The following is a 185,803-nucleotide window of genomic DNA, read 5'->3' as shown; positions in this document are numbered from 1 at the left end:
TTAAAGCCTGGCGATGACCTACTCTCACATGGGGAGACCCCACACTACCATCGGCGATACGTCGTTTCACTTCTGAGTTCGGAAAGGATTCAGGTGGTTCCAACGCTCTATTGTCGCCAGGCAAACTGGCTTGGATATTTCGGTCTTAGGCACTGTAGGTGCGGCCTACTTTGATCCAAATAAGGCGGTAAATTAAGCTGTCTGTTCTTTCTGAGTTGCCTAGCAACTCTGGACTTAATCACAACATCCGCTGTCTACTCATACTCGCCTTGCGGCAAGCAAATAACTTGGATTATATGGTCAAGCCTCACGGGCAATTAGTACTGGTTAGCTCAACGCCTTACAGCGCTTCCACACCCAGCCTATCAACGTTGTAGTCTTCAACGGCCCTTTAGGGGAATTAAATTCCCAGGGAGAACTCATCTTGGGAGGGGCTTCCCGCTTAGATGCTTTCAGCGGTTATCCTGTCCGAACGTAGCTACCGGGCAATGCGTCTGGCGACACAACCCGAACACCAGTGGTTCGTCCACTCCGGTCCTCTCGTACTAGGAGCAGCTTCCCTCAATTCTCCAACGCCCACGGCAGATAGGGACCGAACTGTCTCACGACGTTCTAAACCCAGCTCGCGTACCACTTTAAATGGCGAACAGCCATACCCTTGGGACCGGCTTCAGCCCCAGGATGTGATGAGCCGACATCGAGGTGCCAAACACCGCCGTCGATGTGAACTCTTGGGCGGTATCAGCCTGTTATCCCCGGAGTACCTTTTATCCGTTGAGCGATGGCCCTTCCATACAGAACCACCGGATCACTAAGACCTACTTTCGTACCTGCTCGACTTGTCAGTCTCGCAGTCAAGCGCGCTTGTGCCTTTACACTAACCTCATGATTTCCGACCATGATTAGCGCACCTTCGTGCTCCTCCGTTACTCTTTGGGAGGAGACCGCCCCAGTCAAACTACCCACCACACAATGTCCTCGATCCAGATAATGGACCTAAGTTAGAACCTCAACTTTACCAGGCTGGTATTTCAAGGTTGGCTCCACAACAGCTAGCGCCATTGCTTCAAAGCCTCCCAGCTATCCTACACAAATAAAGTCAAAGTCCACTGTGAAGCTATAGTAAAGGTTCACGGGGTCTTTCCGTCTAGCCGCGGGTATACGGCATCTTAACCGCAAATTCAATTTCACTGAGTCTCGGGTGGAGACAGTGTGGCCATCGTTACGCCATTCGTGCAGGTCGGAACTTACCCGACAAGGAATTTCGCTACCTTAGGACCGTTATAGTTACGGCCGCCGTTTACCGGGGCTTCGATCAAGAGCTTCGCCGAAGCTAACCCCATCAATTAACCTTCCGGCACCGGGCAGGCGTCACACCGTATACGTCCACTTTCGTGTTTGCACAGTGCTATGTTTTTAATAAACAGTCGCAGCCACCTGGTCACTTCGGCCAGCCTCAGCTTAGGGAGCAAGTCCCATCACCAAAACCGGCGTACCTTCTCCCGAAGTTACGGTACCATTTTGCCTAGTTCCTTCACCCGAGTTCTCTCAAGCGCCTTGGTATTCTCTACCTGATCACCTGTGTCGGTTTACAGTACGGTTCCTTCATATCTGAAGCTTAGAAGCTTTTCCTGGAAGCATGGCATCAATCACTTCGCTCGATCTTTCGAAAGAGCTCGTCATCAACTCTCAGCCTTAACCGCCCGGATTTACCTAAGCAGTCAGCCTACAGCCTTAAACAGGGACAACCATCGCCCTGATGACCTAGCCTACTCCGTCCCTCCATCGCAATATGAAGAAGTACGGGAATATTAACCCGTTTCCCATCGACTACGGCTTTCGCCCTCGCCTTAGGGGCCGACTCACCCTGCGCCGATTAGCGTTGCGCAGGAAACCTTGATCTTCCGGCGGGGAGGTTTTTCACCCCCCTTATCGTTACTCATGTCAGCATTCGCACTTCTGATACCTCCAGCAAACCTCCCGGTTCACCTTCAACGGCTTACAGAACGCTCCTCTACCATGCATATAAATATGCATCCGCAGCTTCGGTTACCAGTTTAGCCCCGTTAAATCTTCCGCGCAGGCCGACTCGACTAGTGAGCTATTACGCTTTCTTTAAAGGATGGCTGCTTCTAAGCCAACCTCCTAGCTGTCTAAGCCTTCCCACATCGTTTCCCACTTAACTGGTATTGGGGACCTTAGCTGGCGGTCTGGGTTGTTGCCCTCTCGACAACGGACGTTAGCACCCGCTGTCTTTCTGCCATGATTGTACTCCTAGGTATTCGGAGTTTGCATCGGGTTGGTAAGTCGGGATGACCCCCTAGCCGAAACAGTGCTCTACCCCCTAGGGTAAGACATGACGCTCTACCTAAATAGATTTCGAGGAGAACCAGCTATCTCCGGGCTTGATTAGCCTTTCACTCCGATCCACAGCTCATCCCCTCATTTTTCAACATAAGTGGGTTCGAGCCTCCAGTCAGTGTTACCTAACCTTCACTCTGGCCATGGATAGATCGCCCGGTTTCGGGTCTACTGCCTGCAACTATGCGCCCTATTAAGACTCGGTTTCCCTACGCCTCCCCTATGCGGTTAAGCTTGCTACAGACAATAAGTCGCTGACCCATTATACAAAAGGTACGCAGTCACACCACGAAGGTGCTCCCACTGCTTGTACGCATACGGTTTCAGGTTCTATTTCACTCCCCTCTCCGGGGTTCTTTTCGCCTTTCCCTCACGGTACTGGTTCACTATCGGTCAGTCAGGAGTATTTAGCCTTGGAGGATGGTCCCCCCATCTTCAGACAAGATAACACGTGTCCCGTCCTACTTATCGCAAGCTTAGTACCACAAAAGCGTTTTCGTGTACGGGGCTATCACCCTCTATCGCCGGACTTTCCAGACCGTTCCACTAACCCTTCTGCTATCACTTGCAGGCTGTTCCCCGTTCGCTCGCCGCTACTGAGGGAATCTCAATTGATTTCTCTTCCTAAGGGTACTTAGATGTTTCAGTTCCCCTCGTTCGCCTCCTACACCTATGTATTCAGTGCAGGATACCCAACTTACATTGGGCGGGTTTCCCCATTCGGACATCTCCGGATCAAAGTCTGTTTGCCGACTCCCCGAAGCTTTTCGCAGGCTACAACGTCCTTCATCGCCTCTGACTGCCAAGGCATCCACCGTATGCGCTTAGTCACTTGACCATATAACCGAAGTTATCTGTTCTCTTGTTAGCACAAGAGATCCACCGCTTTTTAACAACAAAAGCAGTGTTCAAGTAGACAGTTCCCTGACCCCCTTAACACAGGCCAGGTACTTAGTAGACAAGAACCGATCAAAGTTCTTGCCCGCCGGATGTTGTGACGCTTAAGTCACAGTGTTGTTTAAAACAACTCGTTTCGATAGCGGGGAATTGATACCCGCTATCAAGAACAATTATCTAAGGATTCTTCAATTCACCGAACCCGAGGGTTGGTGCCTTGCTTGAATCCAAAGACTCAGCTTAATTTACCTTGTTAAAGAACTGTCCGGTTGTGAAAACCAGAAACAAACACACTCATCAGTATTGTTGACAATGTGCTTCTTTCTGAATTCCAATCGATGCGTGGGGATCCCATCCTAACAAACTCATAACTTACAAGCTTGCGAGAAGTGGTGGAGCTATGCGGGATCGAACCGCAGACCTCCTGCGTGCAAGGCAGGCGCTCTCCCAGCTGAGCTATAGCCCCAAGTAAAAGTGTACCAGCAGCAATCACAATACCTGCCAAGTTCACCAAACTGTGCTGATCGCGCTGCGAAGGGCATCGCATACTGCTATGCAAGTGACTTCACGACGAAGATCAGGAGTGATTTGGTAGGCCTGGGCAGATTTGAACTGCCGACCTCACCCTTATCAGGGGTGCGCTCTAACCAACTGAGCTACAGGCCTAAAAAAAGGCACAGCGAAGCTCATGATTACTGTCGCATCAACCGTTCAAGACGAAGACAAATGTGTGAACACTTATCAAGACGTGTCACTATCGTTTAAGGAGGTGATCCAGCCCCAGGTTCCCCTAGGGCTACCTTGTTACGACTTCACCCCAGTCATGAATCACAAAGTGGTGAGCGACCTCCCGAAGGTTAGTCTACCCACTTCTTTTGCAACCCACTCCCATGGTGTGACGGGCGGTGTGTACAAGGCCCGGGAACGTATTCACCGTGGCATTCTGATCCACGATTACTAGCGATTCCGACTTCATGGAGTCGAGTTGCAGACTCCAATCCGGACTACGAAACGTTTTGTGGGATTCGCTCCCCCTCGCGGGTTAGCAGCCCTCTGTACGCTCCATTGTAGCACGTGTGTAGCCCAGGTCGTAAGGGCCATGATGACTTGACGTCGTCCCCACCTTCCTCCGGTTTGTCACCGGCAGTCTCCTTAGAGTTCCCACCATTACGTGCTGGCAACTAAGGACAAGGGTTGCGCTCGTTACGGGACTTAACCCAACATCTCACGACACGAGCTGACGACAGCCATGCAGCACCTGTCACTGCGTTCCCGAAGGCACTAATCTATCTCTAGAAAATTCGCAGGATGTCAAGACCTGGTAAGGTTCTTCGCGTTGCATCGAATTAAACCACATGCTCCACCGCTTGTGCGGGCCCCCGTCAATTCATTTGAGTTTTAACCTTGCGGCCGTACTCCCCAGGCGGTCTACTTAGTGCGTTAGCTGCGCCACCAAGGAATCAAGTTCCCCAACGGCTAGTAGACATCGTTTACGGCGTGGACTACCAGGGTATCTAATCCTGTTTGCTCCCCACGCTTTCGCACCTCAGCGTCAGTATCGAGCCAGGAGGCCGCCTTCGCCACCGGTATTCCCCCACATATCTACGCATTTCACCGCTACACGTGGAATTCTACCTCCCTCTCTCGTACTCTAGTCGGCCAGTATCGGATGCAGGTCCCAGGTTGAGCCCAGGGCTTTCACATCCGACTTAACAAACCGCCTACGCGCGCTTTACGCCCAGTAATTCCGATTAACGCTTGCACCCTCCGTATTACCGCGGCTGCTGGCACGGAGTTAGCCGGTGCTTCTTCTAAAGGTAATGTCACAGTTGAGTGCTATTAACACACAACCTTTCTTCCCAATTGAAAGTGCTTTACAACCCTAGGGCCTTCTTCACACACGCGGCATGGCTGCGTCAGGCTTTCGCCCATTGCGCAATATTCCCCACTGCTGCCTCCCGTAGGAGTCCGGGCCGTGTCTCAGTCCCGGTGTGGCTGATCATCCTCTCAGACCAGCTATGGATCGTCGCCTTGGTGAGCCTTTACCTCACCAACAAGCTAATCCAACGCAGGCTCGTCTAATAGCGCGAGGCCCTAAGGTCCCCCGCTTTCCCCCGTAGGGCGTATGCGGTATTAGCAGCTGTTTCCAGCTGTTATCCCCCACTACTAGGTAGATTCCTGCGCATTACTCACCCGTCCGCCGCTCTACTCACACCGAAGTGCTTTCGCGCTCGACTTGCATGTGTTAGGCCTGCCGCCAGCGTTCAATCTGAGCCATGATCAAACTCTTCAGTTTAATCTTTTACCTCTGTCGCAATACCTGCCAACAAGAGGGGTCATTTACGTGGTTACCCCACGGCAACGACCAAATCTCGGCTCAGACACAATTATCGAAAAATCAAGAATTCATAATGAATCAATGAGTCACTTGTTGTGTCTGATAATAGTCGTGACTACCATCTCAACAAGTGCCCACACATCTGTCTTCGTCTTCTTGTTAAATAACACCAGGTCGCCGGGACTCTGGTTAGTCAGTTGAGGTTGCCCCCTAACTGAGGATGCGCATTATACTGAGTGATTTTGTTTTGGCAACTGTTTTTTGCAAATTTTTGCATTTTTCAGTGCCGATCAATCAGCCCACCTTTGCGACTTAAGTCTTTGAAACTTTTAAAGTTTCTAGGTGGCCTTGGACTGTGCTTTTGTTGCCGCCCTCATCCAAGGGAGGCGAACTATACGTAGAGAAAATGATTGGCGCAAGCCCTTTTTCAAATATTTTTAAAAAAGGGCATAAAAAGCCTTCTTTTAGCTCTTAGAGCAATTCAAAGAGGTGGTGCTTCTTCTTACCCAGCTGGGTCAGGTAGTAACGGCCATAACGTCCACGATCTTCAGCAAACACCTCCACGGGCGAACCGTTATCCTCCCAGCTCAGCGCATCACCATTGACCAACACCGCATTTCGCCCTAAAGCATCTTTCACTTGCTTGCCTGAATTAGCCATTCCAGCCTCAGTGAGCATCTGTGTCAGGGTAGCTGGCAAAGCTTTACGCTCGACAGTGCTCGAGGGCAAGCCGTCCTGCTTTAACTGGGCAAAGTCCGTTTCTGATAAAGCTGCCAAATCGCCACTAAACAGCGAGGCACTAATCCGCTGCGCCGCGGCCAAGCCTTCTTCACCGTGAACTAAGCGCGTCACTTCTGTCGCCAACACCAACTGCGCCTCCGGCCGACCGGAACGCTCAGCATCAGCGCGTTCTAGCTCATCTATATCCGCCACTTCCAAGAAGGTGAAGTACTTAAGGAAACGGTAGACATCCGCGTCGGCAGTGTTGAGCCAAAACTGGTAAAAAGCATAGGGCGAGGTGCGAGCAGGGTCTAACCACACGGCACCGGATTCAGTTTTGCCGAATTTTGTCCCGTCAGACTTAGTAATCAAGGGCACCGTCAGACCAAACGACTTAGCGCCATGCATGCGCCGCGTGAGATCTATACCGCCGGTGATATTACCCCACTGGTCGGAACCACCGATCTGTAAGCTACAGTCATAACGCGCGTTCAGCTCAGCGTAGTCGTATGATTGCAGAATCATATAAGAGAACTCAGTAAAGCTGAGACCACTGCCCTCTCGATCCAATCGCTGCTTAACCGACTCTTTCTGGATCATGGCATTGACAGAAAAGTGCTTGCCGACGTCTCTCAAAAAAGCCAAGACATCCAGACCCGCAACCCAATCTAGGTTGTTCACCACCTCGGCCGAGTTAGCACCCGCATCAAAATCAATAAAACGGGATACCTGCCCACGGATCTTATCTACCCAAGAAGCCACCACCTCAGGTGTATTCAACTTGCGCTCTTGATCCTTAAAGCTCGGATCGCCAATCAAACCCGTGGCGCCACCAACCAGAGCAAGTGGCCGATGCCCAGCCTGCTGAAAACGACGCAGCATCAGTAGCGGTACCAGGTGGCCAATGTGCAGACTATCTGCGGTCGGGTCGAAGCCGCAATAAAGGGTTCGTGATCCGCCATCAAGCCATGCTGGGAGCTCATCTTCTCCCGCAACCTGAAAAACCAGTTCGCGTGCCCGAAGGTCGGCTAAAAGTGCGCTACTCATGTTTGCTTCTCAACTATAAATAATGACAATAGGTTTGAAATAGGGCGGCAACATTACCTCACCCTACAAAAGCTGTGAACCCGAATAATACCGAACTGTTGCTTCACTCCATTTTTCAATATACTCCCGCAACTGGTAGCAACACGAACGATCTGGACTATGAAAATAAATACTAAGCCGCGAGGCGCGACTATCGTTAACTCTGATAGCGCAGCAAAACCCAAAACAAGTCGGCATTTGTTAGCTGTAGCTACAATCACTGCCTGTGTCGCAATTGCGGCGAGTCTCGCTCCTGGCGGAGACGTCGAAGCGAATCGCAGTATCAGCGAGCTAAGCGAGCTCGAATCCGAGCAAGCTGTTGAGCGCATTCTATCAGCTACCAACAGCCCTGCCACGGAGCAAATCGCTCCAGCAATCGAAGATGCCGAGCCCAGCGCCCTGGTGGAACTTGAGCAGTGGCAGGAACAGACCGTGCGCAGCGGCGACAACCTCTCGCTTATTTTCAAACGTGCGGGCTTTGACAACAACGCGGTTCATGAGCTGGTTTACGGCGCCCCCGACGGCAAAGACCTGGCCAAAATCTATCCCGGCCAAACCATCGCTTTTTTGAGCTCCGACGAAAATCAGTTGCTGGGCGTAAAGCACGTCATCTCGGCGCTGGAGTCAGTCACCTACCGTCGCGATGAAAGTGGCAGCTTCGTTACCGAGCGCGACATACGCCAGCCCGAAGTGAGAGAAACCTGGGCCACAGGTGAAATCACTTCCTCGCTGTTTATGGCCGGTAAAAACATGGGGCTATCGCAGCTTAAGATTATGGAGCTGGCGGATATTTTTGGCGGCGTCATAGATTTCGTACTGGATCCACGCAAAGGCGACACTATCCACGTTGTCTACGAAGAGCTTTATTTAGACGGTGAGAAATACCGCGACGGCGAAATCCTCGCAGCCTCTTTCACCAACCGCGGAGAAACTTTTAGCGCTTACCGCTTCGCCGATAGTCAAGGTGATGTCAGCTACTATAATGAGCAGGGTGTTAGCATGCGCAAAGCCTTCCTCATGGCTCCGGTCGACTTCACTCGCATCAGCTCTAACTTCAACTTGCGACGCCTGCACCCTATCTATAAAACAACTCGCCCCCACCGCGGCACCGACTACGCAGCCCCTACCGGCACTCCTGTTTATGCTGCTGGCGATGGCAAGGTCATTAAAGCGGGCTACACTCGCGCCAATGGCAACTATGTCTTTATTCAACATGGTGACCGATACGTTACTCGATACCTCCACCTGCACCAGCGCAAGGTCAAACAGGGTCAACGCGTAGCTCAAAACGCTGTCATTGGCACCGTAGGTAGCACAGGTGCCGCTACTGGGCCGCACCTGCATTACGAGTTCCTTGTTGATGGCGTGCACCGCAATCCCCGCACCATCCACAAAGAGCTGCCCAAGGCCAAGTCACTAGCAGCTTCTGAGCTACCGCGCTTCCAAGAGATGATTGCACCTGCTGCACAGCAATTGGCCAGCCTGCAATCAGCTACCCGCCTGGCCTTGAACAATGCCACGGCGGGAGACAGCAGCCAGCGCTAAGATCCCAATGAGTGCCCGGCTCTACGTAGGCCTGATGTCGGGCACCAGCATGGATGGCATAGACTGTGCCCTCGCCCGCTGTGACGAGCGGGGCACGACGCTACTTGCCACTTACGAACACCCCATCCCCCCGGCCACCAAACAACGCATCGTGGAGATTAGCCGCCCCGGCGATAATGAAATCGAGCGTATGGGTGCGCTAGACCGAGAGCTAGGACATTTATTTGCCAAGGCCACACTAAGCCTGCTTAGCAAAGAGCAAGTGCCAAGCACCGAAATCTGCGCGATTGGCAGCCACGGCCAAACCATTCGCCACCACCCCCCTTCAAGCCATCAGCCCAGCGAACAGGGCTTCACGCTGCAAATAGGTGACCCCAACACGATCGCACAAAGCACCGGCATCACCACCGTGGCGGATTTTCGACGGCGCGATATCGCTGTAGGTGGTGAAGGCGCACCATTAGCCCCCGCTTTTCATGCAGCAGCTTTTGCCAAGGCTGGACACACCCGAGCTATCGTTAACATAGGTGGCATCGCCAACGTCAGCCTGCTTCACAGCGAGGGACAAGTACTGGGCTTTGACACCGGCCCGGGCAACACACTGCTGGACCACTGGATAAATCGGCAGCTCGGGCAGGCCTACGACAAAGACGGCCAATGGTCTGCTGCCGGCAGCATTCGCCCAGACTTATTAGCCCGCCTGCTAGAGCACGACTACCTAAGCCAAAGCGGGCCGCGCAGCACCGGTAAAGAAGTGTTCAACTTGGCTTGGCTAGATGAGTGCCTAGCCGATCTGAGCAGCCCAGCTACTCCACAGGAGGTGCAAAGCACACTGGCTGAATTCAGCGCTGAGAGTATTGCCCGGGGCATAGCTCAGTGTGAAGTGCCGGTATCCGAGGTCTATGTCTGCGGTGGCGGTGCTCGCAATAGCGATTTAATGCGCCGCCTAGCAGCTAAGCTAGGCACTGCCACTTTGGAGACTACCGCCTCCTTAGGTATTGAGCCCGAGTGGGTCGAAGCTGCAGCTTTTGCCTGGCTGGCTTGGCGCAGCATGGCGCAACTCGCTGGAAACATCCCCGCTGTTACGGGAGCCCAGGAGGAAGTTATTCTCGGCGGAATCTATCCCGGCGCCAGACCAAGGACTCAATAAGACTCAAAGTTTACTAGTGACGGGCGCTAATGCGCGCGCATTAGCGCTTAAGCTACATTGAAAATGAAGAACCACAGCCGCAGGTGGTGGCGGCGTTAGGATTATTAATCACAAAACGAGAACCTTCCAAGCCCTCGGTATAGTCCACCTCCGAACCGGCAAGATACTGAAAACTCATCGGATCAACCAGCACGGTAACACCATCTCTTTCGATGGCGGTGTCATCATCCGCAGCCTCTTCCTCGAAAGCAAAACCATACTGAAAGCCCGAGCAACCACCGCCGGTGATATATACACGCAGCTTCAGTGCATCGTTTTCTTCTTCAACAATCAGTTCACGGACTTTAGTCACCGCGCGTGCAGAGAGGTTGATACCACTTGGATTGAAGGATTCGGCTACTGACATGCTTGATTACCGGAGGCGCAGAGCCTCACCTGGACAAATTTAGAAAATCTTTGATTAAGCAATTATGGTAAAACCCAGTAAATTAGTCAACTTTAGCTTGATTGACGCAAGCGAGCTACTAAGACCCTCAACAGCGCCTCGGCAGTGCTACTTCCCCACATGGGTAAACTTATCCAGCACCTGCCAAGGATAGCGCTGTTCTATCACTAGCTTGCGCGGACTGCTCAGCTTAGCTTCCACATCAATAGTTTGTGGCTGAAAACCTTCTGGCAAGTCGAGCTCCCCCTCAATAGCCTGAAAATAGCGAAAGCGCAGGGGGATCTGATTGCTTTCCAAGTCTGCAGTGATCTCAGCTAGCTCGTAGCGCAGCGATTCGCCACCCTCGATGCCCTGTACATAAACCTGCAAATCACCGCGCACCGTGTCATGTTTGCGCGCCTCTTGCTGCACCACAATTCGGTAGGCATAGCGGCCCGGCGTGTCACGGGGAACCAGTTCAATACCACGCAAGCTGAAACCTTGAGCAATATCTCCCGGTGCCATCAAACTGCGATAAAAGCGCAGGCCCTCGGCCAACTCGGCTAACTGCTCCTGCTGGTGAGCAAGGTCCTGCCGCACTAACTCCAAGGAAGCGCGATCGACCTCATGTCGAATGTCGGCTGCGGCCAACTGTCGCTTGAGCTCCTCGATATAAGCCTGAGCTTCAGGCAAGGCCTCCGCCATTGCTCGATAGCGCTGTGGATCAATTCCCATACGGCTATAAGCTTGCTGCTGCCCTAAATAAACCCCCGCTGCCAATATCCCAGCGGCAAGCAACAAGAGCAGCAACAACAAGACCATGCGCCGCTGCCAGCTGCGCACCGCTTTGGGCGCTACGCTTTGCTCACTCTGCTGTGTCAGGGCAACAGTCCTACCTGACGAAGACCGCGGTCCTCAGGCAGACCTAACATAATATTCATGTTCTGTACTGCCTGTCCCGAGGCCCCTTTCACTAAATTATCAATGGTCGACATCACCACTACCGTGTCACGCTGCTGCGGTATCATCAACGACAGCTGGCAGTGGTTAGCGCCTTTGACAGCCCGGGTCTGGGGAAAGGTTCCGTTGGGCAACACATCCACAAAAGGCTCATCGCGATAGCGGTTTTCAAATAATCTCTGCAGGTCCTCGATACTCTGCTCACCGGGCTTGTTTAAGCGAGCAAATAAGGTTGCGTGGATGCCGCGCACCATCGGCAATAGATGGGGCACAAAGGTCAGCGATACATCGCTTCCCGACAGCAATGAAAGGCACTGCTCGATTTCAGGCAAATGGCGATGACCACCCACACCATAAGCCTTGAAGCTACCACTCACCTCACTAGCTAGATTATCGATCTTAGCCTGACGCCCAGCGCCACTGGTGCCACTGGCCGCACTGGCAATAATATTGCTGGGCTCTACCAAGCCAGACTCCAGCAAGGGGATCAGCCCAAGCTCTATCGCAGTAGGATAGCAGCCTGGACAAGCGACCAACTGGGCCTTGGCAATCTGCTCTCGGTTAATTTCTGGCAGGCCATAAACCGCATCGGCTAAGAGCTCTGGGCTGGCGTGCGGCTCACCGTACCACTGCGACCAAAGCTCGGCATCGCGAATACGGTAGTCTGCCGACAAATCAATAACACGAGTACCGGCAGCAAGTAACTCTGGCACCAAGTGCATTGCCACGTTGTGTGGGGTGGCAAAAAACACCACATCACAACTGGCGAGCAAGTCCACATCGGGCTCAGAAAAGGCTAAATCGTAATAGCCGCGCAAGTTGGGAAATAACTCATCCAGCCGGCGCCCGGCTTCTGCTCGAGAGGTAATCGCCACCACCTCGCTGTCCTCATGCTGCGCCAACAGTCGCAGCAACTCGACACCGGTGTATCCAGTTCCGCCGACAATCCCTACTTTCACCATGGCTCTAACCTCTATGCCTCCCGACTCCTACAACTTGTGTGGCACAGTGCTCCTGAGTCGATTCGATGCACTGTGCTAATCCCACTAGTATAGAAGTAATATCACCCAAATTAACTGTTAATATTAGGTTTTTGCTTGGGGAGTTGAATCTATTGCGGCGATGGTTAAGTAGTTACCGGCGTCACCTTACCAACTATCACTCGGCGCTGGCCTACGCAGTACTGGGCGTAGTGGGCGGCCTAGCATCAGGCCTGATCGTGATCGCCTTCGAAGTATCCGTAGCTGAGTTAGCTAAGCTGTGGGGGGTTGGCGGCCGCGGTGAGGGCTTTGAGCTACTGCCAGACTGGCAACTATTCGCACTGCCGGCACTCGGGGGGCTCGCCCTAGGGCTGGGCTTCTCTCTGCTAAAACCAGAAAACCGAGAAACCGGTATTGTCCACGTCTTAAGTCAAATGCACAGCGCTTATGGCGTGCTGCCCCTGCGCAACGCAGTAGTACAGTTCGTCGGGGGCGCATTTGCACTCGCCACTGGCCAGTCCGGCGGGCGCGAAGGTCCCGGCGTCCACCTAGGGGGCGCGATCAACAGCCTACTCGGGCAACGCCTTGCACTGCCCAACAACAGCTTGCGGATATTAATTGCTTGCGGTGCAGCTGGCGGCATCTCCGCCGCTTTCGACACGCCACTGGCCGGCGTTATTTTCGCCATGGAAGTGATAGTGGCGGAATACACTGTCGCCGGCTTCGTTCCCGTAATGCTGGCGGCAGTATCGGCCTCAGCAGTGAGCCGCCACATCGGTATTGGCACCGTACTGTTCTCAATTCCAGCCGTTGAGCTGAACTCTCTCTGGGAACTGCCTTATATCGTTATGCTGGGTGTCTGCTGTGGCGCCACAGTGACTGTCTTCATCTACATCAACCGCCTGAGCTCGCGCCTCAGCCATTGGCCTGTCGCTGTACGCTTCACTATCGCTGGTTGCGTCACCGGCGGGCTGGCGCTGCTGGTGCCGGAAACACTGGGCATTGGTTACGACACCCTCAACCTCGCCCTACAGGGTGAGCTTGTGCTGTACATGCTGGTGGCCATTGGCGCCTGCAAACTAGTTGCCACCGGCGTGAGTTGTGGCATGGGAATGCCTATCGGACTGATCGGACCCAATTTGCTGATGGGCGCTTGCCTCGGTGGCGCGCTGGGGATAGTGGGCCAGATTTATGCCCCGCACCTCGCCTCTGAACCGACACTCTATATTGCTTTAGGTATGGCCGCCTGCATGGGCGCGGTGTTAAATGCTCCGCTGGCGGCGACACTGGCGGTCATTGAGCTGACCCAGTCAGCCGGCGTGGCCATGCCCGCTCTACTTGCAATTATCGCGGCAAACCTGACTAATGAAGGGGTGTTTCGCCAGCGTGCCGCACATCAGGTCGCCCTCAGACTACTGCGGCGCTCTGCCCCTAACGACCCCATTAACCAGCTTCTGCACCGCACTGATGTCACCTCAAATATGGAGGTGAGTGTGGTTAAAATAGATATTGATTTCGACCTTTCCACCGCTGCAACGCTACTTAATGCCACCCCTGCATGGTGCCTTGTGACGCGAGAAGGAGAGGAGTTATTTCTACTTAAGGGCAGCGAGCTGGCAGAATGGTTGCGCCAGCACAGCACTGAGGAAGGCAGCATCAACTTATCTGATATTGACTTGCGGCGCTGGTCTATCGCCCGGGTACCGGTGCAAGCGACCCTGAGACAAGCGATGGACCGCATTAAGGAGCGCACAGTAGAGGCTGTCTGCGTCTACGCTCGCGGCCCCAATGGCAACCGAGTCCTACAGGGCATAGTGACGCGCGATAGTATCGAGCGCTTTACACTGTCCAATCTCTGAGCGGAGTTATTTATGCTGTGGCTAAAGGCCTTACATATTATATTTGTGGTGTGCTGGTTTGCGGGGCTATTTTATCTGCCGCGCATTTTGGTGTATTTCGCGGCCAGTAAGGATACCCAAACCCGCAGCCAACTAGCGCTGATGGCGCGTAAGTTATATCGTTTTGTCACGCCGATGATGTACTTGGCACTGGGCTTTGGGCTGGCCATGATTTTCACCAACCCCGATTACTATCTGCAGGCTAAGTGGCTGTGGCTAAAACTTGCCGGAGTAGCAGCCCTCATTGTCTACCATGTACAGTGCGGCCATTATGTGCGGGCAGTGAATGACGATACGGACTCGCACTCCCATGTGTTTTACCGCTTTTTCAATGAGGTGCCAGTGCTGTTTTTATTTGGGATTGTTCTGCTGGTGGTGCTCAAGCCCTTCTAGCGCGCACACTGTAAACAAATCACTGGGTAGATATTCCTGCAGCCAACACGGATAATCTCCAGCCTATAGCTAACAGCGGCGCGAACTGTCTTTAATGAGGGTTCATTTAGGCGCCGCGGCAACAGGCCCTAAGTACAGCGCTGTAGGCTGGCGCTTATCATCCGCGCCTGAGCGGGCCGCTAGCGGCTCAAACAAGCCAGCACCTTAATTAGCGAACTCAACTTACTGCGTACACATTTGCGCACTCCATTTACAGGAAAGCCATGTCCACATCAGAGCAACTCTTCGAACAAGCTAAAAAGCATATTCCAGGCGGAGTGAACTCTCCGGTCCGAGCCTTTAAAGCAGTAGGTGGCACCCCCGTATTTATCGATCGTAGTGAAGGTGCCTATGTATTTGACTACGAGGGCAAACGCTACATCGATTATGTGCTGTCCTGGGGCCCGATGCTGATGGGACACAACCACCCCCAAGTTCGAGAAGCGGTTATCAAGCAGTGCGAGAAAGGCTTGAGCTTCGGTGCTCCGACGCAGCTAGAAACACAGTTAGCGGACCGCCTGTGCGATATCATGCCCACCATGGACTTAGTTCGCATGGTGAACTCGGGCACGGAAGCTACGATGAGCGCCATCCGCCTAGCGCGTGGCTATACGGGGCGAGATAAGATCGTCAAGTTTGAGGGCTGTTATCACGGCCACTCAGACTCACTCTTAGTCAAGGCCGGCTCCGGCGCGCTGACTTTGGGGGTACCTAGCTCTCCCGGTGTGCCAGCAGCGCTGGCGGATCACACCTTAACTCTCACTTACAATGACATTGATGGCTTGCGCAAAGCTTTCGCCGAGCACGGTGCCGAAATTGCCTGCGCCATTGTCGAGCCAGTGGCCGGCAACATGAACTGCATTCCACCACTGCCAGGTTTCTTAGAAGCGCTGCGCGAGGTCTGCACGGAAAGCGGCGCGGTATTCATCATCGATGAGGTCATGACTGGCTTTCGCTTTGGCTTACAAGGCGCCCAGGGCTTTTACGGTATAGAGGCCGACCTGACCACCTTGGGTAAAGTCATTGGTGGCGGCATGCCGGTCGGCGCTTTCGGTGGTAAGCGGGAAATTATGGAGTGCATTGCGCCTCTAGGACCGGTGTATCAAGCTGGCACTTTATCCGGCAACCCCCTGTGCATGGCCGCGGGGCTAGCGACCTTGGATATTATTTCAGCGCCGGGCTTTTATGAGCCGCTATTCAAGCGCACCGCCAAGCTCTGTGAAGGCTTGGAACAAGCGGCCCGTGCAGCTGGCGTGCCTTTCACGACTAACTCAGCCGGCACCATGTTCGGCAGCTTTTTCACTAGCGAAAAACAAGTGAGCAACTATAGCCAAGTGATGGCCTGTGACATCACTGCCTTTAATCAGTTTTTCCATTACATGCTTGAGCAAGGGGTGTACTTTGCCCCAGCTTCCTATGAAGCTGGCTTTATGTCGGCCGCACACAGCGATGCCGACATCGAGGCCACTATCGCTGCAGCGCAGAGCGCTTTCGCTCGCTTATAGCCAGGGAGATTTTCATGACATTTACTAGCCAACGTGGCGCCTTTCCCCATACCCGCATGCGGCGCCTGCGCGCAGCGGAGTTTTCTCGACGCCTGGTGCGCGAGAGCACGCTGAGGCCCGCCGACCTTATTTTCCCAGTGTTTGTACTGGAGGGCAGCGGCCAGCGCGAAGCCGTTCCCTCGATGCCCGGCATTGAACGGCTCAGTGTCGATCTGCTGATTAAACAAGCGCGTGAAGCCTTCGACTTAGGCATCCCTGCTCTGGCACTATTTCCTGTAGTGCCGGCTGAGCGAAAAAGCTTGCTTGCAGAAGAAGCCTACAATCCCAATGGCTTGGTCGCCACTGCCGTCAAGGCACTCAAAGACGCCGTGCCAGAACTTGGCGTTATTACCGATGTCGCGCTCGACCCTTACACCACCCACGGTCAGGACGGCATCATCGACGAGCAAGGTTATGTGCTCAACGATAGGACCTCTGAAGTGCTGGTAAAACAGGCACTTTCGCACGCAGCTGCTGGTGCCGATGTGGTGGCCCCCTCAGACATGATGGACGGCCGAATTGGCGCTATCCGCAGCCAGCTCGAGAATGACGGTTTTTACAATACCTTGATCATGGCTTATTCCGCCAAATACGCTTCGGCTTACTACGGTCCCTTCCGCGATGCGGTGGGCTCTTCGGGCAATATTAAAGGCGGCAATAAATTCAGTTATCAAATGGATCCTGCCAACAGCGATGAGGCACTCCACGAGTGTGCCCTAGACCTGCAGGAAGGTGCCGATATGATCATGGTAAAACCGGGCATGCCCTACCTTGATATCGTGCAGCGAGTAAAGCAGGAGCTACAAGCGCCTACCTTTGCCTACCAAGTGAGCGGCGAGTACGCGATGCACATGGCGGCCTTTGAGCAGGGCTGGCTGGAACAGACGCCGGTCATGCTGGAGTCACTGATGGCCTTTAAGCGCGCCGGCTGTGACGGCATTCTCAGCTACTTTGCTATGGCAGCCGCTCGCACACTACAGCAGTAAAAGTATGCGCCTTTTGTTAACAGCCCTTGCTCTAAGTGCCGCTGCTGCTTTCTCAGCAAGCGCCGCGGCCGACTGCGAGTGCCTATGGCGGGGCAGTTTTGACCAAGTTCATGCCGAGGCCGACTTGATTGTGGCTGGCGCCGTTATCGACCGCAACGGTAACTCCATTGACCTAAACGTGGACCGAGAACTGCGCGGCGGCCAAGACTTTGACGAGGTCCGTATCTGGCTGAAGGCTGGTGATTACTGCCGCCCAGAGGTTGAAACATTTCCCATTGGCAGCCAGTGGCTAATGGCCTTACACCGGATTGATGAGCTGGTACCCGGCGGCTTTAACCCCAACACCCCCAATATCAGTTACGGTCGCGTTGGCGACTACGAACTCTCGGTATGCGGGGGCTACTGGTTGAGCCGTGCCGGCGACTGGGTCAGTGGTAATCTAGTGGATGCCCCGCGCTGGGTGCGCGAGCCGGAGATGACTCCGGTATTACTCGATGTCATTGAGCGCTATGTCCAAGGAGACATTGATAAAGCTGCACTGCTCAAAGCCAGCCAAGCCGACCCCGCGGTCAAGCAGCTGATGCTAGACACCAAGGCTTTCCTGCGAGGTCAGGACCCCAGCATCTTATTGGAAGACTAAGTTTGCTTAGCTCTTTTTATAGCACACAGACCCAAAGGCCTAGCTACTAGCGCCGCCACAGCTTGCGCTGCGGATTGCGACCTTCCACTAGGTCCATCAATTCGTCCAACATCATCAGCGACAAGCCCCAAATGCGGCGCCCTTTATAGATATAGCAGGGTAGCTCCATACTGAGGCCCCTGCGCTTCCAGACCATGGTCTCGCGCTTTGAGCTATCCATTAAAAACTCTAAGGGCACCCAAACTACCTCAGCAACTTCGTAGTTAGGGCTAAATTCCACGGGTTTTTCTAAACAAAATACAAAGGGGCTGATAAACATGCCTAAAACACCACGGGGACCCGCGGTGATATCCGATAGACGCCCAATGCAGCGAGCGCAATCATCCAAATGAACACCAATCTCTTCTTCGGTCTCTCGGTGGGCCACCGCATAGCCGTGAGCATCATCCGGCTCCATACGTCCACCAGGAAAGGCCATATGCCCGGACCAAGGGTCCCCCTCCCGCTCAGCGCGTTTGATCATTAGAATATGCAACTCTCCTTCGCGCACACTGAGAATAATGGCCACAGCGGAGCGCTGCCGCAGACGACGCAAACGTTTGCGGCCCGCGCGATGATCGCTCAGGCGATGTTCAATAAGATGCAACAGAGATACAGGCACAGAAACACCATCATCAGTGACTTGCTAAGCAAGTCAGGAATTAAGCCAGCACGGTAGCGGGGATACAAGTCCGCCATCCGTCTTCATCACTGCTAAACAGAGAAACCATGCCGACATCACCTTTATTACAACTGAGCCAAGTCAATCTTGTTTACCGTGCGCTGCCGGCCCTGGCAGATATCAACTGGACACTAGAACAGGGACAACAATGGGCCTGCGTCGGCCCCAACGGGGCGGGTAAAACGAGTTTGGCACGCATCATTAGCGGTCAGGCCAAGCATTATTCGGGCGATATGCAGCGCGGCCCAGCGCTACAAGCATCGGGAGTAGCTTATGTCTGCTTCGAGCAAGCCAAGGCACTCTGTGAGCGAGACCAGCGGCTCGATGACTCTGAGTTTCGCCCCGACGCCCAGGACCCCGGTACTCGGGTCAAGGATCTTATTCTGGCCGGCCGCAGCCCCGACGCACTGTTCACAAGCTGGGTGGAGCGGCTCAACATCGCCCATATTTTAGAGCGCGGTCTGCGTTATATCTCTACCGGTGAGATGCGTAAAACCCTGCTACTTAGCGCCATACTCAGCAAGCCGGCACTACTGATTCTCGACAGCCCACTCGATGGCCTGGACAAGAACAGTCAGGCAGAAATGCAAAATATTATCGCAGAGCTTCTGGCATCGCCGACCTCAATCCTACTGCTCTGTCGCAGCCTTGAAGATATACCAGCAGATGTCAGCCACCTGCTGGTTCTAGAAGCGGGCAAAATTTTCACTCAGGGTAGGCGCGAGAGCGTATTAGCCATGCCCAGTGTACAGGCCCTGATGAACCCGCCCCTGCCAGAGCTCGCCGAGCTGCCGCCCCCCGCTGAGCGCCCTTACACACTGCCAGAAGATGGGCCGCTACTGGATTTGCGCAATGTCACTGTCCGCTACGGTGAACTGACAGTCCTCAATGAGATCAACTGGAGCTTTAAGCGCGGCCAACACTGCCTGATTTCTGGCCCGAATGGCTGTGGCAAGACCACCCTGCTGAGTTTAATTACCGGGGACAACCACAAGGCTTACGGTCAAGATGTGACGCTATTTGGCATCCGCCGTGGCTCAGGTGAAAGTGTCTGGGACATCAAGCAAAAGTTTGGCCTGCTCGATACCCAGCTACACCTTAACTTCAAGCAGCGCATGGGCGTTGTAGAGGTTGTGCTGTCTGGCTTTTTCGACAGTATCGGCTTATACGACAACTGGGGCGATGCCCAGCGCCATACTGCGCTGGACTGGCTAAATGCACTGGGTCTGGGAGAGTACCGCGGAGAGCGCTTTGACGCCCTATCCTTCGGTTTGCAGCGCATGGTTCTATTGGCCCGGGCGATGGTCAAAGCGCCGGCGATTCTGATTCTAGACGAGCCCACGCTGGGCCTAGATGCCCACCACCGGCAACTGATGCTGCGTGCCATAGACCATATCGCCTCAGCCACTGACACCCAGATTATTTTTGTCAGTCATAGCGCCGCGGATATACCGCGCTGTATCAACCAGTTCCTCAGCTTTGAACCAAAGGCTGATGGCTTTGAGCTGCTCTGCCGAGAAAGCTAACAAGCAGGCCGAGTTGCAACTCGGCCTGATCAATCACTTCAAAAAGGCGCGCAGCTTTGCGCACTCGCTATTGCTGTGGCAGTACAACATGCCGCGTTCAGCTGTCGCTCGGGCTTGCCGCAAATCACCTTTAGCAGCATAGGCTTCGGCTAGAGCCAGATAGACTTCGCCACTGTTAGGGTCGATCCGCTGAGCGCGCTCGAGTAAGGCCAATGCACTTTCATAGTCGCCACCGGCCAGGGCTTGATCAGCTTTGGCTAGCAGCGGACCATAGGCATCGCTAGCCCGTGGCTCGGCAGCTTGCGGCACTGTCTCGACCGTCGAAGGCGGCCGCGGCGCTTGCGGCACAGATTCACCCGGAACGGAGGGCTCGCGTGTTTCCACCGGGGCGGGCTGACCACCGGGTGCACTATAGATCGAACAGCCCGCTAAACTAAGAATCAGCGCGGCCGTTGCAATACGACGCAGACATGCGAAGTTGAGCATCAACTATCTCCACTAAAAAGGGATTGAAACCAGTCTTTTATACCATTGCTACGCGGCGAACAATTAGTCCGACGCTTAGGCTCAGAACCCTTAATAAAGGGCATCAGGCGAGCATCAGGGCAACCTTCAGCGCTCAGATAGCCATTGCTGTCATCAATCCACTGCGGCGCGACTTGGTCGGGCATGCGATAGCCTAAAGGGCGCTGACTCGCTCGGGCCATAAAGTGCGCCCATACCTTCAAAGCTCCCGAGCTGCCGGTAAGCCCAGTACCACCATTATCATCGCGGCCAATCCAAGTGACAGCCAATAAATCGCCAGAAAAGCCAGCAAACCACGAGTCGCGGCCATCATTGGTGGTGCCCGTTTTTCCCGCCACGGCAAAATCATCATTCAAATAACGATAGACACCACGGCCGGTGCCTTCGCGCACCACTTCGCGCAAGGCGTAGTGCAGTAGATGAACTGCCTGCAGACTCACCGTGCGATCATATTCCAAGGGGTAACGCCGCAATGGCTCGCCATTGGCATCCACGATATCGCGGATACTGCGCAGTGGCATACGAAAACCTCCAGCGGCAATACTCTGATACATCACCGCCATATCTAAGGGCGAATAAGCACCTGCCCCCAGTGTCAGCGCAGGCACTGCGGGGATATCACCCTCTAGACCCAGGCGCTGCAACATATCCACGACATTGTCGATTCCCAGGTCCATGCCCAAACGCGCGGTGGCCAAGTTGTAGGATTGAGCCAAGGCGCGGTGCAGTAAGACCTTGCCGTGCTCTTGACGGTCAAAGTTGCGAGGCGACCAAGTCCCGCCATCAGGCTCGGCAATTTCTAGTGCAGTATCCTCCAGTGGCGTAGCTAAACTATAGCGACGAGGCTGCTCGAGAGCGGCCAAGTAAACTGCTGGCTTAAGCAGGGAGCCCGCTGGCCGCTTGGCATCTATGGCTCGGTTAAAGCCCGCGTAACGCACTTTTCGCCCGCCAACTAAAGCCACCACATCGCCGGTATCGAAACGCGTGACGACCGTGGCCGACTCTAAGTCCCCGCCTTTATCTAGCTGCTCCAGTACCGTACTGGCGCTGCGCTCCACTTTGCGCTGCAAAATAGGGTCGAAGCTGGTGAAAATATTCAAGCCCAGGGTGGTCAGATCTTCTTCGCGGTACTCTTGACGCAATTGACGGCGCACTAAATCCAAATAGGCCGGAAAGGTATCGCGAATCCGAGTTTGCTTATTGAGGCCAAGGGGCATGGCCTTGGCTACCGTGGCATGTTCGCTGGAAATAACCTCCTGCTCAACCATGACATCTAGCACTAGGTTACGGCGCTCGCGAGCACGCTCTGGGTTGCGCAAAGGGTTGTAGAGCGATGGCCCCTTAATCATGCCGACCAGTAAAGCCTGCTGATGCAGGCCCAGCTGCTCTAGTGAAGTGCCAAAGTAGTGTCGAGAAGCCAGGCCCAAGCCATGTATTGCCCGCGGCCCTTCCTGCCCGAGATACACTTCATTCATGTAGCTTTCGAGGATTTGCTCTTTGCTGTAATGAAAATCCAGCAGGATCGCCATCAACAGCTCGGTAAGCTTGCGGATATAGGTCCGCTCAGGTGTCAGGTAGTAGTTTTTTACCAATTGCTGGGTAATGGTACTGCCACCAGCTACCACCGAGCCCGACTTAAAATTACTCAGTGCGGCACGCACAATCCCAGTGATGGAAAAGCCCCAGTGCTGGTAAAAGTTTTGGTCTTCAACTGCGAGTAAGGCTTGGCGCAAGGTATCTGGGACCTGCTCTAAACGCACTAGAATACGATCCTCCCCATGGGAGGGGTAGATGCCACCGATTTGCACCGGGTCAAGCCGCAGCAAATCGACCCTGCTGCCCCCTGAGTTCATGCTGCGGACCTTGTCGCCGCCTAGCACAATTTGTACTCGCCGCGCCGGCTCCCGCTCACCAGGAAAGGCAAAGCCCCGCGTATAGAGCTCAAAAGTATTGCCTTGACGCCGCAACTGCCCCGGAGCGCGCACTGTAGTGACCTTGCGGTAGCCCAGCACATCTAGCTCGTAGGCGAAGTCCTCCGTCGATAGATTAGCGCCGACAAATAACTCCAGGGGGCGAGCATAGACCTTGGCCGGCAACTCCCACATTTTGTCGGTAAAAGTCGCGGTGATCTTCACGTCCAGATAGACCATTACTAGGGCGAAGCCCAGCATGGCGGCGATCACAAACTTCAGTAGGGGACGACGGGTTTTTGCCCACATGCGCGACTGTGAGGCTGAAGCTTTTTTGGCGGGACGGCGTTTTTTCGACATATTGGGCGAGTGTACAGCAGTGCTGCTTTCAATTGGCAAAGGGATGAGGATAATAGCGGCCTGACAGAAAAGGGACTACCGACTTATGAAGAAATACTGGGTATATGGCATCGGCGCAGCACTGGTGGACAAGGAAATCCAGGTCGATGACAAAGATCTACAGGCCATGGGCGTTGAAAAAGGCTTAATGACGCTAGTCGATGAGGCTCGGCAAGCCGAGCTGCAGAGCATGCTCGAAGACCACCTCATCCACGCCAATCACGCCAGTGGAGGCAGTGCCGGCAACTCCATGATTGCTACCGCCCAGTTTGGTGGTCCAACCTTCATGTCATGCAAAGTGGCCAATGATAGCGATGGCGATACCTATATAGCCGACTTGGAAGCCGCCGGCGTCGATCACTGCCTCAAGGGCAAGCGCAGCGCGGGCACCACGGGTAAGTGTCTAGTCCTTATCACCCCTGATGCAGAGCGCAGTATGAATACCTTTTTGGGTATTTCAGAGAGCCTATCAAGCGAGCAGCTCGATGCCGATGCCATCGCCAACTCAGAATATATCTACCTTGAAGGCTATTTAGTGACCTCAGCGACGGGTCGCGCTGCAGCTATCCGTGCCAGAGAGCTCGCCGAGGCAGCCGGTGTTAAAACAGCATTGAGCTTTTCCGACCCGGGCATAGTCGAGTTTTTCCACGACGGCATGCAGGAGATAATTGGCAGCAAAATTGACTTGCTGTTCTGCAATGAAGATGAAGCTACCAGCTGGGCCCAGAGCGAGTCACTGGACGAGGCCATTACTGCGCTCAAAGCCATAGCGCGCACTTTTGTAGTGACCCGCGGTGCCCAAGGCGCCATTACGTTTGATGGCCAGAAGCAGGAAGTCATTGCCGCCCACGCCACCAAAGCACTCGATACCAATGGTGCGGGTGACATGTTTGCTGGTGCATTTTTATACGCACTCGGCCGCGGCGAGAGCTACGCTCGCGCCGGCGCTTTTGCCAGTCTAGCTGCCAGCCGCGTGGTGTCACAATACGGCCCACGCCTTCCGGCTCAAGACTACCCAGCTCTGCGCGAAGAATTTTTCGGCAGCTAAATCAGGCTGGAAACAAGGCTATTTGCGGCCCCACCAGGGCCGCAAATGAAGTCCCGACAAAACTTAGAATGCCGTCGGCTACCGGCTGCAATTGCCGATCTACGTAGTATTGGTAGTCAATAGGCGATAGCGCTCGCTGAGCTGGCTCCGCGCCAGCTCGGGTTATCACATAAGATACCCAGTCGCCCCGCCCTGGCACTGGCAAGCCGCGCTCTGCACACAAACGCGCTGCCTGCACATGGGGCGGCACATTGCGCTGATAGTCTGCCAACTTGCGCCGCAAGCGTTTGCGATACACTAGCTCCTGGTCACGCTCCCCCGCCAGCACCGAGCGCGTCACTTCTTGCACGTAATCACGGTAGCTCTCATCGGCAAAAATCCGCCGATACAACTCTTGCTGAAAACTTCGCGCCAAGGAGGTCCAATCGGTACGCACATTCTCCAAACCCTTAAATACCAGTTGTTCGCCTTCTGAAGTGACCTTTAGTCCGGCATAGCGCTTTTTACTGCCTTTGTCGGAGCCGCGTATAGTGGGCATTAAAAAGCGTCGGTAATGGGTTTCAAATTCCAGCTCTAATAAGCTCGCCACGCCATACTCCCGCTGAATTTCTGCCTGCCACCACTGGTTCAGCTCCCGCTGTAGCATCCGGCCGGCCTGTTGAGCAGCGGCAGTAGATGAAGCTCGCTGCACCCAGACAAAGACCGAATCGGTATCGCCATAAATCACTTTGTGGCCCAAGACCTCAATGCGGTCTCGGGTGCGCTGCAAGATATCGTGGCCACGCAGGGTTATAGAGCTGGCCAAACGCGCATCAAAAAAACGGCAGCCCGCGGAGCCCAGCACCCCATAGAAAGAATTCATGATGATTTTAATGGCCTGCGATAGAGGGCCGTCATCAGCAGCTTTAGCACTGTCCCGAAGAGCCCATAATTCACCGATCAGTGCAGGCAAAATATGTTCGTGGCGGGCAAAAGTGGCCCCGAGGTAACCCGAGAGGGTGTCACTCTCGCTCAGCTCCCCTGAAAGGCCGCGAGCCAACCCTAGTGGGTCGATTGCAAAAGTGCGAATAATACTCGGGTAGAGGCTTTTGAAATCCAGCACCAAGACCTGCTCATAAATCCCCGGCTGAGAGTCAAGGACATAACCCCCAGGGCTTGATACCTGATCGACACTCGCATTGGGGGCGACATAACCCGCGCGGTGCAGGCGGGGTAAATAGAGGTTATCAAAAGACGCCACTGAGCCACCGAGACGATCGATATTCAGTCCGGTCATGGCGCTGCGAGCAAGGGCAAAATCAAGCAAACGCGTTTGCTCAAAAATTTCTGATACCAGCTCACAATCACGTAAGTTATATGCCGCCAGTGCGGTTTTATCCTCATGAAAAAGCCGGGCAATCTCCTCTCCTCGCTCGCCACCTTGCAGCAACTTACCGGCCCCTAGCAGCTCCCCTGCTACGTGATCGAGTGAATAGCTCTCGAAACTGTAGAAAGCAGCGCGCAGCAACTCGATACCATCGAGGAGAATGCGTCCGGGCATTTGAGCGCTGCGCCGTTCGCCATCCTCATCCAGCTTGCGCCAGTGCAGCGCTCGCCGGTCCCGCCCTAAAGTCAGCACCATGCCGTACTTATCTGCCACCTGCTGCAGATACCAGGTGTCGAAATTCACTACATTCCAGCCGATCAGCACATCGGGATCGAGCTCTGCGACACAGTCTAAAAATGCCAGCAAGAGCTCGCGCTCTGTTGCCACAGTACTCACGTAATCTTGCTGGGCACCTTCCCCTAACATCAGCACCCGGCGTAAGTGCTGATCACCGACCTGCATGTGGATACCAATGGAAAACAACTGCAGGCCAGTCATGGCAGTTTCTATATCAAAAGACATGACCGCTAAAGCGGGGCGGTAGGCCGAGGGTCGCAAGCTCGCATCGCGGCTGCGCCACACAGCTTTGTCTTGCTTAAAGTGCCCGTTTAACTGGGCTGCCCCGCGGATAAAGCGCTCCATCAAAAAGCGCTCGGCAGGGTTGATATCTGCCTCCAAGGGCTCCAGACCAGCGGCCTGCAGGCAATCTACGCAGCGCCTAGCTTGACGGTAGCTAGTGCAATAAAGCCCCAGCACAGCCGACATATTAAAATCACGCAGTTTAAGGGGCCGCAATTCCCAACCCGGCTCGCCTGCTAGGGCCTGTGCCGCGCGCTGACCCTGCTCAGCAGCCAGAAAAAACACCGCTCGCTCACCGGTGACGGTCAGGCACAGCGGCCCAGAGTCCGTCGCAAACCAGTATTCCAGCTCCAGGCCCACAGCCGTGTCACGCCAAGTTCTGGTCAGCAGAAAACCTTCGCGGGTTTGTGGGGTCAAACTTTACCTCGGGATTTACTAGCACTGTGCTGTGCTATGCTTCAGCGTCGCACTCAACGCTCAAACCTAACAACCGACAGTATGGACGATTAATCGATGAGTAAGCCTTTCATCAAGCAAGACCCCCTCTACCAATTCCTGCGCAATGAAGACATCAAGGGCTTCAACGAGCAGCGGGACAAGCTCGACACCAATGAATTGAAAAGCGGCGACTACCGCGGACGCGACCTGCGCAATATGAATGCCGCTGGTCTGGATTTCAGCAACTCCTATTTCCGCAATGCCGATTTGTCTGGCATCGATTTCCGCGACACCAATCTAGAAGGTGCCAGCTTACTCGATGCCAAACTCTCAGGGACCTACTTCCCAGCAGAGCTCAGCGCTGAGGAAATTCGGCTGTCGCTCGATACCGGCACCCGCTTACGCTACAAGCGCTAAGGCGAACAGCGCTTAACCTTTGGCCAGCAGCTCACGCAAATCAATGATGGCGGCGTTAGCCCGACTTAAATAGTTCGCCATCACCAGTGAGTGGTTGGCCAAAGTGCCAAAGCCTGTGCCATTGAGGATCATCGGGCTCCACACGGTGTCCTGGGTAGCCTCCAGCTCTCGAATGATTTGCTGCAGGCCCACGGTGGCGTTCTTTTTCTGCAAAACCTCAGCAAAATCGAGTTCAGCCGCTTTCAGAAAGTGAATGAGCGCCCAAGCTGCGCCCCTGGCCTCATAGAACACATTGTCTATTTCCAGCCAAGGTGTTTTCACTTCAATCTCACCCGGCCCGCCAGTGGCCTGCACAGCGCTTTCGTCACCGGCCAAATCGGTATTGAAACGACGCTGCCCCACACTGGCACTGAGTCGCTGTGACAAGCTGCCCAAGCGCGAGTCAACCGTATCCAGCCAATAGCGCAGGTTGTCAGCGCGAGCATAAAACTGTGCATCGCTGGCATTGTCGTCCGATAGGCGCACTAGGTATGAGCGAGTATATTTGAGTGCCTCGCGGTACTGCTTTTCAGAGGCAGGCAGCATCCAGCTGTTAGAACTGAAGTTTAAACGCGGCTCTGCTTCGGCGAGATCTTTATCTTCAGTGGACTGGGATTGCGAACGACTGTGCACTTCGCGCATGGCGCGGGCCAAATCTCGCGATTGCACCAGTGCGCCAAACTCCCAGCTCGGGATATTATCCAACCACAGACCCGGCGGAAAAATGTCGTTGTGTAGATAGCCGCCAGGTTTTTCCAGCAACGTTTCCATGACCCCAATTAATGCCGCAGTGGTAACCGAGCCAGTCACTACCTTACCGCCGTGCTCAGCCGCTAACTGAGAAGCTTGTTCGGCCACATCAAAGCGAGCAGGCGTCAAACTCCAGTACATTCCCAGCAAGATCGTGATTAGCAAGTACAGTCCCAGTAGGCTCAGTGGCCACTTCCACCACTGCTTGCTGGAATCTCCCTCCCGCCAGTCCATCCAGCGGTCGCGGAGAGTGGTTTTTGTTTCTAGGTCGCTTTGATTCATAAGTGTTTACAACTCCTTAAACCACAGATTTATCTACTCAGTGGTGCTGCGAATGATCCATATGCTGCTCGGGGCCACGCTGAACTCGTGCCTTGGTGCAGCTTTCACTGCCATCATCGAGGCTCAAACACAGCTCTAGCAACTCGCCTTCGGTCGGCATGCGCTCCAACTCCAGCAACATTAAGTGTATCCCACCTGGTGCCAGCTCCACGCTTTCTTGGGGAGCTATAACTAAAGAAGGCACTGGCCGCATACGCATAAAGCCCTCTTCTTCCAAACTCTGGTGAACCTCCACCTTGGCAGTGAGCTCGGCCCGACCACCGATCACGGCCACGCTAGTGCTGCCCTGATTATGCACGCTCACATAGGCCGCTGTAGTATTTTGTGTGGGCGGCAATGCTCTAAGCCAAGCCCCAGAAAGCAGAACCTCTGCGCTGACAGAGGACACAGTACACAACAGCGCAAGAGCGCAGGCTGCTGCAGAGCCACTGCGCCGCAGCCCGCCATTACTTAGCCAAGTCATTCACTCTCTCCCGATGGCATGAAACCAAATGCAATTATAAGCGTCATAGTGACTATATCACCGCAGTGGCCTGCGGTCGCCGTTGGGTCATCGCCCTGGCACTGTTAAACTGTGGCCACCTGCCCCCCATCGGCTTGTTAATTTTTTTAGGAGACTTCATGCGCCTGGTATTTGCCAGCTTACTGTTGGTCATCAGCTCACTCAGCCACGCGCAGTTTGGAGCCTCTAGCAATACTGGCAACCCTTTTGCCAGCTCTACATCGCCCAGCTTTCTGCCCGTAGAAGAAGCCTACCAACTGGAAATTAATAGCCAAGCTGATGGCTTGCGCCTCTACTGGCAGATTGCCGACAGCTATTATCTCTACCAGCATCAATTCAAATTTAGTCTTCACGATAGCCAAGGCAGCAGGGAGCTGCAGGCCGATTTCCCGCCCGCCATAGAGCGCCACGATGAATTTTTTGGGGACACTCGCGTTTATTACAACAGTCTAGACCTCGATCTAGCTAGCGAGCAACGCAGCGGCACCGCTACGCTGCGAGTTGCCAGCCAAGGCTGTGCCGATGCTGGTCTGTGCTACCCGCCACGCCACCAAAGCTTCAGCATCAACTTTGACACTGGCGTCATCAAAGAAGTCAGCGGCGCCGAAGCCGCCCCCCTCAGCTCAGCGAAAAGCATTGACTCGAATGCCTCAGTGCTGACTATTTTAGCCATGATGGCGCTGGCCTTTTTAGGTGGCAGCCTACTCAACTTAATGCCCTGCGTGTTTCCAGTACTATCTCTAAAAGTGCTGAGCTTTGCTGGCGCAAGCTCAGCTAGCCGCCACCGCCAAAGCTGGATTTACAGCGCCGGCGTTGTCACTAGTTTTATTTTAGTCGCCACAATACTAATCACCTTACAGCAGGGCGGCCGAGCCATTGGCTGGGGCTTCCAATTGCAAAGCCCCGGCTTTGTCATCGCACTAGCCTATCTATTCTTAGCCATGGGCTTGGCACTTTCTGGGGTGATTGAGCTGGGCAGCAGCCTGATGAATAGCGGAGCTTCACTAGCCAATCGCAAAGGCGACAGCGGCAGCTTTTTCACCGGAGTGTTAGCCGTGGTAGTGGCCAGCCCTTGCACCGCACCACTCATGGGCACAGCGCTGGGCTTTGCCATCACTCAGCCAGCCTACGTCAGCCTTAGCATCTTTGCTGCGCTGGGCGCCGGCATGGCAGCGCCTTTGTTAGTGCTGAGCTACAGCGGCCTCGCCCGCCGCCTAATGCCCAAACCTGGTGCCTGGATGGAAAGCATGAAACAAGTGCTGGCCTTTCCTCTATATGCCAGCGCTATTTGGTTGCTTTGGGTGGCCGGCCGACAGACCGGCGTGGACACGATGGCATCGGCACTACTGGGAGGCTTATTCTTAGCGCTAGCCCTGTGGCTGTGGCACCACAGCTGGTGGCGCCGCACGGGTGCTGTGCTTTGCCTGATCGCGGCGCTCGCTTTAGGTGTCTGGCGCACAGCGCCAGCTGACAACCCTAGCAGCGCCCAACTTAGTCACGGACTGGCTTGGTCACCGCAGTTACTACAAGAATTGCGCAGTTCAGGACAGCCGGTCTTTGTCGATGTCACCGCTGACTGGTGTATCACCTGTATCGCCAACGAGAAGGCGGTGCTGCACACCGATGAAATCCGCTCAGCTTTCAACGATCAAGGCGTGGCCTACATGGTAGCCGACTGGACCAACTACGACCCAGCAATCGCCGACTTCCTACGTCAACACGGCCGCAACGGGATTCCCTTTTATGTGCTGTACTCGACAGACCTAGCTAGCGAGCCATTGATTCTCCCGCAAATACTGCGCAAACAGACCGTCTTGGATGCACTGGCCACTTTGCCCGCCCCCCTATCGGGGGGCGAGCTTAGCTCTGCTCGATAGCTCAGTTTGCTCCGCAAAGCAGCCAGTGTTCAGCACTCCCAAGCCCGCTGAGCGGACTAACTCCCTGAAATCAGCGTCTAACTGCAGCCAAAATCCGACAAAGCTAGCGCAATCATAGACAATTGAAATTTATTGCGCCAAAATTCCCCACTTGCGCCGCTGCAATTTGGCGCAAAACTAGGGGGAGATCGCGACATGGCAAGCATTTTAGTACTGCACGGGCCCAACCTGAACCTCTTAGGGGAACGGGAGCCTGCGGTCTATGGCGCCACAACCTTAAGCGACATCAATACCCGACTAGAACAGCTGGCCCGCAGTAGCGGCCACCACCTGCTCGCAATGCAAAGTAATGCCGAATACGAGTTGATTGAACGGGTACAACAAGCCCGCCCAGAAGGGGTGGACTTTATTATTATTAACCCGGCCGCCTTCACGCATACCAGCGTGGCGCTACGCGACGCCTTGGCTGCGGTGGATATTCCTTTTATTGAGGTCCATTTGTCTAACGTACATGCCCGTGAAGCCTTTCGTCACCACTCTTATTTTTCCGACCTGGCCCGGGGTGTTATCTGCGGGCTGGGGGCACAGGGTTACGAGTTTGCCCTGCAAGCCGCACTGAGCAGCCTCGAGCCGGCCTGAAGCAAAACAAAAACCGCTAAAACAGTCACAAACAGAAGCCAAGAGAACTGACTATGGACATTCGCAAAGTAAAAAAACTGATCGAATTGCTGGAAGAGTCCAACATCGATGAGATTGAAATTAAAGAAGGCGAGGAATCGGTACGCATTAGTCGCAATAGCGGCCAAACCGTATTTGCCGCACACCCCGGCTATGCGCCGATGGCTAGTGCACCTGCCGCCACAGCTAGTGCAAACCCAGCGAGCAAGCCAGAGCCTGCTGCCGACACTGTAGCCGTCCCGAGTGGCCACGTGATGAGCTCGCCCATGGTCGGTACTTTCTACCGCTCGCCCTCGCCTAGCTCACCACCCTTTGTTGAAGTAGGCCAGACCGTTCGCGCCGGCGAAGTTGTGTGCATCGTAGAAGCAATGAAAATGATGAACCAGATTGAAGCTGACAAGTCCGGTGTCATCGGAGAGATCCTGGTTGAAAACGGTGAGGCAGTCGAGTTTGAACAGCCTCTGTTCACCATCGTTTAAAACCCTGCGCGAGTTTGCGCTCGCCACCTAAATAGCAACAGAGGATCGATAGATGCCCATTTTGGACAAGGTGCTTATTGCCAACCGCGGGGAGATTGCCCTACGCGTGCTGCGTGCCTGCAAGGAACTGGATATCAAAACCGTCGCGGTGCACTCCAAGGCCGACAGCGAGTTGATGCACGTCCGCCTGGCCGATGAGTCAGTCTGCATTGGCCCCGCCGCAAGTAGCGAGAGCTACTTGAACGTACCGGCTATTATCAGTGCTGCCGAAGTCACCAACGCCAGCGCCATCCACCCAGGTTATGGCTTTTTGGCGGAAAACGCCGCCTTTGCCGACCAGGTCGAGAAAAGCGGTTTCATCTTTGTCGGCCCCAAGGCAGATACCATCCGCCTGATGGGCGATAAAGTATCAGCTATTCAGGCCATGAAACGCGCTGGCGTGCCGACGGTGCCAGGCTCCGATGGCCCACTCACTGACGACCACGAACAGACCCTGCAAATTGCCCGCAAGATCGGCTACCCAGTAATTGTCAAAGCTGCCGCTGGCGGCGGTGGCCGCGGCATGCGCGTAGTGCACAACGAAGCGGCACTCATCAACTCGGTGCAAGTCACCCAGTCTGAAGCGGCCTCAGCCTTTGGCTCTGATGTGGTGTATCTGGAGAAATTCCTGCAAAAGCCCCGCCACGTGGAGATTCAAATCCTGGCCGACGGCCAAGGCAATGCAGTCCACCTTGGTGATCGCGACTGCTCTCTACAGCGCCGCCACCAAAAAGTGATTGAAGAGGCACCAGCCCCCGGCATTGACGAGGAAGCCAGGAAAAAAGTGGCAGATGCCTGTGTCAAAGCCTGTATCGATATCGGCTACCGCGGTGCCGGTACTTTTGAGTTCCTCTATGAAGACGGCGGTTTCTACTTCATTGAAATGAACACTCGCGTCCAGGTAGAGCACCCGGTAACGGAGATGGTCACAGGTATCGACATTGTCCGAGAGCAGCTGCGCATTGCCGCTGGCCTACCCCTGTCGATCAAGCAAGAAGACGTCAAAATCTCTGGCCACTCATTTGAGTGTCGGATCAACGCTGAAGATCCACAGAGCTTTATCCCATCGCCGGGCAAAGTGACTACTTTTCACGCTCCTGGTGGGCTGGGCGTACGCGTTGACTCCCATCTTTACGATGGCTACACCGTTCCGCCTTTTTACGACTCCTTGATTGCGAAAGTGATCACCTTTGGTCCAGATCGTGCAACGGCTCTAGCCCGCATGCGCCAAGCACTGGATGAATTGGTCGTCGAGGGCATCCGCACCAACACCGCGCTGCACCGCGACCTGGTGCGTGACCGCTCATTCCAAGCTGGCGGCGTCAGTATTCACTACTTAGAAAGTAAGTTAGAAGACTGATGCAGCCGCTCGGAGCAGCGCTGTGAGCTGGCTACAACTGCGACTGGACACCCACCCTGAGCAAGTCGAGTCACTGGAAGAGCTGATGCTCGCCACTGGCTCGGTGGCCGTGACCATGGAAGACAACGCCGACCAACCGGTGCTAGAACCCGGCGTCGGCGAGACCCCTCTGTGGCAGCAAATCCGTCTCACCGGACTGTACCTTGCTGACACGGACATGAAAGCTGTGTTGGCGCAGTTTCCGCCAGCGCTATTGGATAAGTGCAATCAGCGGGTAGAGATCCTAGAGGACAAAGACTGGGAGCGAGAGTGGATCAAACACTACCAGCCCATGCGCTTTGGTTCTCGGCTGTGGGTCTGCCCCAGCTGGCTGGAGCCCCCCGAGCCCGACGCCGTTAACCTGCTGCTCGATCCGGGCCTCGCCTTCGGCACTGGCACCCATCCCACTACAGCCCTCTGCCTGAGCGCACTAGCGGACATGGACCTGCAAGACAAAGCTGTCGTCGATTATGGCTGCGGCTCTGGCATCTTGGCAGTAGCTGCTCTAAAACTCGGCGCAACACGGGCCCTAGGCGTAGACAACGACCCTCAGGCCTTGGTCGCCAGTCGCGATAATGCGGCTCGCAATAGCTTGGCAGAAGAGAGCTTAAGCCTCAGCTTACCCGGCAGCGAAGTGCTGGCGCAATGGCAGCAACAGGCCGATGTTGTGGTGGCTAATATACTGGCGGGCCCCTTGATGGAGCTCTCCGACACCTTGCTTGGCTTGGCGCGCCCAGGCGCGACCGTTTTAATCTCTGGCCTCTTAGCCAGCCAAGCGGAATCCCTCTGCGCCCACTACGCAGCACAGCTACAGCTCTCGGTTGCTGGACAGCAAGATGACTGGGTCTGCCTGCAGGGAGTTTTAGACTAGCACTGACAAGCAGCGCCAAAACTGTGCGCAAGTAGCCATCTTGCGCAAATTTTGGCCAGATTCGTTTGGACCCCCGCTCGGCGCTCAAGTATCATAGCCGCCTCTCTGTTGATGCTTTTTTGACCACACTGTGACTCTGCATATAGGCCCCTACAAACTCCCGAACCGGGTGGCACTTGCGCCAATGGCCGGGGTAACCGACCTGCCCTTTCGGCGGCTATGTGCCGCCCAGGGCGCAGGGCTTGTGGTGTCTGAAATGCTCAGCAGCAATCCCCGCATGCAAGGCACTCGCAAAACCCAGTGGCGCAGCCAACACGACGCTGAGTGCGAGCCGCGCTCGGTGCAAATTGCCGGCAACGACCCACAGGAGATGGCCGCGGCAGCGCAACTTAATGTTGCCCAGGGCGCCCAGATCATCGATATCAACATGGGCTGTCCAGCGAAAAAAGTCTGTCGCAAAGCCGCCGGCTCAGCCCTGCTGGCGCAGGAAGCTCTGGTCGCAGACATACTGCAAGCGGTGGTGCAGGCTGTTGCAGTACCGGTCACCCTAAAGATTCGCACTGGCAGCAGCCCCAGCGAACGCAACGGGGTGACGATTGCCCGCATTGCCCAAGACAGCGGCATAGCCGCATTAGCGGTGCATGGGCGCACCCGGGCCTGCGCCTTCAAGGGCGCAGTGGAGTACGATACTATCGCGGCCATTGTCGATGCGGTCGAGATTCCGGTATTTGCCAACGGCGATATCGACTCAGCGCAAAAAGCGGCGGCAGTCATCGCACACACCGGAGCCGCTGGGGTGATGATCGGCCGCGCCGCACAAGGGCGCCCATGGTTATGCGGTCAAATCGCCGCTTGGCTAGATCGTGGCGAAGTGCTGCCCGACCCATCACTCGCAGAGCAACACGCTATTATCCGCGGGCACTTGGCTGCCCTGCATGAATTTTACGGTGACTTCATGGGCCTGCGTATAGCCCGAAAGCACATCGGCTGGTACCTCCAGCAACACCCCCTACTGGCCTCCCAGCGAAAGGCCTTTAACGCCCTGAACCAGGCGCAAGCGCAACAGCATTTTTTGGACCAGCTATTTAACCTGGCTCCAACTCAAGCTTCAGATAAGAAGGAACTCGCAGCATGAACCGGGTGGAACCCATCAGCCCTACAACGGCTCCCGCAAACGATAGTAGACATGTCGATGACGACCCTTCCAGCAAACTGCAAAGCGCTGTGACCTATGCGGTGCGCAATTATCTAGAAGCACTCGATGGACAGATGACTACCGATTTCTATCAACTGGTGTTGGCAGAAGTTGAAGCGCCGCTATTGCGCGAGATCATGAGTTACACCCGCAACAATCAGACTAAAGCATCAATCATGCTCGGCCTGAACCGCGGCACCCTACGCAAAAAACTTAAGCAGTACGACCTCCTCACGAACAAGGACTGATAGGCTACCCATCCCCATGAGCAACAGCAATCTTGTAAGCATCAAACGCGCGCTAATCAGCGTATCCGACAAAACTGGCATCGCTGAGTTTGCCAGCGCCCTTCAGGAAATGGGCGTCGCTCTACTCTCTACCGGCGGCACTTATCGGCTGCTCAAAGAGCAGGGCCTGGATGTGACTGAGGTCGCCGATTACACCGGCTTCCCCGAAATGATGGACGGTCGAGTCAAGACCCTGCACCCCAAAGTGCACGGCGGTATTTTGGCCCGTCGCGGCCAAGACGACGCAGTCATGGCCGAGCACGGGATCGATGCCATCGATATGGTCGTGGTCAACCTCTACCCCTTCGAGGCCACTGTGGCCAAGCCCGACTGCAGCCTAGAAGATGCAGTAGAAAATATTGATATCGGCGGCCCTACCATGGTGCGCGCTGCGGCTAAAAACCACCGTTTCGTCAACATTGTGGTTAACGCTAGCGATTACCAAGACATCCTTGAGGAAATGCGTGCCAATAAGGGTGCCACATCACTGGACACGCGATTTAACCTCGCCATTAAAGCCTACGAGCACACTGCAGCTTACGATGCGGCCATTGCCAACCACTTTGGCAAATTAGTACCCGGCGGCTCAGAGCAGTTCCCGCGCACTTTCAACACCCAGTTCCACAAAGTGCAGGAAATGCGCTACGGCGAAAACCCGCATCAGCAAGCTGCTTTTTATGTTGAAGCCAAGCCCGCTGAAGCAGGTATCGCCACGGCACAACAACTGCAGGGTAAAGAGCTGTCCTACAACAACGTAGCCGACACCGATGCCGCCCTGGAGTGTGTGAAAAATTTCGAACAGCCGGCTTGCGTGATCGTTAAACACGCCAACCCCTGCGGTGTGGCAGTGGCGGGCAACCTGCTGCAAGCCTATGAGCTGGCCTTTGCTACCGACCCTGAATCAGCCTTTGGTGGCATTATCGCCTTTAACCGAGAGCTCGACGCTGCCACAGCCAAGGCTATTGTTGAGCGTCAGTTCGTCGAAGTGATTATTGCCCCCAGCGTGAGCGAAGAAGCCCGCGCTGCCGTGGCTGGCAAAAAGAATGTACGCCTCCTAGCCTGTGGCCAGTGGTCTGCTGCCCAGTCTGCTTTTGACTACAAGCGCGTCAACGGTGGTTTACTGGTACAAGATCGCGACCTTGGCATGGTGAGCGCAGCAGATCTCAAAGTGGTCAGCAAAGTGCAGCCCAGTGAACAACAGATGCAAGACCTGCTGTTTGCCTGGAAAGTCGCCAAGTTTGTCAAATCAAACGCCATTGTATATGCCAACCAGGGCCAGACTATTGGCGTGGGCGCCGGTCAGATGAGCCGCATCAACTCCGCGCGTATCGCGGCCATCAAAGCAGAGCACGCTGGCCTGACAGTGGCGGGCTCCGTGATGGCATCTGATGCCTTCTTCCCCTTCCGGGATGGCATCGACAGTGCCGGTGAAGCGGGCATTGCCGCGGTGATTCAGCCAGGTGGCTCGATCCGCGACGATGAAGTGATTGCCGCCGCCGACGAGCACGGCATGGCTATGGTATTTACTGGCATGCGCCACTTCCGCCACTAAGGCTGACGCTCAAACAACACAAGTAAAAGGTGTGTAACAAGATGAATGTATTGATTCTCGGTGGTGGTGGGCGCGAACACGCGCTGGCTTGGAAAGTTGCCCAATCTGACAAAGTAAAGACCGTCTTCGTGGCACCGGGCAACGCCGGCACCGCGGGCGAAACAGGAGTCGAAAACGTCGCTCTCGATATTTTGGACTTCCCCGCACTGGTCAACTTTGCCAATAGTAACGATGTTGGCTTAACCATCGTGGGCCCAGAGGCGCCATTAGTCGATGGTGTCGTCGACTACTTTAGCGAGCAGGGCCTGCGCTGCTACGGCCCCACTAAAGCCGCAGCACAACTGGAAGGCTCCAAGACCTTTACCAAGGACTTTCTGGCGCGCCACAACATTCCCACTGCAGAATACGCTAGCTTCACTGAGCTAGAGCCAGCACTGGCCTATCTGCGCGAAAAGGGCGCCCCGATTGTGGTCAAGGCCGATGGCCTAGCCGCCGGCAAAGGTGTGGTCGTCGCCGACTCATTGGCCGATGCCGAGGCCGCAGTTACCGACATGCTGTCCGGCAACGCCTTCGGCGAAGCGGGCTCTCGGGTCGTCATTGAAGAATTTTTGCGGGGCGAAGAAGCCAGCTTTATCGTGATGGTAGACGGACACAACGTGCTGCCCATGGTGACCTCGCAGGACCATAAACGGATCGGCGAAGGCGACACCGGCCCCAACACCGGCGGTATGGGTGCTTACTCGCCTGCTCCAGTGGTCACTCAGGAAGTTTTCGATCGCATTCAAAAGGAAGTCATTCGACCCACAGTGGACGGCATGGCAGCTGAAGGGAATGCCTACCGCGGTTTCCTCTACGCCGGCCTGATGATCACCGACCAAGGTGAGCCCAAGGTGATCGAGTACAACTGTCGCTTTGGCGACCCTGAAACTCAGCCCATTTTGATGCGCCTCAAGTCCGACCTAGTGGAGTTGTGCGAACTGGCACTGGACGGACAACTCGATCAAGCTCGCGCCGAATGGGATGAGCGCGTCTCAATTGGAGTCGTCCTTGCCGCAGGTGGTTATCCGGGCAACTATTCCAAGGGCAAAGAAATTTCAGGCTTAGACAGCGACTTCCCGGACAGTGTGAAGGTATTCCACGCCGGCACCGCAGTGGAAGGTGATAAGGTTGTCACCAGTGGCGGACGCGTACTTTGCGTAACGGCACTCGGTGCGGATATCGAAGAAGCCCAGCGCATTTGCTACCAAGCGACACAGAAAATAAGCTGGGAGGGTATGACCCTGCGCAATGATATTGGCTGGCGCGCAGTCGCCCGACAAATGAGTAAGTGATAGCTGTGAGCAATGGAGGCGGCACTATGATGGCAAAACGACAGCAGCGGCAACTGAGCTTTTTAGATCGTGTAATTAGCGAAGCTGATACTGTTCTGCGCTCTTTGTCAGCGCGCAATCAAGTGCCTGCCCGCCCCTCACCTGCACAAGGGCATCGCGACACCCCCATGAGCGAAACAGAGCGCAAGCACGTGGCAGGCCTCATGCGCGTCAACCACACCGGTGAAGTGTGCGCCCAAGCGCTGTATCAAGGCCAAGCCTTAACCGCGAAACTCTCTGAAGTGCGCGGCGAAATGCGCGAAGCAGCCCGTGAAGAAGCTGACCATTTGGCTTGGTGCGAACAGCGTCTGCAAGAGCTGGGCAGTCGCGGCAGCTACCTAAACCCTGCTTGGTACGGCCTGTCCTTCATGCTAGGAGCGACCGCTGGTGCCATTGGCGATAAGTGGAGCTTAGGCTTTGTAGCTGCCACCGAGGAGCGGGTCTGCCAGCACTTGCGCAGCCATCTGAAGCAACTGCCAGAAGATGATCGCAAATCACGCCTCATCCTGCAGCAAATGCTCGAAGACGAAGAGCGTCATGGTGAAAACGCCTTATTAGCTGGCGGTGCTGAACTACCACCCGCGCTAAAAGACGCCATGACCCTGGTGTCTCAGCTCATGACAAAGAGCAGCTACTGGGTCTAAAGCCGCCTCTAGCGAACTCAGCTGGGCTCAAATTCCAGCACTTCATAGCTGTGGCTGATAGCGACGCCTCCAGCTCCGAGCATGATTGATGCCGAGCAGTATTTCTCGGCGGACAGCTCCACCGCTCGCTTAACTTGCGTCTCTTTCAGCTTCACACCCGACACCACAAAGTGCATGTGGATGCGAGTAAACACGGCCGGAATAGCATCCGCGCGCTCAGCTTCGAGCTCTACGCGACAGTCCACGACTTTCTGACGGGACTTTTTCAGCATGCTCATCACATCGTAGCTGGAACAACCACCAACACCCATCAGCAGCATCTCCATCGGCCGCGCGCCGAGATTGCGGCCCCCAAGATCCTCTGGGCCATCCATTACCACTGTGTGGCCACTGCCCGACTCACCCACAAACATAGCGCCGTCGGTCCACTTAACTGTTGCCTTCATGCCAATTGCTTATCCTAAGTTACCAGTAATATCAGGCGCGGCAGCTTAGCACAGCATTGCGACTTTACTTAAGTCTTGGCTAAGGTAGTATTGATCTGTGCTGTTGAATGTCGACAAAAGGGTATTGGTCAAGTGTTAAAGCCTCAAGTTGTGAACGCCATCCCGAATATTGAAGATTTTTTGACACATTGCCATCAGCGAAGCTACAAAGCCAAAAGCATCATCCTGCAAGAGGGTGGCAATTGTGACACGCTATACCTGATTCTAGACGGCTCTGTCTCAATTCAGGTGCACGACGAAGAGCACAGCGAGCAACTTCTTGTCGTCAGCTACCTCAATATTGGTGATTTTTTCGGTGAAATGGGCTTATTCGAAGATGGCCCTGAGGTTCGTAGCGCCGTAGTAACGGCCAAAAGCGACTGCATGGTAGCGGAAATTTCCTACCAGCGATTCCACCAAATTCGCAGCCAATTTCCCGATATTCTTTATTGCATAGCTCGGCAAATGGCCAATCGCTTGCGCCAAACCACCCACAAACTCAAAAACCTGGCCTTTGTGGATGTTTCGGGACGCATTGCCCATACCCTGCTCGACCTCAGCAAACAGCCCGACGCCATGACCCACCCTGATGGCATGCAAATCAAAATTACCCGCCAAGAACTTGGCAAAATTGTCGGCTGCTCACGGGAAATGGCCGGCCGCGTGCTCAAACTGCTGGAGCAAGATGGCCTCGTATCGGTCACTGGTAAAACGATGGTGGTCTACGGAACGCGCTAACAATCACGGGGCCGCCCTAGAACATAGGCAGGCCCCGACAAGCGTTTTACAGGCCGAACAACTCGCGCAGCTTTTCACCCGGTTCAGGAGCCCGCATAAAGGCCTCCCCAACCAAGAAGGCGTGAACTCCCTGCTCACGCATTAAGTCCACATCTGCAATCGTATGAATACCGCTTTCGGTGATAACGACACGATCATCTGGGATGTGCTGCAGCAAGTCTAAAGTCGTTTGCAGGCTAGTATCAAAACTGTGCAAGTCACGGTTGTTGATGCCGACCAGCGGCGTTGGCAACTCCAGAGCCCGCTCTAACTCGGCGCGATCATGCACCTCGACTAGCACATCTAGGCCATATTCCTGAGCCGTCTGGGATAGCTCATGCATCTGCGCATCTTCTAGCGCCGCGACAATCAACAATATCGCATCGGCACCAATAGCCCGTGCCTCAACGACCTGGTAGGGGTCAACCGTAAAATCTTTGCGAATAACCGGCAAATTCGTGGCTGCTCGAGCCTGCTGCAAATAGCTGTCCGCACCTTGAAAGAAATCGACATCCGTCAATACTGAAAGACAGGCGGCCCCGCCTTTCTCATAACTAGTGGCAATCTCAGGGGGCTGAAAGTTCTCGCGAATGACTCCCTTGCTCGGTGAGGCCTTTTTAATTTCGGCAATCACTGCCGCTTCGGCAGCCGCAACACGCTGGGAGAGCGCTGTCGCAAAACCCCGGGGTGCCGACTGTTCGCTAATGCGTGACTCAAGCTGTGCTAGTGATTCACGGCTGCGTCGCTGCCGCACTTCCTCAGCCTTGCGAGCCAGAATCTTACGCAAAATTGTGGGGGCCGAAGTGCTCATGTTGTCGCTCTCATCATCTGAGTGAAATCCACAAAGGACTTCAGTTTTTCTATCGCCTGTCCGCTAGCTAATAAGTCTTCAGCCAGAGCCACGCCCTCAGCCAGTGATACCGCCAACCCGGCAACGTAGATCGTAGCCCCAGCATTCAAGGCGATTAAATCAGCGGCCTTGCGCGCCTGCTCTGTATCTTTGCCCGACAAGGCGGCACGAATCAAATTGGCCGATTCCTCAGCGCTGCTCACGGCAAGGCCGTCTAAGCTCTGGCGCTTCATACCAAAGTCTTCTGGACTGATGTGGTACATCCTAACGCTTCCATCGCGCAGCTCAGCCACCTGGGTCGAGCTGGCGATCGAAATTTCATCCAAGCCATCATCGGCGTGCACTACCAGCGCATGGACATGTCCTAGCGCTTTGAGTACTTCAGCCAAAGGCTCACACAAGCCGGGGTTAAAGACCCCTAGGACTTGCCGCTTGACACCAGCGGGGTTGGTTAGAGGACCGAGAATGTTAAACAAAGTCCGCATGCCCAGTTCTTTACGTGGGCCAACTGCGTGGCGCATAGCGCTGTGATGGTTGGGCGCGAACATAAAGCCCATACCGATCTCCTTGATACAGCGAGCCAGCTGTACGGGGTCTAAGTCTAAGGGCACGCCTAGGGCTTCCAGCACATCGGAGCTGCCACTGGTACTTGAGACCGAGCGATTACCATGTTTAGCCACTTGTGCCCCGGCCGCTGCGACGACAAAAGTAGAGGCGGTAGACACGTTGAATAAATTCGCTCCATCACCGCCGGTACCCACCAAGTCGACTAGGTGCTCCCCCGAGACCTCTACCGGTATAGCGAGCTCTCGCATCACCCGAGCAGCTGCGGCTATCTCATCAATACTTTCGCTCTTCATCCGCAGCGCGACCAACATGCCGCCGATCTGGGCATCCGTAGCGCCGCCGGACATCACTTGCCGCATCACAGAGTCCATTTGCTCGGCAGTAATATCCAGTCCCTGCACCCAAAGCGGCAGCGCCTGTTCGATTTTCATCGTGTTGCCCCCTGTTCCAAAAAGTTTCTCAATAGATCGTGGCCATGGGCAGTGAGGATCGATTCTGGGTGAAACTGCACGCCCTCGACCACCAAGTCTTTATGGCGCAAGCCCATAATTTCATCGATCTCCCCGTCCTCGGTTTCGGTCCAGGCAGTAATCTCTAAGCAATCTGGCAAACTATCCCGCGCCACGACTAAGCTGTGGTAACGAGTTGCCTCAAAGGGCTGACTCAAACCGGCAAAGACCCCCTCACCGCGATGGTGAATTGGGGAGGTTTTACCGTGCATCACTCGGCGTGCACGGACCACTTTACCGCCAAATACTTGGCCAATGCTTTGGTGGCCCAGACAAATACCCAGCAGCGGCAACTTACCGGCATAAGCCTCAATGACCGCCATGGAAATACCCGCCTCATTGGGCGTACAGGGCCCTGGCGAGATCACAATGCGCTCAGGGTTTAGCGCAGCGATATCTGCCACAGTAATTTCATCGTTGCGGACGACCTTAACTTCCGCCCCGAGTTCGCCGAAATACTGCACCACGTTGTAGGTAAAAGAATCGTAGTTATCAATCATCAACAACATGTTCAGGCCTCCTGTTCCGGGTTCGCAGCTAGCACCATGGATGCCGCACGGAACATTGCCCGAGCTTTGTTGTGCGTTTCTTTCCATTCCAACTCAGGTAGCGAGTCGGCAACGACACCGCCACCGGCCTGCACGTAAAGCTGGCCATCTTTAATAACTGCTGTGCGAATCGCGATGGCGGTATCCATATCACCGGCCCACGAAATATATCCAATCGCTCCGCCGTAAACGCCGCGTTTAACCGGCTCCAGCTCGTCAATAATTTCCATCGCGCGAATTTTTGGCGCGCCACTTAAAGTACCCGCCGGCAAGGTGGCACGTAACACATCGATGGCGGAGCGCCCCGGCTGCAACTGTCCGGTCACATTGGAGACGATGTGCATCACATGCGAGTAGCGCTCCACCACCATTTTATCGGTGAGCTCGACACTGCCGGTTTTAGCAATGCGGCCGACATCATTGCGACCCAAGTCGATCAACATCAAGTGTTCGGCAATTTCTTTCGGGTCAGCGAGTAGCTCCGCCTCCATTGCCGCATCTTCCTCTTCACTGCGGCCGCGACGGCGGGTTCCAGCAATGGGTCGTACGGTGACTTCGCCGTGCTCTAAACGCGCCAAAATCTCCGGTGAGGAGCCGACGATATGAAAATCACCGAGATCGAGGAAGTACATATAAGGAGAAGGGTTGAGATTACGCAGGGCACGATAGAGGTTCAGCGGCGGCGCATTAAAAGGAATACTCATGCGCTGAGAGGGAACGACCTGCATCACATCGCCAGCCAGCACGTACTCTTTCACCTTTTCGACTGCTGCGGCGTAGCTCTCGTAGGTAAAATCAGAGCTCGCTTGTTGCTCTAATTGCTCATTGAGCGCGGCACCTAACTCAACCTGCGGCAAGGGCGGCATCGGCTGAGGGAGCTTCTCTACCAGCTCATGTAAGCGCGCCTTAGCCTTGCCCAAGGCATCTTCCACGCTGGGATCAGTATTCACAATCAGGCGAATGGTGCCGGCCAAATTGTCAAACACCAGCACCTCTTCCGACACCATCAGCAGAATATCCGGTGTGCCTAGCCGGTCTGGCGGGGTGCTAGCCTGTAGCTTTGGCTCCACGTAACGCACCGTATCGTAGCCAAAGTAACCCACTAAGCCACCGTGAAAGACTGGCAGCTCTGCCATCGGCGCACTGCGGTAACGCTGTTGGAAAGCTTCGGCAAATGCGAGTGGGTCAGCCACTTCCTGAGATTCCCTTAGCTCACCATCGACCCAGACCTCAGCGCGATAGCCAAAGACCTTGAGCAAGGTGCGACAAGGCAAACCAATGATTGAGTAGCGCCCCCATTTCTCACCGCCCTGAACGGACTCAAAGAAATAGGAATAGGGTCCCTCCGCCATCTTGCGGTAAGTGCTAACGGGGGTTTCAAGATCGGCCAGCACCTCAGTGCTAACGGGAATACGGTTATAGTCCTGCGCTGCCAGGGCGGCAAAAAACTCGGGTGTCATGGGTGTTCCTCGGAGAAAAAATGGGCGTAATCAGGTTGCGCGGAATTCCTGGCTACCATCGCCAGCAGGTAATTTCACGCATCGACCACAGGCCGACTCTGTTACGCAGTGCTGTGAACACAGCTATCTCCAAGGTTGGGAAGGCCCCTATTGTACATAGAGGCAATAGCTTGGCAACCGCCGAAGACACTGCGCTTAAACGCCAGCCAGCTGAGCGCGCATTTCAGCGATGACAGCGGCGTAGTCAGGCTGGTTAAAAATTGCCGAGCCAGCCACAAAAGTGTCCGCGCCCGCTGCAGCTATTTCGGCAATATTAGCTGGCGTTACCCCGCCGTCCACTTCCAGGCGAATATCCTGGCCTGAGGCATCGATCAAGGCACGCGCTTCACTGAGCTTATCCAAGGTTGCCGGAATAAAAGACTGTCCGCCAAAGCCTGGGTTTACCGACATCAGCAATATCATGTCGACTTTATCCATCACATAGCGCAATGCATCCAAGCCCATATGGGGATTAAACACTAGGCCACTCTTACAGCCGGCATCGCGAATCATCTGTAAGGAGCGGTCCACATGAGTTGAAGCATCGGGATGGAAGGTAATGTAAGTCGCACCAGCTTCGGCAAAATCACCGATCATACGATCCACTGGGCTGACCATCAGGTGCACATCAATCGGTGCCGTGACGCCATGATCGCGCAGCGCCTTACACACCATGGGGCCGATCGTTAAGTTGGGCACATAGTGATTATCCATCACATCAAAGTGCACAATATCGGCGCCGGCGGCTAGTACCCGGTCCACCTCTTCACCGAGACGGGCAAAGTTAGCGGACAAAATAGATGGGGCGATCAGGTATTCGGCCATGCTGTAGGCGCTCCGAGCGAATTAATGATGGCGTATTCTACCTGCTTCAGGGACGCAGTTCATCTGCACTGCACTCTACTTCGAGGCTGCTAAGGCTTCATTTAACTCAGCCAAGCGCTCGGGTGTGCCAATGTCCTGCCATGCGCCTTCATAAAACTCCCCAGCCAACCTGCCCCGCTGTATTGCTGCCATAAACAATGGCCGCAGCGCTGTTTTGGCTTCGCTCAGCTCAGCAAAAAACTCCGCAGAATACAGTCCGATACCAGAGAAGGTCAGGCCTATCCGCCCCTGGGGCCTCTCCTGTAACAAGCCTTGGTCGTCCAGCAGAAAGTCGCCCTGGGGATGTTGCGCAGGGTTTGCCACCATGACCAAATGCGCCCCGGCCCTTGCCAGACGTCTCTCGCACAGGCGCTCAAAGGGGTAGTCTGTCCAGATATCACCGTTGACCACCAAGAAGGGCTCATCGCCCAGTAAAGGCAGCGCCTGCACAATCCCGCCAGCGGTTTCCAGAGGCTCTGGCTCAGCAGAAAATTGGATCGATGCGCCCCACTGACTACCGTCGCCACAGTAGTCGATGATTTGCTGCCCCAGATGGGAGACATTAATCACCAGCTCTGAGATACCAGCTGCCACCAGACGCTCGATGTGGTATTCAAGCAAAGGCTTACCCGCCACCGGAAGTAAAGGCTTTGGGGTATGCTCAGTCAGCGGCCGCATCCGAGTGCCCAGCCCGGCGGCCAGAATCATCGCCTTCATAGCGCCACCGACCAGGGCTGGCGCGCCACGGCTGGGATAACACGCTCGCGCCACCAGTCATTGAACTCAGCCAGTACAGGCTCTTCAGCTGCATAAGCTGACAGCTGCTCCTCCACGTAGTGCAGCACCAAGGGCAGATCCTGCAAATAAGCCGCTTTACCATCGCGCAGGTAGAGCCGCGCAAAGGTGCCCAATACCTTTAAGTGACGCTGCAAGCCCATCAAATCAAAGTAGCGCAAAAACTCCTCATCCCCCATAGCATCAAGTAGTCCACTTGCCACCAGACGGTCGCGCTGGCCCAGCGCCCAGCCTCGCACCTGAGCTTTGGGCCAACGGATATAACAATCGCGCAACAATGACACCAGGTCATAGGTAATTGGGCCGATCACTGCATCCTGAAAATCAATCACCCCCAGCTGGCCATCCGGCTGTGGCATCAAGTTGCGGCTATGGAAATCCCGGTGCACCAAAACTTGCGGCTGAGCTTGAGCGCTACTCACCAATAATGTATTGACCTGCGCCAATAAGCCCCTGTCGGCAGGGCTCAACTCCAGCCCCAATAGCTGCACTAAAAACCACTCAGGCAAGCGACTGAGCTCTTCATTCAACAGCGCCCGGTCATAGTTCGGCACCACCGTGGCTGCTGCGATCTGGGCAATTTGCAGCAAGACCTCCCCAGCTTTGCTGTACCAAGCATCCACTGTCGCATCATTTAACAGCGGCAACAGCATCTGCCGACCAAGATCACCTAAGAGCAAATAACCACGCTCTATATCGTGGGCCAGTATCTGTGGTACGCAAATACCGCCTTTGGCGAGCAGCGCTTGAACAGCGATAAATTCAGCATTCTTCTCCGTGGCAGGCGGCGCCTGCATCACAATCAGGGAGCGATCTGCGCTGCGCAAACGAAAATAGCGCCGATTACTGGCATCGCCAGCCACTGGTTCCAAGCTACCCTCGGCCGAGCTAAGTTTCAGTTGACTCTTAGCCCAGGGCAGCAAGTCATCGGGGATGGGTTGTGGGTGCAAAAGGGGCTCCTTACAAGAAAACTCCAGACATCGCTGGGGGGATGCTTTATCATCGGTGTTTATACCAGAAATTGCACCCGAGCTTGATGACACCGGCACCTCAAACAACATCGCTGCCCGTCTTTCGTTTGCTTCCTCGCCGCCTTGCACTAGCCATCTGCATGGCCGCACCCTTGCTGACAGCAGCACAGGAGCAGGGAAACGAAGACTGTACAGCCAACCCCCGCTCCGCGGCTTGCGCCCCTCATGCCAGCGAAAGCGATGGCGGAGCAGGCAGTCCTCCCGTGGCTGAAGGCAAAGCTATCGCGCCAGCGAACTATCCACTGGACTGGGTACCCGCCAGCGAACTACCCAAAGCGCTTAGGGACGAAGAATGTGAAGCTTGTGGCGGACGTTATATCGACCCATTGGCCGATTCCGACACCGCTACCAAGCCAGAGCATTCTGACCTTAATGCCACAGCTCGCAGCAGCTCCCTACAGGGCGACGAAGTGTTCCTCCATGGCGGGGTTGCGGTCCAGCAGGGCTATCGGCGACTCCAGGGCCAAGAGGCCTACTTCAACCGCGGCGACAATACAGGCACCTTAAGTGGCGACATTACCCTGCGCGAGCCAGGTCTACTGCTCAAAGGGCAAGAGGGCAGCTTCTCCTCAGACACTGGTGAAGCCAGCATCAGTAATAGCCAGTTTGTGCTCCACCAACAGCATATCCACGGCGCCGCCCAAACACTGCGCCGCGATGATCAGGGCCTGCTTCACATTGAGCAGGGCAGCCTCAGCTACTGCGCACCCGGTGAAAACGACTGGAGCATTCACGCTAGCAGCATCGAGCTGGACCTAGAGGAAGGCCTTGGCACCGTACGCAACGCAAAAGTGAAAGTGGGCGAGGTGCCAGTACTTTACCTACCCTGGCTGCGCTTCCCTCTAGACGACCGCCGCCGTACCGGCTTCCTATGGCCCGACATCGGCAGCGACACCCGCGGCGGGGCCAATGTTGCCGTCCCCTTATACCTGAACCTAGCCCCCAACTACGACGCCCTGCTCACCCCGCGCTACATCCAAGAGCGCGGCTTCAACCAAGAGGCAAAACTGCGCTACTTCAGCCCAGAGGTCGGCTTTTGGTCCGCTGGTGGCGCCTTTATGGCCAGTGACAAACGCTTTAAAGATGAGCGCCCAGACCTTAACAGTCACGATCGCTGGCTAGGAAAAATCGAGCACAACGGTCTATTCCAGAAACGCTGGCGCTCTCATGTCGACTACAGTAAAGCCTCCGATGTCGACTACTTGAAAGACCTTGAGACATCCAATCTAGAGGTCAAACGTAAAACCAACCTGCTGCAACTTGGCTCCTTGGACTACCTCGGTGATAAGTGGCTGGTCGGCATGGATTTTCAGCAGTACCAATCGCTGGCAGACGACATTAACAACGACTACAAAAAGTTGCCGCAAATCACTGCGCAATACCGCGGCGACTACAACCCCTTTGAGTTTGAACCGATATTACTCGGCCAATACTCCTACTTTGACAGCAATGACGAGCGGCGGGTGACCGGACAGCGGATCTACACCGAAGCCGGCCTTACCTACCCCATGTTATGGGAATACGGCTTTTTCAAACCCACTGCCAAGTACCGTTTCTTGGAATATGAACTGACCAACGGCAGCCAGCAGATCTTTGATAACGACAGCCCCTCTGCCAGCTCGGCGCTCCTTAGCCTAGACGGCGGCCTGTATTTTGAGCGCCCCACCAAACTGGGTAATCTCGGCCTCCTCCAGACACTGGAGCCGCGCCTGTACTATCTCTACAGTGAGTATGAAAATCAGCAGGACCAGCCAGACTTTGACAGCGCCGAGCTGACCTTCAGCTACAACCAGCTGTTTCGAGAAACTCGCTTTTCAGGCCGGGACCGACTGGACGATGCAAACCAAGTCTCCATTGGTCTCACCACTCGCTACATCAGCGAGGACGATGGCCGCGAGCACCTCAATGCCAGCCTCGGTCAGATATTTTACCTAGAAGATCGCCGAATCCGCCTTGATCCACTGGATCAGACACTGGATCGCTCAGGCTCAGAGCTGGCCGCCGAAGTTAACTTCTACCCTAATGAGCGCCTGACCCTGCGCTCCAGCCTAGTGTGGGACCCCTACAGCGGCAACATGAACGCCGGCAACGTGCAGGCGGGCTACACTGCCAATGACGGCAGCGTATTCAACCTAGGCTACTCTTACCGCCGCCCGCTTACCTTCGCTACCCTGCAGCCGGTGACCGAGCAAGCCAGCGCGTCGGCTTACATACCACTGGGCAACCGCTGGGCCCTGTTTGGCGCGCTCAACTACAGCGTGGAAGCCAACACCAGCATAGAAGATATGGTCGGAGTGGAATATGATACTTGCTGCTGGCAGGTTCGACTGGTCCACTTGCGCTATTTTGATAACGTTTCAGGGGAAAACCCTAATTTCAACAGCCCCAACCTGGAACGGGAATACTCCACACAGGTCCAAATTGTTCTCAAGGGCATGGGCGGCTTCGGCAGCCGTGTGACCGGCCTGATGGAAGACATGATTCGAGGTTTTAAAGAACGTGAATACTAAGGCACAGAACATCCCCTTCTCTCGCATTGGCCAAGCACTGCGCAGTGGCCTACTGGTCTCTGCACTAGCTGCTGGCAGCCTGCTTGCCACTCCGCTCCATGCTGCCACCGAAATACTCGACCAAGTCGTCGCTATTGTGGATGACGATGTCATCATGGCCAGCGAGCTGCGCCAGCGCCTTGCCGGAGTCACCGAGAGCATTCAAGCCCGGGGCTTAGAGATGCCGCCTGAGGACACCCTCATCCGCGAAACTCTCGACCGCCTAATCCTCGAAAGCATCCAGCTACAGATGGGCCAGCGAGTGGGCGTGCGTATTTCAGATGACCAATTGGACGCCGCGGTACAGCGCATCGCTGCGCAAAACCGCATGACCGTCGACCAGTTTATCGACCGCCTCGAAGAGGAGGGTCAGTCTTATGCTTCGATGCGCGAGAACCTGCGCCACGAAATGATTCTGCAGCGGGTACAGGCCGGCAACGTCAGCCAGCGCATTCAGATTACCGAACAAGAAATTGAAAACTTCCTCGCTACCGAAGAAGGCCAAGCCCTGACCCAGCCTGAATACCGTATCGTTCACGCCCTGCTAGCAATATCCCCCAACGCTTCAAGCAAAGAAATTGCCGCGGCCGAAGCCCAGGTAAAACAAGTGCTACAGCAGATCCGCAATGGGCGCTCCTTCGACCAAGCCATCTCCAGCAGCACCGGGCCCTATCCCTTTACCGGTGGCGACCTCGGCTGGCGCAAGCTCAGCGACCTACCTTCTCTCTTTAGCGAAGTGGCCCCCTCTCTGTCAGAAGGCGAAACCTCAGCGCCGATTCGCAGCGCCAGCGGCATTCACTTGGTTAACATGAATGCCAAACGCGGCGGCGAACAGATTGTTGCTCAAACAAAAGTACGCCACATCCTGATCAAGCCCAGCGAAATCCTCAGCGATGAGAAAGCCCGCGCTTTAGCCGCCAAGCTGAAACAGCGCATTGAAAATGGTGAAGATTTTGCGGCCTTGGCTAGGGAGTACTCCAAAGATATCGGCTCTGCTCAGGAGGGCGGCGAACTCGGCTGGACCCAGCGCGGCCAAATGGTGCCCGAGTTTGAAGCGGCCATGGCCAAGACGGCGGTCAATCAAATCTCCGAGCCCGTGCGCAGTCAGTTTGGCTGGCACATATTGGAAGTGACCGACCGACGCGAGCAAGACATGACCCAAGAAGTCATCAAAAACAAAGTGGGCGAGCACCTGCATAACCGGAAGTACCAAGAAGAGCTAGACGCTTGGCTGCGTAAAATCCGGGATGAAGCCTTTGTTGATATCAAGTAATGCTCAACACCATAGCCATTACAACCGGCGAACCGGCCGGCATCGGCCCCGACATCACCCTGATGGCGGCCCAGCAGCCATGGGATGCCCAACTAGTCGCCATTGGTGACGCAGAGCTCCTGCGACAACGCGCCCAGCTGCTGCAACTGGATGTCAGCATTGAGGACTACCAGCCGGGACAGGCAGCCACCCGGCACCGCCCCAATCACCTAGCGGTATTACATACCCCGCTAGCTGAGCCGGTCACACCCGGCAAACTGAACAGCAACAACGCCCGCTACGTACTCAACACCCTAGATATTGCCATCGCCGGCTGCCTCGACGGCAGCTTCAGCGCCATGTGTACCGCGCCGGTACAAAAGTCCGTAATCAACGACGCCGGCATCCCCTTCAGCGGCCACACCGAATACTTAGCAGAAAAGACTGACACTGAGCATGTGGTCATGATGCTGGCGACTGAGAGCTTGCGTGTCGCACTAGCTACCACCCATCTGCCGCTATCAGCCGTACCGGCGGCTATTACCCAAGAGAGTCTAAGCCGCACTCTGCACATACTGCACAGCGATTTAACAAGCAAATTTGGCACCGCCAACCCCTGCATTGCAGTGCTTGGTCTCAACCCCCATGCCGGCGAAGGCGGCCACCTGGGCCGGGAAGAAATTGAAGTCATTGAGCCACTACTGCAGAAACTACGGGAACAAGGCCTTAATCTGATCGGCCCACTGCCCGCAGACACGGCTTTCAACCCAAGCATGCTGGAGCAAGCAGACGCATTTTTAGCCATGTACCACGATCAAGGGCTACCCGTACTGAAATATGCGGGCTTTGGCGAGGCCATTAACATCACCTTAGGCCTACCCATTGTGCGGACCTCGGTGGATCATGGGACGGCGCTGGATTTGGCGGGCGCATCCACCGCCTCTGATGATAGTTTACGCCAAGCTATTAACGGGGCCATTAAAATAATGTCGCACAATAATAGGATAAAAGGGAATGCAACTATTAATTAAAACGGTCCTGTCCAAGCATGTTAGAAATACCACCATCCGTTCTAAAATTTTTGCGGGAGATGCAGTTGAATTATCACATACTACTTCTTAAGCAAGTAAATAGCCCAATTATTAACCAATGACATAAAGGCTACGACCAAATCTATTAATCAGGTGTCGCCACATTATGAGCCACCTACAAAAAGTAACTAGCTACTTAAGCTACAACGCAAAATATATGCATAAATATGGAACTGGCAGTTAACTATGAAAGTTGCCGTCATCACGGGTCGCTACCCATCACACAACGCCCCTTACAATCATATGTTTGTGCACACACGCAACCAGCAATATGTCAAAACGGGTGTTTCTGTTAAAGTTTTTGTTCCCTCAGGGTCGGAGCATCGCTACCAAATAGACAACATTAAGGTACAACAACAGCCAGCAAACGAAATTGTTAAGGAAATAAGTGACGGCCAGTACGATGCAATATTCATTCACCTTCTCCATCACTCAATCAATCCCACAATAGATGGTGGGCCTATCTACGAATACGTAATAACCCACGACATACCCTGTTTATTTTTTATCCACGGCGTTGAAGTCCAAAAGCTATCACGTAGTCGACCTGGAGACATTAGGTTTTCTAAACCAAAATCTGTAGCTAGAGCAATCTACCGCGATCTCTGGGTACTTAATAGAACACGCAGAACAATCACTAAAATTATAAACGAAACCCGTAACACTAGATTTGTCTTTGTTTCAGAGTGGATACGTGAGGACGCCGAGAGAACCTTTGAACTAAATCTTAGGCAGCGCTCTGAAGTTATTCACAATGGCATAGACACCGAACTGTTCTATTTTCAAGATCGCTGGAAAGACAGACATAAACTATTGGCAATTCGCCCCCTTGTCCTTAGAGGAACTTATGCAGTGGATTTAGCTATTGACGCTATGTCTAAGGTAAAGGACAAAAATATAAGCTTGACTATTATAGGTAAAGGGCCAGAGAAAAAAGATATTCTCAACTACATCGCAAAACGCCGAGCAAGCAGTGTGATACATGTCACTGACAAATTTCTTGCCCACTCCGATATTCCCACAGCTCATAGCCATTATGGCATTTACTTTGCTGCTACAAGAATGGACTCACAAGGGGTATCAATGTGTGAAGCAATGGCATCGGGACTACCTGTAATATCTTTTAATACTTGCGCAATACCTGAGTTCGTTAATCATAACTCCAACGGACTGCTTCTCGAAAGAGAGAATAGCAATGCGATGCCAGTACTTATCGATGAACTACTTTCAAACAAAAATACATATTATCGCCTAGCCGAAGGAGGCCGCCACACAGCTGAAAGTATCGACATAAGACATACAACGGCACAAGAAATCGAACTTGCTAAATCAACTATTATCTCAGCAAAATATCACTAAAAATAATTAAGGATAGAAACGACCCCATCCGAAGTAACAAACTAATCTGCGGTTCTTACTTAGTATGGAAACTCTCTTACGGAAAGTGACTATGTAGGTACCCGCCACTGCCGAATCTTCTCTTTCAATAAAATCCAAAAAAACAAAGAATTAGTATAAAAATAACGCTTCCACATCCTGCTCGGCTCTTGAATTATTCGATATAACCATTCTAAGCCATTATTTTGCATCCAAAGAGGGGCTCGTTTAGTACGCCCAGCAACAATATCAAAAGTCCCACCAACCCCCATTACAAAATCCACACCGAGCGCCAGTTTCCACTTATTGATGAAATTTTCTTTTTTGGGAGAGGTGATCGCAACAAATAAAAGATTGGCGCCCGACTCTCGGATATTACTCACAACTGCTTCCTCATCATGCCAGAAGTATCCATGATGATAGCCAGCAACCCTCAATCGAGGATACTGGGATCGAACTTTATCATTTACAGCACTGACAACATCTTCTTCAGCACCAAGGAAGTAAACTGAAAACCCCTCTACCTCAGCCATGGTAAGCAAATGACCAAATAGATCTGCACCAGCAACCCGCTCAGGAACTTGATAACCCAAAAAGCGTGCTCCGAGTACAACCCCCATTCCATCAATATTGATTATATCGCAATCAATAACTGAGGATTTTAATACCGAGTCTTTACGCATATTAACCAGCTTCGCAACGTTTACTACCACATGCTGTGTAAATCGTTTCGCAGATAGCCTGTCACGAATAACTTTGACGGTTTCGTCCATCGTGGCAATATCCATAGGACAGTCAAATAATTCAATTCTTTTCATATTTACCACTAACCGCTAAAAGTTTGTTTGGGCAACAATTAATACTAATTAGAGAGGTGAGGCAGTACCTGAACTGCGTCCTAATAAAGAGAACCGGACCAAAAACACCCAAGGGAAAAAGTTGAAGTAATATTTAAGTTTCGATTTTTTCCATACTGGAACGGAAAAAAAGTAAAAAACCGATGATGGCAGCTATTAATGTGGAAACCATTGGACTATTCATTGCATGACCGGCTATCAAAGAGTGCGCAATATACAAGCCGAACATTAAGGCAAACACCCCAAATTCTACTTTTTTACTAGTAAAAAAATAGAAAACAGCAAGTAGTAGAAAGTAAAAGTAAAACAAAGTGAGAAGAATAGAAAACAGTACCCCATATTCGCCATACAGGTCGAACCAGTCCATCTCCACATACTTTTGCTTTCCCCACGCGAAGTTAGGCCACTGTTTAGCGACATTACTACGAAAAGAATAGGCCCCTTCTCCAAAAAAGTCATAGGCAATGGGCCTTTGGCTTGTATACTTGACTGCGCCATCAAGAAGATCTTTCCGATAGACGACCCCTTTAGCTGTTCGCTCCATTTTCATTTTTTGATATTCAGTTGCGCGGGGCTTGGCGGTACCGCGAGCCTTGGTAGTAGTAATAGGATCGGTGTTTATGTTCGAAACATTAGTATTTTTAGCTCCCGAAGGGAATAACGCCTCTGCTTCATTATGAAAAACATCATCAAGAAAACTAGGCACTATCGAAACGCCCGTCGCAAGACTATAAGAGTAAAATGTAGCAAACAGTGGGAAAATAATAATAAGAAAAAAAGTCTTGGGATAAATTCTTAAAGGCCTACCGCTCCTCTCAAAACTAGCGATTCGAGCGATCAAAACAACTAGTATAATTGCCATCATCACCACGACGGGAGCCGCCATCGCAGTCCGCGTACCCATACCGACCACACCAAGCATTGCTAAACAAAGCATTATTAGGCGAACAAAACTTGGCTTAACAAGATTGCCATACAGGGCTGCTGCCAAAGTTATCGCTGAAGATAAGCCGATGTCGTTTTGGGGTTTAAATAAACCTTTGAAGCCATAGGCATAGCTACCATAGGTGTCTTTGCCAATATCAAAGAAAGACTGAATTAGAAGAGAAATTCCGATGAGGTAGAAAGATATTTCAACATAAAACAAAAGTCGTTCAGCACTAACATCGTAGTGCTTAATTAAGGCCAGAAAAACTAAAACAACAAAAGGGCCATAAAGGACCCGCGCTGCAGCCTTAATATCAAATAGTAAACTATCAGGAAAATTTGGCGCTATTAACACACTCACCAAAAGCAAAATACAGAGTACGGCAAGAAAAATATTATATGAACTTAACCACAGTTTACTTTTTAATATCATAAAAATCGTTGCCACAACCAGCAAGCCACCTCTTGTAATCTCTCCTGGAGAGAAAAAAGTCTGCACGCCATATAGCTGCAACAGCCCATACGCTATATCTGATAGAAATAGGCCAGGTAACAATAAAAAAAGAATTACGGATGACTGCTTATGATGACTGTTTATGAACGCCAAATCTCCCCCCACAACTGCACTATCTGCGTTTTATTCATATTATTCTATACTTGTTATTATGTTTAGTTTTATCTATTTCATCAAAGCCGACTGCCACTCTTTGGAAACAATACTGTCGTTATAGTACGCAGTATTATTTTCATATCACTTAGAAGCCCCCAGTTTCGTATGTACTCGACATCTAGAGCCACGACATCATCAAAGTCGGTAATATCATTGCGCCCGCTAACTTGCCAAAGTCCTGTAATTCCAGGTTTTATACTAATGCGACGAAAATGATGGTCTTCGTAGCCAGCCACCTCATCCTTAGTTGGAGGACGCGTGCCCACTAAAGACATATCCCCTATCAACACATTCCAAAATTGTGGCACTTCATCAATACTATATTTTCTAAGAAAGCGCCCCACAGGTGTTATTCGAGGGTCGTCATCCATTTTGAATATATGCCCCTCATGAACATTGAATTGCGTAAGCTCAGCTTTACGTTCTTCGGCGTCAATATACATACTCCGAAACTTATATATCTTAAAATGACGGCCTGACTTCCCCACCCGTACTTGGCTAAAAAACACTGGACCCGGTGAGCTCAGCTTAATAGACAAAGCCACTATAGGCAGAATAAGAAACAAAATAGCAAGACCTACTAAAGCCCCCACAATGTCAACTAGCCTTTTTATTATCACCTGATCCGGATCTAGATTATAAGGTGCAAGTAATACAGCGGGAACTTTAGCTATATTGCTAAAATACTGCCCATAGTAACCCTGTAGTTCATCATAGTTTGATGCCACCCTGATAGGAATTCCTAATTTCTCAATACCTGCTATCAGCTTATCAACCTGACCATCATAATTAGCTGCTCGCGGATATATAATATAGACTTCGTCAATAATCGACTTACGGATTTTATTTACTAAAGATTTAACACTTTCATCTCGTATATCTAAGCTTAAAACAGCTCGAACTCCCCACTCCTTATTACCTGCAATACTAGCAGCTACACTTTCAAACTTGCTTCCAAAACCAAGCATAGCAACACGTATATTCATTCCCCCATTGCGCAAGTAGCGTTCAAATAGTTTCTTCACGAGGATTTTTTCTAGCAATACAAAAAGTGTCGCCAGCGAAAAGTAATAACCGAAAACAAGCCGGCTATATTCCGCCGTTTTTGTAAGGTAGAGTATAGTCGAGCAAATGAGCCCAGACATAATAAAAGCCAAGAGCGTAGAAACAGATATCCTAGATAAACTCTGATATCGAAATCCCGTCAAGACCCGGTAGCGCAGTAGCAAAATTAAAGTTATCGGTGCAGAAAAATAGCAAAGCCAAATGAACTCAGTAACGCCCTGAAAGCTGCCAAAACGAGCCCAATAAGCTATATAAAATGCACTTGTTATCAAGCCCACATCTAGCAGTGCTATAAAAAACTTTACCAAGTCAGATGACTGCTTACGCCACATTCTGTCTAGTAACCTCTTTCACTGCGTGCCTCATGTTCTATAATGCCGCCTGTCTTGTGCATTCGCTAAAGCAGCATAAGTCAACAATATCTATTTCTCAGATGATGTATTTATTTGATTTGCCGATCTGATAACCTAATAAGGAGGCCATGCACTGTAATCGAGAGCAAGTAAATTATTGATGGCAGAACATACAAAACGGTTCTATTAAACGTCGTGTAGTCTTTTAGCTGTAATGAATAGTGAGTAAAGCTGTAAATAAATGCCAAAAAGAGAACTACGAAGCCCACAACAAGCTGCGCATTGTTAGGTCTCAAATCTCTCATTAAGATTGCCGCAAAAACCATGACTACCACTACTAGATAAAAGGTTATATTCCAATTCAACATGCCAAACAATGTCGCTATTGCTGCCTCTCCCACATCGTCAAAACCAAGCCTTATAGCTCCGATCTTAGAGACTGATATTGTAGACAGGTCCAATTGAAACGTCCCGAGACTAGGCACAACGAACTTTACACCTAAAATAAGCGCTACTAAAAAGGCACTAAAAGAAAAAGCAACTACCGTAAGCTCCTTCAACAGCCGAGGCTTAAAAACTGCCCTAGCCAACCCTGCTATCACTATCAAGCCTAAAACTATTCCCGGCTTTTTCACCGTCCCACAAACAATACACCACATGATACACAAGACGAGCCATCGAACCTCACCGGTATCCTCAAAGGCCCCCAGAGAAAATAACGCCAAGCTAAAGACGGCAGCCATCCAGATGTCTGCATAACCTGCCAGTGCACTATGCACATTCACAAATGGTGTATTGACCAGCATGTAAACAGCTACAACAGCTAGAAATGGGCCCACCCCTTTGACACGTAAATACCCATAAAGGGAAAAGCCTAAAGCAATTGGTGCCAAAACCCAAGGCACAAGTATCGCAGGGCTAGAATCTGACTGCCCTGCCATCATCATCCACCAATAAAGAAGTGGCACTGACTCCGGATATGTTGAGGAGGAATAGTTACCTAGCGTGTAAACTATTTCATTGCTTATATTTAGCCAAGAACTGGGGCTTACAAAAGTTGATATCTCACCATTGTGAAACCAAACAACAGCTTTTGGCGCCCAATTCATCCATGCATCCCAAGGATAAAGAGGCCGCTCTAGCACTTCTATTAAAATTGTTCCATAACGCAGGGCTATCAACCCAATTAATATCACGATTATGGCCTTCTCTCCACCACTAACCTTTACCGTCGTGTTTACCTCAGACTTGTCATTGAAGGACTTTTGTAATGGTATTAAAGCAGCTCCACCTAAAGCTACTAGAAAAGCCACAACAGTATAAAAATCAACTGACCAATTTAAGCCATCAAGCAATCTAAGGATTGCAGTAACCAAAAAGACACCCAAAAAATATCCATGCCCTAGGGTTAGGTAGCAATTATTTGCTTTACTCGATGCCAACAACCTCGCCATCAACAAAGAACCAATAAGCCAAGGCAATAAAAGCGCAACTAGAGGATACACACTAGGCATAGAATCACTTCTAATAGATCATGCGTTAATAATAAGAAATCGGGCGTCAGCACTTTGCCACCTACCACACTCAAGGATAAAGGCACAAAAATATAGCTCGTTGCTTAAGCAGGAAGCATACCAAAAGGACCATCGAAGCGTTATAATTTGCTCACATATATTATTAATACCGCTTATAATTGAATGCACATGCGCCTCATTTTACTCCTTGCAGCTGGCCTATTATTTTCGACCAAAACATGGGCCACATCACCCCATTTACTTGCAGATCCCTACCCGCTCGTTTCTGGAAATGTTAAAAAGTTTCAGAGCCAGACGCTCGATAAGAATGAAGTGCCACAACTGAATTATAATGGCCAGTTGATTTACTACCCAATCCAAATCACTCAAACAGCGCTAGAGTACTACAAGAACTATTTCAAAACGGGCAATGAAATTAGTAAAAAAAGATTTAATGAGTTGCTCGAATGGCTAGTTGATAATTTCGAGGTGCGCAATGGCATCGGAGGCTGGTGGACCAAGGACCCATTAACAGGCTCAGACTATGTATTACCACAGCAATGGCTCTCAGCCATGAGTCAGGGCTTTGGACTGTCTGTTATGATCGAAGCGCACTCACTCACTGGTGACACTAAGTATTTAGAGATGGCCAAACAAATCCTTACTTCGCTCAACAGAAATATATCTGCTGGGGGAGTTTTAACAGACTGGGCTGGGGAAATCTGGTTTGATGAGTATCCATCTACTCCAGAAAGACACGTACTTAACGGTCATATTTTTGCGATTGCTGGTCTATGGGACTACGCTAAATATACGAAAGACGAAGAGGCATTACAGCTTTTTAATAAATCAACAGTATCGCTTTCAAAGCTAATTACTAGCTTTGATGCCGGCTTCAATAGCTTTTACAGCCAATCCAACCATCCCGAAATAAGGCATGGGATTGCCTCTGCTACCGGAGGTAAATATCATCACCTACATATAGCTCAATTACTTTGGCTATATGAATCAACACAGGAACCTATATTTCTATCAACCGCTAACCGTTATCTTGCCCAGGATTTTGGTGACTCCAAGGTCTACGGCATACCCAATAAGTTTGAATCGATAAGTGCAAATCACTCCATTGAACCAGTTAAACACGGCCCAGACAATCTAAATGACGGCAACTGGACTTATGGAACTTACTGGAGCACGAATAAATTTCCAGCTGTTCTAGACATACAGTTACGACGCAAGGCTGAAAATCTAACTGAGCTTGTCCTTGTGACAACAGGGCAAAAACTGCTCGAAAAGAGCTTATTAATTGAGATCAAAAACAATAACAACTGGATACCTGCACCCCACCGAATTAAAAGCCGCACAAATTTTGCAACTCGTCACTTCAAATCATTAGTACATATAATAGAACTTGCCGAGCCGCACAATAGTATAGATGGAGCTAGAATAACTTTTCAAAAACCGGAAGACGCAGATATCATTGCATTACGTGAAATAAATTTACACTACGACATGTCACTAGAGCTCAAATTGCTTACCAATACCTTGTGCTATTCGACATGCAACTCATCTAAATAGCGCGTACCGCAATCAATGCCCATAATTTCAAATCACACGCTAGCCTTTCACTACCATGCTTAAACCGCATTGGCTCTCTTCGATTGCAGGCGTACTTTTTGCTGCTGTTATTAGTTTTTTAACCAGCCTGCTTCTTATACCGCATCTTTACAAGCTACACTCAAATATTGACTTTACCAACCTATCTACCTCTACCAATAATCCTGCAAATATATTCGTTGATCGATTTAGGGTAGTTATCGGCAAACCAACACCGACAGCAAAGGGCAACAGTCTGGATAAGCTTGATGATGGTCGAGGACTAATTATTAGTTATTCAAACTTTAACGCAGATAATTACCCAGTTGTAGCACTTAATATACACGGTGCACACTCGGGAGTTACCACTTACTTAGTTTGGAAGCTAAGAGGAGGCAATCAAAAATTAAATTACACAAAGATAAACCCGAGCCTCATTGGCACAACATACGTAGACCTGTCTGATAATCAAGAGTGGAACGGCATAATTACTGAAGTTGGCCTAGATGTGTATGGAGACCTTAGAGATCAAACACTGTCAATAAAAGATATCAGAGCTGAAGCACCCACAACCCTCAATGTTTTACGTGTTTTAAGAAGCGAGTGGCTCAGCTTTAAACCCTGGAACCACTCTTCAATAAATAGCTTGAAGTGGTTGACCAAATCTCAACTTAATTCACCTACTGTATTCACTGCCTTGTGGGCCCTTACAGCGTTTGTCTACCTACTAATTCTGCCTATTCGTGTTGTGCCTACACATTATATTTTTCTATTAATAATTCCTTGGGCGGCTCTAGACTTAGTTTGGCAACTGCAACTTACTTATCAAGCGCGTCAAACCTATAGCCAATACTCTGGCCTCAGCTATAAGGAAAAGCGTTATAGCGAGAGTGATTCAGCTCTTTACAAATACTCCGAGCGTATTAAAAATAAAATATCTTTTCAAAAAGAAGATAGGCTTTTTATTGTTCACAACTCTAAAGGGCATAATTATCAACGCCTTAAACTTCAGTACTATCTTCTACCAACAAATATATTTAATCTCGGCAATCAAATACCCGTTGGTCGTCACGCTAAAATTGGTGACTACATTCTTGTGCTTGGAGAACATAGTTCGATTGAATATTCCAAATCTAATAAATTTCTTAAACAAGAAAATCGAGAACTTAAGGCCACTATAGTGGACAGCGATGAGCTAGGTACACTTTATCGCATACATTAATCTATTTTTACTGCGAAGCTATTTTCTATTAATAGGTAGAAAAGCATAATGAAGCATTTCACACTACACAACTAAATTTTTTTTATATTTTTTATTAACTTAAATATATAAAGTAGAAGACATAAATATTTTTTTTCAAACTTTAACTGTATACGTAGGCTTTCTGTTAGTGTACCAAGATAATCAGAACTACTCACACCACCCAAATTAAATCTACCTACTACATCGTCAATTACTTTAATATTTGCACCTGGAGTATTTGCAATCTTAAGCATAAAGAGCTGATCAGCCGCAATCGGAAAAGAGCTTGAGTAATAACCTAGTGAATTGTGCAGTTCCTTTTTGAAGATAGTAGAAACTGAGTGAGCTGAAAAGTATTTAAACTGCTTATTTATTAAAGAGCTCCCTCCTCTAACACCCATTATTTTTTTACCAAAATAAAGCTTTGCAGTTACGGCATCAGGGTGATCTGAAATAGAGGCAGAAAATTTTTCTACCGCATTAATAAATAGCTCATCATCCGAACCTACAACTAAATAATAGTTGTATCTTGATGCTTTGATACCTTTATTAATAGCATCATAAATACCAAAATCACTTTCCGAGATAATCTTATATTGCACATTAGTTAGCCCCTTAACAATATCTAGAGTCGAATCACTGGATTTATTATCAACAATAATCCACTCAAATGACTTATTCGTTTGCGAGTTTATCGAATTAACAAGTCTTTTTATGCTTCGCTCAGAATTATATGTCGCAGTGATAATACTTATCATAAGAACAACTTAATTAGCACTTTTTACTTTTTATGACATCGATCATAACATCTTATAAAATTACGGTAATCTTTTATTTAATATTATAATCGGAGCAGCTCTTCGTTTTTACAAAACCAGTCATAGGTTTTCTGTAAACCTTCTTTTAATTCAATACTCGGAATCCAACCTAAACCTGTAAGACGACTCACATCCATTAGTTTACGAGGAGCTCCATCAGGCTTTGTGGAGTCATAGACAATATCACCATGGAATCCTGTTATCTCTGATAAAATTTCAGCTAACTCTTTTATAGAATAATCAATACCCGTTCCGACATTAATATGAGATAACATAGGTTTAGTATTTTTTTTATAAATCGACTCTTTTACATTCATGATATAGACACCAGCAGAAGCCATATCATTGACGTGAAGAAATTCACGTCTAGGCATCCCCGTCCCCCAGACAATAACCTCTTTAATATTACTTTTTGCCGCTTCATGAAAACGTCGAATAAGGGCAGGTATCACATGACTATTCACAGGGTGAAAGTTATCATTTTCACCATATAAATTCGTAGGCATTACACTTCGATAATCCCTGCCATATTGCCTGTTATAACTTTCGCAGAGCTTTATCCCTGCAATTTTAGCAATGGCATAAGGCTCGTTAGTTGGCTCTAAACCTCCTGTCAGCAAAGCCTCTTCGACAATTGGCTGATCCGCAAGTACTGGATAAATACATGAAGAACCTAAAAACAGCAGTTTTTGTACATCATTCATGTGAGCAGCATGGATGACATTTGCCTCAATCATTAGATTTTCATAAATGAACTCCGCGGGATAGGTATTATTTGCGTGTATTCCACCTACTTTTGCTGCCGCTAAATACACCTGATCAAAGTGATGTTGGTTAAAAAAATCTACAACAGCTTCCTGACAAGTTAAATCAAGCTCCTCACGATCAGCAGTAACCAAGACATTAGCTGAATTCTTATACAATTCTTTTGTCAAAGCAGAGCCAACCATACCATGATGACCTGCGACGAAGATTTTCACACTCATCGTACATTTATCCAATCAAACACATAGCCGAACATTAGGCAGTAATCTCAACTTCTCACCTGCCATTATGATCGCAGGGAGTTGCTCCCATCAATTACAGTTCAGGCCTCTCAGGCATAATTACCTGTACTTGAGCTCATCAGCACCACTCCAATATTATTTACTGCTTTCTCTTGCCACAGGGAGCTCATATCCGTGCTTTTTCAATAACGAATGACGCTTAGCAATTTGTAGGTCTTCACGAACCATTTCTGTGCAAATATCTTGAACCGTAATCTCAGGCATCCATCCTAAGCTATTTTTTGCTTTACTCGAGTCACCTAATAATGACTCCACTTCAGCTGGCCTGAAGTATCGCGGATCAATTTTTATAATTACATCACCCACATTAAGTGCCGGCGCATTATCGCCTTCAATTTTTTCCACAATGCCAACTTCATCAATTCCTTCGCCTTCAAACCGCAATGTAATACCCAGCTCCTGTGCCGACCAAACAATAAACTGCCTAACTGTGTTTTGCACTCCAGTAGCAATAACATAGTCTTCAGGCTTCTCTTGTTGCAGCATCAGCCACTGCATCCGCACATAGTCTTTTGCATGGCCCCAATCACGCAAAGCATCAATATTACCCATGTACAAATGACTCTCTAAACCTTGAGCAATATTGCATAAGCCTCGTGTAATTTTACGTGTTACGAAAGTTTCACCTCTTTTCGGTGACTCATGATTAAATAACAACCCATTGCAAGCAAATAGTCCATAGGATTCACGATAGTTAATCGTAATCCAATAAGCATAAAGCTTTGCAACCGCGTAAGGAGACCGCGGATAAAAAGGGGTATTTTCTTTTTGTGGCTTTTCTTGTACCAAGCCATAAAGTTCAGATGTTGATGCTTGATAAAATTTAGTTTTGTTTTCGAACCCTAATAAACGTATAGCCTCTAATAAACGAAGCGTGCCCATAGCGTTTACGTCAGCTGTATATTCTGGTAACTCAAAAGAAACTGCCACATGTGATTGAGCACCTAAATTATAAACTTCGTCTGGCTCCACCTTTTTGACAATGCGCGTAATACTTGATGCATCTGTCAAGTCACCATAATGCAACACAAAATTTGCATTATTTACATGGGGATCCTGATAAATATGATCTATTCGCTGGGTATTAAGTGCTGAGGCGCGTCGTTTAATACCATGAACCTCATAACCTTTATCTAAGAGAAGCTCTGCAAGGTATGCCCCATCCTGACCAGTTACACCAGTTATTAATGCTTTTTTCATTATAATAATTTCTCACTATCAACTAATAATTCGTCAGTTATTGGCATTTCAGTTGGCATAATTGCCTGTGCCCTATCGATAGGATTCATGAGTGATATAATTTCACATATACGGATATCTGATCAACCTCAGACACCATGTAATGACTCAGTCAAGATTTCACAGACCACCGCTAGTCGAAATACTCTTCTGATATTTTGTTAGATTTTTAATTAAAACCTTCCTTTTCATCGTATCCCCAGAACCACTACTGCCCCTACTACTCGAATTTAACATTACTCTCTAAAAATTTAAGCACTAACCTTTTACTGAATTGCCCTATACCTCAAGCACTATACTTCATCTTTTTGATGGGACCTAATCAAGCACATTATTATTCACTAGCTTTAAATGATAATGCCTACAACTCACTACTACCCTGATGTAAGTACGCGCAATCTATCTAACCTTTGAAAATACTTATGGTTCCACGTATGCTTTAAATGATTCTATGGTAGACAGAATGTTCTTGTTAGCTAAAAGCTTTTACTTCATAGTATTAGATAATTATTAATCGCAATATTAACTAGCAGAGATTTTTTCCCACAACCTAACACCATAAGTTGTGGGCGGATACCTTAAGTATGGTCAATCTTGTCCCTTGGACTAAAAGTAATTTAAAAGTTGATGACGTCCCGGTGGCTATCGTATCTCTTGACGACGCCAGTAATCGCAGGTCTACATTAATTAAAAGAGGTTTTGATTCAGAGCTAGTCGAGTATTATTGGCCTGCTTGCGATATGAGAAATATCTCTGCATGTGATCTACGGACTCGCAAAGAGTACTTTGATTTCAAAAATACCTATAAACGCCCACCTATCCCAGCCGAACTAGGTTGCTTCTTTTCACATTCACAAATTATTAAGTGGTTTACTAAGCAAAACTCACCCTCTCAACTAATCATCTTTGAAGATGACGTTATCCCCAGCAACCCCAGAGCCTTTAAACAACTGGCAGATCTCGCTAGTTGTTTATCAGAAGCCGCCTACTCAGGCCACACTTACATCCTGCATCTAGGTGTCAGGCCCGAACAGCTGAAGTTACCCTTGTTAAGGCGAATATCTAAAAAGACTATTAATGTACCTGGCTTGCAGCTCTTTGACTTGGCAGACAAGACATCTGAAATATGGCGTTCACACGCTTATATCATTAGCAAAAGCGCTGCGATTAAATACCAAGATGTTACCCATGATACTGTCATCCTAGCTGACGATTGGCGCTTTATTATGAATACGACCAAGTGTAAGCTGCTCATTGCACAACCAGCCTTATTTACTCAGATAGACCCTTCGCTCGCACGACAATCAGAAAGCAATTTTACTTTCTATAGTGATAAATACAGTATAGAAAAATCCGCCATTTTTAACTCAATTGCCAATACAGCTGCCCTTATAACTAGACAACTCTGCCGAAGAGTTTTAGCACTCGTCTATAGCGTACTGCCTTACAAAAGACTATTTTAGCAGACAGCTTTCTATAATATTTACAGTTAAGCACTTCTGCCTTCTCGATCATCGAGCTAATTCACTTTTCTTAACTTTTATTGGCGCATAGTTATTAATATAGTTTTTTAATCTAATAAATTTATTTAAAATGAGGCCACCTCATAACAACTGTCAATACCCTTACCCTAAAAGCATTTATTTTTTGAAAAACAAAGTCGTGCATGCCTCATGTTAATCTATGAAAATGACAAGCAACAATCTTCCTATCTTAGGTGCTTGCGACCTATTAGCAACGAAATTGTCAACAACATTTCAGATAAAACCAGTGCGTATGAAGCACCAATTACACCGACGCTAGGTATTATCAACACAGATAAAATTATTGACAGTACGCCTAAGCAAAGCCTCAACTTTACGAAACGCTCATATTCATCATCAATGACACAGTATATTTCTAAAATAACATTCGGCATTCTAAAAAGAAAATACAAAGAAGAAATAGAAAGTATATAACCTGCATAGTCATAACTTTCTGGATAAAGGCATTTAAAAACAATCGATGAAAACACCTGAAAAAAACATGCCACTAACAATCCAGCGGCCACCAACCCCAATACAAACCTCTTGTAACCCCATAACTGCTCACCCCTAGACAACCTCGGCATATACAAAGACCACAATACTCCAACTACTATTTGCCCTATTGCCATGAAGCTCATTGCTGCTGCATATATTGCTAAACCATCGACCCCTACAATGTATTTAATAACTAGCTTATCTGCACCAAAGTATAAGAAATACGAAAAGAATGACAATGTAAATAGGCTCCATTCTTTCCAGTCTCGTATTAAAATCTTAAAGTCATATTTTATATTCCTGGCTTTATTTTTTATCTCTTTATAGTTAACTATTTTTAAAAACCACAGGCTATATATAAGTAGCGCCACCATTGATCCCACTAACAGTGCTTCTACTAAATGACCTGCTACAACAAAAAATACCATCTTCGTTGTAATGGGCAAAACTCTTAAAATAGCATCTATTTTTGAAAAGTTAGAGAGCTTATTAGCCGACTGATATACATAATAAATTGACTTATGTATGACAGCCATTGCAAAGGCTTCTGCTAGCAATGAGATGAATATTAATTTGTAACTAGAGTTCTCTTCTTCACTCAGATAAGAACATAAGACTATGGCTAATATAATAAAGTTTACACTTGTAAAAGAGGCTAGCGTGCTTGCACTTGAGTAATCTTTATCTTTTCCTTTTTTACTTAAAAAATAATCTCGCAAACCCAGATCTGAAAAACCAATAACCAAATAAATCAATGTCATCACATATGAGAAAACCCCATAAACAGATAAAGAGACCTCTCTTGCCACCATGATCGTAAAGACCATATTAAATGCCGGTGTAAGAATCATTGGCAGCATAACCAATGACATTTTACTGAGCTCTTTATATAACAATTTTTGCGACATCAATTTTGGCTTATTATTTTTAACTTCACTTATTTATGTCTTAGCTTAGTGGCACTTAAATAAACTCGAAGACTCACATTTTTAGCTTAATCTTTATCAATCACAGTCACTAAACATTTTTTTATCTACATACGTCTCGTCCGAGCTTTTACACCCATCGTGAAAACCTAACTAATCTTCTTTTCTGTTTAAAATATTTAAGTAACTCAAATTACGAAATCGCAATTCAGATATAACCCAAACACATTGGAAATTTTGTAAATTTCATTTTACTAGTCACGCCAGACTCGCTCGATTAATTGATTCTCTATATTCCTGTAGCACAGATCCCACTTCTCCCTGAGCACATACCTTCCCACTCTCAAGCCAGATTACCCGATCACATAAGCTCTGAATTTGCGCATCTGAGTGAGATACAAACACCACGGTTTGCTCCCCCTGAATTCGCTCTTTCATTGCTGCTTGAGCTTTCTGTTTAAATTGGGCATCCCCAACACTTAGTACTTCATCGATTAGCAATATATCCACATGCGTCATCAGAGCTGTAGTAAAACCAAGGCGCGAGCGCATTCCTGATGAATAGGTCTTAACTGGCTCTTCAAATGAGTCTCCCAGCTCGGAAAACTCTTTAATGCTTTCAAGATATGTTTTGGCTAACTTTTTACTCGCTCCCTGTAGCATAGCCGCCAGCATCGCATTATCACGGCCGGAAAGATCGTTTTTAAAGCCAAGTCCTAGAGAGAGCAGAGACGCAGTTTTACCTGGACGAATACTGACCGAGCCGCTTGTTGGAGCTAATATACCAGCCATAATTCGGAGCGTTGTGGTCTTTCCAACTCCGTTACGCCCTATAATGCCCAGAGTTTCATTTTCATACAGTTGAAGCGAAACACGGTCCAGCACATGGTGAACACCGTCGTCGAAAGTACCTTTACTAGATTGATAGTTCAGTGTTACTTGATCTAACTCAAGCATCACAGAACGCCCACTTTCGTTCTGCCCACTCATGTCAACACCTTTAGCGCTAGTAGTTGGCTATAACGTCGCATCAACCCGATCATGACAATTACTAAAAAAATCGACCCCAAAGCTATTTGTAACAGGTGATTCAAGTCTGGAGCGTTGCCATACATCAATACCTGCCGATGAGCATCCAACATATAAGCCATCGGATTTACAGTGAGTACAATGTCAATTTTCTCAGGATCCCCAATCTCCCGAACATCCCAAAATATCCCAGATGAGAACAGCAAAAAGGTCATGCCCAATGGAATAACCTTAGCAAAGTCGCGCAGCATACAAACCAAAAACGCACCAATTAAAGAACAGGCCACAATCATAAGGTAAAACACTAATACCACTGGCACCATCCACAGCCATTTAGATGTTGGGGTATAGCCAAAAAACCACAGGATGACCGCAAGAAGAGCATAAATAGTGATTTGTTTGTAACAACTCTCTTGTACTGCGGACATTGGAAACAGTGATTTCGGCACGTTAATTCGTGCAACTAAACCGTGACTTGCCACAATGCTATTAGATGCTTGATTGACGGTCTTTGAGAACCAAATAAAAGCCAGTTTACCGGTGGCTAGAAACACTAGAAAGTCCGGACCACTTCTAGGTGAGTCCAATATCACATTAAACACCACGTAGAACATGGCCACCCACAGCATAGGTTCAATAAACCACCATAAGTAGCCCAAGGTGAACTTGGACGCATCGGCTTTAAGTAACATGCGTGCTTGGATATCAACCAAGCGAAAGTATTGCGCTAGTGGCATCAAAGTAGGGACCAGTATTGGAGTTCACTATGAAAAGTGTGCAAATTCTAACAGAAAGCTATTTCGTCGTGGGAGGATATACAATTTTAGAGTAATACCCGAGTACAATAGCGCCATGACAAAACCCAAACTCCACACCCCACGCAAACGCTTCGGCCAGAACTTTCTGCAAGACGAAGCCATCATCGGCCGCATCGCAGATGCCATCCACCCTCAGGAGGATCAGCACTTGGTGGAGATTGGCCCTGGTCAGGGGGCGCTGACTGAGGCTTTAATCACCAGTCAGTGCCGCATGGATGTGGTGGAGCTTGATCGCGATCTGACCGCTGGCCTGCTAGCGGCTTTTAGCATCTATCCTAAGTTCAAACTGCATAGCGCCGATGCCCTTAAATTCGACTTTGCCAGCCTGAGTTCGGGGGATATCCCACTGCGCATTGTCGGCAACCTGCCCTATAACATCTCCACCCCACTGATTTTTAGGTTGCTGGAGTTCGCGCCACTGATTCAGGACATGCACTTTATGCTGCAGTACGAGGTGGTACAGCGTTTGGCCGCCAGCCCGGGTAGCAAGCTCTGGGGACGCCTGGGTATCATGGCGCAGTATCTCTGTGAGGTGGAACACCTGTTTGATGTACCTCCCAGCGCATTCTTTCCGCCACCTAAGGTGCAGTCTGCGATTGTGCGCCTAGTGCCTCGGCAAGAATCCCCCTGGCCGCACTGTGACCCCGCTCAACTCAAGCGTGTGGTTCAGGCCGCCTTTGCCCAGCGCCGTAAAACTTTGCGCAATAATTTGAAGGGTATTTTGGATAGTGATGGCATTGAATCATTGGGGCTTGACCCGGGCTGCCGTTCAGAGACACTAGAACTGATAGACTTCATCCACATTAGCAATGCCATCGACGGATAAACAACTGTGAAGCCATTAAACTCAGAGCTGGTGCGGGTTCAGGTATTCACCACCTATCTACCTAGCCACTCACGACCTGAGGATAATCAGTATACTTTTGCCTATACCATCACTATTCACAACGATAGTGAACTAACAGTGCAGCTGCTTTCTCGACACTGGTTGATTACTGATGCCAATGACAAGGTGCAGGAAGTGCGCGGCGACGGTGTAGTGGGTGAGCAACCGCTAATCGAGCCCGGCACACATTTTCGCTACACCAGTGGTGCCACCTTATCGACCCCTGTTGGCCATATGAAAGGCTCTTACACCATGATTGTGGCGGATGAAGCTCAGACCGAGCCAAGTACGCAACCTGCCTTTGACGTGGCTATCCCCGCCTTCACCCTGCACACCCCCACCGCACTGCACTAAAGCTCAAAAGGAGGCAAGGTGGCTACTTACGCTGTCGGCGATATTCAGGGATGCTTGCAGCCCCTCAAGTGCCTACTCAAACAGGTGCAGTTCAACCCAGACAAAGACAAGCTCTGGTCCGTGGGGGACATCGTTAACCGAGGGCCTAAGTGCTTAAAAACGCTGCGTTTTCTCTATGATATGCGCGACAACCTGGAACTGGTTTTAGGTAATCACGACCTGCACTTATTAGCTGTTTCGGCGGGTACACGAGCGCCCCACCACAGCGACACACTGGATAAAATTCTAGCGGCGCCTGACCGAGACATCATGCTCAACTGGCTGCTCCACCGACCACTGGTGCACCACGAAAATGGCTTTACTATGGTGCACGCTGGTATCCCTCCCCAGTGGAGTGTGGAAGATGCCTTGGCTCGATCACGGGAGGTGGAGTCTGTACTGCAAAGCCCTGCCTGTACTGACTTTTTCCGCAAAATGTACGGCAATGAGCCAGCCATGTGGTCCGATGAGCTCAGTGGCATGCCGCGGCTGCGACTGATCACCAACTACTTCACGCGCATGCGCTTTTGCAGCAAAAATGGCGAACTAGACCTTAGCAGCAAAGGCGCCTCCCCCAACAGCGGCAAGAAGGTCGATGCCTGGTTCAGCCATGCGAAACGCAAAACAGCCAACGACCGCATCCTGTTTGGCCACTGGGCAGCACTGGAAGGCAAAACCGATGGCCCCAATGCTATCGGCCTGGATACTGGCTGCGTGTGGGACGGCGCTCTCTCACTTTACTGCCTAGAAACCGGTGTATGGACACGCTGCCAGTGTAAAAACGGAAGAGCTGCGAACTAAGATTTAGTATTAGTTACTCGCGGTAGCCCTGAGGGTTTGCAGACTGCCAGCGCCAGGCATCTCTGCACATGTCATCTAAGTCACGGTGTGCCTGCCACTGCAGCGCCTCGGCAGCTAAACTGGCATCGGCGTAGCACTGGGCGACATCACCCGGCCGTCGCTCCACGATTTTATAGGCCACCGGCTGAGCACTGGCGCGCTCAAAAGCTGCCACCATTTCCAGCACACTGACGCCCTGGCCGGTACCCAAGTTCACATTGATTAAACCCTGATTTTTTTCTAAGTAGCGCAGCGCTGCCACGTGCCCTTCCGCGAGATCCATCACGTGAATGTAATCCCGCACGCCGGTGCCATCTGCGGTGGGGTAATCGCCACCAAAGACGCTTAAGGTCTCGCGTCGCCCCACCGCCACTTGCGCGATATAAGGCACTAAATTGTTGGGAATACCCTGCGGATCTTCACCAATCAAACCAGAGGGGTGGGCGCCCACCGGATTAAAGTAACGCAAGCTGGCAATACGCATAGCTGGCTTAGCAATGTGCAAATCAGCCAGTATGTGCTCGATGGTCAGTTTGCTTTGGCCATAGGGGTTAGTGGCCGAGCGGGGAAAGTCTTCGCGAATAGGATTACTAGCAGGATCGCCGTAGACTGTCGCCGATGATGAAAAGACTAAGCTCTCTACTCCAGCATCTGCCATCGCCTCAAGCAGAGTGATAGTACCGCTGACATTATTACGATAATACTTTAAAGGCTGCTCAACCGACTCACCCACCGCCTTCAGGCCAGCAAAGTGGATCACTGCTGCTATTGCGTGCTCAGCAAACAGCGCATCGAGGGTCTGGCGCTCACAAATGTCGCCTTCTAGGTAATTGATGCGCTGCCCTGTGATCGACTCTAGGCGATTAAAAACCTCTTTATTGCTATTGCTGAAGTTATCCAGCACCAATGGCTGGTAACCCGCTTCGATCAGGGCCACACAGGTATGAGAGCCAATAAAACCGGCACCGCCGGTCACTAAAATAGTCTTAGACATAGGAGTTTTACTGGGCCGTATTGAAGGGTGGCTAGTTTGCCTAGGGAGCGCCTAGGGTGCAAATTATGTCCAAAATCATGGCATGAACGACACCTGCTTGAGCTGAGCGCCAAAGGGCTCTACAGTGCCAAGCGGTATTTATCGAGGCTTTAAGTCATGCAAATCTATCTGGTCGGTGGCGCGGTACGCGACACACTGCTTAACTACCCCTTTGTCGAGCGCGACTGGGTAGTCGTGGGCGCTCGACCGCAGGAACTGCTGGAGCAGGGCTACCAGCAGGTGGGCAAAGATTTTCCGGTCTTCCTCCACCCCCGAACTAAAGAGGAGTACGCCCTCGCTCGCACCGAGCGCAAACAAGGCCATGGTTATACGGGTTTTGAACTGCACTACGACCCAGATGTGACCCTCGAGGAAGATCTGCAGCGCCGCGACCTCACGATTAATGCCATGGCCCAGACGCTCGATGGTGAGTTAATCGACCCCTACGGTGGGGCGCGCGATATTGAAGCGAAACTATTGCGCCATGTCTCAGATGCCTTTGTAGAAGATCCCTTACGCGTCTTGCGAGTGGCCCGCTTTGCCGCGCGTTACGCTCACTTAGGCTTTAGCGTAGCCGAAGAAACGCTAGCGCTAATGAAACGTATTGTGGCAGAGAGCGAGCTGGCTCACTTAGCGCCAGAGCGTATTTGGGTAGAAATGAATAAAGCGCTGGGAGAACAGAGCCCGGAAGTATTCATCGAGGTGCTGCGTGATTGTGACGCTTTAGCTGCACTACTACCTGAGGTGGAAGCCTTATTTGGGGTACCTCAGAATGCCAAGCATCACCCAGAGGTCGACACCGGCATTCACACCTTGATGGTATTACAACAAGCTGCGCTCTTATCGAAGCAGAGCGAAGTTCGCTTTGCCGCCCTATTACACGACCTGGGCAAAGGCATCACCCCTAAAGCAGAATGGCCTCGCCACATTGCTCACGAGAGCCGTGGCTTAGCCTTAGTAAAAGCCGTCTGTAAGCGCCTCAAAGTACCTAATCGCCACCGGGACCTTGCCCTCAAGGTCTGTGAATTTCATTTACTCTGTCATCGCGCTCGGGAGCTGCGTGGTAAAACCCTACTAAAATTGTTTCGCGCCACTGGTGCCCTGCGTCAGCCACAAGAATTTGAGTGGTTTTTACTCGCCTGCGAAGCAGATGCTAGGGGCAGGCTGGGACTGGAACACGAGCCCTACCCGCAAGCAGATTATTTGCGCCACGCACTCACCGTGGCGCAATCGGTGAGCGCCGAATCATTCAAGGACCAAGGCATCAGTGGCAAAGCCCTAGGCGAAGCCATCACCGCCGAACAAACCCGCCTGCTGGACGCTCTACGCAATGTCTAAATTAGCCCTAGTCACCGGCGGCGCACAGCGTATCGGCGCCGCTATCTGCCGCCACCTGCATCAGCGGGGTTTTGATATCGCCCTGCATTACCGTCACTCCGCACAAGCCGCCGAAGGCTTAGCTGCAGAGCTCAATGCCCAGCGTCCTGAGTCTTGCCAGCTCTGGCAGGCAGACCTCGCCAATATGCAATCCATCACTGAGCTGGGGCAGAAATTTTTAGCGCGACACCCAGAGCTCGAGCTACTGGTGAATAATGCCTCCGGCTTTGAAGCCAGCCCAATTGAGGACTGCAGCGAAGCTCTATTTGATGCCATGCTCAGCTCTAATCTTAAGGGGCCCTATTTTCTAATTCAGGCACTACTGCCAGCCTTGCGCGCCGGCTCTGGCAGTATTGTGAACTTGATTGATATTCACAGTGAACGCCCACTACAGCACTACAATGCTTACTGCGCAGCTAAAGCGGGTCTCTCCTCACTGACCCGCAGCCTCGCTCTAGAGCTAGGCCCCAAAATACGGGTTAATGGCATTTCACCTGGCGCGATTTTGTGGCCTGAAGACGCTGACAGCTACGATGCCAGTATGCGAGAAAAGATCCTTAGCAGTACGCCACTCTTGCGCAGAGGCGAGCCTGAGGATATTGCTCGCACTGTGGCATTTTTTGCCGAAGAGGCACCCTTTATCACCGGTCAAATTCTAGCTGTGGATGGTGGCTTGGGGCTGGCACAGCCGGGTTCGCAGTAATAGCGCAAACAGGCTTGAGTAGGTGTCCTAGACTGGACTCACTCTGCTTTTGAGATCTGCTGGCCATGCCAGCTAAAGTCTACCCGCGTGACAGCTTGGGATGATTGATCATAGGCCTGCCAGTGAGCGGCATAGGTATTACCCGTCTGGGGATGGCGGGCCTCTGGTGCCAACTCTGCCAGTGGCCGCAACACAAAGGCGTTATGCAAAATTTCTGGGCGCGGCAAAACAACTGAATTGACCTGGGCCACTAGGTCGCCATAGGTCAGGATATCAATATCCAATTGGCGAGCACTAAAGCGCGCCGCGTTGGGCGGACGCCCGTGCGCCACTTCAATACGGCGCAAACCTCGAGCCAACTCTGCCACTTCTAAGGCTGCTTCGAAGCCCACTACCATATTGAGAAAGGGCTGCCCGTCAAAGCCGATTGCGGCACTGTTATAAACCGACGACAAAGCTAGCTCACCATATTCTGCAGTGAGCGCGTCTAAACCCGCCGCCAAGTAATGCTCCCGCTCGATATTGCTGCCAAGACCAAGGTAAACCCTTGCCATTAGGGGCGCTCCCCCCGCTCGATCAATACTCCGACATCGCGGGCTTGCTGCACTGCACCCGGCTTACACAGACGCAGTTGCAACCAAGGCACGGAAAACTCTGTCATCACTATCTCGGCTACTTGCTCGGCCATGGTTTCAATCAACTGAAACGCACTGCCCTCTATAAAGGCTAATATCCGGGCCGACAGCGCGGCATAATCCAGCGCGTACTGGAGGTCGTCGGCAGCTGCAGCAGGCCGGTTATCCCATGCCAGCTCCAAATCTAGCACCACGGTCTGACGCACGCTGCGTTCCCAGTCGTATACACCGATAATTGTGTCGGCACGCAGCTCGCGAATAAAGACAATATCGCTCATGCACCGGCCCCTTGCTGCTCATTTAAGGGTGGCAACTCTGTCATCGGCCAGCGCGCTCTTACCGCGGTGTTCTCGCCATCTACCTGACCGGCCAATAAACGTTGCGCTCCGGCGTAGGCGATCATTGCGCCATTATCAGTGCAGAACTCCGGCGCGGGATAAAACACTCGCGCACCTTCTTTCGCCAAGGCCTTGCCAAGGCTAGCCCGCAAGTTACGGTTGGCGCTGACCCCGCCTGCCATGACTAAGGTGCTTAACTGCTCCTGCTGCAGCGCACGGCGACACTTAATCACTAAAGTGCCGACCACTGCCTCCTCAAAGGCACGAGCAATGTCACATTTATCCTGCTCAGTCAGGCCACTAGCTTCACGGCAGTCATTGACCGTATTTAGGGTGTAGGTCTTAAGACCACTAAAACTAAAGTCTAGGCCTGGGCGATTGACCATGGGCCGCGGGAAATTAAAGCGATCTGGATTGCCCTGCTCGGCCAGGCGGGCAATATGCGGGCCACCAGGATAGGGCAAATCGAGCATTTTGGCCGCTTTATCAAAGGCCTCACCGGCGGCATCGTCTAAAGACTCCCCCAGTAGGCGGTATTGACCGATACCATCAACCCGAACCAGCTGAGTGTGACCACCAGATACCAACAAGGCCACAAAGGGAAACTCAGGGCGCTCGGGCTCTAGCATTGGAGCCAAAAGGTGTCCTTCCATATGATGCACGCCCAAGGAGGGCACGCCCCAGCCCCAAGCCAAGGCTCGCGCTAGGGTTGCCCCTACCATTAATGCCCCGATCAGACCGGGGCCGGCGGTATAGGCCACGCCGTCAATGTCCTCTGGACTGCACTCGGCTGCAGCAAGCACCTCCTCTATTAAAGGAAGCGCTTTGCGCACATGGTCACGTGAGGCCAGTTCTGGCACCACTCCGCCATATTCCACGTGAATATCCACCTGACTGAACAGGCTGTGCGCTAGCAGGCCCCGGGTGGTGTCATACAACGCCACACCAGTTTCATCGCAGGAGGTTTCCAATCCCAGAATCAGCATAGGTGTTTCCGTTTGGTTTGAGGGGGCGCATGATACTGCCTGCCCCCGCCCCAGGCTAGTTCACTTAGCACTTTACACTCTTACTAGGCTTTGCAAAATGGTGGCAGAGGGTGTAGAATCCGCGCCCTTTCAGGCAACATCTGTTCAATTTGACAGATAAGCCCCCAACAAACGAATACAGGTACCGATTTAATGCCTCAGATTAAGGTCAAAGAAAACGAACCTTTTGACGTCGCTCTGCGTCGTTTCAAGCGCTCTTGTGAAAAAGCTGGCATCCTGGCCGAAGTACGCAAGCGCGAGCACTACGAAAAGCCCACCACTGTGCGCAAGCGCGCTGCTGCTGCAGCTGTCAAGCGCCACCTGAAGAAGCTGTCACGGGAAAACCGTAAGCGCGTACGTCTCTACTAGTCAGTAGCAGACTACACACGCAACTGCTTTAGTTATCTGCACACCTAGTAATGAGTGACGCGCCCCTTACCGAGACCATCAAGGCTGCCATGAAGGCAGCCATGAAGGCTCGCGACAAAGAGCGATTAAGCACTATTCGGCTGATTCAGGCCGAGTTCAAACGTATCGAAGTCGATGAGCGCATTGCTGTTGATGATGCGCGAGCTCTGGCTGTGCTAGATAAGATGACCAAGCAGCGCCGCGATTCTGCCACCCAGTATCGCGATGCCGGCCGAATTGAGTTAGCCGAGCAAGAAGAACAAGAAATCGCCGTTTTGCAGGAATTCTTGCCGCAACAGCTGAGCGAGACGGAGATTACTGCCCTGGTAGATGCCACCATTGCCGACTGCGGCGAATCCGGCATGCAGGCCATGGGCACGGTGATGGGGCAACTCAAGCCAAAACTACAAGGCCGAGCCGATATCGGCGCGGTAAGTAAAATCGTCAAAGCACGCCTCTTAGCTTAAGCCCTACCGCTAGTTAGTGCTAAGCTCCCTCGGCGTGGTTCAATAGCTCGCCAACCTCTACAACAAAGACTCCCAACTGCAAATGGCTGGACGGATACCTCAATCTTTTATCGATGACCTGCTAGAACGGCTGGACATTGTTGAGGTTATTGATCGCCGCGTGAAACTCAAACGCAGCGGCAAGAACTACAGTGCACGCTGCCCCTTTCACGAAGAAAAAACCCCTTCTTTTAGCGTCAACCCCGACAAGCAATTCTATTATTGCTTTGGCTGCGGCGCTGGCGGCAATGCCCTAGGTTTCGTAATGGATTACGAAAACCTTGATTTCCCCCAGGCCGTAGAGTCTTTGGCACAAACTCAAGGACTTGAGGTGCCACGCGAGCAAAGCCGTGGTGGCCCAGCCGCAGTGGAGCAAAACCACAAAGCGCTCTACGACTTAATGGAGCAGGTAGCACGCTATTACCAGACGCAGCTGCGCCAGCATCCCAGCGCAGCGCGCGCAGTGGACTACCTCAAGCAACGCGGCCTCACCGGTCAGATTGCCAAGCAATTTGACTTGGGCTTTGCCGCACCAGGTTGGGACAACTTGCTACAGCAGTTTGGAAGCAACGAGACCCAGCGCAAGCTGCTGCTAGACGCCGGCATGCTAGTGCAAAACGAGTCCGGCAAAATATACGACCGCTTTCGCGACCGCATTGTCTTCCCTATCCGAGATCAGCGCGGGCGCGTCATTGCATTTGGCGGCCGCGTATTAGGTGACGATAAACCTAAGTACCTGAACTCGCCAGAGACAGCTATTTTCCACAAGGGTCGCGAACTCTACGGTTTGTATCAAGCGCGCAAGGCCAACCGCAAACTAGAGCGAATACTCGTAGTGGAAGGCTATATGGATGTCATTGCCCTGGCACAGCACGACATCAGCTACGCCACAGCAACCCTTGGCACCGCTACCAGCAAGACTCACTTAGAGCGCATCTTCCGGCTGTGTCCTGAAGTGGTGTTTTGTTTTGACGGCGACCAAGCTGGTCGCAAAGCAGCCTTTCGCGCCCTTGAGGCCGCTCTACCAGCACTAGAAGACGGGCGACAAGCGCGCTTTCTATTTTTGCCTGAAGGCGAAGATCCCGATGACGCGGTGCGCGCAGGTGGTCGCGATGGCTTTGAGCTGATGCTACAGCAGGCCAAGGCCCTGGAAAACTTTCTGTTCGAAACGCTGTCAGAGGGATTGGATAGCAATAGCCTCGACGGTCGGGCACGACTCAGCAAGCTAGCTCTGCCCTACATTCGGCAGATGCCGGAAGGCGTGTATCAGCAGCTCATGTTTCAAGAATTGGCCAGGCGCACGGGGCTTGAACTCAGCAGCTTGATGCAACTAGAAGCACCTGCTGCGCCCAAGACCATCGAAACCCCTGTGGCCCCAACAGCGGAGCAGTCTGGCAGCAGCCAAGTTGCACCGCGCCAGCGCGAAGTACCACTACGCGTACCACGCGGGCACAGTAATTTGGCCCAGGCCGCCCTGGCTCTACTGCTACACAAACCCGAGGCGGCGCGCTTAGTGGATAGCACTTCACTAGAGGGCTTGGCAGGCGATGATATCTCGCTGCTAGCTGAACTATTGGCTCTGTTGAAGCGCAGGCCTGAGTCCTCTACCGCCATGCTGCTGGGCCATTGGTACGGCACCCCTGAGGGCGAGCTGCTGAATCGGCTGGCAGGCCAAGAGCGCTTAATCCCCTCAGCAGGTATCGAGCAGCAACTCCTTGACACCATGCAGGCACTGGCCGTGTTACCACAGAAAACTGCACTGGAAGCTCAAGTCGACAAATTAAAAAGCACCAACTACGCTGACATGAGCGCCAGTGATAAGCAGTTACTCATTGAGCTGCTACAGAAACAACAAAAAATGAATGCCAAGCGCGGTAAACGCGGTGATTAGGCAAATGTTCGATTCATAACTGGCGTTCAAGCAAGCTCGCGCAGTGGCTTTTAACAGCACAAAAAGTGAGAGCTTGAAAATTCACAAATCGCCCCCACATCTTTACTGTTCCGAAAAGACAGGAAAAGGGGCTTAAATCACTCTAAATGTGAGTGATATTCCCGGTCTTGTTGGTAGTTAGGCCATGGTCGTTCGGCTACAATAGCCGGCTGAATTTTTTGCATGTTATAGGTATTTAATAGATGACTGACGTCGCGCAGCAACAGTCCCGCCTAAAAGATCTCATCGCCCGAGGTAAGGAGCAAGGCTACCTCACCTACGCCGAGGTGAATGATCACCTACCAGAGGATATCTCTGATCCGGATCAGGTTGAAGACATCATTCAGATGATCAACGACATGGGCATACAGGTATTCGAGGTTGCCCCGGATGCCGATGAGCTGCTGATGGCTGAAGGCGACAGCTCCGCCGATGACATAGCTGCAGCAGAAGCCGCCGCCGCACTGGCTGCTGTGGAGACTGAAGCTGGTCGCACCACCGACCCTGTCCGCATGTATATGCGCGAAATGGGTACCGTTGAACTGCTTACTCGTGAAGGTGAGATTGTCATCGCCAAGCGGATCGAAGAAGGTATCCGCGAACTCATGGCCGCACTGGCCCACTACCCCGGTTCTGTCGAAAAAGTCCTTGAAGAATACGCCCTTGTAAGCACGGAAGAGCGTCGCCTCAGCGACCTCATGGTGGGCTACCTGGACCCCGCTGAGCACGTGCCGACTGCGGCCGAAGTTGCTGAAGCAAGAGCCAATGCCAGCGAAGATGACGAAGAGCCCGATACCGGTCCCGACCCTGTCGAAGCCGAAAAGCGCTTCGCCGCTCTAAAGCGTCAGTTCAACAAAACTGAAAAAGCTATTGCCGCCAATGGTCGCAACCACCCCGACACGATTAAAGAAATGGACAAGCTGGGCGAACTGTTCAAGTTCTTCAAGCTTACGCCACGCGTATTCGATCCACTGATTGATACTGCACGTAACATTCTGGCCGGTGTTCGCGACCAAGAGCGTGAAATCATGCGTATTGCGGTGCGCCAGTGTGGCATGCCACGCAAAGATTTTATTAACTCTTTCCAGGGCTCTGAGTCCGACCCTAAGTGGCTCAGCCGTCAAACTAAAGGCAAGAAAGACTACGCCGCTAAGTTGAACGCTCACAAGGATGAAATCCTGCGCTTACAGCGCCGTATCAGCCAGCTAGAAGAGCAGACCGGCCTCTCTGTTGCAGAAATTAAAGAGATTAACCGTCGCATGTCGATGGGCGAAGCCCGTGCTCGTCGCGCCAAAAAAGAAATGGTCGAAGCCAACCTTCGTCTAGTGATTTCTATTGCCAAAAAATACACCAACCGCGGTCTGCAATTCCTCGACCTGATCCAGGAAGGCAACATCGGCTTGATGAAAGCGGTCGACAAGTTTGAATATCGCCGTGGTTATAAATTCTCTACCTACGCCACTTGGTGGATTCGTCAGGCCATCACCCGCTCCATCGCGGACCAGGCCCGCACCATCCGTATTCCGGTGCACATGATCGAGACCATCAATAAGCTGAACCGCATTTCGCGCCAGATGCTACAGGAGATGGGTCGCGAGCCGACGCCAGAAGAACTGGGCGAGCGCATGGATATGCCAGAAGACAAAGTGCGCAAGGTACTGAAGATCGCCAAAGAGCCGATCTCCATGGAGACCCCAATCGGCGACGACGAAGATTCCCATTTGGGTGACTTTATCGAAGACCACACCATCCACTCACCGGTGGATGCAGCGACCGGCCAAGGCCTTCAGGAAGCTACTAAAGACGTCCTCGCCGGCCTTACCGCCCGCGAAGCTAAAGTACTTCGCATGCGCTTCGGCATCGATATGAATACCGACCACACCTTGGAAGAAGTGGGCAAGCAATTCGACGTAACCCGCGAGCGTATTCGTCAGATTGAGGCCAAGGCACTGCGAAAGCTGCGCCACCCAACCCGCTCAGACTATCTGCGCAGCTTCCTCGACGATTAATAGGTTTAGCAGCCGCCCCAGTAAGACACTGCGGCGGCTTTTTTATTGTAGACATATCCGAACTTAAGCAATCGCAGCGAATGATCTGGAGACCTTATGGACCTGCTGGAAATTACTGAAAAGCACCAGATGCAACGGGAAAAAGCCGCCGATTTACTCAGAGAAATCGCCGACTCACTGACTAAGCACAACGGCCTAGACCTGATGCAAAATGGCAAGAAACTGCACATCCGCGTCCCCGACCAGGTGAGCGTGGAGTTCGAAGTCGAAATAGAGAGCGACGAGTCCAGCATCGAGATCGAAATCAACTGGTAAGATTTTGCACGACCTTTAATCTGGGTCGTGCCATGTGCCTTTTTCTCCGATATAATTCCCCGCCTCGTCACAAGCCGTGACAGCTAAGGGCCCATAGCTCAGTTGGTTAGAGCATCCGACTCATAATCGGCAGGTCGACAGTTCGAGTCTGTCTGGGCCCACCATTTTCCCCTTTGTTAGCGATCCGGTACAGTTTCGGTACAGTGGCAATGCACGAGCCCTGTTCAGGAGTGACCGATGGCTACAATCGTTAAGACCCCTTCCGGCACCTGGAAGGCCGTTATCCGCAAGACGGGATGGCCAACCACCGCCAAGACTTTCCGCACCAAACGCGATGCCGAGGATTGGTCGCGCCGCACCGAAGATGAGATGGTTCGAGGCGTGTATATCCAGCGCAGCACTTCCGAGCGCATGACTCTGGAAGCCACATTGAAGCGCTACCTTGCCGAAGTCTCACCGACAAAGCGCCCCACGTCTGCCGCCAGTGAGGCACGCCACGCCAAGCCACTCTTCCAGCATCTCGGCAAGTACTCCCTCGCCGCCCTCAGCCCCGAGATCATCGCCAAGTATCGCGATGACCGTTTGGCCGGGCTGGATCGCAAAGACGCCAAAGGTCGGCCCGACCCTCGGCCACGCTCCCCCAATACGGTTCGCCTTGACCTTGCCTTGCTGGGGCACCTCTTCAATATCGCCATCAAGGAATGGGGTGTTGGTCTAACCCACAATCCTGTTCAGAGCATTCGCCGTCCGACTCCTGGCCCTGGACGAGACCGGCGACTTAACCAAGAGGAACAGAAGGGCCTTCTCGATGCCGTAGATGCCCACTCCAACCCCATGCTGGGATGGATAGTGCGTATCGCCCTGGAAACCGGTATGCGCTCATCAGAAATCACCACCCTACGCAGAGACCAGGTTGATCTTGATCGCCGTGTGGTGAGGCTCAGAGAGACCAAGAACACAATGTCGCGGACAGTGCCTTTGACGAATGAGGCAACACGGCTGTTCCGGCAAGCGTTGAGTAACCCTGTTCGCCCTATCGACACCGACCTGATCTTTTTCGGAGAGCCCGGAAAAGATGGCAAGCGCCGCGCCTATCAGTTCAATCCTGTTTGGACTCGCATCAAGAAGAGCACAGGCATACTGGATTTTCGTTTTCACGACTTACGACACGAAGCCGTCAGTAGATTGGTTGAGGCTGGGCTATCCGACCAAGAGGTGTCAGCCATAAGCGGCCATAAATCCATGCAAATGCTCAAGCGTTACACCCATCTTCGAGCGGAAGACTTGGTGGAAAAGCTCGATAAGCTGGAAAAATCACGCACCTAATGATGATTTATTTCTATCAATAAGAAAAAAACGATAGCCACCACAACCTATTGTTATTAAAGCCTATTTTTTGCAGAAATATTTTATGGAAACCAAGACACTATATATTGGTACTCGCTGAGCATAGTTCTTGGCATGTGCGAAGAGTGTATTTTGGTCTTTTAAATCAAAGACTTAAATTTGACCACCGTCCTCTTCCGTCCAAAAATACGTTCAACTACTTGAAACACGGTGGATGTATTAATGACGACGGAAGAATACTTACTCAAACAGTATGGCCCGCTAATGAGTATGACGGACATAGCGGCCTTACTGGATCGCTCACCAGAAGGCATTCGTGTCGCCCTGTACTCAGATACGGATGTTTCCAGAAAACTAAAACCAACCATGCTGCGGATAGGCCGCCGCGTTTATTTCCGCACTCTCCAAGTCAAGGAGGCTTTGGCTTTGGATGGCGGAGCTATCGCATGAGCCAGACCATCAAGATTAAACGCCGCGCCTACTCAATGGTGTACGACGATATTCTGCTAGATGAACGGTTAAGCTGGCGAACGCGAGTCGTCCTGTCCTGGATGCTCGGCAGAAGCCCTGATTTTGAGATTCGGATTTGGTACATCCGCAAGCTCTTCAGCTTGAGCAATCAACAGTGGAATTCAGCACGGAAGGAAATGAAGGAAGCCGGTTATTTCCATCAAGAACGCACCCAGACAGACGCAGGAAAAATCGCATGGGCACACTTCGTTACCGATACCCCTGAGCCACCATCGCCCGGCAACCATACACCCGAAAACCATACAATGGTTTAACCATCAATGGTTCCACCACTGCATGGCAAACGGGTGCATATACCAGTAAGAGTAAGACCAGTAGGAGTAATACCAATAAATAATAAAACCAGCACGACCCAAACAGCACACACCGCCCCGGCCCTGCGGCCCTGGGGAAAAGGCGTCTTCGACGCGATTGGCTGAAAAAGATTACAAGGCGCTCCACTGTGCAGCATACGATTCGTTACCGTGACCTTGATGGCTACTGCGACAGCCTGGAGAGAACGGGCAACGTACAGGTCACCCTGAAAGCCAATCGCATCAGAGGCTACGCGCTGTGGGTAGAGAATGCCGAGGATGTACGACAAGTTGTTGATGATCAGGGTGATCCCGTCTGGTTCCGAACGGTAGATCAGGCACTGGACGAGCTTGTTAATGTTCCGTATTTGAGCGAAATATTTATAATCGAACGCAGCAACTGGTAACGCTGAAATTGTCTTGCCAGTGCTTTTTTGAATGGGTATCGCCCATCTGCTTGACCGGCTCCGCGCTGCGCCCGGTATGACTTGCTGGAACAGACAGCATGACCACACGGAAAGACGCGTTGTTTAATCGCCTTCAAGGTACGGTTCCGGATGGGAACCAAGACAGCTCACAACTGAATGGTCTTGGCTTTACGCCAGCCCGATGCCCTCCTAATTCAACGAGGAGTGGCAATCATGTCTACTATCAAAATTCTGGCCGTGGCCGGTGTATCCGCTTGGATGCTCTTCGGCAACCATGAGGCCAATGCGCAAATCCCCGTCACTGACGGAGCATCCATTGCTCAACAAGTCGCCAACCAGATTGAGACGGTTGCAAAGTGGAAAATGCAATACGACCAGATGGTTGAGCAGATCGATGGCATGGAACGCGAATACAAGGCGCTTACAGGGAGTCGCGGCCTTGGCACCGTTCTGAATGACCCGCGTTATCGAGAATACCTGCCAACTGAATGGCAAGGCGTTTATGACTCTGTTCGCAACGGCGGGTATTCTGGCCTGTCTGGTCGGGCGTCCAGCATCTACAACGAGAATCAGGTTTTTGACGGCTGCGCCCATATTCAGATCAATGCCCAGCGGTTGGCTTGCGAAGCTCGGGCGGTGGAAGGTGCCCAGGACAAAGCCTTTGCCCTGGACGCCTACGATGCCGCCCGCGACCGTCAGAACCAGATTGACCAGCTGATGGCCCGCATCAACAGCACACAAGACCCGAAGGACATTGCCGAACTGCAAGGTCGTATCGCGGCTGAACAGGCCATGATTGCCAATGAGCAAACCAAGCTGCAAATGTACTCAATGGTTGCCGCAGCCGAAGACCGGCTTCAGGAGCAGCGCGAACAGGAGATGGCCATGGAGGAAGCAGCCAAGCGTGGCAGCCTCAACATCGAACCGATGAACTTTTCACTTCGTCGCTAAGGGAGGCTGTCATGGGTGCTTTATTTATTCTGATGCTTGTTCTTGTAACGATGGTAAGCGTTGCAATCTATCGGTTCTGGGTCTGCATTAACCATCTCGGTCAGTCGAAAGAGTTGATACGCCTTGCACCACACATGGCGGCCCTTGATGGGGTAGCTATCTTCGCCGCTTTTACCACTCTCTACTTTGCCGCCCTGGGCTGGGGTTTCAATCTGCCACTGTTCTTCCACGATGAACCTTTGGCCGATTGGCAAAATATTTTCATGGCGTTGGCCTGCTGCTTTACCTGTATGGGTCTGTCTTTGAAGAACGCTGGTCGCCGCTTCGAACATGGCCCGTCCTGGGGAGGAATGCGTGAAAGTGCCGTTCGCACCTTGGTTGCGTTCCGCATTTTGGATGCAATCGAGATATCCCACGCCATGAAAGCCAACGGATTTGTCATGGATTCCGATGCTTTGGAGGTGCGTAAATGAAGAGAATCATTCTCCCCTTGGTCATAGCTTCTGCATTAGCAGGCTGCAAACAAGAACAGGCCGAAGCCATCCAGTCCGTTGATTGGTACAAGGAAAACACCAATGAACGGATTGAGCGATTGGCAAAATGCCGGGCCAACCCCGGCGAACTGGCCGACACGCCAAACTGTATCAACGCAGAGCAAGAGGAAAGCCTCGCTGATACATCCAAGAGGGGCGGTCTCGACGTACAGCCCATGACCGATATCAAGCTGGGGAGGTAGCGGCCATGACAGCAAAAACCACTGTATTCCAGGGAATCGGTGCCACGCTGGATAATGCCACGGCTACATTCGTGACGGATGTTGTGTCAGACACCATTGCAACGATTTATCCCTGGCCATTGGCGGCCTTACCCTCTTTCTTGTTCTCTACGGCTACATGCTGATGATGGGAAGAATACAAGATGCAGGCTCAAGCGGGTTTATCATGACCGGAAAGGTCATCATCATCAGCCTTCTGGCGCTTAATGCGGACATTTATCTGAATTGGGTGGTGAGTGGCCTACAGGGCGTTGAGGAAGGGCTTACATCGGCGTTTGGTGGCGGCAGCGGCGGTAGCGTTTATGAAACATTGGACAGCAGCCTGAGCAAAGGACTGGAACTCATTCTCCAGGCTCGCGAAAAGGCTAGTGAAGCCAGTTGGTGGCAGATGGGGACAATCTTCGGGTGGTGGTTAATTGCAGCACTGATCGCCGTAGGGTTTGGCTTGGTCGTGGTCTTCGGTGGCATTGCCATACTACTGTCAACTGTCTATCTGAAAATCCTTTTCGCAATAGGTCCCTTGTTCATCTTGATGCTTATGTGGCCGGTCACGGCACGGTTCTTTGACCAATGGTTCGGCTTCGTAATTAACCACACAATCATTGTAGCGCTGACAGCCGTGGTGTTGACCTTGGGCGTAAGCATCTACGACCATCAAATAACAAAGGTGGTGATGGATAGCGACCAGAACATGCTGGCCGTCGCTCTGGAGCTTCTGATTGTGGCCGCCATCCTGTACGCCTTGGTTAAAGGCGTCATGCCGATGGCAGCGGCGCTTGCCGGTGGCCTCACAATGGGCGTCATGACAGCCCGCAGTCTGAGCGGTGGCGTAAAACAAACCGCTGATATTGCTAAAGGTGCCGGAAAAGGCTCCCTGGCAGCAGGGAAAGGCATGTACGGCGCAGGGCAATGGGCCGCCAACAAACTCCGGCGGGGTAACAAGGTCGAGAATGGCGGCTCAGGTGGTAGCGGCTGGCAACCTGCGTACCGTGATGCCGTGCTGGCCAATTTGAAAAGAGCACAAGGCAGACGATAAGTCTCAAACTAACAACATGGCCCCGCTTCTGCGGGGCTTTCTCTTTGATGACGACGAACCTTCCAGTCACTGCTGAATTTGTCGCCACATTCCCAAAGGATCGCACTGATCCATAAGAATAATAATAATCTTATTATTCTTCTTATTATTGTAAGTCCCGGCCACCTATCAGCGCGGAACGCGCCTTTTCCCCACAGCCGACAGGCCAGGGGCGGCGTGCATTCAACGAACGATTCCAGACTTATTTCCTGCTGCTGGCACGTAATACTCTGCGTAATCGAAAGACTATTTCAGGGCGTCATCAAACATGGCCGAAACCATTCGCCGTCCTATTCAACTTGCGAATCAAGAACCTTGGTCACGACCAACGAAATTTCGTCATGACGAAAAAGTGTGGGAAGGGGTGGACTAATGCAGGATAGGCGAATCGCCGGTTTTACGTGCTACACAACGCTTGGGCATCAGCCCAAGACAGTCTCAGCGCTGACGCAAGACAATTTCAGCGCACCATCAAACATGACCGACACCATGCGTCGCCTTACTTAATTACAAATCAAAACCTTGGTCATGACCAAGGAAATTTCGTCATGACGAAAAATCCTGTGGGAGTATGGACTAGTGCAGGATAGGCTTTCGCCGGGAATGTGTATTACACTACATCTAGTGACTGGTCCGCAGACTTTGGAGAAACCCATGCCACGAGAAGCGAAGATTGGAGCGCCCCGGGGCAGCCATGTATACACCTTGCGGCTACCTGCTGACCTCCGCGAACAATGGATGTCGTATTGCGAACGCAATGACAAAAAAGCGGCTGCCACTCTGCGTGCGCTTATGCGATACCTGATCCAGGATGATCTGCCTACCGAAGTTCAGAATTGGGTAGCAAAACAAGTCGAAGGAAAGCCAGATTCTGGCCCGAAAGAAAGATTGGAGGTTCGGTTTACTCCGACCGAATACCAGGGCATAACGACGCGAGCCGAAGCGGAAGGCTGTTCGCCGCAGCGCTGGGTAATCAATTGCGTTCGGGCCGGTTTGACCCATGAGCCACAGTTCACGATGGAAACGACAAAAGCCTTGTGGGAATCGTCCTATCAGCTTCGGGCGATAGGGCGGAACCTAAACCAGATTACCAAAAGGATTAACAAAGGCTTGGTGAATACTGTGGAAACGGAACAACTTGAAAATCTGGCCGAGTTCATCTATCTGCATACGGACAAGGTGGCAGCCGTGCAGGATGCAAGCATTAGCCGATGGAAAATAAATACCAATAATCAAATCAAACCACAAATTTCCATCGAACTATAACGGCACAAAAATCCACCCACTTAAATTTATGAATAAGAACACAGAGACACCTATGCATGTAAAAAGGGGCGATTGTTGAATATTACAGACAGCCGAAAATTCATAAAATCAGTAAGAAAGAATCCTGAGAATTTTTACCTAATCCACTACTCGTGCCAAAATCTTAATGATGAAAATGAAAAGCTCTCACCCCGCATAACTTCTATTGCTATAAACCACTACGCCACGGGGCAGTCAATCAGCTTCTCAACCCATTCAATCGCTGAAGAGTTACGAATTCCTCGTGACCAGGTTCTGATTAAATTTGATGAGGTTGAACTTGAGCTATTAAGGCAGTTCTACGCCTTTATTCGTGATCGCCGTGATAAATATTGGGTTCATTGGAATATGAGGAACCTTACCTATGGATTTGAGCATTTAGAGCATCGCTATCGCGCCCTGGGTGGAACGGATGCCTGTGTCATTGGTGTAGAGCGGCGGTTAAACTTGAATGACCTTATAGCAGACCGTTACGGGTCGAATTACGCAAAGCACCCCAAGATGTTGTCGCTCATGGAGTTAAATGGAGGAAAGCATAGAGACTTTCTTTCGGGGCAGGAGGAAGTTACCGCTTTTGAGAATAAAGAATTCTTGCGCATGCACACCTCTACGCTCTCAAAAATAGGCTTCTTTAGTTCTGTAATGCGCAAACTGGTAAACAGTAATCTTAAAACGGCATCTAAAGGAATTGGTATCACATTAGACAGACTATTTGAGAGCAGGGCTGCAAAAGCGATTGGTTTTTCCGGAACGGTAGCTGGATTACTCATAGCTCTATGGAACATTTTTAATATTACATGGTGAATCAAGTCGTAGGTTTCGGCTCAAGTAACTATGGCGTTTATTTTGGCTCTTTATAATTGGGCGATCAACCCCACAGGATACGGGCACGTTGGATTCTCCATCATTCTTGAGAGTTCCTTCGCAAAAAATGAGCATACACAGAACCTATTAACTTTTATCGGTCGGACTCTTTGAAAGACTGAAATCAACGAGCGGCTTCCCAAACAACACTCCCAGACGCCCAGTATCTTTCCTGATACCCAAATCGAATTTATCGCTCATCATTTTTACTTCTTCTCTGATTTTCTCATCAAGCAAACCTAGCAGATACTCAACAAAAACGTCGACTACGGAAAGCTCGGCATGAACCTCCGTCAGCCCAACCGTTCGATGCGAAACACCAAGTGTTCGCTCCCACATTGTGGAATATTGAGTAAATACCGGAACCTTTCCGTAAAAATACAGCTCGTTAAACTTGAGTTTCTCGATATCGATATTCCCGTGCAAGAGATCGTTCCGTGTATCCACAAGCTGAAAGTAGTCTCGAACAGCTCTATGATCCGAGTCAATATGACCTTTAAAACCAATACAGTAATATGGAAGCGAACGAACCCTAACGTGCATCGGAAGGCGAAAAACGCCCGCAAAAAGGGACTTGTCCGATCTAATCGTAGGACGAGCAAGAATGAAAAAAAGTAAGTTAATGAATGATTCAGCCATGACGGGCAGCATCGCCCGAATTCCGAAGCTGAGCCCAATGGCACGTGAATAAACCTCTGCACGATCGCTCCACTGCTTCGTCGCTGCATCTATGTCGTCGCTTTCAAGTACGTTTGGCAGGGCATCCAAAGTCGGATCAAGGTTCAGCTCGTCCAATTCCTTCATAAGCTTTTGTACTGCGCCCCGTAGCCGCTGATACGGGTTCACAAACTCGATCCACGGCTCGAGATGCTCTTTACGTAAATGCGCCATCTTTTTACCATAATTAGAGAAGTCGCTTTTGACCTGACGCAAAAATTCGGATTTTTCTGAATCGGACAGCTTTGTCCCGATTATCCGCACCTCTGTTCGGTAGTTGAGCCCGGCTATCGTGATGATCCCTGTGACAGTCTTAAAACACCACTCCCAGTGGATTAAATTGTCCGAGTCATCGCTTCTAAACAAACTCTGTAAGCCATTTGGCGGTCCGAAGCGCGCACCAAGATAGCAATACAAGTCAGAAGGACGAACTTCGTCGATAAACGACCAAGCTGTTGAAGGGCGAGGCGAACGCCTGTTTTTCTGGAGGAATTCAGCAGCAATGTCCTTAGGATGAATGAATTCAAAATTAGCGACATAGTCCTCTGGCAAGGCTTCTAATTTTTTACCCATAACTAAACTCCATAAAAACAATAGCACAAGCCCCAAGCAGTCTTTCTTTTATAGGACCGTCTAAATGTGTATCTGTTAAGCTCGCCATTTCTATTGTGTGGCTTATCCAATAGAGTCCGATATCGTCTTTTTCCAGTCTTGTTCCATAACCATATGAAACTGGATTTGCTCATCCTGACTCGCCAGATCAAGCTGGCCAACTGTGGCGGCATCAGCCGCATACTGGGTTAACAGCTCGAACAGCTTGCGCTTGTACTCGGTGTCATCGTTGCCTTTCAGGTGCTCGCCCTTGGTTTCCAGGACAGAGAAACGGAACCTGCCATTCTCGGTACCATGGACACAAGCTAGGAGATCAGGATATACGCGGTGGCGCTGCCAGCCTTGCAGACCGTATGAGCGTTGGTTTACCGCGATACGATGCCACCAGTACACGCATTGATGCTCATCCAGATACCAGGCCGTGTTCTTTTCCAGATCATTGAATTCCTTCTGATAGACCTTTTCGAACAGGCTTTTTTCCAGCGCCTCGCCGTTCTTGCGGTACAGCAGCGGATCAATGTCGGCAACGTCGATTTCCAGCGTTTCGGCAATTTTCCAGTTCAATGCCGGATCATTGGACGACACTAGCCGCAAGGCTATATCACCGATCTTCAGCTTGGCGCGAAACAGCGCCTCGGCCATGGTGTTTACCTGCCCGCGCAGATCGGTTTTCATGGCGTGTACGAGATCGAGCCGGTTGATATAAATTTGCTCCTCACTGACTCCGCTGGTTCGCAACGCACCCAAAGTCTCTTCAAGCAAACGCATGCCCTGCCATGGGTTGGGCACAACATCCAACAACTGGCGCACCAGATAGGGGGCATCCAGCCCCTCTTCCGGCAGGGTCTCAATTTCCTGATGGTCAAGCTGAAAATCCTTTTGCCCAGACTCTTTGGACTTTTTATCCAAGACCGTCACGCGGGCCACTGTCCTTTGCAGCTTGTCGTCATCCATGACGGCCTTATCAGCCAGAAACTGTAACGCTTCCCAATCCAGGGCGCCCAGCACATCGCGTTCGTAGTCCAGCGCACGATAGCCATCCGGGGCACTGCTATCCCGGTGCAAGACGCGGGGTAGAAAGATAGGCGGCAATCCGGTGAACTTCTCATTTCGCCGTATCGTTTCCCGGCGCATATTGCGAGCCTGGCCGCTGTCTGGGTCTACCGACTTAACGCTGGAAGCCAGATCGGCCATACCTTCGTCTTCCAGCCCCTTGCGCACCCCATTGACCGCTTCGGTCACATCCTGATCGAAGGTAAAGACATAACACTCGTCCAACGCCTCGACACCGGTTGTCCTAGCGTGGGGCTGGCGCAGTACGCGCCCGACCATCTGGGTCAGGGCCGTGGTGGCCGTGGTGCGCGACAGAATGGCCAGCACATAAGCAAAGGGGCAGTCCCAGCCTTCGCGCAGGGCATCCTTAGTGATGATAAAGCGTACTGCAGAGGTGGGTGACAACAGGTCTTCGTCCGCCAGTTCGTCATCACTGGAGGTCTTGAGTCGAATATGTTCTTCCTTCACTCCGAGCTGGTCACGCAGATACTCGCGGGCGTCCTCGGCGTGCACGAACCCGGCGTCGCGCTGATCTTTACCGGTACGCTCCACTCGCACCAGTACGATAGGACGGATATAACGGCCAGACGCGTTCTGAAACGCCAGCGACGCCTCTTCCAGCTCCTGCTGCTTGGCGTGGGCCAGCGACAGTGTATGCCGCCAGCCGCCCTTGCCTTCGTTGATGACATTGATCGGCAGCTTGATCATTTCCTCATCTTTGAGGTCTGTCCCAGGCACGTTGACCAGCACGTTCGACTGGTGTTTGCCGTTGGTGTTGGGCGTCGCGGACAGTTCCAGAATGAAGCGCGGGTTGAAGCCCGCCAGGGTATCGCGAGCCGTATCGGAATAGGCTCTATGGCCTTCATCAATCACCACTACCGGGCGTACCAGCCGCAACACATTGCCCAGACTCTGCTTGACCGACACCGTACCCGGCACCACGCCGTCGGCATAGCCGAGGTCGGCCAGGTCATTCTGGTCAAGGTTGGGCACTTGCCCCAGCAGCTGCACATTGGCTTCGTTATCGTCTTCCAAGGGAAAGAAAGAAGTGAAGCGGCCACTGTCGCGGAACATCCGCAGCGTTTCCTTGGACTGACGTGCCGCCGAAGGCAGCATCAGCAGCATCACGCAGAGCTGCCCTTCCACATCCTTGCGGGTGAAGGCATCCCCCTTCTCAAGCAGCTTCACCCGGCCACCCGAGGCCCGCTCCAGCATCTGCCGGTAGGGGTGTTCCCTATTGGCCAGTTGTTTCCATGTTTGCCGGTAAATCGCCTCCGAAGGCACCACCCACAACACCACGCCGATCTGGCGCTTGAAATAATCTGTCTGCACCCGTTCCAGAGAGGCCGTGGCCAGCAACGTCTTGCCGCCACCGGTCGGCACCTTCAGGCAGATATTCGGGATCGACCCGCCCAGGCCATCGTGACGCGATAGATAAGGAGCCACCACCGGCTTGCCGTCGTGATAGAGGTAAGGCAACAAGCGTTCCGTATTGAGCTGATCCCAAGCTTCCCGGCAGTAGTCGCCCAAGCTGGCTACCTTACCCTTGCTCTTCTGAAACTCGACAAAATCTTCGGCTTCTTCACGTTTCTCAGCCAGCAGCCTCAGATAGCGATCCAGCCGCTCAAGTACGCCCTGCTGGTATTCCTTCAGTTCCATGCTCAATCCCCCAGAATCCGGTGGACAGCATAGGGCAGCTGGCAGAACTCGATGCGTCGTGCTGTCAGCTCCTTCTGGCTCATGAACTTGGCCACCGCGAACACAATCGCTCGCTTGCCCTGCTTGTTACCCGCCTCAATCGCAGCCACTCGCTCGGCATTAAGCGCTGCCTCATTGGAGCGCAGCCACGCCTTGTCGGGCTGATAGAACAGGTGGATACGGAACAGGTCGGTTTCGCCGATCAGGCCATCAGCCGCTGGCTTGCCCACCTTGTCCAATGACTGCCCGGTGGCGGTATAGAACACATAGCGGGCCAGGGCTTCGAAACCTGGCATCCCTTCACCGGTCAGCAGGCTTTCAATATCAATGGGGTCGCCCAGGGTGCAGTAGGTAAAGCTGCCGCCCAGACCCGGCGCGGTGTCTTTGACCGCGCGCTCACCCGTGACAGTCAGCACACCATCTTTAATCTGTTTTTTGATCGTGTCGTATTCGTGACCGTGGAGATTCTCAATGGAGGCAATGTGATCCATCACCTTCTTCCGCCGCTTCTCGTTGTTGAACGTAGTCCAGGTAATATTCTCCCGGTGCAGCTCTTCACGCTGGGTACCGGTATAGGGGTAGCCATTGATGACCCGGCGAACTCGTTCCGCAGTGAGAGTGTCGGCATAGTCTTCGCACTCGACGAGAATGAAGCGACGATTGCCGTTGTCTTTATTATTGGCAGAGAGAATTGCGTGAGCTGTGGTGCCAGAGCCTGCGAACGAATCAAGCACCAGTGAGTTTCTATCGGTGGCAATCGATAAAATTTGTGTGAGTAACTCCACAGGCTTAGGGGTATTGAAAAGGCTATCATCCAAATCCGCAACAATATCCCGAAGATGCTCCTTTGCAGATGCATTACTCCCTGCATCTCGATATGTCCATAGGGTAGAAGGCACCACACCATCCTTACTTTCAGATAGGTATTTTTTTATTCTTGGTATAGAGTTGCCATCCAAGCCCCACCATATCCTTCCGTCGCTGTTTAGCTCGTCGAAGGTGGACTTTGAAATTCTCCAATATGTACCTTTCGGCGGAGTATGTTTGCGACCACTGGGTGAGATAATCTCGTATTCGCCTTGACTATAGAAATTCCGCGCTTGTATTGCATTCGTGGTCCAAACTCCGCGCGGATCACTGTCCGGATTAGTATAGCTTTCCGTTGCATCATCTGACCTTGAAAGTAGGTTTCTCGCCCAATGTATTTCTGACTTTGCATATACAAAAATCTGATCATGCATCTCAGAGAAATGTCTGGCCGAGTTCTTTACCGTATACATCTTCTGCCAAGCAATGGAGCAAATGAAACTTGCTTCGCCAAAAACCTCATCCATCATCACTTTGAAGCGGTGGGCTTCATTGTCATCAAGAGTGATCCAAATACTGCCCGTTTCAGCAAGTAAATCTTTAAGGAGATGCATCCGCGGCCACATCATGCACAGCCATTTGTCATGCCGCTCCAAATCTTCCTTATCAACCGGGTTAGCCGATTTCTTCAGCCACTCCTTCATCAAGGGCGAACGCACATTGTCGTTGTAGCACCAGCCTTCGTTCCCGGTGTTGTACGGTGGGTCAATAAAGATGCAATCCACCTTGCCAGCATGTGTTGGCAATAACGCTTTGAGCGCTTCCAGGTTGTCGCCATGAATGATCAGGTTGTCATCCAGCGCAGGCTGCCTGCCCTCAATGGGCAGCGACTTTTCAGGCACCACCTGCAATTCACGGAACGGCACCCCAAGGTGGTGGGAATAAACAAACTGCTTACCCTTGAACTCAAGCGTGGGCATTAAAAACTCCTGATCCAATCAAAGCACGCCTTGAAAGCGGGCATCTGCTGTTCTAATTCGGCGGCACTCATACTGCGCAACCGCTGTTCTTGTTCGATAATGGCGTCTTCGCCTTTATCGTCTGTTCCAGTCACCTGCTCAATGCAGCCTTCGCACCAGGCCCAAACTCGATGGGCTTGAAGATCATGTTGGGTTTGCACGGCAAGGGCTTTTCCTTCGTCGTCTGCAGCGAAAAGTGCCCACGTATCGGCAGCTAGGTGCCCAGTGGCTTTGTCGTTTTTCGGAAGACCGTTATCATGTAAGACGAAACCATGCCCGGACTTCAGACGTACCAACTCTGCTTTAACCTTGGTCAAATCATCTCCATCCCGTGGCAACATACCTCCGGAACGAGCATGGGTATAGCCAAAATCCAGATCCACTACAGCGCAAGCAGCTATCCCCATGGCAGCCATAACAGGCAACGCCTTGGGAATATTTCCGCAGCCCCCAACAGAAACAAAGGCAATATGATCAATGTCAGGGGTAATGCCATACAGCCTTTCGTAAGCTATCGGCAGCAAGCGTCCATCTGTCTTGCCCTCACAAATAACCACCCTTCTGGCAAAGTAAATCTCGGCTAGGTTGCCCAGCTCAAACAGGGTGCGCGATTGGCTTTCAGCATTACTCAGCGCTTCTTCGACCGCATGACGTAAAGGCTTTTGCGTGGTCGTACCTGCTTCTGCTGTTTTGCCCACAATCACAGTATCAGCAGCGTTTTCCCGGCTCAGCATCAGCGGCGAATGGGTGGAAAAGATAATCTGAAACCCGTGCTCAGCAAGATGGCCCAGAGCCTGTCGTAAACGTCTTACACCTTGGGGATGCAGATATAACTCAGGCTCGTCTATCAATAGCAGGCGACGTGCAGGTCGGTTCCCGTCCCCCCTCCGAGTTTCCGCCAGATAACGAATCAACGCCATCTGAATAGCCCGCTGCGCTCCCGTACCCATCTGGTCAAAACGTCGCCGGTCGCCGGTAGCTTTATCAGTGACATGCAGATCACCGGCCTTGAAGAATTCCTTAACATCAACCACCTGCAAATCCAGGTCGAGCGCCAAACCCGGAAAAAAATGGGCAAGCGCTTCGGTAGCGTCGGTATCGAATTGCTGCAGGTGTTCAGAGCGGTTTTCACCTCCAGAAGTCAGCACATGGCGGATAGTTTCCAGCGCCGTGCTCAATTCGGCGTGAGCTTCCAGCAACGGCCCCATGATCTCATCGAGCAAGCCCTTTATCGTGGTACCAGCCTTTGCTTTACCAAGATCCTCGCCAAGATCGTGCATGGCCTGCACAACCAGGGGCTTTGGCAATAAAACAGAAACTGCTTGGGACAGGCCGGTGGGGTAGGATCTCCAATGTTCCGGCAAACCTTCGCCAGAACACTGATCAATGTCCCAGACCTCTGCATTTGTCGCTTTTGAGGTGGTACCCGTTGCCACGACGCGAATCCATAAGCGGCCATCCCGGCAATATGGCTCGATTGCCTTCCTATGTTTTTCTTCGGGTATTAGCGACAGGATCTCCTCGCTGATGCCATCTATGCACGCAGCAACCTCAACAGGTACTGCTGGAGCAGAAAAGTCTGCTGCAGACAGTGCCTTTGGCTGCAACACCCACTCGATAGCCTGAAGAATGGTGGATTTCCCGGCGTTGTTCTGCCCAATCAGCGGCGTATAGCCTTCCAATGGAAGGGTGACGTTACGGCACGAACGAAAATTCTCAATATGAATGTAGCTAACCCTATGCATAGACTGCTCCTTTTTCTATACAAGGCAGTCTAGGGGCGACTGGCCTGCTTGATATATCACTTACTTTTGCAGCGGCGGCCATTGCCGGGCGGTATGCACGACATTCAAGATTCGCACCTGCGTTTCTACAATTTCATACACAACCATGTAGCTGCTGTGGACGACCAGCTCAAAGGTGTCCGGCACCCTCCCGCCCCGGCCCATTCTTGGAAAGTCCTGGAGCACTGCTGTTCTTTCTGCTATCAGATCATCAAGTGCCAGGGCAGCAAGGGGGTTGTCTTCCTCGATGTAGTCGTAAATGTCTTCACGATCCCTGACCGCTTCTGGCGTCCATAGCAGCTCTATCATTCAGGTGCAGCCATACGGACGCGGGTCGCTGCGCGGCGAGCGGCAAAGCGGGCTTCAACATCAGACGCGGGAATCAGGTTGCCCACCTCCGCAGACGCCCGCGACTGCTCGACCTTCTTCGCCAGCCAGGCATCGTATTGCTGTGCTTCTTCCTGCTGCGCCACATAACTGCGCATAAAATCGCGCAGAAGCTGGGCTCCGGTACGGTCATGAGCTTTGGCGGCATTGGCGAACTCCGCCTTCAGGCCGTCATCGACTCGGAAAGTAAAAGTGGCATCGCTCATGGCATCATCCTCATGTGTTACATGCAAAGTGCAGTGTAGCACGACACCCTGAATGTCTCTATGTAATTGATGCTCATACCAGATGGTGATCTGACCGGAATTTGCCATGGCCAGCGGTACAGTAGCGGTACACACATCAGTTTTGGCCATCTGCGCATAAATACGCTAAACTGCTGACGCATAAGTACTTTCTACTTATTTTGATTACGGTTGTATACGCTTGATTTTCCTAGGTTTAGCGTTTCAGCCGCAAACTCATAATCGGCAGGTCGACAGTTCGAGTCTGTCTGGGCCCACCATTTTTGCCTTTCTTAATGATTAAAAGCTGAGTGCTGCTCTTACTAGAGCGAGCTTTAGTCTGTCGCAGTTGGGTTGTAACCCCAGGCAGGTGGCGGCAGCGGTATCGGCTGGCTTAAGTCGACTTCCACCTCAAAAATACGGCCTGGGCGGCTGAGCTGGTAGCGCATGCTTTGCTCGCTTGGGAAATCGATAGCCCAGGTATTAGTCACAGAAACACCTAGTCCTTCGGCAACAAAGAGGGCCTTGCTGGCTTCATCTACGGGAAAACTTTGCGCTGTAGCTGATCCGGCCGCTAGCGTCTTACCACCGTAGGGCGAGACTGCATCAGGGCTGCCATCCTCATGCAGATGGTAATGTTGAAAGTCTATGTACTCTGGGGTCAGGGTAAGTACCCAGGTGCGGGAGCGGTCCTCACCCACATGCAAAGGCATCCGGATGACCTTATCTTCACAGTCTCTGATATGAACCACTAAAGGCTGATCCCAAGCAGGACTGGGGGCATTATCTTGTACTATCTGCGCAGAAAAAGCCTGACCGCAAAAAGGTTTGAATGCCTGCATAAAAGCTTCTCGCGCTTTCTCAGCAGTGTTTACTTCTCCGGCATGGGCACTAAAGCTAAGCAGGCCAGCGCCTGCCAAGGCCATCTGTCGCTTCCAGTTGATCATGTCTAAGACTCCAGCACAGATTATTTTTTAATTACTCTATCAGTATTAGAACCCTAAGGCTTGCTTTGCCATTGAATTAGCGCCCTTCAAAATTACGGCTAAAAGTGTATAATAGGCACAGCATCAAGAAGGGTTTATAGCCCTGCCAACCTGCCCTCCCAGGCAAGGTGGCCTCCCTTAGGGGGATGTGGTCGCAAGGCAACCAAATGGGACTCCTTACTCTCCTTCCTGATGCACTCACAATGCCTACAACTGTTTGGGAAGGAATTATTATGTCTGATAAAAAATTAACTTTTGAGCTGACTGAAGAAGAAAGCGAGCGCTATTTTGCTTGGGCTAGAGCGCTCACAGCCACACTGTTAGATGAGGACTGTGAGCCGCCAAGCGTGACTTTCACCTTCGAGAGCTATATGGGCTTTACCGAGATTACTGCTCATTACTGCGGTCAAACCCTGCTGATCCGAAAGGGCTACTAAAGCCCCTCACCAAGTTAAACCTTACATAATATAAGGGGAATTTATGTCTAAAAAGCTAAAAACACATCACCAGAATTTTGTTTTCTATCTTGCACTGCGCGATCTTTTTGACTGGGGCAGTAAAGCTGTGAGGGTCAGCGGCTATTTCGATAGCGAAGAAGAAGCGCAGGACGCTGCACGCGCCTATCGCCTTGAAAACAATATCGATAAGAACTCTTTATCGCGCCTCGATGTTGTCGCACAAGCCAAAGACGATTTACCCAGTTCACTATGTATGACCTGTGACTCCCAACTCGTTGAGATCAGCAATCAAACACTTAAAGATATCAAAGCCTTAAAACCTAATATCAGCACTCTTTCAGCTAAAGCTACTAAGGGCTGGTGGAAGATTTGCCCTTTATGTGACGCCTATGCTCTTGGTATAGAATTTGAGGAAGGTTTTCCTGTGCGAACTCAGGATGGCAGGATAATAAACTTTCAAGAGCTAGTTCCAGAATTAGACTTTTACTCCTAGTCAGCGAGATGCATGGTCGCTTAGGCCTCTGCCTGAGCGCCATAAAATATTGGCCCTACCAAAACCGCTGCTCATGAATAAGCTATATCCGCTTAAATATTGGGGTAAAACAGGGTAATCTTTCGCCCTCTAAAAACGTCACTGAAAAGCTCTAATGCCTGAAGCTATCTGGATATCATTCGCATTTGCGGTTGGCCTACTGGTCAAAGCGGTTCGCCTACCACCATTAGTTGGCTACTTAGCTGCCGGCTTTATTCTCAGTGCTTTAACGGCCTACCCAGGCTTGAACTTTTCAGCTGAACCTACTGCTGTACTGGGTCACATCGCTCACTTAGGCGTGCTGCTGATGCTGTTTACAGTAGGCCTTAAGCTAAATTTTAAATCGATTATCAGTCCAGAGGTGATTGGCGGTAGTCTGCTGCACTTTGTGATCACCTGCGCGGTATTTGCTCCTGGGCTCTATTTCTTTCTCGACATCACGCCCTATGTCGCCTTGATGCTCGCTGTAGCACTGTCGTTTTCTTCTACGGTTCTGGCTGCCAAAGTACTGGAAAATAAACGCGAGTTACGGGCTTTCCACGGCCGTGTCGCCATCGGCATCTTGGTGATGCAGGACTTAGTCGCACTGGTGGTTATGAGCCTAGCAGCCGGTAAAACACCTTCCGAGTGGGCCTTGATTGTCTTTGGCCTGCCGCTGCTGCGCCCCTTCCTATTTAAGCTATTAGATGCCAGTGGCCACGATGAGTTGCTAGTGCTCCTAGGGATGCTATTAGCGCTGGTGCTGGGCGGCCTTGGCTTTGAAGCGATTGGGCTGAGCTCGGAGCTGGGCGCACTATTGTTTGGCGCTGTACTGGCCAATCATCCGCGCAGTCAGGAACTAGCAAAGTCACTGTGGAGCATCAAAGAAGTCTTTCTGGTTGGCTTCTTCCTGCAGATTGGTATCGGCGGGCTACCCGGCCTTGATGCGATAGTCTTTGCGCTAGCAGCAAGCCTTATTCTGCCACTCAAAGGCATTCTGTTTTTCTTTTTGATGATCATGTTTCACCTGCGCGCGCGCAGTAGTTTTCTGACCTCCCTGTCACTCACCAACTACAGTGAATTCGGCCTGATTGTCGCCAGTATTGCCCTGCCTGAGTGGCTGGTGCCACTGGCTATTAGCGTGTCTCTATCCTTTGTCATTTCGGCCCCTTTAAACCGCATGGCCCATGGCATATATGAGCGCTACGCCAGTCGACTTGAGCGTTTCGAAACCAATAAGCATCACCCCGATGAACAACCCCTGTCACTGGGCACGACCAAAGTACTGATTCTAGGCATGGGTCGCACCGGCTCCGCCGCCTATGACAAGCTGATCGAAAACGAACCCTCACTGGTGGGCTTGGACTCAGACCCCAACAAAATCATCCAGCATAGTGAGGCAGGCCGCAACGTGATGTTTGCCGATGTAGAAGACAGCACCTTCTGGAGCCACCTACAGATGCCTCAGGTGCACTCGGTGTTATTAACTACACCTAACATTGAAAGCAAACTGATTGCCACACGCATGCTGCGCAAGATTGGATTTACCGGACGCATAGTGGCCCATACTATGTACCAAGACGAAGCGGACCGGATCCGTGAGGCCGGAGCCGATAACGCCTATCTATCTATGGACGAGACAGGTATCGCCCTAGCCAGCCACATTATTGAAACTAGTACGTCGTAGTTGCTACAACTCGCTGAGAGCTCAGAGCTTGGCTCAATTTACCCGGCAAACCTCTGTACGCATTAGTCCTGCGTCATCCATGGATAGCGCCTAAGCGCTCGCTGAGGCGCATCTGCAGATATCCGTCTTCCTGCAATTGTCAGTATACGGCAACTCTCATACATCCAGAATCGATACTGCCGCCAGCAGTCGACCCCATTTAAAAACCTATCTGCTGGATCTTGGTAGATTGGATCTGCTGTCCTACTGAAGTTTCTGCGTTGGTATTCCCGCTCACCCAAGGCAGGATCTTCTTCCCATGAATAGAGCAACTTCAGCAGGTCTGTAATGTCTGGTACTGGCAAGGCTTCGACAACTTCCAACGCCAAGCCATCGTCATTTTCCAAGTGGTCCCGCATTGCGTAATACAGCATCAGCAGCTGCTTACGCAAACCGATAATCGTATCCACTACATCAGGGACTGTCAGCCCGCGATACACCGCTCGATGAAGCATTTCATAACATGACTCCATCAGCGGCGAGTATTGCTTCACTGGCTCATCGGGCGGTATGAAAGTGCTCCCTGGGGCTTTAGTGCTCAAAGCTTTGCTCTTCTACTCTTAAGACCAACTGCGGTCTATCAAACACTCTATGGCTACTACTTTAACTTAAGCACTTAATTAAATTCATAGCGCAAGGGCATTGATTTAAGACCACCCACAAAAATTGCCTGCACCCACTCGGGCTCACTAGCAAACTCAATGTGCTTAAGGCGCGGGAGTAGCTCCCGGAAGAACAGCTCTACCTCAAGAATTGCTAGGTGCTGGCCCAAGCACATATGGCTGCCAAAGCCAAAGGCCAACTGACTCTTGTTGTCGCGTTCGATATCAAACACATCTGGATTAGTAATCGCCGTGCTATCTCGGTTCGCCGAGGGATACCACAGGCAAATACTCTCACCGGCCTTAATAGTTTGTCCCTGAAACACCTCATCTTGGGTGGTGGTACGCATCATGTGTCGCACTGGTGAGGTGTAGCGAATCATCTCTCTAGCAGCACTATGACAGAGCTCAGGCTTGTCGCGTAGCTTTTGTAATTGATCGGGATGCTCTATTAGCGCCTTCAGGCCACCGGCCACGGTGGCAGCAGTAGTGTCATGCCCCGCTGTCGCTGTAATAATAAAGTAACTAATTTGGTCAAGTTGCTCCATTGGCTCGCCGTCAATTAAAGCGCTAGCCAATACCGTCGCCAAATCATCCTTGGGGTTTTTCTTTCTGTCCTCCACCACCTCGCTGAAGAAAGCAAAGAAGTCCATCAAGACAGCCAAGGCATCCTCAGGATTTACTCCACGAGCTTGGCTTGGGTCAGCCCCACCAAATAACTCTTGGGTTAGCTTGAGCATCATGCCCTCTTTTTCCGGCGGCACGCCAATAATGGACATGATGACCTGCAGCGGATAAAGCAGGGAAATTTCTTTGACAAAGTCACACTCGCCGCCCCGCGCTTCCATTTTATCCACATACTGTTTGGCGATACTTTTAACAGTGCTAGATAGCTTACTGATCGGTCCCGGCTTGAACCATTCACGCGTGACCCCGCGCAATTTTTTATGCTTAGGCGCATCCATATGGATTAAGGTTTCTAATCCATTGCGAGAACCAAAGTTCTCTAACAAAACCTGCTCAAATTGTTTTTGAACGAGCACAGTCCGCGGACTATTAATAAAACGGTCATTATTTTGGCTAATGAACTTAATGTCCTCGTAGCGGGTGATCGCCCAGAAGGGTTCGTAATTGTGGTGCTCTACATAGCTGACGGGATCATGCTCACGCAGGTATCTAAATAGCTCATACATGGCCTGTTCGTCACCCATAATAGCGGGGTTGAGCAGTTCTAGATTACGGTTCATAAACAATGTCCTAGACGTCGAAAAGTTGCAGCTTGATCGGGAGTTTAGCCTTGCGAATTCGCGCCATATTGTGAATTTGCGCCAATAAATGTTATAACGCGCCAATGGCCATACCAACAGTCTCCCCTAGCTTTATGCATGCCGTATTCGAGTACCTTGCTAGCCAAGGTATTGATGAGTCTACGGTACTTAAGCAGTTAAAACGCAGGGACAAACGACAACTGGTAGTCAATGGCCGGGTTGCGCTGCAGGACTACCAGAACCTCTTCGCTGTGGGAGAGGCACTGACAGAAGATAACTATTTCGGTCTCCATATGGGCGCCAGTCCCATGCCAAGAACATGGGGCTTGGTATCGCACTTAGTGATGGCCGCGCCCAACCCCCTATTGGCGATAACTGCGCTGATGAACTATTCACGGCTGCAGTTAGACTTTGCTCAGTTTGATCTGAGCGAACCGGAGGGCGATGAACTGGTGTTGTCATGGCACAGCAATGCTGCCCGGCGGCCTAGTCGCCATGTTATCGAGCATGTGTTCGCCAATATTATGGCACTGGCAAATACCCAAGCGGGCTACCCCTCCCAACGCGTAAGCATTGAGTTCAAGCATGACTACGTAGGGGACGCAGGGCATGTCGAAAAAGTACTTAATGCCTCAGTAAGCTTCGGCTGCAGTGGCGATCGTATTTTTGTGCCAAAACAATTTCTCCAGCTGCAATCCCAATACGCTCAAGATGACCTGTTTTCTTTTGGCGAGGAGCTCGCGCGACAGCGCCTATTGGAGCTGCGCGGTGCAGACAAGCTGATTAATAGCGTCCGAGAGAGCATTCTCAACCAACTGCCTTTTGGGCTGCCCAAAGTGGCCGCTACGGCCAAGACTCTGGATATGACAGCTCGTACCCTACAGCGCCGCTTACAAGAGCGGCACTTAAGCTACAAAGCGCTACTCGATGAAGTGCGCCGCGAACTCGCTAGGGAGTTAGTACAAAAGCCAGAACTGAGTCTTAGCGACGTGGCCGACTACTTAGGCTTTAATGACCAAAGTGCGTTTCAGCACGCATTTCAACGTTGGGAAAACACCACCCCAGGTAAGTTTCGCAAGTCTTTAGCAGGCAAATTAAAGCTTTAGAGCCGCACGCTCGGCCAAGCTTTCCAGCAAGCCTAGCAAACAGGACACATTGCGCCCTGCTGAGCGTGGACTAAGCTGTAAGTATCGCATTGAGATTCCTCCACTGACTGGGTGGCACTTTGATGTGACCCACTCTGAACGAGGTAGTCCCCATGAGAACCCCACTTAGCCACTTGCTGTCATTTTCCCTCGGCCTTTCATTTGTTGGCGCTTGCGCTGCAGACCCAGATATGGATGCAAGAATTGAACTAGCAAAGTCGGCAGCACCCGCATCGATCAGCGACAAGGCCAGCATCATGGTTGATGGTAAAATGGTGGTCGAAGGCAGCAATGGCTGGACCTGCATGCCCGACACCATGCCAGGTGATGGTGCAGCCATGTGCAATGACGCGCTCTGGATGAATATGATGAACGCGGTTGGCAGCAAGGCTGACTTTGTAGCCGAAGGTATTGGTATTTCCTACATGCTCCAAGGCGACAGAGGCGCCGGGGTTAGCAATGCCACCCCCTACCACCCAGACCCCAAAAATGCCGAGGACTATACCGAAACCGGTGCCCACCTGATGATAGTTGTACCGAAGGCACTATTAAAAGATATCTCTATCGAGCCCTCTTCCGGCGGCCCCTATGTCATGTGGGGAGAGACACCCTACGCACACATTATGGTTCCACTTGAGTAAAGTAAGCCAAGAACTTGAAGCTTTTCATCCTAGTTTTCCCTGAATTCGGGTACTGTGTCTAAATGATATGGATAGCACATCCAGTGCCCCCAGTGAAACCCAAGGAAAGTAGTACATGAACCGCATAGAAAAACTGCAAAATGACATTTACAGCTTTGAAGAGCTCGACACCTTAGAGAAGAATGCCAGCAAACTCGCTGACAAAGAGACTTTAGAGCTAATCGCAAAAAGCCGGGCCTCAAAAACGGCTAAGGGCGAAAAACCTAAAGCGGTGCCCAGTAAGGCTGAAAAGGCACAGGCCAAGCGAGAGCGCAGACAACGCGGCGGGTGAGAGTAAGCCCAGCGGCTACAGGATTATCTCGCTACATCCTGCCCAGCTGCTGTTTAATGGCGAACGGCTGTAGACAGGGTATGCCTGCTAGATTAAAGGCACTCCAGACCATCCCCTAGGCCTACAGTGTCTACTCTGGCAATACAGAACAGAACCTTAACTCTTTTGTACTCTCGCCCATAGGGCAAACAACAAAGACATGGCATACAAGCTAGAGCCACCATAGAACAGCACCTGGTAAGAGCCGCTACTATCCACGAAATAGCCCACCAGGGGCACTGCAGGTAGCACAAAAGGCAAGAGAAATAAGGCGTGCAATCCCGTCACTTTACCCAAGCGCGCCACGCCAAATAGCTGACCATTAATATAGGGCTGTAGTGGTACCGTTCCACCTTGAGCTGCCCCCATCATAGCAACCAGAACAACCACCATTGCTGTGTAGCTTTGCACAGCGCCAAATAGGTACCAACTACTCACCAAAACTGCCTGAAGTACTAACAGCAAACTAATAGCATGCCCTTGAAAATAATCGGCCAGCCAGCCGATAGCAATTTTCCCCAGTAAACCGCTAGCACCAGCAAGGGCTAAGAGGCTGGCGGACTCCACAACCGACAAGCCCAAGCTTTGCAAGTAAGGAATAAAGTAAACACTAAAGACAATGAGCGTGGTATTGATAACACCAAAACTGAGACCGATAAGCCAGAAGCTGCTGCTTTTAGCCAAGTGCCTGTTTGAAGCCTCTAATTCAGCCCGTTCGCTACCACTTAAACTGTCCTTCTCAGGGGCCTGACCCAGGGGCTTGTGCATGCTGCCCACCGAGCTAAGTGGCCGACTAAGGGACTCAGGGTTTTCTTGTAGCCAGAATAAAAAAACCAGCAACAAACTCAGCGAGCCGCAGAGTCCCAAAATCAATAAAGCTGGTCGCCAGCCCATAGACTCCAATAACCAAGCAGCCAGCGGTGGCAGCGTAAAACCGGCAATACTGATCCCCATTGCCATCAGAGCCAAAGCCCTGCCACGCCTTCGCTCATACCACTGAGAAATAATAACGGTGCTAGGTATCGCGCCGTAAAGGGAAAACGATATCGATAGCATGACCATGCCCCCGGCGAGGACTAGGAGCGAGCTGGCGCGTGATAGCACTAGCATACTGCAGGCCATCAACACGGTGCCGCTGAGCATTATGAGCTTTATACGCCCCGGCTTGAGCAGCGCTCCGATGAGCGGTGAACTTAAACAGGTGACTAGTATATAAATCACCATACCCAGCGACATTTGGCTGACGCCGACTTCAAACTCAGTTGATAACGGAAGTAGAAACACGCCGAAAACCGCCACCATGCCATTGCCAAAAAACTGGGCTAATAAACAGATGAGGGCTATCGCCCAGCCATACAAGCTAATCGTATCCTCGGCTTTAGCTGGGCTAACATCAGCAATACTAAGGGCCGCTTCAGTCAATTTATGCTCCTGGATTTTTCATCGCAGTGTTTTTATATTCTGTGTATGTAATCATCTTACAGGCCTTAGCGCCAAGTGTTATCTCTGGCATCGACAGCAGTAAGGCTTTATCTGTTTCTGGAGCGCTTAAGTTTTAGAGCAGTGATGCTTCGAGCCTAGGGCTTAAACAGTCTCACTTCACTTTATCTAACAGCTATCGACCTTTGCAAAGGTAATCAAATAATGAGCACGGCCATTTTGTACTACGTCCATGACCCAATGTGCAGTTGGTGCTGGGGCTTTCGTCGCTCCTGGGACCACTTATGTGCAGCGCTGCCCAACACTGTGAAGGTCGTCAACGTAGTCGGTGGCTTAGCAGCCGATAGCGAGCAAGCAATGCCCCTAGAGCAACAGGCAACTATTGCGGGCTACTGGCGGGACGTAGCAGAGCGCACAGGGGCCAGCTTTAATTTCGACTTTTGGCGTGACTGTCAGCCTCGGCGCTCCACTTACCCAGCTTGCCGCGCGGTATTAGCTGCGCGCAGACAAGGAGCGGAACTGGCAATGATTGATGCCATTCAACGCGCCTACTATCTGCGTGCGATGAACCCCTCAGACAACAGCACCCTTATCGACCTTGCCGCTGAGTTGAACTTGGATACAGCTCAATTTAGCAACGACCTGAGCAGCGCTGAAATAGAGCAAGAGCTACACAATGACTTCGCCCTGCGGCGCCAATTGGGCGTGCGCTCATTTCCCTCGTTAGTACTCGTTCATGGCAACAAGCTAAACGCTATCGATATTGACTATCAATCTCATGCCCCGATGCTGGAAGCCATTTGCCGCACTGCGTCGCTAGAGTCTCAACACTAAAGGAACAACCATAGCCAAACTCATCATCGTCTATGATTCTCAGCGCTAATCTATAGAATACGCCCCCGGCTACTTGGTCGAGATGAGCTGCAGACTCACAAACAAGTAGCGAACACTCACCCACCCCGCAATGGAGTCCAGCATGGCCCTTATCCGCTTGATCCTTGGCAAGCTAATTTTGTTTTTTAACTGGCTGTTTAAGCCAAAGGGCATGCAGCGCGACGCACAAGATCAGGCCATTATCGACCAGCAGACCAGCGCTTTACAGCTGTACCAATATGAGGCCTGTCCATTTTGTGTCAAAGTTCGCCGGGCAATGACGCGACTGTCGCTAGATATTCAAGTGCGGGACGTCAAGCGCTCAGCTACTGCGAAGGAAGAGCTACTTGCTGGCGGTGGCCGTCTGAAAGTGCCATGCTTGCGCATAGTGAACGAACAAGGCGCCATAGAGTGGATGTATGAATCATCCGACATCGTCAACTACCTCGAAAACCGCTTTAGTGGCGTGACTCAGAGCTCTAGGGCCTAAGTTAAAACATCACCTAGCCCACAGTATATTCAGGCAGTCACTCATGAGAATTGTTGAAATTAACAAAGAGCCCGTTGAGCTCTATAAAATTCTGAAATTCGAAGGCCTAGTCGCCACCGGGGGCGAAGCCAAGCTCTTGATCGGCGAAGGTTTTGTCAGCGTCAATGGTGAGGTTGAAACCCGGCGTCGGCGAAAAATGCTCAGCGGAGATATTATCGAGTTTCGCGAGGAAACCCTGCAACTCAAACTGATCTAAACATCCCTGCTAAGTGGCTCCGAGGAGCCACTTAGCAAAGAAACACCTCGACAGCCCAGCACTAAGCCCGTATAGTCCGCGGCCCGCTGTAGGTCTCTGCTATAGCACCTTCATTCTCCACCATCCTTACTCTCCAAACCCGCAGGAATACGCTCTTGATCACCACCGCAAACATCACCATGCAGTTCGGTGCCCAGCCGCTGTTTGAAAACATTTCCGCCAAATTCGGCAACGGCAATCGCTATGGCTTGATCGGCGCTAATGGCTGCGGTAAATCGACCTTTATGAAGATCCTTAGCGGCGCACTCACGCCAACTGCCGGCAATGTGTCTATTGAATCAGGCTGCAGCCTGGGCATTTTGAGTCAAGATCAGTTTGCCTTTGAAGAGTACAGTGTGGTTGACGCAGTGATTATGGGCGACACCAAGCTGTGGCAAGTTAAGCAGGAGCGCGACCGTATTTATTCGCTGCCAGAAATGAGCGAAGAGGACGGCATGCGCGTCGCCGAACTGGAAGTGCAGTTTGCCGAAATGGATGGTTACAGCGCAGAAAGTCGCGCTGGCGAAATCTTGCTTGAAGCGGGCATCGATGAAGCGCTGCACTTTGGCCTAATGAAGCAGGTCGCACCGGGCTGGAAGCTGCGCGTATTGCTGGCCCAGGCACTATTTGCCGACCCCGATATTTTGCTGCTGGATGAGCCGACCAACAACTTGGACATCCATACCATTAACTGGCTAGCCGAAGTGCTAAAACAGCGCCGCAGCACCATGATTATCATTTCTCACGATCGCCACTTCCTCAACGCTGTGTGTACCCACATGGCAGATATCGATTATGGCGAGCTGCGCATCTATCCGGGTAACTACGAAGCCTTTGTCGCCGCATCCACCCTTATCCAAGATCAGTTGCGTGCAGGCAATGCCAAAAAGACCGCTGAACTAGAAGAGCTACAAAGCTTTGTGAATCGTTTCTCAGCCAATGCTTCAAAGGCTAAGCAGGCTAGCTCTCGCGCCAAAAAAATGGAAAAGATTAAGCTAGATGAGATCAAACGCTCTAGCCGCATCTCGCCCTATATTACTTTTAAACAATGTAAAAAACTGCATCGTCAGGCGCTGACTTTAAAAGGCTTATCCCACGGCTTCGATGGAAGCCCGCTATTCAAAGACACGGACATGATTTTAGATGCCGGCTCGCGCCTGGCAGTGATCGGTGAAAATGGCGCGGGCAAGACCACCTTCCTGCGCTGCCTGATCGATGAAATACAAGCCAACAGCGGTGAGATTAAATGGTCTGAGAACGCCCAAATTGGCTACTGCCCTCAGGATAGCACGGCCGATTTCGAAGGCGATCTCACTATTTTTGAATGGATGTCACAGTGGCGCACGCCTAAACACGACGACCTCGCTGTGCGCGGCATTCTTGGACGCCTATTGTTCACCGCAGATGACGCCAACAAAAAAGCCGCTGTGTGCTCGGGTGGTGAAAAAAACCGCCTGCTGTTCGGCAAGTTGATGATGATGGACACCAACGTGCTCATTATGGATGAGCCGACCAACCACATGGATATGGAATCCATCGAGGCGCTAAACAAGGCACTCGACAATTATGATGGCACCCTGATTTTTGTTAGCCACGACCGTCAGTTTGTGTCCTCTCTGGCCACTCGTGTAATTGAAATCAAAAATCAAAGCTTGGTCGATTTCCAAGGCAGCTATGATGAATACTTAGCTGACAAAGCAAGAGCTGAAGCAAAAGCCGCTTAACAGGCCAATTTTAATTAGGGCTAGGCGCACGGCGCTTTCTTACCTATAATTGTCGGTCCGTTGCGCCCGTAGCTCAGCTGGATAGAGTAACTGGCTTCGAACCAGTTGGTCGGGAGTTCGAATCTCTCCGGGCGTGCCAATTTCTTTGGTGCATTTCTGTCGCAATGACTGCAGCTCGCTACACGCTAGCGATACACCGCTCGCCCTAATGCCCTCTGAACACCACTCGCAGGTATCAACGTGCAAAACTTCAAATAGCAGTATGGCGAGTGGGCCTTAATTGCCGGTGCCTCCGAAGGCATAGGCAGAAGCTTCGCTCAGAAGCTGGCCGAGCGCGGCCTGAACTTAGTGCTCATTGTGCTAGGCGGGAGCCACTGCTACTAGCACTCAAAGATGAGCTTGAAGCGGCTCACGGCATTGAAGTTGTTACCCGATGCGGTAGTAGACGAAGCGCTGGCCAACCTTGGCAGAAAACCCATTCATGTTGCTGGGCAACACAATCTAGCAGCGGCCACCGCCCTGAGATCAGCGCGCGATCGTGCCGAGGCCATTCTATACATGGGCCAGGCAGCAGCAGAGCTCTACGGCAAGCCCTACCCGCCTAAGGCCTGAGTAGCGGACGGGCGTTAAGCAGGGTACTTGCCACTTCGCTCAAAGCATCGGGATTATGTGCAAAGCCAATATGGCTTGAATTAATCTGGCAGTGTTCAGTAGTCGGCGACTCTGGCAGTCGTGCAATACCTGTGCCGACAATTCCGTCTCGCACACTGTAAATCACTTTGGTGGGCACTTCGGAGACGGATGCCTTTGCCAACCAACTTCCAAAGTCTTGAGTTTCTAGCGGGACTGTACTACCACTCAAGCGACGCATTAGCGTAAAAAGACTGGTGCCTCGCGGGTCGCCAAAGGGCGAGCCCAGGGTAATCACCTGCCGCAGCAGTTCAGGTACCTCTCTAGCAGCATCAACTGCGTAGAGACCACCCATACTCCAGCCCACCAAGCTGATACTTGTGCCAGCCTGTTCCGCCAACTCGCGCACTCTCGAGACCACCAGGGAGCCCATTTTTTCCCGAAAGCGAGTCGCATCATCAACACTGCGAATACGGTCTTCGGCATTCTCAAGATTGCGACCAAGCGCTAGCGCATGACTAGCGAAGCCGATCTGTTTGAGAAAGTAGCGGATAAAGGCTGTAGAGCTATCAGATGCGCCATAGCCTGGCAGCACCAAAACGGGATCGCCTTCTCCGCAAGTCCGGTATTCGCGCAGTAGGCTGCGCATACTGACAAATGCACGCAGTCCTTCATAAGCTGCTCGGGGCATTTCACTTAAGGCTAAGTTCAGTGGCGGGGGTGGCGGAAAGGTATTCATGAGCGATGCTCCAAAGGGCAAGCTAGCGGAGCCAGTTAATCAACTAAGCCCCTTGCAAGGGGTAAGCGCTTGCCTAAATTCTAGACTGCAGCATTGTTTCACAGCTAGCCTCGCCAGCAACACACAATAAGATGGTAACTAATGACTGTTATGGCCGTTACTGTGTAGCTCGCGAATTAAAGCGGGTATCTCACTTGGGTGAAATACACTGTGCTGTGGATTAATTCCCAACTCTGCATCTAGCGCTTGCTGATGCTGAACCCAGACCGTGGTAATCCCACAGTAATCGGCACCAGCAATATCTGCGGCCAAACTATCACCCACATGAATGGCTTCATGTGCTTCGCACTGAGCCAGTTTCAGAGCCTTCTCAAAAATAGAGGAAGCGGGCTTTTGCTCCGGCTCTTGGCCACCAATAATAATATGGTCGACATAATCGGCGAGCTTAATCTTCTCCACTTTAGGTATTTGAGAAAACTCAGGGCCGTTAGTTATCACTACCAAAGTAAAGAGCTCTCGCGCCTCCAGCAAAAACTCAGGAATACCCGGATAAAAGTCAAAGGCTTCTAGGCGATTGCGGTCAAAGGCCTGCTGCAAATCCTGGGCTGCCTCGCTATCGACGCTATGGATCCCTTGTTCGTGCAACAGGTCCAATATCAACTGTACCCGGAACTCACCTTCACTGCTTTGCTCAATGATCGGCAGGTATCGCTCGCGCTGACTATCAGACCAGTGCCGGTAAATGCCATCCACATAATCTTCTGCCATTTGCTTAGCGTCAAAGGAAGTGCCCGCTAGTTCACGCAAGTGCTGTGCCATTTTTTGCTTGGCAACCGCATTAGCGCCGAGGGTGTCGCAGAGTGTTTCATCCATGTCGAGAAATAGTGCTTTGAGCATAATAAACTCCATCATTGTCGCTGCCTATGATGCCTATTATGTCTTGAGCTATCGACCCTATGATCTCATCTAAGCACCAACTCAAGAGGCCGTAAAACTTGAACAGGACAATAAGCGCTATCTTTTGACCCCCGCTCTGGTATAGTGCATCCCGTCTTGGCGCACTTCGGTCTGCGCCTCACATCCGCCGCACGCGACGTGCCGGCAGATCCCTTGCGAAATTTTCAAGCCTGGACCGAACCAAAAGCGAGTACCTTCAAACGACTCTGCACTCTGGTCAGGCACTCTCATATCGAGAGAATCAGGAGCTATCTATTCATGTTATTTAAAGACCTCAGCCTTTCGGCTGAACTGCTGCGTGCTGTCCAAAAACAGGGCTACGACGAAGCAACCCCGATCCAACAACAAGCTATTCCACTAGTACTCGAAGGTAAAGACGTACTAGCTGGTGCGCAGACTGGCACCGGAAAAACCGCCGGCTTTACCCTGCCTGTACTACAACGCCTACAGAACTCAGCCAGCGAAGGCAGTAAACGCCACCCTCGTGTATTGGTTCTCACTCCAACTCGTGAACTAGCTGCACAAGTACACGACAGCGTTCGCGATTACGGCCAGTACCTGCCATTCCGCTCTGCAGTTATCTTCGGTGGCGTTAGCATTAACCCGCAGAAACAAAAACTCATCAAGGGTGTGGACATTATTGTTGCCACTCCCGGGCGCCTGCTAGATCACGTACAGCAGCGCAGCGTTGACCTATCTCGCGTAGAGATTTTAGTCTTGGACGAAGCAGACCGCATGCTCGACATGGGCTTTATTCGAGACATTCGGAAGATCCTCAATGTGATCCCCAAGTCGCGCCAGACGCTACTGTTCTCCGCCACCTTCTCGAAAGAGATCAAAGGCCTGGCAGCGGAGTTCCTAAACCAACCGGCAGAAATTCAGGTTACCCCGCAGAATACCGCCGCCGAACTGGTCAGCCAGGTAGTTTATCCGGTCGACAAAAAGCGCAAGCGCGAACTCTTGTCACAAATTATTGGCGAAGGTAATTGGCAGCAGGTGTTGGTATTTACTCGCACTAAGCACGGTGCCAACAAGCTGGCAGAGCAATTGGATAAAGATGGTATTAAATCCGCTGCTATCCACGGTAACAAATCTCAAGGTGCTCGAACCCGAGCTCTAGCTGATTTTAAATCCGGCGCCGTTCGTGTATTGGTCGCCACTGATATAGCAGCACGCGGCATCGATATCGATAAGCTACCGCATGTGGTTAACTTTGAACTGCCCAACGTAGCGGAAGACTATGTACACCGCATTGGCCGTACCGCCCGCGCCGGACAGGAAGGGCACGCGGTCTCACTGGTCTGTGTCGATGAGCTAAAACTGCTGAAAGATATCGAGCGTGTACTGGGTTCGCCGATCGAGAAGGTCAACATGCCCGGCTTCGATGTCGACCCCAGCATTAAACCCGAGCCTATTCAAAATGGTCGCGGCGGCGGTCGCAGCCAAGCTGGCAATCGCGGCAATGCCAACCGTGGCCGCGCTAGCGCCAATCGTTCGGCAGGCGGTCGCGCTCAGGCGCAGACTCGTCAGCGCCGCGCTGGATAACTGTTCATACAGAGCACTAGCAATCGGCTACAATAAGGGGCCAAATTTCAATCGAGCATACTGGAGTTCGCTTGCATATTATGGCCCAACAGCTGCTTAAACTCGTCAAATACTGGCTCCAGATCTTCCAGCACGCTGCGAAGATCTGGCTAGACAGCAAAGCCTTTGCTAACGCTGGCTCCCTTGCCTTCTTCACCCTCTTTTCTATCGCCCCGGTAATGATCGTTATTGTCTCTGTGATCGGGGTGTTTTACGGACAGGAAGCTGCTCAGGGTCAGATTGCCACGCAACTACAGGAAACCATTGGCCCCGAAGCGGCTGAGGCCGTGCAAAGCGCCGTCTCTCAATCGAGCCTCAAAGAAGGAGGGTTGTTAGCTACTGTGGGTGGAATACTCGCCATGTTAGTTGGGGCAACTACAGTATTTGGCCAAATGCAGAACTCGCTTAACTCTATTTGGGGCGTAGTACCCAAACCCTCGCGCAACAGCCTGCTGATTTTTTTACGCAAACGTTTCACCTCCCTCACTATTGTGTTGGCGGTAGGCTTTGTCATGCTGGTGTCTCTATCTTTGAGCGTTGGCTTACGGGTTGTGTTGAATAATGTGCAGGGCTGGCTGCCCTGGTACAACGTTGCTTTTAGCCTAATGGATACTCTGCTATCTATTTTGGTGGCTTCACTACTGTTTGGCACTATCTTCAAAGTTTTACCCGATGTGCGCTTAAGCTGGCGTGATGTGGCTGTCGGATCCGTATTAACTGCCCTGCTCTTCACCGTGGGCCGATCTCTGATCGCGCTGTATTTGTCCTATACCGCCACTGCTTCAACCTATGGTGCAGCTGGCTCTCTGGTACTCTTACTGCTGTGGGTGAACTACTCCTCCCTTATTTTGCTCTATGGCGCGGCCTTCACCAGAGCGCACTTGCAGGCAAGAGGTTTGATCATCCACCCTCGCAATGTGGCCGTACGAGTGCGTCACGAGCTGATAGAAGACGAACTCAACTAGATAATTCTTAGCGAGACGAGCTAAAGTCTCGCCTATAAGTAGGCTAGAGGAGAACAGAAGATACAATGTACGAAGGAGAACGTCTCAATAGCATCAGCCACCTGATTGGTGCTGTGCTGGCCTTAGTGGGCCTAGGCGCCCTACTCACCATAGGATTACAGAGCGGCGACCCCTGGGTCTTGGCCAGTTTTACCGTCTTTGGCATAACCATGGTACTGCTCTATACCATGTCGACCTTGTATCACAGCTTCTCTCCGCCAGGCCTCAAGAAGCTATTCCAAATATTCGATCACGTTTCTATTTATCTGCTGATCGCCGGCAGCTATACCCCTTTTATGCTGGTAACTCTTAGAGATGGCAATGGCTGGCTCATTCTTAGCATTGTATGGGCTATGGCTTTAGTCGGTATTTTAAGTGAAATATTCCTATCTGGACGCGCCGTAAAAGCTTTTCAGATTGCGGCCTATCTAGCCATGGGCTGGGCCTGCGTCTACGATTTAGAGAGCCTGCGGCAAGCCCTTCCCAGTGCTGGCTTCGACTGGCTGGTTTACGGCGGCTTGGCCTACACTACCGGCGTGGTTTTTTACTTGCTGGATAAAATTGCCAAACTCAGCTATGCCCACGGTGCTTGGCACCTTTTTGTAGTCGCCGGTAGCCTGTGCCACTTTATTGCCGTCATCGGCTATGTTCACTGAGTTAGTACCGGGTAGATCGGCGATTAAAGGCGCCTAACCTTAAATTTACGGCCCTTAATCCTGCCATTGAGCAAGCGACCCAGCGCGGCGTCAGCCTGCTCCCGCGCAATGGCCACGTAAGACTGAAAGTCAGTGATTGAGATCTTGCCCACTGCGGCAGCGGGAATGCCTGCCTCACCAGTCAGCGCCCCAAGAATGTCCCCGGCACGCACTTTTTGTTTTTTGCCACCGGCAATACAAAGCGTTACGAAAGGCGCTGGCGCAGGTGACTCAGCCGCCCCAGATAGCTCTTCCAAACTTTCAAAGCTCAGCTCTCGGCCCAATGCTTCAGCCAAACGATCGAGTTTATAGCGCTCATTATCAGCGAATAGGTTTAGCGCAAGACCTTCTTTTCCGGCCCGCCCAGTACGACCAATACGGTGCACATAAGTGTCTGGATCACGCGGCAGTTCAAAGTTAATCACTGCGGGTAGGTCATCGATATCAAGGCCTCGTGCCGCTACGTCACTAGCGACGAGCAATGAACAGCTTTGCTGTTTAAACTGAATTAACACCTGATCACGATCCCGCTGCTCCATATCTCCATGCAGGGCAAGTGCTGCCAGACCCTCGGCCTGCAAGAAGCTTTCCACCTCTCTCACCAATTGCTTAGTATTACAGAAAATAACAGCTGAGCTCGGCCTAAAGTGCTGTAATAGCTTGGCCAGCCCCTCGACACGCTTTGACTGCGAGCAGATAAAGAAGCGCTCTTCAATGTTGTCTAGCGTCAACTGTGAGCTAACAGCTACGCGCTTAGCTTGACGCTGAAAGCGCGCGCTTAAGCGCTCTATATCCTGCGGGTAGGTAGCAGAAAACAACAGTGTCTGCCGGCTTTGTGGTATGCGGTCGACAATTCTCGACAGGTCTTCCTCAAAGCCCATTTCCAGCATCCGATCGGCCTCATCCAAGACCAGCATGGCGACCCGCTCTAAGGACAGTGTTTGCTTGCGCAGATGGTCTGTAATGCGCCCTGGCGTCCCCACCACTACATGTGCACCGTGCTCTAAGGAACCAATCTGCGGGCCGATTGGCTGACCGCCACAGAGCGTTACCACCTTAATGTTCTGCTGGTGGCGGGCTAATCGCCTGATCTCTTGCGCCACCTGTGTCGCTAGCTCTCGCGTCGGGCATAGCACTAAAGCCTGGGTACCAAAGTCACGCGGGTTCAAATGACTCAGTAGAGGCAATGCAAAGGCGGCTGTTTTACCACTGCCAGTTTCTGCTTGCGCTATCAGGTCCTGCCCACTTAATGCCAATGGCAAAGATGCTGCCTGAATCGCAGTCATCTCCCGGTAGCCGAGGGAATCCAGGTTATCCAGCATGGCTGGCGATAGTGGGAGCTTGGTAAAAGATAACTTGGAGGAGGGCTTTGAAGACATAGTTATTTAGAGGATCCAGTAATAAAAGCGCAGCAGCGTGCATGAGGCGCGATCATAACATGCCGCGGCCTAGCTGCCTTTGGCACATTGTCGCCTAGTTCTGCACAACTACTGCGCATTCACTGCTACTTTGGCACTACCCTAGATGGTTCTTAGAGGTCCAGATCACTGGCGTCGTGACGCTCCGGTACTCGCTCCTCTTCGGCACCCCAGACTCGATTGACACGCCGCCCTCGCTGCACCGCAGGCCGCGTTTCAATTTCTTCAGCCCAGCGCTGCACGTTTTTATAAATACCTACATCAAGAAATTCCTGAGCATCGTAGATATCACCGGTAACCAATACGCCATACCAGGGGTAAGTGGCCATATCGGCGATAGTGTAGTTATCACCGCTGAGGAATTGGCGCTCAGCCAAGTTGCGATCTAATACGTCAAGCTGACGCTTCACTTCCATGGTGTAGCGGTTAATTGGGTACTCAAGTTTTTCCGGCGCATAGGCGTAAAAATGGCCAAAACCACCGCCCAAGAAAGGGGTGCTACCCATTTGCCAAAATAACCAGGACAAACACTCCGCTCGTTCAGCTGGCTCTGTGGGCAAAAAGGCGCCAAACTTTTCCGCCAGATACATCAGGATAGCGCCCGACTCAAACACCCTGGTCGGCGTGGCTGTGCTGCGATCCACTAGGGCCGGTATCTTTGAGTTAGGGTTCACTGCCACAAAGCCGCTGCCGAACTGATCGCCTTCGGAAATATTGATCAGATAGGCGTCGTACTCCGCATCCTTTTTACCCAGGGCCAACAACTCCTCCAGCATGATGGTCACTTTTATGCCATTGGGTGTCGCTAATGAATACAGTTGAAGTGGGTGCTTGCCCACCGGCAACTCTTTGTCATGTGTTGGCCCAGCAATCGGGCGATTGATATTAGTGAAGCGGCCACCGTCCTGAGCGTCCCAGCGCCAGACACGGGGCGGCACATAATTAGAGTCAGACATAGATCACTATCCCTCCTTCAATAAATAGTTTTGCATGCGCTGTCGCAACTGCGGTTTATCAACTTTAGCACTAGCATTTAATGGTAGCTCGCTAAGACGCTGCCAGTATTTAGGTGTTTTATAAGCTGCCAACCATTGCCGACAATGGGCCTCTAGTGCGGCATCATCTATCTGCTCACTCATTACCACAAAGGCTGCAACAGCCTCACCCCAACGCGCATCGGGCACGCCGACCACGGCACAATCGCGCAGCGCAGGGTGTTTCCGCAACACCTCTTCCACTTCCCGCGAGGCAATATTTTCACCGCCACTGATGATCATGTCCTTCTTGCGATCGACTAGGTAGAGATAACCCTCATCGTCGAAACGGCCCACATCGCCGGTGTGCAACCAACCATCGCGCAAGGCCTCCGCACTTTCCTTGGGCTGCTGCCAGTATTCGAGCATACACTGCGCGGCCCGCACGACGATTTCACCGCTATCGCCCTGAGGACAATCCTGTCCTGCATCATCGACCAAGCGCAGCGTCGCCGTAGTCAGTGGACGGCCCACAGACTTTAGCAGCTCCGGTCGCTCAGTGGCTGCTAGAGCATGGTCTTCAGGTGTTAGAAAAGCAATGCTGCCCGAGAGTTCTGTCATACCGTAGCTCTGACACAAACCGACAGTTGTTTCACTTAACAAGCGCTGCAGTAGTGTTTCAGGCATCGCCGAGGCGCCGTAACCAATGGTCCGCACTGTGGCCAAATCTTTCGCTGCAAAGTCTGGATGATCCAGCAACATAGCTATCATCGTTGGCGCCAAGGACATCGTAGTCACCCCGAGTTCGCGACAAGCGGCGAGGGTTTCAGCCGCATCGAAACGCTCCGCGAGCACTACTGCCGCACCGTACAGGTGCTGTAGCAGCACATTATGTGCCGCCACGTGAAACAGCGGGAAAGGATAAAAATAACGGTCGCTGGCCAGTACTGGCCGCCCCAGAGCCGCCGATTCCAAGCCAGCTAAAAATGAACGGTGAGTTAGCACGGCTCCTTTAGGTCGCCCCGTAGAGCCTGAGGTATAAAGAATCCACACCGGATCATCTGTATTACTTTGAGGCAAAGCAGCACTCGGCCCGCTCTGCAGCCAAGCTGCGTAGGGCTCACCCAAGGCGATGCACTCAAGTTCTGACGGCAAGTCACCGTGTTGCTGTAAAAGCTCAAGTAATTGAGCATCTCCAATAAGCGTGCTCACCCCCGCCGCACGCAGCTGATAGGACCATTCCGCCGGTGCCAGCCGGGCGTTCAAAGGTACTAAGATCCGACCACTGGCCGGCACTGCATAGATCAGCTCAATAAATTCCGGGCAATTCCAAGCCAATACTGCCACCCGGTCACCCAGTGCTCCCCCAGCTGCTAAACGGCCGGCAGCAGTACTCACGCGCTGCTCAAGCGCTGCATAAGAGATTCCCTCACCTTGCCACCAGAGGGCGGTCGCTGAGGCTTGTTTGCGCGCCTGCTCACTAATGATTTGCTGCAATGTGTGGGGTCGTCCAGCCGCCCCACCCTCTGATCTTTCCATTAAGGTCCCCCACTGCTGTTTGCGCCGCAGGTTAGCATAGAGCAGACTGAGAAGGTGCTAACGACTCAAACCCAAATGGAGAGAAGCAATGCAAGCCATGCGCCTCAAAGCCCCCGGCGGTCTAGACCAATTACAGCTCACCACTATTGAAGCCAGAGCACCCCTTGCCGGCGAAGTACAAGTAGATATCAAAGCCAGCTCGCTGAACTTTCACGACTATGCAGTAGTAGTAGGCCTCATTCCCGCCGCGGATGGTCGCATACCAATGTCCGATGGCGCAGGCGTTGTCCGCGCCGTAGGTGAGGGTGTAACTGCTTTCCAGCCGGGCGATAAAGTTATCAGCCACTTTTTTCCTCACTGGCTCGCGGGGAGCGCCACTCAAGCAGTTATGGCAGGAGTGCCCGGGGATAACGTAGACGGCTTCGCTGCGCAATCAGTGACGATGCCTGTATCCTGTTTTGGACGCATGCCCAGTCATCTCGACTTTGATGCCGCTGCAACGCTACCCTGCGCTGCGCTCACTGCCTGGCGGGCTCTGATGGTAGAAACTCACCTGCGCCCCGGGGACTGGGTGCTTATCCAAGGCAGCGGTGGCGTGTCCCTCTTCGCGCTACAGTTTGCTCGCATGATGGGCTGCCGAGTGATCGCCACCTCCTCATCCAATGATAAGTTAGCCCGACTGGAGTCTCTGGGCGCGGAACATCTGATCAATTATCGCGAGACGCCCGAATGGGGTAATCGCGTGCTGGAGCTCACCGCTGGCCACGGTGCCGACTTAGTCGTTGAAGTTGGCGGATCTGCTACTGTCGCGCAATCGGTCCGGGCCGTGGCCTACAGTGGCTGTATCAGCATGATCGGCGTATTGACCGGCATCTCCGGTGAAGTCCCCACAGCAGAGCTATTCCAAAAAAATGCCCGCATCAGCGGCATTACAGTTGGCAGCCAAATGCATCAGCAAGATATGGTCAGCGCCATTGAAGCCAATCAGTTGCAACCAGTGATCGACAGCCACTTCCCGCTAGAGGAGCTAGCTGCAGCTTTCCGCCATCAAGAATCACAGCAGCACTTTGGCAAGATTTGCATTACTATTTAGCCTGCGGCTGGCTAGCCTAAAGTCGCTGCCTCAACAATACGCTGAATCCGGAAGTCTATGAAACTGCCCCCATTCCTGCGCGGCCAGCACAGCCGCAAGGCCCATAGCTCGCGCTATCGCTCAATCTCCCGCGGGCTGCGCAACCTGCTGATACTAGCTGTAGCCTTCAGCGCATTTCAATGGCAGAGCACGGGACAAGTCACCTGGCCGAAGGATTTACTTGATCGGGCACAGCAGTATGTCAGTCGACCTGAGGCAGGTTGGCATCGAGCCAAAGACGTTTTGGAAGAGCAAGGGGCGGTGCGGGAAGGTCAGCCCCTTCCAGACTTCGACCTCTACGGCAAAGTGGTGCGAGTATCCGATGGCGACACTCTGTCGCTACTAGACAAGAGTGGCAAGCAACACAAAATCCGGTTTTACGGTATCGACACGCCAGAGTTGCAACAGGCCTATGGCAAAGCAGCCAAAGCAGCTCTGTCTCGCCGGGTATATCGCGAAGAGGTGGGCGTGGTAGTCGTTGAAACTGATAACTACGGCCGCCAAGTCGGCACAGTCTACGCAGATGGTGTGAACGTCAATCGCGCTTTAGTAGAGGAAGGCTACGCTTGGTGGTACCGCTACCACGCCCCCCATGAGCGGCGCCTTGAAATTGCTGAAGGCGAAGCCCGCGCCGCCAAACGTGGCTTGTGGGCTGACGATGATCCGGTGCCGCCTTGGGACTGGCGCCGCCGCAACCGCGGCCGCTAAGGAGTGGAAGCACGCGACATTGCCACCATCACCTTTCTCGCCACAATTTGGGGCGCATCTTTCCTTTTTATGCGTGTCGCGGCACCTGAGTTTGGGCCCATCGCCTTAATTCAGTTGCGCGTAGCAATCGCGGCGCTGTGTTTACTACCACTGTTGTTGTACCGCTACCGCAGTCACTTGGCCTGGCACACAGTGCCGCACTTGCTGGTAGTTGGCATCACCAATTCCGCCCTGCCCTTCACATTGCTGGCTTTCGCCACCCTGCATGTCAGCGCTGGCTACACCTCCTTACTCAACTCCAGCGTACCCATGTGGAGCGCGTTAATTGCGGCTATTTGGTTGCGCGACTGGCTAACACGCTGGCAAGTTTTTGGGGTAATCGTGGGGTTCTTGGGAGTATTAGTGTTAGTGCAAGGCCGCGGGCAGCTGAACTTGGAAGGCCCCACTTTGGCGATCATTGCCTGCACAGGGGCCACTTTCAGTTATGGCCTATCTGCCAACTATACCAAACGCTATTTAACTGGCGTCCACCCAGTGGTCATGGCCACCTTAAGCCAGCTGTTTGCAGCGCTAGCAATGCTGCCATTGACCTATTACCACTGGCCTGAGGGGCCGATCTCAGCCATATCCTGGCTCTATGTGGCTCTGCTAGGCTCGCTGTGTACGGCTTTTGCCTATATTTTATTTTATCGCTTAATTATCAATGTCGGGCCCACGCGCACGGTTTCAGTCACCTTGCTGGTGCCAGTATTTGCTATGTTATGGGGCGCCTTGCTGCTCGATGAAAAGATCAGCAGCCACATGGCAGTGGGCTGCGCAATCATTCTCACCGGCACACTCTTCACCCTGCAAATCCTTGACCCTGGCCGCCATAAAAGGGCCCGGCAAAAGACCTAAACTGCCTACTTCAGCTCTGTTTGCACTAAGCCCGGTAGCGCTGACAACTGCCAGCGCATGCTGTGCTCACCGTCTTGCCAGATCACCAGCTGTAGCTGGTGCTTCTGATCACCCACGAGCTCACCATTGAGCATGAGGTCTGAACTGATTGGATAGACACCCTGCGGCAAACCTTCTGGCAAGGTAAAAGAAAACTCACCGACGAAACCACCGCCTTTCTCTCCCGCTTCCTTGGTCATGCTTTTCAGGGCAATGCTGTTGTCTTCGTTATCCCAGATGGTCAAACGCTCTTCCACCACGGCCATTGTGCTAGTGCGCCCTTGCACTACCTCAATGTAGGATTTGACCTTAACTTCAGTGCCAGGGCTGACCGCTGCGCTAGGATAAATCTGTGTACGATAAGCAAATACTTTCGTACTCTCCGGCACAGACCCGTTTTCCTTGGAGTACTCCTCAGTCACCTCTTCATTGCTCTTGGTCCGAACTGAGGTATAGCCGATAAACATATCGCGAATCAGCTCACTGACTAGCTGATTGGTTTTTTCAATTATCAGCGCTTCTGAGGTTCGCTTGGCGGTATCTTTTGCAGCATTGAGCAGGCTGTCAAAAAAACTCGCGTGACTAGCACTCGCCAAACTGAAACTAAGCAGCGCCAGAGGGATCATCTTTTTCACAGGTTACTCCTATGGTGGCAACTGCCACCTAATTAGCTACTAAAACGCATCGCTACACTTACTGTATGGAGATGTTCATTTTAGCCTTATTCTGAGCAGCTTCGGCTTTTCGTATCATGGCCTGCGCTGGACCATGCTCAGGAATGATCGCCAAGGCCGACTCAGATCTAGCAATCGTACAACTATAATCCTTGCGTTCCAAACAGCGCTCGGCCTCTTGTAGAAACCGCGCCACAGTCTGCTGGTTAAACTGCGCCTGCTGTCGAGCAGTCGCTATCGACTGTTTCATCTCAATGGCTCGTGTATTAAGCGCATCCAATTCCAGCACTTCTGAGAGTTTAGCCTCGCTGCAGTTGTGGTCGCCTTGCTGCAAGCAGCGCTCGCTTTCACTGAGCAAGCGAGCGATAGCTGCACCCTGCTCTTTACTGGCTTGTTCACGCTCAGCAAGCAAATTATCTAAGCGTCGCTGCACAGGATAAAGGTCAGCAGCCACAGCGCCCTGCTCTTGGGCATCAGTCAGCGCCTGCTGAACACAGCTGAAGTTAGCGCTATCGAGGCAGTCTTCTGCACGAGCCAGTATAGTGCCGACTCGGGCCTGGGCACTGCGTTGTTCAGACTGCTCAAGTAGTACTTTGGCCTCCGCATGATCGGGCTGCGACTTCAACACTTCCTGTAATTTGACTCGCGCACAACTAAAGTCCCCCGAGCTCAGACACTCACGGGCCTCAGCCAGGCGCGAATTAACCATGGTCTCTCGTGCTAATTTGGCCTGCGCATTTTGCGCCAACTGCAATAGCTTTTGCGCCTCAGTATTGTCCGGCGCCAAATTCTTCAGCACTAATGTGTTTTCTATAGTACAGCTGTAATCCTGCACAAAAAAACAATCCTCAGCTGCTTTAAGGCGCGCATTGACCGCCGCGGCCTCAGCTTGCTGTGCCTCATACTGCTGATAGCCCAACCATGCAGCCGCCCCTAGCGCCAGTATCACTACTGCGGCCACGCTCTTCAGGGCACCACGGCGCGACGCAGGTGGCATCATGCTCTCGCGGAATTGCGCAATGCTAGCGGGGCGTTTGCTTTTCTCAGTGCTAAGTGCGGCAGAAAGTGCCTGCCACTCGCGATTATTAAGGCCCTCTGGGCGGGCCGGCTTAAGCTTTGCCTGCTGCGCATCATAGGCGCTTTTGCGCTGGTAGGGGTGCTCGCCGGTCAGCATCAAGTACAATACACAAGCCAGCGCGTAGATATCATCGCTAAAGCTAGGCGCCTCACGATTGACCATTTCAACCGTAGCATAGGCAGGGGTCAATGCACCCAAGTCGGCCACATCAAAATCATGGCTTAAAGCATTCTTATTTGCAGCTCGAGCAATACCAAAATCGAGTATTTTGACTGTGCCGCCAGTGGTCACAAAAATATTACCTGGCTTAAAGTCAGAGTGAACCAGGTCGCGCTTATGGGCATATTCCAAGCCGGCACAGAGGTCCCTGAAGTAGCGCATTGCTACCTCTTTGCTAAACGGCGCCTCTAATTTAAGCAGAGCATCTAGCGCATCTCCCTTGAGCAACTCCATCGTCATAAAAATGGTGTCGTCGTCGCGGTCAAAATCATGAACTGTGACAATATTAGGGTGTGCCAACTTTTGGGACTTTACCGCCTCCTGCTGAAGTGACACAAAAGCCTGAGGGTGGTTTTTAAACTGTTGGCCCAAAACTTTGAGCGCGATATAAGGGTTGCGGTCCTCCGCTTCGACTTTGCGCAGGTCACGGGCCTTATAAACCAGCCCCATGCCGCCCTCACCCAGTACATCTTCTAGCACAAAGCGCTGTTTTAATAAGCGACCTTTTTGACTCTTAGCCTTCTCTGCCAGCTCCCGGGCGTGATCAAAGCCCGTTTGTGTAGCGCCACCACCCTTCTCACTGTAGCCAGCTGGGTCAACACCAGCTTCTGAGGGAGGCTCCACAGGATCGGTTACTGTCAGCTCATCATCGTTATTCAACGAGGGCTGATCTGCGGCCGAGCTTGGTTTTATATTGTCGCGCTGCCCCACGTAGCGGCTCCTTGGCTAATTTTACTGCCCTTAAAGGGCTGGCCGCACAAAACGAATTGCGCGCAGTATCTGTCTTGCCTAGCAATAATCAAACTGTATTCATCAAATTGAGTATAGGGCGATGGCTGCGTCAATAAAAGTGAACTAAACCCTTGCTGAGCCTAGGGTTCAGCCTTGTCACTGGGCTGGGCAGACAGCTAGACTCAAGCACGTTTTAATTATGATTTCTCGCGCCCTAACTAGGATACAAAACTTGTGCATACTGTCAGCTTTGGTGGCCAAATTTTGAGCCCCACTAAAATTCTCTGTGTGGGGCGCAACTACGTCGCACACATCGAAGAACTCGGCAACGAACTGCCTGATGAAATGGTGGTTTTCATGAAGCCCAATTCAGCCATCGGGCAAAAACTCCAAGCGAGCTTTGCTCAGCCAAAGCCCGAAGCGCTGCATTATGAAGGCGAGCTAGCATTTATAGTGATGGCAGGTCAGTTGGCTGGCGTTGGCTTTGGTCTTGATCTTACACGCCGTGAATTACAAAGTCGCCTGAAAAGCAAAGGCCTGCCTTGGGAGAGAGCTAAAGCCTTTGATGGTGCCGCAGTATTTAGCGAGTTCGTCGCGCTGCCCGAGCCCAACGTAAGACTCGGCCTTGAGCTCGAGGTGGATGGCCAGCTGCGTCAACAGGGTGATACCTCTATGATGCTTTATCAGCCGGCTCAAATCCTGCAGGAGCTGGCGAGCTTTAGCCAACTAGCTGACGGCGACATCATCATGACTGGCACGCCCGCCGGAGTCGGCCCTATACGCCAAGGGGAAATTTTCACCGGCCGCGTAATCGCTGCCGGCAAAACCCTTGTGGAGTCCAGCTGGCAGGCGCAGTAAGACGCCGTAGAAAGACCGCAGGATCTCACCAAGAGTGCTCAAAATTACTGATTGAAGGCCACCCAGTTTTGCAGTAGCTTGGAGTCATCCCACTCACTGTGGCAGCCTATGCAGCATATTCTAAAGCTGGATCTTGCAGGCCAACCGCGCGGCTGGATGACAGCACAGGAGGCAATTTCTGCCTACGCTAAAGGCGATGTCGTCTATGGCCTTGGAGATCCTCTGCCGCCTTTTTTTGGTGGCATCTCACGCCTCAGTGGTCTGCGCTCACGCATCGATCTTCAGCCTATAGTGGCCCTGCAAGGAAAAATCGTAGCGCGTTTTAGTCTTCCTCTGTCCAACCGCAGCCTGTTCCGCCGGGATGACCATCGCTGCCTTTACTGCGGACAGCAATTCACTCGAGTCCAGCTGACCCGCGACCACGTGATACCCACTTCCCGCGGCGGCCAGGATCGCTGGGAAAATGTGGTTGCAGCCTGCCGGCGCTGCAACTGGGCTAAAGACAACCGCAGCCCCGAAGAAGCCAACATGCCTTTACTGGCTATCCCCTTTCAACCCAACATTTGGGAGTGGCACTTCTTGGCTAAGGAGCGCGTGCTGGCCGACCAGATGCAATATCTATCTCGGCAGTTTCATGCCGAGCGGGCCTGGGCCCACTAAACCAAGCTAGGCTAGGTTTCCAGTCCGACCCCATCTTTCAGGACAAAGTACAGGTGCTTCACTTCATCGTTAACTTAGGTTCAGCACCCTAATATCAATGCTGAAATGACTATTTTGCACTTGCCAAAAAGCAGCATTGGCCTTAACGATAAGCCTTTACTGCCCCTTGTGCGGCATCACTGAAAGCGGATAATGGGCGCTTCCTACAGCAGCGGACTAGCATCGTGGCACCATCCTCATCACTGCCTAAAACTATCAACTTGATCGGCATGCCCGGCGCGGGCAAGAGCACCGTTGGGATTATCCTCGCCAAAATGACAGGTCTCGCTTTTACGGATACCGATCTGGCCATCCAATTGCGTGAAGGTGAGACCTTGCAAGAAACACTTGAACGCCAGGGGCATTTGCGGCTGCGCCAAATTGAGGAAGAGGTATTGCTAGAGATCGACCTAGCTCACGCTGTTATCTCTACCGGAGGCAGTGTGGTGTATAGCCCAGCAATAATGCAGCGACTGAAGCAGGCTGGCCCAGTGGTCTATTTACAGGCAGACCTCGACACACTCAGTCAGCGTGTTGCTGCCGCCCCCATGCGCGGCATTGCCAGTGACAGCAAGCAAAGCTTTGCTGATATTTATCGCGAGCGAACTCCTCTCTACGAACGCTATGCTGATTTAACGGTCGATGCCACTGCCGGCAGTGCTGATTCGGTGGCCAGTGCGATTGTTGATGACCTTCGGCAATATTCACAATAACGGACACGTCTCACCACTGTCCGGACAGTCAGCCTGGCCAGCGAAACAGCCAAAAACCTTGGCCCAAACACTGGCACGGAGATTGCAAATACTAGGCTGGGCGGCCCACGCCAAGTAATTCAGCCAGGGATGACGGGACCTCCGCCCAGGTCCAGTGCAGGGAAGCAGCAACTGGCGTGGGCCGCCTGAGCTTTTATTGCCCAGCGAACAAAGCGCGACAACAAATAGTTTTTGCCGTCCATACAATAAAATTTTGATTTACTCCCCCATCACTCTGAGTGATATTGCGCCGAAATAGCCGGAGCAAATCATCGGGAGATGAGCACATGAATGACACCAACCAAGACCTGGGCAACAACGACTCACTGGACGACTTCTTTGATCCTGTTATAGGTGACATGATCGATGAAGAGTACGCCCCTATTTCAACAGAAAAGCAGCGCCTAGCTGCCAAGCGCCGCCGCGCAGAGCAACGCTTAGAACAACGTCGCTTACGCGAAGAGCTTGGCTACTATGACCTCGAACTAGACGACTACTGAGACTCTCAGTCTTTCTAATTAATCGTCATCAGCCCCGCCGCATCGCGGCGGGCAACTAAAGCTCTTCTCCACCGCCGACTATCAAGTCCTAAGACCCGAAAACTGCTGCGCGACAGCCTCAATAAGTTCACGTTGAGGTGACGCGGAGTGGTAGGCGATATTTATTGGTCGGGAAAACACCGCTGCCCCACGGACCGGACTCAAGCCATCTTCAGCTAAAGCACTGCGCTGGCCGTAGGGCAGGTAGCAGGCGCCGCCGTGCTCCTTTAAGTAGCGCTTGGCTACCTCCTCAAGATTAGTGCGCAAGACCGGCAGGGCGTGATCGCCAAAATGTTGTGCATGAAAGCGAGAAAAGCCGCCGCCCCAATCTAGGTAGATATAATTATCGGCCTCTGTCAGCTGCGCATTGTTCAACTTGCCGGAGCTGTACAAGCACAGTTTCAGCTCTCCTATCGTAATAATTTCGAGCTCAGGCACGTTCGGCGGCGCATAGAGAATGGCAATATCCAGTGTGCCGGCCAGCAGCTTCTGCACAATCTCGTCTGTCCCTAGGCTCACAAGATGCAATATGAGCTCTGGTTCCGAGCGAATCAGGCCATGTAATTTTTGTTGCAGCGAATCACTCCACAAGCCATTGCGCACAGCGATAACTAACTGCCGGCTATCGCTATCGCCAAAAGCAACCTCCTGTCGCGCTCGAGCTAAGGCTAGCAACATGGTCTCAGCGTGAGGTACTAAGCGCTCACCCTCTTTGCTCAACTGGATATTATTGCGCGTACGCAGGAATAGCACCGCTCCCAGTGACTCCTCCAGCTGCTTGATGCGCGCGCTGACCGCCGCTGGGGTAATACACAGGTTCTCAGCCGCCTTGCCAAAATGGCGCGTTTTGCGCACTTCAAGAAAAGTCCGTAGTAGTACTGTATCCACTCAATTACCGCCCCGTTTGATACGTCCACATGCTGGGAACACAGGCACAGCTTAGCGACTAACGCCAGCTAAGCAACTGCCAATTCAACTAAGGATGGCTTTCACAGTTGGCAGACTCGCGCTAGCATAGGCATCCATACAAAGGGAGTTGAGTAAATGCCTGAAATCAAACGTGAAGTTCGTCCGGTGGAAGTCAATTACATCTGCGATGCTTGTGGCACGGGTATGATGGCCCGCAGCGGAGACATGAACCCCAAAACCGGTGACATTCCACATCGCTGCATGATCTGCAACCACGAACAAACTTTTCAGTGGCGCGAGTATCCTCGCATCGAGCACATTGGCGTGGATGAAGCCGGCTGACTTGCCACTAAAACTACTCCTTGGAGCGTTCAAACCTGAAGTAATAGGTGCTCGCGCTCCCAGGAGCTTATTACGCGGTTAAACTCTTCAAACTCATCGAGTTTCACCGCGGCATAAGCACGCAAGAACAACTCACCAAACATGTCTTGCAGCTCTGGCGTGTTGTGTAGCAAACGCAGCCCCTCTTCCAAAGTCCGCGCCACCTCCACTTCATCTTCGTTGGCCGTGCCCTGGTGAGGATCGCTGGGCTTGAGCCCCATTTTCATACCGAGATAACCACTGGCCAATGTTGCCGCAATCGCCAAGTAAGGGTTAGCATCAGCGCCAGGGAAGCGATTTTCTATACGAGTCGCTGAGGGCTTATCGTGGGGCACACGGAAAGCTGTGGTGCGGTTATCTAAGCCCCAGTTAAGGTTAATGGGAGCGGAGATATCGGGTGCTAAGCGGCGATATGAGTTCACATTAGGCGCGTACAGGCTAATCAGCTCCGGAGTAAAGCGTTGCAAGCCACCGATATAACTTAAAAAAGCCTCGGTGTAATTGCCCTCAGCATCGGCAAAAATATTCTCTCCGGTATCTGCCCTCACCACACTTTGATGAATGTGCATCGCACTACCTGGCTCGCGCATCATCGGCTTAGCCATAAAGGTCGCGTACATGCCGTATTTATGCGCCGTCTCGCGCACTGTACGCTTAAACACAAACACTTGATCAGCCAGACTTAATGCATCGCCATGGAGAAAGTTAATCTCCATCTGCGCCGCACCATTTTCATGCACTAAAGTGTCAACCTGCAGCTTTTGCGCATCGGCGTAGTCGTACATGTCTTCTACAAAGTCTTCAAACTCTGCCACGGCATCGATGCTGTAAGACAGGCGTGCTGTTTCACGACGACCGGAGCGCCCTTTAGGTGGCATCAACTCATAATCGGGGTCAGTGTTTTTGGCAACTAAATAAAACTCCATTTCCGGCGCAACCACCGGCTGCAAGCCATCCTTTTCATACAAGGCCAAGATATTGCGCAGCACGGTGCGCGAGGAAAGTGGGTGCAACTCACCACTAGGCTTATAACAATCGTGAATAATTTGGGCCGTCGGCTCACGGGCCCAAGGCACTACACGCAATGTATTTAAGTCGGGTTTTAAAATCATGTCAGCATCAGTGGGCTCAACAAAATCCCAATGGTCATCGGAATACTCTCCGGTCACCGTTTGTATCATGATGCTCTCTGGCAGTTTAGGATGGCCTAGACCCAAGAACTGCTGCGCAGGAATAAACTTACCCCGAGCATTGCCAGTCATATCGGGCACCAAGCACTCGACCTCAGAGATATTGTGCTCTTTTAGCCAATCTTTAATGAGCTTTGTTGCTGCGTCAGCGTCGCTGTCCATACACTATCCATTATCAGGAAAGACCAGAGTATCGCAGTACCTCGAACAGCTGGGCAAGTGTGCTAACCCTATCGAGGTATGCGAGCCTTTAACTTTAGGACCTTATACTTAGATCATGCAAAATCAAGCACATGTAAACTCCTGGTACGCCGCTAGCGCCGATGCCAAACTCCACTTTCCCGCCCTGCGTGGTGAGACCCAAGCGGATGTCTGCATCATTGGCGGCGGTTACACCGGCCTCTCAACAGCCATTCACTTGCGTCAGCGTGGCTATAGTGTGGTTTTACTTGAGGCTAACAAAATGGCTTGGGGCGCTTCTGGGCGCAATGGTGGCCATGTAGGTACTGGGCAGCGTGCAGCACAGCAAGACTTAGAGCGCTGGCTTGGTCTCAGTCACGCCAGCAGCCTATGGCAGCTGGGTTTAGAGGCTGTAGACACTGTCTGCGAGCTCATCCAAGAGCATCAGATTGACTGCGAACTGAAGCAGGGCAACCTGCACGTGGCTGCCAAACCCAAACATGCCAAAGAGTTAGAGCAAGACATCGAGCACCTGCAGCGGGTCTACGGCTACCAAGATATGCGTTATGTAAGTCCACAAGAGCTGGCAACCATGAGTTCTGGCCAGGGCTTTCACGGCGCTATCTTAGATCAGGGCTGCCGCCATCTGCACCCACTGAAGTACGCCCAAGGGCTTGCCAGAGCAGCACAGCAGCTCGGTGCACAGCTATACGAGGGCAGCCGCGTACTGTCCTACACTGAGGACAATAAAGTTCGGGTTAAAACCGACCAAGGGCAAGTCAATGCCGACTTCTTGGTTCTGGCATGCAACGGCTATTTGGACAAGCTTGAGCCCCGCACTGCTGGGCGCATTATGCCAATTAATAATTACATGCTCGCTACCGAGCCGCTATCTGAATCACTAGCCCGGCAACTCATCCGCGACGACTGCTCGATGTCAGACAGCCTGTTTGTGATTAACTATTGGAAGCTATCGGCCGATAATCGGCTACTTTTTGGCGGGGGCGAATCCTATAGCCGCCGTTTTCCAGCGGATATTGCCAGTTTTGTTCGCCGATACATGCTGCGAATTTACCCCGAATTGGCCACTACCCGTATCGATTATGCCTGGGGTGGGACCTTGGCTATCACCATGAATCGCATGCCTGACTGCGGCAAATTATCAGGCAAGACATTCTACGCCCATGGCTTCTCTGGCCATGGCGTACCCACCGCGACGCTGGCAGGAAAATTATTGGCTGAAGCAATCAGCGGCACAGCTGAGCGTTTTGACCTTATGGCCAATGTCCCCTCAAAACAGTTCCCCGGTGGCACAGTGCTGCGCTGGCCCGGCCTTGTCGCGGGCATGTTATTCTATAGCCTTCGTGATCGACTGGGCTGAAGCCGCCGGACTATACGCCATGCCACACTCTTCCAAGCTGATACCACTTCAGTCAAAGGCTGACTGGCGCGAGCAATTGCGCAAGGTCATCACTGACGGCACAAGCTTACTTCAGCAACTGGATTTATCACCGTCCCAGGTTAATCTCAGCGATGCTGCCTGCCAATCATTTAGCCTCAAAGTCCCCTTAGCTTTTGTACAGCGGATGCGCAAAGGCGACCCGAATGACCCCTTACTTAAACAAGTGCTGGCCTCAGCTGATGAGCTGATCAACCCAGCTGACTTTGGCCCCGACCCCACCGGCGAGAGTAAAGGCGTTATTCCCAGAGCCGGTATCATCCACAAATACCAGGGCCGTCTACTATTGGTTGTGACGGGTGGCTGCGCCATCAACTGCCGTTACTGTTTCCGCCGTCACTTCCCCTACTCCGCCAACATTAACAGCCGGCAGCAGTGGCGCGAGGCCCTAGCTTATATCGCCGAAGATCCATCAATTACTGAAGTCATTCTCAGTGGCGGTGACCCCTTGGTAGCCGATGATGATTATCTAGCAGAACTCTGTGAACAAATCGCGGCTATTGCACATGTAAAGCGACTGCGAATTCACTCAAGACTGCCAATAGTGCTACCCGATAGGATCACTCACTCCCTACTAGATGCGATCTGCCCAAAAGGCCTACAAAGCGTCATGGTGGTTCATTGCAACCACGCCAATGAAATTGATGCCGATGTTGGGCGAGCCATCGCAGTGATGCGAGAGCGGCAAATGACCGTGCTCAATCAATCGGTGTTATTGGCAGGGGTTAACGACTCTAGCGAAGCACTGGTGGCACTGAGTGAGAAACTGTTTGCTAATGGCGTGCTGCCCTACTATCTACACCTACTCGACAAGGTGCAGGGTGCTGCGCATTTCGATCTAGCAGAGCAGCGCGCACAAGAGCTACATGCGGCGATTACTCGCGAATTACCCGGTTACTTAGTACCTAAATTAGTGCGAGAAATCGCCGGTGAAGCGGCCAAGACCGCTATCCCAGCTTTAACAGATAGCAAGTCATGAGCCCTGAGCGCCTCAGCGTTCTAGGCTGACTAAGCGCTTTCAATCGGCCGCCTTAAGCCACGGCGACGGGGCGGCCCCTAGGCTTAAGCCTTTTTCACAAATTCCGACTTGAGCTTCATCGGCCCGATACCATCAATTTTGCAGTCGATATCGTGATCACCCTCAACTAAGCGGATGTTTTTGACCCGCGTGCCCACCTTAACAACAGAGGAAGAGCCTTTAACTTTCAGGTCTTTAATAACCGTTACCGTGTCACCATCCTGCAGCACATTGCCATTTGCATCTCGGAACTGAGGCTCATCATCCGCCGGCGCCTCACCTTCAATCCATTCATGGCCGCACTCAGGGCACACCAACATGGCAGCATCCTGGTAGGCATAGGGAGAGCTACATTTTGGGCAAGGGGGCAATTCACTCATAGGGGACTCCGAACAGTAATAGTTAAGGGCTGGGCAACTCACAAAGGACCACGGCATGTGCCGAGCCGTATCAACGGCTCTGTAATTGCCTCAAAAAGGACGCCATCTTACTCAAAAACTAAGAAAAATCCTAAGCTTTCTGACTTAGCAATACAGCCTGTGCCTCCTGTGATATTGAACAAGGAGACTCTAAGTAGCGAGCGCTAAGTTCCAATGAATTAAGCGCCACCACTTTACATAACAGAGACTAGCCAGCGAGTGATATTCGCCACCACTATCCCCAAATAATTTCCCACTGCATAGCCGAGTATGGCAGCGGCAAAACCTGGCAAGAGAATTTCCCTGTTTTTAAGTGCTCCGGCAATAACCGGCACAAAGGGTACTGACATGATCGCAGCTGAAGAAGTGATTAAAAATGTGTCGGTATCAATCTTGGCAAACTTGCACAATACCGCCTGCAAACACAAAGAGCCCACTAAGATAAAGCTAATATACGCCGCTAATGACATATCGATATTAGAGAGGATAGTGGTATCTATCATGGTGCCCGTTGTAAAACAGAACACTAAAATAAAGTACATACCAAGCTGAAAACTATTACTTAAGGCACGCAGTCTAGGAATAAATGAAGCTGCAAGCCCCATGGTCGTTATAAGAATAATAGTCATCACAGATATCAGCGACCCTGGTAATAAGCTCGCTACAAGCACCGATACAGCGACCACCAATAATGAGCAAATCAAGCCCAAAGCTGTTTGTGATAGCTGCTTTGGCTCAATGAGTTTTTTATAGGCCAGAGCACTTTCATCAGCCATATGCTCCATACCTGCATAATCAAGCTCTTGAGATTGATTCTTAGCTTTATAAGGCTTTAAGAACAGCGCAAATAATTTTTGCGCTATGGTCATTACAAAGATCAAATACATGGCAGAAAAAATCAGATCGTAAGTTGCCATTGTTAAAAAAACTGAATGATCTCCATCTATCGCTGTTTTGATCGCAGCCATATTGGGGCCACCACCCGTATAGGCGCCAACCGACATACCCGCAATCTGCCAAATATTGTCTAGCTGGCCAGAGAACAACACTGCCCCAAGAGTGCTGACTATTACCACTGACAGTAAAGCCAAAGCCATGCCTTTAAGGGTATCACCGGCCATGTTTAAGGCCGCTTTCACATTAATTGAAAACAGCAGTAAGGGTAGTGCAATGGCAATACTGAGTTCAGAAATACTGCTTTGAACTGAAGTGACTGTTTGGCGTGGAAATATCACTGACAGATCGACCATCATGGCCAGCGCGATACCGGCCGCAAAGGAGAGCACAACTACGCCCACTTTCTCTAAAACACTAAAGCGCTGGCACAAGGCAATTAATAAGACGGGAAACACAAGATAAAACAATGCTAATGCCATGCTTGTTAGCTCTTATTATTTTTAAATTCTAATAGTCGGGTTTTCTCAGCGGCTCTTGGTCAAATACTGGCCACCAGTCAACGATTTCGCCATTGTCATAAAGCGCAATATCTCCAAACTGTAAAAATACCGCCTCACTTTGCCTAGGCCTAAAATACATAAAATCATCTACTTGCAGATCATCACTGACTTTTAGCTCATACATTTCTTGGTTACTCGAGTGCCCCAAGATATTCGCTCGTTTTGATCCCGCGGGATAGCAGGGCTCAGCCAACCAATTTCCTCCGTAAATAAAACAAGCCTTTCTGGGCAGCAAACCCACTCGATGCATCAAGCGTGACAAAGTTTTGGCTGCAGGTAATTCTGGATCCTTCACTACTTTCAACACTGGCGCCGCAATAAAGGCAGCGGGCAAATGATGATCGAGCGTAAACACATCAAAGTCCGTGGGCTTTACTAATGCAGAGGCGGTTGCCAGCTCATTCATTAAGCCCGTCTTGGTGTACAAGGGATAAGTTGTGCTACCTGCAGTGTTGAGTACTAAGTCCTGCAGAGCAGCTTCACCATAAAGCGATACAATAGAATCGACATAGGATTGATAAGTACTCCAGGCTTGATCAAAGGCTTTTTTGTAACCTCCAACAATACTTGGCACCTTGGTGATGTGGGCTTCGTAACCTAGCAAACCTGATAGCTCTAAGTGTTTATCCTTTTTAATGAACTTGAGCGCATCTTCGAAGCTGCGCTTATCACTAAAACCACCACGGTGTAATCCAACATCGATTTCCAAACTGATGCGCATTTTGATGTTCAGCTTTTCCGCCAGCGCTGCATACTGCTCAGCTCGCTCATAGCTATCAATCAGCCACTGTAATTGTGTCTCAGGGTCGAATAAAGCAGATGGTCCATGTCGCTTTTCTATCGATTGATAAAATGACTCTACCGCGGCTACGGGCATCGGCTTTCCCATCAGTATTTCAGCACTGGGAATATTCTCTGCCACATGTTTTAAAAATGGCATATGAAAACTCATCAGTCGCTTTGTGTTCGCTGAGCTCATGAGATAATTGAGCATGGGAACTGAAGGTAGGGATTTAGCAACTATGCGAAAATCAAAGCCACGCTCTGTAATGGCTTTAACCGCTACTAAATTGTGATCTAAATGCGCCTTATCAATCACCAGCGTGGGCTGATGCACTCCAGCATTGGCTAGTGCCTCAGAGATCCGCTTGAAGTATGCCTCTGACAAAACACTCTGATGCTTTGACTTGCCTGACGACATAAGTAACTCACTGCTGTTGTTTAAAGAATTTATCTACTATTACCTCAGCAGCTTATAAAAGCCAACTTGCAGCAGCGCTTGATCGCTGACAGACAAAGGCATTCATGACCTTGCCACTTATGACTCAGTCCTTTGAGTCGTTTGCATCATTAACGGGCCACTGCAAACCATGGGGCGCAGGGCGGCCCTCTTCATCGAGATTAACAAACACAATACGATCGATAGAGATGATGGTCTGCTTGGTAATCTTGTTGCGCACCTCGGCGCGCAAGGTGACTGAGGTGCGCCCAGAGGCGGTGAACTCCACCCCCATCTCAATGACATCACCCAGTCGCGCCGAACTAACAAAGTTAATCTCCGACATGAACTTGGTGACCAGATGGCGACCCTGACCCAGCTGGCAGATGGTAAAGATCACAGATTCTTCATCAATCCAGCTAAGCAATTGGCCGCCAAATAGACTGCCATTAGGGTTGAGGTCCTCGGGCTTAACCCACTTGCGAGAATAGAATTTCATCACTGCTCCTCGTGTTCACCGGCCCGCTCTTGCCATCAGCGGCACCAGTACTCCATCACTATGCAACAGACAGTCTCAGGGAATTGCCCTGCCATTTCCAGTTTTTCTGCCCGGCGGTAGTCAGCATAATTTGCTCTGCTGAACATGGCGCAGTGCAGCTTTAGCTACAGAAAAATACTTGCTGCCTTTTATGAACCCTATTTTTCGCTAGGGCATGGCGTGGATTGAATACAACTTTGCAAGCTAGCCAGTGGGTAACGATATGTGTTCTCATACGCCAGCTTTCCGATCCGGATTAATACCTTACGGGGCGGTGTTAATTGAGCCAGGCAGATGGAGTCACAATGGATCACATTATTCGCGGTGTACTGAACTTTCAAAAAAACGTATATCCGGAGCACAAAGACCTATTCGGTGCTCTGGCCAACAGCCAGAATCCGGATGTGATGTTTGTTACCTGTTCGGACTCCCGCATCGACCCGAATATGCTCACAGGCTCTAATCCCGGCGACCTGTTCATTTGTCGAAACGCCGGTAACGTCATCCCGCCGCACAGCAATGAAACCGGAAGTATGACTGCTTCCATCGAATACGCCGTTGCCGTTCTGGGCGTTCGCCACATCATTGTCTGCGGTCACACCGATTGCGGAGCCATCAAAGGCGCACTGGACATACCGGCACTAAAAGGCCTGCCCCACGTCAAGGAGTGGCTAGGGCACTGTCGCTCAGCCATGGAGATCATCAGGGAGCGTCACAGCATTCCCAGTGAAACTTCCTTAGACAGTAAGTACCTGAATGAAGCTATTGAGGAAAACGTGCAGCAGCAAGTACAGCATTTGCGCACTCATCCGGTAGTGGCTGCGAAACTAGCTATGGGTCGAATCCAAGTCCACGGCTGGGTGTATGATATCAAGTCAGGAAGCATTCGCTGCTGCGGTCACAACAGTGAAAAATTCAAAAACTTCGACCAATATTACAGCGATCAAATCACTCAAGTCGACGAATCAGCAGCTACCCCAGCAGCTGAACACTGATGGTCAAGCACCTGGCGATAGACATGCCTGTGGTAGCAGACAGTTCAATGTGAGACTGGTCGCTTGGGCCCAATGCGCTGCCTCACCAAGCGCCTGTGCCGGGGTTTAAAGCAGCTGCCGCCCCGGAATCGACTCCAGTAACTGACGGGTGTAATCCTCTTTGGGATGTTCAAACAGTTGCTCGGCAAGCCCCTCTTCCACAATGCGCCCCTTATAGAGCACGATAATGCGATCGGCGATGTGCCTAACCACCGCCAGATCGTGGGAAACGAACAACATGGTCAAACCGTACTCCTGCCCCAGCGCTAGCATCAACTCGAGGATCTGCGCCTGAATGGTGACATCCAGCGCCGACACCGGCTCGTCGGCGATAACAAATTCAGGCCGCGTAGCCAGAGCGCGGCCAATGGCGATGCGCTGGCGCTGACCACCGGAGAATTCGTGGGGGTACTTGCGGATGAAGGCCCGGGCCAAACCAACATCGTCCATTAACTTAAGCACGCCCTGCTCCACGCTCTTACGGCTTTCGATGCCATGTAACAGCAGGGGCTCGGCCAAGGTGTCAAAGACCGTCATACGCGGATTCAAAGAGGCGTAGGGATCTTGGAAGATCATCTGCATGCGCCGGCGCATCTGCTTGAGGGCCTTGCCTTCGAGGGCTGTGACATCCACCCCGTCGAATAGCACCTCGCCGCTGGTGACCGGCACCAAGCGCAGTAGGGAACGGCCGATTGTTGACTTACCGCTACCCGACTCTCCGACTAAGCCAAGAATTTCCCCGCGACGAATACCGAAGCTGACATCGTCCACCGCCTTGACAGACTCGTGATGCTTACCCTGACTGAACCAAGTGCAAAGATTACGGACCTGCACCAAGTCCTCGCCAGTGGATGCCGAGGGAGCCTTACTGCCACCGGGAATCGCCGCCAGCAGTTTGCGGGTATAGGGGTGCTCGGCACGCTCAAAAATCGCTTGGCGATCCCCGCGCTCCACGACTCGCCCCTGCTCCATCACCACGATGCTATCGGCGATATCTGCTACTACCGCTAGGTCGTGACTGATAAAGATCACCCCCACATCGCGACGCTTCTGCAAGTCCGCCAACAGACGCAAGATCTGCGCTTGAATGGTCACATCCAGAGCCGTAGTAGGCTCGTCGGCAATCAGCAGCTTGGGCTCGTTAATCAAGGCCATGGCGATCATTACCCGCTGGCGCATGCCCCCCGAAAACTGGTGGGGGTACTGGTCAATAGTAGTCTGCGGATCGCGCAAGCCCACCTCATCGAGCAGCTCGATGGCCCGCTGACGGGCCTCTTCACGTGATATGCGCCGATGACATAGCAGGGGCTCAACCAGCTGATTGCCGATGGTCATGTAGGGGTTGAGGCAGGTCATCGGATCCTGAAAGATCATGGCGATATCGCGACCGCGCACCTGCCGCAGTTCCGCTTCACTCATGCGCAGCAGATCGCGCCCCTCGAACTCGGCGCTGCCCCCCTCGATACTCGCCGGCGGCATAGGCAGCAGCCCCAACAGGCTGTAGCAGGCCACCGATTTGCCGGAGCCGGATTCGCCAATGATCGCCGTGATCTCGCCCTTCTCGACACTGAAACTGACATCGTCCACCGCGTGGGTCACGCCGTTGCGGGTAGTGAAATCGACTTTGAGGCCGTTGACGGATAGTAGGGCCATGGCGATCAGTCCGTGGAGCCGCGCACGTCCAGCGCATCGCGCAGGCCGTCGCCGAGAAAGTTAAGGGCGAACAGAGTCAGGGTGAGGGCCATCCCCGGGAAGATTAACAGCCAAGGGTATTCCTCCATAGTCTCCGCGCCATAAGAAATCAGCAGCCCCCAAGAGGTCTGGGGCGGTTGCACCCCCAGGCCAAGGAAGCTGAGAAAGGCTTCCAGCAACATGACGCTAGGTATAGTCAGAGTGGTGTAGACAATGATGGGACCGAGAGCATTGGGAACCAAGTGACGCCAGATGATCGTTACCGGGGACAGGCCTAAGGATATCGCCGCCTCAACAAACTCCTGCTGTCGCAATGTCTGCACCTGCCCGCGCATGATGCGCGCCATGGTCAACCATTCCACCGCGCCAATAGCCAGAAATAGCAGCAGTAGATTGCGCCCGAACACCACCATCAACAGCACAATAAAAATCATGAAGGGCAGCGCGTACAAAATATCTACTAGGCGCATCATCACCGCATCTACTCGGCCGCCGACATAGCCTGCCACCGCGCCCCAAGTGACCCCAATCAGCAGCGCCACCGAGGTAGCAACAAAACCCACGGCCAGCGAAATACGCCCACCGTAGAGAATCTGCGTCAGTAGATCGCGGCCAAATATATCAGTGCCCAGCCAGTGCGCAGCCGAGGGTGGGCTAGCGCCCAAATCTAGGTTCTGGTCATCGTAGGCGTAAGGCGCAATCCAAGGCGTCAGCAGGGCCAGGATCACGAAGCTGACCAGCAGCACTAGCCCGAACAGTGCCAAGCGATTACGACGCAGTCGAATCCAGGCATCTTTCCACAGGGAGGTACCCTGCTCTACGCTGCCGACTGCCAAGATCGGTTCATTCATTTTCAAGCCTCCCCAAACTGGCTGCGCAGGCGCGGGTTCAACCAAGCTGCAAGCACATCGGAGGCCAAGTTAAACAAGACAATCAGGGTGGATAGGAACACGGTGGTGCCAAGAATCATCGTGTAGTCGCGATTAAAAGCGGCCTGGACGTAGAAGCGGCCCAAACCGGGAATCTGAAAAATCGTTTCCACCACAAAAGAGCCCGCCAACAGACCGGCGAAGGCCGGCCCCAGAAAGGTCACCACCGGCATCAAGCCCCCGCGCAGAGCGTGGCGGGTGATCACCTGCCACTCGGGGAGCCCCTTGGCGCGGGCAGTGCGAATATAGTCTTGAGATAGCACTTCGAGCATCCCCGCCCGACTGAGACGCGCCACATAGGCGGCGTAGGCAGCACCGAGTGTCAGACTGGGCAACAACTTGTCTCCGGGCATCTCGCCCCAGCCGGAGACTGGCAGCCACTCCAATTGTATGCCAAACAGCAGCACCAGCAGTGGACCCAGCAAAAAAGTGGGCATACAAATGCCAATCATGGCCAGCGACATGGGAATGTAATCCTGGGCCGTATTCGGTTTGAGCGAGGCGAGCACCCCGGCCACACCGCCGATGCAGACCGCCACTAGCAGGGCGTAAAGCCCCAATTCTGCGGTCGCCGGCAAGCCCGCGGCAATCAGCTCATTGACGCTGCGCCCGGGGTACTTGAAGGAAGGCCCTAGCTCTCCTTGGGCCAGATCACCCAAGTAGGCCAAGTACTGCTGAAACAGGGGTTGGTCGAGACGATACTGGGCCTCTAGGGCCGCCTTCACCTCGGGGATCACCGCTTTCTCGCTATCGAAGGGCCCGCCCGGCGCAATCCGCACCAGGAAGAAAGTCACCGTGATCACCGCGAGGATCACCGGCACCGCCTGCAACAGGCGACTGGCTATGAACTTCCACATATTCAGGGCACCTCGAACTCTTGCACTTCCACCGGCTCTAGACGGATGTATTTGAAGTTCACAAAATCCATCAGATTACTCGGCAGGCCCTTCACGCTGGGATGCTTCAGGTGCTTGCTGGCGTAGGTATAAATGGGAATGATCGGCATTTCCTCCATCAGCCGAGTCTCGGCTTCAAAAAATATGCGGAAACGCTCCTCCCGGTCCTGTGCCTGGGGCGCCCGCTCCAGAATCATCTGGTCATAGTCGGGATCGGCAAAGCCGGTATTGTTATTACCACCATCGCTGAGATAGAGGTCGAGAAAGTTGTTCGGGTCGACGTAGTCACCGACCCAGCCCCGGCGGGCCACGTCGAAGTTCATTTCCGAGACCGAGTCGAGGTAGACCTTCCACTCTTGGTTAGACAGACTGACTTCAATACCCAGAACGTCTTTCCACATTTGCTGCAGCGCCACCGCTATCTTGCGGTGACTTTCGCTGGTGTTGTAGATCAGCTCAAACCCTGGCCAACCCTTTCCGCCAGGGTAACCTGCCTCAGCTAGCAGGGCTCGGGCCCGCTCGGGCTCGTAATCAAACAGTTTTGGCGGCTCGTAACCCAAGGTACCGGGGGGCGTAATCGACCAGGCCGGTGTGACCAGATCGTGCATAACGCTGCGCGCCAACTTCGCCCGGTCCACGGCTAAGGAGAGGGCCTGGCGCACCCGCACATCATCCAGCGGCGGCCGCGCGGTGTTGATCAGGTAAAAATAGGTGCCTAGGTAGGGCGCCTCGACAAAGGGGCTGTCAGGCATCGCGCGATAGGCGGGCAACTTGTCCAGAGGCACATCGTTGGTGTAGTGCAGCTGATTGACGCGGAACATGCGCTCCTCGCTGACCAGGTTCTCGGTGGGGTAGAACACCACCCCGTTGAGCTGGACCATATCGGCATCCCAATAATAAGGGTTTTTCTCTACCTCAATACGGCGGTTGAGCTTCCATTCAGTCAGACGAAAAGGGCCATTGGTGATGATGTTGCCGGGCCGAGTCCAGCGGGTGAAACGGTCGGTGGCCTCACCGAACTGTTCGATGACTTGCCGCGGCACCGCAAAGGTACTGTAGTGATCCAGCAGTTGCAGGAAGTAGGGTGTCGGCTCACTGAGAGTCACTTCCAAAGTGTAGTCATCCAAGGCCTTCACACCCAGCTGCTCCGGGTCTTGCAACTTGCCAGTGGCATAAGCCTCGGCATTCTGCACCGGGTAGAGCATATAGGAGTAGAGGTTGCCCATAGCTGGGTTCAAGGCGCGCCGCCAGGACCAGACGAAATCATGGGCGGTGACCGGATCGCCGTTCGACCAGCGCCCTTCGGGCTGCAATTGGAAAGTGATCACACGGCGATCTTCGCTGAAACTCCAACTCGCCGCCGCCCCGGGCTCGGGCTCCAGTGTCCAGGGGTTCTTGCGAGTGAGCCCTTCATACATGGCATCGATCAGCTTGCTCTCGGGAACCCCAGTTACCACGTGCGGGTCCAACCCCTGGGGCTCAGAGCCATTACCGAAGTGCAAGATGCCTTCGCGATTACCCTGACTGACATTAGACTCCCCCGCCGAACAGCCGACGAGGATCAGTAGAGTGAGAGGGACCAGAAAAAACTTGTATATGAAAGGCAGCATGGGTCCGAAAGATAGCCTGTAAAGCCTCTCAATACCAGCGTTTCTGTCTAGCCCTTGGCGAAGCTTCTCAGTAGCATTGAGGCCAATCACCGTACAAGAGAGCAGCCATGCCAAGACGCCTATTTATTTTCACCGGTGCCGGTATCTCCGCTGAGTCCGGTCTAGCCACTTTCCGCAGCGGCCCAGACGCCCTGTGGGAAAACCACCGCGTGGAGGATGTTTGCCATATCGACACCTTCGCTAAAAATTACGAGCTCGTACACCGCTTTTACAACGCTCGGCGCGGCGCCTTGGCCGACGTTGAGCCCAACCCCGCCCACCTAGCCATTGCAGAACTGCAACGCAGCTTTCCCGGTCAGGTTGAGCTAATGACCAGCAATGTTGATGACCTTCACGAACGAGCCGGAAGCACAAACGTAGGTCATATCCACGGCAGTCTGCTTGAAATGCAGAACTTGGACACGAACGAGATTTTTACAGTGGGCTACCAAGCCTTTGACTTCGCAGGCACTCCAGGGCGCTATAAACCCAAGGTGGTGCTCTTTGGCGAAGCGGCGCCAGCCTACAGTAAACTTTATGAGCTAATGAACAACTTAGACGAGGACGACATGGTCCTGGTAGTCGGCAGCAGCGAGTTAGTGCTGCCCTTCTGCCATCTAGCTTGGCGCGGTAGCCAAGGTCGGGCACGGATACTCTACGTCGACCCTTGCCAGGAAAGCCCCTACGAGGGACTAGAGCCCCTGCCCCATCACCGCCACTATAAAATGCCGGCAACCGAGGCCCTAGCGAAAAATGGCGAGCTAATCCAAGAGATCCACAGCTGGCTATCCAATGGTACAGTCGCGCCCCTGTAATGACCTAAAAGCAAACTCGGCTACCTAAGCAACCGTCAATAATATCAAAGCAGAAGCGATTGCCCTCACCGGACGCTAAGCAGTAACGACCCAGTGAACAACTACACATGGTATAGCCACTGCGAATATTCAGTGTAGATTCCTGCCATGAAAGCGGTAGTGACTGAGTTCCTATATTACTGCTGGACCTCTCCACCGCATAGCAACCAAATCACCGCCCTGAAAACCAACCAAAACCCTATTATTGCTAACTGGATAACTACGAGAACTATAAAAAGGAAAGAGATACTCACAAGCATTGCTGCTTAGAATTGGATTCCGCTCCGTTATGTCCTTACCGATCAAGATAAGAGCCTATATTGACCGCCGACACTGGCCACTAACTGGCCACCACCAACAAAAACTTAGGTTCAAGCCGACAGATCAAGCAGCACAAAGAATCGTAAAATATTGATTTTATTGAAATTATTGGTCGGTGTGAGACCGCCCGAAAAGCGTCATTAACCTATTGTTTTCATTGGCTTATTCACTATTCGATATTGCCCGTCTACCGTCAAAAATACCGACGCTGAGGACCCACTGTGCGGGTTCGAATCCTGTAGGGTCAAGAATCACCCTACCCAGTAAGATTACCACCTCGCGTTAACGATCGGTAGAGCTCGCCCCCTTCTACGCGACAGACCCTGTCCTGGTTGGGTATGATCACCGGTCGATCCATCAAGCCAGACAGGGACAGCCGACTTGAACACCGAGAACCATTCTCAGACCGCCGCCTTCATTTGGTCCGTGGCAGACCTCCTGCGGGGGGATTTCAAGCAGTCTCAATACGGGCGGGTGATCCTGCCTTTCACCCTGCTGAGGCGCCTGGAGTGCGTCCTGGAGCCTACTCGGGAACAGTTGCTGGCCGAGGCTAACGCCAGTGCCAACCAGACAGACGCCATTCGGGAGCGGCTGTTGCTGCGGGCCTCGGGCAAAGAGTTCTTCAATGCCTCACCGCTAACGCTGGCCACCCTGTCTGATACCCAGACCGCCGATGACCTCCTGAGCTATGTGCAGTCTTTCAGCCAGGCGGCCCGTGAGATCTTTGAGCACTTCCACTTCGAGGACTTCGTACAGCAGCTGGCCGGCGCCAACCTGCTCTACCAGGTAGTGCAGCGCTTCGCCAGCATCGACCTGAGCCCGGAGCGCATCAGCAACTTCGGCATGGGCATCATCTTCGAGGAGCTGATCCGCAAGTTTGCCGAGAGCTCCAACGAGACGGCAGGGGAGCACTTCACCCCCCGGGACATCGTCCACCTGACCACCTCACTGGTTTTGACCGGGCAGGAGCACAAGCTCAAGCCCTCCAGCATCATCACCATCTATGACCCGACGGCTGGTACCGGTGGCTTCCTTTCGGAGGGTGACGAGTACATCCAGCAGGTAAGCCAGGGCGTCACCGTGTCCCTGCATGGCCAGGAGCTGAATCCAGAGTCCTACGCCATCTGCAAGGCCGACATGCTGATCAAGGGCCAGGGGGTCGACAACATCAAGCTGGGGAATACCCTCTCGGATGACCAGCTGCCAACCCTGCAGGCTGACTTCATGCTGGCCAACCCACCCTTTGGCGTGGAGTGGAAGAAGGTTCAGAAGGACGTGCTCAAGGAACATGAGGAGCGCGGCTTTGATGGTCGTTTCGGGCCTGGTTTGCCCCGGGTCTCGGATGGTTCTCTGCTGTTCCTGCTGCACCTGGTCAGCAAGATGCAGGATCCCAAACAGGGCGGCTCGCGCATAGGTATTATTTTGAACGGCAGCCCGCTGTTCACTGGGGGTGCTGGCAGTGGAGAGTCGGAGATCCGCCGTTACCTGCTGCAGCATGACCTGGTGGAAGCTATCGTGGCCCTGCCTACGGACATGTTCTACAACACCGGCATTGCCACCTATGTCTGGGTGCTCAACAACAACAAGCCAACTGAGCGCCGGGGCAAGGTCCAGCTGATCAATGCCACAGATCGCTACAGCAAGATGCGCAAGTCTCTGGGCTCAAAGCGCCAGTACGTGGACGACGCCAACAGTGAGTCCATTGTCCGGGCCTACGGGGCCTTTGAGGAAACCGAGGAGAGCAAGATCTTCCCGGTCGATGCCTTTGGCTATCGGCGCATTACCGTGGAGCGGCCCCTGCAGCTGAACTTCCAGGCCAGCCCGGAACGTCTGGCCAGGCTGGAAGAGGAGAAGCCCCTGCAGAAGCTGGAACCGGAACAGCTCCAGGCCCTCGTACAGGCCTGTGGGAGCCTCGACCCCAAGCAGGTGTACAAGAGCCGGCCTGCCTTCACCAAGGCCCTGAAGGCTGCCCTGAAGCCACTGGCTTTCAAGCTGGGGGCACCGCAGCTGAAGGCGGTACTGAATGCCCTGTCGGAGCGTGACCCCGAGGCCGAGATCTGTACCGACAAGCACGGCAACCCTGAGCCAGACACCAGCCTACGGGACAATGAGAACGTCCCCCTGGGTGAGTGCATCTACGAGTACTTCGAGCGGGAGGTGAAGCCCCACGTACCGGATGCCTGGATCGACGAAAGCAAGCGTGACCCCCTGGATGGTGAGGTGGGCATTGTTGGTTTCGAGATCCCCTTCAACCGGCACTTCTACAAGTTCGTGCCACCACGGCCCCTAGAAGAGATTGACGCTGACCTGAAGGCCTGTACGGACCGGATCAAGGCGATGATCCAGGAGCTGTCGGCGTGAGCTTTCCGAGGTATCCGGCCTACAAGGATTCTGGGGTGGAATGGCTTGGTGAGGTGCCAGAACAATGGCGACTGCTCAGTCTTAAGCACGTTGCGTCACTGAACCCCACCAAAGCCAATTTCAACGGCAGTCTTGACGAGGTTTACAGTTTCGTCCCTATGGAGAAGCTGAAGACCGGGCGCATTATTCTCGACGAAGTGCGACCAGCTGAAGATGTTCTTGGGGGATATACATACTTCGAGGAAGGTGATGTCTTACAGGCCAAGGTTACTCCCTGCTTTGAAAACAAGAACATCGCCCTAGCACGGGGGTTAACCAACGGGGTTGGCTTTGGCTCTACAGAAATCAATGTCCTACGTTCAGGGCGGGATTTGAAGCCTGAGTTTCTCTACTACAGAGTTCAAGAAGATGGATACATGTCTGTATGCACTTCGAGCATGATTGGAGCGGGAGGTCTGAAACGGGTTCCTCCCGAAGTGATCAACACTTTCAAAATAGCCTTGCCACCGCTCCAAGAACAAACCCAAATAGCCCGCTTCCTCGACCACGAGACCGCCAAGATCGATGCCCTGATCCAGGAGCAGCAGCGTCTGATCGAGCTCCTGAAGGAGAAGCGTCAGGCGGTTATCTCCCATGCCGTGACCAAGGGACTGGATCCCTCGGTGCCGATGAAGGACTCGGGGGTGGAGTGGTTGGGGGAGGTGCCGGAGCATTGGCGCGTTTCACAGCTGAAGTTCAATACACTACTCATGCAGACCGGCCCATTCGGCAGTCAGCTCCATGCTGAAGACTACATTCAGGATGGTGTGCCACTAGTGAACCCGGCACACATGAAAGATGGGAAGATTATTCCTGATTCTCAGGCTTCCGTTGACCAAGATACCTGGCATCGGCTGGAGAGGCACCAACTGAGTCCGGGTGAATTGGTGTTCGCCCGAAGAGGAGAGTTAGGCCGATGTGCTGTCGTTACTGAGGCCCAGAAGGGTTGGCTATGCGGTACAGGCAGTCTGAAGGCCAAACTAAACGCAAAGCTCCTGCCAGAGTATGCATATCTCCTCGTGACCTCCAAGGGGGTTGTCAGTGAACTTTCTCTTGAGTCCAAGGGTTCTACCATGGAAAACCTGAATACAGAGACTCTTGGCAGAGTTCGGCTGCCTCTGCCGCCTCCACCTGAACAAAAGCAAATACTAGATTACGTTGCCAGGTTGTCAGGCAGCTTTGGCTCTCTTATTCAGGAAGCTCAAGCCGCCATTGAAATCATTTCGGAACGCCGCTCCGCCCTCATCTCAGCCGCCGTCACCGGCAAGATCGATGTCCGTAACTGGAAGCCACCCGCTGACGAGACCGCCTTCGATGAAGAAGTCCGTCAGGCAGGTTTGGAGGTGGTGTCATGAACCAAGGTTGCAGCATCTGTTCTGGAGCGAGTTTCCCGCTTGGGCGCTCGACAGTTTCTTTGGTAGCCTCTCGAAGGAAAGTGTTCGCCAGTGAGCCATTCGCCTACTAGTACTTCCGAGCGTAGCCGACGGGGCTCGAAGGTCGCACCATCAGCGGTGGTGAATGACAGAGTCAGCCGCCTATTCGAGCTCGTTCCGGAAATTGGCACTCGGTGGCGCTGGTACGACGTTATATACCGGTTCCTGGGCTGGTGTCTGTGGTCCTGGCCTCGCCGAATGATCCCGGCTACAGCTCGTCGTATACTCCTTAGCGGCATCAACGCCCTTTTAGCGTTCGATCAGCATCAACGGAACAAGGTTGAAGCGTTAGATGATCCCAGTCAAAATCTTGTACTTCCTGAGCAAGCACGGGTCCGTCAGGGTGGATTGTGGACAGTTGAACTATTTCCCCCTAGCAAGTACAGAGACCTGGAGCGATCGCTACGGCACAATGGCTGGGAGCAATCTCTAGCTCGCGGACTCGAAGAATCCAATATAGAATCGCTCAGGCGTGCACGTGACGGCCAGGGACTTGGTTGGTGGGTAATTGGCTCTGTTGCGAGGACAGACACCAAGAACCCAGTTTTGGGCGCCAAGCGTGAAGACTTGCCGAGTGAGTTCAAGTTCATAGACATCACAGCAGTTCAGCTGGGAGGTGGTGTTACTGCTGTGGTCGCGTTCTTCCATTTCAGCACCTTTGGCGAGTCTAGTCTTGATAATGTTTGGCGAAGGAATCATGAGCCAACATTGACATGGCGATGGTTTCAGCAGCCCAGGGTGGCCAATCGCTACTTTGCCGCAATTGAAGCCACTCAGCGTGAGCGGCAGCGGCTTCACCACCTTGCGAGGCGGTGGCTTTCCCAACGGTGTCCGGGGTTCTTCTCGTCGCGATCAGATTCGCATCCGGTGCTGGATTTGAACTTGTTCGACGGGATTGACCTTGCCGACGAGCAAAAGCTAGCTGAAGCGGATGATGGATTGAGAGCGTTGGGCATGAGTAATGCCGGGCACGACCGATTCGTATCGCCTCAGATGCTGGGCGCTTGCCTCATTCCGACCGAGGGACATTCGGGGCCGCACGAGCCGCTGCGGAACTGCTGGGCAATAGCCGGTGAGTACCAGAGAGTCGTGGACGAGAACGATGGCGTCGGCTATGGGGAAAAGCCCTACGCTGCTGGGACGATCGGTCACATGTTCAACCATGCCGCACGCTCTTTCATTCTCTACCTTGCCGTTATGCGGTACCTCCAGGAGCAGCGGGCCGTGTATTCGGCTGCGCGTGACTTGGCGACCATTCGGCATCGGCGATTCACCGTTCGAAGGGCTCGCCGTTTAAGTGTTGAGTTACTAGAGTCTGGCCTCGATCTGCCGGCACTGGCACGTGATAGTCGCCAACTGTGGAGCGAGCGTTGGCGAAATTTTTACGGGATTGAGGTGAGGGCCTTACCTTTCGAGGCCGACCAACCAAGGCGCGAAGGGTTCGATCTGATCAAGTTCTTCGGTGAGCGTGGCGCTGATCAGTTTAGGCAGTTGCTCGAAGAGGACAAAAACTACCGCGCGGTTCTCGCCACAGCTGCGGCGCTGGGGGCAAGCGCGGAATCGGCACGGATTGGGAATCGAGCACTAGTCGTTGCTGGTTGCTCTATGGCGGTGGCTAGCGTGACTCTGTTGATTTCAGAGCTAGGTGACGCCTCGTTGTGGTCGATGTTCACCGAGTGGCTCCGGGGACACATATCTCATTAGAAGAGGTAAATTCACGTTGCTGGACTCAATGCGGGACCGGTTAGGTGATCACTCGCATGACTTCAGAACGCTTGTGGGGGCCCATGGTTTGAAGAGCACTTGCTTCTTCAATCTTACATGCGTCTTACCCAAATCCAGCGCTCCGTGCAGACTAAGGTTTGATCTCGTCAGGATGAGAATTGAGACCTACCAGAAAGTCAGCTCCAGCCACGCAACACATAGCTGTATCCAGATCATCGGCGTTCTCGAGCAATGCCTTAGTCTGCTCCACGGTGACCCAGTTAGGCAGTGCTCCGAGAATGTGTTCGTGTATCTGCCAATGGACCTGGCCGGTTCAGCTTGTAGCTTTAGCTGGGGAGCCCATGGGCTGTCAGGGTGCCTACTGGATAGACCTCAATGGCAGACAGAGTGGTGACATCCGGAGACCATGCCAATGGAATCGCCTGTCCTGGTGCTGCTCTGGTACGGTCCAGTAAAGTAAGGGCGGCTACTGCAGTACGAGCGATACTGTCAGCACAAACATCCAGAGGTTGCTTGCCGGTTTGTGCCTTGATGTACCGATCCGTAGCTTGACGAAAGAGCAGATTGGCCTCCCGGGTCACAGGATCGCCTGCCTGATGTGTCGCCAGAGTTCTGCCCAGTGGCTCGGGCCAGCCCAGTGGCGCATCCAAGGCAATCAGAGCCGGAGTACTAGGAGGCAGCCACTGAGCAATGCATGTGGCAATCTCAGGACTGCTTGATCCAAGCTCTGCATGGCTGATGTGAAGCTGCCCAGCGTCCAACACACCCAGAGCCAAGCCCACTGAACGTGGGTCAGTAGCGCAATCAATGCCAACAATGGTGAGCCTGTCGGGGTTCAAGGTGCGGTTCTCCTGGACAGTGCCTGGTTACTCACTGACTCGACTTCAAGACAATGGCCGGTTCAGTCGGCTTGAAGAGGGCTGGATCTGTGTTTGAGGCATTACCCACCGCTCGGTTGACCGGATACAGCTGCAGATCTTCTTTTAGAACAGGCGCCAGCATCAGATCGCCAGGTTCAATGGGTTGAGAGTTGTCCAGCCACCGTAGACATTCCTCCCGTGTGAGCATCACCGGCATTCGGTTGTGCCAAGGCCTGAAGGCCTCTGCTGCTTCCGTGGTGACCAGGGTGCAAGAGAGCAGTGGCGTATCTTCACCCTCCCATAGATCCCACAGAGCCGCTGCAATGATGGTGTTGGCTTCATTGGTAATGACCCAGGGTTGCTTCTTCCCTTGTTCTACCCGCCACTCTATGAAACTGGACATGGGTACAACGCCGCGTTGCCGGCGGAATGGTCCCCGAAAGGCCGGGCTCTTGGCCAGAGACTCGGCTCGAGCATTGAACATGCTGTAGTTCGTGCTGACCTCCTTGGCCCAGGAGGGCACCAGCCACCACCGAGCAAGGTCACCGCGCCCTTCACGCAACAAGAGGATGTCTTCTGTCGGGGCTACGTTGTACCGAGGTTCTGGTAACTGCAGATCAATCCCCAGGTAATCGAGTAAGCCCTGAAGCCCCGGCAGGTCTGTGATGTTGAAGCGACCGCACATAGCGTTGCTGACTCACTGAACTGGATTGAACCAGAACAGTGTACAGGTGGAAGGAAGGTCTGGGTCAGAGGAAGCTGGCCCAGACATCAATATGCTCAGGCATGGTCTTCTACAGGTGCGGTTGGACCATTGGTCTTGACCGACTGGATGCCGTTCTCCATGGCAGCATTGCCGGAGTACATCTCACTGGTCCCGATGACCTGGCCATTGGCAGCCTTCAGAACGAAGTAAGGCTCGTTGCTCTTCGAGACCTTGCGCTCGTAGCGGTTGTCATCTGGAGAGTTCGTACGGACTGACTCAATACCATTCTCCGCCGCTGCTTTGGACTCATACAGCTGGCTTGTGAGAATGATCTGGCCGTTGCCAGCCTTCAGGTTGAACATGAACTTGCCACTGGGGCTGGTTTTAAGGTCGTACTTGCCGGCCATGATGGGCCTCCTATTTTTTGTTGTTGTACCACAGTGAGGTAGATACCCCGCTGAGACAGCGATTGCAAGCACAGAGAGTGGATACAGGCCGCCAGTACTCAATCGCCTTGTGTTTGCACCAGGCCTCCCCATGCCATACCTTTACCCGTCAACAAAACTAGAACAACACATTGGAGCCCAGGGATGGCAAACAGTCGCGAACTTCAATTCCAGCAGGACATCATCGACCAGATGGTGGCCGATGGCTGGCTGACTGGCCCTGCCTCCGGCTACGACCCCGCCACCGCCCTCTATACTGAGGACCTGCTTGGCTTCGTTCAGGAGGCCTATCCGGAGCGCTGGGAAAAGTTCTGTAAGAACAATCCTCAGGACCCTGCAGCGGCTCTGGTCAAGGCGGTGGCGCGAGAGCTGGACCGGCACGGCACTTTGGAAGTGCTGCGCCATGGCTTCAAAGTGCCCGGGGTTAAGATTGACCTGTGCAGCTTCCGGCCTGACCACGGCATGAATCCGGAGGCGCAGGCGCGCTATGGGGCGAACCGGCTGAGAGTTGTACCTGAGGTCTCCTACTCCCCACATGCCAGGCCGGGAGAGTACAACCCGAGGCTGGACCTAGTACTCTTCGTCAACGGCATTCCCACCGCTACCCTGGAACTGAAGAGCCAGTTCAAGCAATCGGTGGAGAACGCCAAGCGGCAGTACCGACAAGACCGGCCGCCAAAGGACCCGGTGACCCGCAAGCCAGAGCCGCTGCTAACTTTCAAGCGTGGCGCCCTGGTCCACTTTGCTGTGAGCCAGTCCGAGGTGGCCATGACCACCCGCCTGGATGGGAAGGCCACTTACTTCCTGCCCTTCAACCAGGGCTCACTGGAAGGTGGTGCAGGCAATCCTCCGGCCCCCAATGAGAACACCTACGCCACGGCCTACCTGTGGAACCAAGTGTTTGAGAAGGATGCCTGGCTGATCATTCTGGGTCGTTTTCTGCACCTAGATAGTCAGGAAAACCAGAACTTCGACGGCACCAAAACCATCAAGGAGACCCTGATCTTCCCCCGCTACCACCAGTGGCAGGCGGTGACCCGACTGATTGAAACCACCAAGGACGAAGGGGCAGGCCAACGCTACCTGATCCAGCACTCGGCGGGGTCGGGCAAGTCAAATTCCATTGCCTGGCTGGCTCATCAACTGGCTTCCCTCTATGACGCCACCGGTGCCAGTAAACTGTTCAACTCCGTGGTAGTCGTCACTGACCGTACCGTGCTCGACAGCCAGCTGCAGGACACTATCTACCAGTTTAAACATGCCCAGGGTGTGGTGAGGCCCATCACCCGGGACATTGGCAATCAGAGCAAGTCGGAACAGTTGGCCGAGGCCCTGGCCAACCAGACCCGCATCATCATCGTGACCATCCAGACCTTCCCGGCGCTGTTCGATGCACTGGACAAATACCCGGAACTGGCCAGTGGGAAGTATGCGGTGATTGCCGATGAGGCGCATTCTTCACAGACCGGCTCCTCAGCAACGAAGCTGAAGGCCATACTGGGAGCCGACAAGCCAGACAGCGAAGAGGTCAGCGCCGAGGAACTATTGGATGCCGCAGTACAGGCCCGCAAGCCGACGGAACGTATCAGCTACTACGCTTTTACTGCCACCCCCAAAGCCAAAACCCTGGAACTGTTCGGTCGACCGCCAAACCCGAAGCAGCCGACGAGCAAGGATAATCTGCCGGAGCCCTTCCACATGTACTCCATGAGGCAAGCCATCGAGGAAGGCTTCATCCTGGATGTCTTGAAACGCTACCTCACCTACAACACTGCCTGGAAGCTCTCACACCCCGACGGTGACGACACCGAAGTCGAGTCCCGCAAAGCTTCCGCGACCCTGGCTAAATGGGTACGGCTTCACCCCTACAACATCAGCCAGCGGGTGGAGATCATCGTCGAACACTTCCGGGAACATGTACGGCATTTACTGGATGGCCAAGCCAAGGCCATGGTGGTGACGGGCAGCCGGCAGGAGGCAGTGCGCTATGCGCTGGCCATGCGGAAGTACATTGCACAGATGGAGTACGACAATGTTCATCCGCTGGTGGCCTTCTCGGGCACCGTGCCTGCAGACGACGTGATTCCCGAGGAAGTGTCGGAAACCAGCCAACTTCTGAACCCTGGTTTGCGGGGACGGGACCTGGCCGACGCCTTCGATACCACTGACTTCAACGTGATGATCGCAGCCAACAAGTATCAGACTGGCTTCGACCAACCCAAGCTCTGCGCCATGTATGTGGATAAGAAGCTGCAGGGCGTAGACTGTGTTCAGACCCTGTCTCGGCTGAACCGGATCTTCCCGGGCAAGGATACTTTCATTCTCGACTTCTACAATGATCCCCAGGATATCCTCGATGCCTTCGCTCCGTATTACGGCAAGGCGGAACTAGAAGACGTATCCGATGCCCAGATCGTTTATGACCTGCAGCGTAACCTAGATGCCGAGGGGATCTACCATGCGGATGAAGTCTCATCCTTTGCCTTAGCTTTCTTTGATCCAAAGGTGCCGGCCTCTCGTCTGAGTTATTACTGCCAGCCTGCAGTGGATCGTTTTCGCGTGCGCTACCAAGCAGCCCTGGAGGACATTCAGGCCTGGGGTCAGGCCCATGCTAGCGCAGAAAGAAGCGGCGACCGTGAGGGCCTGCAGCGTGCCCAGGCAGAGCTGGAGGAAGCGGGCAAAGCCAGGGATACTCTGGACCTTTTTCGTAAGAACTTGCAGAGCTTAGTCAGGGCCTATGAGTTCCTATCGCAGATCGTCCACTACGACGATGCCGACCTGGAACAACTATGTGTCTATGCCCGACACCTCCATCCGCTGCTGAGGGTGGATCGTCTGGACGAGGCAAAGGTCGACGTATCCGAGCTGTCACTGACCCATTACCGGCTGACCAAGCGGACTGAGCAACAGCTACGCCTGGCTGAAAAAGAAGGCGAGTACGCTCTCAAACCACTGAAGGAAGTGGGCACCGGCAAGCCCCACGACCTCGAAAAGGCACGGCTATCGGAAATCATCGAGCGTCTGAACGACTTGTTTGGTGCCGAGGTTGATGACCAGGATAAGCTCCACTTCGCCAATGGCATTGCTGACCGGATCGAGCGTGACGAGGAGGTTATGGCCCAGATTCGTGGTCATACCACCGAGAAGGTAATGCACGGTCTGCTTCCCAAGCGCGTGACCGATGCTGTACTGGATACAATTGGGGACAACGAGAAGCTGTCCTTGCCGGTTCTGGACAGTGAAGAGACCAGTAGGGCATTCGCTTTGCTGATCCTAGAGCTACTGATTGGGCGCCGAACAAACAATGATCAGGGCTGCAGTCGCACAGCGTGAGAATCATGTCGCAGAATTAGCCTAGAGTTCCAGGATTCAGCCCAGACTACATGTAGGATCAATGTCAAATTCACCCAGAGAAGACTAAAAATAAAAAAACTCACTCTCACACTGTTGTTTGTGGCGTCAGGCGCATTGGCTCAGGACTCGGATGTCTATGGCAATGACAACTCAACCCAGATCTATGGTAGTAGCTCTTCAAGTGGGAGTTATGGGACTTCGGAGACACGTGGCTACGAGAGCTCAACAGGGAACCGTTATGAATATGATCTTTCGGACCCAGGTGACCAGATTGAGTACAGTATTGATCCTGACGCTCAAATGAGGGATAGCTCCAGCGTGAACCCGACCAGGGAGCTGGACCGAGGTCTTGGTGAGTACGGCGGTGGCATCTACGACTGAACTTTTTTGTAGGTCGGTGGCCTCCGCGCTGTTCCCCAAGCTAGGCCCAACGAGGTAGGAAGACGACGAGGTGCGAGCCTGACGGACGAGGCGGACCGCAGCGCCGGGAGCAGGGAGGCGGTACCGCCGACTGAAAGAGTAGGAAAAGATTTATACATAAAATTGATTATGCGGCGTAGCGGACAGTGCCTGAGGCACTGCGCATAATCCCATTTTATGTTCAGTCTGAGACTCCATTTTCCAGGGTTTAAAAAAAAGTAGCGCCCCTCAGGGCGCCGATCCAGCTAGATAAATCCTGCTTCTGCCATCGATGAAGTACCGGAGGTACCCACGATAATGTGGTCCAGTATTCTTATATCCATTAAACCGAGTGCATCCTGCAGCCTTCTGGTGATCCGCTTATCTGCCTCACTGGCTTCAGTCACGCCGGAAGGATGATTGTGGGTCAATATGAGAGCGGCAGCATTGAGTTCCAGCGCTCGCCTGGCGACGACCCTTGGGTACACAGCGGCGCCATCAACGGTGCCCCTGAAGAGTCTTTCAAACTCGATTAGGCGATGCTGGGAATCCAAGTAAAGACAGCAGAAGTATTCGTCCGGCTCTGAGGCAATCTGAAGTTGACAGAATCTACGGGCGTCGTCGGGTCGAGAGAACACCTCCGTGTTCCGTAAACGAGATTCAATGAGGCCGATAGCCTCGCGAATTAAGTTGTCCTCACTGGATCCGATCTCACCATATATCGTTCTTTCAGATGCTTGAAATTTGGGCAGATTATTCATCGAGCCTCCCGAGTAATCTATCGGATTGAAACTGAAGTCACTGGTAACTACCAGCGCGATTGATGGGAGCCAGTACGCAACAACTGGATCCCATACCGTCACCGAAGGTGCTACCAAGCAGAGCCAGCAAGACTCACCGTTAAAGACGATGAGGGTAAGAGAAGGGGGGGGGGTAATTTTCCTGAACAAACACTGCCATCAAGTACTAGTGCCGTACTTATGTGACAAAAATCTCTATATGGTTTTCGTTAGTGCCTCGGCTCCATATAGTCAAATGTCTCAGTTTGAGACTGGTTGGTGTATAGGCAATTGAAACAACCCAATACTTAAGATATCGGCACCATATCGGTATCGGTTTTTTCGCGTTGATATATCGTTTGGTCAGGCTAGTGATCTTTTTGATTTCTATGGCCCCTCCCGTAGCTTCCGGACCTACGGGGGCGTGCGGGCTGACGCCCGGTCCCCCTTGCCCCTGCGCTACGGTAGGGGCCGCCCAGGGTGCCGGGAGGACGGGATTGTTCGGGCAAGGCACCGTAGCGCAGCGGAGGCGACGGCCCCGAACAAACCGCCCGCAACCGAGGACCCTGGAGGCACCCTACCGGGAAAAACGAGTTAAAAAAGCAGAACACTTCATTAAACTCACTGGATCACTTGTTCGCAGCGGACTGCGCTGCGCACGCCTCTGCGAGTTTTCACAGGTTGCTTATTCGACCAGAGTAGGAGTTAAAAGCCTGTGTGTCTAACGTGTCCACCCTCGACTTACCGAGACGGACAGCTTAAGACCATGTTCCCCCTGAGTCAGGCACGGTTGTCGCACTTGTCCAACTCAAATTAAAAGTTGGAATACAATACACACCGAAGGAAAGAAGAACTTTAACAAAAATACCCCAACAACTTGGACAGCTCGGCAATCACCAGCAACTACGCGGGATGAGAGAGTCCAACTTTGTTGAAGTAAGACAGGGTGGCGTGGACACTGATGGTCCAGCGCCACCCAGCACAACACTAAAGGGTCGGCCAGTCGCAGGGAAAACGCAGCATGTCATCAAACACCTGGCGAAGATCTTCGACAGGTGGTAGAACATAGGCCTGAGCTCGACCTTTCTTACCAGGCATCGACATCTTGTTGGTCTTAAAACTGAATTTCAACAATGTCTTCGTAAATGCGGCCTTGCCCTCTACCGGACCAGTTATTCGAGACTCGCCCCGCCATCTTGAGTATGCCGCATGCAACGTATCTTTCGGTACCTTCGTCGGCCAAGGCGGCTCGAACACCTCATCCTCCAGTTTCAACTGAGCTGTGTCTGCCAGTTCGTACAACCATCGCTCAATATTGGTTAGCGACGCCAATTGCTGTGACACCCGGGCCTCTGTCCGAGGAAAGTCACTTGGATTAAATGAGCTAATATCCCTAGCCTGGAGGTTAACAAGTAATGCTTCAGGCCCCCCATTACGCATCTCTGCGGATAGTCGGTCGAAGTATCTATAGTCACCTACGCGCTGGTTCGTCACATTCATGACGAAGAAGCGGCGGTCGTCCAACTCAGCAGGAATCACCCAATCTTCATTAGAGGCAATAATGAGGTGAACGCAGTTTTTAACGGGCATTGTTGCCCCGTATTTACGCTCTGACGACCTGCTTTCTTCGGTAATCAAGACCTTCAGCAAGCCAGCTTCCTCCTTATTGCCACTCCAGTACATCTCATCCGCGAACATCAACAGCGCATCATCAAGGTGATCGGTGAATCGCCCAAACAGCTGCCCCCTGTCCGTGATGTGCTTGAAATGTTTGCCGAATAATTTGCCCACGTAATTGGTAAAAATACCCTTCCCTGTACCCTGTCCTGACAGCAGGCAAATTGCCACACCAGGAAGCACCCCTGGCTGCTGAACTGTAAGCGCCAGCCAGTCCATTACATAGTCATAACAATCCTGATCTCCATCGCAGATCACTGTCTTCACATGATCCAAGAACCGCTGGCACGAAGCATGAGGATCACCTTGAACACCAAACCCCTTCCAGAGATTGTAGTAATCCACGGAAGAACCACCCCCTGGATCGAACCGCATACCGGCCTTGTACTGCCGACGATTGGGGTGCGTGAACCAGTGTCTAGTTACCGGCTTCGTCGTTTTTGAGTCAATTCGAACCCTGACATTGGCGAAGAGATCATGGAAGGCACTCAAAGCAAGAAAAGGGTGTGTTTCATTGAACTCGTCAGCGATGAGGACTTGTGCACCCGCATTCACTACTGCGTATTGCTTGTTCAGTTCAGCGACGCAATGGTCAGGATCCTCTAAGAGTTTTGGGTCCAGGCCGACACTTTGAGCAGGCTGCTGGTGATTTGTGGCAACGGTTGAAGTAACATTGCTTGGCTGTACTTTGGAGAGGCCATGCGATTGCCTGGCAGCGACCATGGCCTCCTCCTTCTCCTGCGCTACTGTATTCATACAAACTTCTATTGCTAAGTCTTGCATCATTTTCGATCCTCAATGTCTTCGCTGTCTTTGTCTGCTATAGCGTTTTCTTGCCTCCAACCCTGATATACATATCGCGCAATGCGACGGCGGTAGGCGCCCTGAGCGTCCACTGCATCACTTTGATCAGCGACGATTAGGGCGCCAAGCATTTTCAGTTTGGCAACCGACCTGGACGGGTGAAGGCAACCTACCGCCTGGAGCTCTAGAGTAGTGGCACCCTGTACACCAGCATTAATTAAATGGGTAAGCGGCACCGCTAAGTGGGGCGGGACACTCACTTCTGGCACCAAATTGGGCAGTGGCACGGTTACACTGCGCTTAGGCATTAGCCACCTCCTGGTCGCGTTCAGCGATCCGTTGTTGTAGCCATGCAGTCACCTCGGCTTCGACCCAAGCACGAGAACTACCACCAGGAACCAGAGCAACGCTCTTAGGGAAGCGACCATCGGCCGCGAGGGCATAAATGTAAGACCGGGAAAGTCCCGTCAGATCTCGTACCTCACGAAGGCGGATCAGACGAGGGCCACGATTAACTGTGTGGCGGTGAAGTTTTTGCTGTTCTTTCATAAGTAAATCCTCTGGTAATTAAAAGGTTCGTCGTCTGGCGCTTTCCAACGCCATGCAGAGGATCTTGTAGGATCTAATAATGCTTTTCTTAAATAATTAACCTATTGGCTGAAATTAAATCTATGAAACTCTGAGGACACTATGCTAAGCGTGCGGAAGCAATCTAAGTTGCTGCCAGTTTCTCGTGATTGGATCCAGTTCCAGAAGTGGCTTCGGCGTTTAGATGGAGCTCATCCAGGTAGTCAGCCCAAGACTGCATCATCTCCACACGACCCTCCAAATGGGAAGTACGGTTATAGGCACGCCCATTGGGGTCTTTAACAGCATGCGCCAGTTGATGCTCGATCCAGTCGACCTTAAACCCGAGGGCTTCATCCAGCAGAGTGCGGGCCATGGCCCTGAAACCGTGAGCGGTCATCTGGTCATTGGTGTAGCCCATCGTCCGGAGCGCTGTCCGCACAGCGTTGTCCGACATGGCACGGCTGGCACCGCGAGCACTCGGAAACACGTAACGTCCACGACCCGTCAGCCGATGCAGCTCTCCCAGAATATCCAGGGCCTGACGACTGAGAGGCACAATGTGGGGGAGACGCATTTTCATTTTCTCTGCGGGCAACTCCCAGCGTTGAGCCTCCCAGTTAACCTCTGCCCACTCCATAGACCGGATCTCACCAGGCCGCTGAAACAACAGGCAGGAAAGGCGAAGTGCAGCGCTGACTACTGCGGTACCCTGGAAGTCATCTATGGCGACCAACAGGCGCCCTACCTCAGCAGGCTCGGTAATCGCAGCGTGGTGTTTTTTATTCTTTGGTTTCAATGCACCTTTGAGGTCTCCGGTTGGGTCGCGCTCAGCCCGCCCGGTTGCCACTGCGTACCTGAAGATAAGACCTGCCGTCTGCTTGGCCCGATGAGCAATGTCTACCGCTCCCCGCCGCTCAATGCGCCGAAGGACGCCAAGGATCTCTGGCGGCGTGATACTGGCAATAGGCCGATTACCTAGGTACGGATATAGGTCTTTCTCCAGAATACGACCAGTGCGCACTCGATAGCTTTCAGACTTACCATCCATGATCTGGTTGAACCACTCACGACCAATCGCTTCGAAGCTGTCTGCTGCAGCCAGGAGGCGTGTCTGTTTTTCAACCTTTCTGACCTCTCCAGGATCGATACCCTTGGCGAGCTGCCGCCGGGCTTCGTAATGTGCCTCCCGGGCCTCTTTCAGAGTAACTTCCGGGTACACCCCCAGGGCCAGAGTTTTTCGCTTACTGACATAGCGGTAGTCATACCGCCAGTACTTACGACCTTTTGGGTCAATGAGAAGGTACAGCCCGCCTCCATCGGCGAGTTTGCGTGGTTTGCTTTCTGGTTTGGCGTTTTTAATCGCTGTTGCTGTCAGCTTGTGCATGGGGTATCTCCTGCGCCATGACGGTATCAGTCTCGGCGAACCCACTCATACCGTCAGCGGTACCGTCACCGGCAGCGGTATGAAGTGAGACGCTCAGGACATCATGGTACGGAGCTGAACAGAAAAAGCTGAAGAAAAACAATTACTTAAGGACGCGTCTGGACGTGATCAGACAGAGCTTTGGTCGGTGTGAGAGGATTCGAACCTCCGACCCCTTCCTCCCGAAGGAAGTGCGCTACCAGGCTGCGCTACACACCGAGTACATTTAGGGCGCGCTAATATAGCAAAGCACTTAAGCCTTACCAATCCCCGCCTAACTATGCGAAGCCTACTTACCAGAAAACAGTATCTTATTAGGCCAAAAATTAACCAACATCCGCCTACTTCCTGTACTAATTTGCAGCAGAGGATTACATTAGCGCCCTAGTCCACCAGCCCTTAGCAAACTATGACTCAGCGCAGCTTTTCAGCCGATCAACAACTTTCTCAAGCCAAAAAACTTGCCCGGCAGGGTGATATAGAAGCTGCTAAACGCCTCTACGGTGAAATATTGGCGCAGTTTCCGCAGAACAAAAAAGCACGCAAGGAACTCAAAGCCTTGCAGGAAAGGGGCGGCAGTCAACTGAGCCGTGAAGACTTCGAGCGCATTATGCGACTATTTCATAGTGGCAAGCTTGATGCGGCACAGGCCGATGCCAGCCAACTGATCAGATTACACCGCGGGCAACCGGCTCTACACAACTTGTTGGCAGTTATCCTCATTCGGCAAAACAAGCTAGAAGCGGCGATAGAGCAGCTCGGTATAGCACTGCAACTACAGCCCGACTTCAGCGATGCCATCAACAACCTCGGCTCAGCTTATACCAAACTGGGGCATACTGAGCAGGCCCAGCGATGCTACCTCAGCCTGTTACAAGCCGAGCCACGCGACCCGGATGCTTGGTTCAACCTAGGCAATGTACAGCGTAAGCAAGGCGAACTTTCGGATGCGATAAATAGCTATCAACGCTCCATCCAGCTCCGGCCACTTTCTGCTGACGCACACTACGAACTGGGCAGAAGTCACCTCGACTTGGGCGCCATTGAACAAGCAATTGCTAATTTCCAGGATGCCCTAGGCATTAGAGAAAACTTTCTGCCGGCACGTAAAAGCTTGGCTAAGGCCTATTTAAGCCTTGGAAAATATTCTGCGGCCGGCGATTGTTACAAGCAAATCCTGCAGGCACAGCCCGAAGATACTGATGCACTATTAGGACTTGCAGACTGTCAGCGTTTACTGGGTATCTATTCCGCCGCGGCGCAAACTTATCGTCAAGTATTAGCGCTAGCACCTGACTCTAGTGCCGCCAAAGAACAACTTGATGCTATTGAAAAGCGTAAAGACACAAAACGTAGAGACGATATGACGCTAAACGCCATTGTTAAGCAACTACACCAGGTTAAACAGGCATTGGATTAATAGATACCCGCCCAGCGGGGCAGCTGTTGGCTAAAAAAGCTGATCCCTATCACAATGGCTATCAGCACTAACAATAGGCGCAGCGGCCTGAAAGGTTTGCGCTCTACCGAGTTAACACCACTACTGAGAAAAGCATCAACTTTGGCCTGATCCTCGGGATAAAGACGGTTTTCGGGGTCTTTAGCCTTGGCGGAGCTGGCGCTGGATGGCGTGTCAGTTTTTTGCTTATTAGACATAACAAGGGGACTCCACTTATATAAGTATTGTCCCCTCTTCCACCGCGGAAGTCACCCCGCAGCGCTTGTTCTGTTCGTCTTCGCTTAGAAGTCGAAGAGCTCGTCTGGCATCTGCATTAAGTTATCAGAGCCTGACAACAGGGCCTGCTTGTGCGCCACAGTGCGCGGCAGCAAGCGGTCGTAATAGAACTGTGCCGTCATCAGCTTAGCTTCATAAAACGAGGCATCACCGTCGGCGGCCGCAATTTTTTGACGCGCCAGAACCGCCATTCGCGCCCAGAAGTAGGCCAAAGTGACATAACCGCTGTACATCAAATAGTCCACCGCAGCCGCGCCTGCTTCATCAGGGTTTTTCATCGCTGCTTCACCGATCTTCATCGATATCTCAAGCCACTCATCTTTATAAGCTTCCAACACCTTAATGAAAGACGCATCAGCTTCACTGCTATTGGCAGCGCAGAACTCCTCGATGAGCTTGGTAAAGCCCAACAGCAATTGCCCGCCGGAGCCCAGCACTTTGCGCCCGACTAGGTCTAAAGCCTGAATACCAGTAGTGCCCTCATAGAGCATGGCAATCCGCGCATCACGCACAATTTGCTCCATGCCCCACTCACGAATGTAGCCGTGACCGCCAAAAATCTGCACGCCGTGGTTAGCGGACTCAAAGCCGGTTTCGGTAATAAAAGCTTTGGCAATTGGTGTCAGCAGAGCCATCAGATCATCGGCTGCTTTAGCGCGCTCTTCATCTCCAGCAACAACGATATCGCCTTGCTGGGCCAAGAAGTAAATTAAGGCTCGACTTCCTTCGGCAAAGGCTTTTTGGGTCAACAACATGCGCCGCACATCAGCGTGCACGATCAGCGGATCTGCTGGCCCATCGGGATTTTTAGGCCCGCTAAGGCTGCGCATTGAAAGACGATCACGGGCGTAAGCCAAAGCCCCCTGATAAGACAACTCTGCGTGTGCCAAACCCTGAATCGCTGTGCCGATACGGGCGGTATTCATAAAGGTGAACATGCAGTTTAGGCCGCGGTTTGGCGGGCCAATCAGATAGCCTTTAGCAGCATCGAAGTTCATCACACAGGTCGCAGATGCCTTGATACCCATCTTCTTCTCGATGGAGGCACACTCTAAGCTGTTGCGCTCACCGAGGAGGCTGCCGTCTTCATTGACATTGAATTTGGGCACGATAAACAGCGAAATACCTTTGGTACCCTCTGGGGCATCCGGTAGGCGAGCCAATACGATGTGGACAATGTTTTCAGCCATATCGTGCTCACCGGCACTGATAAAGATCTTGGTGCCGCTAATGGCGTAGCTACCATCATCAAGTGGTTCGGCCTTAGTGCGCAGCAGACCTAGGTCAGAGCCACAGTGCGCCTCGGTCAAGCACATGGTGCCGGTCCAGCTGCCCTCGACTAAGCGGGTCAGGTAGAGCTGCTTTTGCTGCTCGTCACCGTGCGCCTCAAGTGTGTTGATAGCACCGTGGCTCAAGCCCGGGTACATGCTCCAGGACCAGTTCGCCGTGCCGATCATTTCACTGATGATGCTACCGAGGAAGTCTGGCATGCCCTGGCCACCGTATTCTGCGTCAGCAGAGAGCGCCGGCCAGCCATTATCGACATACTGCTGATAAGCTTCAACGAAGCCACTGGGGGTCTTTACACCCTCAGGTGACCACTGACAGCCTTCTTCATCACCGCTCTGGTTCAGTGGCGAGAGCACGTTTTCAGCAAACTTAGCGCCCTCTTCCACAATGGCATTCATTAAGTCTGCGGTGGCCTCTTCGAAGCCCGGCAGCGTCTGGTAGAGCTGCTCTGATTCAAGCAGCTCATTCATCACAAAACTGATATCCCGCAGTGGGGCCTTGTACTCAGGCATTCGATTAACCTCTCGTCAGGTTCTGGTAGCGGAGACCGAAGCGACTGCCGTGAGCAGCACTCGCAGTGGGTAGCAATATCGGCCTATGTGTTCGGTGTTCACATTCTGCGTATATCACCAGCAATGTCAAATAACTTTTTAGGCCTTAGAGCAGCAGTAAAACTCAGTTGAGTTATATCAAAGCTTCAAAATGAGGCCTGACAGTGAGTACTCACGAACCTATAAGCGGCTGTATATCGAGGTAAGTCGCTGCTCGCTCTGGCGAGTAGGGGGATAGCTGAGGAACTTCAGCTAGCAGGGGAGCTGATAAATGTTGTTGTAAAGTCCTGAGGTTTTCTTCGTGACAGGCCATACGCTGTCCTGGCTGGTTCGCTACCCAGCCAGCTAGCTGCAAACCATCACGGGCAATAGCCTCAGCAGTTAACAGGGCGTGATTGATGCAACCCAAGCGCATAGCAACCACCATAATGACGCCCACCTGCAGCTGCTGCGCTAGATCAGCCAGCGTTTCACGCTCGCTCAAAGGCACTCGCCAGCCCCCCGCACCTTCAATCAGCACAAACTCAGCGCCACTGTTCATAACTCCGCGGCACAGCCCCGCTAAGCGAGAAGCTTGCAGGCGCTTACCCACTTGTGCTGCAGCGATATGCGGAGCCAGCGCCGGCTGCAGCGCCACTGGGTTGACCTGTAAATAACTTAAGGGCTCTGTCATCGCAGCCTGCAGGGCGAGTGCATCCTCATTGTGACCCTGCTCATCGCAACCCGCTGCCACCGGCTTCAGGGCCGCGGTTCGCAAGCCACGCGCGGCGGCGGCATGCAGGAGCGCACAGCTAATTGCAGTTTTTCCTACCTCGGTATCAGTGCCTGTTACAAACCAAGTACGACTCATTGTTTCTCCAACACACCAAAATAGACCTCGTAACTGGCCGGCAGCAAACCCTCCTGCCGAAAGCCCTCATAAGCCTGCATCATAGTGCTGAGTTGTTTGCGACCCGTCAGTCCTGCAGAGCGCCCCTTATTCATGTTGCGCGCACCGAGGGTTTTCAATTCGTCAAACAACTCCCTGACCTTGCCGTAGTGCAAGCGAAACATTTTGGGCTGCAGTCGCAGCGCTTGCTTACCGGCTGCTTGATTAGCGGCCAGTAAATCATCAGCAGATAAAAACTGGTTGACATGCTGGTGTGAGTCCACCGCCGCCCAAGCGCTGCGCAACTCATGCAAAGTCTTCGGCCCCAAGGTACTAAAAACACAGAGCCCCCCCGGACGAAGCACTCTGCCAAGCTCAGCAAATAAGGCCTCCGGCTGCTGACACCACTGTATCGCCAAACTGCTAAACACCAGGTCCACTGAGTTTTCTGCCAAGGGGAGTTGCTCGGCGTCTCCGGCTAACCATGAGCCATTCGGGTCGTGTTGACGGCGCGCGTAGCTAAGCATACCTAGCGCGATATCTAGACCAACATAATGGGCCTGTGGAAATCGCTGGCGCAAGGCCGGCTGAAAAAAACCCGTACCACAACCTAAGTCCAACACCCTTCGAGGCTGCAACTCGAGTGATTCAATACTGCGCAATAATTGCTTGCCGACATCGCGCTGCAAACTAGCCACACTGTCATAGCTCGCAGCGGCTCGGCTGAATGAGTCAGCAATCGCGCTTTTATTAATCCGGCTAGCGGGTAGCGATGGCGCGCCAAGCAGAGCCTGCTCGCTCAAAAAGCTCTGTATTTTCTCGGCCACCGACTGCGCTGACTGAATCGGCAAGGCATGCCCAGCGCCTGAAACTAAGAGCACTTCAGCATTCAAACTAGAAGCTAATAGGCTCGATAGAACTGGCTCTAGGCTCGCCGGCACCAGCGCATCTTCAGCGCCTAGCAAATGGAGTTGGGGTTGCTGCAGGGTTGCCAAAATCTCTCGATTATCCAGCGAGGCCAGCCACTGCAAGCCTAGCGACAAGCCCTCACTCGCAGTGCCGCGACATGCAGCCAAGTCCTTGATCAAACTTGATGGCCCCTGCTGCATCACTTGTAAGGCCTCAAAGCGACGCAATGTGCGCTCGGGCGCCCGCTGCAGCTCCTCGCTCATTTTTTGCAAATGCTGCGGATCGACACCGGGCCAGTCCTTATCGGCGGTAAAGCGCGGGTTACTCGCCAAGCTGACAAGCCCAAGCACCCGCTGCGGATGCTTGGCCGCTAGCAAGGTCGCCAACTGTCCACCTAGGGACCAGCCAATGTAGACTGCACGACTCGGCGCCTGATCCAAAATGGCCTGTAATAATGCCTCGAGATCGAGAGCTTCGCCCTCCCCTCCCAAGCCAGGCAAATCGAGCAGTGTGATATTGGCCCAGGGCCGCAAGGCTCGCAGCAGTGGCCGCCATACCTCGCGACTACTCGCCCAGCCATGTAGCAAGACCACTTCCTGCTGCGCAGCGCCACTGGCCAGCAAACGCTCCATAACTAAAGGCTCAGGCATGTCGCTGCCAACAATCCGCCAAGGCTTGCAGCAATGTATCGACCTGCGCCTCGCTATGCGCCGCGCTAAAAGTAATGCGCAGACGAGAGGTATTAGGCGGCACCGTGGGCGGACGGATAGCGCTGACCAATAGGCCACGCTGCTGTAACTCACGGCTTAGCGCTAAGGCGCGATCGGCACTGCCAACAATCAGCGGCTGAATAGGGCCAGCAGCATCGAGCAGTGGCAAATCCAATTGCTCAGCGCCGCGACGGAATCGCGCAGCTAGACTCAATACATGACTGCGCCGCCAAGCTTCGCTCTGCAATAAGTGCAATGCCGTTAGCCCCGCAGCGGCTAGAGCAGGCGGCATGGCCGTGGAGTAAACATAATTGCGCGCCCCTTGCAGCAAGGACTCAATCAAAGTGTCGCTACCGGCAACAAAGGCCCCCACAGTACCTAGGGCCTTACCCAAAGTCGCCATCAATACCGGGACATCCTGCGCGCCCAAACCAGCCGCTTCGGTACTGCCGATGCCCCGCTGGCCCAGCACACCAAAGCCGTGAGCATCATCCACCATTAAATAAGCCTGTTTGGCCTGAGCCAATTGCGCCAGGGCAGCTAGGGGGGCGACATCGCCATCCATGCTAAACACACCATCCACCACTACCATCGCAGGGCCGCGAACTGCGTCGAGCTTACGCTCTAATACCTGCAAATCATTGTGCGCAAAACGCTGTAAGCGGGCGCCACTGTGTAAGGCACCATCGAGTAAGGAAGCGTGGTTTAAACGATCCTGTAGTACGGTATCACCGGGTTGTAGCAGGGTGCTGAGCGTGCCCGTATTGGCAGCAAAGCCACTAGCGAAAAGTAGCGCGCGTGGACGGCCGCTAAACTCAGCTAAAGCTTCTTCCAGCTCGTGGTGGGCAGCAGAGTGCCCACACACTAAATGCGAAGCACCGCTGCCTACCCCGTAGCGCGTGACAGCATTGCGCAAGCTCTCTTTTAGCTGCGGATGAGCCGCCAAGCCCAGGTAATCATTACTACAAAAATTGACCAGCTGACGCCCATTAACCTGAATCACAGGTCCCTGAGCTGTGTCTAAGCTCAGGCGCCTGCGGTACAGATTAGCTGCTTCGCGTTCTGCTAGCTGGGCTGCCAGCCGTTGCTCAAAAATATTCAATGAGGGTGGTATCAAGCCAGCTCGGCATTGCGGCCAGCAGTAGAAACCTCAGTGGCGTCATAGAACTGCGGTGTGGGAGCCTGGGGAGGCTCGCTCACTTGGCGCTGCTCAGGCGCAATACCCAAGCGGGCAAACAGGGCCATATCTTGGTTCGCCTGGGGGTTGGGGGTGGTGAGTAGTTTTTCACCATAGAAAATCGAGTTAGCACCGGCGAAGTATGCCAGCGCGTGCATTTGCTCGTTCATTTCTTCACGCCCCGCCGACAGACGCACATGTGAGGCCGGCATCATGATCCGAGCTACCGCGATGGTGCGAATAAAATCAAAGGGATCCAGCTCAGCTTGTTCCGCCAAGGGCGTTCCCTCAACCCGCACCAACATATTGATCGGCACACTCTCGGGATGCTGCGGCATATTGGCCAACTGCTGTAACAAACCGGCGCGGTCACTGGACTTCTCGCCCATGCCAACAATGCCACCACTGCATACTTTCATGCCCACCCGGCGCACATTGTCCAGCGTCTCTAGCCGATCTTGGTAGGTACGGGTGGTAATGATCTCACCGTAAAACTCCGGCGAGGTGTCGAGGTTGTGGTTGTAGTAATCCAGTCCTGCCTCTGACAGCTCTGCGGCCTGCTCAGCGCTCAGCATTCCCAGTGTCATGCAACTCTCTAGCCCCAGCTCACGCACGCCTTTCACCATCTGAACCACATAGGGCATGTCGCGCTTTTTAGGCGAGCGCCAAGCTGCCCCCATACAGAAACGAGTGGCGCCACTAGCCCGAGCAGCACGCGCTTGCTCTAGAACCTTCTCCACTTCCATTAACTTTTCGGCTTCCAGGCCGGTATCGTAACGATTGCTCTGGGGGCAATAAGCACAATCCTCTGGGCAGGCTCCGGTTTTGATCGAAAGCAAAGTGCTTACTTGCACCTGATTCGGGTCAAAATACTGACGATGCAGGCTGTGAGCTCGAAATAGCAGATCGTTGAAAGGCAGCGCAAATAAGGCTTCCACTTCAGTGCGGGACCAATCGTGACGAATATCAGCGGACTCAGAGGAGGGGCTAGGCATGGGTAATGTCCAGGCAGTTAACGAAGGCGCCATGATAAATGCTCAACTCCCACTGTCAACCAATAAGCATCGCCATGGTTAACAGCTGGCGCCAAATGCTACTCGATGGGCTGTTCCCACAATGCTGCCTGTTCTGTGGTTTGCAGTGCCGGAAAGAGCCCCTGTGCAGCGCCTGTCGCGGTGAACTGCAACTCAATAAGGATTGCTGCAGCCGCTGCGCCTTACCTTTGGCCAGCATTAATCAGCAGCACGACTCACTAGGCCCGCGCTATTGTGGCCACTGTTTGCGCAGCAGTCCTCACTTTGATGCTGTATTGGCACCCTACCTCTATGACGAGCAATTCGCGCTGCTCATACAGCGCTGGAAGTACCAGCCCGACCCCAAACTCGCCAAGCTGATGGCTGCCCTGTGGCTCTACGCTGCTCCGGCCGAGCTGCCAGCAGTCGATCTCCTGCTCCCTGTACCGCTGCACTGGCGCAAGCTGCTACAGCGGGGCTTCAACCAAGCACTGCAACTATGCCAAGAGCTTCAACAACATCACCCGGCTTTGCGCAGTACAAAGCTAGCTAGTCGCTGGTGTCGGCGGCAACGCTCAACACTCGCCCAAGCTGGGCTGAATGCCAAAGCCCGCCAAGGCAACCTGGCCGGCGCCTTTACATTAAGCAGAGGCTGTGACAATTTGCGGATCGCAATTGTGGATGATGTGATGACCACGGGAGCCACTGCCAACGCCCTGGCGCGCTGCCTAAAAGAAGCTGGCGCCCATACAGTGCAGCTCTGGTGCCTCGCTCGCACTCCCGCCCCACCGGACTAACAGTCGCAAGGAGAATCGTGCGCTACCTCTGGCTATTTTGCCTCTGCTTAGCTCTTCCCTGCTGGAGCAATGAGACATTGAGAGTTGCCGTGGCCGCTAACTTCCGCCCGGTGCTGGAGCAAATCAACCCTGAATTCGAAGCTGCTCAGGACACGACTGTGCTACTCAGCAGCGCTTCTACGGGCGTCCTGCACAATCAGATTCGTTACGGCGCGCCCTTCGATATTCTGCTCGCCGCGGACAGCGACACTCCAGCTATCTTAGAGCAGGAAGGCTTTACCCTGCCCGGCCAACGCTATTGCTATGCTCTCGGGCGCCTCGTTCTGCTCGGCGCCAGTGACTGGTCGGCTCTAGCTGACCCTAGGCAAAGCCTAGCTATAGCCAACCCGACAACAGCACCCTACGGCCGCGCCGCAGAGGAAGTGCTGAGCCGCGATGAGTTTCAAGCTGGGCATAAGCGCAAACTGGTATTGGGCAACAATGCTGTGCAAACCTGGCAGTTCTGGCACAGTGGCGGGGTTAATTTAGCACTGGTGCCACAATCTTTAAGTTTAGATGCTGGCCTGCTTGTGCCACAACAATGGCACAATGCGATCGAGCAACAAGCCGTGCTTTTGCCAAGGGCCGCTGATAAGCCTCAGGCTCAAGCTTACCTTAAATGGCTGCTGAGCCCAGCGGTGCGACAACAGATCCGACAATACGGTTACGATAACTGCCTATGAGCGCCGCTGAATTAGACGCGATTTACCTCACTTTGTTACTTGCGGGAACCACTACTGTCCTACTGGTTTTGCTCGGCACGCCTTTGGCTTGGTGGCTATCCCGACGCGAGGGCACACTGGCCGCATTGATCGAAGCCCTCGTTGCCATGCCGCTGATCCTGCCGCCCACAGTGCTGGGCTTTTATCTATTGCTACTGCTCGCTCCCGGGTCCTTCATTGGTAGTCTGTGGCAGCAAGCCACTGGCTCTCAGCTCGCCTTTAGCTTCCAAGCCCTAGTGATCGGCTCGGTCATTTATTCCCTGCCCTTTGTTGTCCAGCCACTGCAAGCTGCCTTCAGCCGAGTACCCCAAGAATTACTCCAAGCCGCCGCCACCCTCGGCGCCAAGCCCTTTGACCAATTCCGCTCGGTGGTCCTACCACTGAGCCGGCGCAGTTTTCTAGTTGCTGCCAGCCTAGGCTTTGCACACACCGTCGGCGAGTTTGGAGTGATCCTAATGATCGGCGGCAATATCCCCGGGGAGACACGGGTACTGTCAGTGGCACTATTTGATTACGTAGAATCGCTGCAGTTTGCCGAGGCCCATCGCCTGGCGGCTTTACTGGTGGCATTTTCACTGGCCTTGCTGTTTCTGCTGTATCGCAGTAATCGCCGCAGTCTCGGTATTGGCGCATGACGATGCTTGAGTTAAAGCTACATTGCCGTGGTGCTGACGGCTTTAGCCTAGCGCTTGAGGAAAGCTTAAGCCTAGAGGGTGTCACCGCGATTTACGGTCCTAGCGGCAGCGGTAAAACGACCCTGTTGGAGTGCATTGCGGGTTTACGTAAACCCGAGGGTGACAGCACAATCAACTTTGCCGCCCAGTGCTGGCAGCGACGCGGCTATTCCCTGCCGAGCTGGCAGCGCCGGGTCGGCTATGTATTTCAAAACGGACGTTTGTTTCCCCACCTCGATGTCAGCGGCAACCTCGATTTTGCCAGCCGCCGCCGCGGCCCTGTGCAGGCTCTTGCCCAAGATCAAGTTGTAAGCTGGCTAGGGCTCGAGCACTTATTACAGCGCATGCCTGACACGCTATCGGCCGGCCAACGACAACGGGTTGCGATCGCCAGAGCCCTGCTCAGCGCACCCCGCCTACTACTATTAGACGAACCGCTAGCCAACCTCGACAGCGCGAGCCGCCAACAGTGCCTGCACTATTTGCGACAAGTCATCGAGCACGCCAAGATTCCCATGCTCTATGTCAGCCATGATATCGAGGAAGTCAGTCAGTTCGCAGACCGTATGTTAATCCTAAGCGAGGGGCGGGTTAGAGAGCATGGCTCTATGCTTGAATTGAGCAGCCGCATCGATACCCGCCTAGCTCAGGAGGAAAAAGCCGCCGCCATCTTGCTCACCCAATTGCGCGGCCAAGATGACTATGGTTTGAGTGAACTTGCGCTAGAGGGCCAAAGCCTCTGGGTCAATCAATTAAAAGCTCAAAAAGGGGAGTACTTTCGTATACGTATTCCAGCCCGCGACGTGAGCATTTGCCGTACACTGCCGGTAGATAGCAGCATATTGAATATACTGCCTGTCACCATAGTTGAGATAGAAGCACGGCATGACAGTCCTGTGTTACTGCGCTTGGCTCTAGGACAGCAGTATTTATTGGCGCGGATTACCCGCAAATCGGCAGCCACCCTAAAGTTGGCAGTCGGTGACCGTGTGTACGCCCAGATCAAAAGTGCTGCCTTACTCTCTGAAATTGCGAGCCAAGCATGACTTCACACCCTTACGAATCTCTGTCACCAGATCTAGTCATCGATGCGGTTGAGTCCGCGGGCTACCTCTGTGATGCCAGGCTGCTAGCCTTAAATAGCTATGAGAACCGCGTCTACCAGGTGGGCATAGAGGATGAACAACCACTGATTGCGAAATTTTATCGCCCGGGCCGCTGGAGTGATGAGCAAATTCTAGAGGAACACCAATTTAGTTTGGCACTGCAGGATGCAGAAATTTCCGTGGTGGCACCGCTAGTCGACTCGCAGGGTGTCAGCCTCCACCGCTATGCCGGCTTCCGCTTTGCCCTATTTCCTCGGCGCGGCGGCTACCCGCCAGAGCTGGACAACATGGACAACTTACTGGTGCTGGGCCGCACCCTCGCAAGGATGCATAACGTCGGGCGCACAGCCGCATTTGTACACCGCCCAGTGTTGTCTGTAGAGCGCATGTTTATTCAGAATCGCGAATTTGTCTTGGAACACTTTATCCCGGCTGAATTGCGCCCCGCCTACGAAACCGTCACCGCCGATCTACTACCCATTATCAGCACCCTTTATGCCGAACTAGAGCCTTCCGACATGCTGCGAGTTCACGGGGACTGCCACGTCGGCAATATTCTTTGGCGAGACAATATCGCGCACTTTGTCGACCTAGACGACTGCTGCAGCGCCCCTGCGATACAAGATTTGTGGATGTTCTTAAGCGGCGAGCGCCACGAGCGGGAACTGCAACTGTCAGAATTGATTGAAGGCTATAGTGAGTTTGGTGACTTTGATCCTCGGCAGCTGCGACAGATTGAAGTATTGCGGACGATGCGCTTGGTCTACTACGCCGCTTGGCTAGCTCGACGCTGGGAAGATCCAGCTTTTCCTCGCAGCTTTACTTGGTTCAACACTGAACGCTATTGGGCAGACCATGTACTAGAGTTGCGCGAACAATTGTGGGCACTGCAAGAGCAGCCACTGCGCTTGCTCTAAGTCACTGCAGCTGCGAACCAAAGTAGCTGCTTACTTGCGCTTCTTTTTCGATGCGGGATAAACAACTGAGCAGAGCCAGAACCAAAAGCTATTCTTGCCCAGAACTTGCCGGTCGACCTCATCAAAAAAACGCGCTAATTCTTCTGGCTTAGCAAAATAATCCATGCGCGTGATATAACCCCGGCTCGGATCAAGCTCCTTAACCACCCGGGCGGGGTTGCCTGCCACCACCACATTGGCTGGTACATCCTTAGTGACGACAGCACGGGCGGCCACCACAGAATTGTCACCAATGCTGACTCCTTTCAATACCGTCGCGTGATCGCCCAGCCAAACATTGCGCCCAATGTGCACTGGCGTGACCCGCTGATCACGTTCCGTGCGGTCGTACAAAGTATGCCAATCGGAGTCGGTGACATAAGCGCCATTAGCAAACATAGTGCCATCACCAACAGTGATCTCATCGCTAGCACTGATTCGCGAGCCCGGGCTCATTAACACACAGTCACCTATCTCTATTCGACCGGCCCCCTCTTCTCGCCCCCAAACGCCAATTTCCACCCGGTGCATGGGCTCCCCGATTGCGGTGAAGTTGCGACCAATACTGATATTGGGGCCAGAAATATGCACATACCATGGCTTCATTACGGTTTCATTGGGCCCAAATTCACTGCACTCGGGCCGCAGGAAATAATCTGTATACCAGCGGCGATATGCCAAATATATTTTTTTTAACCAGTAAGGACGCAGGTCTTGGCGCATGAAAATTTCGCCTTGTAATGACAGGATAGCTGAGACCCGCTTATCATAGCGCCGCCCACACTGTTGTGAAATGGCCCTTATCTGCGAGCGGCAGACACTTTTACAGGAGCACCGACGTTTTGCAAGCTGAGTCGCGAGCCGTTACCAGCAATCAAGCTTTCCTCCACCCCAAGCTAGTGCGGGTGGTACAGCGCCATTTGCAATCGCCGAGCAAAAAGCCGCTAGCAGCGCACAATCGCGAGGCTTTTAAAGCGCTGCAACAGCGGATAAATGACGCGCCACAAGCCCTAGTGATCGATTCCTTCTGCGGCACCGGACAGAGCACTGCTATACTGGCCGAGCGCCATCCGGATCATCTGGTGGTTGGCATTGATCAATCCGCTCATCGACTAGAGCGTCATGTTAAGCAAGAGGCGAGCAACTATTTACTGCTGCGCGCCCAGTGCGAAGATATTTGGCAGCTGATATTACAGGAGCAGTGGCAGGTGGATTTTCACTACTTGCTCTACCCCAACCCTTGGCCCAAATCAGGCCACCTGCAGCGCCGCATACATGGGCACCCATCATTTTTACAACTCGTACAACTTGGCGGTAAAATTGAACTGCGCTCTAATTGGCAAAGCTATGTTGAAGAATTTGGCCTAGCAATGTCTTTAGCCGATGGCAGGGGCGTCGTCAGCCAAATTGATGAAGCACCCATCACTTTGTTTGAAAAAAAATACCGTGCTAGCGGCCATGCTTTGTGGCGTTATCGCGGTCAATCAGCACTCGCTTAGCGGGCTCTCTCCGCTAGGCATCATGCACAGACTAGCAAGCCCCCATCGTGACGCTGGGGCGATTTTACGCTAGAGTGCTCTGTTAGTTTTGAGGTAGGCCGTTTATGTCCACGCAAAAAGGCGACCCTGTTTGGGATCGGATACGTGAAGAAACCGCCGTTCATGCGGCAAAAGAACCTATTTTAGCCAGCTTTTTACACGCCACAATACTCAACCACTGCAAACTGGAGCGCGCACTGAGTTTCCACCTGGCGAATCAGCTCGATAGCCCCGCTGCATCCTCTTTGCTATTGCGTGAAGTCATACTTGAAGCCTTTAGAGACGACAGCTGCTTGCTTGAAACCGTGCGGGCAGACCTGCTGGCAGTAATGGATCGCGACTCAGCCTGTCACGAGTTGTATATTCCTTTTTTATATTTCAAAGGTTTTCATGCCCTGCAGACACACCGGGTGGCCCATTGGCTGTGGAAGCGTGGCCGGGAATCCTTGGCCTTATTCTTCCAAAACCGCGTGTCAGCCGAATTCGGTGTCGACATTCACCCCAATGCCACCTTAGGCCACGGTCTCATGCTTGATCATGCCACGGGCTTAGTGATCGGTGAAACCGCGGTCGTTGGCAACAACGTCTCTATTTTGCAGTCAGTGACCTTGGGCGGTACTGGCAAAGAATATGGTGACCGACACCCGAAGATTGGCAACGGCGTACTGATCAGTGCCGGTGCAAAAATCCTAGGAAATATTTCTGTGGGTGACGGTGCCAAAGTTGGCGCCGGCAGTGTCGTGCTAGAAAATGTACCGCCTCACACCACCGTGGCCGGTGTTCCCGCTAAGGTAGTGGGACGGCCGTCATCGGACTCACCCGCACTAGAGATGGAGCACAACTTCTCCAGTGACAAAAAAGCCAGCACCAAACAGAAAGTCAGCTAAGCTGCCTCAACTAGGTGCTGAGGCAGCGGCTGACTAAGAAGATAAGCTTTACTGGCTTAATTTTGGTGGTATTGGGGTGACAGTTCCTGCACCGCATCAACAAAGGCTGTGACGTGCTCTGGGTTCACTTCCGGCGTAATACCGTGGCCTAAGTTGAACACATGGCCTGGGCCATGACCGTAAGCCGCTAAAATCGTCGCCACCTCTTCTCGAATACGAGCTGGTGAAGCGTAGAGCATTGACGGGTCCATATTCCCCTGCAGCGACACTTGCCCACCAATTTGCGCCCGAGCGCTAGCAATATCGGTGGTCCAGTCGATACCTACCGACTGCGCACCGCAAGCGGCAATGGCTGGCAACCACTGGCCACCACCCTTAGTGAAGACTATCACTGGCACTTTGCGGCCATCGGCCTCGCTAGGCAAACGAGAGATCACTCGCTGCATGTACTTGAGCGAGTACTCTTTATAGCCGGCCGCACTCAAGGCGCCACCCCAGGTATCAAAGATTTGTAGAGCTTGAGCCCCCGCCTTGACCTGCTCAATAAGATAGTCGGCTACCGCATCTGCCAATAGGGTCAGCAAGCGGTGCATAAGCTCTGGCTGGTCATAGGCCATAGCCTTGACGCGGCGGAAGTCCTTCGATGAGCCACCTTCCACCATATAAGTAGCTAGGGTCCAGGGACTACCAGAAAAACCAATCAGAGGAACGCTGCCATTTAGCTCACGGCGAATAGTACTCACTGCGTTCATGACGTAGGACAGATCATCCGCTGCCTTGAAGCTGTTGAGCCCTTCTAGGTCTGCCTCAGAGCGCACAGTTTTGCGAAAACGCGGCCCTTCACCCTCTTCAAAGTACAGGCCCAAACCTAATGCATCGGGAATGGTCAGGATGTCGGAAAACAGGATGGCCGCATCCATAGGGTAACGGCGCAAAGGCTGCATGGTTACTTCACAGGCGAGCTCTGCATTTTTACAGAGGTCGAGAAAGGAACCGGCCTGCTTACGAGTAGCGCGATACTCGGGTAGGTAGCGACCTGCCTGACGCATCATCCAGATAGGAGTGCGATCTACCTCCTGGCGGAGTAAGGCACGGAGAAAACGATCATTTTTGAGTTCGGTCACAGGGACTCCCATAATTGAAGTGTCTGATGAAATTCACGGGCTGCACTTGGGCAACAGAGCACTTTGCCCCAAGCGTCACCTTCCGGCAAGTGGCGCCGAGCAACAGCGAGCCACTAGGCCTGGGAATTAAAGCTCGAGGTAATCCAAGATACCTTCTGCAGCCTGTCGTCCTTCCCAAATGGCTGTTACCACTAGGTCAGAACCACGCACCATATCACCTCCAGCAAATACTTTCGGGTTAGTCGTCTGAAAGGGGTAGCGTTGCTGTTCTGGCGCTACCACGCCACGCCAGTCGTTTAGGTCTATATTGAACTCAGACAGCCACTCCGGCGGGCTCGGCTGGAAGCCAAAGGCAATGATCACCGCATCCGCTTCCAACACCTGCTCACTACCGGGGATTGCTTCGGGGCGGCGGCGGCCACCTTCATCGGGCTCACCGAGGCGAGTTTCTACCATTTTGACTCCGCAAGCCGCGCCGTAATACTCAACGACCTCAATTGGCTGGCGGTTAAACAGAAACTCGACGCCTTCTTCCCGAGCATTTTTTACCTCGCGGCGCGAGCCAGGCATATTCTCTTCATCGCGCCGATAGGCACAAATGACGTGCTCCGCCTGCTGCCTGATAGCCGTGCGAACGCAGTCCATAGCAGTGTCGCCACCACCGAGCACCACCACCCGCTTACCTTTAAGGTTGATGAAATCCTCGCTGTTCTGGGCAAAGCCCAGATTGTGATTCACATTGCCAATCAGGTAGGGCAGTGCCTCATAGACACCCTGCAAATCTTCACCGGGGAAACCACCACGCATATAGGTATAGGTGCCCATACCCATAAACACCGCGTCGTACTCTTCCATCAACTCCTGTACGGTGACATCAACGCCCACCTCACAGTTCAGGCGAAACTCGATGCCCATGCCTTCAAAGACTTCGCGGCGGCGAACCATCACTTCTTTTTCTAATTTGAACTCTGGAATACCAAAGGTCAGCAAGCCGCCAATCTCTGGGTAGCGATCAAATACCACCGGCTGCACACCAGCGCGTACCAAGACATCGGCACAACCAAGGCCGGCTGGGCCTGCACCGATAATGGCAACCTTTTTATTCGTCGCTACCACCTGTGACATGTCGGGCCGCCAGCCCATGGCCAGAGCGGTATCGGTGATGTATTTCTCAGAAGAGCCGATAGTCACCGCACCAAAGCCGTCATTGAGTGTACAGGCGCCTTCGCAGAGGCGATCCTGCGGACAGACCCGGCCACACACTTCCGGCAAAGTATTGGTTTGGTGACTCAGCTCAGCCGCTTCAAAAAGATTGCCCTCAGCAACCAGCTTCAGCCAATTGGGAATGAAGTTATGTACCGGACACTTCCACTCACAGTAGGGGTTGCCACACTCTAGACAGCGGTGAGACTGTTCTGCTGCCTGTTCGCTACTGAAAGGCTCATAAATCTCAGCGTACTCAGTGGTGCGTCGTTCCAGCGCTTTCTTATCGGGCTCGTTGCGGCCGACATCAATAAACTGGAAGTCGTTATCTAAACGGTCTTTCATAAGCACTTCCTGCCTCGCGGCATTAATCGGTATTGCGCAAGCGCGACAGCAGGTGATCGAGATCCGCCGCCTTCGGCTTAACTAGCCAGAACTTGCCGACATAGTCTTCGAAGTTATCCAGCAAATGTGCGCCCCAGGCAGAGCCTGTTTCGCGAGCAAATTCCTGAATATTCGAACGCAAGTGGTAGCGATAGGCTTCCATCAGCTCCGAGTTAACTCGGTGGATTTCAACCAGCTCGCTGTTGTACTTGTCGATAAAGCTGCGGTCTTGATCCAGCACGTAAGCAAAGCCACCGGTCATACCCGCGCCAAAGTTCACCCCGGTAGGCCCTAGAACAGTGATATTGCCGCCAGTCATATATTCACAGCAGTGGTCACCGGCCCCTTCAATAACCGCGTGAGCGCCACTGTTGCGCACGGCAAAGCGCTCGCCAGCAATGCCCGCAGCAAAAAGCTTGCCGCTGGTTGCGCCATAAAGGCAGGTGTTACCAATAATCACCGACTCTTGTGACAGGTACTGAGAACCGGGGCTGGGGTAAACCACTAACTTGCCACCAGCCATGCCTTTACCAACGTAATCGTTAGAGTCGCCTTCCAAATACATGTGCAAGCCACCGGCATTCCACACCCCAAAACTCTGCCCTGCGGTACCACTTAAGCGCAGTACAATCGGTGTAGATTCCATCTCTAGATTGCCATAGCGGCGGGCAATCTCACCCGACAGCCGGGCCCCGATGGAGCGATCGCAGTTCGTCACTGCAAAGCTGAACTCGCCACCCTGACGCGAAATAATCGCCGGCAGCGCTGCAGCGACCATTTGCTCAGCTTTTTCACCGCGATCAAAGGGCGTATTGGCCACAACCTGACAAAACTCCGGCTGAGCTGCAGCCGCCGGGTCTTTGTAGAGAATAGGACTCAGGTTTAAGCGCGCCTGCTTAGGTGTTTCACCCGGCAGGCATTCGAGCAAATCAGTGCGACCAATAAGCGCTTCTAGCGACGGCACACCGAGCTTGGCCAGCCACTCGCGTGTTTCTCGGGCAATGAAGGTGAAGAAGTTCACCACCATGTCCACGGTGCCGATGAAGTGATCATCTCGCAGCCGTGCATTCTGTGTAGCTACACCCGTGGCACAGTTATTCAGGTGGCAAATACGCAGGTATTTACAGCCCAAGGCGACCATGGGCGCGGTGCCAAAACCAAAGCTCTCGGCACCCAAAATAGCCGCCTTGATCACATCTAAGCCAGTTTTTAAGCCGCCATCAGCCTGCAGGCGAATATTTCCACGCAGGCCATTGCCGCGCAGCGTTTGCTGCACTTCGGCCAAACCCAACTCCCAAGGTGAGCCGGCATGATGGATAGAGGTCAGGGGACTCGCAGCAGTACCTCCATCGTAGCCGCTAATGGTAATTAGGTCCGCGTAGGCCTTGGCCACACCCGCGGCAATGGTGCCAACCCCTGGCTCAGATACCAGTTTTACCGACACCAGTGCCTGGGGGTTAATCTGCTTAAGATCAAAGATCAGCTGCGCTAAATCTTCGATCGAGTAGATATCGTGATGTGGCGGCGGTGAAATCAAGGTCACCCCCGGCACCGAGTAACGCAGACCTGCAATCAGTGCGTTAACTTTGCCTCCGGGTAACTGGCCGCCCTCACCAGGTTTGGCGCCCTGAGCAACCTTAATCTGCAAGACTTCGGCATTGACTAAGTAGTGCGGGGTGACGCCAAAACGTCCCGATGCAATCTGCTTAATCTTAGACATCCGCTCGGTTCCAAAGCGAGCAGGATCTTCGCCACCCTCGCCGGAGTTAGAGCGCGCGCCAAGGCGGTTCATCGCCGCCGCTAAAGCCTCGTGAGCCTCGGGACTCAGGGCACCTAGCGACATACCGGCCGAATCAAAGCGCGGCAGAATACTTTCAACCGGCTCGACATCCTCCAGCGCTAGCGGCTCGGCCGCTTCAAGGGGCTTAAACAGGTCTCTAAGGGTGGCAACTGGCCGCTCATTGACCAGCTTGGCATAGCGCTGGTAGATGCTGTAATCGCCACTGGCGACCGCCTGCTGCAAGGTAGTGACCACATCCGGGTTAAAGGCGTGATACTCCTGACCGTGCACGTACTTCAGCAGCCCACCTTGTTCAATCGTCTTACGCGTACTCCAAGCCCGACTAGCCAATAGCTTCTGATCGTCCTCAAGCTCCGCAAAACCACTGCCTTCGATCCGTGAAGCCACTCCGCAAAATGCAACATCGACCACTTCTTTGGCTAGACCGACGGCTTCAAACAACTGTGCCCCGCGGTAGGAACTGACTGCAGAAATGCCCATTTTGGACATGATTTTCAGCAGGCCTTTATTGATGCCCTTGCGGTAGTTTTTAAAGCAAGCGCTAGGCTCGCCGAGCAGCTCGCCACTGCGAATCAGGTCATCCAGTACCGTGTAAGCCAAGTAGGGGTAAATTGCGGTGGCGCCAAATCCCAGCAGGCAAGCAACCTGGTGCGAATCGCGCGCGCTAGCGGTCTCAACCACAAGGTTGGCGGCGCAGCGCAAGCCCTGCTTAATCAGGTGGTGGTGCACCGCGCCTGTCGCTATCAGACTGTGGATAGGCAGGCGATCGCGGGCAATACTGCGATCGGACAGAATCAACACTGTGGCGCCATCACGCACAGCCTGCTCGGCTGTGGCAACCAGCTGCTGCACAGCCTGCTCTAAACTCAGCTCAGCCGGCTGGTAGCTGCCGTCGATATCGGCGATTTTGAAGCCTTCGCGCTCCAAGTTAAGCAAGGTATTAAACTTGCCCTGCGAGAGCACCGGCGAGCTTAGAATGACCCGATTAGCATGCTCGGGGCCCTCGTGGAAAATATTTCGCTCAGTGCCCAAGTCAGTTTCCAGCGACATCACAATCGTCTCCCGCAAGGGGTCGATTGGCGGATTAGTCACTTGGGCAAATTTCTGCCTAAAGTAGTCGTAAAGAGATCGCTGCTGCCGCGACAGCACGGCCATTGGCGTGTCGTCACCCATGGAGCCCACAGCTTCGTTACCCGACTCTGCGATGGGGCGCAGTATTTGGTCACGCTCTTCATAGCTGACCTGGAACATTTTTAGGTAGGCATCCAGCTCACTGGCTTTAATACCCGGGGTCTTCTCGCCGGCAAAAGTGCCCTCAATGCGGTAGGAGTGCTCTTTCAGCCAGCGCTTATAGGGAAAGCGCGACTTGAGTCGCTGATCGATTTCATCACTTTGCAGCAGTTCACCCGTATGGGTGTCGATCATCAGCATCTGGCCGGGGCCGACGCGCCCCTTGGCCACCACATCTTCGTTGCGATAAGGGTGGGTGCCAACCTCTGAGGCCAGAGTGATAAAGCCATCCGTCGTCTTGACCCAACGCGCGGGCCTAAGGCCATTGCGATCCAGCAAGCACACCGCATAGCGCCCGTCAGTTAACACAATACCGGCGGGGCCATCCCAGGGCTCCATATGCATGGAGTGGTATTCGTGGAAGGCTTTTAGATCTGGGTCCATTGACTCGATGTTCTGCCAAGCTGGCGGAATCAGCATGCGCAGTGCCCGCGGCAACTCGACCCCACCAGTCAACAGCACATCGAGCATATTATCCAAGCTAGATGAATCTGAACCACTACGGTTCACTAAGGGTGCGATGTCGCGAATATTGGGTAGCTTTTCGGTTTCAAACAGCGCTGTGCGGGCCTCAGCCCAATTGCGGTTACCTTCGATGGTGTTGATTTCACCATTGTGTGCGAGTAGGCGAAAGGGCTGCGCTAAAGGCCAGCGCGGCATTGTGTTAGTCGAGAAACGCTGGTGAAAAACACAAATAGCGGTTTCAAGGCGCTCGTCATCAAGGTCGCGGTAAAAGCGCGGCAGATCCACCGGCATGACCAGTCCCTTATAGGCAATCACTCGCCCTGAGAGACTACAAATATAAAACTCCTCATCTCCCTCAGTGGCGATCTCCGCCTTGCGCCTAGCCACAAACAAACGGGTGGCCAACTCCTCGTCGCTGAGCCCATCAGCATCGATAAACACCTGCTCAATCTGGGGCAGCGCCGCAAGAGCAATTTCGCCGCAAACCGAGCGGTCGACCGGCACCACACGCCAACCCATTACACTCAGGCCCTGTTCAGTGAGCGCCGCCTCTAGGGCGGTGCGGCCAGCAGCAGCTTGCTCGGAACGGGTATTGAGAAAGATTTTCCCAACAGCAAAATGACCGCTGGGCTCATGCCCGAAGTGCTCGGCAGCCAAGCTGCGCATAAAGGACAGCGGCATCTGCATCAGCAAACCGCAGCCATCTCCGGTTTTGCCGTCTGCGGCGATACCGCCGCGATGGGTCATACAAGTCAGAGACTTAATAGCGGTTTGCAGAAGACGATGACTGGCGTCGCCGGAAGTATGGGCGATCAATCCGAAGCCGCAGTTATCGCGAACGTCGTCGGGGCGGTACAGGCCTGCTCTCATAGTCAGTCCAAAATAATGATAAAAAACAATCGGTTACACCGAAAAGGCCTGAGATACCAAGAAGCTCAGACCGGAAGGGGGGAGTGATCTTACACAGCTAAGCGCTGATCAACAAATAAAAATTTGATTGGCCGGGATAAGCTTTTGACAGCGGCCCGCTAAAGAGGTGTATCGCTAGGCAAGCCACTAATGGCAGCCGCTGGCCAAGCTGCAGCGATGATGGCGCTTAGCGCCAGCCATGAGCAGCTCCCTCTAGGGAGTGAGAATCTAGGCCAATCAGCAATTGGGCTGTTAAGCCTAACCTGGAGCAATCAGCTTTTGCAGCTCATCTTCGCTAGCGTCGTCGACAATCACCGCTGAGCCAATTTCTCGCAGCAGCACCAAACGCAAACGGCCATCGATGACTTTTTTATCCCGCGCCATAAGGGTCTGGAAGTCAGCTAGACTCATCTCCGGTGGCGGTTCTACAGGCAGCTCCATCGAACGCTGCAAGTCAACTAAACCTTGTACTTCTTCTTCGCTGAGCCAACCGCGGGCCGCTGACATTCGCGCCGCCATGACCATACCTGCGGCGACCGCTTCACCGTGCAGCCACTGCCCATAACCCTGATGGTTTTCTATCGCATGACCAAAGGTATGACCTAAATTGAGGATAGCGCGTACGCCGCCCTCCCGCTCATCAGCGGCCACCACCGCCGCCTTACTGGCACAGCTGCGCTCAATAGCTTCTGCCAACGCGGCCTCATCTCGAGCGAGCAGGCGCGGCATATTCACTACCAGCCAGCGGTAGAATTGGGCATCACAGATCAAGCCATACTTCAGCACCTCTGCCAAACCAGCGGCAAACTCACGAGTTGGTAATGTCTGCAGAGTATCTGTATCGATCAGTACAGCTCGGGGCTGATGAAAAGCCCCAATCATATTCTTACCCAAGGGGTGATTGACGCCTGTCTTTCCCCCCACCGAAGAGTCCACTTGTGCCAATAGCGTGGTCGGCAACTGCACAAAATCCACGCCACGCTGGTAACAGGCCGCAGCAAAGCCCGTCATATCACCAACTACGCCGCCCCCTAGGGCCACAAAGGTGGTGTTGCGACTGTGCCCATCGGCCATCGCTCGGTCGATGATGCGCTCCATCATTGCCATGGTTTTGTGCTGCTCACCATCTGGCAGGACGACTTCACTTAGCAGTTTGCGCTCGCCGAGGGCCGCCCGAACTTTGTCCGCATACAAAGGCGCCACAACCTCGTTACTGACCAGCACCACTTGGGAGCCCTGGATTTGCTCAGCGAGGAGCTCTGGTGTTGCGAACAGGTCGCGACCAATATAAATAGGGTAGCTGCGCTCCCCCAAGTCAACACGGAGAGTATGCATAATGACAGACACAGAGTAGAACCTTCAGCTGGAAACGGGCGCCAATCATAGCGCCGCAAGCGGGGTTTTGTCTTTATTGCAGCTCTTTTACTAATCGCTGAGCTACGGTGCGAGGGCTACAGCCATCGGTATCGATAATATGATCGGCTATTTCGCGGTACAGCGGATCGCGGAGTTCCATCAGCTCGCGCAGCACCTGCTCTGGATCGCCATTGCGCAGTAAGGGGCGACGGCGATCACGGCGCGTTCGACGAACCTGCTCCTCAACTGTCGCGTGCAGGTAAATCACATAGCCGCGAGAACCTAGTGCACGTCTGTTTTCAGCGCGCTGAATGACACCGCCACCCGTGGCCAGCACTAGGTTATCCCACTGGGTCATTTCTTCCACCACCTGTTGTTCGCGGTCGCGGAAACCCTCTTCACCTTCGACATCGAAGATCCAAGGAATATCGGCGCCAGTGCGCTCTTCAATTTCAGTGTCGGTATCGGCAAAACCCAGCTTGAGATGCTCAGCTAGGTATTTACCGATGGTGGATTTTCCGGCCCCCATCGGGCCGACAAGAAATACTCTCTGCAATAAAGCCATTACAAAAATCTGAACCCCGCGTTAATCAAGTAGCGTGTCTGCCAGGATACGTGGAGTGATGAAAATAAGCGTTTCAGTTTTGATCCTAGAAGTCGCTGTGTTGCGAAACAGGGCTCCAACATAGGGTAAGTCGCCAAAAAAGGGCACTTTGTTCACTGTCTCTAGATCTTCCGTGCGGAATACACCACCCAAAACCACTGTTTCACCATTGCCTACCAACACCTGTGTCTGTAGCTCAGTCGTGTCGATAGAAGGGATAAAACCACCGTTTTGACCACTGGGTACCAAGGCACCAAGAGAATCTTGGTTGACCACTAGATCCAATAATATACGGTCGTCTGGCGTAATATTAGGAGTCACCTCCAGTTTCAATACCGCCTCTTTAAAGGACACCGTACTTGCGCCACTAGAAGAGGACTCTTGGTAGGGAATTTCTGTACCCGATAATATCACCGCCTGCTGTTTATCACCGGTAATGACCTTGGGCTGTGACACCACCTCCCCACGGCCAGCAGACTCCAGTGCTGATAGCTCTGCGGTTAAGAATAGGTCATCGCTGGTAAAACCAACTGCAAAACCACCCGTGGGACTAGGCACCCCAAGGTCAACCAACAGTGCGCCAGGAAAACTGGGTTCGGGCAATGTGCCACTGATCACTGACTGATTCAACTCAAAGGCGTTTTGCGAGTCACCTGAAATCGAAATGATATTGCCATTGTGGTCGGGGTTAATGTAGCCCCCTCCCCACTCAATACCTAGCTCCTTTTCAAGATCCGACTGGGCGATCACGATGCGCGCTTCGATCATCACTTGGCGGATAGGGATGTCGACCAACTCAATCAACTCTCGTATTTCACGTAACTTGACCGAGGTTTCTGTCACGATCAAGGAGTTAGTTCGCGCATCGACAATCACCGAGCCGCGCGGAGAAATTAAAGTTCCGCCCTCTTCTGAACCGGCCTTAAACAGAGCAACAACTTCATTGGCGTTGGCGTAGCGAATTCGGATGAATTCACTCTTCAGCGGTGCGAGTTCGGCAATCTGCTTATTGGCTTCAATTTCCTGACGCTCACGCTCGGCAATTTCAGCAGCAGGAGC

General features: G+C 52.6%; 168 protein-coding genes, 5 tRNA genes, 3 rRNA genes and 1 riboswitch (1 of these 177 only partly in view). Of the genes, 89 read left to right on the top strand and 87 right to left on the bottom strand.

The window, feature by feature from the left end:
- Positions 1 to 5: 5 nt before the first annotated feature.
- The 6 genes from rrf to tyrS all read right to left on the bottom strand — a co-directional run bounded on the left by rrf (position 6) and on the right by tyrS (position 7,363).
- Positions 6 to 121, bottom strand: a 5S ribosomal RNA gene (rrf, locus tag H2508_RS13440).
- Positions 122 to 296: 175 nt separating this feature from the next.
- Positions 297 to 3,199, bottom strand: a 23S ribosomal RNA gene (locus H2508_RS13435).
- A 449-nt stretch (positions 3,200 to 3,648) separates the two neighbouring features.
- Positions 3,649 to 3,724: transfer RNA gene (locus tag H2508_RS13430), tRNA-Ala, on the bottom strand.
- Between the two features lie 123 nt (positions 3,725 to 3,847).
- Positions 3,848 to 3,924: transfer RNA gene (locus H2508_RS13425), tRNA-Ile, on the bottom strand.
- 96 nt (positions 3,925 to 4,020) lie between these two features.
- A 16S ribosomal RNA gene (locus H2508_RS13420) occupies positions 4,021 to 5,554 on the bottom strand.
- Together the 16S, 23S and 5S rRNA genes with 2 tRNA genes alongside form the textbook arrangement of a ribosomal RNA operon.
- Positions 5,555 to 6,067: 513 nt before the next feature.
- The gene (gene tyrS, locus H2508_RS13415) at positions 6,068 to 7,363 is read right to left on the bottom strand and encodes a tyrosine--tRNA ligase (RefSeq protein WP_182174724.1); all 1,296 of its coding nucleotides are present in this window, start codon (positions 7,361 to 7,363) and stop codon (positions 6,068 to 6,070) included.
- A 159-nt stretch (positions 7,364 to 7,522) separates the two neighbouring features.
- On the opposite strand from tyrS, the gene H2508_RS13410 reads away from it, so the two are divergent.
- The gene (locus H2508_RS13410) at positions 7,523 to 8,947 is read left to right on the top strand and encodes a peptidoglycan DD-metalloendopeptidase family protein (RefSeq protein ID WP_182174721.1); all 1,425 of its coding nucleotides are present in this window, start codon (positions 7,523 to 7,525) and stop codon (positions 8,945 to 8,947) included.
- Between the two features lies 1 nt (position 8,948).
- The gene (locus H2508_RS13405; protein WP_408014945.1) at positions 8,949 to 10,097 is read left to right on the top strand and encodes an anhydro-N-acetylmuramic acid kinase; all 1,149 of its coding nucleotides are present in this window, start codon (positions 8,949 to 8,951) and stop codon (positions 10,095 to 10,097) included.
- Positions 10,098 to 10,149: 52 nt separating this feature from the next.
- On the opposite strand, the gene erpA is transcribed toward H2508_RS13405, so the two are convergent.
- The 3 genes from erpA to argC form a co-directional block, all read right to left on the bottom strand.
- Positions 10,150 to 10,503: an iron-sulfur cluster insertion protein ErpA gene (erpA, locus tag H2508_RS13400; protein ID WP_182174715.1), complete on the bottom strand. Its 354-nt coding sequence runs from the start codon at positions 10,501 to 10,503 to the stop codon at positions 10,150 to 10,152.
- A gap of 147 nt (positions 10,504 to 10,650) precedes the next feature.
- The gene (locus H2508_RS13395; RefSeq protein WP_182174712.1) at positions 10,651 to 11,364 is read right to left on the bottom strand and encodes a DUF6776 family protein; all 714 of its coding nucleotides are present in this window, start codon (positions 11,362 to 11,364) and stop codon (positions 10,651 to 10,653) included.
- Positions 11,365 to 11,399: 35 nt separating this feature from the next.
- Positions 11,400 to 12,443 carry an N-acetyl-gamma-glutamyl-phosphate reductase gene (gene argC / locus H2508_RS13390; protein ID WP_182174709.1) on the bottom strand — a complete coding sequence of 348 codons (1,044 nt, stop codon included), beginning with the start codon at positions 12,441 to 12,443 and terminating at the stop codon, positions 11,400 to 11,402.
- Positions 12,444 to 12,595: 152 nt separating this feature from the next.
- Between argC and H2508_RS13385 the strand changes: the two genes are divergently transcribed.
- The 5 genes from H2508_RS13385 to H2508_RS13365 all read left to right on the top strand — a co-directional run bounded on the left by H2508_RS13385 (position 12,596) and on the right by H2508_RS13365 (position 17,961).
- Positions 12,596 to 14,320: a chloride channel protein gene (locus H2508_RS13385; RefSeq protein WP_235965347.1), complete on the top strand. Its 1,725-nt coding sequence runs from the start codon at positions 12,596 to 12,598 to the stop codon at positions 14,318 to 14,320.
- Positions 14,321 to 14,332: 12 nt separating this feature from the next.
- On the top strand, positions 14,333 to 14,752 hold the full coding sequence (locus tag H2508_RS13380; protein WP_182174704.1) for a CopD family protein: 420 nt from the start codon (positions 14,333 to 14,335) through the stop codon (positions 14,750 to 14,752).
- Positions 14,753 to 15,015: 263 nt separating this feature from the next.
- A complete protein-coding gene (gene hemL, locus H2508_RS13375; RefSeq protein WP_182174701.1) occupies positions 15,016 to 16,296 on the top strand; it encodes a glutamate-1-semialdehyde 2,1-aminomutase in 1,281 nt (426 codons plus the stop codon).
- Positions 16,297 to 16,310: 14 nt separating this feature from the next.
- Positions 16,311 to 17,321 (top strand): porphobilinogen synthase, encoded by a 1,011-nt coding sequence (gene hemB / locus H2508_RS13370; RefSeq protein WP_182174698.1) that lies wholly within the window; start codon positions 16,311 to 16,313, stop codon positions 17,319 to 17,321.
- Positions 17,322 to 17,325: 4 nt separating this feature from the next.
- Positions 17,326 to 17,961, top strand: a complete 636-nt coding sequence (locus H2508_RS13365) for a delta-aminolevulinic acid dehydratase (RefSeq protein WP_182174695.1) — start codon at positions 17,326 to 17,328, stop codon at positions 17,959 to 17,961.
- Positions 17,962 to 18,007: 46 nt separating this feature from the next.
- Here H2508_RS13365 and H2508_RS13360 read toward each other — a convergent pair whose 3' ends face one another.
- Positions 18,008 to 18,622, bottom strand: a complete 615-nt coding sequence (locus tag H2508_RS13360) for an NUDIX hydrolase (protein ID WP_328799376.1) — start codon at positions 18,620 to 18,622, stop codon at positions 18,008 to 18,010.
- Positions 18,623 to 18,729: 107 nt separating this feature from the next.
- Between H2508_RS13360 and H2508_RS13355 the strand changes: the two genes are divergently transcribed.
- The gene (locus tag H2508_RS13355) at positions 18,730 to 20,208 is read left to right on the top strand and encodes an ATP-binding cassette domain-containing protein (protein WP_182174692.1); all 1,479 of its coding nucleotides are present in this window, start codon (positions 18,730 to 18,732) and stop codon (positions 20,206 to 20,208) included.
- Positions 20,209 to 20,241: 33 nt separating this feature from the next.
- On the opposite strand, the gene H2508_RS13350 is transcribed toward H2508_RS13355, so the two are convergent.
- Positions 20,242 to 20,694 carry a tetratricopeptide repeat protein gene (locus H2508_RS13350; RefSeq protein WP_182174689.1) on the bottom strand — a complete coding sequence of 151 codons (453 nt, stop codon included), beginning with the start codon at positions 20,692 to 20,694 and terminating at the stop codon, positions 20,242 to 20,244.
- A complete protein-coding gene (mrcB, locus tag H2508_RS13345) occupies positions 20,694 to 23,003 on the bottom strand; it encodes a penicillin-binding protein 1B (RefSeq protein ID WP_235965345.1) in 2,310 nt (769 codons plus the stop codon). Before mrcB ends, H2508_RS13350 begins: the two co-directional genes overlap by 1 nt.
- Positions 23,004 to 23,088: 85 nt before the next feature.
- On the opposite strand from mrcB, the gene H2508_RS13340 reads away from it, so the two are divergent.
- Positions 23,089 to 24,090, top strand: a complete 1,002-nt coding sequence (locus H2508_RS13340) for an adenosine kinase (RefSeq protein WP_182174686.1) — start codon at positions 23,089 to 23,091, stop codon at positions 24,088 to 24,090.
- Between the two features lies 1 nt (position 24,091).
- Here the strand turns inward: H2508_RS13340 and H2508_RS13335 are convergent, their stop codons facing one another.
- A complete protein-coding gene (locus tag H2508_RS13335) occupies positions 24,092 to 26,452 on the bottom strand; it encodes a DNA polymerase II (RefSeq protein ID WP_182174683.1) in 2,361 nt (786 codons plus the stop codon).
- Positions 26,453 to 26,548: 96 nt separating this feature from the next.
- Here H2508_RS13335 and H2508_RS13330 point away from each other — a divergent pair, with 96 nt between their 5' ends.
- Positions 26,549 to 26,890, top strand: coding sequence for a pentapeptide repeat-containing protein (locus H2508_RS13330; protein ID WP_182174680.1), 342 nt, complete (start codon positions 26,549 to 26,551; stop codon positions 26,888 to 26,890).
- Between the two features lie 12 nt (positions 26,891 to 26,902).
- Here H2508_RS13330 and H2508_RS13325 read toward each other — a convergent pair whose 3' ends face one another.
- Both H2508_RS13325 and H2508_RS13320 read right to left on the bottom strand, forming a co-directional pair.
- Complete coding sequence (locus H2508_RS13325; protein ID WP_182174677.1) at positions 26,903 to 27,961, bottom strand: DUF2333 family protein; 1,059 nt, start codon at positions 27,959 to 27,961, stop codon at positions 26,903 to 26,905.
- 37 nt (positions 27,962 to 27,998) lie between these two features.
- Positions 27,999 to 28,484, bottom strand: a complete 486-nt coding sequence (locus tag H2508_RS13320) for a copper chaperone PCu(A)C (RefSeq protein WP_182174674.1) — start codon at positions 28,482 to 28,484, stop codon at positions 27,999 to 28,001.
- Positions 28,485 to 28,642: 158 nt separating this feature from the next.
- Here H2508_RS13320 and H2508_RS13315 point away from each other — a divergent pair, with 158 nt between their 5' ends.
- The 10 genes from H2508_RS13315 (at position 28,643) to coq7 (ending at position 38,914) form a co-directional block, all read left to right on the top strand.
- Complete coding sequence (locus H2508_RS13315; RefSeq protein ID WP_182174671.1) at positions 28,643 to 30,400, top strand: protein-disulfide reductase DsbD family protein; 1,758 nt, start codon at positions 28,643 to 28,645, stop codon at positions 30,398 to 30,400.
- 195 nt (positions 30,401 to 30,595) lie between these two features.
- Positions 30,596 to 31,039 (top strand): type II 3-dehydroquinate dehydratase, encoded by a 444-nt coding sequence (gene aroQ, locus H2508_RS13310; protein ID WP_182174668.1) that lies wholly within the window; start codon positions 30,596 to 30,598, stop codon positions 31,037 to 31,039.
- Between the two features lie 53 nt (positions 31,040 to 31,092).
- The gene (gene accB / locus H2508_RS13305; RefSeq protein ID WP_182174665.1) at positions 31,093 to 31,557 is read left to right on the top strand and encodes an acetyl-CoA carboxylase biotin carboxyl carrier protein; all 465 of its coding nucleotides are present in this window, start codon (positions 31,093 to 31,095) and stop codon (positions 31,555 to 31,557) included.
- Between the two features lie 58 nt (positions 31,558 to 31,615).
- Positions 31,616 to 32,956, top strand: a complete 1,341-nt coding sequence (gene accC / locus H2508_RS13300) for an acetyl-CoA carboxylase biotin carboxylase subunit (RefSeq protein ID WP_182174788.1) — start codon at positions 31,616 to 31,618, stop codon at positions 32,954 to 32,956.
- Between the two features lie 22 nt (positions 32,957 to 32,978).
- On the top strand, positions 32,979 to 33,866 hold the full coding sequence (prmA, locus tag H2508_RS13295) for a 50S ribosomal protein L11 methyltransferase (protein WP_182174662.1): 888 nt from the start codon (positions 32,979 to 32,981) through the stop codon (positions 33,864 to 33,866).
- A gap of 130 nt (positions 33,867 to 33,996) precedes the next feature.
- On the top strand, positions 33,997 to 35,001 hold the full coding sequence (gene dusB, locus H2508_RS13290; RefSeq protein WP_182174659.1) for a tRNA dihydrouridine synthase DusB: 1,005 nt from the start codon (positions 33,997 to 33,999) through the stop codon (positions 34,999 to 35,001).
- A complete protein-coding gene (gene fis, locus H2508_RS13285; RefSeq protein WP_182174656.1) occupies positions 34,998 to 35,309 on the top strand; it encodes a DNA-binding transcriptional regulator Fis in 312 nt (103 codons plus the stop codon). The genes dusB and fis overlap by 4 nt, the downstream gene beginning before the upstream one ends.
- Before the next feature lie 16 nt (positions 35,310 to 35,325).
- Positions 35,326 to 36,900 (top strand): bifunctional phosphoribosylaminoimidazolecarboxamide formyltransferase/IMP cyclohydrolase, encoded by a 1,575-nt coding sequence (gene purH / locus H2508_RS13280; protein ID WP_182174653.1) that lies wholly within the window; start codon positions 35,326 to 35,328, stop codon positions 36,898 to 36,900.
- Positions 36,901 to 36,941: 41 nt separating this feature from the next.
- The gene (gene purD, locus H2508_RS13275) at positions 36,942 to 38,231 is read left to right on the top strand and encodes a phosphoribosylamine--glycine ligase (RefSeq protein WP_182174650.1); all 1,290 of its coding nucleotides are present in this window, start codon (positions 36,942 to 36,944) and stop codon (positions 38,229 to 38,231) included.
- Between the two features lie 26 nt (positions 38,232 to 38,257).
- A complete protein-coding gene (coq7, locus tag H2508_RS13270; protein WP_235965344.1) occupies positions 38,258 to 38,914 on the top strand; it encodes a 2-polyprenyl-3-methyl-6-methoxy-1,4-benzoquinone monooxygenase in 657 nt (218 codons plus the stop codon).
- Between the two features lie 17 nt (positions 38,915 to 38,931).
- Here the strand turns inward: coq7 and H2508_RS13265 are convergent, their stop codons facing one another.
- Positions 38,932 to 39,360 (bottom strand): OsmC family protein, encoded by a 429-nt coding sequence (locus H2508_RS13265; protein ID WP_182174647.1) that lies wholly within the window; start codon positions 39,358 to 39,360, stop codon positions 38,932 to 38,934.
- A 132-nt stretch (positions 39,361 to 39,492) separates the two neighbouring features.
- Between H2508_RS13265 and crp the strand changes: the two genes are divergently transcribed.
- The gene (gene crp / locus H2508_RS13260; RefSeq protein ID WP_182174644.1) at positions 39,493 to 40,137 is read left to right on the top strand and encodes a cAMP-activated global transcriptional regulator CRP; all 645 of its coding nucleotides are present in this window, start codon (positions 39,493 to 39,495) and stop codon (positions 40,135 to 40,137) included.
- A gap of 46 nt (positions 40,138 to 40,183) precedes the next feature.
- On the opposite strand, the gene trpC is transcribed toward crp, so the two are convergent.
- From trpC to H2508_RS13225, 7 genes are all read right to left on the bottom strand, one after another.
- Complete coding sequence (gene trpC, locus H2508_RS13255; RefSeq protein ID WP_182174641.1) at positions 40,184 to 40,987, bottom strand: indole-3-glycerol phosphate synthase TrpC; 804 nt, start codon at positions 40,985 to 40,987, stop codon at positions 40,184 to 40,186.
- On the bottom strand, positions 40,984 to 42,024 hold the full coding sequence (gene trpD / locus H2508_RS13250; protein WP_182174638.1) for an anthranilate phosphoribosyltransferase: 1,041 nt from the start codon (positions 42,022 to 42,024) through the stop codon (positions 40,984 to 40,986). The genes trpC and trpD overlap by 4 nt, the downstream gene beginning before the upstream one ends.
- A complete protein-coding gene (locus tag H2508_RS13245; protein WP_182174635.1) occupies positions 42,021 to 42,611 on the bottom strand; it encodes an anthranilate synthase component II in 591 nt (196 codons plus the stop codon). The genes trpD and H2508_RS13245 overlap by 4 nt, the downstream gene beginning before the upstream one ends.
- A gap of 2 nt (positions 42,612 to 42,613) precedes the next feature.
- Complete coding sequence (gene trpE / locus H2508_RS13240; protein WP_182174632.1) at positions 42,614 to 44,110, bottom strand: anthranilate synthase component I; 1,497 nt, start codon at positions 44,108 to 44,110, stop codon at positions 42,614 to 42,616.
- Positions 44,111 to 44,305: 195 nt separating this feature from the next.
- On the bottom strand, positions 44,306 to 44,974 hold the full coding sequence (rpe, locus tag H2508_RS13235) for a ribulose-phosphate 3-epimerase (protein WP_182174629.1): 669 nt from the start codon (positions 44,972 to 44,974) through the stop codon (positions 44,306 to 44,308).
- Between the two features lie 75 nt (positions 44,975 to 45,049).
- On the bottom strand, positions 45,050 to 45,730 hold the full coding sequence (gene murU, locus H2508_RS13230; RefSeq protein ID WP_182174626.1) for an N-acetylmuramate alpha-1-phosphate uridylyltransferase MurU: 681 nt from the start codon (positions 45,728 to 45,730) through the stop codon (positions 45,050 to 45,052).
- Positions 45,727 to 46,758, bottom strand: a complete 1,032-nt coding sequence (locus tag H2508_RS13225; protein ID WP_182174623.1) for an aminoglycoside phosphotransferase family protein — start codon at positions 46,756 to 46,758, stop codon at positions 45,727 to 45,729. Before H2508_RS13225 ends, murU begins: the two co-directional genes overlap by 4 nt.
- A gap of 161 nt (positions 46,759 to 46,919) precedes the next feature.
- On the opposite strand from H2508_RS13225, the gene H2508_RS13220 reads away from it, so the two are divergent.
- The 4 genes from H2508_RS13220 to H2508_RS13205 all read left to right on the top strand — a co-directional run bounded on the left by H2508_RS13220 (position 46,920) and on the right by H2508_RS13205 (position 53,090).
- Positions 46,920 to 49,349, top strand: a complete 2,430-nt coding sequence (locus H2508_RS13220; RefSeq protein ID WP_182174620.1) for an LPS-assembly protein LptD — start codon at positions 46,920 to 46,922, stop codon at positions 49,347 to 49,349.
- A complete protein-coding gene (locus H2508_RS13215; RefSeq protein ID WP_328799375.1) occupies positions 49,339 to 50,661 on the top strand; it encodes a peptidylprolyl isomerase in 1,323 nt (440 codons plus the stop codon). Before H2508_RS13220 ends, H2508_RS13215 begins: the two co-directional genes overlap by 11 nt.
- Positions 50,661 to 51,671, top strand: coding sequence for a 4-hydroxythreonine-4-phosphate dehydrogenase PdxA (gene pdxA / locus H2508_RS13210; protein WP_182174617.1), 1,011 nt, complete (start codon positions 50,661 to 50,663; stop codon positions 51,669 to 51,671). The genes H2508_RS13215 and pdxA overlap by 1 nt, the downstream gene beginning before the upstream one ends.
- Before the next feature lie 246 nt (positions 51,672 to 51,917).
- Positions 51,918 to 53,090, top strand: coding sequence for a glycosyltransferase family 4 protein (locus tag H2508_RS13205; RefSeq protein ID WP_182174614.1), 1,173 nt, complete (start codon positions 51,918 to 51,920; stop codon positions 53,088 to 53,090).
- An 89-nt stretch (positions 53,091 to 53,179) separates the two neighbouring features.
- On the opposite strand, the gene H2508_RS13200 is transcribed toward H2508_RS13205, so the two are convergent.
- The 4 genes from H2508_RS13200 to H2508_RS13185 form a co-directional block, all read right to left on the bottom strand.
- Positions 53,180 to 53,926 (bottom strand): WecB/TagA/CpsF family glycosyltransferase, encoded by a 747-nt coding sequence (locus H2508_RS13200; protein WP_182174611.1) that lies wholly within the window; start codon positions 53,924 to 53,926, stop codon positions 53,180 to 53,182.
- A 133-nt stretch (positions 53,927 to 54,059) separates the two neighbouring features.
- A complete protein-coding gene (locus tag H2508_RS13195; protein WP_182174608.1) occupies positions 54,060 to 55,391 on the bottom strand; it encodes an O-antigen ligase family protein in 1,332 nt (443 codons plus the stop codon).
- Between the two features lie 188 nt (positions 55,392 to 55,579).
- A complete protein-coding gene (locus H2508_RS13190) occupies positions 55,580 to 56,959 on the bottom strand; it encodes a sugar transferase (protein ID WP_182174605.1) in 1,380 nt (459 codons plus the stop codon).
- Between the two features lie 110 nt (positions 56,960 to 57,069).
- The gene (locus H2508_RS13185) at positions 57,070 to 58,494 is read right to left on the bottom strand and encodes a hypothetical protein (RefSeq protein ID WP_182174603.1); all 1,425 of its coding nucleotides are present in this window, start codon (positions 58,492 to 58,494) and stop codon (positions 57,070 to 57,072) included.
- Positions 58,495 to 58,683: 189 nt separating this feature from the next.
- Between H2508_RS13185 and H2508_RS13180 the strand changes: the two genes are divergently transcribed.
- Both H2508_RS13180 and H2508_RS13175 read left to right on the top strand, forming a co-directional pair.
- Positions 58,684 to 60,072, top strand: a complete 1,389-nt coding sequence (locus tag H2508_RS13180) for a D-glucuronyl C5-epimerase family protein (RefSeq protein ID WP_182174590.1) — start codon at positions 58,684 to 58,686, stop codon at positions 60,070 to 60,072.
- 55 nt (positions 60,073 to 60,127) lie between these two features.
- A complete protein-coding gene (locus H2508_RS13175; protein ID WP_182174587.1) occupies positions 60,128 to 61,312 on the top strand; it encodes a hypothetical protein in 1,185 nt (394 codons plus the stop codon).
- Between the two features lie 71 nt (positions 61,313 to 61,383).
- On the opposite strand, the gene H2508_RS13170 is transcribed toward H2508_RS13175, so the two are convergent.
- From H2508_RS13170 to gmd, 3 genes are all read right to left on the bottom strand, one after another.
- On the bottom strand, positions 61,384 to 62,091 hold the full coding sequence (locus H2508_RS13170; RefSeq protein WP_182174584.1) for a glycosyltransferase: 708 nt from the start codon (positions 62,089 to 62,091) through the stop codon (positions 61,384 to 61,386).
- Between the two features lie 83 nt (positions 62,092 to 62,174).
- Positions 62,175 to 63,137 carry a GDP-L-fucose synthase gene (gene fcl, locus H2508_RS13165; RefSeq protein ID WP_182174581.1) on the bottom strand — a complete coding sequence of 321 codons (963 nt, stop codon included), beginning with the start codon at positions 63,135 to 63,137 and terminating at the stop codon, positions 62,175 to 62,177.
- 156 nt (positions 63,138 to 63,293) lie between these two features.
- Positions 63,294 to 64,418 carry a GDP-mannose 4,6-dehydratase gene (gmd, locus tag H2508_RS13160; RefSeq protein WP_182174577.1) on the bottom strand — a complete coding sequence of 375 codons (1,125 nt, stop codon included), beginning with the start codon at positions 64,416 to 64,418 and terminating at the stop codon, positions 63,294 to 63,296.
- Between the two features lie 623 nt (positions 64,419 to 65,041).
- Here gmd and H2508_RS13155 point away from each other — a divergent pair.
- Positions 65,042 to 65,920, top strand: coding sequence for a glycosyltransferase family 25 protein (locus tag H2508_RS13155; protein ID WP_182174574.1), 879 nt, complete (start codon positions 65,042 to 65,044; stop codon positions 65,918 to 65,920).
- A 245-nt stretch (positions 65,921 to 66,165) separates the two neighbouring features.
- Here H2508_RS13155 and H2508_RS13150 read toward each other — a convergent pair whose 3' ends face one another.
- The 3 genes from H2508_RS13150 to H2508_RS13140 all read right to left on the bottom strand — a co-directional run bounded on the left by H2508_RS13150 (position 66,166) and on the right by H2508_RS13140 (position 69,170).
- Positions 66,166 to 67,350 carry an oligosaccharide flippase family protein gene (locus H2508_RS13150; RefSeq protein WP_182174571.1) on the bottom strand — a complete coding sequence of 395 codons (1,185 nt, stop codon included), beginning with the start codon at positions 67,348 to 67,350 and terminating at the stop codon, positions 66,166 to 66,168.
- A gap of 312 nt (positions 67,351 to 67,662) precedes the next feature.
- On the bottom strand, positions 67,663 to 68,394 hold the full coding sequence (locus H2508_RS13145; protein WP_235965343.1) for an ABC transporter ATP-binding protein: 732 nt from the start codon (positions 68,392 to 68,394) through the stop codon (positions 67,663 to 67,665).
- Positions 68,391 to 69,170, bottom strand: a complete 780-nt coding sequence (locus H2508_RS13140) for an ABC transporter permease (RefSeq protein WP_182174568.1) — start codon at positions 69,168 to 69,170, stop codon at positions 68,391 to 68,393. Before H2508_RS13140 ends, H2508_RS13145 begins: the two co-directional genes overlap by 4 nt.
- 115 nt (positions 69,171 to 69,285) lie before the next feature.
- On the opposite strand from H2508_RS13140, the gene rsmA reads away from it, so the two are divergent.
- The 3 genes from rsmA to H2508_RS13125 are packed head-to-tail and all read left to right on the top strand — an operon-like array spanning position 69,286 to position 71,331.
- Positions 69,286 to 70,077: a 16S rRNA (adenine(1518)-N(6)/adenine(1519)-N(6))-dimethyltransferase RsmA gene (gene rsmA / locus H2508_RS13135; RefSeq protein ID WP_182174565.1), complete on the top strand. Its 792-nt coding sequence runs from the start codon at positions 69,286 to 69,288 to the stop codon at positions 70,075 to 70,077.
- Positions 70,078 to 70,083: 6 nt separating this feature from the next.
- Positions 70,084 to 70,491, top strand: coding sequence for a Co2+/Mg2+ efflux protein ApaG (gene apaG / locus H2508_RS13130; RefSeq protein WP_182174562.1), 408 nt, complete (start codon positions 70,084 to 70,086; stop codon positions 70,489 to 70,491).
- 18 nt (positions 70,492 to 70,509) lie between these two features.
- Positions 70,510 to 71,331 carry a symmetrical bis(5'-nucleosyl)-tetraphosphatase gene (locus H2508_RS13125; protein WP_182174559.1) on the top strand — a complete coding sequence of 274 codons (822 nt, stop codon included), beginning with the start codon at positions 70,510 to 70,512 and terminating at the stop codon, positions 71,329 to 71,331.
- Between the two features lie 13 nt (positions 71,332 to 71,344).
- Here the strand turns inward: H2508_RS13125 and galE are convergent, their stop codons facing one another.
- On the bottom strand, positions 71,345 to 72,364 hold the full coding sequence (galE, locus tag H2508_RS13120; protein ID WP_182174556.1) for a UDP-glucose 4-epimerase GalE: 1,020 nt from the start codon (positions 72,362 to 72,364) through the stop codon (positions 71,345 to 71,347).
- A 156-nt stretch (positions 72,365 to 72,520) separates the two neighbouring features.
- Between galE and H2508_RS13115 the strand changes: the two genes are divergently transcribed.
- Both H2508_RS13115 and H2508_RS13110 read left to right on the top strand, forming a co-directional pair.
- A complete protein-coding gene (locus H2508_RS13115; protein ID WP_182174553.1) occupies positions 72,521 to 73,741 on the top strand; it encodes a multifunctional CCA addition/repair protein in 1,221 nt (406 codons plus the stop codon).
- Positions 73,734 to 74,483 (top strand): pteridine reductase, encoded by a 750-nt coding sequence (locus H2508_RS13110; RefSeq protein ID WP_182174550.1) that lies wholly within the window; start codon positions 73,734 to 73,736, stop codon positions 74,481 to 74,483. Before H2508_RS13115 ends, H2508_RS13110 begins: the two co-directional genes overlap by 8 nt.
- Before the next feature lie 38 nt (positions 74,484 to 74,521).
- Here the strand turns inward: H2508_RS13110 and folK are convergent, their stop codons facing one another.
- The 3 genes from folK to tsaD are packed head-to-tail and all read right to left on the bottom strand — an operon-like array spanning position 74,522 to position 76,442.
- Positions 74,522 to 75,037 (bottom strand): 2-amino-4-hydroxy-6-hydroxymethyldihydropteridine diphosphokinase, encoded by a 516-nt coding sequence (folK, locus tag H2508_RS13105; RefSeq protein ID WP_182174547.1) that lies wholly within the window; start codon positions 75,035 to 75,037, stop codon positions 74,522 to 74,524.
- Entirely contained in the window at positions 75,037 to 75,396 is a 360-nt protein-coding gene (gene folB, locus H2508_RS13100; RefSeq protein ID WP_182174543.1) for a dihydroneopterin aldolase, read from the bottom strand. The genes folK and folB overlap by 1 nt, the downstream gene beginning before the upstream one ends.
- Positions 75,393 to 76,442, bottom strand: a complete 1,050-nt coding sequence (gene tsaD, locus H2508_RS13095) for a tRNA (adenosine(37)-N6)-threonylcarbamoyltransferase complex transferase subunit TsaD (protein WP_182174540.1) — start codon at positions 76,440 to 76,442, stop codon at positions 75,393 to 75,395. The genes folB and tsaD overlap by 4 nt, the downstream gene beginning before the upstream one ends.
- Positions 76,443 to 76,634: 192 nt before the next feature.
- Here tsaD and rpsU point away from each other — a divergent pair, with 192 nt between their 5' ends.
- From rpsU to H2508_RS13065, 6 genes are all read left to right on the top strand, one after another.
- Complete coding sequence (gene rpsU / locus H2508_RS13090) at positions 76,635 to 76,850, top strand: 30S ribosomal protein S21 (protein WP_182174537.1); 216 nt, start codon at positions 76,635 to 76,637, stop codon at positions 76,848 to 76,850.
- 50 nt (positions 76,851 to 76,900) lie between these two features.
- Complete coding sequence (locus H2508_RS13085; RefSeq protein WP_182174534.1) at positions 76,901 to 77,356, top strand: GatB/YqeY domain-containing protein; 456 nt, start codon at positions 76,901 to 76,903, stop codon at positions 77,354 to 77,356.
- A gap of 82 nt (positions 77,357 to 77,438) precedes the next feature.
- A complete protein-coding gene (gene dnaG, locus H2508_RS13080) occupies positions 77,439 to 79,286 on the top strand; it encodes a DNA primase (RefSeq protein WP_182174531.1) in 1,848 nt (615 codons plus the stop codon).
- Between the two features lie 242 nt (positions 79,287 to 79,528).
- A complete protein-coding gene (gene rpoD / locus H2508_RS13075; RefSeq protein WP_182174528.1) occupies positions 79,529 to 81,334 on the top strand; it encodes an RNA polymerase sigma factor RpoD in 1,806 nt (601 codons plus the stop codon).
- 96 nt (positions 81,335 to 81,430) lie between these two features.
- A complete protein-coding gene (locus H2508_RS13070) occupies positions 81,431 to 81,649 on the top strand; it encodes an amphi-Trp domain-containing protein (protein ID WP_182174525.1) in 219 nt (72 codons plus the stop codon).
- Between the two features lie 87 nt (positions 81,650 to 81,736).
- A tRNA-Ile gene (locus H2508_RS13065) sits at positions 81,737 to 81,813 on the top strand.
- Between the two features lie 60 nt (positions 81,814 to 81,873).
- On the opposite strand, the gene H2508_RS14900 is transcribed toward H2508_RS13065, so the two are convergent.
- The gene (locus H2508_RS14900) at positions 81,874 to 82,077 is read right to left on the bottom strand and encodes a hypothetical protein (RefSeq protein WP_220463775.1); all 204 of its coding nucleotides are present in this window, start codon (positions 82,075 to 82,077) and stop codon (positions 81,874 to 81,876) included.
- Here H2508_RS14900 and H2508_RS13060 point away from each other — a divergent pair.
- The 10 genes from H2508_RS13060 to H2508_RS13015 all read left to right on the top strand — a co-directional run bounded on the left by H2508_RS13060 (position 82,061) and on the right by H2508_RS13015 (position 89,158).
- Positions 82,061 to 82,975, top strand: coding sequence for a tyrosine-type recombinase/integrase (locus H2508_RS13060; RefSeq protein WP_220463774.1), 915 nt, complete (start codon positions 82,061 to 82,063; stop codon positions 82,973 to 82,975). The two genes, H2508_RS14900 and H2508_RS13060, sit on opposite strands and share 17 nt — an antisense overlap.
- A 243-nt stretch (positions 82,976 to 83,218) precedes the next feature.
- Positions 83,219 to 83,446 (top strand): plasmid-related protein, encoded by a 228-nt coding sequence (locus tag H2508_RS13055; RefSeq protein WP_151183560.1) that lies wholly within the window; start codon positions 83,219 to 83,221, stop codon positions 83,444 to 83,446.
- Positions 83,443 to 83,781 (top strand): hypothetical protein, encoded by a 339-nt coding sequence (locus H2508_RS13050; RefSeq protein ID WP_182174519.1) that lies wholly within the window; start codon positions 83,443 to 83,445, stop codon positions 83,779 to 83,781. Before H2508_RS13055 ends, H2508_RS13050 begins: the two co-directional genes overlap by 4 nt.
- A 188-nt stretch (positions 83,782 to 83,969) precedes the next feature.
- Positions 83,970 to 84,227, top strand: a complete 258-nt coding sequence (locus tag H2508_RS13045; protein WP_220463773.1) for a hypothetical protein — start codon at positions 83,970 to 83,972, stop codon at positions 84,225 to 84,227.
- Between the two features lie 234 nt (positions 84,228 to 84,461).
- Positions 84,462 to 85,199, top strand: a complete 738-nt coding sequence (gene virB5, locus H2508_RS13040) for a P-type DNA transfer protein VirB5 (RefSeq protein WP_182174516.1) — start codon at positions 84,462 to 84,464, stop codon at positions 85,197 to 85,199.
- 11 nt (positions 85,200 to 85,210) lie between these two features.
- Positions 85,211 to 85,672, top strand: a complete 462-nt coding sequence (locus H2508_RS13035) for a hypothetical protein (RefSeq protein WP_182174513.1) — start codon at positions 85,211 to 85,213, stop codon at positions 85,670 to 85,672.
- Positions 85,669 to 85,935, top strand: coding sequence for an EexN family lipoprotein (locus H2508_RS13030; protein ID WP_182174510.1), 267 nt, complete (start codon positions 85,669 to 85,671; stop codon positions 85,933 to 85,935). The genes H2508_RS13035 and H2508_RS13030 overlap by 4 nt, the downstream gene beginning before the upstream one ends.
- Positions 85,936 to 86,002: 67 nt before the next feature.
- Positions 86,003 to 87,010, top strand: a complete 1,008-nt coding sequence (locus H2508_RS13025) for a type IV secretion system protein (protein ID WP_328799378.1) — start codon at positions 86,003 to 86,005, stop codon at positions 87,008 to 87,010.
- A gap of 693 nt (positions 87,011 to 87,703) precedes the next feature.
- Positions 87,704 to 88,315, top strand: a complete 612-nt coding sequence (locus tag H2508_RS13020; protein ID WP_182174504.1) for a plasmid mobilization protein — start codon at positions 87,704 to 87,706, stop codon at positions 88,313 to 88,315.
- 75 nt (positions 88,316 to 88,390) lie between these two features.
- Complete coding sequence (locus tag H2508_RS13015; protein ID WP_182174501.1) at positions 88,391 to 89,158, top strand: hypothetical protein; 768 nt, start codon at positions 88,391 to 88,393, stop codon at positions 89,156 to 89,158.
- Positions 89,159 to 89,305: 147 nt separating this feature from the next.
- Here the strand turns inward: H2508_RS13015 and H2508_RS13010 are convergent, their stop codons facing one another.
- From H2508_RS13010 to H2508_RS12980, 7 genes are all read right to left on the bottom strand, one after another.
- Positions 89,306 to 90,508, bottom strand: a complete 1,203-nt coding sequence (locus H2508_RS13010; RefSeq protein WP_182174498.1) for a hypothetical protein — start codon at positions 90,506 to 90,508, stop codon at positions 89,306 to 89,308.
- A 102-nt stretch (positions 90,509 to 90,610) separates the two neighbouring features.
- On the bottom strand, positions 90,611 to 93,259 hold the full coding sequence (locus H2508_RS13005; RefSeq protein WP_182174495.1) for a DEAD/DEAH box helicase: 2,649 nt from the start codon (positions 93,257 to 93,259) through the stop codon (positions 90,611 to 90,613).
- Positions 93,260 to 93,261: 2 nt separating this feature from the next.
- The gene (locus H2508_RS13000) at positions 93,262 to 95,103 is read right to left on the bottom strand and encodes a site-specific DNA-methyltransferase (RefSeq protein ID WP_220463772.1); all 1,842 of its coding nucleotides are present in this window, start codon (positions 95,101 to 95,103) and stop codon (positions 93,262 to 93,264) included.
- Entirely contained in the window at positions 95,085 to 96,869 is a 1,785-nt protein-coding gene (locus H2508_RS12995; protein WP_182174492.1) for an ATP-dependent nuclease, read from the bottom strand. Before H2508_RS12995 ends, H2508_RS13000 begins: the two co-directional genes overlap by 19 nt.
- Before the next feature lie 60 nt (positions 96,870 to 96,929).
- Entirely contained in the window at positions 96,930 to 97,217 is a 288-nt protein-coding gene (locus H2508_RS12990; protein ID WP_220463771.1) for a type II toxin-antitoxin system RelE/ParE family toxin, read from the bottom strand.
- Complete coding sequence (locus H2508_RS12985) at positions 97,214 to 97,651, bottom strand: CopG family ribbon-helix-helix protein (RefSeq protein WP_235965342.1); 438 nt, start codon at positions 97,649 to 97,651, stop codon at positions 97,214 to 97,216. Before H2508_RS12985 ends, H2508_RS12990 begins: the two co-directional genes overlap by 4 nt.
- 203 nt (positions 97,652 to 97,854) lie before the next feature.
- The gene (locus tag H2508_RS12980) at positions 97,855 to 98,466 is read right to left on the bottom strand and encodes a hypothetical protein (protein ID WP_182174489.1); all 612 of its coding nucleotides are present in this window, start codon (positions 98,464 to 98,466) and stop codon (positions 97,855 to 97,857) included.
- A 115-nt stretch (positions 98,467 to 98,581) separates the two neighbouring features.
- A riboswitch (SAM-I-IV-variant riboswitch) is annotated at positions 98,582 to 98,682 on the top strand.
- Positions 98,683 to 98,738: 56 nt separating this feature from the next.
- On the opposite strand from H2508_RS12980, the gene H2508_RS12975 reads away from it, so the two are divergent.
- The 3 genes from H2508_RS12975 (at position 98,739) to H2508_RS12965 (ending at position 101,161) form a co-directional block, all read left to right on the top strand.
- Positions 98,739 to 98,942, top strand: coding sequence for a hypothetical protein (locus H2508_RS12975; RefSeq protein ID WP_182174486.1), 204 nt, complete (start codon positions 98,739 to 98,741; stop codon positions 98,940 to 98,942).
- A 43-nt stretch (positions 98,943 to 98,985) separates the two neighbouring features.
- Positions 98,986 to 99,456, top strand: coding sequence for a hypothetical protein (locus tag H2508_RS12970; RefSeq protein WP_182174483.1), 471 nt, complete (start codon positions 98,986 to 98,988; stop codon positions 99,454 to 99,456).
- Between the two features lie 154 nt (positions 99,457 to 99,610).
- Positions 99,611 to 101,161, top strand: coding sequence for a cation:proton antiporter family protein (locus tag H2508_RS12965; protein ID WP_182174480.1), 1,551 nt, complete (start codon positions 99,611 to 99,613; stop codon positions 101,159 to 101,161).
- 62 nt (positions 101,162 to 101,223) lie between these two features.
- On the opposite strand, the gene H2508_RS12960 is transcribed toward H2508_RS12965, so the two are convergent.
- Positions 101,224 to 101,742 carry a hypothetical protein gene (locus H2508_RS12960; protein WP_182174477.1) on the bottom strand — a complete coding sequence of 173 codons (519 nt, stop codon included), beginning with the start codon at positions 101,740 to 101,742 and terminating at the stop codon, positions 101,224 to 101,226.
- A gap of 74 nt (positions 101,743 to 101,816) precedes the next feature.
- Positions 101,817 to 103,049 carry a cytochrome P450 gene (locus H2508_RS12955; protein WP_182174474.1) on the bottom strand — a complete coding sequence of 411 codons (1,233 nt, stop codon included), beginning with the start codon at positions 103,047 to 103,049 and terminating at the stop codon, positions 101,817 to 101,819.
- A gap of 104 nt (positions 103,050 to 103,153) precedes the next feature.
- Between H2508_RS12955 and H2508_RS12950 the strand changes: the two genes are divergently transcribed.
- From H2508_RS12950 to H2508_RS12940, 3 genes are all read left to right on the top strand, one after another.
- Complete coding sequence (locus H2508_RS12950; protein ID WP_182174471.1) at positions 103,154 to 104,176, top strand: helix-turn-helix transcriptional regulator; 1,023 nt, start codon at positions 103,154 to 103,156, stop codon at positions 104,174 to 104,176.
- 152 nt (positions 104,177 to 104,328) lie between these two features.
- Positions 104,329 to 104,856 (top strand): hypothetical protein, encoded by a 528-nt coding sequence (locus H2508_RS12945; RefSeq protein WP_182174468.1) that lies wholly within the window; start codon positions 104,329 to 104,331, stop codon positions 104,854 to 104,856.
- A gap of 115 nt (positions 104,857 to 104,971) precedes the next feature.
- Positions 104,972 to 105,187 carry a hypothetical protein gene (locus H2508_RS12940; RefSeq protein ID WP_182174466.1) on the top strand — a complete coding sequence of 72 codons (216 nt, stop codon included), beginning with the start codon at positions 104,972 to 104,974 and terminating at the stop codon, positions 105,185 to 105,187.
- A 156-nt stretch (positions 105,188 to 105,343) separates the two neighbouring features.
- Here the strand turns inward: H2508_RS12940 and H2508_RS12935 are convergent, their stop codons facing one another.
- Positions 105,344 to 106,648, bottom strand: a complete 1,305-nt coding sequence (locus H2508_RS12935) for an MFS transporter (RefSeq protein ID WP_182174463.1) — start codon at positions 106,646 to 106,648, stop codon at positions 105,344 to 105,346.
- Positions 106,649 to 106,870: 222 nt separating this feature from the next.
- On the opposite strand from H2508_RS12935, the gene H2508_RS12930 reads away from it, so the two are divergent.
- The 6 genes from H2508_RS12930 (at position 106,871) to H2508_RS12905 (ending at position 110,660) form a co-directional block, all read left to right on the top strand.
- The gene (locus H2508_RS12930) at positions 106,871 to 107,500 is read left to right on the top strand and encodes a DsbA family protein (RefSeq protein ID WP_182174460.1); all 630 of its coding nucleotides are present in this window, start codon (positions 106,871 to 106,873) and stop codon (positions 107,498 to 107,500) included.
- Between the two features lie 142 nt (positions 107,501 to 107,642).
- Positions 107,643 to 108,029, top strand: a complete 387-nt coding sequence (locus tag H2508_RS12925) for a glutathione S-transferase N-terminal domain-containing protein (RefSeq protein ID WP_182174457.1) — start codon at positions 107,643 to 107,645, stop codon at positions 108,027 to 108,029.
- A gap of 43 nt (positions 108,030 to 108,072) precedes the next feature.
- Entirely contained in the window at positions 108,073 to 108,285 is a 213-nt protein-coding gene (locus H2508_RS12920; RefSeq protein ID WP_182174454.1) for an RNA-binding S4 domain-containing protein, read from the top strand.
- Positions 108,286 to 108,440: 155 nt separating this feature from the next.
- Positions 108,441 to 110,048: an ABC-F family ATPase gene (locus H2508_RS12915; protein ID WP_182174451.1), complete on the top strand. Its 1,608-nt coding sequence runs from the start codon at positions 108,441 to 108,443 to the stop codon at positions 110,046 to 110,048.
- Positions 110,049 to 110,110: 62 nt separating this feature from the next.
- Positions 110,111 to 110,187, top strand: a tRNA-Arg gene (locus H2508_RS12910).
- A 254-nt stretch (positions 110,188 to 110,441) separates the two neighbouring features.
- The gene (locus H2508_RS12905) at positions 110,442 to 110,660 is read left to right on the top strand and encodes a hypothetical protein (RefSeq protein WP_182174448.1); all 219 of its coding nucleotides are present in this window, start codon (positions 110,442 to 110,444) and stop codon (positions 110,658 to 110,660) included.
- Here the strand turns inward: H2508_RS12905 and H2508_RS12900 are convergent.
- Both H2508_RS12900 and H2508_RS12895 read right to left on the bottom strand, forming a co-directional pair.
- Positions 110,650 to 111,417 carry an esterase/lipase family protein gene (locus tag H2508_RS12900; RefSeq protein ID WP_182174445.1) on the bottom strand — a complete coding sequence of 256 codons (768 nt, stop codon included), beginning with the start codon at positions 111,415 to 111,417 and terminating at the stop codon, positions 110,650 to 110,652. The two genes, H2508_RS12905 and H2508_RS12900, sit on opposite strands and share 11 nt — an antisense overlap.
- A gap of 138 nt (positions 111,418 to 111,555) precedes the next feature.
- Positions 111,556 to 112,314, bottom strand: a complete 759-nt coding sequence (locus H2508_RS12895) for an HAD family hydrolase (protein WP_182174442.1) — start codon at positions 112,312 to 112,314, stop codon at positions 111,556 to 111,558.
- A gap of 318 nt (positions 112,315 to 112,632) precedes the next feature.
- Between H2508_RS12895 and H2508_RS12890 the strand changes: the two genes are divergently transcribed.
- From H2508_RS12890 to trhA, 3 genes are all read left to right on the top strand, one after another.
- Entirely contained in the window at positions 112,633 to 113,919 is a 1,287-nt protein-coding gene (locus H2508_RS12890; protein ID WP_182174439.1) for a DEAD/DEAH box helicase, read from the top strand.
- Positions 113,920 to 113,999: 80 nt separating this feature from the next.
- Positions 114,000 to 114,923, top strand: a complete 924-nt coding sequence (locus H2508_RS12885) for a YihY/virulence factor BrkB family protein (RefSeq protein WP_182174436.1) — start codon at positions 114,000 to 114,002, stop codon at positions 114,921 to 114,923.
- Between the two features lie 65 nt (positions 114,924 to 114,988).
- Positions 114,989 to 115,618, top strand: a complete 630-nt coding sequence (gene trhA / locus H2508_RS12880; protein WP_182174433.1) for a PAQR family membrane homeostasis protein TrhA — start codon at positions 114,989 to 114,991, stop codon at positions 115,616 to 115,618.
- 23 nt (positions 115,619 to 115,641) lie between these two features.
- Here the strand turns inward: trhA and dbpA are convergent, their stop codons facing one another.
- The 3 genes from dbpA to H2508_RS12865 all read right to left on the bottom strand — a co-directional run bounded on the left by dbpA (position 115,642) and on the right by H2508_RS12865 (position 119,588).
- Positions 115,642 to 117,036, bottom strand: a complete 1,395-nt coding sequence (gene dbpA, locus H2508_RS12875; RefSeq protein WP_182174430.1) for an ATP-dependent RNA helicase DbpA — start codon at positions 117,034 to 117,036, stop codon at positions 115,642 to 115,644.
- A 152-nt stretch (positions 117,037 to 117,188) separates the two neighbouring features.
- Entirely contained in the window at positions 117,189 to 118,031 is an 843-nt protein-coding gene (gene yghU / locus H2508_RS12870) for a glutathione-dependent disulfide-bond oxidoreductase (RefSeq protein WP_182174427.1), read from the bottom strand.
- A gap of 6 nt (positions 118,032 to 118,037) precedes the next feature.
- Positions 118,038 to 119,588: an AMP-binding protein gene (locus H2508_RS12865; RefSeq protein WP_182174423.1), complete on the bottom strand. Its 1,551-nt coding sequence runs from the start codon at positions 119,586 to 119,588 to the stop codon at positions 118,038 to 118,040.
- 88 nt (positions 119,589 to 119,676) lie between these two features.
- Between H2508_RS12865 and H2508_RS12860 the strand changes: the two genes are divergently transcribed.
- From H2508_RS12860 to H2508_RS15265, 3 genes are read left to right on the top strand one after another with little or no spacing between them, the layout of a single operon-like run.
- The gene (locus H2508_RS12860) at positions 119,677 to 120,681 is read left to right on the top strand and encodes a zinc-dependent alcohol dehydrogenase family protein (protein WP_182174420.1); all 1,005 of its coding nucleotides are present in this window, start codon (positions 119,677 to 119,679) and stop codon (positions 120,679 to 120,681) included.
- 57 nt (positions 120,682 to 120,738) lie between these two features.
- A complete protein-coding gene (locus tag H2508_RS12855; protein ID WP_182174418.1) occupies positions 120,739 to 121,428 on the top strand; it encodes a thermonuclease family protein in 690 nt (229 codons plus the stop codon).
- 3 nt (positions 121,429 to 121,431) lie between these two features.
- Entirely contained in the window at positions 121,432 to 122,325 is an 894-nt protein-coding gene (locus H2508_RS15265) for a DMT family transporter (RefSeq protein WP_182174416.1), read from the top strand.
- 5 nt (positions 122,326 to 122,330) lie between these two features.
- Here H2508_RS15265 and H2508_RS12845 read toward each other — a convergent pair whose 3' ends face one another.
- Together H2508_RS12845 and H2508_RS12840 are read right to left on the bottom strand one after the other, a co-directional pair.
- Positions 122,331 to 122,999 (bottom strand): hypothetical protein, encoded by a 669-nt coding sequence (locus tag H2508_RS12845; protein WP_182174414.1) that lies wholly within the window; start codon positions 122,997 to 122,999, stop codon positions 122,331 to 122,333.
- Positions 123,000 to 123,057: 58 nt separating this feature from the next.
- Positions 123,058 to 125,046 (bottom strand): serine/threonine-protein kinase, encoded by a 1,989-nt coding sequence (locus H2508_RS12840; protein ID WP_182174412.1) that lies wholly within the window; start codon positions 125,044 to 125,046, stop codon positions 123,058 to 123,060.
- A gap of 255 nt (positions 125,047 to 125,301) precedes the next feature.
- On the opposite strand from H2508_RS12840, the gene H2508_RS12835 reads away from it, so the two are divergent.
- The 4 genes from H2508_RS12835 (at position 125,302) to H2508_RS12820 (ending at position 127,876) form a co-directional block, all read left to right on the top strand.
- Positions 125,302 to 125,925, top strand: coding sequence for a fumarylacetoacetate hydrolase family protein (locus H2508_RS12835; RefSeq protein ID WP_182174410.1), 624 nt, complete (start codon positions 125,302 to 125,304; stop codon positions 125,923 to 125,925).
- 108 nt (positions 125,926 to 126,033) lie between these two features.
- The gene (locus H2508_RS12830) at positions 126,034 to 126,585 is read left to right on the top strand and encodes an HNH endonuclease (RefSeq protein ID WP_182174408.1); all 552 of its coding nucleotides are present in this window, start codon (positions 126,034 to 126,036) and stop codon (positions 126,583 to 126,585) included.
- A gap of 224 nt (positions 126,586 to 126,809) precedes the next feature.
- Positions 126,810 to 127,337, top strand: a complete 528-nt coding sequence (locus tag H2508_RS12825; RefSeq protein ID WP_328799372.1) for a shikimate kinase — start codon at positions 126,810 to 126,812, stop codon at positions 127,335 to 127,337.
- Positions 127,338 to 127,663: 326 nt separating this feature from the next.
- Complete coding sequence (locus tag H2508_RS12820; RefSeq protein WP_182174405.1) at positions 127,664 to 127,876, top strand: PA3496 family putative envelope integrity protein; 213 nt, start codon at positions 127,664 to 127,666, stop codon at positions 127,874 to 127,876.
- 81 nt (positions 127,877 to 127,957) lie between these two features.
- On the opposite strand, the gene H2508_RS12815 is transcribed toward H2508_RS12820, so the two are convergent.
- Entirely contained in the window at positions 127,958 to 128,803 is an 846-nt protein-coding gene (locus H2508_RS12815; RefSeq protein ID WP_182174402.1) for a LysR family transcriptional regulator, read from the bottom strand.
- A gap of 156 nt (positions 128,804 to 128,959) precedes the next feature.
- On the opposite strand from H2508_RS12815, the gene H2508_RS12810 reads away from it, so the two are divergent.
- Positions 128,960 to 129,166, top strand: a complete 207-nt coding sequence (locus H2508_RS12810; protein WP_182174399.1) for a type II citrate synthase — start codon at positions 128,960 to 128,962, stop codon at positions 129,164 to 129,166.
- 29 nt (positions 129,167 to 129,195) lie between these two features.
- On the opposite strand, the gene H2508_RS12805 is transcribed toward H2508_RS12810, so the two are convergent.
- Positions 129,196 to 130,557, bottom strand: coding sequence for a glutamine synthetase family protein (locus H2508_RS12805; RefSeq protein WP_182174397.1), 1,362 nt, complete (start codon positions 130,555 to 130,557; stop codon positions 129,196 to 129,198).
- A gap of 115 nt (positions 130,558 to 130,672) precedes the next feature.
- Here H2508_RS12805 and H2508_RS12800 point away from each other — a divergent pair, with 115 nt between their 5' ends.
- Together H2508_RS12800 and epmB are read left to right on the top strand one after the other, a co-directional pair.
- Entirely contained in the window at positions 130,673 to 131,956 is a 1,284-nt protein-coding gene (locus H2508_RS12800; RefSeq protein WP_182174395.1) for an NAD(P)/FAD-dependent oxidoreductase, read from the top strand.
- Positions 131,957 to 131,975: 19 nt separating this feature from the next.
- Positions 131,976 to 133,013 (top strand): EF-P beta-lysylation protein EpmB, encoded by a 1,038-nt coding sequence (epmB, locus tag H2508_RS12795; RefSeq protein WP_182174393.1) that lies wholly within the window; start codon positions 131,976 to 131,978, stop codon positions 133,011 to 133,013.
- 83 nt (positions 133,014 to 133,096) lie between these two features.
- Here epmB and H2508_RS12790 read toward each other — a convergent pair whose 3' ends face one another.
- The 4 genes from H2508_RS12790 to H2508_RS12775 form a co-directional block, all read right to left on the bottom strand.
- On the bottom strand, positions 133,097 to 133,432 hold the full coding sequence (locus H2508_RS12790; protein WP_182174391.1) for a zinc ribbon domain-containing protein YjdM: 336 nt from the start codon (positions 133,430 to 133,432) through the stop codon (positions 133,097 to 133,099).
- Positions 133,433 to 133,665: 233 nt separating this feature from the next.
- The gene (locus H2508_RS12785) at positions 133,666 to 134,724 is read right to left on the bottom strand and encodes a DUF819 family protein (protein WP_182174389.1); all 1,059 of its coding nucleotides are present in this window, start codon (positions 134,722 to 134,724) and stop codon (positions 133,666 to 133,668) included.
- Between the two features lie 151 nt (positions 134,725 to 134,875).
- The gene (locus tag H2508_RS12780) at positions 134,876 to 136,129 is read right to left on the bottom strand and encodes a DSD1 family PLP-dependent enzyme (protein ID WP_220463770.1); all 1,254 of its coding nucleotides are present in this window, start codon (positions 136,127 to 136,129) and stop codon (positions 134,876 to 134,878) included.
- Between the two features lie 124 nt (positions 136,130 to 136,253).
- A complete protein-coding gene (locus tag H2508_RS12775) occupies positions 136,254 to 136,646 on the bottom strand; it encodes an acyl-CoA thioesterase (RefSeq protein WP_182174387.1) in 393 nt (130 codons plus the stop codon).
- A 344-nt stretch (positions 136,647 to 136,990) separates the two neighbouring features.
- On the opposite strand from H2508_RS12775, the gene H2508_RS12770 reads away from it, so the two are divergent.
- Positions 136,991 to 137,680: a carbonic anhydrase gene (locus H2508_RS12770; protein WP_182174384.1), complete on the top strand. Its 690-nt coding sequence runs from the start codon at positions 136,991 to 136,993 to the stop codon at positions 137,678 to 137,680.
- Between the two features lie 105 nt (positions 137,681 to 137,785).
- Here the strand turns inward: H2508_RS12770 and H2508_RS12765 are convergent, their stop codons facing one another.
- From H2508_RS12765 to H2508_RS12750, 4 genes are read right to left on the bottom strand one after another with little or no spacing between them, the layout of a single operon-like run.
- Entirely contained in the window at positions 137,786 to 139,372 is a 1,587-nt protein-coding gene (locus H2508_RS12765; protein ID WP_182174381.1) for an ABC transporter ATP-binding protein, read from the bottom strand.
- Between the two features lie 5 nt (positions 139,373 to 139,377).
- Positions 139,378 to 140,262 carry an ABC transporter permease gene (locus tag H2508_RS12760; RefSeq protein ID WP_182174378.1) on the bottom strand — a complete coding sequence of 295 codons (885 nt, stop codon included), beginning with the start codon at positions 140,260 to 140,262 and terminating at the stop codon, positions 139,378 to 139,380.
- Between the two features lie 2 nt (positions 140,263 to 140,264).
- Positions 140,265 to 141,197: an ABC transporter permease gene (locus H2508_RS12755; protein WP_182174375.1), complete on the bottom strand. Its 933-nt coding sequence runs from the start codon at positions 141,195 to 141,197 to the stop codon at positions 140,265 to 140,267.
- A 2-nt stretch (positions 141,198 to 141,199) separates the two neighbouring features.
- Positions 141,200 to 142,846 (bottom strand): peptide ABC transporter substrate-binding protein, encoded by a 1,647-nt coding sequence (locus H2508_RS12750; protein WP_182174372.1) that lies wholly within the window; start codon positions 142,844 to 142,846, stop codon positions 141,200 to 141,202.
- Between the two features lie 107 nt (positions 142,847 to 142,953).
- Here H2508_RS12750 and H2508_RS12745 point away from each other — a divergent pair, with 107 nt between their 5' ends.
- The 4 genes from H2508_RS12745 (at position 142,954) to H2508_RS12730 (ending at position 149,597) form a co-directional block, all read left to right on the top strand.
- On the top strand, positions 142,954 to 143,700 hold the full coding sequence (locus H2508_RS12745; RefSeq protein WP_182174369.1) for an SIR2 family NAD-dependent protein deacylase: 747 nt from the start codon (positions 142,954 to 142,956) through the stop codon (positions 143,698 to 143,700).
- A 741-nt stretch (positions 143,701 to 144,441) separates the two neighbouring features.
- Positions 144,442 to 146,421 carry a type I restriction-modification system subunit M gene (locus tag H2508_RS12740; protein WP_182174366.1) on the top strand — a complete coding sequence of 660 codons (1,980 nt, stop codon included), beginning with the start codon at positions 144,442 to 144,444 and terminating at the stop codon, positions 146,419 to 146,421.
- Positions 146,418 to 147,815 (top strand): restriction endonuclease subunit S, encoded by a 1,398-nt coding sequence (locus H2508_RS14895; protein WP_220463769.1) that lies wholly within the window; start codon positions 146,418 to 146,420, stop codon positions 147,813 to 147,815. The genes H2508_RS12740 and H2508_RS14895 overlap by 4 nt, the downstream gene beginning before the upstream one ends.
- 1,167 nt (positions 147,816 to 148,982) lie before the next feature.
- Positions 148,983 to 149,597: a hypothetical protein gene (locus H2508_RS12730; protein ID WP_182174364.1), complete on the top strand. Its 615-nt coding sequence runs from the start codon at positions 148,983 to 148,985 to the stop codon at positions 149,595 to 149,597.
- A 347-nt stretch (positions 149,598 to 149,944) separates the two neighbouring features.
- Here the strand turns inward: H2508_RS12730 and H2508_RS12725 are convergent, their stop codons facing one another.
- The 3 genes from H2508_RS12725 to H2508_RS12715 form a co-directional block, all read right to left on the bottom strand.
- Complete coding sequence (locus H2508_RS12725) at positions 149,945 to 150,457, bottom strand: DUF429 domain-containing protein (protein WP_182174361.1); 513 nt, start codon at positions 150,455 to 150,457, stop codon at positions 149,945 to 149,947.
- Between the two features lie 31 nt (positions 150,458 to 150,488).
- A complete protein-coding gene (locus H2508_RS12720; RefSeq protein WP_182174358.1) occupies positions 150,489 to 151,163 on the bottom strand; it encodes an SOS response-associated peptidase in 675 nt (224 codons plus the stop codon).
- A 95-nt stretch (positions 151,164 to 151,258) separates the two neighbouring features.
- Positions 151,259 to 151,591, bottom strand: coding sequence for a YegP family protein (locus H2508_RS12715; RefSeq protein WP_182174355.1), 333 nt, complete (start codon positions 151,589 to 151,591; stop codon positions 151,259 to 151,261).
- A gap of 183 nt (positions 151,592 to 151,774) precedes the next feature.
- On the opposite strand from H2508_RS12715, the gene H2508_RS12710 reads away from it, so the two are divergent.
- Positions 151,775 to 154,963 carry a type I restriction endonuclease subunit R gene (locus H2508_RS12710; protein ID WP_182174352.1) on the top strand — a complete coding sequence of 1,063 codons (3,189 nt, stop codon included), beginning with the start codon at positions 151,775 to 151,777 and terminating at the stop codon, positions 154,961 to 154,963.
- Positions 154,964 to 155,098: 135 nt separating this feature from the next.
- A complete protein-coding gene (locus tag H2508_RS12705; protein ID WP_220463768.1) occupies positions 155,099 to 155,365 on the top strand; it encodes a hypothetical protein in 267 nt (88 codons plus the stop codon).
- Between the two features lie 284 nt (positions 155,366 to 155,649).
- On the opposite strand, the gene radC is transcribed toward H2508_RS12705, so the two are convergent.
- From radC to H2508_RS12675, 6 genes are all read right to left on the bottom strand, one after another.
- Positions 155,650 to 156,144 carry a RadC family protein gene (gene radC, locus H2508_RS12700; RefSeq protein ID WP_182174349.1) on the bottom strand — a complete coding sequence of 165 codons (495 nt, stop codon included), beginning with the start codon at positions 156,142 to 156,144 and terminating at the stop codon, positions 155,650 to 155,652.
- A gap of 1,005 nt (positions 156,145 to 157,149) precedes the next feature.
- Entirely contained in the window at positions 157,150 to 158,625 is a 1,476-nt protein-coding gene (locus H2508_RS12695) for a DUF5906 domain-containing protein (RefSeq protein ID WP_182174347.1), read from the bottom strand.
- Positions 158,622 to 158,951 carry a hypothetical protein gene (locus H2508_RS12690; RefSeq protein WP_182174344.1) on the bottom strand — a complete coding sequence of 110 codons (330 nt, stop codon included), beginning with the start codon at positions 158,949 to 158,951 and terminating at the stop codon, positions 158,622 to 158,624. Before H2508_RS12690 ends, H2508_RS12695 begins: the two co-directional genes overlap by 4 nt.
- On the bottom strand, positions 158,944 to 159,192 hold the full coding sequence (locus H2508_RS12685) for a helix-turn-helix transcriptional regulator (protein ID WP_182174341.1): 249 nt from the start codon (positions 159,190 to 159,192) through the stop codon (positions 158,944 to 158,946). Before H2508_RS12685 ends, H2508_RS12690 begins: the two co-directional genes overlap by 8 nt.
- A 163-nt stretch (positions 159,193 to 159,355) precedes the next feature.
- Positions 159,356 to 160,597 carry a tyrosine-type recombinase/integrase gene (locus H2508_RS12680; RefSeq protein WP_182174338.1) on the bottom strand — a complete coding sequence of 414 codons (1,242 nt, stop codon included), beginning with the start codon at positions 160,595 to 160,597 and terminating at the stop codon, positions 159,356 to 159,358.
- Between the two features lie 181 nt (positions 160,598 to 160,778).
- A tRNA-Pro gene (locus H2508_RS12675) sits at positions 160,779 to 160,855 on the bottom strand.
- Positions 160,856 to 161,045: 190 nt separating this feature from the next.
- On the opposite strand from H2508_RS12675, the gene H2508_RS12670 reads away from it, so the two are divergent.
- Positions 161,046 to 162,056: a tetratricopeptide repeat protein gene (locus H2508_RS12670; RefSeq protein ID WP_182174335.1), complete on the top strand. Its 1,011-nt coding sequence runs from the start codon at positions 161,046 to 161,048 to the stop codon at positions 162,054 to 162,056.
- Here H2508_RS12670 and H2508_RS12665 read toward each other — a convergent pair.
- The 6 genes from H2508_RS12665 to bioB all read right to left on the bottom strand — a co-directional run bounded on the left by H2508_RS12665 (position 162,053) and on the right by bioB (position 168,871).
- Positions 162,053 to 162,292, bottom strand: coding sequence for a DUF3094 family protein (locus tag H2508_RS12665; protein ID WP_182174332.1), 240 nt, complete (start codon positions 162,290 to 162,292; stop codon positions 162,053 to 162,055). The genes H2508_RS12670 and H2508_RS12665 overlap by 4 nt on opposite strands.
- Positions 162,293 to 162,376: 84 nt before the next feature.
- Entirely contained in the window at positions 162,377 to 164,173 is a 1,797-nt protein-coding gene (locus H2508_RS12660; RefSeq protein WP_182174329.1) for an acyl-CoA dehydrogenase C-terminal domain-containing protein, read from the bottom strand.
- Positions 164,174 to 164,384: 211 nt separating this feature from the next.
- Entirely contained in the window at positions 164,385 to 165,062 is a 678-nt protein-coding gene (gene bioD, locus H2508_RS12655; RefSeq protein WP_182174326.1) for a dethiobiotin synthase, read from the bottom strand.
- Positions 165,059 to 166,639: a malonyl-ACP O-methyltransferase BioC gene (bioC, locus tag H2508_RS12650; protein ID WP_182174323.1), complete on the bottom strand. Its 1,581-nt coding sequence runs from the start codon at positions 166,637 to 166,639 to the stop codon at positions 165,059 to 165,061. Before bioC ends, bioD begins: the two co-directional genes overlap by 4 nt.
- Positions 166,632 to 167,816: an 8-amino-7-oxononanoate synthase gene (gene bioF / locus H2508_RS12645; protein ID WP_235965341.1), complete on the bottom strand. Its 1,185-nt coding sequence runs from the start codon at positions 167,814 to 167,816 to the stop codon at positions 166,632 to 166,634. The genes bioC and bioF overlap by 8 nt, the downstream gene beginning before the upstream one ends.
- The gene (gene bioB, locus H2508_RS12640; RefSeq protein ID WP_182174320.1) at positions 167,813 to 168,871 is read right to left on the bottom strand and encodes a biotin synthase BioB; all 1,059 of its coding nucleotides are present in this window, start codon (positions 168,869 to 168,871) and stop codon (positions 167,813 to 167,815) included. The genes bioF and bioB overlap by 4 nt, the downstream gene beginning before the upstream one ends.
- A 74-nt stretch (positions 168,872 to 168,945) precedes the next feature.
- On the opposite strand from bioB, the gene H2508_RS12635 reads away from it, so the two are divergent.
- Genes H2508_RS12635 through H2508_RS12615 form a run of 5 tightly spaced genes read left to right on the top strand, consistent with a single transcriptional unit; the run spans position 168,946 to position 173,144 of the window.
- Positions 168,946 to 169,686 (top strand): ComF family protein, encoded by a 741-nt coding sequence (locus H2508_RS12635; protein WP_182174317.1) that lies wholly within the window; start codon positions 168,946 to 168,948, stop codon positions 169,684 to 169,686.
- Between the two features lie 17 nt (positions 169,687 to 169,703).
- Positions 169,704 to 170,408 (top strand): molybdate ABC transporter substrate-binding protein, encoded by a 705-nt coding sequence (gene modA / locus H2508_RS12630; RefSeq protein ID WP_182174314.1) that lies wholly within the window; start codon positions 169,704 to 169,706, stop codon positions 170,406 to 170,408.
- Positions 170,405 to 171,082, top strand: coding sequence for a molybdate ABC transporter permease subunit (gene modB / locus H2508_RS12625; protein ID WP_182174311.1), 678 nt, complete (start codon positions 170,405 to 170,407; stop codon positions 171,080 to 171,082). Before modA ends, modB begins: the two co-directional genes overlap by 4 nt.
- Positions 171,079 to 172,167, top strand: coding sequence for a molybdenum ABC transporter ATP-binding protein (gene modC / locus H2508_RS12620; RefSeq protein WP_182174308.1), 1,089 nt, complete (start codon positions 171,079 to 171,081; stop codon positions 172,165 to 172,167). Before modB ends, modC begins: the two co-directional genes overlap by 4 nt.
- Positions 172,164 to 173,144: a serine/threonine protein kinase gene (locus H2508_RS12615; protein ID WP_182174305.1), complete on the top strand. Its 981-nt coding sequence runs from the start codon at positions 172,164 to 172,166 to the stop codon at positions 173,142 to 173,144. Before modC ends, H2508_RS12615 begins: the two co-directional genes overlap by 4 nt.
- A gap of 30 nt (positions 173,145 to 173,174) precedes the next feature.
- On the opposite strand, the gene H2508_RS12610 is transcribed toward H2508_RS12615, so the two are convergent.
- Complete coding sequence (locus H2508_RS12610; protein WP_182174302.1) at positions 173,175 to 173,906, bottom strand: acyltransferase; 732 nt, start codon at positions 173,904 to 173,906, stop codon at positions 173,175 to 173,177.
- Between the two features lie 119 nt (positions 173,907 to 174,025).
- On the opposite strand from H2508_RS12610, the gene trmB reads away from it, so the two are divergent.
- On the top strand, positions 174,026 to 174,682 hold the full coding sequence (gene trmB, locus H2508_RS12605; RefSeq protein ID WP_182174299.1) for a tRNA (guanine(46)-N(7))-methyltransferase TrmB: 657 nt from the start codon (positions 174,026 to 174,028) through the stop codon (positions 174,680 to 174,682).
- Between the two features lie 104 nt (positions 174,683 to 174,786).
- Positions 174,787 to 175,608 (top strand): serine O-acetyltransferase, encoded by an 822-nt coding sequence (gene cysE / locus H2508_RS12600; RefSeq protein ID WP_182174296.1) that lies wholly within the window; start codon positions 174,787 to 174,789, stop codon positions 175,606 to 175,608.
- Positions 175,609 to 175,664: 56 nt separating this feature from the next.
- On the opposite strand, the gene hemE is transcribed toward cysE, so the two are convergent.
- From hemE to pilQ, 6 genes are all read right to left on the bottom strand, one after another.
- Positions 175,665 to 176,732: a uroporphyrinogen decarboxylase gene (gene hemE, locus H2508_RS12595; RefSeq protein WP_182174293.1), complete on the bottom strand. Its 1,068-nt coding sequence runs from the start codon at positions 176,730 to 176,732 to the stop codon at positions 175,665 to 175,667.
- Positions 176,733 to 176,858: 126 nt separating this feature from the next.
- Positions 176,859 to 178,280 (bottom strand): FAD-dependent oxidoreductase, encoded by a 1,422-nt coding sequence (locus H2508_RS12590; protein ID WP_182174288.1) that lies wholly within the window; start codon positions 178,278 to 178,280, stop codon positions 176,859 to 176,861.
- Between the two features lie 22 nt (positions 178,281 to 178,302).
- Positions 178,303 to 182,745, bottom strand: a complete 4,443-nt coding sequence (gltB, locus tag H2508_RS12585) for a glutamate synthase large subunit (RefSeq protein ID WP_182174285.1) — start codon at positions 182,743 to 182,745, stop codon at positions 178,303 to 178,305.
- A gap of 297 nt (positions 182,746 to 183,042) precedes the next feature.
- Positions 183,043 to 184,119, bottom strand: coding sequence for a 3-dehydroquinate synthase (aroB, locus tag H2508_RS12580; protein WP_182174753.1), 1,077 nt, complete (start codon positions 184,117 to 184,119; stop codon positions 183,043 to 183,045).
- A gap of 73 nt (positions 184,120 to 184,192) precedes the next feature.
- Positions 184,193 to 184,705, bottom strand: coding sequence for a shikimate kinase AroK (gene aroK / locus H2508_RS12575; RefSeq protein ID WP_182174282.1), 513 nt, complete (start codon positions 184,703 to 184,705; stop codon positions 184,193 to 184,195).
- Positions 184,706 to 184,726: 21 nt separating this feature from the next.
- Positions 184,727 to 185,803: the end of a type IV pilus secretin PilQ gene (gene pilQ, locus H2508_RS12570; RefSeq protein WP_182174279.1), read on the bottom strand. 1,086 nt of this gene lie beyond the right edge of the window; the window shows 1,077 of its 2,163 coding nt (coding positions 1,087–2,163); the start codon falls outside the window, past its right edge; the stop codon is at positions 184,727 to 184,729.

Source organism: Sediminihaliea albiluteola (assembly GCF_014077625.1).
Lineage (GTDB): Bacteria > Pseudomonadota > Gammaproteobacteria > Pseudomonadales > Halieaceae > Sediminihaliea > Sediminihaliea albiluteola.
Note: the sequence above shows the minus strand (reverse complement) of the source record. Positions and strands in the feature narration are given on the sequence as shown.

Bases quoted from the DNA above. Each gene is read 5' to 3' on its own strand.
- tyrS (WP_182174724.1), bottom strand. From the start codon at position 7,363: ATGAGTAGCGCACTTTTAGCCGACCTTCGGGCACGCGAACTGGTTTTT.
- H2508_RS13410 (WP_182174721.1), top strand. From the start codon at position 7,523: ATGAAAATAAATACTAAGCCGCGAGGCGCGACTATCGTTAACTCTGAT.
- erpA (WP_182174715.1), bottom strand. From the start codon at position 10,503: ATGTCAGTAGCCGAATCCTTCAATCCAAGTGGTATCAACCTCTCTGCA.
- argC (WP_182174709.1), bottom strand. From the start codon at position 12,443: ATGGTGAAAGTAGGGATTGTCGGCGGAACTGGATACACCGGTGTCGAG.
- H2508_RS13380 (WP_182174704.1), top strand. From the start codon at position 14,333: ATGCTGTGGCTAAAGGCCTTACATATTATATTTGTGGTGTGCTGGTTT.
- hemL (WP_182174701.1), top strand. From the start codon at position 15,016: ATGTCCACATCAGAGCAACTCTTCGAACAAGCTAAAAAGCATATTCCA.
- hemB (WP_182174698.1), top strand. From the start codon at position 16,311: ATGACATTTACTAGCCAACGTGGCGCCTTTCCCCATACCCGCATGCGG.
- H2508_RS13365 (WP_182174695.1), top strand. From the start codon at position 17,326: ATGCGCCTTTTGTTAACAGCCCTTGCTCTAAGTGCCGCTGCTGCTTTC.
- H2508_RS13355 (WP_182174692.1), top strand. From the start codon at position 18,730: ATGCCGACATCACCTTTATTACAACTGAGCCAAGTCAATCTTGTTTAC.
- H2508_RS13350 (WP_182174689.1), bottom strand. From the start codon at position 20,694: ATGCTCAACTTCGCATGTCTGCGTCGTATTGCAACGGCCGCGCTGATT.
- mrcB (WP_235965345.1), bottom strand. From the start codon at position 23,003: ATGTCGAAAAAACGCCGTCCCGCCAAAAAAGCTTCAGCCTCACAGTCG.
- H2508_RS13340 (WP_182174686.1), top strand. From the start codon at position 23,089: ATGAAGAAATACTGGGTATATGGCATCGGCGCAGCACTGGTGGACAAG.
- H2508_RS13330 (WP_182174680.1), top strand. From the start codon at position 26,549: ATGAGTAAGCCTTTCATCAAGCAAGACCCCCTCTACCAATTCCTGCGC.
- H2508_RS13325 (WP_182174677.1), bottom strand. From the start codon at position 27,961: ATGAATCAAAGCGACCTAGAAACAAAAACCACTCTCCGCGACCGCTGG.
- H2508_RS13320 (WP_182174674.1), bottom strand. From the start codon at position 28,484: ATGACTTGGCTAAGTAATGGCGGGCTGCGGCGCAGTGGCTCTGCAGCA.
- H2508_RS13315 (WP_182174671.1), top strand. From the start codon at position 28,643: ATGCGCCTGGTATTTGCCAGCTTACTGTTGGTCATCAGCTCACTCAGC.
- aroQ (WP_182174668.1), top strand. From the start codon at position 30,596: ATGGCAAGCATTTTAGTACTGCACGGGCCCAACCTGAACCTCTTAGGG.
- accB (WP_182174665.1), top strand. From the start codon at position 31,093: ATGGACATTCGCAAAGTAAAAAAACTGATCGAATTGCTGGAAGAGTCC.
- fis (WP_182174656.1), top strand. From the start codon at position 34,998: ATGAACCGGGTGGAACCCATCAGCCCTACAACGGCTCCCGCAAACGAT.
- purH (WP_182174653.1), top strand. From the start codon at position 35,326: ATGAGCAACAGCAATCTTGTAAGCATCAAACGCGCGCTAATCAGCGTA.
- purD (WP_182174650.1), top strand. From the start codon at position 36,942: ATGAATGTATTGATTCTCGGTGGTGGTGGGCGCGAACACGCGCTGGCT.
- coq7 (WP_235965344.1), top strand. From the start codon at position 38,258: ATGATGGCAAAACGACAGCAGCGGCAACTGAGCTTTTTAGATCGTGTA.
- H2508_RS13265 (WP_182174647.1), bottom strand. From the start codon at position 39,360: ATGAAGGCAACAGTTAAGTGGACCGACGGCGCTATGTTTGTGGGTGAG.
- trpC (WP_182174641.1), bottom strand. From the start codon at position 40,987: ATGAGCACTTCGGCCCCCACAATTTTGCGTAAGATTCTGGCTCGCAAG.
- trpD (WP_182174638.1), bottom strand. From the start codon at position 42,024: ATGAAAATCGAACAGGCGCTGCCGCTTTGGGTGCAGGGACTGGATATT.
- H2508_RS13245 (WP_182174635.1), bottom strand. From the start codon at position 42,611: ATGTTGTTGATGATTGATAACTACGATTCTTTTACCTACAACGTGGTG.
- trpE (WP_182174632.1), bottom strand. From the start codon at position 44,110: ATGACACCCGAGTTTTTTGCCGCCCTGGCAGCGCAGGACTATAACCGT.
- rpe (WP_182174629.1), bottom strand. From the start codon at position 44,974: ATGGCCGAATACCTGATCGCCCCATCTATTTTGTCCGCTAACTTTGCC.
- murU (WP_182174626.1), bottom strand. From the start codon at position 45,730: ATGAAGGCGATGATTCTGGCCGCCGGGCTGGGCACTCGGATGCGGCCG.
- H2508_RS13220 (WP_182174620.1), top strand. From the start codon at position 46,920: ATGGCCGCACCCTTGCTGACAGCAGCACAGGAGCAGGGAAACGAAGAC.
- pdxA (WP_182174617.1), top strand. From the start codon at position 50,661: ATGCTCAACACCATAGCCATTACAACCGGCGAACCGGCCGGCATCGGC.
- H2508_RS13205 (WP_182174614.1), top strand. From the start codon at position 51,918: ATGAAAGTTGCCGTCATCACGGGTCGCTACCCATCACACAACGCCCCT.
- H2508_RS13200 (WP_182174611.1), bottom strand. From the start codon at position 53,926: ATGAAAAGAATTGAATTATTTGACTGTCCTATGGATATTGCCACGATG.
- H2508_RS13190 (WP_182174605.1), bottom strand. From the start codon at position 56,959: ATGTGGCGTAAGCAGTCATCTGACTTGGTAAAGTTTTTTATAGCACTG.
- H2508_RS13185 (WP_182174603.1), bottom strand. From the start codon at position 58,494: ATGCCTAGTGTGTATCCTCTAGTTGCGCTTTTATTGCCTTGGCTTATT.
- H2508_RS13180 (WP_182174590.1), top strand. From the start codon at position 58,684: ATGCGCCTCATTTTACTCCTTGCAGCTGGCCTATTATTTTCGACCAAA.
- H2508_RS13175 (WP_182174587.1), top strand. From the start codon at position 60,128: ATGCTTAAACCGCATTGGCTCTCTTCGATTGCAGGCGTACTTTTTGCT.
- H2508_RS13170 (WP_182174584.1), bottom strand. From the start codon at position 62,091: ATGATAAGTATTATCACTGCGACATATAATTCTGAGCGAAGCATAAAA.
- fcl (WP_182174581.1), bottom strand. From the start codon at position 63,137: ATGAGTGTGAAAATCTTCGTCGCAGGTCATCATGGTATGGTTGGCTCT.
- gmd (WP_182174577.1), bottom strand. From the start codon at position 64,418: ATGAAAAAAGCATTAATAACTGGTGTAACTGGTCAGGATGGGGCATAC.
- H2508_RS13155 (WP_182174574.1), top strand. From the start codon at position 65,042: ATGGTCAATCTTGTCCCTTGGACTAAAAGTAATTTAAAAGTTGATGAC.
- H2508_RS13150 (WP_182174571.1), bottom strand. From the start codon at position 67,350: ATGTCATTGGTTATGCTGCCAATGATTCTTACACCGGCATTTAATATG.
- H2508_RS13145 (WP_235965343.1), bottom strand. From the start codon at position 68,394: ATGAGTGGGCAGAACGAAAGTGGGCGTTCTGTGATGCTTGAGTTAGAT.
- H2508_RS13140 (WP_182174568.1), bottom strand. From the start codon at position 69,170: ATGCCACTAGCGCAATACTTTCGCTTGGTTGATATCCAAGCACGCATG.
- rsmA (WP_182174565.1), top strand. From the start codon at position 69,286: ATGACAAAACCCAAACTCCACACCCCACGCAAACGCTTCGGCCAGAAC.
- galE (WP_182174556.1), bottom strand. From the start codon at position 72,364: ATGTCTAAGACTATTTTAGTGACCGGCGGTGCCGGTTTTATTGGCTCT.
- H2508_RS13115 (WP_182174553.1), top strand. From the start codon at position 72,521: ATGCAAATCTATCTGGTCGGTGGCGCGGTACGCGACACACTGCTTAAC.
- H2508_RS13110 (WP_182174550.1), top strand. From the start codon at position 73,734: ATGTCTAAATTAGCCCTAGTCACCGGCGGCGCACAGCGTATCGGCGCC.
- folK (WP_182174547.1), bottom strand. From the start codon at position 75,037: ATGGCAAGGGTTTACCTTGGTCTTGGCAGCAATATCGAGCGGGAGCAT.
- folB (WP_182174543.1), bottom strand. From the start codon at position 75,396: ATGAGCGATATTGTCTTTATTCGCGAGCTGCGTGCCGACACAATTATC.
- tsaD (WP_182174540.1), bottom strand. From the start codon at position 76,442: ATGCTGATTCTGGGATTGGAAACCTCCTGCGATGAAACTGGTGTGGCG.
- rpsU (WP_182174537.1), top strand. From the start codon at position 76,635: ATGCCTCAGATTAAGGTCAAAGAAAACGAACCTTTTGACGTCGCTCTG.
- H2508_RS13085 (WP_182174534.1), top strand. From the start codon at position 76,901: ATGAGTGACGCGCCCCTTACCGAGACCATCAAGGCTGCCATGAAGGCA.
- dnaG (WP_182174531.1), top strand. From the start codon at position 77,439: ATGGCTGGACGGATACCTCAATCTTTTATCGATGACCTGCTAGAACGG.
- rpoD (WP_182174528.1), top strand. From the start codon at position 79,529: ATGACTGACGTCGCGCAGCAACAGTCCCGCCTAAAAGATCTCATCGCC.
- H2508_RS13070 (WP_182174525.1), top strand. From the start codon at position 81,431: ATGGACCTGCTGGAAATTACTGAAAAGCACCAGATGCAACGGGAAAAA.
- H2508_RS13060 (WP_220463774.1), top strand. From the start codon at position 82,061: ATGACTCTGGAAGCCACATTGAAGCGCTACCTTGCCGAAGTCTCACCG.
- H2508_RS13055 (WP_151183560.1), top strand. From the start codon at position 83,219: ATGACGACGGAAGAATACTTACTCAAACAGTATGGCCCGCTAATGAGT.
- H2508_RS13050 (WP_182174519.1), top strand. From the start codon at position 83,443: ATGAGCCAGACCATCAAGATTAAACGCCGCGCCTACTCAATGGTGTAC.
- virB5 (WP_182174516.1), top strand. From the start codon at position 84,462: ATGTCTACTATCAAAATTCTGGCCGTGGCCGGTGTATCCGCTTGGATG.
- H2508_RS13035 (WP_182174513.1), top strand. From the start codon at position 85,211: ATGGGTGCTTTATTTATTCTGATGCTTGTTCTTGTAACGATGGTAAGC.
- H2508_RS13030 (WP_182174510.1), top strand. From the start codon at position 85,669: ATGAAGAGAATCATTCTCCCCTTGGTCATAGCTTCTGCATTAGCAGGC.
- H2508_RS13020 (WP_182174504.1), top strand. From the start codon at position 87,704: ATGCCACGAGAAGCGAAGATTGGAGCGCCCCGGGGCAGCCATGTATAC.
- H2508_RS13010 (WP_182174498.1), bottom strand. From the start codon at position 90,508: ATGGGTAAAAAATTAGAAGCCTTGCCAGAGGACTATGTCGCTAATTTT.
- H2508_RS13005 (WP_182174495.1), bottom strand. From the start codon at position 93,259: ATGGAACTGAAGGAATACCAGCAGGGCGTACTTGAGCGGCTGGATCGC.
- H2508_RS12995 (WP_182174492.1), bottom strand. From the start codon at position 96,869: ATGCATAGGGTTAGCTACATTCATATTGAGAATTTTCGTTCGTGCCGT.
- H2508_RS12990 (WP_220463771.1), bottom strand. From the start codon at position 97,217: ATGATAGAGCTGCTATGGACGCCAGAAGCGGTCAGGGATCGTGAAGAC.
- H2508_RS12985 (WP_235965342.1), bottom strand. From the start codon at position 97,651: ATGGCCAAAACTGATGTGTGTACCGCTACTGTACCGCTGGCCATGGCA.
- H2508_RS12980 (WP_182174489.1), bottom strand. From the start codon at position 98,466: ATGATCAACTGGAAGCGACAGATGGCCTTGGCAGGCGCTGGCCTGCTT.
- H2508_RS12975 (WP_182174486.1), top strand. From the start codon at position 98,739: ATGTCTGATAAAAAATTAACTTTTGAGCTGACTGAAGAAGAAAGCGAG.
- H2508_RS12970 (WP_182174483.1), top strand. From the start codon at position 98,986: ATGTCTAAAAAGCTAAAAACACATCACCAGAATTTTGTTTTCTATCTT.
- H2508_RS12965 (WP_182174480.1), top strand. From the start codon at position 99,611: ATGCCTGAAGCTATCTGGATATCATTCGCATTTGCGGTTGGCCTACTG.
- H2508_RS12955 (WP_182174474.1), bottom strand. From the start codon at position 103,049: ATGAACCGTAATCTAGAACTGCTCAACCCCGCTATTATGGGTGACGAA.
- H2508_RS12950 (WP_182174471.1), top strand. From the start codon at position 103,154: ATGGCCATACCAACAGTCTCCCCTAGCTTTATGCATGCCGTATTCGAG.
- H2508_RS12945 (WP_182174468.1), top strand. From the start codon at position 104,329: ATGAGAACCCCACTTAGCCACTTGCTGTCATTTTCCCTCGGCCTTTCA.
- H2508_RS12940 (WP_182174466.1), top strand. From the start codon at position 104,972: ATGAACCGCATAGAAAAACTGCAAAATGACATTTACAGCTTTGAAGAG.
- H2508_RS12930 (WP_182174460.1), top strand. From the start codon at position 106,871: ATGAGCACGGCCATTTTGTACTACGTCCATGACCCAATGTGCAGTTGG.
- H2508_RS12925 (WP_182174457.1), top strand. From the start codon at position 107,643: ATGGCCCTTATCCGCTTGATCCTTGGCAAGCTAATTTTGTTTTTTAAC.
- H2508_RS12920 (WP_182174454.1), top strand. From the start codon at position 108,073: ATGAGAATTGTTGAAATTAACAAAGAGCCCGTTGAGCTCTATAAAATT.
- H2508_RS12905 (WP_182174448.1), top strand. From the start codon at position 110,442: ATGAGCTTGAAGCGGCTCACGGCATTGAAGTTGTTACCCGATGCGGTA.
- H2508_RS12900 (WP_182174445.1), bottom strand. From the start codon at position 111,417: ATGAATACCTTTCCGCCACCCCCGCCACTGAACTTAGCCTTAAGTGAA.
- H2508_RS12895 (WP_182174442.1), bottom strand. From the start codon at position 112,314: ATGCTCAAAGCACTATTTCTCGACATGGATGAAACACTCTGCGACACC.
- H2508_RS12890 (WP_182174439.1), top strand. From the start codon at position 112,633: ATGTTATTTAAAGACCTCAGCCTTTCGGCTGAACTGCTGCGTGCTGTC.
- H2508_RS12885 (WP_182174436.1), top strand. From the start codon at position 114,000: ATGGCCCAACAGCTGCTTAAACTCGTCAAATACTGGCTCCAGATCTTC.
- trhA (WP_182174433.1), top strand. From the start codon at position 114,989: ATGTACGAAGGAGAACGTCTCAATAGCATCAGCCACCTGATTGGTGCT.
- dbpA (WP_182174430.1), bottom strand. From the start codon at position 117,036: ATGTCTTCAAAGCCCTCCTCCAAGTTATCTTTTACCAAGCTCCCACTA.
- yghU (WP_182174427.1), bottom strand. From the start codon at position 118,031: ATGTCTGACTCTAATTATGTGCCGCCCCGTGTCTGGCGCTGGGACGCT.
- H2508_RS12865 (WP_182174423.1), bottom strand. From the start codon at position 119,588: ATGGAAAGATCAGAGGGTGGGGCGGCTGGACGACCCCACACATTGCAG.
- H2508_RS12860 (WP_182174420.1), top strand. From the start codon at position 119,677: ATGCAAGCCATGCGCCTCAAAGCCCCCGGCGGTCTAGACCAATTACAG.
- H2508_RS12855 (WP_182174418.1), top strand. From the start codon at position 120,739: ATGAAACTGCCCCCATTCCTGCGCGGCCAGCACAGCCGCAAGGCCCAT.
- H2508_RS12830 (WP_182174408.1), top strand. From the start codon at position 126,034: ATGCAGCATATTCTAAAGCTGGATCTTGCAGGCCAACCGCGCGGCTGG.
- H2508_RS12820 (WP_182174405.1), top strand. From the start codon at position 127,664: ATGAATGACACCAACCAAGACCTGGGCAACAACGACTCACTGGACGAC.
- H2508_RS12810 (WP_182174399.1), top strand. From the start codon at position 128,960: ATGCCTGAAATCAAACGTGAAGTTCGTCCGGTGGAAGTCAATTACATC.
- H2508_RS12805 (WP_182174397.1), bottom strand. From the start codon at position 130,557: ATGGACAGCGACGCTGACGCAGCAACAAAGCTCATTAAAGATTGGCTA.
- H2508_RS12800 (WP_182174395.1), top strand. From the start codon at position 130,673: ATGCAAAATCAAGCACATGTAAACTCCTGGTACGCCGCTAGCGCCGAT.
- epmB (WP_182174393.1), top strand. From the start codon at position 131,976: ATGCCACACTCTTCCAAGCTGATACCACTTCAGTCAAAGGCTGACTGG.
- H2508_RS12790 (WP_182174391.1), bottom strand. From the start codon at position 133,432: ATGAGTGAATTGCCCCCTTGCCCAAAATGTAGCTCTCCCTATGCCTAC.
- H2508_RS12785 (WP_182174389.1), bottom strand. From the start codon at position 134,724: ATGATGGTCGATCTGTCAGTGATATTTCCACGCCAAACAGTCACTTCA.
- H2508_RS12780 (WP_220463770.1), bottom strand. From the start codon at position 136,129: ATGTCGTCAGGCAAGTCAAAGCATCAGAGTGTTTTGTCAGAGGCATAC.
- H2508_RS12775 (WP_182174387.1), bottom strand. From the start codon at position 136,646: ATGAAATTCTATTCTCGCAAGTGGGTTAAGCCCGAGGACCTCAACCCT.
- H2508_RS12770 (WP_182174384.1), top strand. From the start codon at position 136,991: ATGGATCACATTATTCGCGGTGTACTGAACTTTCAAAAAAACGTATAT.
- H2508_RS12765 (WP_182174381.1), bottom strand. From the start codon at position 139,372: ATGGCCCTACTATCCGTCAACGGCCTCAAAGTCGATTTCACTACCCGC.
- H2508_RS12760 (WP_182174378.1), bottom strand. From the start codon at position 140,262: ATGAATGAACCGATCTTGGCAGTCGGCAGCGTAGAGCAGGGTACCTCC.
- H2508_RS12755 (WP_182174375.1), bottom strand. From the start codon at position 141,197: ATGTGGAAGTTCATAGCCAGTCGCCTGTTGCAGGCGGTGCCGGTGATC.
- H2508_RS12750 (WP_182174372.1), bottom strand. From the start codon at position 142,846: ATGCTGCCTTTCATATACAAGTTTTTTCTGGTCCCTCTCACTCTACTG.
- H2508_RS12745 (WP_182174369.1), top strand. From the start codon at position 142,954: ATGCCAAGACGCCTATTTATTTTCACCGGTGCCGGTATCTCCGCTGAG.
- H2508_RS12720 (WP_182174358.1), bottom strand. From the start codon at position 151,163: ATGTGCGGTCGCTTCAACATCACAGACCTGCCGGGGCTTCAGGGCTTA.
- H2508_RS12715 (WP_182174355.1), bottom strand. From the start codon at position 151,591: ATGGCCGGCAAGTACGACCTTAAAACCAGCCCCAGTGGCAAGTTCATG.
- H2508_RS12710 (WP_182174352.1), top strand. From the start codon at position 151,775: ATGGCAAACAGTCGCGAACTTCAATTCCAGCAGGACATCATCGACCAG.
- radC (WP_182174349.1), bottom strand. From the start codon at position 156,144: ATGAATAATCTGCCCAAATTTCAAGCATCTGAAAGAACGATATATGGT.
- H2508_RS12695 (WP_182174347.1), bottom strand. From the start codon at position 158,625: ATGATGCAAGACTTAGCAATAGAAGTTTGTATGAATACAGTAGCGCAG.
- H2508_RS12690 (WP_182174344.1), bottom strand. From the start codon at position 158,951: ATGCCTAAGCGCAGTGTAACCGTGCCACTGCCCAATTTGGTGCCAGAA.
- H2508_RS12685 (WP_182174341.1), bottom strand. From the start codon at position 159,192: ATGAAAGAACAGCAAAAACTTCACCGCCACACAGTTAATCGTGGCCCT.
- H2508_RS12680 (WP_182174338.1), bottom strand. From the start codon at position 160,597: ATGCACAAGCTGACAGCAACAGCGATTAAAAACGCCAAACCAGAAAGC.
- H2508_RS12670 (WP_182174335.1), top strand. From the start codon at position 161,046: ATGACTCAGCGCAGCTTTTCAGCCGATCAACAACTTTCTCAAGCCAAA.
- H2508_RS12665 (WP_182174332.1), bottom strand. From the start codon at position 162,292: ATGTCTAATAAGCAAAAAACTGACACGCCATCCAGCGCCAGCTCCGCC.
- H2508_RS12660 (WP_182174329.1), bottom strand. From the start codon at position 164,173: ATGCCTGAGTACAAGGCCCCACTGCGGGATATCAGTTTTGTGATGAAT.
- bioD (WP_182174326.1), bottom strand. From the start codon at position 165,062: ATGAGTCGTACTTGGTTTGTAACAGGCACTGATACCGAGGTAGGAAAA.
- bioC (WP_182174323.1), bottom strand. From the start codon at position 166,639: ATGCCTGAGCCTTTAGTTATGGAGCGTTTGCTGGCCAGTGGCGCTGCG.
- bioB (WP_182174320.1), bottom strand. From the start codon at position 168,871: ATGCCTAGCCCCTCCTCTGAGTCCGCTGATATTCGTCACGATTGGTCC.
- H2508_RS12635 (WP_182174317.1), top strand. From the start codon at position 168,946: ATGGTTAACAGCTGGCGCCAAATGCTACTCGATGGGCTGTTCCCACAA.
- modB (WP_182174311.1), top strand. From the start codon at position 170,405: ATGAGCGCCGCTGAATTAGACGCGATTTACCTCACTTTGTTACTTGCG.
- modC (WP_182174308.1), top strand. From the start codon at position 171,079: ATGACGATGCTTGAGTTAAAGCTACATTGCCGTGGTGCTGACGGCTTT.
- H2508_RS12615 (WP_182174305.1), top strand. From the start codon at position 172,164: ATGACTTCACACCCTTACGAATCTCTGTCACCAGATCTAGTCATCGAT.
- H2508_RS12610 (WP_182174302.1), bottom strand. From the start codon at position 173,906: ATGCGCCAAGACCTGCGTCCTTACTGGTTAAAAAAAATATATTTGGCA.
- cysE (WP_182174296.1), top strand. From the start codon at position 174,787: ATGTCCACGCAAAAAGGCGACCCTGTTTGGGATCGGATACGTGAAGAA.
- H2508_RS12590 (WP_182174288.1), bottom strand. From the start codon at position 178,280: ATGAAAGACCGTTTAGATAACGACTTCCAGTTTATTGATGTCGGCCGC.
- gltB (WP_182174285.1), bottom strand. From the start codon at position 182,745: ATGAGAGCAGGCCTGTACCGCCCCGACGACGTTCGCGATAACTGCGGC.
- aroB (WP_182174753.1), bottom strand. From the start codon at position 184,119: ATGCATACTCTCCGTGTTGACTTGGGGGAGCGCAGCTACCCTATTTAT.
- aroK (WP_182174282.1), bottom strand. From the start codon at position 184,705: ATGGCTTTATTGCAGAGAGTATTTCTTGTCGGCCCGATGGGGGCCGGA.